Genomic DNA, 228,670 nt, shown 5'->3' with positions numbered 1-228,670 from the left:
GGGCCTACACGCTGCTGATCGGCGGTGATAGCGGCACTATCTGGCGAAGTGGTGATGGTGGAGTGAGTTGGGCGGAGGCCAAGCCCCGCGATCCCGATGGACGCAGTATCACCGGTCTGGCTCAGGGACTGGAGCCCGGGGAGGTGTGGGCGTCGAGTGATGGTCAGGGGGTGTGGCGCTCGCTGGACGAAGGTAAGAGTTGGGTCAGCCTGAATCAGGGGCTCAAGGGCGCTAGCATTTACGCGGTGGAGTTTGACGCTCGCGGGCAGCTGCTGCTTGGCACCGATGCCGGGCTCTTTCGGAGCCTTCCCGGGTTCGAGAGCGAGAGCTGGCAGCAGATTCATGATCGGGCGACCAGTGCGATTCTGGTCAATGAGAGCAGCGATCAGCTGATCAGCGGCACCTTTGGTGGAAGCGTGCTGATGCACGATCTCAACGGACAGGTCCGAAGTTCAGAGGCCGCGCCGCTGGGACAGGCCAATGACGTGAACTTTCGTCCGGTGCATCTCGAAGGCGTGGCGCTACCCCGGGCGGCGATTCTGGCTTTGGCCGCGCGTCCGGGCGGTCAGCAGTTGTACGCCTGGTCGCATCAGCATGGCCCGCTGCTCTCCAATGACGGAGGGGAGTCCTGGCGGAGCGCACGTCTGGGGCAGGCGTTTCGCAGCGCGCTGGAAGGATCGGTGATCTCGGAGGTCGTTCCCGAGCAGGAAGGGCGCATCTTTTTGGTCTCCCGTCCGCTGGGGCCGAACCGCCCTACACAGCTGTGGCGCTCCAGCGACGGTGGCGAGACCTGGCAGTCGTCGTACTCGTATATGGAGAACGAGCAGGAGTCTCCGCTGCGCCTGGCAAGGCTTCCCTGGCGGGAGGTGACCGAGCTGGTCATGACCCACGGCGGCCGTGTGGCGTTGAGCCGCGATCATGCTCAGAGCTGGACGACGATTCCCGGGCCCTGGTCCGCCGGTGAGATTACCGGGGTGGGGTTTGATCGCGAGGAGATGCTGCTCGTCACCGATCTTCCGCACGCCAGCGAGCTCATCCGGGTGAGGCGGCCTGATGAGGCCGGTGCCACAGTGGTACGCCATCCGCTGGTCTGGCCGCCGCAGGCTTCGCTTCGGGCCGATCGCCCGGTCGATATGCATGTCCGGCAGCGGCGTCTGGTGCTCAACGAAAGTGGGCGCGTCTATGTCGGAGAGGTTCCCCGGCGCCGCACCAATCTGCCCGAGAGCATGGGGGTCTTGGTCACCGTCACGTTGGTGATCTTGCTGACCTCGTTGAGCTTTGCGTTCTTAAAGACCCGGCGCTACCGCTGACCACTTAGCGGCTCCAGCCGACCATCACAGCCATCTGCTGGTTCACGTCCAGCGAAAGGCCCCGCTCTCCGGTGTTGAGCGGGAGGTAGGTGACCATGCGCTGGTGGGTCAACGCCAGCTCTACGGTGATGCCGGCGTCGGTAGCCCGCCATCCCGCGCTCAGCGCGGCGCGGCCGCCAAAGCTGTTATGATCCGGGGTGGTCGCTGACTGGTTGTAGGCGACCACGGGCAGGGCGGTGAGGTGGACGCCGCCATAGAAGTCGGTACCAAAGGGGACTCGAAGCACCAGATCTACCGGGACAGCGAGATACTGTTGGCCGGTGTATTCGGTGTTGGCCGTTACAGTGGTGCCATCAAGGCTAAAGCCCGTGCCCAGGGTGACCTGGAAGGGACCCAAGGGGCGGGTCAGCCCCAGGGTGGCCTGTGTGCTAAAGCGTTGGGAACTCAGACCATCGGGGGCATCAAAGGATCGCCCCTGGGAGGTCCCCCGGAAGTAAGTGCCCTGGAGGCGGAGTTCCAGGGCGGCGTTCAGGCTGGCGGGGCGCCACAGGACCTGGCGCAGGTCGAGCGTGGCACCAGGCCAGGCGCTCACGCGGTGATCGAGGCCGGGTGGGGTCAGAGACATGAAGCGCTGGCCCAGCGCCACACCCACAGCCACCGAGGTCGACTGCACCTCGGGTGGTGAGGCCGCCACCGGAGCGCTGGCGAACGAAGCGCCCAGCACACCGATGAGCGCAGCCCCCAGCGCCGCGGTGCGCCCTGGCCCTGATGGTGACCCCGCCTTGATCATTGGTAGTTCGCCCCGTCGTTGATCCAGGTCGTGATGAGATCGACCTGTTCTTCGGTCAGCGGCGGCAGGGGCGGCGAGGGCATCACAATGTCGATGTCGTCGCTGGTGATCACGGTGACCAGGTAGCTGGCCTGAGCGTCGCCGGGCACGATCAACTTCGCGCCGGTGGTTGACTCATACTCGGCGAAGACCTCGGCGATGCGCGCATAGCTCAAGTTTGATTCGCTGGCGCCAAAGAGCAGGTCGGTGTCGCCCGGGCTGGAGCCGTGGCAGGTGGCGACGGCGCAGGTGGTACGGACGATTTCGGCGATCTGAACAAAGTCGGGATCGAAGTCCTCGCCGACATCGGTATCGGCATCCGGTTGGGCGTCGGCATCTTCCTGGTCGACGTCGGGACCGGCGTCTTCAATAAGGTCGGTGTCGGGCTCGTCATCCACGGGCTCTGGTGGGCAACCGGTCATCAGAGCCAGTGATGCGATGGCGATCAGGGGGAGGGCGAGCGCTCGGATGGGCGCGGCGGTGCGAGCGGGCGTTGCGATCATGCTTTAAGCTCCGGTGATGTGGCTCAAAGGGGTTCGCTTCCAGAGTTCGCTAATGGTGGAACCCGTCCACGATACTTCAAGCCCGAGCGCGGCGCGAGTCAGGTTTGCGCGCTCCCCTCACCGGATTCCTGACCGACCACCGCTACCCCCTCCGCCGGGGGATCCCCGGCGCTCGCCTGTGCTCGCCGGGCCTCCATGGCCTTGCGGCGAGCCAGGCGCTTGCGACGATCTTTGGCCTCGACCTCGGCCGCTCGTCGCCCCAGGAAGAATCCCGCGAGCATGCCGACGGCGATCATGATCGGGATGTAGAAGATGTGTGCCGTGGTCATTTCTCCCAGTCCTCCAGTTCTTCGCCGAACCCGCCCTGGGCGATCGCCTCGCCAAGGCGGTCTTTTAGCTCATCGAGGTGAAGGGCTGCGGCGGCCGAGATCGCGATAAAGGGCAGGCCCAGCGTGTCTTCAAAGTGGGCGCGTAGCTCTTCTTCACGTTCGGCGACGTATGGCAGATCGATCTTGTTGAGCACCACCATCTGCGGGCGGTTCAAGAGCTCAGGGTTGAACTTCTCCAGCTCGCGCACGATCACCTCGTAGTCGCCGATGGGGTCGCGCCCGTCGGGCTGCCCTTCGAGCTGCGGCGTGACCTCAAGCACGTGCACCAGGAGGTTGGTACGCTCGACGTGGCGCAAAAACTGAATGCCCAGACCCTGGCCGCTGTGGGCGCCTTCGATAAGGCCGGGGATATCCGCAACCACAAACTCGCGTAGGTTCTTCCACTTCACCACGCCCAGGTTGGGGACGATGGTGGTGAAGGGGTAGTCGGCGATCTTGGGTCGCGCCGAGGAGATCATCGAGATGATCGTGGACTTGCCCACCGAGGGAAAGCCCACCAGTCCCACGTCGGCGATGAGCTTGAGCTCCAGGCGAAGCATGCGCTCCTCCCCGGGGAAGCCGGGGGTGTGGCGACGCGGCGCGCGGTTGGTGGAGGTGGCAAAGCGGGCGTTGCCCTGGCCGCCGTCTCCCCCCCGGGCCACCACCACTTCCTGGCCATCGCGCATCAGGTCGGCCAGGAGTTCACCGGTGCCGGCGTCGTGGATCAACGTGCCGACGGGCACGTCAATGATGGCGTCCTCGCCATTGCGCCCGGTCTTGTTGTCGCCGCCTCCGGGGCGACCATCCTCGGAGCGCACCATGCGGCGGTGGCGGTAGTCGGCCAGGGTGTTGGCGTTGTGGGTTGCGCGCACGATCACCGAGCCACCACGGCCGCCATCGCCCCCGGTGGGGCCGCCGCGCGGCACATATTTCTCGCGGCGAAATGCCAGGGCGCCATCGCCCCCGCGCCCGGCCTTGACCTCGACCTTTGCTTCATCGACGAACATGCTTTTCCCGAAATCTACAGGTGGATAAAACAAAACGCCCCCGGCATCCCGGTAAGACCAGGCGTCAGGGGCGTTTCAAAGACACACCGCGATGCGCGCTGCCTTATTCGGCGGCCGCTTCGTCGATGGGGTACACCGAGACAAACTTACGCTTGCCGGCGCGGGTCTCGAACTTCACCACACCGTCGGTGGTGGCGAAGAGGGTGTAATCGCGGCCCAGACCGACGTTACGCCCCGGGTGAAACTTGGTGCCCAGCTGGCGCACGATGATGTTGCCGGCGACGACCTGCTCACCACCGAACTTCTTAACACCACGGCGTTGCGCGTTGGAGTCGCGACCGTTACGCGAACTACCTTGACCTTTTTTATGAGCCATGACGAACTCCTTTAAGCCTTGAAGGGCCGGGGGGGAAAGGGCGCTTAAGGCACCTTAGCCGGCGTTAACTTCTTTGATCTTGATGCGAGTAAAGGGCTGACGATGGCCGCGCTTGACGCGGTAGCCCTTGCGACGCTTCTTCTTGAAGACGATGACCTTGCGGGCACGCCCGTGGCCCACAACGACGTCGGCCACCACGGTGGCGCCTTCGACCAGCGGGGCACCCAGGGTGATGTCGTCACCTTCGCCCACGGCCAGAACCTGGTCGAAGGTGATGGTGCCGCCCTTTTCGGCGTCGGCAATTTTCTCGATGTTGAACTCGTCGCCCGGCTTGACGCGGTACTGCTTACCGCCCGTACGGATCACAGCGTGCATGATTCGCTCCTGCTTAGTGTATTTTTTTCAGTGGAGGCCCGCTGAAGTCCAATGATTGGCCATCATGCGTGGTGGACGGGCGACTCCTGATGACAGTCTCTTTACAAGCTCACACAAGGTATAGCGAGCGCGCCGTATCGCGATAAGGAGCGGGGCGCACCCAAACGTGCCCACAAAAAATGGGTACGCAGAGGGACTGCAAGGCATACACATGCCAGGGGGGCGCGTCAAGTCGACGCTATGAAAGCGTGAGTTTTAGCGCCGGGCGATCCTCGTCGCGATCGTTGGCACGGTGGCGGCCCTGATCTAAGGTGCGCCCCTGCGGGCATCCGGCCTGTGGGGCGATGCGCACGACGCACGCACGATCCATGAAAGGCACGAAACGCGAGGCCAGCACGTGTTTGGGTATAACGATCCGATCGAGGTGGGAGCGCTCCTGGGGATGACCGAGGAGCTTAGGATGACGTCGCAGGAGATCCTCGATCTGCTCGCTCCGCATATCTCGGAGCGACGCCGCGAGCGCATCGATCAGGTGGTGACGACTCGCTGCAAGTCGATCGTACCAGTGCTCGACGGTATTTTTGATACCGGCAATATCGCCGCGGTTCTGCGTACCGCGGAGGGCCTCGGGGCGCTGAACGCGCATATCATCGACACCCAGCCGGTAAAGAAGGTCTCTGCTCGGGTGACCCAGGGGGCCGATAAGTGGCTGGATCTGACGACCTGGAAAGATCCAACGGCCTGCGTCACGCACCTTCAGTCGCAGGGGTTTCAGGTGGTGGCCACGCATCTGGAGGCGGCAGTGCCGCTGGAGACCATCGATTTTACCCGGCCCACGGCGCTGGTGCTGGGCAATGAACGTGACGGTGTCTGCGAGGAGGTCGCCGCAGCGGCCGATCACCGCTGCATCATTCCGATGCGGGGCTTTGTACAGAGCTTCAACATCTCGGTGGCTGGTGCGCTCTCCATGTACGAGGCGACACGCCAGCGTCAGGATAAGCTGGGCAAGGTCGGTGATCTGAGCGCCCGTGAGATGCAGATCTTGAAGGCCGTCTACTACCTGCGAGCTGTCAACCAGGGCGAGCGTCTGGTGACCCGTCTGTTGGGCCTTCAGGCGTGAGTCGAGGCGTTGCCGAAGCTAAGTAATGGAACTCTAAGGACTTCCGACCGGTTGGTCGGTCTTTTTCTCTTCTTGAAACTCGTGCGTCCCTCTGGCTAAAGGGAGGCGCTTGCCGGGACAGCCCCCCCTGTGGGGTGAGCTGTGTCCCCCCGAGTCCCGGCGCGATTTTCAAGGAGTTGATGTGTCAAAGCAGGACCGTTCCAACACTCTGGTCGACACGTTGCGTGAGCGCGTGGCGTCGCAGGGCGATAAGATCGCCTATATTTTTCTGGAAGATGGGGAGCGCGAAGGTGGGCGGCTGAGTTTTGCCGACCTGGACCGGCGCGCGCGCGCCATTGGGGCGCATTTGCAGGAGACGATGGCGCCCGGGGAGCGCGCGTTGATCCTGTATCCGCCCTCGCTGGATTATATCGCGGCCTTCTTTGGCTGCCTCTACGCCGGAGTGATCGCGGTGCCGGCGTATCCGCCGGATCCCACGCGCCTGCAACGCACGCTGCCCCGACTTCAGGCGATCGTCGACGACGCGCGGGCGACCGTCGCGTTGACCACGGAACCGATTGCCCAGATGGCCGAGTTTCTCGCGATGGAATCGCCCGGGCTCGCGACGCTGCGCTGGGTGGCCACCGACGTGATCGACGACGAGTTGGCGGCCCGCTGGCAGCCGCCGACCATCGATGCCGAGACCCTGGCCTTTTTGCAGTACACCTCCGGGTCGACGGGCAACCCCAAGGGGGTGATGCTCGACCACCGCACCCTGCTTAAGAACGAAGCGCTCATTGAGATCGGGTATCAGGCGGCGGCCGATGATGTGATCGTGAGCTGGCTGCCGCTCTATCACGACATGGGCTTGATCGGGGGTGTGATCCTGCCGGTCTATAAAGGCTGCACCAGTGTGGTGATGTCGCCGCTGGACTTTCTCAAAAAGCCCCAGCGCTGGCTGGAGGCCTTCTCGAAGTACCGGGGCACGCTGTCAGCGGCGCCGAACTTTGCCTTTGATCTCTGCGTGCGTCGGGTCTCTGAGGAGGTGCTCCAGGGGCTGGATCTCTCGTGCTGGGAGGTGGCGTGCAACGGCGCGGAACCGGTGCGCATGAGCACGGTCGAGCGCTTTGCCGACTACTTCGCTCCGGCGGGCTTCCAGCGCGCTGCCTTTTCGCCCTCGTACGGTCTGGCCGAGGTCGGGCTGCTGGTGTCTACGCCGGAGCGGATGGTCGAGCCGGTGGAGGTGGAGATCGAGGGGGTGATGTGGCCGAGCTGCGGTCAGCCGGTGGGCGACTTCGAAGTGAAGATCGTCAACCCCGACACCCTCCAAGCCTGCGAGGATGGTCAGGTCGGCGAAATCTGGCTCGCCGGCGGTAGCGTTGCCCGCGGGTATTGGGAGCGGCCGGAGGTGAATCAGGAGGTGTTTGGGGCGCGTCTTCGGGGTGAGGAGCAGGCGTACCTGCGTACCGGTGACCTGGGCGCGCTGAAAGACGGGGAGCTGGTGGTAACCGGCCGTCTAAAAGACCTGGTGGTGATCCGTGGGGTGAACCATTACCCCCAGGATCTGGAGGCGACCGTCGAAGGTGTGGATCCGGGGCTGCGTGCCGGTTGTGGCGCGGCCTTTGCGCTGAGCACCGAGGGTGAAGAACGCCTGGTGGTCGTGCACGAGATTGATAAGGGGGCCGTCGATCGTGCCGATGAGATCATCGCGTCGGTGCGTCGGGCGCTGGTGAAGGGGCATGAGGTAAACCCCTTTGATGTGGTGCTGATCAAAGCCCGCACGATCGAGAAGACGTCCAGTGGCAAGATCCAGCGCCGGGCCACTCGTAACGCGTATGAGCACGGTACGCTGGACGTCATCGCCAGCGCTCAACGGGGCGCGGAGGTTGGCGATGCAGGCAGCGGCTCGGCGACGCCGAGCGATCGCGCAGTCGAGGCGCTGAAGCCGGCGAAACCCGTGGGTGATGTGGCGTTGTGGTTGCGGGATCGCGTGGCTCAGGAGGCCGGTGTGGCTCCTGCGGCGGTGAGCCTGCGCGCGCCCTTTGCCAACTACGGGCTCGGCTCGGCCGAGGCCGTGGGACTGGTCGGTGAGTTGGAGGAGCGCTTTGGTGTGACCCTCTCGGCGACCACGCTTTATGATTTTCCGACGATTGCCGAGCTGGCTCGTCATGTGGAAGGGGCGGGTGAGGGGCCTCCTGCGCCCGCGGGCGAAGCGTCTGAGACGCGTGGCGCGCGCCGGGAGGCAGATGCGTTGGAAGGGGCGGTGGCGATTGTGGGGATGGCCTGTCGCTTCCCGAAGGCCGAGGGTGTGGAGGCCTTCTGGCAGATGCTGCACGGTGGTGAGTGCGGAATCAGCGAGGTGCCCGGCTGGCGATGGCGCAAAGAGGACTATCTGGAGTCGAGCGCGCCGGGATACGACGTGATGGTCAGTGCCCGGGGCGGGTTTGTTGAGGGCCTTGACCACTTTGACGCGTCTTTCTTCGGGATTTCGCCGCGGGAGGCCCGGGCGATGGACCCACAGCAGCGGCTGGTGATGGAGGTGGCCTGGCATGCGCTCGAAGATGCGGGGCTCAGCGCCGAGCGCCTGGCGAGAAGTCGCACCGGGGTGTTTATCGGGCAGAGCGGCAGCGATTTTGCGCGCCTCTATCAGGGGGCGGCGGTGCGTGCCGGCACCGGTCTGTCGGCCAGCATCACGGCCAATCGCCTCTCCTACGCCTGGGATTTGCGGGGGCCGAGTCAGGTGGTCGATACGGCCTGCTCCTCGAGTCTGGTGGCGCTGGACCAGGCGGTCTTGAACCTGCGGGCGGGCCGTTGCGATCAGGCAGTGGTGGGCGGGGTCAATGCGATCCTGGACCCGCAGGTGTCGGTGGCCTTCTCGCAGGCCGGGATGCTCTCTCCGGAGGGGCTCTGCAAGACCTTTGACGAAGGGGCCAACGGATATGTGCGTGGGGAAGGGTGCGGGGTGGTTGTGGTCAAGCGTCTTGAAGACGCGTTGGCCGCTGGCGATCGCATCTGGGCGGTGGTTCGGGGCACGGCGGTCAATCAAGACGGTCAGACCAACGGACTGACCGCGCCTAACGGACGCTCGCAACAGGCGGTGATCGAAGAGGCCTGGGCGGACGCCGGTCTGGAACGCGGCGCGGTCGATTACGTGGAGGCTCACGGGACCGGCACGGAGCTGGGTGATGCGATCGAGGCGCAGAGCCTGCAGAAGGTCTTCGGGGTCGGACGGGCGGAAGAGGCGTCGAAGGTGGCGCTGGGCTCGGTGAAGACCAACGTGGGGCATCTGGAGGCCGCCGCGGGCATGGCCGGGTTGATCAAGGTGGCGCTGATGCTCTCTCAGAAGACGCTGGTGCCGCATCTGAACTTTGAGCGTCCGAGCGCGGCCAGTGAATTGGTCGGCAGTGCGCTGGAAGTGGTCGACTCCGCCCGGAGCTGGGAAGGGCAGCATGGGCAGGCGTTGCGCGCCGGGCTCAGTGGCTTTGGGTTTGGCGGGACGAACGCCCATGTGGTGCTGGAGTCGGCGCCGGAGCAGGCCCGTCGCGGCGCGGTGGCACAGCCCGGGCTTCGCGTGTATGAGCGCAAGCGCTTCTGGCCGAAGGAAGGTCAGATGCTTCATCGCGGCGTGGATTCGTGTGGCCCTAAAGGAGGTGAGTGATGCATTCCCCCCAACGTGTGTTGATCACCGGAGGTACCCGGGGATTGGGCCTGGCCATGGCCCGGCGTATGGCCCGCGAGGGCTGGTCGCTGGCGCTGACCTACCGGGCGAACGATGAGGCTGCCGACAACGCGGTGGCCGAGCTCGAAGCGCTGGAAGGCGGCGGGTGTATCAAGGCGCTGAAGCTCGATGTTCGCGAGAGTGCTCAGGTTGAAGACGCGCTCTATGAGGTGATCGACGCGCTCAACGGCCTGGATGTGGTGGTGAACAACGCCGGGGTGATGCGCAATCAGGCGCTGGCGATGATGAGCGATGAGGCCTGGCAGGAGGTGCTTGATACCAACCTGAGCGGGCCCTTTTATGTTGCACGTGCGGCGTTGATGCACTTTATGGGGCAGCGCTACGGTCGCATCGTCAATGTCTCCTCGATCGCTCAGGAGGGCGCCAGCGGTCAGGCCAATTACGCAGCGAGCAAAGCGGGACTTGTCGCCTTGACCAAAAGCCTGGCGAAGGAGTACGGCCCCCGCGGCATCACGGCCAACGTGGTGGTGCCCGGGCTGATCGCGACGGAAATGACCCGGGAGCTGGATGCGCGGGTTCAGGCGCACTGGCAGGAGCATTGTCCGGTGGGCCGGGTGGGCAGCGCCGAGGAGGTTGCCGAGGCCGTGTGGTTTTTGAGCCAGCGGAGTTCGGGTTTTATCAATGGCGCGACGCTGCATGTCAGTGGCGGGCTCGACGTGGCCCCCTGAGATTCAGGCGGCGCTCCTGTGGGGAGCGCGCTTTTTATGAAGACGGACAACGCCTGCGGGCGTTGAGGAGTGGTTGTGATTTCGATCGATCTGAGCGGCAAGGTGGCCCTGATTACCGGTGGCACCAAGGGGATTGGCCTGGGAAGCGCGCTGAAACTCGGAGAAGCGGGCGCCCGGTGTGTGCTCACCTACCGCTGGGGTTCGGCCGATGAGGCCGAGCTCTTTGAGCGCTTTGAGGCCGTGGGTGCTCCGCGCCCCCTGTTGGTGGGGGCAGACGTGGCCAATGACGAGGACATCGAGGCGCTGATGGACGCCATTGGCGAGTCTCACGAAGGGGTGGATTTCTTCGTGAGCAACGTGGCCTTTGCGGCGCGAACGCCCACGCTGGCGAGCTACAAGAAGCGCTCGCTCTTTAAGAGCCTGGAGTACAGCACCTGGCCGCTGGTGAGTCATGTGGAGGCGATTCATAAGCGCTTTGGTCGCTATCCGGCCTATGTGTTGGGCATCTCCAGCGACGGAGCCGATCGCTCTTACCCGGGGTATGACTTTGTGGCGGCGTCCAAGAGCGTGCTCGAGGTGTTTGCGCGCTATATGGGGTCGCATCTGCGGGAGGAGGGCACTCGGGTCAACGTGCTGCGCTTTGGTATGGTCGCGACCGAGAGCTTTGAGGCGATGTTCGGCGAGGAGTTCTGGACCTTTTTGGAAGGGGAGGGCATTAAGCGCTCGGATCTGCTGAGCCCTGAGGAGTGCGGGGAGGCGGTGCTGGCGATGTGCAGCGGACTTTTTGACGCGATGCAGAGCCAGGTCATCACCCTGGATCGAGCCATGGCCTTTGAAGACAACATGATGCGGCGCTTTGAGCGCTGGAAGGTCGCGAAGACCTCAGCGTAACACCTGCATCATATAAATCAGTTAAGAAACCACGAGTTAAGAGGAGTAGACGTCATGAGCAAAGACGACATTATCGCGATCATTCTCAAGCACCTTGAAGATAACCTGGACGACATCGACATCTCGACGGTGTCGCCGGAGACGTCGATGCGGGACTACGGCGCCAACAGCCTGGATATGATTGAAGTGGTGAGCGCGACGATGCGCGAGCTGAAGATTCGGGTGCCCCGCTCGGACCTGGCGGAGATCGAGACGATCGACCAGCTGGCGGCGAAGTTTCTGGAACATGTGGAGTGAGGCAAGGCTCGTCGGGGGGGGAGTTGCCTCAAGGGTGTAGAACCTTTTTTAAAGACGTATCGGCCGGCCCGGAAGAGGGACGGTCATCGTGCGCGCTTCTGGCGCCGCGGGAGCTCTTATGAAGCCTGAAGATATTTTGAAGTTTAGCCTGGCTGACTTTACCTACAACGACAGCGAGGCGGTGCTCAGCCCCCCCGGGGATTTCGATACCTGGATTCAGGATCCGCGGGTGGGTCTGGCGATGAGCTTCTTTGAGCAGCCGCTGCATAAGAGCCCGCGTCCGCGCACGGAGCTCAGTGGTGGGCACCTGGGGGAGCGTCGTCCGGTGATCAACCTGACGTCGTACAACTATCTGGGGCTCTCGACCCATCCGGAGGTGGTTCAGGCGGCGGCGCAGGCGCTGATGCATTACGGGGTGGGTGCGTCGGGGGCGGCGATGCTCTCGGGGACCTTTGATCAGCACGTGAAGCTCTCGGAGGAGCTGGCGGCGTTTAAGGGGCAGGATGCGTGCATGCTCTTCTCCAGTGGTTACGGGGGTAACCTGGGCGCGATTCAGGGGCTGATGCAGAAGGGCGACGTGCTGGTGATCGACAGCAAGTGCCATCGCAGCGTGGTGGACGGCGCGACGCTCTCGGGTGCGAAGATGGTGAGCTTTGCGCATAACGATGCGGCCTCGCTCGACGAGACGTTGTCCCGCTACCAGGGCAAGCGGCGTCTGGTGGTGGTGGAGGGCGTGTACTCAATGGACGGGGACACCGCGGATCTGCCGGCGTTGCTCGACGTATGCGACGCGCATGATGTGCCGCTGTACCTGGACGAGGCGCACTCCTCGCTGGTGTATGGCGAGAGTGGTCGGGGGCTCGGGGAGCACTTCGGTGTGGAGGATCGTATCGGGGTCCATTTTGGCACACTGAGCAAGGCCTTTGGTGGTGTGGGGGGCTTTGTGTGCGGCGAGGAGTCGATCATTCGCTATTTGAAGTGCTACGCGGCGTCGTTCCAGTTTTCGTGTGCGTTGCCGCCGGCGATTGTGGCCGCGATGCGCAAGAGCCTGGAGGTGGCGACTCGGGACAATACGCTGCGCGAGAAGCTGTGGGCCAACGTGCGCCACTTCCGCAGCAACCTGGGAGCGATGGGGCTGGACCTTGGCGAGTCGACCTCTCAGGTGATTCCGATCATTGTGGGGTCGTCGGGGCAGCAGCTCATTGAGCTGGCGATGGCGGCTCAGGAGCGGGGGCTCTACCTGCAGCCGATCGACTTCCCGGCGGTGGAGTCGCATAGCCGTCGCTTCCGGATTTCGGTGTCGGCGCAGCTCACCGCGGAAGATATTGATGAGGCGTCCAACATCATCGAAGACGTGATCGCCAAACCGCTGGGGCTGGTGGGCGCGGCTTGAGTGTGTGAGAGGAGGCGGCCCCTGAGGGGCCGCTTTCTTTTTGATTACGGGGTGAGCTGTGGTTGGGGAGGAGGTGTCCCGGGGGGGATGAGGAGGTGGTGATGGGAGAAGAGACCTTTGATTTGAGTTCCGGGGGCGTGGAGAAGGTGCTGCGTCGCCTGCGGCGCAAGCCCTTGTTGGATGCGGCTGCCTGGCCGACAGGCGTGGCCGGCGTCGGGTCTGGGGAGCGGGGGGCAGTGGAGGGGCTCTTGCCTCACCGGGGCTCGATGCTTCTGGTCGATGAGCTGGTGGGGGTGGATCTGGAGCGACGTCTGGCGGTGGGACGTCGTCTGATTACCGAGGAGCACGTGGGGCTCGACGGGCATTTCCCCGGTGATCCGGTGCTGCCCGGGGTGCTTCTGGTGGAGATGATGGGGCAGGTGGGGCTGTGTCTCTACGGGCTGATGCTGCGCGCGGAGCTCCCCGGGGAGGCCGCGGCGCTGCAGGTGCGGGCCACCAAGGTGCTGGGCGCGCACTTTGTGAGAGAGGTGCGTCCCGGTCAGCGGGTCGATCTGGTGGTGCAGGCGACTCGCTTCGATACGATGCTTGGGGAGTGTGTGGCGCAGGCGCTGGTGGAGGGGCAGGTGGTCGGGGCGATGGCCGGGGAAGTCACGGTGTTTTGAACGCGTGCTCGGGGGGCCGGGGTGGAGCTTTTGGGGGCGGAGAGCCGCGGCTCCGGTCAGGAGAGCCGCGGCCCGGGCGCGCGATGTCAGGGTGGCGAGGTGTGGCCCGAGGGGGTTATTGGAGCATGAATGCGCGGAAGCGCCGGCCCTTGATCTGGCCGTTTTGAATCGCGCGGAGGGCGTCGCCAGCGAGTTCTCGTTGGAGGGCGACAAAGGCGATGCGGTCCTGGATGTGGATTCGTCCGATGGCGTCGCCGTGGATGCCGAAGTCTCGGGTGAGAGCGCCGACGATATCGCCGGCGCGCAGCTTGTCTTTGCGGCCGCCTTTGATGGCGATGGTTTTCATGGGGGCGGGTTCGGGAGGGGGGGCCGCAGGTGAGGGCCGGGGAGCGGGGATGTGGCGAGCGCCGGCGAGCTGGTCAGCAAGCAGGCGTTGTTTCTTGGTGTCTTTGGGGCCGACCAGGGTGATGGCCAGGCCTTTTTCGCCGGCGCGGCCGGTGCGGCCCACGCGGTGGGTAAAGGACTCGAGTTCGCGGGGGAGTTCGAAGTTGATGACGGCATCAAGCGCGTCGATATCGATGCCCCGGGCGGCGACGTTGGTGGCGACCAGGTGTCGCAGGCTGGTGTTGGACAGGCGCAGGAGCGTGGCGTCGCGGTCGCGTTGTTCCATGCCACCGTGGAGGGCTTCGGCGCTGTAGCCGGCGGCTTGCAGGCGAGCGACCACGGTCTGGCAGGTGTCGCGCTGATTGCAGAAGATGACCGATGAGGCGGGGCGCCAGCGTTCCAGTGCGCCCTGGAGGGCGTCGAGGCGGTCGGTGTGTTCGAGCTCGATGAGGATCTGTTCGATGTCGGGGGCCTCGGCCTGGCCGAGCACGGAGATCTGTCGGGGCTGGTGTTGAAAGCGTGAGCTTAGCTCGCGGATGGCTTCGGGGAAGGTGGCGGAGAAGAGCAGGGTCTGACGTTTGCGGGGGCAGGCCTGAGCGATGCTGGCGACGTCGTCGAGAAAACCCATATCGAGGAGGCGGTCGGCTTCATCGAAGACCAGGGTCTTGATCTGGGAGAGGTCGAGGGTCTGGCGCTGGAGGTGATCGAGGAGGCGTCCCGGGGTGCCGACCACGACATCAACGCCGTGTTCCAGGGCGCGGCGCTGGCTGGAGAATGGAGAGCCGCCGGCCACCGTAAGGATCTGCGTGTTGGGGAGCGCGCGGGCCAGTCGGCGAAGTTCGTCGGCGACCTGGCCGGCGAGCTCGCGGGTGGGGCAGATGACGAGGGCACCGGGGAGGGGGCTGGCCGGGGTGATCGTGGCCAGGAGGGCCAGACCAAAGGCAGCGGTCTTGCCGGTGCCGGTGCTGCCCAGGCCGATGATGTCGGCGCCGCGCAGGGTCTGAGGGAGGGTTGCGGCCTGAATAGCGGTCATCTGGTGGTAGCCGAGCTGGTCGAGGGTTTCGAGCCAGGCGGCGTCCAAGCCCAGGGAGGAGAAGGGCGGTGAAGGGAGGGTGGCGAGCCGGGAAGGATCGTCGGAGTGTCGGGGGGCGTTTTGATCGAAGGGGGAGTTGGACACGGGGGAGGGGCCTGGGGTGTGAGGAGGGAGGTCGGGAGGACTCGGCGGCACCATGAGGCCTGCGCGCGCCGGAGTCAAAGGCCGGAGGGCTGGCTAGCAGCGGTTGAGGAGCGGGAGCGTGAGGGAGCAGGGCGGTGGATGGGCTGGTGATCGATGGGCAGCGAGGGAACCCTGCACGGGCTGGCTGGCGAGGGCAGTGGCGAGCGCCATGCCGTGATCGGCGGGACGCTAGCGTGAGGGCGTGGGGGGAAGGTCGTGTTGGAGAGGAGGTCTGAAGCAGCTGGTCTGTGGAAAACCCTGCTCGACATGATTTTGGAGTGAGCGAGCGTGTGGAAAACCGTGTCGACCATGAGATCTGAGGCAGCTGGTCTGTGGAAAACCCTGGCCGACATGATTTTGGAGTGAGCGAGCGTGTGGAAAACCGTGTCGACCATGAGATCTGAGGCAGCTGGTCTGTGGAAAACCCTGGCCGACATGGTTTTTAAGTGGGGGAGCGGGGTGAATGTCGTGTTGGCCAAGAGATTCAGGTCAGTGGGCCGGTGAAAGCTCTCGGGCGACATGGTTTTCGGGGAGGCTTAGAGAAACGGGGATGTCGGTGAGTGCGTGATTGAGGCGGCGAGTGGCGGAGGAGGGAGGGAGTAAGTGGCGTTGATCGCGGGGGGAAGCGTGTCCCCCCAGGTCCGTCGACGTTGTCGTGGATTGCGGGTGAGAGCGACACGACGTGTTGCGAGCCAATGATTGATCCGATCTATGAGGGAGGCGCTGCGGTGGATGATGTGTGGTGGCGACGCACCAGCAAGCGTCGCTACTACAACGTGGCCTGGACGGTGGGTGGGAGGGGGAGGCGGGCGCGGCGGTGCGCATCGACGATGTCGATGGGGAGCACGTCGTTGAGGGGAGCCTTGATGACACCGGGAGTCTGGAGGTTCCTTTTATGCAGATGACGATTCGCCCGGCAGAGTGGGAAGAGGGCGCCGGCGAGGCAGTGGGGCAGTGGGGCAGGTGCGTGACCCATAGAAGATCGTGCACACCCCGCATCGCGTGCCGGTTGGCGGAGCGGTGCAGGAGGTGACAATGGATGCTCGGCGAGGCGCGCAATTTTGAAGGGAAACGCCCTCAGAATTCTGACATGAGGTGGCGATCGTGTTGGAGATCCATGAGCGTGATGTTGTGAAACGCGTTCTTTTGGTGGATGAAAGCGCCCTTCAGGGCGCTTTTTTTGCTCTGGCATAAGGGTTGCAAATGACGGCTGTGACACACCTAAACACGCGCCATGGAGGCGCCCTAACGATGAGGAACTCTTATGTTTCGAACTCTTCCCCGCCATCTTTTGAGCGCAGCGTTGACCCTGAGCCTGGCGGCCTGCGCGACGCAGGCCGACGAGTATCCCAATACCAATCCGGAGCCTCAGGGGCCTGGGGATGTGGTGCGCAGCGATCTCAGCCGGATCATCGCACCCGAGGTCGATGCTTCGGTTCAAGAGCAGCTCGCTGCCGACAACCGGGACTTCGCGTTCAACCTCTTCGGGCAGTTGCGCGAGGAGGGGGAGCCCGATGAAAACATCTTTGTGTCGCCGCACTCGATTTCGATCGCGCTGGCGATGACCTACGGGGGGGCCGAGGAGGCGACCAAGGCGCAGATGGCTGAGGCGTTGCGCTTCACGCTCCCGGATGAGGCGTTGCACCCGGCGTTCAATTATCTGGATCAGGAGTTGGCCAGCCGCGCGACGTATGAGCCGGCGGAGGAGCAGGGTGGAGAGCCGCTGGTGCTCCAGGTGATTAACCAGACCTGGGGGCAGCAGGGGTTTCACTTTGAGTCGGACTTTCTGGACCTGCTGGCGTTGCACTACGGCGCGGATATGCGGGTGGTCGACTTTGTGACGGCAGCCGAAGACATTCGTCAGGAGATCAACGAGTGGGTGGAGACGCAGACCGAGGAGCGCATTCAGGATCTGCTGCCGTCCGGGGTGCTCAGCAGCGATACGCGGATGGTGTTGGTCAACGCGATCTACTTTTATGGCAGCTGGCTCCAGGCGTTTGACGAGTCGCAGACCAACGATGCGGCGTTTACGCTGCTCGACGGCAGCGAGGTGCAGGTGCCGATGATGAAGCAGCAGGCCGAGTTCGGGTATTATGAGGATGACACGACGGTGGCGGCGTCGCTTCCCTATGTGGGGGAAGAAGCGTCGATGATCGTGTGGATGCCTGCTGATGCCGAGGCGGACTTTGGGGCATGGGAGGAAGGGATGACCCGGGAGTCGTTCGATGTGATCGCGCAGGGGGTTCGGGGATCGCAGGAGGTCGAGGTGACGTTGCCCCGCTTTGAGAGCGAGGGGGACTACGCGTTGGTCGAGACGTTGAAGGCGCTGGGGATGGAAGATGCGTTCGACTTCTGCGCGGCGGACTTCGGAGGCATGACCGGTGCGGATCCCTGCATTCAGGGAGAGTCGCTCTACATCTCGGAGATCTTGCATAAGAGTTTTGTGAGCGTGGATGAGAAGGGGACCGAAGCGGCTGCGGCGACGGCGGTGATCATGGATACCGAAACCTCGGTGCCCGCGGAGCCGGCGAGCGTGCGCTTTGATCGTCCCTTCTATTACGCGGTGTATGACCAGGGAACCGGTACGCTGCTCTTTATGGGACGCATGCTCGACCCGAGCTGAGTCGCCTCCCCCTCACCCGGTGCTCGCCCCCTCCAGGGGCTTTGCACCGGGGGTGTGAATCGCTCGCCGGGCCGGTGTTGTAGAAGGCCTCGGCGAGTTTTTTTGTGTGGGGGTATAGAGCGCGCCGGGCTCTGGGGGACGGGGGGAAGGAACTGCTACGGGGGCGGGTGGCAGGGGGGGGAGGAATGATGCGCCTTTGGACTCGCTCTACGCGAGGGCTGTGGCGTGGGGAGCGCCGTCGGTGCATCAGATGTGTGGGTGTCGGGCGGGGGAGGCGATGCCCATCCCCTGTGAGGCGGTTCTTTGGGGGGGGCATCGCCGCGCCAAACGCTGATGGCCGTGATTATGCGGGGAGGTTGTGGGTGGCGAGGTTCGGGGAGGGGGTGAGGTCGAGGGCCAGTCGGACGCTGACCTGCGTGCCTTCACCGGGGGCGGAGGTCATGACGATGTCTCCGCCGAGGAGTTCACAGAAGTGTCGGGTGATGGTGAGTCCCAGGCCGGTGCCGCCGAATTTTCGGGTGGTGGAGGTGTCGGCCTGGGTGAAGGGGTCAAAGACCCGGTGGAGCTGTTCGGCGTCCATGCCGATGCCGGTGTCTTTGACCTCGAAGCGAATGTGGCGGTTGTCGTCGCAGCGGGTGGCGCGCAGGTAGATGTGGCCTTCGTGGGTGAATTTTGAGGCGTTGCTCAGCAAGTTGAAGAGGATCTGTCGCACCCGTGTGGGGTCGGAATGCATGGTGCCGAGGTCGTCGGGGAAGTCAGCGTGCAGGGTGTTGAGGTTTTTTGCGGCCAGGGGGCGCGCGGTATCGCAGATCTCGGTGAGGAGGGCGGCGGTGTTGAAGGTCTCGGGGTGAGTGGTCATTTTGCCGGCCTCGATTTTGGAGAGGTCGAGGATGTCGCTGATGAGCATGAGCAGGTGTTTGCCGGCGGTACGTATGCGGCGCAGGTCAGGGATGAAGGCCTCGACGCGCTCGCGGTCGGAGAGGGCGTCTTCGGAACCCATGAGCTGGATCTCTTCCATGATCATTTCGGAGTAACCGATGACGGCATTAAGCGGGGTGCGAAGTTCGTGGCTCATGTTTGCCAGGAAGGTGCTCTTGGCGAGGTTGGCGTCGATGGCCAGGTCTCGGGCGTCGCGCAGGGCCTGGTCGGCTTCTTTGCGTTCGGTGATGTCGCGCAGGATCAGGACCACACCCTGTCGACCGGTGCTCTGAAGGGAGCCGTAGGCGATTTCGGCCGGGAAGACGCGGTTGTGGGCGTCGAGCGCGCTGTGTTCTTCGTTGTTTCCGAGGGGGGCGTTGCGCACATGAGTGGCGTCGAGTGAGACGATGAGTTCGTCGATGGAGCGGTGTTTGAGCTCTTCGCGAGTGTGGCCGAAGAGGCGCCCGGCAGCGTCGTTTGCGTTGAGGACGCGCCCGTCCAGATCCAGGGTCAGGATGCCGTCGGGGGCGGTTTGAAGTACGGCGCGGGCTTCGGCGGCGGTTTCTTCGACGGTGGCAACCAGCCAGCGTTGGATGTGGTCTTTGAGGAGCATGACCGCGAAGACGGTGCAGCTCAACCCGATGACGCCTACGGCGCGGTGGGCGATCTGGAGGGAGGGGTTAAAGGTGCTGGCAAAGGGCAGGGTGATGTCGAGGAGCTGGGTAAGGATCAGGGTGGACCAGGTGGCCAGGGCCACGCCCATCCAGACCAGTGCGCTTCGCGCGTTTAGGAAGAGCATCGCGAAGAGGGGCATCAGTAAGATCCAGGTCACCGGGGGCGCTTCCAGGCCGCCGAAGAGCATGCTGAGCCAGACGAAGAGCGCGTAGAGGGTGAGGATCAGGAAGTTGCCAGCCAGGTGGAGGCTGCCGGTCCACTTGAGGAGGAAGGGCGTGAGCAGGGAGGTGATTGTCGCGGCGACGACGGCCCACATGGCGGGGGGGGAGCCGCCAAAGTAGTAGAGAGTGGAGGCGATGGGCCCCCATCCCAGCAGGGCAAAGACCGCGAGGATGGCCACGCGGGCCTGGCGGCGCTGGAAGCCCTCTCGGGAGAGCTGCTGCGGAATAAAGTAGTCGACCAGGGTAGACATCATTCCCCCCGAAGCGTCGGGAAAGTACGCGAATCCCCGGGTCAGGGGGAGGCGTCAGAAGCGTATGCTCGATAGGATTAGGAGCCACGCTTATACCCCGCTCGGGCGAGTATTTCCAGAGAGCTCTGGGGGGGAAAGTTAAGATGATGTCTTGTAATTGAAGACGCGGGCCTCTCCGGAGTCGAGGAGACGCAGGGTGACGACGCCGATGTCGGAGGGTTTGCCCAGGAAGAGGTCGAGAAGGCAGTCCTGGATGATGCGTTCCCAGGTGCGGGGTTCGATTCCGGTGACCAGGGGAGTGATCCCGATCCAGCGCTTCTCGTCGAGCTCTTCGATGAAGAAGGTTGCGACGAGTTGCGGGTCCTGGTCGTCGGGGGAGTAGTGAGCCTCGAAGATGGTGTCCGGGCCCTGGAAGCGGCGGTGAATTTTGACCCAGAGGGGGAGGATGCGGATGTCTCGGCTGGCGGCGTCGCTGAGAGGGAGGGGGGCGTCAAGGTCAACCAGGGCCCGGAGAAGGCGTTGCTCTTTCTTTTTACCCTCGAGGTCCCATCGCCAGTAGCCCTGTTGTTTGACGCGGAAGGTGTCAGTGTTGCGGCCGCGCAGGATCAGGAAGTTGCCGTCGTAGGTGTAGTCGCCGTTTTCGACGGGGCGACGGGAGTCGTTTTTGATCTGGTAGCGTGTGAAGGAGCCATCGATGCGAAAGACCAGCTGCATGCGGGTGCGCTCATGCGGGCGGGTCAGGTCATAGTCTTCGGGGACATAGAACCAGGCGCCGCGGATGGCTTCGGGCAAGAATCGAGACGACATTATTCCTCCGTAAGTTCAGCGATGCGCACAGGGATGGGGGTGGCCAGGCGTCCGGCGACCTGAGCGGCCCAGGCCTGTCGGGATTGATGGGAGCGCAGGTGGTCGGGGCAGGGGATCTCAAGGACTTGAGAGGGGACGCGGTGAATCAGGCTGACGATTTCGCCGTCGAGGACCAGTGCCAGGGTGGCGCCGGGGGCGTTGGAAGCGGCGGTGGCTTTGCTGGCGGCGTCGGGCTGGAGTTCGACCTGGACGAAGGGGATGCCGGAGGGGCTGGCGCGGAGCTCGACCGAGGAGATGGAGGATTCGGTGGCGAGGGGAGCGCCCAGGTCATAGGTTCGCCAGCCCTGGCGATCGGGGAAGACCTGGACGAGGATGTCGGCCAGGGCCAGTCGGCGAGTGAAGCGATGGAGGGTGGCGAAATCAGCGCTCCAGAGGTGGACTTGATCGGGACCGAGAGCGCCGGGGTTCTGGCGAAGTTCGATCCCGTCGGGCAAGGCCATGGGGAGCGAGCTCCAGTGGGGGCTGGCGGGGAGGACCGGACGCAGTTCCATGTGCCCGGGTGCCAGGAGGGCGCCGCGGACCACATCCGGGGAGCTCACGCCGTGGGCGGTGACCTGGATGTGGTTGGTGCTGGTGACGTGCACGCGGGGATCTTTGACGCCGATGGTCTGCAGGCGAGTGAGGATGCGCTCGGCGGCCTCCTGGGCCAGGAGGCGCCGGGCGCGTTGTTGCTTGTCGCGATCGGTTTCGGCTTCGATTTGAGGGGACTCCACCACCAGGGTGAGCTGGACGCGGCGCTGGGGGCGTCGCTCCCGGGATTGGGCCTGGGCCGGCGATGGGAGCGCGGCGCTGCTTAGCGCCGAGGTGGCGAGCAGGGCGGCCAGCGCGATGAAGGTGTGCCGGGTCCAGAACGAGGTGCGAGCAGCCATGGTGGAGTCCCCTGAAGGAAAAGTCGTCGGTCGTCTCAGATCTGACGGCTAACGTAGTCGATAAAATCAATTTTGGTGATGATACCGACCAGCTTCTTGCCGTCGAGGACCAAGACAACCTTATTCTGGCGGAAAAACTGCCCGATAAGGCTGACACGGTTGGTGGGTTCGACGACGGCGAAGTCGGTTTTGACCAGGGCGTCGATGGGGTCATCGCCCTTTCCGCCGTCGCTCAAGAGGTGATTAAGGACGTCGGATTCACTGACGATGCCGGCGATGCGCTCGCCGTCGACGACGGGGAGCTGGCTGATGCCGTGGGTTTTCATCAGGCCGACGACTTCGGCCACCGACGCGCCTTTTTCGGTGGTGTAGACGGTTTGCTCGGAGCCGCCGAGCATGTCGGCGACGGTGCCCACGCCGGTGTCATCGTCGAGGAAGCCGTTTTCGCGCATCCACTCATCGTCAAAGATTTTGGTGAGGTAGCGCCCGGCGGTGTCGCACATGATGGTGACGATGTTGGCGTGGCGATCCATGCGCTCGGCGTATTTAACGGCGCCGGCCAGGCAGCCTCCGGAGGAGCCGCCGGCGAAGACGCCTTCTTCGCGGACGAGTCGTCGGGTGGTGATGAAGCATTCTTTGTCGGTGACGCGGACGACGTCGTCGAGCCAGTCGAAGTCCATGGTGGAGGGGATGATATCTTCGCCAAAGCCCTCGACGAGGTAGGAGTGGGCCTCGGTCATTTTGCCGGTTTTGAAGTAGTCGTAGTAGATGGAGCCGATGGGGTCGACGCCGACGACTTTGATGTCGGGGTTTTGTTCTTTGAGGTATTTGGCGGTGCCGCTGATGGTGCCGCCGGTGCCCATGGTGGCGACGAAGACGTCGATGTTACCTTCGGTTTGCTCCCAGATTTCGGGTCCGGTTTTGAGGTAATGGGCTCTGGGGTTGGAGGGGTTGTGGTACTGGTTGGCGTGGAAGGCGCCGGGGGTCTCCTGTGCCAGCCGGATGGCGACGGAGTAGTAGGAGCGGGGGTCGTCGGGCTCGACGGCGGTGGGGCAGACGACGACGCGGGCGCCGAAGGCACGCAGGGTTTTGATTTTTTCTTCGCTCATCTTGTCGGGCATGACGAAGATGCATTTGTAGCCCTTGATGGCGGCGGCCATGGCCAGGCCCATGCCGGTGTTTCCGCTGGTGGCCTCGACGATGGTGCCACCGGGGCGGAGTTCACCGGCGGCTTCGGCATCTTCGATGATTTGAAGGGCGGGACGATCCTTCACGCTGGAGCCCGGGTTGAGGTACTCCAGCTTCAGGAAGATGTCTGGCTTGACATGTCTGGCGATGGTGTGGCTCTTGACCAGCGGCGTGTTACCGATGACTTCCAGGATGTGGTTTGCGGCTTTCATAGCGTTCTCCCGTCGAGGTGGCGGTGCAAAAATTGTGCGTGAAAGACGCATCAAGTGGTAGCACCACCGCGGCGGGGCGGACAAGGGAAGTTGGGTGAGGCGGTCGGGATCGAGGCGGTGAAAGCGCCGCGAGGTGTGGGCCCGGAAGGGCGGCGATGGTGAGCGATTCTCCCGACGAAGCGCGGAGCGAAGAGATGTCGACGATTGTGGTGGGAGACGTGCATGGCTGCCTGGAAGAGTTGGAGGCGGTGCTGCAGCGCGCGGATTTTTGTCGGTGGCGAGATCGTGTGGTGTTTGTGGGCGATCTGGTAAACGGGGGGCCGGATTCTCTGGGGGTGATTCGATTTGTGAAGGGGCTGGGGGAGTCGGCCGAGGTGGTGCTGGGGAACCACGACCTGCATATGCTGGCGGTGTACTACGCGGGGCGGGAGCGGCGAGGCAAAGATACGTTTGGGGATGTGCTGGAAGCGGAGGATGTGGGGGAGTTGATGGCGTGGATGCGGCAGCGACCGCTGGTGGTGCGAGAGGGCACGAATCTGGTGGTGCATGCCGGGTTATGGCCGGGGTGGAGCGCAGCGCAGGCCGAGGGGGTGGCCCGGGAGGTGGAGCTGGCGTTGCGGGGGCCGGATTACCGGGAGCTCTTTGAGGCGATGTATGGCAATGAGCCGCGGCGATGGCGCGATGAGCTTGAAGGGTGGGAGCGGCTGCGAGTGGCGATCAACATCATGACGCGGATGCGGGTTCTGGAGGCCGATGGGCGCCTGGAGTTCGACTATAAGTCGACTTATGAGGCGATCGGTGAGGGGCAGCACGCCTGGTTTGATGTGGAGCCGGCGCGGTGGGCGATCGATGGGCCGGAGCCCGGTGGCGTGCGGGTGATCTGCGGCCACTGGTCGGCGCTGGGGTATATGAAGACGCCGCGCGTGCTGGCGCTGGACACCGGGTGTGTGTGGGGTCGTGCGCTGAGCGCGGTGCGCCTGGACGACGGGCACCTTTTTCAGGTGGAGCGCGGCGGGCCGGTTGGCTGAGCGCGTGTGGTGAGATGCTCTTGGGGGAGGAGAGTTCGAAGGCGGCCCGGGAGGCATGGGCTGCGAAGGCGCTGATGTAAGTGGTACCCTGGCAGAGAGAGGCAAACCCATGCGGGCAGTGTTGTGGCGCGTGGTGTGCGTACGCGTTGATGAGAGCGTGACTTCCGGTGATGAGCGGATCTGATGAGTCCAAGGCCTGAGCGATACTGGCAGCGTCGGCCCCTGAGTTCGCGGGGGTTTGCCCTGATGACGCAGCCGAGCTTTTTTCTGAACGTCGCCGAGTTGCTGTTGCAATTTCGGGTGCGGCGTTCCGAGGTGGGCGACGGGGAGGAGCATTGGTTACGTCATCGGGTCTTCGAGGCGCTGGAGGAGCTGCTGGCGGTGATCGTGGGGGGTGGGGCGCCGGATGTGGTTTTGGTGCGCGCCGATGATCCGGAGCTGGCCACCGAAGCGGTGCGGGCGTTGCGTGCGGCGCTGAAGGGGCAGCCTACCCGGATCTGGGTGTACGGTGCCCGAGAGCAGGTGCTGGAGGAGGCGTTCTGGCGACCGGTGTATGAGGCCGGAGCCGATGATGTGTTCTCGTGGCGTCCGGAGCTGGCGAGTGAGCGGCTGAAGTTGCGCCTGCACGCGCTGGCCCGTCGGTTGGATCGGCGGTCGGATGTGGATCACGCCATGGAGCTGGTTCGTAAGACGATCGACGTGTTGCCGCATGCGGTGTTTATTCGGGATGCCAGTGGACGGATGGTGTTCTGCAATGATTTTGTCAGCACCTTTGTGGGCCTGAGTGAGCAGGAGTTATTGGGGACGGGCGTGAGCGAGGTGGTGATCGGGCCGGAGGACTTTCGTCACCAGGAGCAGGGGTTTCTGGCGGTGCTGCAAAGTGGCGTGCCCCTGGCCCGGGAGGAAGAGTGGATCCGAGCGGACGGGGAATCGCGCTGGTTTCAGGTGACCCGGGTGCGCATCGAAGGGAGCGATGGGCGCCTTTATGTGGTGGGGCTGGCCAGTGACATCACCCGGGTGCGCACGCTGGCCGAGCAGATCCATGAGCGCGATCAGGTGCTGGCCCAGATCAACGAGCATATGCCAGCGATCGTGTTTCAGCTGGAGCGCCGGGCGGATCGCTCGTTTGAAGTGCCCTATCTAAGGGTGGGGCAGTTGCCGGGGTTTGAGAAGCTGCGCGAGCTCAGTGAGACACCGGAGCGGGCCCTGTTGCGGGTGGTGTCCGAAGACCTGGCCAGGTTGGAGGCGGAGGATAACGACCGCCCGGGGGATCTGTGGCGAGGGAAGTTCCGGATGATCGATGACGAGGGATGCGTGCGGTGGATGTCGGGGCATGCCAGCGCGAAGCAGGGGCCTGAGGGGCTGCGCTGGTACGGGGTGCTCAGCGATATCACGGAGCGGGAGCTGATGGAGGAGCGGCTGGCGATGGCCGATCGTCTGGCGTCGCTGGGGACGCTCTCCAGTGGTCTGGCCCACGAGATCAATAATCCGCTGACGGTGGTGACGAGCAACCTGGACGTTTTGTTGCGTGGAGCGGGTCAGGAGGTCAGTCCGGAGTTGCAGAAGGAGATGCTTGCGTCGGCTCGGGAGGGCGCGACGCGGATTGGGGCGGTGGTGGATCGCCTGCGTGGGGTGAACTGGTCGGGAGGGAGCGAGGCCCCGGCGAATGATCTTCGGGCGATCGTGGACACGGCGGTGCGCTTGGTGCGTCAGGAGCGTTCGTTCAAGGCGGATGTTCGGGTCGCGGCGGGGGCGCGGTTGTGGGTGGATGGCGCTGCGGGAAGTCTGGTGCAGGCTCTGGTGAACGTATTGACCAACAGCGCCGAGGCGGTGGAGGGGCTCAGTGAAGAGCGTCAGGTGGTGGAGATCGTGTTGGCCGAGGAGGCAGGTGGGCGTGCGGTGGTGACGGTGCGCGACCGGGGAACCGGGATGGGGGAGGGGGTGCGAAAGCGGGCACGCGAGCCCTTTTTCACCACGCGTGAAGTCGGGGAGGGGAGCGGTCTGGGGCTCTATTCAAGCCACGCTATTGCGGAAGCGCTGGGGGGCGAGCTCACGCTGTTAAGTCAGGAGGGGGTTGGTACTACAGTGCGCATCGTGCTTCCGGCGGAGGGGCGGCAGGAAGAGGGGGGAGAGGCGGTGTCGCCGGAGCGTCGTCGGTCGGTGCTGGTGATTGATGATGAGCTGGCGATTGTGGAGGTGATCGCGCGGTTGCTCAAACAGGAGTTTGACGTCTTTTTGGCGACGAGCGCGCAGGAGGCCCTGGAGCGTCTGGACGAAGGAGAGCGATTTGACGCGATCATCAGCGATTTGATGATGCCGCAGATGAGCGGGATGGCGCTTCTGGAGGTGATGCAGGAGCGTTATCCGGAGCAGGCGTTGCGGATGGGCTTTATCAGCGGGGGGCTCTATACCGAGGAGGCGCAGGGCTTTGTGGAGGAGCGCCCCGAGCGTCTGCTGATCAAGCCTTTTGACGCGCGGCAGTTGCGGGCGTTGGTCGAAGGGGTGGCGCGTCAGGGGGAGGGGGGCAGCGAGATGGGAGGGACGCGGAGGGGGTCAGCTGGCGGTGCTTAAGGCAAAGCTGCGCGCGATGATCTCGGCGGTGAATGAGGGGCGAAGGTAGTAGGCCCGGGGTTGGATGAGCTCAAGCTCTCCGCTGGGGCCCTGTCCCCAGACGCGGCTGGATGCCCGGGCGCCTTTGGGGCGGATTTGCAAGACGTCGCCGTCTTCGGCGGTGATGGCGTGTGCGTAGCCCTGGCGGATGGTGCGCATGTGCCTCTCCCAGTCGTTGCGCAGCCGGGCCTCTTCGTCGGGGGAAGGGGTCCAGAGCAGGGGTTGGCCGATGAGGCGCTCGCCGGGAGGCGTGCGGCGATGGGTGAGGATGGGGATAAAGAGCACCCTGGCGAGTTTCTGGCGAGCGTGGCTGGTTTCCCAGCTGATGGCGTCGGGGTCGGCGAGCTCGACACAGGTGACAAAGGTGCTTTCCAGGGGGCGCCCCTCCGGGGTGAGCGGGAGGGTTTTGAGTTCGATGCCCAGGGCGGCGAAGTCGGGTGCCTGGGCGGTGGAGGCGTCGGCGCCCAGCGCCTGCTCCAGCATGCGTCCCACCCATCCCTTATCTCGGCGCAGCGTCGCCGGTGGTTGTTCGCCGAGGCCGCTGGCGAGTTCTCCAAGGGTGAGTCCGGCGATGGCGCGGGCGCGTTTAAGCAGGTCGCTTAAGGTCTGTGGGGTGGAGGTATTCACATCGGGCAGACTAGCGAGGAGCGCAACGTGCGGGCAAGAGGGATTGATAGCCGGGCGTGCGGTTTAGACGCGTGTGGCCTGGGGTTGATGATCGAGGAGCTCCTCCTGGAGTCGGAGGCGGTGTTCCAGGCGAGCGAAGAAGGCGTTGAGAAAGTAGAGCCGCACAAAGAGGAGGGCGCCCGGGGCCAGTGGGTGCAGTCGGGGACGGTAAGAGCCCACCCAGCGCAGCTGGCTGCCCTTGAGGCTCTCGAGCACGCTGAGGGTGGCGCCCCCTTTGAGCGGGTGGGAGGCCTGGGAGCAGTAGGAGAGGCTCTGCCCGTCGACGACTTCGGTGATCATGTAGTTTTGGTGGGTGTGCAGGGGGCCGAACCTGTAGGTGGCCGAGAGGGTGGCGCCCGGGCGCAGCGTGATGGGGGAGACCTCATCGAGTTCGATGGGCCAGATGCGGCTGTTGGCCGGATCTTCAAAGGCTTCGACCACAAGCTCCCAGAGAAGCTCGGGGTCAAGTCGGGTGTCGATGGTGCGGTCGAAGGACAACATGAACGCTCCGGCGAGAGAGGGGGCGAAAGTAGGGCATCCGACGCAGGGGAATCGGTGCAGGTTTGCGGGGCCGAAACTAGGCACCGCCGGCCGGCAGTCCTGCAATTCTTGCGTGGGAGGGCGTGGTTGACAGGGCGCGCTGCCTTAAGCTTTAAGTTGAGGGGGATGTATCGCTGCGGTCACTGAGGACGATGTGGGACATAGAGAGGCAGACCAGTACGCAAGGAGCGGTGAGCGACTCAAGGCGCTGCATCGCTACGAGATTTTGGGGAGTGAGGAGGAGGCGGAGTTTGACCGCCTGGTGAGGTTGGCGGCGCATCTCATGCGTGCGCCGATGGCGTTGATCTCGCTGGTGGATCGGGACCGTCAGTGGTTCAAGGCGCGTGTGGGCCTGGAGGTGGAGGAGACCGGGCTGGATGCGTCTTTTTGTAAGTTTGCCATTCTGGAGCGCCGGGTGATGGTGGTGCCGGACGCCAGCTGTGACGAGCGCTTTTGCGGGTATGCAAGCGTGGTCGGAACTCCGAAGCTGCGTTTTTACGCCGGGGCTCCGCTGATCAGTGAGGGCGGGCATCGGCTGGGGACAATCTGTGTGCTGGATGTGCGTCCTCGGGCGGGGCTTGGCGAAGAAGAAGAGCATCTGCTGGGGGAGCTGGCCTGTGCGGTGGTCGATGCGCTGGAGTTGCGGCGGATGCGGAGGGAGAGGCCGGGTCGCGAGCGCGCGCGTCATGAGACTTCGCAGGAGATGGAGCGCCTGGGGCGTCTGGCGGCGATGGGGGCGATGGCTGCCGGGGTGGGGCATGAGATCAACAACTCGCTGGCGTATGTGCTGGCGAGCATGGCGTTCGCGCAGGGGCTCTTAGAGCGTTCGGTTCAGGACGAAACGCGCGCGCCGATCGAGTGGCAGGAGGAGCTGCGTGAAGTGAGGGGAGCGCTGGAAGATGCCAGCGAGGGCGCGTTACGTATGCGGGATATCGTGCGGGATCTGGGTGCGCTTTCGCGGGGGGAGGGGCAGAAGGAGGCGCTGGACGTGGTGTGGCTCGATGAGAGTCTGGAGCTGGCGCTTCGCATGGCGCGTATGTATGCGGAGGGCTGCGTCGAGCTAGAGGTTCGCGTGGCGAAGGGAATTCGTGTGCGCGCGACCCGGTCGGGACTGACCCAGGTGCTCCTAAATTTGCTGCTTAACGCGATCCACGCGGTGATGGCCCGGGAGTCGGGGCCCCGTCGTGTGCAGGTGCGTGGCGAGGCCGATGAGGGACGGGTGGCCCTGGAGGTGGAAGACACCGGTGTGGGGATGGGGCCGGAGGCGCTGTCGCGTGTGTTTGAGCTCTTTTTTACGACCAAGGGGCCGGAGAAGGGGACGGGGCTGGGGCTCCCGATTTCATTGCGCCTGGTGCAGAGCTTTGGCGGGACGCTCACGTTGAGCAGTGAGGCGGGGCTGGGGACGCGGGTGGAGATTACGCTGTTGAGCGTGTGATGGGGGGCGTCGCTGACGCGTCAGGGGAGAGGGGTCAGGCCAAGAGCGTCGGCAGAGTGCGGGACATTTTGACGTGGGGGCCGACGCCTTCGATGGTGAAGGGCGCGGAGATGACCTGGAAGCCGTGGCGTTGATAGAAGGCCTGCGCACTCTGGCGTGCGTTGCACCAGACGTGGTGGGTCTGGTGGCGAGCCAGTGCCAGGTGGGTCAGGGCCACCTGGAGGAGTCGGCCGCCGAAGCCGCGGCCCTGGAAATGGGGGGCCACGGCCATACCGCGCAGCTGCCAGGCTTCCTGAGGGGAGTCAGGCAGGGTGTTCAAATAGAACGAAGCCACGGCGATGACCTCCTCGCCGGACCAGGCGGCGAAGTGCCGGGTCTGGGGGAGGTCATCGCCGGGAAAGTGTGCGAGTGTCCCGGGAGGGAGGTGCGGGCGGAGCACCCGGGTGCGAAGAGGAAGCACGTCGGTCAGTTGTGCGGCCTCCAGGCGAATGGTGTCGTCGTCGCCGCGGCTCATCGGGTGCTCGGGTGTGGGGATGTCAGTAGTTGCCAAAAAACTCGGTGAGCGAGCAGTCCAGGGCTCGGGCCAGCTTAAAGAGGCTGGAGACAGAGGCGCTGGATTCGGCGCGCTCGATCTGCGAGAGGAGGCTCACCGAGAGTCCGGTGCGACGAGACATCTGTTTGAGGGTGAGGCTGCGATCTTTGCGGGCGGCCCGAATGTTCTGGCCGATGGTCACCAGGAGTTGCTCTTCGGGGTCGATGAGCAGGCCCTTGTCGCGGAGGATGTTCTCCAGGGTCTGGTTGAACTCGTCGACGTCGAAGGGCTTTTTGATGTAGTCGCTGACATTGTACTTCATGGAGGTTACCGCGGTGTCGACCGAGGGGTAACCGGTGAAGATAATGATGGCGATATCACTGTCGAACTTGCGAATTTCCTCCAGGACTTCCATGCCGTTGAGTTCGGGCATCATGATGTCGAGGACGACGACATGGAAGGGTTCTTCGCGTAGGAGTTCCAGCGCGCGTCCGGGGCTGGTCTCGGTTTCAACGTGGTAGCCACTCTGGCTGAGCAACAGGTGCATGTATTCGCAGATGTCTTTATCATCGTCGATGATAAGAATCTTGATGGTGCGCAAGACGCCCTCCTTTTTAGGAGCGGGCCCTCGGGAAGGCCGAGGCAAAAAAAAACGAGTTTAAAAAGGCAATAAGGGGACAGAGAGGTTCGGGATGTCGGAACCATCAGGCACCGATCCCGCACCGTTAGTCGGACCAGAGCGCCCGAAAGGGGGCGATGGAGAGACGGCGCCCGGAGTGTAGGCGCAGGGCCGAGAGCATGTCAATTCAGGGGGAAACAGGGAGGTGGAAGCGGCACTTAGGCCGTGTTATAGCGAGCGCCAGCGCGGTGTGAGTTCTCCGAGAGGGTTCTGTGGGAGCGATGATGCGGTACTGGCTGGTCAAGAGTGAGCCCGATGAGTTCTCGCTCGACAACTTAAAAGAGCTGAAAAAGACGTCGTGGGAGGGGGTTCGCAACTACCAGGCGCGCAACTTTATGCGCGACGAGATGGCGGTGGGGGACCGAGTGCTCTTTTACCATTCGCGGGAGAGGCCGCCCGGGGTGGTGGGAGTGGCTGAGGTGGCCAGCGGTCCCTACGCTGATCCGAGTCAGTTCGATGTGGGGAGTCCCTATTTTGATGCGAAGTCGCGGGCTGATGCTCCCCGGTGGGTGGCGGTGGATCTGGTCTACGTGCGCCATCTTCGCAATCGGGTGGGGCTGGACCGAATCAAAGCCACCGAGGCGCTGCAGGAGATGGTGTTGGTGAAGCGCCCCCGCTTATCGGTGATGCCGGTGAGTCGGGAGCATTTTGAGTTGATTTTGGAGATGTCCCGGGAGGTCGAATGAACCCCATCGCGATCAGTGAGCGTTTGGTCGAAGAGCTGCGCGGCGTGGAGTTTGAGCCGCCGATCAGTCATGCCTATCAGCCGCTGGAGTACGCCTGGGAGCCGCATAAGCTCTATCTGGAGCGCTACGGACAGCGTAGGCCGCGTCCGGTGATGTTGGTGGGGATGAACCCGGGGCCCTGGGGGATGGCCCAGGTGGGGGTGCCCTTTGGGGCAGTGGATTACGTGCGGGATTGGATGGGGGTGGAGGCGCCGGTGGGGCGTCCGGATGATCTTCATCCGAAGCGTCCGGTGGATGGCTTTGAGTGTACGCGCAGTGAGGTCAGCGGGAGCCGTCTGTGGGGCTGGGCGCAGGATCGTTTTGGCAGTGCGGAGCGCTTCTTCGAGACCTTTTTTGTGCATAACTACTGCCCCCTGCTGATCCTGGATGAAGACGGGAAAAACCGCACGCCGCCGCAGCTGCGAAAGGCGGAGAAGGCGCAGGTGTTGCCGCCCTGTGATCGGGCGCTGCGTGAGCTGGTGGCGTATTTTGAGCCGCAGTGGGTGATCGGGGTGGGCACCTTTGCCGAGAAGAGCATCAAGCGCGCGCTTAAGGGGAGCGAGTATCAGGGCTCGATTGGTCGAGTGCTCCATCCGAGTCCGGCGAGTCCGATGGCCAACCGTGGCTGGGCGGCGCAGGCCGAGGCGCAATTTCGAGAGATGGGCATCGATCTCAACCCGGGTTGAGGAGAGGAGCGTGAAGATGAAGACGTCGAGGAAGGTGGCGTTGGTGGCGGCGCTGGTGGCGAGTCAGGGATGTGGAGGGGCCGAGGACTCAAGCGTGGGGCGTGTGGAGCAGACTCTGGGGGAGTCGACTCCGGCGTATTATTTTGGTGGGGAGAGCTCTCAGAGCATGCCCTCGTATGAGGAGCGGGGACTGGCTCACGTCTGGAACCTGGCGCGTCGGGATCCGGGAGCCGCCGGGGTGCTGGGGCCGTTGGGGGAGCTTCCGGCGCTGGTGGACCCCTATTTTACGGAGATGGCGCGCTGGCAGGGGCGCCATACTCTGGAGAGCGATTGTGTGTGCCCGAGTGAGGAGGAGGAGCTGCCGCCGGCGAAGAGTTGTTGCGAGGTGGGGCTTGTCGACGGGGAGGTGGCGTGTTTTGGCGAGGTGGTCAGCTGTGAGGAGTCCTCGGGTACGAGCGAGGCCGAGGAGCGCTGGCGACTCTTTGGGCTGGCCAGCGGCGTACCTCATGACGAGGTGGGGCTGCGCAGCGAGAGCGCCGAGGCGGTGGGGGCCGCTGAGTTGGAGGCGCTGGCGCTGAGTGTGGTGCGTGCCGAGCTCGGGGTGATCGCCGGGGAGCATTCGATGATGGGTGCGGCGTTGGTGCGCCGTGGCCAGGAGAACTACGTGGGCTGGGTCGGAGGGGAGTCGGCGCGTGGGTTGCCGGCGATCGTCGACGGGATTCACATGGTGTTTGGGGGCGGTGGCAGCTCTCCCTTTGGGGCGGCCACGCCCCCGGGGCAGGCGACCTTCTCGATGCTCTACGTCGAGCCTAACGGCCCGCCGTCGTCCAGCGCGGTGGTGTTTGAAGAGGGATGCCAGGCGATGAGCCTGACCACGCCGGGGGCGTGGACGGGGCGCGATGCCGAGAACCCCTTTGTGGGCGGGCAGCTGCGCCTGGATGTGGCGCGGGAACCGGGTTGTCATCGCTATGTGTTTGCGGCCACGGATACCTATGGGGTGGGGCATACCTACCCGACCTACGGCTCGCTGGGCGCGGAGGTGGGCCCGGATGGGGCGGTGCTCGTCAATACGGAGGCCTGCCCGATCTGGAGCCCGGCGCGGCCTTCGCTGGCGTGTCTGGAGCCGGCGCTCGGCTGTCAGGAGGGCGATGAGCGCCCCTGTTACTCAGGGCGCGAGGCAACGTTGGAAGGGGCTGCCTGTGAGCGTGGGGTGGAGCGCTGTGAGCAGGGCTGGTGGTCAGGGCAGTGCGATGGGGAGTCGACGCCGGATGCCACCGAGCGCTGTTCGGATGATGGCAGCGGTGGCACGCCGCCGGACTCGGGCGGTGGCGCGGGCGACGAGGACGGGGAGCAAGAGGGCTGTGGATGCGCGAGTTCCGGGGCTCCGGGGAACTTCGGTGGGGTGCTTCTGGTGGTCGGTTGGATGGCTGTGTGGCGAGTGCGACACAGGCGTGCGACAACTTCGCCGGTGGAGGCGTTTAAAATCGGTTGACCTACGGTTGAGAGTGGTCATCATAGGGGCCGATGTAGGCGCAGAGGAGCGCCCGCTCACCATCCTCATGGCTGTAAGAAGGAGTTATTTATGGCGTTCATTATCGCCGAACCTTGCGTCGGCTACTGCGATACCTCGTGCGTGGAGGTCTGCCCGGTGGATTGCATCCACGGGCCGATGCCGGTTGAAGAGATTCAGGAATTGAAGGCGGCGGGCGAAGAAGCTCAGCTGGCCAAGATTCAGCTCTACATCGATCCAGATATCTGCATCGATTGCGGCGCCTGTGAGCCGGAGTGCCCGGTGGAGGCGATCTTTGAAGAAGATGAGCTCCCCTCGAAGTGGTCGGAGTTCACCGAGAAGAACGCCGAGTATTTCCAGGGCTGAGCACTCGCGCTTGTCCTAGAGAGGCCCGCCGCATCGCCCGTATACGGAGCTGAAGCGACGGGCTTTTTCTCAGGTGCGTGGATGCCGCCTTTGCCCCAGATAACCTCTTGATGAGAGTGGCGTACCGCTGCAGGCGGGAGCGGCGCTCCGGGAGCTTTGCCGATGTCGAAGATTCATATTGTTGATGAGGTCGCCCACGACCGGGCGAAGGTGTACGAGACCTTCAAAGACCAGATGGTGGAGCTGGTGCCCTACCTGCCGGATATTCAGACCATTGAGGTCAAGGATCGTCAGGAGATCGACGACAGCACGCTCAAGGTGGTTAACTTCTGGAAGGCCAACGCCGATGAAGTGCCGAAGTTGGCTCAGAAGTTCATTAAGCCGGAGATGCTGGAGTGGACCGATAACGCCACCTGGCACCTGGATGAATGGAAGGTGGAGTGGGTGATGGAGGTGGGCTTTTTGCCGGAAGCGGTGACCTGCAAGGGCATCACGACCTATGTGGATAAGGGCAATGGCCGCACCGAGGTGGTGATCGATGGGGAGTTGACCGTCGATGCCAGAAAGATCCCCGGGGTGCCGCGTCTGGGGGCGGGCGCCATCGGGAGCGCGGTGGAGAGCTTTGTGGTGAAGTTGATTACCCCCAACCTCACCCAGGCCAACCGCGGTCTTGAGCGTTACCTGGCCGACCAGTAAGCGCGACGCGCAGCATCACGAGAGGAGCGGGGCGGCCGATGAGGCCGCCCCGTTTCTTTTTTTGGGGGGCGGCGGGGCAGATCCGATGCGAGCGCAGGAGGCGCAGTCCATGGCGCGACAAGGAGCGGAGCAAAGGAAGAAAGACCCCGGGAGGAGGTTGAGCTCTCGACGGCTGGCCCGGGAGCTGGAGGCGGAGTTGGCCCGCGAGGACCTCGATGACATCGGGCTTTTGGCAACGATGGAGGCGCTGGCCGAGCGTCAGCCGGCCTTTGGGCTGCTGACCGGGCTGTGGGGGCCGGCGCTCTACCGACGTCACCGAGCGCTCTTTCGCGGATTTATTTTACGGCGCTTTCGCAGCGCGGGTTACGACCCGGGAAGGGGCGCCTGGCGAAGCGCTCCCTGGCATGGAGAGTACGAGGAGGAGCTGGAGCGCTGGCTTCAGCTGGCGGAGAGCCTGGAAGATGCCGAGATGTTTCGTCGGCTCTACCGCTGGCGTCTGAGTGATGGCGAGCCCATCGGGCCCCGGGCGGTGGGGCGCTGGCGTGGCGAGCTCTGCGCGCACTTTGTGGATGCCCGTGGGCGGGGGGCGCGGCTGCGCGTGCTTGAGCGCTACGATCAGCCCTTTGAACTCAATGAGGCCAGCGCGCGTTGCCTCTATGAGGCCGACGCCGAAGCGGCCCGTGATTACATCGCCGCCCGGCTCGCCAGGGTGCCGGTGCATCGGCGTCGCCTCTGGATTCAGATGCGGCGCGAGGCCCGGCGACGCGGAGACTGGCCCTTTGCCCGGGAACTCTACCGCTTGCAGGTCTCTCCGGCGCAGTGGCGCCGGGATGTGGAGGCGATGGCCCACCATGTGGGCGATCCCTCGGAGCTGGTGGGCTGGCTGGAGGAGCATCATCCGCAGGGGATGTTTGAGGAGAAGGGGGAGGTCTTTTTGATGCTGGTGCGAACCCGTCAGGTCGATGTGATGCCCTACGTGCGTCGCCACCTGGGAGAGGTCTTTCGTGGGGTGGGGAGTGCGGCGGTGATGCGGGCGTTTCTCGATGAGATGGCCCGTCGGAATTGGTGGGGAGTGTGGGCACAGGTGCTGAGGCAGTGGAGTTCCCAGCCCGCCTACGAACGCGAAGTGGTTGGGCTACTCCACGATCACGAACTCGCCGACCGCTCGCGTCGCCGCCGTCTGCAGCTGCTGGGGCGAGTGGGGGATGAGGCGGAGGTTCACCCCTTGAGTGATGCGACGGCGGTGGCGCTCTACGATCGCTACCCCGGGTTGGTTCGCGGTGTGTTTGCCGAGCGGGTGATGCCTACAGCGGTGCAGGGGTACTCCCGGTTGCTGGCCCGGGCGATGGAGGCCAATGATCGGGAGCTCATCGATCGCATGGCGGCTCGCCAGCTCACCGAGACCCCGCGCTTTGGGGTGGTGGAGGTGGTGCGCACGATGGAGCGTCTGACGCAGTATTATCGCGGGGAGCTCGACGCGCCACGAGCGTTTGCAAAGCGGGCTGTGCGTATCTTGAGTGGGCTCGACGCGGAGGTGCGCTGGCGTCCGGGGCGCCTGCTGGAGAAGAACCCGCTGGCGCGCCTCTTTCTGGTGGAGGCGTTGCCGGCCTACCTGCTGGATGAGGCCTGGATTGGGGCCCTGCTGCGCGCGCCGGCGTGGTACGTGCGTCGGGCGGCCTGTGAGGCGCTCTGTTTGGGGGAAGAGCAGTTGGCCGGGCGTCGCGCGCGCCAGTGTGTGCGTCAGGCGATGCCGGGGCTGGGAGGGCGTCACCGGGCTGAGCGCCGCTGGGCGGCGCGGGCCGTTGCTCGCGGGGTGGCCGATGCGGAGAGCGCCCGCGATGCCATCTGGGTGGCTCAGGCGGTGCTGGAGACCGAAACCCTGGGGGGGCGCGTCGATGGGGAGCTGGTGCGTCTGATCGCGATTCTCAGCGAGCGCTGGCCCCGGGCGGCTCATCAGGCAGCCCACTGGACAGGGCCCGGGCCTGCGCGGGGTTGAGCATGTGGAGGAAGGCCAGGCGGCCCTCCAGTTCCAGGCGCCAGGCCGGGTGGGATTCGCCTCGGGCTTGGGCTCGGGCATAGCGATGGATGGCGGCGCGGAGCCGCCGCCGCTCCTGGCGGGAGCGCCCGAGCACCTGGTTGACGATCACGCCGGCGACCTGTTGGCGTTGGCCCTGGCGCTGCACCCGGGTTTTGTGGCTGGCGAGTTCGAAGCCTTCTTCGACGACGATTTGGTGGGTCAGGCGCAGCAGTGAGCCGAGCACCTGCGGATCGTCGCCTGAGAAACTCAGGTCGTCGGCGTAGCGGGTGTAGGTGAGGTTGAGGCTGCGGGCCAGCCCGTTGAGGCGGCGGTCCAGGCGGTAGGCGATGGCGTTGGCCAGCGCCGGACTGGTCGGCGCCCCCTGGGGCAGGGTGCGCGAGCCTACCGGGGCCCAGCGCACTTCGCCCTGGACCTGCACCGGCTGGCGAGGGGCCTCGGTGCATAAGAGCGCCAGGGTGGAGGCCACCTCCCAGCCATAGCCCATCGCCAGCAGGTAGCCGCGCACGCGGCCCAGGTGGAGGCTGCCGAAGAAGTCCTTGAGATCCAGGCTCAGCACAAAGGCCTTGCCCAGGTGGGGGCGGGCGTTGGTGGCGATGGAGCGCCCGGGGACAAAGGCGTGGGCGGCGTCATGCACCGGGAGCCGGTGGAGCGCCAGGGCCAGCAGGCGGCGTTGCAGGGCTTTGAGGCGGGGCAGGGGGGCGAGGATCGCGCGGGAGGCGCCGCTGCGTCGGGGGATGTTGAAGCTGATGTAGTGGCGGTGGGGATCGGCCAGGCGGTGGCAGGCAAAGTGGTAGAGTTCGGGCGTGCTCAGGTCAAGATCGGCAGCCAGGGCCTGGTCGTTGCGCCAGAGCGGGAGCCCGTGGCGCTTGAGGCGGGCGCTACGGGTGCGTCGGAGGCTCTGCGCTGGCGTGTGGGTGCGCAGCGAGGCGGTAAAGCGGCGGTTATGCGTAGCGGAGGGGGGAGACGAGGGCGGTGCGGAGTCGGGCGCCGGCGTGGGCGTGGAGTCGGGCTGGGTGTCGGTGTGAAGCCAGTCGCGAAGGCGTTGCCACAGGCTCATAAGGACTCCGGGGAACTCGGTCGAGGGAGGAGTCACCGGCCAGGGCGACCTGCGACGCTCTGGGCCCGCTTTTCCCACAGTGTGGGAAAACCGGCGAGGAGATCGGAGGATGGTGCCGCCGCGGCGAAACGCACGCGGCTGAAGCTGGCTCGCGACCGGTGACCGCTCCCAGAGAAAAAATGAACACCGAGGGGGGCTTCTCCAACTTCTGCCGACCTGTCGCGGCCCCCTCCTTACGAGAGTGGCTGCGTGCGAGTCAGGGGAGGTCCGGGGCCTGATTGAACGCCTCGAGAAGCGGGCGATAGCCGGCAAATACGTTGGGGTAGCGCAGTTTTACCCCGAGCTCTTCGGTGAGACGCGTGTTGTCGACGCGGGCGCTGTGAGTCCAGAAGCCCACGGCCAGGGGGGAGGCGGTGAGGGCGTAGTCTTCAAGGCTGATGCTCTCGGGCATGGGGAGACCGGTGGCCTCACAGACAAAGCTCACCAGCTCATGGACCGCAAAGGGCTCGCCGTCGCTCACGTTGTAGGCTCGCGAGTTATGGGTGTGACGGGTAGCGGCGGCCAGTGCGGCCTGGGCAAGATCTTCGACGTGGATGCGGTTGGTGATCTTTTTGCCCCCGTCGACCAGGGCGTAGCGCCCGCTCTTGAGGCGGGTGAGGATCGTGCGGCCGGGACCATAGATGCCGACGATGCGCAGCGTGCTGGTGGTGACCCCGGGCGCCTTTAGCAGGGCCTCTTCGATGTCCCGGCGCATCTTTCCCTGGTCGCGGTTGGGGTGCAGGTCGGCGGCTTCGTCGATCCAGGCCCCCTGGTAGTCGCCGTAGACCGAGGTGGAGGAGAGGTACACAAAGCGGGTGCAGCCTTGGTCTTTGGCGGCCTGGAGCAGGTTGAGCACCGGGGCGACATGTCGGGCGGGCTCGGGGGATGTAGCGGGCTGATGCTCTTTAAAGAGGGGGGGCACCGAGTAGATCAGCGCGGTGTCGGCGTCGATGTGAGGGAGAAGTGCGCTCGGATCGCCGAGAGCATCCCATTCCAACACCGTGGCGCCCAGGTCTTGCAAATCCCGCTGGCGCTGCGGATTCGAGGTGGTGGTGTGGAGTTCGAAGCCTAAGTGGTTGGCTTGTCTGGCGATTTCCAGTCCGGTGTAGCCGGCGCCGACGATCAGGAGTCTGGTGGGGGGCATGGGGCCTCGATTTTTTTTCAGAAAAAGAAGAAAAAGGGCTTGTCGGGTTTCAGGGGTCGTGTTACTCAGAATGCCCGACGCGGGGCGTATAACTCAGCGGGAGAGTGCTTCCCTCACACGGAAGAAGTCCCTGGTTCGAATCCAGGTACGCCCATAGCAACAATTCAGCGCTATAGCTAGCGATAAGAGGCCTCACTCCGGTGGGGCCTTTTTTCGTTTGGGGGGTAATGTTTACCCCGGCGTTTGCCCTAAATGCTCGATCATCCGGTTGAGGGCGCCCGACTTGTAGTCGAGTGAGATGTGCGAGTAGTGGATCGTCATCTCGTCGGTCGAGTGCCCGGTCATCGCCTGGAGCACGTGCTTTTCCACACCGGCTTCGAGCATCAGGGTGTTGAAGGTACGCCGCATATCGTGAGGCGTGATACGTGGGATGCCCGGCGTCTTGCAGGTCTGCGTGAGCTGTCGCGAGTTTTGAGGGGAATAATGAAAATTCTTACAAGTGCGTTAGGCTTCTGATCATCTGCCGGCCTAATGCAGGTGTTTGTCAGGGGAGCCAGTGCTTGGATGGAGCAAAGCGGAACTCTCCGCGTTAGCGTGCAGCGCAAACGCAGAAGGAGTTGGCGGAGACGTCTGGCGTTCACTTCTCTCGGTGTTGCGTTGGGAGCGTTATGGTGAGGGCCCCGAGCTTGCCTGGCCGAGCTCACCGAAGCCTTCGGCGTCGAAGTCGACGACCTGGTGGGCGAGCAGGCAGCGACGCCGGGGTCTGGTCGGGCGCCGCTCGAAGAGGAGCGCCGGACCAACCCACTGCTAGCGAGGTGAACGCGTGGCGTGATAAGTTGGGGCTCTCCGATGAACCCGTACCTGCACCTTATTCTGGCGATCCTGCCTTTGTTCAGGAAAGACGAAGGCAGCGCCCTGGTCAGGCGCCAGCAGCTGAACGACGACGCGAACCTGCCCGGTAAGCTGGTGGATGAGCGCGGCCCGGCGGTGTTGGAGAGCAAGTGGGTGGGGGCAGTAGGGTGGGTGTTTCGGTTGGTGATGCCTTAAAGTTAATATTTTTATGGAGAGTAATGTGGAAAAGAAGTCCGTGAAAAGGAATGTTCTGATTGGTCTTGCGGTTGCGTTTTCTTCGTGCATGGTGTGCGGCGTTGTGGGCCAGCTTGTTGCTCCACCCGCAGATGGTGAAGAGGGGCAGTCGACCCTGGCGAAGCAGGCTGACCAGAGCACTGGATCGAGCCAGGAAGAACGATGGGAGGAGTACCAACAGGAGTTGCTGAATCGTTTTCCCGGCCCCGATGAGCAAAGGTTGTTTATCCGTCAACATCAAATTAGGTTTAATGTTTGGAAGAAAGAGGATAATCAGCTTCGTAAGGCGGAAGTGGTTCAGAGTGCAGAGAAGTGGTCTGAGCAGTTTTGGTCTAAACGTAATAATAGGGTGGAGGGGTGGAAAGGTGTAGTTCAGCGTATATCTGGAGGTGCAGAAGATGCGTCAGTCATAATTGGTGCCGATGATGGCCGAAGAATTGGTGCTTATCAGATGGAGTTTCGGGCGGGGTTGTCGCTTTTGCGTTTGTCCGACGGAATTCCGGCAGATAGTCAAGCGTATCAAGCACTCAGGGATTTAGAGCGTGGGGATTGTGTTGTGTTTTCTGGGGAAATACAACCTAAGCTGAGGGGGCATTTGCGTTCTCCTGATTACACACTTCAGAGGTTGGATGAGATTCGGGCGTGTGATTGATCGAGATGCTGTTGATTTTTAGCGCGATCAGTCGGGGCTTATGAAAGTACATTTTACTGCAACTAATCCTGGAGATCCTGCCCTTGTTTGGGATGGGTGAAGGCATCGTCCTGGTGATTAGGCGGCATCTGGTCGACCGCGCACGTCCCCGGGGGGGGCTGGTCGATGCGCACTGGCCGGCGGTGTTGGAGAGCAGGTGGGGGGCGTTTGGGTTGGTGATGCCGGCGTGGGGAGGGCGCCCCTCATGATTGATCATATCTCCTTCATCATCTGCCTCGCGATCAAAAAAAACTCTTCCAACTCCAGCAGATAAGTCCAGCGCCTGTCAGCATGCCGGGACGTTGTTTTTGATGTACCCGCCGAGCGAGGCGACCGCGGCCACGATGCGTCCGGCGGTGGCTTTTCGCTTCATAATTTTGGGGCGTTTCATCCTCAGAATCGTAAGTTGTGTGGGTGTGATCCAGCCGCAGCCTTCGACGTCTTCGTGGTTGCGACCAGGTAGCGGATCACAAACAGATTCCAGGCGACCATCGCCTTTACGCTCAATGTGGCAAGCCGAGTATGGGCGCTTCGATGCTGCGAATTTAAGTAGGTTGAACCGGTCTTAAGTGACTTAAAATACTCCTTAATTTGCCAGCGGGCGCGGTCCAGGTCGACGATGTGACCGCAGTTCTCGTCGGTGTCGATCGCGCGGGCGGTGACGGGCAGCCAGCGTACCGGAGCTTTGCCTTTTGGCGTGCGGACCTCGCAGACTTCGACGACATTGACGTCGAAGCGCACGGGAGAATTGGCCGCGGGCAGGTGCTCGGGACAGCGAAGCTCGATTCGGGGGGCGCGGATCTTGAAACGCGCGCTCCGAAGACGACGCGCTCGGTGAGACGTGTGGGCCTTGTGTTTAGGGCGCGCCGAGAGCTCAACGGTGCGTGTGGACTTCGATTATTTAACTGAAGCGTACCCGCAAAACCCCTGCTGATTGGCTCGAAGATGTGAGAGATTTTCGCGCGCGAGTTCGTCGTGAAGTGCAAACAACAACTCGCTGGTATCGTGCGCAATCAGCACCGTGTGAGACTGCGCACTGCGCCGGGTGGTCTTGTCAAAAGGTGGCTCAAGCAGGTCGATCCGCCCGAATAAGCAGCCGCGCATCACACCAGACGCTCCCGACGACCACCGGCCACCTCGTGACCGGTAGGTCGTCGGGCTTTCGCAAAAAAATCGCCTCTCATGTCCGTCCGAGACATCGACGTCGCCCTTTCAGCATGAGGTTCGTCGGCACATCCCTCCTCCCCGTCACCCCCACCATCCTCAGCCCTTAAGCCGGCTTCATCTTGCCGTGCACCGCCAGCCACACACAGGGCGGTTCGCTGCTTGTCGCCACCACCCGATGGCGTCGATGCGCCTCAATGAATACCGCACTCCCCGCCACCAGTTGTGTCTGCGTGCCGTCCTCCCACTCCAGCGTGGCTTCGCCCTGCATAAGCAACACCCACTCATCGAGCTCCTGGTCGTACCACGCGCCCTCGGGTGTGCGGTGTCCGTGGGAGATGATCCGCTCCACGCGCAGCCCCTCTCCAAGGGCCAGCGTCTCAAAAAACTCGTCATTGCGCGGCAACGCATCCGGGATATCGAAAAACGCTTTGGGCTTGCGGGTCATGCGCTAACTCCAGTCATTGAGGTGAAAGGCCGGGGTCCTTCTCCACGGATCATGGTGGTTTACGCCGGCGCATTCAACGCCCATTTACCCCCCCACGTTTTTGCGTTGCATACCGTCCGAGACACGGACATCCTCAGGCATTCCTGAGCCTCGTCGCGCATTCATCCCCCTGCCATGAATACCCAGGGGGAAATGCCGACTGAGAGACGGACCAACCCAACCCAAGTCATGTTAGCGGGGAGCGCCGTTTTGAGTGGTGCGTGATGGTCCAACCCTATCGTCGGGGCCTTGAGGCGTTCGAAGCCTTTGCGCGCGGGTATAAAAATGAGAGCCCACGGACGGCAAGCCTGGGGGCGCTCTTATTTTGAGTACCCTGCGACGCTACCGCGACTCTTACGCCGCTCCATCATTCGCATCCCCATTCATTATAAGTAAAATTCCTCATAGGCCCTTCAAAGCTGCCTCGGAGCGAGTTGACATAGGATCCACAGCCCTCTGGAATCCCGCAGCAATCCCCGGCTGCAAGATCGGTCGTGGCGGAGAAGTGGCCGGTGAAATAGTCGCCGGAGTCGGACGCTTGAATCGTGACCGACTTAGAGCCGGGGCAAATTCCATAATCCGACATATAAAGCTCATTATCATCGCCCAGACGTGTGAGCTTGAGGCGCACCTGGTCTCCCGTATAGGTTCCCGGTCCCTGGTAGTTAAGAATGGTGAGCGTGGCGCAGCTCTCCTGCGGCCCCACACGAATCACCAGGCTCCCATCCTGGCCCATCGGGTCGACCGTCGTGCCGCAACCCGCCGCCTCCCCCGCGCCGGACACCGGCTGCCCTTCGTAAACCGGCACGTGCAGATAGGACCCGGACATCTCTGCGTAGCCCTGCCCATCACAGACTCTTGCTTCACTCAACACTTTGACCCGGGCGATGCTCTTACCATCTCCGCCGGGAAGGGCCAGGTGCACAATAAGGGCGGCTTCGTACGAGAGCTCATCGAACCCCCCTGTAAGAGGTGTTGTCAGCGCGAAGCGATAGCTTGTCGGGGACACTTTCTCGGCGTCTTCCACCAGCGTCCAACGTGTCGGGATGGATCGGCCATCCAGTTCAAGCGTCAGCACGAATTCGTCAAGACGCTCTTCATCTTCGGGAATGCCATCCACGACGACGTTCACACGCAAGTCGTTGCCGTCGCGAATGCGGCCATAGTCGACCGTGCGGCCAAACGCCTCCCCGGTGTGGGCATCGTGCAGTTTGACGATCTCGCGAATGCGTTGATCGGTGCCTCCGGCGGCTAACAACGTGGTATTTGTGTACTCTTCGGTACCGTCAGCATTCACGCAATAAAGCGCACGATCCGGCCCATTCTGGGCTCGGTCCACGGCCACCGAGGAGGGAAGACCCTCTGTTCCTAGCGCTGCGTAGAGCCTGGTTGAGATCTCGACCCCTGAATTGGTCGAGGCAAAGTCGTCGTACCCGAGAACCGTGTTGTTTCCGTCGGCAAAGGGAAAGGCGAACCCTCCTTGATGTCGAAAGGTTTTGCAGCCCGAAAAGAAGATGAACTTATTCTCCAACGTGCCCTGGGGATACTGCTGGCGAAAGAAGTCCGGGGTCAGCATCACGACTCGGTCGGTCGCGCATTTATCCTCAGCGAGACAGTTGGATTCGCCTCCTAACCCTGGTGGAATCAGCGCAATTTCTACCCCGGGTAAGGACTTAATGTCGTCTCGGGGCGCCGTAGCTAAAGGCGGCGTGATACCCGGAATGCTCAGGGTGATGGGCACGCCGGGTCTCGTCCACAGATCGCCCTCCTCCATGATCGAAGGTCGTGTCTCCGCGACCCAGACGCGCCGCTCCACGGTCATGCAAGGCCCGGAGGCGTCGGTGAGTTTTGCCTCAAGGGTGAACCTTGAAGCTACATCGGATTGAAATCTCGCCTTCATCCCGTGGAGCGTGAGTGTCGGGGCGTGCTCGCCACCGGATACGACTTCCCATTGCAAATCCGGGGGCTCATTGAGACGCAGCCCCGTAGAAATGATGGCAGAGCACCGGGCGTCGGCCAAAGAGATATCGTCGTCATCCTCGCCGAAACCTCCTACTACCACCTCGCGTTGGTCAAGGCGCCCCACCAACACGCCGTCCTCCCCCACACAAATGACGTCTCCATGCGTCGAAACCTGGATCAGGTCGTACCGGCTCCATCCCAGAAAATTTTGCAGAGAAGGTTGAGGGCCCACCAGATACTCCACGACCTCGTAGTCTTCGAGCTGTTTGAGCACGTCAACGGCAGGCTGGGCAGAAGCCAGCCCATAAGGCGATACGATACGCGCCCGTTTGGGATAGGGGGCCATCCGATCGCGATGGACCACGTCTTCCCGATCACTCAACAAGCTCTGGCGGGCCTGAGAGAGGGACATCTCCAGAGTTTCTTCCGAATCAGGTAATGCTCGGATGGCCGTTGGATTGTGGAGCGAATTCATCACCCAGGTACGGCGTCCCTCCGGGAGTCGAAACCAGAGGCTAGTCGGGCCAGCCACCGCCTCAGCGACATCGACCTCGTCCACGAGCCAATCGAGGATCTCCTGAGTGGACTGTCCCTCGCGCTGCCTCTCGATGATCTGGTGGCCAATGGCCTCGCTTTGCGCTCGCCGCTCAACACCCTCTTCAGCCAGGCTGCAGGGGTAGCCGAGCGCTTCGCATTCCAGCATCGGTGGTGTTCTCTCCTCAGAGACTGGGTCGTCCTCCGGCTCGGACGAGCATCCGGCGAGCAACCACGCACCGGTGATAGCGAACCCTAATGTTTTGAGCGCAGCGTGTCGGACGACCATCGTATCCTCTCACTAACAGACATTGTATTCGGCGGAGGAGATCACCAGACAGGGCGCCGCACAGCGAGTTTAGCGACTGGTCGGAGCAAGCTCCAACGCACCGTGGCTGCGGCCAGTACCACCGCCAAGCATCTCAACACATAAAAACCAACCGGGGGATACGCAAGAGTACATGTTTATGGGGGGCAGGAGCATAAAAGTTGATTGGGGATTACGCAAGAGTGTGTGTTCATGCGGGGTATCGAGAGTTGAGGGTGACGCGGAGGCCGAGGGGCCGGTAGTCGTATTGCATCGATCGGGAGTCGATTCAGGGGAAGTGATCATGGGGGAAAGCGGAACTTTGTCGGTTTGGCGACGACCTACCGGTAGTCGCACGACGTCCCGTTCTGAAGCGGGTGATGGGGGGCGCGATCGACGAGTGTGATGTTTTACGTCGATCTGATGCGCGAAAAGCCGACCTCGGGTGGGGTCGGCTTTTGAGCTTTGATTCAATGTCTTCGCCACGGGGGGCTGACGTGCGCGCGGTGATGGTTCCTCAGTACACGGCCTGGAGTTCAGTGCAGCAGCTGGATTCGGTGCAGCTGTTCGCGGCGTCGTCATCTGCGATTTCGCTGCAGCCGGCGTCTTCCTCGCAGGAGGCCAGGGCAGTGGCGGCGTTATGGCAGGCCTGGTCGACTCCGCGGCTGTCGAGGCAGCCCAGGGGGCGGATGTTGCAGGCGGTCGGGTTGAGGCCGCCAGAGCATCCATCGTCACTTATCACGCAGTTGAAGCTGCAGGTCGTCAGGCACTCGGCGTAGGGGCGGCAGACTCCGTCGTCGCTTTCGCAGAACTCGTAGCCCTGGCAGGCCGGTGGGCTGGTTGTGGTTATCGTCGGGCTGCCCACTGTCGTTGTCGACGGGGGCCTCGGTCGGCCGGCAGTTGGGCGAGCCGGTCATCGCGCAGACCACCCCGTCGAGGTTCCCGCGGCGAGGTTCAATTTCCTGGAAGCCAAGACCCTTGATGTTGATGATGGGGGTATCGAGGCAAACCCTCCTGGGAGGTACATTCAGGCTTCGCTTGATCGTGGGAAGTGGTTTGCCGTGGGCCGCGTCCCGGATAAAGGTGTATTGAGCGCAAGCAGGAGAAGCTTGCCGGGCTGCGCAAGGAGCCGCGCGCGAACCAGTCTGGCTTCGAGTTATTTTGAGATGCTGAATCGGGGGAGTCATCCTGCGATGTCTATATCGTGGCGAGCAGGCCGGTGATTTGCGCGCGCAATCATGCCGAATCAGCGTTTTTGGGATGAGGTTGATACATATGGGTAAGAGAGGCGAACCCGAGCGCCTCCCTTTTTGACGACCGACAATCCGCCAGGGCGCGCGCATGTTCCCTGCTGTTGAGTAGGTCCCGCGATGCTTCGCTTACGAGCACTTGCCACCACACCTGTAGAAGAACTCTCATCCCTTCTTCGGGTTCGCTCACTAGCTTCACACAGCCCCCTTTCAGGGCGTGTCGTGACATGATGCGCGGAGTCTGGTAAGGATGCACGTTGACTTTCGTCCAACCTGGAGAGGGGCGAACATCGCCGAGAGAGCCCGGGTGGCGTTGACTTCCCGTGGCGAATGTCGCGGGAGCGTTTCGAGCGATTTAATCTCGTGCCCGGATGGCGGCTCGAGCCGATAGGTGGTGTTATGGAACTACAAGGGTCGAATCAATCTAATGATATGAACCAAGATGAGTTTGATGACTGTGGAAAGTCACATCACTCGATCATGACTGCCAGCGGTTGGGTGTTGTTGATCTGGGTGGTGATTTTGGTGTTTCTGGGGTTTATGGGCATGTTGGCAGGTATAGAAATGGCCAGCGAGGCTGGGGAAGAGAGGTTGATTGAGGCGCAACAGAAATAGCCTCAGCACACTCGTGACGTTGTGCCAGCGGTGCCCGAGCAGAGCGATGTGGGGTGTGATTCTCGGGGTAGGTGAAAAGCTTGCCTGCTCAGCCCCTCCAACACGCCCGTAGCCCGCCATTGCCGGCGGGCTTTTTCATTTCTTGCCTTTTGTTGGGGGCCTCGCGACCGACTCCGGGGTGGGCAGGCGTTGTATCGAGTGCAGGAGGCTCAGGGATCGCGCTGGCCGGGATGGGAGTGTGAGTGTTACCTTTTGTAAAGCAACTCCCCCCCCACCCCTGCTCCGGAGCGCGACGATGAATGAGGCGACTCAGATCCTGGCGGCAAGAGAAGAGGATGCGAGGCAGCACCTGGTGGCGCTGATCGAGGAGCTGCAAGCGAGCGTGGGCGCTGCGGGGGGTATCTTTGCGGAGGTGCGTCAGGTGGAGGGAGCGCTGCACTGGGCTCGGCCGGTGAGCTGTGGGGCCGGTGGGTGGGAGTCTCGGATCGATGGGGAGAGTGTAGGCGAGGAGCTGGCGCAGGAGATTCAATGCCCGGCGGAGCGGGATTTTTGCCGCTTTACCGGACGCTGCGATCGGGGGGAGGTGCATCCGGAGTGGATCGCGGCGTTGTCCGGGGCGTCAGATATGGCGGGGCTGCTCGTTTATCGGGAGAACGCGTTGGTGGGCTGGCTGGGACTCTTGCGCCACGTGGGGACCTACGCGGCGGCGGAGCTGGCGGCGCTCTCGGAGTGGGTCGGGCAGGTGGGGGATGTCGTGCGGGCGTACGGATGGGCGGTGGACCAGGCTCAGGCCGGCTACGACGGTTTGAGTCTTATTTACGCCTCGGATGGCCGGCTTCTCTATCAGACCCAGGCGCTGCCGCCTTCGCTGCGTGTCGCCGATCTGGAACGTATGGTCCGGCATGGCGAGCCGGTGGCGAGCCGGGTGGTGCGCGGGGGCTGGGTGTTGCGGGTTCGGCTGCTGGCGGGGGCGTCGGGCGCGGGGAGGTTGGTGGAGGTGGCGCCGGCCCGACGAGCGGAGCGCGCGCCGGATTTTGCGCTGACCCCGATGCAGCGTCGCGTCGCCGAGTACGCGTGTTCCGGGGCGACCATCGCCGAGATTGCCCGGGCGATGGAGCGGAGTCCTCACACCATCAAGACCCATCTCAAACACGCCTATGAACGGCTCGGCGTGGCCAGTCGACTGGAGTTGGCGGCGCGTCTGGGGTAGCGGTGGCCTAGATGCGTGGCGAGCTCGTCATCGGTGGGGGCAGTGCCGGTCGATGCTCGTCGGGGCCGAGGTGGTGTTGGTGTTTTCACGGAGAGGTCGTGCATGAGGAGAGAAAAACTTAAGCAGGGCGCGCTGATCGTGGCCCTGGGAGCGCTGGTGGGGTGCGCCTCGGGAGCCGGGCCGCAGGTGGCCGCGGACGAAGCATCGGTGGAGGCGTCGCGGGAGGAGGGGCAGGTGTATGAGGTGCGCTCCGAAGAGGTGAGTTTTGAGGCGGCCGGGACTCAGGTGCATGGAACGCTGGTACTCCCGGTGGTGGAGCGACCGGTGGCTGCGCTGGTGCTGGTGGCCGGGAGCGGCCCCACCGATCGCAACTGGGAGAGCCCGCTTTTGCCCGGAGAAAATGGTTCGGCCAGGCTCCTGGCCGAGGCGTTGGCTGAGCGCGGGGTGGCGTCGTTGCGCTACGATAAACGAGCCACCGGCCAGACCGCGCTCCCCGGCGCCTTGAGCTGGTCGGACTATCAGGAGGAGCTCGCCGGAGCGGCAGCTGTGCTGGCGGGACGCGAGGAGGTCGACGCCGGGCGCGTGTTCATTGCCGGGCATAGCGAGGGGGGCGCGCATGCGTTGCGGGCGGTGGAGGAGGGGCGCGTGGCGCCGGCCGGGCTGATCTTGCTCTCGAGTTCGGGCCGCTCGCTGGGGGAATTGATCCAGTGGCAGCTCGAGGCTCAGCTCTTGGATGCAGGGGTGGAGGCGTCCCGGGTGAGGGCGCAACTGGGGCGCCTTGATCAGGCGCTGCGTACGATCGCGGCAGGTCAGCGGGTGAGGGCCGCGCAGGTGAGTCCTTACCCCGGGGTGGTGCAGCTGGTGCAGGCGCTGCAGGCGGAGGAGGGCCGGGCGTTCTCCGCGGAGATCCTGCTGTGGGAGCCCACTGCGGCGCTGGCCGGGCTTGATGCGTCGATGCCGGTGTTGGTGCTCAGCGGGGAGCGTGACCTTCAGGTCGATCCCCAGCTCGATGCGCGCGCGTTGGCCGAGGCTGCGCGCGGCGCCGGGCTCGATGTCACGCTGAGTCTGATACCGCTGGCCGATCACGTGCTCAAGGCCCAGGAGACGCCTCGCGAGGAGCTCACCGCGCAGCACGCGCTGCTCTACAACGAGGCTTCGCGTCGTCTCGACCCTCAGGTGGTCGACGCGCTACTGGACTGGATTGAGGCGCGCTGAAACCCGGTCGGCTGCGGTGGCTGTGCGACACAAACAAGCGCGCCGGTAAAGGCGCGCTTGTTTGTGTGAGGGGCCCGGGGGCGCCTGGTTGCAGTTGGGAGGGGACGCCCGGCCGGGTCTATTGGATTTCGACGCTGACGGTGCGGGTGAGCGTCAAGATGATGCCACCGCCCCCGGTGTCGCCGCCCACGGTGCCGCGAAACTTCATCCGGGTTAGCTCGACCTGGTGGGAGCCCGGGCTGAGTTCGCTGGCGGGCACGGCCAGTGCCATCTTTTCTTCCCGGCGCGAGGTGCGGGTTAACTCGGTGCCGTTGAGCGAGAGGATGGCGAAGTAATTGATCTCTATCGGCTCGTAACTCACGGACAGGTCGCTGGAGTCCGAGTAGCTCCGCCCTTGAGTCGGGGACGTGATGATGTGGGGGGTGACGTCTTCCAGGTCGTGGACGCGGGTGCCGAAGATCGGGCCTTCAAAGCGGGCTCGATAATTCACCGCCAGGCCGGTGACCTCGGCCGTGTAGATGCCCTCGCCCTGGTGCGTCAGATCGACCCAGGTGAAATCGGCGTCATCGGCGGCGTCGGTATCGCCCATGCCTACCCGGGCGGTGGTGATGGGGACCTCCTGCTCGGCGTCCTCGTTGCGCCGGGCCGTGACTTCGGCCCGCAGCGTGTAGGCGAGGGAGTCGGGAGCCAGAGCGTCGTTACCGTTTTCGCTTTCGGCAGGCGGTGCGATCTCGATGTTGAGCGACGTTTGTGCCCATTCAAAGTCAGCGAGGGAGTCCTCGCCGCCGCCATTGGTACCACCGCCATCTGGATCGCCGCCATCGTTGATGACCGGGGGGGCGTCGTCTCCGACATCCTCGGTGTCGGCCTGCCCGGGGGGGGCGTCAGGGTCGGAGCAGGCCGCCAGCACAAGGCTTGCGGACAGGCCGATGGCCAGCCGGCGAACGAGCCAGGGGGAAACATTCATCATCATCGCCTCAAAAAAGCCGTGGGGCCGCGCACTACGCCGGGAGGACGCCTGATGAGGCAGGCGTCGACGGGGCTTCCGGTGAGTGGCGAGTTGAGGGAGCGATGATGACGCTCCCGGCTGCGGGATGAAACTCTCTGCGGTGGGCGAGCCGGAGCCAGGTCTGCCAACCGAGAGGTGTCCCGCATACGGGTCGAGTGTGTCGTTGCCGAGCTTAGATGTGCCGCAACCTGCGTGGGGTCCCCTGAGTATTAGTCGTTATGTTGGAATGAAGCGGTCAGAGATCGTCGGCCAGATGCGGGGGGAGCGCGCCCATCAGCTCGACGAGTTCCACGCGGGTGGAGATGTCGAGGCGGCGATAGATGTGCTTGAGGTGGGTTTTAATGGTGTGGGGACTGCGGTCGAGAAGTCGGGCGATCTCGTCGACCGTCGCGCCGCTGGTGGCGTGGCGAGCCACCTCGATCTGGGTGGGGGTGAGCACGAGTTCGGGCACGATGCGCGGGTAGTTGGCCGGGTCGAGCGTGATCAGGTAGGCCCGCGGGCATCCCAGACCATGCATCGGCGTGACCACGGCGCTCATGCCGGCAAAGTAGCGCGGGGCGTCGGTGGGGTTCAGGGTGAGCTTGTAGAGTTCCTCCCGGTACTCCGAGAGGTACCAGGGCTGGGCCGAGGGGCTGGCATGGAGGAGCTCGCCATCCGGGCTCATCAGGACATAGATGGTGCTCTGGGTATCGTCCTCCAGCTCGGCGCGATGGGCGCGAATGAGGATGTCCTGAAGGGTGGGGACCAGTGGTGAGACCTGGTGGATGGCCGTTGGCGAGAAGGGCGAGCGTGGGGCCAGGCGCCACAGACCAATCCAGCCTACGAAGCGGGCTCCCGAGTAAACCACCAGGCCGATCCAGTCGCTGGCTCCCAGGCGTTTGGGCCAGTCGGCCATATCCAGGAGTTCACCGTCGGGGCCCACAAAATGCAAATCTCGGCGCTGCCGCGCCGAGATAAACTGGGTGCGTTCCTCGGCGGTCGGTCCTCTGATGACCGACTCGAGCAACGAGGGCAATGGGCGATCATGAAGCTCGACCAGCGGGGTGCGCAGCGAGGGGGCGCCGATGATGAGGCTGGTGCCGAGATAGAGGTGGCCTTCGACTTCTCGGGCGTCGAAGAAAACGGCGGCGTCAGCGTCGGCGCGGTCTCGAAGCAGTTTGAGTGCCTCCAGCCGGAGCTGAGTCGCTGCGCCCTCGGGTTGTACAGGGGCAGAAGAAGTGACGATATCGCGAGTCATAGCGCGGGCTCCTTAGGTTGCGAAGGGGAGAGTCGCGTGCGGTGTCCCTTGCCCCCGCAAGGGGCCTGTGAAGGAGTGTCGCACACGGCCCGCAGCACCGATGGGCGGTGCTAACACGTTAGTATAACCGAATTTTTGCGGCGCTGGCTTTACCCCGTTCGGGTGTGCGGGTACGCGGGGACCGGGGGCGGTGTTTAGCTTTGGGCTCACACAGCGTCGGGCAGGGGTTGCCGGCGAGGGTTCAACGCGGAGGTGCCGATGAGCGATCGGGTGGAGGTGCTGGTGATCGAAGACAATCCGGTGCATATGCGCCTGATTGAGAGCCTGCTCAAACGGGGGCTGGAATTGCGGTTCAACGTACGCATCGCCGATCGCGTCGACCAGGGGCTGGCTCTTTATGAGGAGAAGCCTGCCGACGTGGTATTGCTCGACCTGATGCTTCCGGACAGTGAGGGGTTTGATACGTTCACCAGGGTTAAGGGACGGGTCGACCCCACGCCGATCGTGATTTTGACCGGGCTCGACGACATGCAGCTTGCGGTAAGGGCGGTGGAATCTGGGGCTCAGGACTATTTAGTCAAGAGCCAGATTAATGGGGAGCTCTTAAGTCGTTCGGTGCGCTACGCCCTGGAGCGGGCCCGGGCGCGGGCCGGGGAGTGGAAATCGCCGATGCTGCGCCTGGCGCACCAGCAGTTTTTAAAGGCCGCGCAGCTGATGGGGCTCGACGATAATGTGCGCCAGCGCCTGCTCTTTCCGCAGCGCTCCCAGGTGGTTACGCTGCCCTTTCGGCGCGATGAGTATGAGCAGGTGGAGACGGTCTTTGGCTACCGGGTCCAGCATGTGTTGACGATGGGGCCGACCAAGGGCGGGGTGCGTTACCACCACGATGTGAATCTGGGGGAGGTCACGGCGCTGGCGATGTGGATGACCTGGAAGTGTGCGCTGATGCACCTGCCCTTTGGCGGGGCCAAGGGCGGGGTTCGGGTGCGACCGGAGACGCTCTCGCCGCGGGAGTTGCAGCGTCTGACCCGGCGCTACACCTCGGAGATCATCGATATGATCGGGCCCGATAAAGACATCCCGGCGCCGGATCTGGGGACCAACGAGCGGACGATGGCCTGGATGATGGACACCTACTCCGAGCAGGTGGGCCACGCGGTGCCCACGGTGGTCACGGGTAAGCCGGTGGTGCTGGGGGGCTCGCGGGGGCGCAAGGAGGCCACCGGTCGGGGGGTGGTCTTTGTGATTGAGGAGGCGGCCCGAGACCAGGGCTGGCGCCTGGATGAGAAGACCGCGGTGGTGCAGGGCTACGGCAACGTGGGCAGCCACGCGGCACGCTACCTCGATGAGCTCGGGGTCACGGTGGTGGGCGTCAGCGACCATACCGGGGGCTGTTTTGATCCGGGGGGGATCGATTTTGAGCGTCTGGACCGTCATGTGGCCGAGGTCGGGACGTTGGAGGGCTACGCCCAGGGTGATCGGGTCAGCAACGCCGAGTTGCTGGAACTCAAATGCGATGTGCTGGTACCGGCGGCGGTGGAGAACCAGATCACCGCGGCCAATGCCGGGCGCCTGCAGTGCAAGATGGTCGCCGAGGGGGCCAACGGCCCGACCAGCACCGAGGCCGATGAGATCCTTGGCGAGCGTGGGATCCTCGTGCTTCCCGACCTGCTGGCCAACGCCGGCGGGGTGACGGTGTCGTATTTTGAGTGGGTGCAGGGGCTTCAGAACACCATGTGGTCGATGTCCGAGGTCAACGAGCGGCTGCGCAAGCTCCTGACCCAGGCCTACCGTCGGGTGAGTGCTCAGGCGGAGGATCATAAGATCGATCTGCGCACAGCGGCGCTCATCGCCGGGGTGGAGCGGGTGTCGCAGGCCAAGCTGATGCGGGGGCTCTTTCCGTGAAATTCTTCAACTTTGAAGACTCCGAAAGCGCCGGCGAGCAGCCGCGCCGCCGGGGCACCGGGCGCTGGCTGGTGGTGCTGGTGCTGGTGGTCGGGGTGGCGGCCAGTCTGGGCGGGTGGTGGTGGTTGCGGCAGCGGGAGGCCGACCACGTCCGCGGGCAGTTCCAGCGCGACGCGCAGCTCTACGCCAGCAGCGTGGAGCGACGCCTGCTGGAGAAGCGTCTCAACATGCTGGCGATGCTGGCGTTTTACCGGGGCTCTGATGTGGTGGAGGCCGATGAGTTTCGCACCTTTGTGGAGACCTATCTGGAGGGCCGCAGTCAGATCGCGTTGCTGGCCTGGGTGCCCTACGTCAGCGAATCGGCGCGTTCGGCGTTTGAGGCCAGCGCCAGCCGGGAGCTGGGAGAGGATTACGAGATCGTCGAGCCCGGACAGAATGTGGAGCTGATGGCCGCGCGCCCGCGGCCCGATTACGCGCCGACCTTGCATGTGTGGCAGGCCAAAATTTCGGCGAAGCCCGGCTTTAACTGGCTGGCGATCCCGCGGGTGGCCAACGCCCTGAGGCAGGCCCGGGAGACTGGCGAGGTGGTGATGACCGGGCCCATCGATTTGCCCGGGTCCAGTGAGTCTTCGGTACTTTACGGCTTTGTGGCGGCCGTCTCGCGGGAGGAGGGCACCCCGGAGGAGCATTTTGCGGGGTGGTTGATCGGGGTCTTGCATATGCAGGAGGTCATCGCCGAGGCGATGCAGGTGCGTCCGGCCATCGACATTGAGTTTGAGCTGGTCGATGAGAGCGATCCCGGGGAGCCCCGGACGGTGTATGCCTGGTCAGGCGCCGGGGAGGAAGCGTCGACACCCGAGGGGCAGAGCGATGCGGAGTCGGAGGTCTGGCGGGGGCGCTCGGCGGCGGAGCAGGGGTTGGTCTTTCATCGCCCGCTCAACCTGCCCGGACCGAGCTGGGCGCTGGTGGCGCGTCCGACCGAGGCCTATGTGAGCGAGCGGGTCGATCGGAGCACCACAGTCTTTTTGATCAGCGGTTTGTTGGTGACCCTGATCGGCGTGCTCTACGTCAACACCACCGTGGGGCGTACCCGTCGGGTGGAGCGTCTGGTCGATGAGCGCACCGCCTCGCTGAGAGAGCACCGCGAGAAGCTGCGCACCATTGCCATTGAGATGGCCCGCGCCCGTCAGGAGGCCGTGGAGGCGACCCGGGCCAAGAGCAGCTTTCTGGCTAATATGAGCCACGAGATTCGCACCCCGATGAACGGCGTGATCGGCATGGCGGAGCTCCTCCAGGAGACGCAGCTCAACGGCAAGCAGCACGAGTACCTCACCCTGCTCGATCGTTCGGCGCGGGGGCTGCTGGCGCTGCTCAACGACATTCTGGACTTTTCCAAGATTGAGGCCGGGCAGCTGGAGCTCGATCATCGCGAGTTTCGTCCCATCGACACGGTGGCCGAGACCCTGCAGGTGCTGGCGACGCGGGCCTCCCAGAAGGGGCTGGAGCTTGTGTACAGCATTGAGGCCGACTTCCCCTTTGCGGTCATCGGCGATCCGGATCGTCTGCGCCAGGTGCTGATCAACCTGGTGGGCAACGCCATCAAGTTCACCGACACCGGGCAGGTGGAAATTGAGATGGGCTTTGAGCTGCAGGGAGACGAGGAGGTGGAGATCACGATGGTGGTGCGCGACACCGGGGTGGGGATTCCGAAGAAAGAGCAGGCTCGGATCTTTGAGGCCTTTCGCCAGGTGGACTCCTCGTCCCGGCGTCAGCATGAGGGCACGGGGCTGGGGCTCTCGATTTCGGCCCAACTGGTGGATCTGATGGGTGGCCATATCGAGCTGGAGAGTGAGGAGGGCGAGGGCACCGAGGTGACCTTTACGGTGCTTCTGGAGCTGAGTCAGCGCTGGCGTGAGGAGCAGGAGCATCAGCTGGCCAGCCGCCGGGCGTTGGTGGTCGATGATAACCCGGTCAATCGCCGGCTGCTGCGGGTGGTGCTGACGATCTGGAAGATGGAGGTGGAGGTGGCCGCGGATGTGGCGTCGGCCCGTGAGATTCTGGCCGGGCAGGAGGAGCCCTTTGATGTGGTGTTGATCGACGCGATCATGCCCGGAGAGCCCGGGCTGGAGCTGGCGCGCGAGGTGTTTGAGCAGCGGGATTCCCAAAAACAAAAGTTGCCGGCGGTCATGCTGATGTCGTCGGTGGGGGCGGTCTCCAGCAGTGAGTTTGATGCGTTCTCCACCGATTATGGCGAGCGTCTGTGCGTGTGGCTTTCCAAGCCGGTCAAGCCCTCGGATCTTTACGATGCGCTCAGCGATTGTGTGGTCGAGGGGCATCGCGCCACCGAGTCCGGCGCGCTGCTGGAGGGGAGTGGCGAGGAAGAGGGCATCTGCGTGCTGCTGGTCGAAGACAGTCCGGTCAACCAGAAGGTGGCCCGGGGGCTGCTGGCGCGTGGGGAACACCGCGTGGAGCTCGCCCGCGACGGGCAGGAGGCCGTGGAGATCTTTGGCGCCGACCCGCAGCGATTTGACCTGGTGTTGATGGACATTCAGATGCCGCGGATGGATGGCTTTGAAGCGACTCGGGCGATTCGTGAGCTGGAGCGCGAGGGCCCCCGCGAGCGCCCGCTGCCGATTGTGGCTCTGACGGCCCACGCGATGAAAGGGGACCGCGAGCGCATGTTACGCGCGGGCATGGATGATTACCTGGCCAAGCCGATTCAGCCCGAGGAGTTGATGCGGGTTATCAGTAAGTGGCGTCCGGTGGAGGAGGGCGAGTCGCCCCCGTCTGGCGAGTCGCCCGGGGAGGCCCGGGAGGAAGGTGCGGCGCCGGAGCCTCGTGGCGAGGGCGCGGCGAAGGAAGCAACCCCGGAGAGTGACGAGACGCCGCCCAAGGGCGGCAGCGAACCCGAGGAGGACACCATGGACACCCCGAGTAATGGGATCTGGGATCCCGAGATTGCCCACACCTCGACCGGCGATGATGAGACGCTGTTGCGCGAGCTGGCCAGCGTTTTTGTCGAGGAGTCGAGCCACTGGCTGCGCGATTTGCAGGCTGCCATCGCGCATAAAGACGCCCGGGAGGTGCGTCGCCTGGCCCACACCATCAAAGGGAGCGCGCTGATCTTTGGGGCGCGTCCGGTCAGCCAGCTGGCCGAGCAGTTGGAGATGATGGGCAAAGACGCCGCGCTGGAGCAGGCGCCGCCCCGCTATGAGCGCCTGGTCAAGGCCACCGGCCGGCTGGTGGAGGTTTTGGAGGATGAGCTCCTGGAGACGTCCTCGGAGTCGGAGGCCGCGCGGGGGACCGGTGCCGGGGGAAGCGCGCCGCCGAGCAGTCCGCCGGCCTGATGGGCCTCGCCGATGGCTGTGCAAGAGCCCCCGGGTCAGGGTATATGGCTTGTCTGTGGCCTTATGGCGAGCTTTGCCATGCGATGTTCAACCGACATGAGATGAGAGTGCGATGAAGTTTACGATGACCCACCGCTTTGAGTGCCCTGCCGAGCAACTCTGGGATATTTTTGACGATCCGGAGTTTGACCGTCGCCTGGAGGAGGCCACCGGCGTGCGCCGCGAGGTGCTGCAGAGTTCCACCGAGGGGGCGGTGGAGCATAAGCTGCTGCGTTGCGTGTCGCTCAAAGAGATGCCGGCGATGATGGCCAAGGCTCTGGGGACCGAGAGCTTTGAGTTTGAGCAGGCCAACGCGCTGGATCGCCAGCGTGGCGAGCTGGCCTGGAAGGTGAAGCCGGCGGTGCTGGCCGATCGGGTGGAGGCGCAGGGCGTGACCCGGGTGCAGAGCGAGGGGACGGGCTGCGTGCGCACGATTGAAGGGGAGATTTCGATCCGCATTCCGCTGGTGGGCAAGAAGATGGAGGGCAAGCTCTCCGAAAACATCAAGTCGTCGTACGAAGAGGCCGCGCGCATCGCCCGGGAGATGGTCGCGGAGCGCGGGTTGGTTGCGGAGTAAGGGGACGCGGTGAGGGCTTAGCGGGGGCGCGGCGGGGGGAGCTCCCGGAGCGCGGGTGGTGAGCCGGCGGTGATCGGGGGGAGGGGCCCCAGGTGTGCGGTGGCCAGCGCGCGTAGCCGGGTGGGCCGGGGGGCATTCAGGGTGATGTCGGCGTCGCGCAGGGCGCGCAACCAGTGGGAGGCGGCCGCGGCGCTGGCGTAGCGGTGATCTTCTAAGAGCATCCAGAGCATGGTCAGGGGCAGCGCTCCGGAGGTGGTGGCGACGAGGTAGGCGCCGACCTCGGCGGCCTGGTCGGCGCGGAGGGCGTCGCAGCCCGGGGCCTGGCAGCGCTGGCCGGTGGCGGTGTAGCGGGCGTGGAGGTGCGCCTGGGTCGCGGCGGCGCGGGCCTGCTGGGAGAGGAGGCCCTGGAGGAGGCGTTGGAGCGCGCGCTGGAGGTGGGGATCGTGTTGGAGCGCGTGGTTAAGGCGTTTAAGGCGCGTGAAGGCATCGTCGGGGAGCCCGGGGCAGGGGGCCAGGCGCTCCTGGAGGCGGTGAAGCGTGGACGCCGGATAGCCGGCTGGCGAGAGGGGAGGGAGCGGCGTGGGGAGGCCGCAGCGCCTGGCGAGGCGGTCGAGGTCGGCGCGGTGGCGGGTCATGCTCTGGTAGGTGGTGATGCCCTTTAGGAGCGCGTCGAGGTCGGCTCCCAGGAAGGCGTGGAGCTCGTCGCGCAGCGCCTGGCGGGCCGCCGGGGAGTGTTCGGAGCTCGTGGCGAGCAGGGCCGGTCCCAGGTGGTTCCAGATCGTGTGGAGCGCGCGATCGACAAAGACGCGGGCCCCGGGGTGGGCATGGTCAAAGAAGCTGGCCGGGGTGGCCCGGCTGCTGGAGTCGAGGCGTTGGAGCCATTCGACCGGGTAGGGTTGCCCCTCGATACGGACTTCCTGGACGCCGACGATGCGGTAGAACTGTGGGGCGAAGCTGTAGAGGCCGTGGTGCTCGCGCAGCCCGTGCACCAGGCGGTAGGGCTGGTGGAGCGCGGCCATTTCTGCGTTCCAGTCGTGGATGAAGTCGTGGAGCCAGGGGGCGTCGGCGGTGACGTGGGGGCCATCAAAGCGAGAGATGACCGCGCCGAGCAGGGAGCTCAGCCGTGGCGAGAGCCCGGCGGCGGCCTCGTCGCGGGCCTGGAGGATGCGCAGATCGTGCGGCGGATCGGAGCTCTGGCCGATGGCGTCGAAGAGGGCCGGGAGGTTCTGGGCGTGGAGGCGGTCCAGCTCGTGGGTCAGGGAGAGCCGGGTGGTCGCCGGAGCCGGGGAGTCGTCCGGGGCCGGCGGCTCCACCAGGTGGCAGGCGGCCAGGATGCTGGCGAGCGTGAGGAGGGTGAGCAGGCGCCGGGGAAGCGGAGCGCCCGGGCCGGCCGGGGATTGGCGGCGGTGAGGACGCCCAAAAGGTTGTGGGTTGGGGCAGCTCATGCGATCTCTTCTCAGGGTAGACCTCGGAGCCGGTGAGTGTACCGAAGACGGGAGGGTCTGCCAGGCGAGTTGAGCGAGGAGTTGGAGTGGACGTGAGTGAGATGGATGCGAGGCAGCGTCGGATGATCTTCAGGGTGCTGGAGATCGGGGCGGTTCTGGTGAGTTTCGGGGTGCTCTATGTGGGGCTGACCGTGGCCCGGGGGCTGGAGTCGGTGGCCGTGGAGTGGGGCGCGAAGGTGCTGGCGGTGGTGGTACTGGCCGCACTCTTCACGGTGCTGAGGCGTGCGCGCTCCGGTGTGCGGGAGGAGGAAGCTAAGGCCCGGGCGGAGCGCGAGGCTTCAGGTCCTGAGCAGAGCCTGTAGCGCGTCGGCCAGCGGGCGGTCGCGCGCGTCGGTGCTCAGCTCAATGCGGGGGAATTCCGAAGCGTGGGCCAGCAGCGGGAACTCGTGGACCGGGCCCCGGGCCAGCTCCGGGGGCGGTTGATGGCGCCTCAGCAGCGCGAGGCCCACCGCGTCGATGGCCACCGGGTTGGTGCTGGCGAGCATGACCCCGCAGTGTTCGGTGCGATGCTCATCGGGGGCGATCTCGAAGGCATCGAGGATGATCAGATCGGGCTGGCGAGCGTGGACCACCGCGAGCATACGTGGGCCGGGGTCTTCGCAGGCGGCGAGTTCGTTGAGCAGGTGATGATCGGTGCCGGGGTGGCGGGTGGGCAGCAGGCCGCAGGCTCCGCTGAGTGCGGCGTGGAGCCCGGGGGCGCTTGGGGAGGCCAGGAGCGTGGCGAGCTGGATGTAGGTGTGCGCATCGGTGACCTGACGCGGCAGGGCAAATCCCTGCTGCCAGGGCGCGGGCTCGGGGGAGATGATGCGCCAGTGATGGGAGGGAAGCTCATCGAGGGCTAGCAGGTCAAAACCGAGCTCGTGGGCCATGGTGGGGAGCTGTTTGGCGCGAAAGAGGGGCGCGGTGGGCCGGGAGAGATGGCGCGTGCCCACGTGGAGGCTGTCGCAGGCCTGGCTGCGACAGTGGCGCGCCAGGCTGGCGAGCAGGGCGGTGTGGGTGGAGCGTGGCGAGGGGGTCGCATCGTGGAGGGTGGGCTGGACGAAGATGCTGTGCTCGTGGCCGCTGAACTCCAGGGTGTGCAAGAGGCGCCGCAGGGCGCGGCCGCGATCGGTGTCGGTGACCAGCACCACCGTGGCGGGGGCGGGCACGCGCGGCTCCGGGGGGGAAGAGCCCGGCGCCAGCGCCTTCAGGTGCGAGAGGCCGGGGGAGGCCGCGCATCCCCAGGCGCCGGTGATGCCGAGTGCTGCCGTGGCGGCCAGGTGCTTTAAGAATCGGCGGCGATCCATGGGGGAGCCTGGCGGGGGAGCGCTAGAAGCTCATGCTGTGGAAGACGCGCTCCAGGAGGTTCAGAAAGAAAAGACCCGGAAGCACCAGCGCCGCCGCGCGCAGACCGCGCTTGAGCGTGCTCTCCCGCAGGGTGCCCAGCGCCGTGCGGTAGGTCAGCCCGACCAGGGCTCCGGCTAAAACCGCGATAAAGAGCCCGAACGCGGCGTTGGCCAGCATGTTGGGCAGGGTCCAGAGGACCTGCGGGTGGGCGAAGGGGCCGGCCATCGTGTCGATAAAGAAGACGCTCAGCAGACAGCGTCCGAGCAGGCTCACGCCCAGAAAGCTGGCAAAGACCGCCGCCGGGTCAAAGGTTTCGCCGTGACGATGGACCACCCAGTCGAGCAGCAGGAGCCCGAAGACGCTGGTGAGAGCGAAGCTGATGGACACAAAGGTGCCGGCACTCACCAACGCGCTCAGTCCCAGGGCCAGCGCGGCGCCGCCGACGCAGTGAATCACCGCGCGCGCGGGCGCGTGGGACCAGGTGGTTTGAAAGAGGCTACGATCCATCGGGGAGCTCCGGCAGGTGGCTGTTGGTGAGGCAAACCACACCATAGACGCACGCCTGCGGGCTTTCAAATCATTCGGAGGTGGCGAAGGTGTTGGCGCGCCGCCATCTTTGGCATAGGTTACTCGACAGACGCCCCCGCGCCCGGGCGGGCCGGGAGTCGGACTCAACCCCCTATTGACGCTTTGAGACGATGACAAACTCCTCTGATGCCCCCACGCCCTCGAACTTCATCCACGATATCATCGACGCCGACCTGGAGGCGGGGCGCGTACAGAAGGTGGTGACGCGATTTCCGCCGGAGCCCAACGGCTACCTGCATATTGGTCACGCCAAATCGATCGTGCTCAACTTCGGTATCGCCCAGAAGTACGGCGGTGAGTGTCATCTGCGCTTTGATGATACCAACCCGCTGACCGAAGATGAGGAGTACGTGGCCTCGATCCAGAATGACGTGCGCTGGCTGGGCTACGACTGGGATGAGCACCTCTATTTTGCCTCGAATTATTTTGAGAAGATGTACGCCTGCGCGGTGCATCTGGTCAAAGAGGGCAAGGCCTACGTCGACAGCCAGAGTCAGGAGGAGATCCGGGAGATGCGCGGCACGCTGACCCGGGCCGGCCAGCCCAGTCCCTATCGGGAGCGCAGCGTGGCGGAGAACCTGGAGCTTCTGGAGAAGATGCGCGCCGGGGAGTTTGGCGATGGGGAGCACGTGCTGCGCGCCAAAATCGACATGAGCAATCCCAACATGCTCATGCGCGATCCGCTGCTCTACCGGATTCGCCACGCGACCCACCACAACACCGGTGACGCCTGGTGCATCTACCCGATGTACGACTTCGCCCACGCGCTGGAAGATGCCTTTGAGAGTGTGACGCACTCGATCTGCACCCTGGAGTTTGAGAACAATCGCGAGCTTTACGACTGGGTGATCGCCAACTCGCCGGTGGAGAGCGAGCCTCATCAGTACGAGTTTGCCCGGCTGAATTTGGGCTACACGGTGATGAGCAAGCGCAAGCTCCTGCAGCTGGTGCGCGATGAAGAGGTGGAGGGCTGGGATGACCCGCGGATGCCGACGATCGCCGGAATGCGCCGGCGCGGGGTGCCGCCGGAGGCGCTGCGCAACTTCTGTCAGCTGATCGGGGTGGCCAAGGCCAACAGCACCGTCGACATTCAGTTGCTGGAGTATACGATTCGCGATGAGCTCAACATGAAGGCGCCGCGGGTGATGGCGGTGATCGACCCGGTGAAGGTCACGATCACCAACTTCCCCGAGGGGGAGGTCGACTGGCTGGATGCGGATTACTTCCCGCATGATGTGCCCCTGGAAGGCACGCGCAAGGTGCCCTTTAGCCGGGAGCTCTACATTGAGCGCGACGACTACCTCGAGGATGCCCCCAAGAAGTGGTACCGGCTCAAGCCCGGGGCCGAGGTGCGCCTGCGCTACGGCTATTACATCACCTGCACCGAGGCGATTTACGGGGAAGATGGGGAGCTCCAGGAGCTTTTGTGCACCTACGATCCGGAGTCGCGGGGCGGCTCGACCCCGGATGAGCGCAAGGTGCGTGGGACGATCCACTGGGTGAGCGCCACGCACGCGAAAGCGGCTACGTTTAACCTCTACGATCGCCTGTTTACGGTGGAGCGTCCCGACGGCGATGCCGAGGTGGATTTTCAGGAGTACCTCAACCCGGATTCGTTGGTGGTGGCCCGGGGCTTTGTGGAGCCGAGCGTGGCCGAGGATGCGGCCGACGTCCGCTACCAGTTTGAGCGTCAGGGCTACTTCTGGCGCGATGAGAGCTCCCAGGATGACGCGCTGGTGTTTAACCGGATTGTGGGCCTGCGCGACTCCTGGGCCAAGCAGCAGAAGAAGGAGGCTCCCAAGCCCGCAGCGTCGAAGAAAGCCGCTCCTAAGCCCGCGGCGGTGAAGGCGTCCAAGGGCCAGGGAGAGAAGGGCGCGGCTGGCGAGGATCGCCCGAATAAGCGGCCGGCCTCCTATGAGCGGGATCAGGCCCGGGCGGCCGATCCGCAGCTGGCCGCCTGCCAGGTGCGCTACGCCGAAGAGCTCGGGTTGAGTGAGGACGATGCCGACCTGCTCAGTGGCGATCGCGACGTGTCGAGCTTCTTTGAGGCGGCGCTCCAGGCGTACGACCGACCCCAGGTGGTGGCGCCCTGGATCGTCAACGAGGTGTTGCCCCTGGTGGCCGAGGAGCAGACGGTGGCCTCGTTGAGCGTGTCACCGACCGATGTGGCGACGCTGGTGAAGATGGTTGACGACGATCGCATCACCACCGCGGTCAGCCGCGAGGTGCTGGCGGCGGTGCTCGCCAGCGAGGGCGACCCGGAGACGATCGTCCGGGAGCGGGGCCTGGAGAAGGTCAGTGACGCGGAGTCGCTGAAGCCGGTCATCGCCGAGGTGATGGCCCGTCACCCCGACAATGTGACGCGCTATCGCGAGGGTAAGACCACGCTGCTGGGCTTCTTCATCGGGCAGGTGATGAAGGCCACCGGCGGGGCGGCCGACGCGGTGAAGGTGCGTCAGATGTTGGAGCAGGAGCTCGCCGGGGAGTGACTTCCAGGGGGGGATGGGTTCAGGCCGCGCGCCGCCCGGGACGATGGTCAGAGGATCGTTGCCGGCGGCGCGCGCGCACTCTGCGGGCGATGTGCAGCGCGAACGCGCGCCGGGGCTCGTCGAAACGAAGCCGGGGGTGGTGGAGCAGGGCGTCGGCGGCCGGGTCGGGATGGCGCGCCAGGGCGATGAGGGCGTGTTCGACCTGGGCGCAGGTGCAGTCGGCGGCGCGAACAAGGGTCTCTCGGAGCGCGGCGAGGGAAGCGTGGGGAAGCTCGGCACGGGCGTGGTAGAGGGCTTCGAGGCGCTCCAGCGCGCGGGCGTGATCGAAGGGTTTGAGCGTGGCGTTGCAGACAAAGCGCTGAGCCATGGTCTCCTCGCAGGCAGGGGCGGTGGGAGCACAGGCGCCTCTTAAGGGGGCCGGAGGGCCCGGGTGGGGCACCTGCGCTCCGGAGCGTTGCGTGGGGGAGATAAAGGTGCGGCACGACCGGGGGATTTAAGCGTCGGGAGCCAGGATGACGCTCATTAACACGTGAGCATCTTCGGGGGCGTGCATGGAGAGGGCGACCTGGGGCTGGATGATGGACATGCCCGGGTGCAGCAGGGTGTGGCGGCCCTCGTTGGAGAAGATGTTGAGACGGCCTTTGAGAAGTTCCAGGGTGATGACGCCGTCGGTGATATGGCGCGGCCAGGTGGCTCCGGCGTCAAAGCTCAGCGCCATCAGCGTGAAGGTGCCATGCTTAAAGAGAGTGATCTGACGGTGGCCGTCGACCGAGGGGTGCGGCTCGGTGTCGAGGGCGTCGAAGACCCGGGCCAGATCCAGGGTGGTCAGGTCTTCGGCGAAGCGCTCGCGGGGCGGCGGGCGCAGGCGTTGCGGCTGCTGGCGTTCCATAGGCGCTTCCTGGGCTACGATGGCAAGTCAGCGGGGCCCGAGGCCTGGAGCCTCCGGCGCTCAGATCAAAGTTAGGTCCGGGGCACCGGGCGCAAAACCGCCGGGCATCCGGTCACGCTGCGGGTTGACAGCCGGGCGCCTGCGATGACACTGCTCGCCACCCGGGCCTCTCGGGTCGCTCCGGGCGAGCGGAGGTCGTGGGAAGAAATCGTTTTGAGTTTTGTTACATCACTGTGACATAAAGGTCGTCTAAGCTGCCGGGCGCGGTATGTTGGTCGACCTTTTGGCCCCCCATGGATCGTATATGTCGATTGCCGAAGCTGATCTGACGAAGTTGCGACGTATCGGAAGCATCGTTGCCGACACCATTCAGGAGATGCGCTCGCATCTCGCACCGGGCATCACCACCGGGGAGCTCGATGATATCGGGCGCGCTTATCTGGATAAGCATGGCGCGCGCTCCGCCCCCGAGCTTACCTATAACTTTCCGGGGGCGACCTGCATCAGCGTGAACCACCGCGCGGCGCACGGTATCCCGGGCGATCTGGTGATCGAGGATGGGGACCTGGTCAACATCGATGTCTCCGCCGAACTCGACGGTTTCTATGGCGACAGCGGCGCCTCGTTTGGCGTGGGGACGATCACCGAGGAGCAGGAGGCGTTGCTCACGGCGACGCGCGAGGCCCTGGAGAAGGCGATGAGCATGGCTCGCCATGGCCGGCCGATTCAGATGGTGGGGCGCGTGGTGGAGACAATGGCCCGCAAGCGGGGATTTACCGTGATTCGGAACCTCGGAGGGCATGGGATCGGCCGCAGCCTTCATGAGAAGCCGAGCTTCATTCCGCATTTTTATGACCGCAACGAGAAGCGGCGCTTCAAGGAGGGCATGGTGCTCACCCTGGAGCCCTTTCTGGCGATGGGGGCCAAAGAGGTCGAGGACAGCGACGACGGATGGACCTTGCTCACCGAGAACCGGGGGCTGGTGGCGCAGTTTGAGCACACCATGATCATCACCCGGGGTGAGCCCATTGTGTTGACGCGTCCGACACCTCCTTGAAGAGAATTTTCGGGCCAGGGGCCCGGCTGCCAGAAACAGGTTGGATGATGTCATCAGGGAAGGCAGGCGTGATCTGGGCATCAGCGCTGAGCGCGCTGGCGCTGATGATGGGGGCTGGCGAGGGGGCGGCGCAGGAGAGCCCCCCCGAGTCAACCTATGGGGTGTATGTCGATGGCGAGGTTCGCCCCCGGTTGGAGTTTCGGCTCCACAGCAACCTGGGGGGCGAGCCTGACGACCTGGCGATCACTCGCCGGGGGGATTACGACCGGATCAGCCAGCGAAGTCGCCTGGGGGTGACCTTTGAGCAGGAGATGTGGGCGGCGCGTGTGGCGCTGATCGCGGTGTCGATCTGGGGGCGCTCCGGCCTGACGGTGAGCGATGAGGTGGGGCTCTCGCTTTATGAGGGGTGGGCGGAGATGCGTCCGATGGAGGCGCTTTCGCTGAAAGTGGGGCGCTTTCCGATCTCCTACGGGGAGGGGCGCGTGCTCTCCGGGTCGTCGTGGAACCAGCTGCCCCGGACCTGGGATGCGGTGCGCATGAAGCTCTTTCCGCATGCCACGTTGCGCATCGACACCTTTGCCGGGCAGTACCGCGACGGGGGCGACTCCCAGGTCAGCGGGCAACCCCTGGCCGGCGACGACTACCTCATCGGCACTTACGGCTGGTATCAGGTCGACCAGGGGCTGGTGCGTCGGGCCGATGTGTACGCGCTCCACGATTGGCGGCAGGGCGGCGGGGCCGAGGGGGAGGTGACCGAGCGTCTGAGCACGGTGGGGGCGCGGGTGGTGCTCTCGGCCGGGCCGGTGGAGCTGGAGGCGGAGGGAGCTGGCCAGTTTGGACGGGCCTGCCCGGTGGATGTGGCCACCGAGTCGCAATGCGCCGGCGATCGACGTGACGTGCGGGGGTATTTCTATGACACCGAGCTCTCGGTGGACCTGCCGATCCTGAGCGACTTTGATGTGGTGGTCGGCCATGCCTTTGCCAGCGGCGACGATCCGGGCACGGCGGTCGACGGGAATTATCGCCAGCTCTTCGGCTCCACGCATAGTTTTCACGGGAAGATGGACTTTGTGCGCCGCACCAACCTGCGCGAGTACCGGTTGGGCTTTGATGTGAGCCTGGGGCCGGTGTCGCTGGTCGAGCGGGCGCATCTGCTGGAGCGGGTGGAGGGCAACGCCGGGATCATCGGCGTAGAAGTCGACAGCCTGGTGGCCTGGGGGCTCTACAAGGGGTTGACTCTGGATGCCGGCTACGGGGTCTTTTTCCCGGGGGAGGCGGCCACCGAGTCCGGCGCGCCCCGCGGCGAACGCCCGGCCCACTGGGTGTTTATGCAGCTCAGGGGCACCTTCGGCTCCCGGCCCTGACCTGAGAGCGGGACTCGGGAGCGGGCCAGCCGCCTGCTACGGGGCCCGGAATGAGGCTGGTCGGCTACACGCCTCCGGTGGCTCTCATCGGGCGTCCGGCAGCTTCGCCGCTGGCAACCAGGAGCAGCAACGCGCCCACGATGAATGCGCTCCAGAAGGCGGGGCGCACGTCGTAGTAGTTGGCGACAAAGGGGCTGAGCATCAGCCAGAGGGCCAGGACCAGGGTGGTCCAACGCAGACCGAGGAAGCGGTTGGGGTTGGCAAAGCGCAGCAGCGCGATCAGGGTCAGCGCGCTGCCAATGACCAGGGCGTTCCACCAGGCGCTGGGGTCCCAGGCAAAGCCCAACAGGTAGGGCGAAAGCACAAGCCAGATGCCGCTGGCAAGCACGAAGGCGTAGACGAGCACGGCGCGGCGAGAGGAGGCGGGGGCCATGACAACTCCTTACGACAGGGGGCGGCGGGAGCTCCTGGTAAGGAAGGTAGGCACGAAGGTTGGGCGCGCCGGGAGAGGGCGCCGTGCTTGAGATCCGGGGGCTCGTGGGCAGATTCAGCCGGGCAAGATTAAGTCTTGGGCCGTAAGCCGAGGAGTCCTATGAGCACGCAAAAGAAAGAGGTTATGGATCTCAATCACTGGATCCGCGAGGTGGGTGCCTGGAAGAGTGAGCACCGCAAGATCCGGGCGCTGCTGGCGCAGATCGACGTGAAGCTGCGCGAGCGCGAACACGCCGTCGAAGACGCACTCTGGGTGCGTGCGCATGCCATTGATCGGAATGAGGCGCTGGGCGCAGAGCGCCTGTTGCACCGGGCGCTGGTCTCCGTGGAACGCGAAGAGGCCGAGCTTCACCGACGCCTGACCCGGATCTGTAACGAGCTGGAAGCTGTGGAGATCGAGCGGCCCCCGGCGATCACCTCGGCGCCGGGGGCTTCTGAAGAAGCCCCGGGGCGCGCCGGGGAGGAGGAGCGCCTCGAAGAGGCCGCCTGGGAGTCGTTTCCGGCCAGCGATCCGCCCTCCTTTAATCCGGGCCGCGCCTGAGTCCTGGCGCGTTCAACGCTTAAAGTCGAGGTCGGCGCCCCGGGCCAGCACCTGGCCGTTGTAGAGCGAGGAGATCTGGCGCAGGGCGCCGGCCTGATCAAAGTCGGTCAGCGCGCTGATGCCGTCGGCGGGCACCACCACCCTAAACCAGCGCAGGCCGGCCGAGGCCGCGGTCTGGGCCACGCAGATGTTGGCGACGGTGCCTACGATGATCAGTGTCTCGATCTTCCAGATCCGCGAGAGGTAGTGCTCCAGATTGGTGCCGTAGAAGGCGTCATAGCGGGCCTTGCGTACCACGTGGTCACCGCTCTGAGGGTTGAGGCGAGGGAGGAACTCCCAGCCCCAGGTACCCTCCACGCAGTGGACCGGCCAGATCTCAAACTCCCGGTCACTGCTCTGGTGGGTATCCTGAGTAAAGATCACTTGCACATCGGCCTGACGCGCCCGTTCCACCAGCTCTGAGATCGGCTGCACGGTGAGTTCGGCGGCTTCTACTGAGAGGGCGCCCCGCGGGTCGACGAAATCGTTCTGCATATCGACGACGAGCAGGGCGGTGGTGGTCGGGTCCAGGGTCAGGTGGTCGCTGGTGGGGAGCTCGGGGATCTCCACGGAAGATTTGTCAGGCAGTCCGGTGAACGTCATCATGACTCCAGGGCAGTGGGGGGCGTGCTGTACCATTGCGACGCCTGGGCGTCGCCCAAACAAAGGCCGGGTGATGGCGAAGTTAGAGGTGGGCGATCTAGCCCCGGAGTTTGAGCTTCCCGATGAGCGCGGACGCGCGGTGCGTCTGAGTCAGGAGTTGGAGAAGGGTCCGGTGCTTCTGGTGTTTTATCCGGGGGATTTTTCGCCGGTATGCACCCGCCAGCTCTGCAGCTATCGCGATAGTTACGATCGCTTTGCAGAGCTGGGGGTAAACCTCCTCGGCATCAGCGACGACACTATCGCTAAGCACCGGCGCTTCAAAGAGGAGCGTCACTTTCCTTTTCGGCTGTTGGCCGACCCCCGACGCGAGGTGATTGAGTGCTACGCGGGCATCGGCCTGCTCTCGGGAGGGCGAGCACACCGGGCGAACTTTTTGGTCGGAAAGGACGGGCGCCTGGCCTACATCCATGTGGAGAAGGTCAGCCTCTTTCATCGCGGGGCGGATGAGCTCTACGGAGCCCTGCGGCGGGCGTTGGGTTCGCCGAGCTGAGTCGGAGCTAAGGGGAGGGAAGCGTGGGCCTCAGCAGCAGTTCCCCCAGCCTCCCCAGTGCGCCCAGGCGGCCAGTAGGAGGATGGCCAGGAGCGCGCTGCAGATCATCAGGGTTGCTTGCAGATGCGGACTTTTGCGAAAGGAATCCGGGGTCAGAGCCATCGGGGGGCTTCCTCCGTGAAGCGACGCGGCAAGACGGCCAGAGAAGCAAGCGCGCGGGTCAATCCAGAGCCAAGAGACTAAGGTCGGGGCACAAGAGAAGAGCTTAAGCACCGCGGGAGGAGGCTCCAGCGGGCCGCGCTTCTGCTTGCTCATAGCGACGAGCAAAGGGTGCGTCCCCGACGCGAAGGTGATATTCAAGAAGGTCGATGGTAGCACTGAAGCCACCCGGGAGACGAGCCCGAATGCGTGTATGTGCTCGCCGGGTGCCTGAGTCCGATGAAATGACAGGGAGTGAGAGGATGGAACGCGTGAGAAAGATGTCGATGAGGCTTGCGGCGGCGGTGATGGTGGTGGCGCTGAGCGGCGCCCTGGGCTGTGGCGCCGAAGGTCCGGAGCCCGACCCGGAGGATGTCGGGGCGGATATCGACGAGACGCCGGATGCCGGGGATGACGCCGACGCGGACACCGATGGTAGCAGCGATGCCGATGTCGAGGGTGACGCTGACAGCGGCGACGAGGGGGATGCCGACGGCGGCGACGAGGGGGATGCCGACGGGGGCAGCGACGTGGAAGAGGATGCCGATGAGCTGCCGCAAGGGGATGGGCGAAGCTGCGAGACGGCCTTCGATGTAAGCCAGGGCATTGTGCTTGAGGAGCAGACCACGGTGGGCGGGCCCGAGGCTCAGGACGCCGATGACGGTACCTGCCCCAGCGGCCGGCTCTCTGGTCCGGAGATGATCTACCGGGTCTCGCCAGCCGCGGACACCGCCTACCGGGTGCACGTGGAGCCGCTCGATGTGAGCTTTGATCCGATGATTTACGTACGCACCGATTGCAGCACTCAGGTCTGTGAGGCGGGCACCGTGTTCAACGGGCCGGGCCAGTCGGAGACGCTGAGCTTTGAGGTTCCCGGCGGGGAGACGCGTTACATCATCGTCGATGGCGAGCTCCTCAGTGAGGGGGCGTATCGCCTGGAGGTCTCCATCGAGGAGTAAGGGGCGCGCGGCCGCAAGGGCGCGTCATACCGGGAGGCGCGCCGGCGTTGAGTCGGCGCGCTTTTTACTTTTCTTGGCGTGGTACATGCGGCTGTCGGCCAGCGCCAGCGCATCGGCCGGGTTGCCATCGACTTCGTGCAGGTGGGCCACCCCGACGCTGACGTCGGCCGACGCAAACCCCGCAGCGCGCAGGTTCTGCAGGGCGCTGGCGAGGCGCTCCTGGAGCCAGCCCTGCGGGTCGGGGGCGCTCGCCACAAAGAGCAGCAATACAAACTCATCGCCGCCGATGCGGTAGATATGATCGACCTCGCGAAAGCCCCGGCGTAGCTCACGGGCGAAGCCCTCCAGGAGCTCGTCGCCGCGCCGGTGCCCCAGGTCATCGTTGATACGCTTGAGGCCGTCTACGTCGCAGAAGACCACCAGCAGGTCGCGCGGGCGCTCGTCGGCGATGAGCGCGGCGATGTCCGCGTCGAAGGCGGCGCGATTTCGCAGGCCGGTAAGGCCATCGGTGCGCGCGAGGCGTTCGGCCCAGGAGGCGCGTCCCTGCAGCTGGTGCATGCGCTCAGCCACCGCGTAGGCCATGATCAACATGCCCATGGCGGTGGAGGTCAGGGTGGCCAGACGCAGTGTGGCCGTGGGCAGCGCCGGCAGGAGCGGGTCGACGATGGTCAGCGAGGCGCTGATAAAGAGCAGCGAGAACGCCAGCGTGAAGAGGCGCGCGGCCAGGACGCCGGCGCGCCAGGACTGCCAGGTGCCCAGCGCCATCAGCGCCAGCGCCATCCCGGCCGCCGAGGCCTGCAGGTGGTAGGCGGTGGCGTAGTCGACCAGCGGGTTGAGCGCCAGGAGCAGTGCCACCACGATCGCCGCGATGTCAAAGATGCGACCCAGGCGCGGCGCGACCTGATGCAGGTGCAAGAACTCCCGGGAGAAGAGGAGCACGCAGAGCACCATCGCGTTGTTCGCGCTCAGGTTGAGCTGGTCGGTGTTGGTGGCCGGCAACCACAGGAGGCGCAACACCTCGTATTGGGTCAGCCACAGCAGCGTGGATGCCAGCGTATACCCGGCGAAGTACAGGTAGATTCGCTCACGCACGCGGGTCCACAGCGAGAGGCTGTGCAGAGCCAGGGCCAGCAGCGCGCCCAGGGAGAGGAGCAGCACGATCTGCAGGCGCAGGACGTGCCGGTTGAAGCTCGGGAGCGATTGGATCTCGATTTCACGGAGGTTGATCGAGGGCGGTTGAGGCGACTCGATAAAGAGCGCCACGCGATAAGGCTCGCCGGGGTTCAGGACCAGGGGGAGGTTGTGGCCGATCACCGGCAGCGCGCGCTCGTGGGCGTGAATGCTGCGTCCGGAGGAGTGCATCTGCGGCGTCCCTCCGTGCAGCGGGCGGGCGATGAGCTCGACGCGCTGGAGCGTGGGCAACAGAAATGAGAGCACGTAGTGCGGATCTGGCGCGGTGTTGATCACCTCAAAGAGCAGCACGTGGCGGCCCACCTCATAGGAGAGGCGAGGGGCGTCCTGGCGCGTCTGAGCCATCTGCCACAGGGTGGGGAGATCGGCGGGGGTGAAGCGGTGTTCGGGGTCGGCGATGACGTGAACGCGGCCCGCCAGCGAGAGGCTCTCTTGCGCGTTCAGGTTCAAGGGAGCCAGAGCGTGAGCGTCGGCGTTCGGAGGGACGAGCAGGGGCAGAACCAGGCCCAGGAGCAAGCCCAGGAGAAGCCCGAACGCACGGGAGGGCTGCTGTGGTGAGGGCAGACACGAGGTCGCCCGGGACGTGCTCATCATCGCTCCGGGGAAAGCGCACTTCAGGTAGGAGGACAGGAGAAAGAGCGGCGCCTCTGAGCGGAGCGCTACGGGGGGATGGCGAACTGTGGGGGCGATGCGGCAGGAACATGTGTTTTTAAGAAGCGGAGATCTTCGTTCGTGCGCGCTTGATGTCAGGAAAGAAGGTTCTAACTTCGGGTCGCCCTAACGTAGGAAGTCGGTTGATGCGATGGATGAGGTCGGGAGTCAAGATGAGTGCGATCAAAAAAGTAGCGATAAGTGGCGCGAGCGGATTGGTGGGGAGTGCCCTGAGCGCGCGGCTGCGCGCGCAGGGCGTGGCGGTGGTGCCTATGGTGCGCTCGCCAGAGCAGGAGGGCATCTACTGGTCGGTGCCCCGGGCTGAGATCGATGCCGAGGCGCTGGCCGGGGTTGACGCGGTGGTGCACCTGGCCGGCGAAAGCCTGGCTTCGGGGCGGTGGACCCGGGCGCGCAAGGAGGCGATCTACGCGAGTCGGGTTTCTGGAAGCGCGTTGATCGCTGGAGCGATGGCCGAGATGGAAGCGGGCCCCCGAACCCTGATCTGCGCCTCGGCGGTGGGCTACTATGGTGACACCGGAGATCGGTGGGTCGACGAGGAGGCTCCCCCCGGCGAGGGGTTTCTGGCGGAGGTTTGCGTGGCCTGGGAGGCGGCCTGCGACCCCGCGCGAAAGGCCGGTATCCGCGTGGTGAACACTCGCCTGGGGGTGGTGCTTGCCAGGGAGGGCGGGGCGCTCCCGGCGATGCGGCGGCCCTTTAAACTCGGGGTGGGCGGGCGCCTGGGCAGCGGTCAGCAGTACATGAGCTGGATCGCGTTGAGCGATGTGGTCGGGGCGCTGATCTGGGCCCTGGAGCAGCCCGGGGTTGAGGGGCCCCTCAACCTGGTGAGCCCGCAGCCGGTGACCAACGCCGAGTTCACCCGGGCGCTGGGGCAGGCCCTGCACCGCCCCGCGGTGGTACCGACACCGGGGGCCGCGCTCAAGCTGGCGCTGGGCGGGGAGATGGCCCGGGAGATGCTCCTGCAGGGCCAGCGCGTACGCCCCGCGCGCCTGGAGGAGGGCGGGTATGTGTTTGAGCATCCGGAGCTCAAAGAGACGCTGGGCCGGCTTTTCGAGCGCTGAGTTTGCCCTTCCGGGCGAATGACGCGCTCCGGACTTCCCGACGCCTCAAATCCCTTCAGGAGTGACCCTCTTTAAGGGCCTCGACCACCCAGCGACATAGCGCCGGCATATTTTCGTCGGGTTCGACCACTGGCGCGAAGCGGGGGGCTATGGCGAACCGTCCCGGGGGGGCATCAAGGCGTCTTGGGGGGATCGCCGGCCGTGGCGGCTTGAAAAAGTTGCCCGGTCGGGTCAGGGTTTGCCATGTTCTCCAACAGTAAACCCTCATTCTGGGAGGCGCATGATGAGCGCAGAGCCCGAAGTGTCGTCTGATGTGCGGCGTCAACCCGCCGACGAAGGTTCCCGGCAGCAAAAACCCGTGGAGGCGGTGGCGATTGAGCCGCCAGCGACGCCGCGCCGACGTATGGCGCGCTTTGCGGAGCCTGGCGAGCGCAAGACGCGCTACTCGTTGCCCGCTGAACTCGATAGCGCCTCGCCAGTGGGGTATCGCCAGCGGGTGGCGCTCTCCCGGGCCCAGGCGCAGAAGGCCCTGGCGTTGCTCTCGTTGGAGCGCCCCGGCGGCTTTGGCGAGGTGGTGGCGGTGCCGGAAGGCGAGCTCTTTGAGGAGTGCGCGCTCGGGGTGCTGAGTGCGCGTCAGTCGACCAATTTTCGGGGGCACCGCCAGGTGACCTTCGGGCCGGAGGATTCCGAGCGCCTCGGGCATCTGCTACGAAGCCTGGGGCACCTGGATGCGCCGGTGTTGGAAGGGGCTTCGTACACCCACGTGGTGCTGAGTCGGCCCTATCGCACGCCCTTTACGCTCCTGCTGACTTTGATCGGGCACCGGCCGGTGCAGAGCCTGGTGACGGTGCCCTGGCGAGCGCTGCGCAAGCAGGTGTGGCACCACGATGATATCCCCTCGGTGGGGTACTTGCAGCAGCTTCACGTGGGGATTCTGGCCGACGCCATGGAGCGCGCGGCCGTGGTGGCTTCCTGTGGCCGGCGCCGCGCGCAGGTCTTCTCGGCTCCCTTCTGCAGTGAGCCTCGCCGCCGGGAGAATCGCCCGATGTTGCGGGCGATCGAGGAGATGTGCGGGGTGAGCGCGGCGGAGCGTGCGCAGGGCTGGCGCGTGGCGCTGGTGGCGCAGGTCGGGCAGGCGGTGGAGGGCGAAGAGGTCGATCTGGATCGCGACCTCTGCCGAAAGCTCGGGGCGAACCTCATGGCGTTTCGCAGCGAGCGCATTCAGCCCGGGAGCAACGCCGACGCCAGTGCGCCCGCGGAGTATCAAGAGGACCAGGGCATGGAGGTGCCCGAAGCCCTGACGGTGATGGCCGGCCGCGCGGCCTACAACGCCTTTGCGCACTGGACGGGATGCGAGCGCGAGCGCGCCAAAGAGCTGATGATGCTTGAGCGCATCGACGTGCTTAAACCCGCCGGACAGGCCCGGATCGCCGAGGTGCAAGAGGGACTCAATCAGGTGACCGACCGGGTTCTGGCGACGCTGCCAAAGTGGGCGGATCTGCCGGTGGGGCGAGCGTTTAGCCGCAACGCCCAGCGGGGTCGCAAGGCGTTTGGGCTGGCCGGCCAGCGCATCTACATCGGTGGGCTCTCCCGCCAGGAGGTCGCCGCTCAGGGGCTGGACTGGGATCAGTGCGTGCGCGCCATCGGTGCCAGCGCCTCCCGCAGCGGGCTGGTTGCCGAGCTGATGGGGGTGATGGAGCTGCCCCCGGAGTGCGATCTTCTGGCGGGGCTCTGCCTGATGGCCGGGCCGGTCAATCAGAACGATATCGGCAAGGCGTTTTACGGCCAGGAGGATCTGCTGGCGAAGACCTTTGAGGGGCGCGATCCAACCTCATTGCTGGTATGGACGCTCAAGGCCAAGACCGTGGCCGACCCCATCGGCAATGAGGAGCAGCTGATGAACCCGCGCCGCCAGGGCAAGCTGGTCGATCTTCGCCCCGGTCCGCATGACATCATCAAGGTCAAGCTGGACGGCGAGCTCCGTCCGATGCGAAAGCATGGCGAGAAGGTCAACGCGGAGCGGGCCTTTGGTGATGTGGGTAATTTTGTGCGAGATCCTCAGGGGCGTGGAATCCCCGGCAATCAGGGAGCGCGTTGGCCCGAGAGCTGGCGAGCGCAGGTGGTATGGGAGGTGGAGTGATGAGTAAGCCAGAGACGATGCACTTTGACGCGTTGCCCGCGCTGGGGCCGCTCTACGTACGGGCGGCGACGCGGCGCCGCCGCACCCCGTGCGCGGAGACGGGCTTAGAGGCCCTGAGTGCCGGCGTGGACCGCGTGCACGTGAACCCGGAGGAGCTTCAGGCCTATCGCCGGGTTTGCGGCATCGCCGACACCGGGACCGTACCGCTGCCTTACCTCCAGGTGCTTGCCGCGCCGCTGCACGCGGCGATCATCGCCCACGCCGACTTTGCGTTGCCGGCGCTGGGGCTGGTGCACCTGGAGAATACGATGGTGCAGCATCGGGCCCTGCACCCCGAGGAGGCGATCGCGTTGAGTGCCCGGGTGCTGGAGGGGCGCTGGGATGAGCGCCTGGGGTACATCGTGACCCTGGGGAGCGAGGCCCGGGTGGGACAGGAGCTGGTCTGGGAGAGCGAGTTGACGGCGCTCTCGCCGGTTCGCCGGGGCAAAAAGCGCGCAACGAAGAAGGGCGAAGCGCCACCGTCGGGCGAAGCGCCCGGCACCCGGGTTTCGGTGATGGTCGATGTCCCCGAGGCGCAGGGGCGACGCTACGCCGGAGTCTCCGGCGACTACAATCCGATCCATCTGCACGCCCTGACGGCCCGGGCGTTTGGGTTTCCGCGGGCGATCGCCCACGGGATGTGGACGCTCTCGCGGGTGTGGGCCGAGGCGCAGCCCTTGCTCCAGACCGAGGGTGAGCTGCGCTTGCAGGCGCGTTTTCGAAAGCCGGTGATGCTCCCTTCTCGGATCTGGATCGGTGTGCGGGAGGCCGCCGATGGTGAAGGTCTGGAGCTCTGTTGTAAGAGCCCGGACCTGAGCAAGACCCATCTTGAGGGGAGCGTGACCCGGGGTTAATCACCGAAGATCGCGCCGGGGTTGGCCCGCAACGTGGCGCAGGTGGTGGAGGGGGCCACGCGTTTGAGTTCGACCCGGTTGTGATCTTTGCCACGCAGCGGGCGCGACTCGGGGCCGCCCCGCAGCAGACGGCTGGTGGCATCGATGACGTTTTGCTCGGAGTTCCAGTCGACCTGACCGCGCAGGTGCGCGGGGTCTTCCACCACAAAGGTGTAGGCATCCCAGCCTCGCTGAATGACGCGGACCTCGCCGTCGACCAGACCTTCGACCCGTACCGTGAGCCCCGGATGGCCGTCGCCATCTTGGTCGACGATGCGCGGGTCATCGGGATCGTCGGGGAGTGCTTCGTTGGCCGGGTCGCGCAGGCGCACCCCGCGAATGTCCCAGTCGCGCTCGACGTGAAGTTGCCAGCCCTGATCAAGGGGGCTCAGAGACCCCTGGCGGGTGCGCGTGGGGAGGCTGTTGATGAAGGCGCGGGGGATGAGGGTACGGACGACGTTGGAGCCGCTGAGCTCGGCGTGGCAGACGGTGGACTCCAGTTCCAGGCGAGGGCCATCCTGGGTGATATCAGCGAGGAGGTAGCCGGTGGTCAGGGTGTCGACTCGCCCGATTCCCATGACTCTGGCGCGGGTGGTCGTGACGACCTTCTGCGCGTAGCGGCCCTCAAGGTTGGGAAAGGCGCGGGGCGGGCTCGTCGGGGAGGGATCTCTGACGGTGACCAGGGCTGGCGAGGGCAGCGCCTGACGAGGGGAGGTGCGTTCGGTGTTCGGAGGAGCGGGGGCGGCCTGGAGCATCGGAAGCCCGAGCATCAACGCCAGCAAAGGGGCAAACAACATAGGTACCTCAACACAAGTTCAGATGAGTGACCCCGGCGATTGTGACCACCGGTGAGGCGGTGGCAACGGGGACACTGATACTATTTTACCTGTGAGAGTTTTCAGTTTCTGCTCGCCGCAGCTGAGCACGGACCTACGCTTGGGTCGGGCGACGGGGGCGGGCTGGAGCGGGGACAAAGAGTAGGAAGGAGGGCCCGGGCTCGTACGCCGGCAGAAGGCGTGAGCTGCGCCCTGGCGGGAGCCAGGGCGCAGCGGAGCCGACGAGGATTCAGGTTCTCTGCCGGCCCTGGCGTCCTGAGAGCCCCTCAGCGGGGCTCTCGGGCGAAGAAGCGCTTCTCGGTGATTTCGAGCTCTTCCCAGAGCATGTCGCGAGAGCTGGTATCAGCACCCAGGCCGGTGATGCGGGCCTGTCCATCGATGACTTCGGTATAATACACGGTCACCAGCACGTTTTCTTCGTCGTCGCCCAGCGATGTGGATTTGCCGGCGAGTTCCACGCGATGGCCCTGGTCCATCTCCATGAGCTCAAGGGGACGCTCCGCCAGGCCGAGAGCCGCCGGGCCGTGGGTGTCGAGATGGGTGCGCAGCGTCTCCAGAATCTTCTGGCTGCCCGGCTTCTCTCGCAGTGCCGGGCTGAGGAGTTCGTGGACCTGGTCCAGATCGTTGCGTTTGACGGCGGTGACAAAGCGATTTACGGCCCGGGTGGCGTTATCGATGCCCAGATCGGAGCCCTCGGAAACCGGGTTGAGCACGGGGCTCTCGCAGCTTTGAAGCAGGTTCATCTGGGCTTTGAGCGCGATGGTAAAACGCTGCTCCGGGTAGTTGCCGCTGCCGGTGATCTGCTGCTCTCGCATGGATTGCACGCTGGCAAAGAGCAGGCGTCCGGACTCGCTGGCGACGTAGCGGCCCGAGTACTCATCGCGGTTCTCCAGGGTCAGCTCCACGGGCTCGGGAAGCGCGCCGGCGCGTGAGCGCATGTATTCCTTATAGGGGCCGGTCGACCAGTCGCTCTCCAACAGTGCCACCGGGGTGCCCTCGAGTGCTGCCCAGTGTTTGAGCTCCACCTCGGCCTGGTGGGTGGTGCCCTGGGGCTTGGGAGGGGTGTAGCCGGGAGGTGCCTGGGCTTTGCCGCGGGTGGTTTCCACGGCCAGAGAGCTTCCGCGCTGATGAATGCGCGGGGTCCACGGCGCCGTGGACCCCGGACTCGCCAGCGTCGGCAGCGCCGGGAAGAAGATCGTCAGGCCCGGGAACTCGCCCATCGCCGACCACAGCGTGGAGGGACCCTCTTCTTCCTGGAGCTGCTGCTCCCGGGGGCTTAACAACACCGGCGCCAGAGCGTCGGCGGCAATTCCGGGGTGGCGTATGGGGGCGTCGTCGACGTACTCAACGCGCTCAATATTGCCCGCGTGTAATTCCCAGCGGCCCTGGTTTACCCGAGCCTCAAACGAGCCTTGGTGCGAGGTGCGAAGCTCCAGCTCACGGCCCGAGGGGCTATATCCGGCCGGAGAGCGGATGATGATATCGGCGATAAACCCGTAGCGCAGCGGGCAGGCGTTGAGTTCCTCAAGTTGATAGGCCGGTCCGGCGCCGGGAACAGACGCCAGCGCTGTGAGTTTGCTCTCGTCGGGCAGCGCCTCCCGGAAGGCCTCGGGAAAGGCGGGCGCGTCAGCCTCCGGGGAAAAGGGGGGCGCCTCCTGACGTTCGCAGCCCGTACAGAGCAGGGCGCCGACTGTTAGAGGCGCCAAAAAAAAATGTGAACGCATGGTTATTTCCTTCGCATAAAAGCGCGGCAATTCGGCGCCAGCGCTGGGGTTCAAGCAGTTTGAGAGAGGGCGAGGATAGAGCAGTGCTGCTCCTTTGGCCAGCCGCCCGGCCTGTGTTAGCGTGCGCGCGGAAGACCTGCAGTTCCCTTCACCTCTGGCCATCTTTTCTGCTCGTTGCGTTCGCTGGCGAGCTCGTGAGGTTTAGCAATGCTCTGGACCATCCTCGGCGGTGTGCTGCTCTTTCTGGCGCTGGTCGTGCTCTACGATGTTACCCAGCGCAGGCACGCGATTTTGCGCAACTTCCCCATCATCGGACATTTTCGCTACATCCTGGAGTCGGTGGGGCCGGAGTTGCGGCAGTACATCGTGACCAACAACGCAGAAGAGCGTCCCTTCTCCCGTGATCAGCGCCGATGGGTGTATGCCTCGGCCAAACGACAGAACAACTACTTTGGCTTCGGGACCGGCAACGACCTGGAGACCGCGCCGAACTACCTGATCATCAAGCCGGCGGTCTTTCCCTACCGTGAGCCGCTGCCCGGTGATGAGGACTACGATTCGCACCATAATATCGCCTGCGCCAAGGTGCTGGGTGGGGCGCGGGGGCGCAAAAAAGCCTTCCGTCCCGACTCGGTGTTTTACGTCTCGGGGATGAGTTACGGCTCGCTCAGCGGTCCGGCGGTCGAGGCGCTCAACCGCGGCTGCGCGCTCTCCAAGTCGTTGCAGAACACTGGCGAGGGGAGCATCTCCCGGCATCACGACCATGGCGGTTCGCTGATCTGGCAGCTGGGCACCGGGTACTTCGGGGCGCGCGATAAGGACGGCAAGTTCTCGCTGGAGGAGTTGATCGTGCGGGTTCAGGAGCACAAGGTCAGCGCCATCGAGATCAAGCTCAGTCAGGGCGCCAAGCCCGGGCGCGGCGGGGTGCTTCCGGCTGAGAAGATCACCGCAGAGATCGCTCAGATTCGCGGCATCCCGATGGGCAAAGATTGCATCAGCCCGTCGAGCCACTCCGCCTTTAGCACGGTGGATGAACTTCTTGATTTTGTGGAGACCATCGCCGATGCCACCGGCTTGCCGGTGGGCATCAAGTCGGCCGTGGGCGATCTGTCCTTCTGGATTGAGCTGGCCGACAAGATGGTGCCCGGCGAACGAGGGGTTGACTTCATCGCGATCGACGGTGGTGAAGGGGGGACAGGGGCCGCGCCGCTGGTCTTTGCTGATAATGTGGCGCTTCCCTTTAAGTTAGCCTTTTCAAGGGTTTATAAGATCTTCTCGGAGCGCAATCTCCACGAGAAGGTCGTGTTCATGGGCACCGGGCGGCTGGGCTTCCCGGAGAATGCATTGCTCGCTTTCGCCATGGGCGTCGACATGGTCGGTGTGGCCCGCGAGGCGATGCTGGCCATCGGCTGCATCCAGGCTCAGAACTGCCACACGGGTCACTGCCCGGCCGGTGTCGCCACGCAGAACCGGTGGTTGATGCGTGGCCTTGATCCCACCGACAAGTCGGCGCGTATGGCCAATTACATGGTCACGCTGCGCAAAGAGGTGATGTGGCTCACCCGCGCCGTCGGGGTGGCTCATCCCTCCCAGGTCAATCTGGATCACTTCGAAATTATCGACGAGTGTTTCAGCGCCCGCTCGGCCCGGGAGATCTTTGGCTACCCGGCCTTCGCCCCGCAGGGGCAAGAGGGTGCCGCGCCGCTGCTGGCTGAGCCGGAGCAGGCCTCGCAGACCGAATCGGCCAGAGTTTGACTTGCCCCACGGATTCTGATTGAACCCTGGACTCGCCACCCCATGATGGGGTGGCCCAGACCCTGTACTCCCTCGCTTCCGTTCCTTCCTGGTAGGATGTCCATGTCCTTTTTCATGTTTCATAACGCTGAGTGCCCCCGGACGGGGCAGACCGGCGTCCGGACAGGCGGCTTTTGTGCCGCGTCCCCTGCGGAGCAGAAGGTGTAGGATTACAGAAATATTGTAATTTTTCAGTGCCGCAGGAATCCCTTCCTGCGGCCTTTTGATTTCTTGGCAGGTCGCAGGAGTTCTTTGGCTCAGACGAGGTAAGAGATGACCCGCCAACGTATGCAAGAGGGTCGAAAAAACATCGCAGCGCGCATCCCGAAGGTCGCCGGATTGTCGTGGCCGATCGTGGTGAGCATGCTCTCATTTACCGCGATGGAGCTGGCCGACACCCTCTTTGTCGGCTGGCTGGGGACCGCCGAACTCGCTGCTGTGGGGCTGGCGACGACGGCCACGATGCTGATCAACGGCTTCTTTATGGGGACGCTCCAGGGGGTGAGCGTGGTGGCCAGTCAGGCCACCGGGGCCAACCTCAAGGAGCGCGCGCTGCAGAGCGCGTCGGCCGGGGTGCTCCTGGCCATCCCCTTTGGCTTGCTGGTGGTCGGCCTGAGCCTGCTCGACGTGTGGATCTTCCAGGCGCTCGGCGGCGAGGCCCACGTTCAGGCGATGGCACGCGAGTACTTCGGGATTCGGGCGTTGGGCGCCGGACTCTGGTACGTCATGTTGGCGTTGAGCAACTACTATCAGGGGGTGGGAGATACGCGCACGCCGATGAAGATCAACATCGCCGCCAACGTGGTCAACGTGGTCCTCGACCCGATCTTGATCTTCGGGGTGGGCCCGATTCCGGCGATGGGGATTGAAGGGGCGGCGATCGCCACGGTCATCGCGCAGGGCATCGGGTTGGTGGCGGTGCTGGCGCACTTTGTGAGCAAGAGTGGTCTGGTGCGCCGGGTGCCCGCCGAAGTCGTGCGCTCGATCGCCCGGTTGGGACTGCCGATGGGGGTGCATTATGTGCTGGGTATCGGCGCTTTTACCCTCTTCACCGCGCTGCTGGCGCGGATGGGCACCGTGGAGTTGGCCGCGCATCAGATCGCGCTCAAGGTCGTCAGCGTGAGTTTCCTGCCGGGCAAGGGCATCGGCCAGGCGGCGACGATTCTGGCCGGACAGCACGTGGGCGCGCGGGCCTACTCCGAGGTGGCCACCTCGTATAAGGCGGCGCTGGCGCTGACCTGGCTCTTGATGGGGCTCTTCGGGTTGAGCTTCTGGCTCTTCCACGACTCGATCGCCGGGGTGTTCACCAGCGATATGGCCACGGTGGCGCTGGCCGGTAAGCTCTTGATGGTGGCGGCGGTCTTCCAGCTCTTCGACGCCACGGTGATCGTGACCGCCGGCACGCTCAACGGGACCGGCGACACGCGCTTCACCATGCTGGCGGGTATTGCCGGGGCGTGGTTCATGCTGGTGCCCTTCGCCTACCTCTTTGGTTATGTGCTGGACTGGGGGGCGGTGGGCGCCTGGATGGGGATGGTCGTGGAGATGTTGATGCTCTCGATCGTGCTGGCCCTGCGCTTTTGGCGCGAGGGCTGGAAGCAGGCGCTGTTGCGGCCCGCGGAGCGCCGAGAGCCCCGCAGCGCTGAGGCGGCCTGAAGGTGCGGGCGTGATAGGGGGTGAGGCGCTTGCGGTGATGCAAAAAAGCCCCGGCCGAGCAAAAGCTCGGCCGGGGCTTTTTATGGCGGCGGGGTTGGTGGCGCTCAGCGCTCTTTTTTACGGATGTAGAGGGTCTTCTGGACCTGGGCCACGACCTGGCCCTCATCGTCGAAAATCTCCACCTCAAAGACCGGCTCGTAGACCCGTTGCTGCGCCAGCGCCTCCCAGACGGCGTCGATATCGTCCTGGTCGAGTCGAAACTCCGCGCGCACCCGGCCGCGCCCCGGACGTTTAAAGCGGATGCTGGCCGCCTTGTCCCAGACCACGACCTCGGGGCCCAGATTCTTTAGGAACATCAACATATAAAAGGGGTCGACCATCGAGTAGAGCGAGCCGCCGAAGTGGGTGCCCACGTAGTTCTGATTGCTCAGCTTCAGTGGCATTTCCACGCAGATGTGGCGGTAGTCGTCGGAGATGTGTCGCACGCGGACGCCCGCCCCCAGGTAGGGCGGGTAGAGGTTGAGTACCAGGTCCATGCGTTGGGTGAGCGCGCCCCGGGCGCGTTTGAGAAGGGAACGCATCATACAGCTTCCGGTGAGGGTCAGAGGTGGTGGCGGTGCACTTCGCCGGAGTGTTATCGTAGGCGCATCGTATGGTGGTCAACCCGTGGAGGTGGTGATGGTGCGCGTGCACAGGCGTTTGGGCTGGGTGTGGGTGTGGGCGATATGTGTGGTGTGGGGATGCAGTGCCGGTCCGGCCGCCGAGGATGTGGGGGCATCTGATGTCTCCGAAGATGCGCCGGGCGACGTCGGCGCCGATGCCGACGCGCTGGAGCCGCCGGCCTGTCAGGCGCTGCCGCAATGCGATGATTCTCAGCGCGTGGTGAATTGCCAGTGCGTCTCCAACATGGACCGACGTTGCACCCGGGATGAGGAGTGTCGCCCCGAGGAGAGCTGCGAGCTGATCGAAGAGGGGCGCCCCCGGGTCTGCATCTTTGAGCCGGCTGCGGCCCGCGCGTGCCCCGGGGCCCCGGGGTGTGAGCCGGGCCCTGGCGAGGAACTTCTGGCCGGCGCGGCGAGCATGGTCATCACGCCGGAGTTTTTCAAAGCGCCGCCAGCGCCCGGCGCAGAAGATCCGGGCTGGCAAGACCAGGCCATGTGGCTCGCCGGATTTTCGCCGGGGCGAGCGGCGATGTACTGCCCCGAGGAGCGCATCGGTTGTGCACAGCCGGAGTGCTGCGTCTCCCGGTATGCCCACGATGATCTGAAGAGTCAGGTTGTGGTGTTGCGTCAGGATCAGACCACCGTGGCGTTTGTGGCGCTGGACGTGGTGGGATTCTTTCATACCGACATTGAGGCCATCCGCGCGCGCATCCCGGAGGCGCTTCAGATCGATCATCTGATCGTGGCCTCCACCCACAACCACGAGGCTCCCGATACCGCCGGGCAGTGGGGTCCCGGCTCGCCGATTCCCACCCGCAGCGGGCGATCGGAGGCCTTTATCGAGCGCATCATCGCCCAGACCGTGGTCGGGCTGGAGCAGGCGGTGGCCGAGCTTAAGCCGGCGCGCGTTCAGGCGGCGGTACTCCAGACCGGGGTGGATGGCCTGGCCATCAGTGACAGCCGTCCGCCCTATATTTTTGACGATAATCTGCCGGTGGTTCGCCTGAGCTCCCGGGATAGCGGCGACACCATCGCCACCCTGATCAGCTTCGGGAATCACCCCGAGGTGCTCTGGTCGGAGAATCAGCTCATTACCGCGGACTATCCTCATTTTGTGCGCCACTACGTGGAGCAGGGGTTAGCGGCGGTGCTCGATGGCGAGGGGCAGGAGCTTAAGCCGGCGCTTGCCGGCCTGGGCGGGGTCACCGCCTTTTTTGCCGGGGCCGTCGGCGGGCTGATCAACCCGGGGCGAGGCGGCGCCAAAAACTACGCTGACGAGTCCTTTGAGGATGAGCAGCGTCACACCTTTGCCGCCGCCGATGCGGTGGGCCAGCAGCTGGCCGCGCATGTGCTCCGGGCGCATCACGGCGATGCGCTGGAGGAGATCGCGGCTCCGAGGCTGGCGTTTCGGACCGTGGAGTTTCTCACGCCGATTGAAAACACGCTCTTCCAGCTGGCGGCCTTTGCCGCCAGGATCCTGGAGCGGGACATCTACAACACAGCGCTATTGAGTCCGACGCAGTTCTATCCGCAGGCGCCGCAGATTCTCAGCGAGACAAGCGCTGTGGCCCTGGGCTCAATCGTCTTTTTCACGGCCCCTGGGGAGGTCTTTCCCGAGAGCCTGGTGGGCGGCTACCCGGGTCGCTATGCGGTGTGGGATCCGGTGATTGGCGATGTGGAAGGGAGGCGCGCCGAGCTGGCCTGTGGTCCCGACGGGATGCCCCCTGCGGAGGGCACCTCGGGGAGCCATCCCTGTGTGGTGCGCGCCGACCAGGAGAACCCGCCGGACTTTGAGCAGGCTCCCGAAGGCCCCTATATCTATGAGTGGGTTGGCCAGGAGCGTCTGCCCTTTTTCATCGGTCTGGGCGGCGATTTTGTGGGGTACATGGTGCCGGAGTACGACTTTGAAGGGCCCACCGGAACCACCCGCGCGCCGGGCTCCCATTATGAAGAGACCAACGGCGTCAGCGGCCAGATCCTGCCGCACTGGGAGGCGGCCTTGCAGGAGGTGTTGACGGTGCTGGAGCCCGAGGCCGAGGGCCGCTAAGGGCCAATTGCTTGACGCTCGTTCAGGGGTGCCTAGGTTGGCACTCGACCGCAGGACTCCCGGCCGCTTTGCAGGCCGGGGGCCTTGACCCAGACAATTGCCACAGAAGATGGACCGTCGCCTCATAGGGGGTGAAGAAGAGGTGGGCTTGTGTGCAAGCCTGGCGCGCGCTCCTGCGCTCGCAACCTGACTTCCCGCCAGGGCGGTGATCTACGATGGAGTGAAGCGATGCGTATTGAGAAGTTCACCATCAAGTCGCGCGAGGCCCTCTCCGAAGCCCAGGACCGTGCTGCCGAGGCGCAGCACCCCGAGGTGCGTACCATTCACCTGCTCGATGCCCTGCTGGAGCAGGATGAGGGCATCGTTTCGCCAATCATCAATAAGCTCGGTGCCAGCGGTGACCGTCTGCGTCGTTCCGTCAAAGACGCGCTCGGTCGGATGCCCCGGGTTGAGGGGGCTTCGCCATCGGTCTCCAACGCCTTTGCCGAGGTGCTTCGTCTGGCTCAGAAAGAAGCCGACGGGCTACGCGATGAGTACGTCTCCACCGAGCACCTTTTGCTCGCCTTGAGTGAGTCCAAAGATGAGGGCGGGCAGGTGCTGCGCTCGGTGGGGGTGACCCGCGACCGGGTGCTCGCTGCCATGACCGAGGTGCGCGGCAATCAGCGCGTGACCGACGTCAACCCCGAGAACAAGTATCAGGCGCTGGAGAAGTACACCCGCGATCTGACCGCGATGGCCCAGAGCGGCAAGCTCGACCCGGTGATCGGCCGCGATGAAGAGATCCGCCGCGCGCTGCAGGTCTTGAGCCGTCGCACCAAAAACAACCCGGTGCTCATCGGGGAGCCCGGCGTCGGCAAGACCGCAATCGCCGAGGGCATCGCTCAGCGCATCACGTCGGGCGATGTGCCCGAGAGCCTCAAAAACAAGCGGGTGGTCTCGCTGGACCTGGGCTCGCTGATTGCCGGTGCAAAGTTCCGCGGGGAGTTCGAAGATCGCCTCAAGGCCGTGCTCCAGGAGATCGATCAGGCGGCCGGCGAGATTGTGCTCTTTATCGATGAACTCCACACCCTGGTGGGCGCCGGCGCGTCGGAGGGCTCGATGGATGCCTCCAATATGCTCAAGCCGGCGTTGGCGCGCGGAGAGCTGCGCTGCATCGGCGCGACCACGATCTCGGAGTATCGCAAGTACATCGAAAAGGATGCCGCTCTGGAGCGTCGCTTCCAGCCCATTCAGGTCGATGAGCCTACGGTCGAAGACAGCGTGACCATTTTGCGCGGTCTCAAAGAGCGCTACGAGGTGCATCACGGCATTCGCATCTCGGATGCTGCCCTGGTGGCCGCTGCGCAGCTGAGCCATCGCTACGTCACCGATCGTTTTCTTCCCGACAAGGCTATCGACCTGGTCGATGAGGCCGCCGCCGGTGTCAAAATGCAGCTGGAGAGCCTGCCCGAGGAGATCGATCGTCTGGAGCGTCGCATCACCTCCATGGAGATCGAACGTCAGGCACTTAAGCGCGAAGACGACGCCCCCAGCCAGCAGCGTCTGGAAGAGGTGGAGAGTGAGATCGCCGAGTTGCGCGAGAAGGCCAGCGGCATGAAGGCCACCTGGATGCGCGAGAAGGATGTCATTCAGAAAGCTCGCGATCTCAAACAGCGCCTCGAAGACTTGCGCGTGGAGTATGAGCAGGCCGAGCGCGGTGGCGATCTGGGGCGAGCGGCGGAGATTCGCTTTGGCACCATTCCCGCCACCGAGAAGGAGCTGGAGAGCACCCACGAAGAGCTTCAAGGGTTGCAGCAGTCGGGGAGCTTCCTGCGTGAAGAGGTCACCGATGAGGATGTCGCGCAGATTGTGAGCCGGTGGACCGGCATTCCGGTGCAGAAGATGCTGGAGAGCGAGCAGCGTAAGCTGCTCACCATGGAAGATCGCCTGCACGAGCGGGTGGTCGGACAGGATGAAGCGGTGCAGGCGGTCAGCGACGCGGTACGGCGAGCGCGCAGCGGTCTGCAGGACCCGCAGCGCCCCATTGGTTCGTTTATCTTTCTGGGGCCGACCGGCGTGGGTAAGACCGAGTTGGCGCGTGCGCTGGCGTCCTTCCTCTTCGATGACGAGCAAAACATGGTGCGTCTCGACATGAGCGAGTTCATGGAGCGTCACGCCGTGGCTCGCCTGATCGGAGCGCCTCCCGGTTATGTGGGGTACGATGAGGGAGGCTACCTGACCGAGCACGTGCGTCGTCGGCCTTACACCGTGGTGCTCTTCGATGAGATTGAGAAGGCGCACCCCGACGTCTTTAACATCCTCCTGCAGATCCTGGATGAGGGGCGTCTCACCGATGGGAAGGGACGCACGGTCGACTTCACCAACACCGTCATCATCATGACCTCCAACGTGGGAAGCCACCACATCCAGGACCTCGGTCAGAGCGATCCTGCTCAGGCCGAAACGCTGGTGATGGAGGAGATGCGGGAGATGTTTAAGCCGGAGTTTCTCAACCGCATCGACGACATCATCCTCTTCCTCTCGCTAACGCGGAAGGAGATGGATCGCATTGTGGAGATTCAACTCGGTCGTCTGCGTCGCTTGCTGGAAGACCGTGGTTTTGGCCTCAGTGTGAGCGAAGGGGCGATGACGCTGCTGGCGGACCGGGGCTTTGATCCGGTCTACGGCGCGCGCCCGCTCAAGCGGGTGATCCAAAAGGATGTCCAAAACGCCCTGGCTCGGGAGCTGCTTGCCGGGCGATTTGCGCCGGGAGAGACCATCGCGGTGCGGGTGCAGGATGACGAGCTGGTCTTTGAGGTCGGCGGCGTGCCGGAGACTCGGCCTTCGGTGCATTGACTCGCAGCGCTCTGGAAAGGGGGGAGAGGCCCTGTGAGGAGCCTCCCGGAGCGCGAGGGCCTTTGCGCTGCCTTCAGGCAGCGCAAACGCTAAAGAAACGCGGCCCCGTTGGGGCCGCGTTTTTTGCTCTACAGGGGAGAGGTCCTGGTCACTCGGTGCGCCGAGAGTGGGGGGCTTGAGGCCGGGCGATCAAAGTCCGGAAGAGAGAGGAGCTCAGGAACTCCCGGTGAATTCAGGCGCGGATTGCGCGGCCTGGCGGGGAGCATGCTAAAAGGAGCCAGCGATGAGCAGGCCCCGAGGTGGGGGCCGCAAGAGCGATGGTGAGGATGAAATGAATCACAGTGCAGCAGAGCAAAGGCCTGAGCAGGACCTGACCGAGTACCGCGCGCGCTACGTGTGGAGCGCCGGGGGATGGGAGGAGCGCGCCTCGGTATGGGTGCGTGGTGGGCAGGTGATCGCGGTCGGGGACTTGGAGGCTCGGCCGGAGCGCTATCGCAGCGTGGACCTGGGGGAGGTGGCGCTGGTGCCCGGGCAGATCAACGCGCACAGCCACGCGTTTCAGCGGGTGATGCGCGGGGCGGCGGAGCGACGCGACCCGGAGCGCCCCAACGATAACTTCTGGACCTGGCGCGAGGCGATGTACGGGCTGGCGCTGAGTTTGAGCGCGGAGGAAGTGGAGGCTGCCGCCCGCCTGGCTTTTTGGGAGATGGCTCGCGCCGGCATCACACAGGTCGGCGAGTTTCATTATGTGCATCATCGCCCCGATGGTCAGGCGTATGAGGATCCCAATGAGCTCGCGCATCGGGTGATTCAGGCAGCGCAGGCCGTGGGCATCCGCATCGCGCTCTTGCGCGTGGCCTATCACAGCGGCGATATCGGCCAGCCGGCCTCACCGCGGCAGCGTCGCTTCATTGAGCCCGACGTGCAGACCTACCTGGAGCGTTTGAGCGCGCTGGAAGCGCGTTGGGGAGAGGTGGATAAGGTCAGCCTGGGCGCGGCGCCGCATAGTATTCGGGCGGTCGATCGGAGCTGGGTGGAGGCGATCGCCGACCATTGTCGGTCGCGTGATCTGGTCACCCATATCCATGTGTGCGAGCAGCCTGCTGAGATCGATGCCGCGCGGCGCGCCTATGGCATGGGACCGGTCGAGGCGTTGCATGCCTGGGCCGGGTTAGATGCGCGCTGGACGCTTGTCCACGCCACCCACCTCAACGAGCGTGAACACGCCATTGTGGCCGAGACTCGCCCCACGGTGTGCGCGTGCCCGACCACCGAGCGCAATCTGGGCGATGGCTTTCTGCCCGCGCGGCGACTGATTGCCGACGCGGTGCCGGTGGCGCTGGGAAGTGACAGCCATACGGTGATCGACCCCTGGGAAGAGCTACGCCTGGTGGAGTACCACGAGCGTCTGCGCGCGCAGGCGCGAAATGTGCTCCCCGCGCACGCGCCCGGGGCCCAGATGAGCACCGCGGCGGTGCTCTGGCCGATGGGGACGACCTGGGGCGGGCGTGCCCTGGGCCGCGCGCTCTCCGGCTGCATTGAGGCCGGCGAGCCTGCGGACTTCGTGGCGCTCGATCTCGGCGACCCGGGGCTGTGGGGGGCCGAGCCTCAGACCTTGTTGGACCACATGGTTTTAAGTATGAGTGCCAGCGCGGTACGCCACACCATTGTGGCCGGCGAGCTGGTGATTGAAGATCGCAGGCACGTCGACGAAGACGCGCTACTCGCCCCGGCTCGCGACTTTCTGGCGCGGCGCCGGGCCCGCTGATTGGCCCCCTTTTTTGACTGCTCGCCACACGGAGCCTTCCCCTTATGTCGAACTGGCCCGAACTCTGGAAAGATCTCACCCTGGCGGTGATCGACGTTGAGACCACCGGTCTCGATCCGCAGACCGATCGCGTGACCGAGGTCGGCATCATTCGATTTGAGCGTGGCGAGGTGATCGAGACGTACGGCAAGCTGGTGCACCCGGGATGTCCGATCCCGGAAGATTCCACCCGCATCACCGGCATCAGCGACGACGACGTCAAAGACGCGCCGCGTTTTGAGGAGATCGCCGCAGAGGTGCACGAGCGCCTGCAGGGGGTGGGCATTGTGGCCTACAACCTGGCGTTCGACCGCAGCTTCATGCGCAACGAGCTGGAGCGTTGCGGGCTTGGTTGGCCGGACGATGCCCCCACGCTCGACCCGCTGATCTTTGCGCGCCAGTTTTATAAGAATCATCCGCGCAAGAATCTGGGCGCGATCTGTAAACTTCTGGGGATTCCGCTCGAAGAGGCCCACCGCGCCACCCATGACGCCACCGTCACCGGGCATGTGCTCTACGCCTTTGCCGACCGCTTGCCCGAGCAGCTCGACGCGCTGCTGATGCTGCAGGCGCAGTGGGAGCAACAGCAGGCCGCCGAGATGAGTGGCTGGCGTGGTCGCAACCGCGGCGGTGGGGGAGACTTTGAGTCGCTGGGCGATGCCCTGGGTGGCGCGACCATCGGGCTGGGGCCCGCCTACATCTATGGCGACGAGGCCGATCCCTTGCGCGCCCTTTACATGAGCGTTCCCGAGGCCAATGACTGAGTCCGCACCCACCCATCTGGAGATCCGCGCCGAGTTGGAACGCCCGGAGATTTACTCCCCGCGCACCCGAAAACTCTGGCGGGCCCTCGACTACCTCTGGGGTTATCTGCCCGCCTACCGCAACACCCGCTCCGGGCGTCAGCGCGCCCGCCAGGGCAAGGTGATGCTGGTGGTGGTGGGCGTGGGAACGATGATTTTCGGGGGCAGCGCTGCCCTGATCGCGCTGGGAGCACTGGTGGCCTTTGTCGCCCTGGTAGCGCCGGTGCGGGAGCTTAAAAAACGCAGCGTTCATAATCGCTTGCGCACGCTGGCGGCCGATCGAAAGCGCCCGGTGCGTCGGCCGGGAAAGGTGGTGTTCGACGGGCGACGCCTGGAGCTTCATGACGAGCAGACCATGCTGCGCCGGGTGCTCGTGGATCGCCCCGGGCGAGAGCTGGTCTTTCGAGTCCGCGACGACAAAATGTGCGCCGGATTGCGCCCGCGATCTGGAAATAAGCGCCAGGCCATCTGGATCTGTGCCCCAGAACTCACTCTCGATGACGTGCCGGTGGCTTATGCCGGCGGCCTGGCTCGGCTCAGCGATCAGGAAGTTGATGCGCCGGCCTTTATCGACCCCGATGACTGGCGACGTCTGATCGAGCTTCTTGGCGAGGTGGTACGATGAGCTTACCGGTACAACAATTTCTGGAACCCGGCGGTCTGCTCGATCAGAAGCTCGAACGCTACGAGTTTCGCCCCCAGCAGGTGCAGATGGCCAAAATGATCGCCGACGCCCTGGAGGGCCGTCATGCCGCGATCGTGGAGGCCGCCACCGGTACCGGCAAGACCCTGGCCTACCTGATCCCCGCGCTGCTCTCGCGCCGCCGGGTGGTGGTCAGCACCGGGACCAAGGCGCTGCAGGAACAGCTCTTCTTTAAGGACATCCCCTTTCTGCAAGAACATCTGCCCCGTAACTTCAAGGCGGTGCTGCTCAAGGGGCGTCGAAACTACCTGTGCAAGCAGCGTTTTGAGGAGATGGAGCGCAAGCCGGCGTTTCGTTCTGCCGACGATGTGCGCCTGTGGCCGGTGATTCGCAGCTGGGCGGGTAAAACCTCCACCGGGGATCGCGCCGAGATCGAAGGTCTGCCCGATAACTACCCCACCTGGCAGGAACTCTCGGTGGGGTCGGAAGGCTGCCTGGGCACGAAGTGCCCCTATTACGATGAGTGTTTTGTCAACCGGGTGCGCGAAGACGCCCAGGAAGCCGACGTCATCGTGGTCAATCACCACCTCTTCTTTGCGGACCTGGCACTGCGTCAGACCGGGTTCGCCGAGATTCTGCCCTCTTATGATGCGGTGGTCTTTGATGAGGCGCACCACCTGGAGAGTGTGGCCACGGAGTACTTCGGGCTGCAGGTATCCAACTTCCGCTTCTGGGAGTTGGCCGGTGATGTGGAGCGGGCGGTGGATGCCGATGAGGTCAGCGCGGAGGCGGCCGCCGATGTGTTGGAGACCACCCGGCACCTGACCAAGGCCGCCGGCCAGCTCTTCGATCGCCTGCTCGGCGTGCTGCGCGAGGGGCGTCACGGACTGGATGTGCTCGATGACATCCCCGAGCGCGAACTCATCGACGAGGCCCTGGAGGAGGTCTACGACGGGCTCGACGATCTGGAGGGGGCGATCCGCGCGGTCAGTGCCCTGGGCGAATCGGGGCAGCGTCTGGCGCAGCGCTGCAAGGAACTGAGCTTTGAACTCAAGCAGGTCATCCGCTGCGATAACCCGCGCTATGCCTACATCGTGGAGCGTCGTGACCGCGGGGTATTTTTGCAGGCGGCGCCCATTGACCTGGCCAGCCTGATGCGGCGAAAGCTGCTCGATACCCACGACGCGCTGGTGTTCACCTCGGCGACGCTGGCCACCGGGGGCAACTTCGAGTTCTTTAAGCGCCGTATGGGCATGCTGGGGTTTGAGCGCGAAGAGGGGCCGGCGGTCAAAGCGGTGAAGGTGGAGGAACTGATCCTGGAGCCGGTCTTCGACTACCCCAACCAGTGCGTGCTCTACGTGCCGAACAAGTTGCCGGCGCCCAACGATCCGAACTTCTGCGACAATGTCGCCCTGATCGTCGACTACCTCTTAAAAATTACCGAGGGCCGCGCCTTTGTGCTCTTTACGAGCTACATGAATATGAATGCGGTTCATGATCTGCTGGTCGATAAGATCGATTATCCGGTGCTCTTGCAGGGCCAGGCCAGCAAGCGTGAGATTCTGGAGAAGTTCCGCGCCACGCCCAATGCCGTGCTCTTCGCGACCAGCTCGTTCTGGGAAGGGGTCGACGTGGAGGGAGAGGCGTTGAGCATGGTGATCATCGACAAGTTGCCCTTTGCCAACCCCTCCGATCCGCTCACCCGGGCTCGTCTGGACCTGGTGGATGAGCGCGGCGGCAACAGTTTTGCGCAGATCTCGCTGCCTTCGGCGGCCATTTCATTGAAGCAGGGCTTTGGTCGTTTGATTCGCTCGAAGTCCGATGTGGGGGTGGTGGCGATTCTCGACTCACGGGTGGCGCATAAGAGTTACGGGCGTTACTTCCTCAACAGCCTGCCGCCGGCTCCCGTGGTCTGGTCGGCGCCGGCGGTGAAGCGTTGGTGGTATCAGCGTCATCCGGAGCTGCTCCCCGAGAAGGGGTGAGCGCTTAGGTCAGGCGACTCGGGAGGATTTTTCGGGGAGCGCACAGGACGCGCCGCCGGTGGTGATCAGGTTTGAGTCGTAGCGCTGAATCCTCGCCGACTTCTGCCCAACCCCGGGGGCTGATTATGCTGGAGCTGATCGAGAACTTTTTTCTGACCACGAGCTTTTTGCAGATTTTCATTCGACTCTCGCAGATGTCGGCCACTGACGTGGTGCTGCTCTTTTTGCTCTCCAAACCGGTCTTTGTGTTGATGGCGGCCGGGTCGGTGCTCAGCGGCAGCGCGCGTCGTGACGCACACGGTTCAGAAGGCCGTCGCGATCGCTTCCTTCCGCGTTGAGCGTCGAGTGTGGTAAGTCTGGGCGTCTTCAGGAGGGCCGCAGAAGGAGGCCCTGTGCACGGCGCAGCAGATGAGGCATGAGATGGGCACCGAGCCCGAGCAGCAGGAAGGCTTCGCAATCGAAGAGGGGATGTCCACCGGCAAGCGCGTCGCGCTGGGGCTGGTGGCCCTGGTGGTGATCGTGGCGATTGTGGGAGCGGTCACACAGATGGCAGGCGTGGGATTTCTGGGCTACCGCTCGATCCTCTACGGCTCGGGCGAACTCTACGTGTTAAACCTGACCCCGGAGACGCGTCAGGTGCGCGTGGAGGAGCGAGCGCCCGAGCCGCTGCTCGCCCAGAATGCTCAGATGGTGGAGCTGATCGGGGGCACCTCGAAGGTCGATATCCTTCAGGAGGACCAGAGCGTCTGGAAGAGCTTTGATATCACGATCGATGACTCGTCGGCGCTGCTCAACCTCTCGGGGAGCACCTGTCTGTCGGTGGCCGATGTCACCGCGATGTACCGTGGTCAGGGCGAGGGGCTGAGCTTTCAGGCGTTGCTTCCGGCCGACACCGAGTTTTACGAGCTGGGCACGCATAACGTGATCTGGCCGCGACGCGATTTTCCCTCACGTGTCGATCCCTCCAAAGGGCCCATGCTCTGGGTTGAAATTGTGGCTTGTCAGCTGCTCGAGGATCCCAATTATCTCTCGGAGTACCTGATGATCCGGCTGCAGCAACGCATGGAGAAGCGGGCACAGCCGGAGTAAGCTATCCCATTTCAAGCTTGGGCTCGGGCCGGTGTGGCGCTATGCTGCGCGCATTCGACCATGGGTTCTGATCCTTTTTCGCGCCTCGAGAAAGCTGGCATGACCTTATCAACGACTTCACCGTCGGGGGACTTGACCGACGTGTTGGCCGGGGTGCGTCTGGGCAAGTTCGACCTTTTTGAGCGCATCGGCGAAGGGGCGATGGGCGCGGTCTACCGGGGGTACCACGAAGAGCAGGGGCTGGAGGTCGCCATTAAGGTGATCTTGCAGGAGCGAGCCGGTGATAGCGCCTACCAACGTGCGTTCGGTCATGAGGTGCGCAGTGTGGCAGCGCTGGAGCATCCGGGCATTGTTCGCCTGTATGACTACGGCGTCATCGACGCCGGGGCCGAAGCCCGCCTGCCGGATAAACTCCGCCAGGGGAGCCCCTATCTGGTGATGGAGTATGGCCGCTTTGGCACCCTGGCCGGCCTCATGGACAAGCCGCAGCCCTGGCCGGTGGTCGAACTGGTGCTCTTTGCGATTCTGGACGCGCTGGCTCATAGCCACGCCCGTGGTGTGATTCACCGAGATATCAAGCCTCAGAACGTGCTTCTCGACCGCGTCGAGGAAGGCTGGCCCGGGGTACTGCTTACCGACTTTGGCCTGGCCTACGCGTTGCAGCCCGATGAAGGCGCGGTGCAGAGCAAGCGTGTGGCGGGTACCCCGCAGTATATGGCGCCGGAGCAATTGTTGGGGAAGTGGCGCGAGTACGGTCCGGCCACCGACCTCTACGCTCTGGGGTGCGTGATCTACGAGATGATCTGCGGCGAGGTGCCTTTTGGGGGCGATAATGTCATGCAGATCGCCCGTGCCCATCTGGATCAGCCTGTGCCCAGGCTCAGCTCCCGTCTCGAGGTACCCGAGGGGCTTGATGGCTGGATGCAACGAATGCTGGCCAAAGATGCCACGGCGCGATGGGCGTCGGCGGCGATTGCGGCGCGCGAGTTAAGACGAATCTGTGCCCGAGAGGGGACCCGGCGCATCAATCAGCGTCAGTGGCAGGCCATCTTGCAGGCCAATGTGGCGTCTGGCGAGCAGCGCGGCGGTGAGGAGCACGCCTCGGTGCAGATGTTGCCCTTTCATGCGCTGACTCCGCTGATGAATGCGTTGCCTGTGAACGAGGCACCGGCTGTTGAGCAGCGCTTTACCTCACTGCCGCAGGATTGGCAGCGCCCCCGACGAAGCACCAACATTCGGGTGGCCGGCGCCGGGCTGGGGCTCTTCGGGTTGCGCCGTCTGCCCACGGTCGGCCGAGAGGTCGAATGTGAGCAGCTCTGGTCGACCTTGCGTGAGGTGATCGAGGGCGGCGTATCCCGGGCGGTGCTACTCCAGGGGGCCTCGGGGGTGGGCAAGGATCACCTGGCGGCCTGGCTGGTCGAACGCGCCCGGGAGGTCGGTTCGGCGAACACGCTGCATGTGCGTTACCGCGCTGCCGGAGAAGTGACCGATGCGGTGCGAGAGTCGTTGATCGCCTACCTTGGCCTGGAGGGGCTGAGCCGCGCCGAGGTCGCCACGCGTCTTGAAGCGGTGGTGCGCGCCAGTGGCGGCGAGGACCCCTACGAGTGGCAATCGATGACGGAAATGCTCTCGCCAACTCCCGTGGGCGAGGGCGGGGGGCTGAGGTTAAGCAGTCAGGCACAGCGACACAGCGTCCTGGCCGCCTTCTTGCGGCGTCTGGCCCAGGCCGGGCCGCTGATTGTGCGACTGCAGGATGTGCAGTGGGGCGTTACGGCTCTGGGCTGGGTCGAGTTGCTGCTTCATCAGGTGGAGGATGAGCGCGCGCCGATCCTGGTGGTGATGAGCGCCCGGGACGATCTGATGGCGCTGAGTGCCGAACATATTCGTGCGCTGGCGACCCTGCGTCAGAGTGGCGCTTTTCGTGAACTCAGTATCTCGCCGCTAGGAGCCGCGGCGACCATGACCTTTATCGAAGAGCTTCTCTTCCTGGAGCCGGGATTGGCCGGTGAGGTCGCCGAACGCTGCGCGGGCAATCCGCTGGTGGCGATGACCTTTGTGGAGCGTTGGATCGAGCGTGGGTTGCTCACACCGACTCTGGACGGGTTTCGCTTTGAGGGCAGCCCCGAGGAGCGGGCACTGGATGACGCCGGCTCGCTGTGGCTGGCGCCAGCGCTGGCCATCGTTGATGAGTCTGGCCCCGAGCAGATGATTGCCCTGGAGGTAGCCGCGGCGCTGGGCGCGCGCTTCGGGCTGCTGGACTGGAAACGTGCCTGTGCTGCGGCTGGTATTGAGTGGAATCCGCAGGTGGTCGAGAGACTGCTGGTGCGTCGGCACCTGGTGGATGCCGGCTCCGGTCAGCTCGCGTTCTCGCAGAGCCTGCTGCGCGAAGCGCTGCTCGTTCATCTTCGAGGGGCCGGACGTTGGCAGAAACTTCATGCCGCCTGTGCGAAGGCACTGACTCCCCGGGTCGATGCGGGCGAAGAAGGGGCGCTGGAGCGTTCGGCGGTGATGCTCAAGGAGTCCGGGCAGACGGCTGAGGCGGTGCGTCGCTTTCTGAAGGCCAGTGAGGTGCGCCGGCTGCGTGGCGAGCAGCACTATAACGCTTACCTGCTCGATCAGGCCTGGCAAGCCCTGGATGATGTGGCGAATCCCCTCAATGCCGAACTCGCTCGTCTTCGGGTGGAGCTGGCCTGCGACCGTGCCTGGATGTTCGGGGCCACCTATCATGTGCGCCTGGCTCAGGTCTGGGCGCTGCGGGCGGTGGAGTTGGCCGAGGCATTTGGAGATTCCGCGTTGTTGGCTCAAGCGCGTTCGATCGCGGGTCTGCAACTCAGTGTTGGCAGTCGCGCCGAGGAAGCTGAAGACCTGCTGAGGGGGGCGATCGCGTACTGGCGCGTGCAAGACGGCGATCGGCGCTTTCATGTGATTGCCTGCAAGTCGCTGGCGCGTCTGCTGGCTCGTCGAGGGCAGTGGGATGAGGTCTTTGTCTTCCTGGATGAAGCGTTAGTTCAGGCGGAGGCATCTGGAGATCTCGTGCTCCTGGCCAATGTACGCTACGACGTGCTCTTTGCACGGTACCGCCACGGCGATGTGCCCACGCTGGAAGAGCTCGACGAGTTGATCGCCATCTGTGAGCTCGCCGAGCAATACATCGGACTGGCCGAGGTCTTAAATCTTCGCGCCGATATTCAACGTACGCGGGGAGAGGTGGCCGGGGCTCGCGCGGATCTGGCTCGTGCGCTTCACTATTTTAATCGCATTAACAGTCAGAATGGCATGGCCGTGATGCTCAACCTGGGGCTGATGCTCCTGGCTGAAGATGATGTCGACGGGGCCAAGTCCTATTTTGAGCGCGCCGCGGTGAGCTTGCGTCGCCAGCGCCGCCCGCAGCTGTTGATCTACGCGGTGCTCGGCTGCCTGGTCAGTGCGCTCAGTGAGCGGCATCGCACTCGGGTGGAGCGTCTCAGTGCCGAGGCGATCCGGTTGATCGAGGAAACCCATTTTCTGGGAGATGATGACGCGCGTGCCCTGCTGTTGGCGGCGTCGCGGGCGGTCCACGCCGATGGAGAGCGCTGGGAAGAATGGGCTCAGCTCAAGGCGCTGGGGCAGATGTTAGAGCGCATGCCCTCAGCACCTTGAGCCGGTGCCTACGCCGGACTTATGGCAATGAGGTTACTGGAGTCAGGTTCTTGTAGTAGAGGTAACACTCATTGAGTTGCCGGCTGGTAATGGAGACCAGTGAGGTCGTAGCGAACGTGGTCAGAATACCGTAGTTGTTGATGAAATCGCAGACGTCGGTGACGTCGAACTCATCGCCCTCCAGCTGAATCCAGGCATTTCCTTCATTCAAAACTGCAAAGCCACTGACGTTTTTGGAGGTCATCTCCGCGAGTACATCGTCGCGAAACGTGTTCATATTCTTGTCGGAGACACCGCTGTAAGTTCCTTCCGCTTTAATACGTGTGTCGGCCATGCAAGTACCTCGTTACTACGGGCAGAGATATGCATCGCTTTTTGATGCTAATCTTCAACCCAATCCCTGAGTTAAAAGTCGGAAGAGACGTCGGCCAAACGTCTCATAGTACATGGCCGGCCAGACACGTCGGCGGACACGATGACCTGAGAGATCGGAACCAGGCTTCCACCCTGCTTTGGACGTGACAAGTTGTAAGTATCTTGAGACCGAGACCAAAGATCAAGCTTTATTCAGGGACTTACGCGATCGGTAGCGCCGGTAAGCCGCAAGAAAGGCCCGCTAAATTTTTGGACGCCGAGGGGCATCGTGCCTTATAACCGGCGGTATGAACGGGGAGTCCAACGACATACAAACCGACATGCGAGCGTTGAAGACGGAGGGGAAAGAGCGCCGCCAGGGGGCTCGCCGAATCAGCGTGGCACTGGTCCTGTTGGCGCTCTTCGGAGTCTTGTGTGGAGTTCTGTGGGAACTCGCGCGTTCACCGACGGTGCTTGGGCGGCTGATCGCTCCGAAGATTGCGCGAGTGGCACGTCAGCAAGGGGTAGACCTGGAGGTTGCCGCGCTGGGACCAGCGGGGTGGACCGGGGTGCGGGCCTATCAGGTGCAGGTGGGGCTGGTCCGTGGCGGACAGCGCGTTGAGACGTCGCTGGAGCGGGTTGACCTCTATCTGGATTGGGGCGAAACGCTGCGGAGCGGCGTACCAAAACTTGGCCGGATGGAGCTGGGGGCGTTTGAGTTCGGGGTTGTCCGTGTCCCTCAAGTTGAGCTGAAGCCGCCGGTGCAGGACGAGATAGATCGGTCGCTTGAGGCTTCGGTCCGCCCCGGCGTCTCAACGTCGGGTTCGGGGGAAAAGGTGGGAGCGCTGGAACGTTTTGTGGCTTCGGAGCTGGAGGTGAGCTGGTCGGGAGGGCCGGTGAGGCTGCAGCAGGGCATTGGACCGGTGGAGTTAGATGCCGGGCGCATCACGCTGGATGTGCCCGGGCGACGCATTGCATCGCTTCGTGGGGAAGGCCGGGTGGCGGGGCAGCGCTTCGGACTGCAGGGGCACGACCGCACCCTGAGCGTGATAAGTAGCGCGATCGATCTTCCGGAACTCTTTCACGCCCCGGCAGGAGCGTTGAAGGTGGAGCGCGTGGACCTGGAGTTGGAAGGTCTCCTGGAGAGCGCGGGCCGCAGTGATGCCCCGATGTTGGTGACGCTGCGGGGGCTGGAAGCGCGAGTCAATGAGCGGGCAGACGCGGTGCTTCGAGCCGAACGTTCTACCCTGGAGCGGCGAGGGCCCACCCTGAGCTGGCATGCCGAGGGGGCGCAGGTGGAAGGGGCGCAAAAGACTTACGGGCTGCGTGACGTGGCCATGAGCTACCGGGCCGATGTGCCGGGAATCGGTCTCCAGGCGGAGGTGCTCGATGGTGAGGGCGGCCATCTCAATGTGGAGGCGCAATGGCATCTTCCCAGCGCGATGGTCGGGATCAATGCCTGGTTTCATGAGTTTACCTGGGATGGCACCACGCCCTGGCCGGTGCCCGGATCGTCACGGGTGACCCGTGCTCGGCTGGAAGGCACGCTTCACGGGGAACTCGATCTGGCGCAGCGTATTGCCGACCTCAACGGGGAACTTGGTGTCAGCGACCTGCGGGTGGAAGCGCCTTTTCTCGCCAGTGATACGCTGGTGTTTGACAGGCTGGAGATGGGGCTGGGGTTGACCTTTGATGTGGCGTCGCGAGCGCTCAGCGTGGGGCAAGGCCGCCTGAAGTTGGGAGCGCTCGACCCGGTGCGCTGGTCGGGTCATGTGATCGATGCCGGACGCGGGTTTTCCTTTGGGTGGACGCTTGCCGGTGAGGACCTTGACGCCAGCCAGGTGCTCTCGGAGCTGCCCGACGCGATGACCGGGATTTTGGCCCAGACTAAGATGAGCGGTCGCTTCGGTGTGAAGCTGGGGACCTCCGGTCATAGCGCCTACCCTGAAAGCCTGATGCTCGACGTGGGGTTTAGTGGCGATGTCGCGGTGAAGGATTCACTGCGCTGGAGTGCGATGCGCGCTGCCGGCGCCGATGTTCCGGAGGGCGAGCAGGAGAGTGCCTTCTTTGATTCCGACGCTCATCCGGCCCGCCAGATGAACCCGGACCACTGGGCGCGGCTGGCGCGACTCCCGGACCATGTTCCCGCCGCGCTGCTCTCTGCGGAAGACGCCACATTTTTGCAGCACGAGGGGCTGGACTGGGTGGGGCTGCGCATGGCGATGGTCCATAACCTGCGCGAGGGGGCACTGGAGCGCGGTGGAAGCACCATCACGCAGCAGTTGGCCAAGAACCTTTTTCTGACTCATGATCGCACCATCTCACGCAAGCTCCAGGAGGCTTTTTTGACCTGGCGGATGGAGAGTGAGCTGAGCAAAGAGAAGATCCTGGAGCTCTATATCAATGTTGTCGATTGGGGGCCGGGCGTTCACGGGCTCTACCAGGCGTCGCGTTACTACTTTGAGCGTGATCCGGATCAGCTCACCCTGTCTCAGAGCGCGATGTTAGGGGCGATTCTGCCGGGACCGGCGCATTACGGAGCGATGGTCAAGGCCGGGTATTTGCCCTCAAGTCGGCAGGATAAGATGCGGCGAGTGCTGGTGAATATGCGCTTTCTGGAGCAGTTGACCTGGCCGCAGTATCACGCGGCACTCGATGAGGTGAATCGAAGCTCGCTTGGGGGCGTGCAGTTGGCGGTGTGTGCCGACGATGAGAGCGCGCCGGAGGGGGCACGCGCCTGCGCCGACGTGTTGCGAGAAGATGCGCGTGATGCGCCTGGTGAGATGAGTTTTGAAGAGCAGGAGGCGGGTGAGATTCCCGCCGAGACCGGGTGGGTGCCGCTGACGCATTGAGTCACCATCGGCACTCCTAAAAGCCAGGCCGGGCGCTTTGCGCCCGGCCTGGCTTTTGGCGATCCGGGGTTACTCCAGGGGATCAAGTACCGTGAGCGTGCCATCGGCGCTCACCACCAGAACCGCGAGGCTCTCACCATCTTCGGGCGGGGCCAGCAGACCACTGGCGAGTACGGTCACCGCCTGGCCCGCCAGGGTATCCAGCGGGAGATCGAAGGTGGCGAGGGCGGTGGAGGTGTCGGCGGCCGGGGTGATTTGAGCCTCGATGGCGGCTGCTGCCACGGCTACGTAGCCATCGAACTCGCCATAGGTCAGAGACTCGCTAAGCGTGGTCGGGGTGCCATCTTCGTCGACGACGACGGCGACTGAGAGGGCGTCGGGGACACCGTGAAAGAAGAGCAGATCCACGCCTGTCGGGTCGGCGGACTCCTCTCGGGCATCGGAGCGCAAAAAGACGCGCAACGCGGTGTCCTCGCCATCGGGGTTGGCCGAGAAGTCGCCGGGGGTGACCAGTCCGCCGATTACGGCCACGGCGCTTTGACCGGTGCCCAGATTCAGCGTGCTGGTGAGGACTTCGCTGCCGGCGTCTCCGGCCGGCGTGACCGTGAGCTCGATGTCCTGGCCGGCCGCGACGGTGCGGAAGGTGGTGGCCTCGCGGAAGGCGACGGCCGGATAGGTCAATTCCTCGTCCAGGTAGAGGTCTGCCGAGGCGGCGTCCGGGTCCGGCGCGTTATGAATCAGCTGCAGACGGGCCGCTTTTTCGAGCGGGGTGCCCGTGCTGCGATTGCCGCCATAGCGCGAGGGAAAGAGAAGCACTTCGAAGGCCGCCTCGGAGTTCTGAGCGCTGTCTGCAAAGCCGCTGGCGATCACCACATAGGCCCGTCCGCCCACAAGGTCGGGGGTCTGGTAGGACCCGATGCGATCGCCGCTGTCGCTGTCGTTGAGGTCAAAGGCCAATACGCCGGGAGGCAAGGCCAGGTAGGTGTCGGAGAACTCGCCATACACCTGGTCGGTGAGGACGTCGCTGCCGTCTGGTAACACGAGGTCAATGGCGGGCTGATCGGTGGTTCCGTGGAAGATGACCAGCTGGTCGAAGTTCGGGTCGCTGGAGCGCTCCCGGGCATCGGAGAAGGTATAGAGCGAGAGTCCGGTGTCTTCCCCGTCCGGGTTCGCGGTGAAGTCTCCAGTGACGAGTACGCCCGAGATCACCACAAGGGTGCGCTCCCCTTCGGGCAGGCTCACCGAACTGAAGCTAGCGAGGGCATCGGCATCGCTGGTGGAGTCGGCGGGAGCCACGGCGATCGTCTGGTCTTCGCCAGCATCCACGTCGACAAAGGGGGTGGTCGTGCGGAACTCGAAGTCGTCCAGGAAAAGAGTTCCGTTGAGATAGACATCCACCGTCGCGGCGTCCGGATCGGCGGCATTGTGAATGAGCTGAATGCGGGACTGCCCTTCCGGGATCTCCACGGGCTCGCCGACGTCGGTGTCGCCCTCATCGGCGTCGGCATCGGCGGTATCAGTCTCGTCGACGTCGACGTCGACGTCGGCGTCGCCTTCATCGACATCGGCATCGCTGACGTCGGCGCCGGCGTCGAGCTCCTTGCCGTCGTCGGGATCATCGTCATCGTCGCAGGTGCAGGCGCCGCCGAACATCAGAAACGCGCAGAAGAGCGCGGTTAACAGGCGAGGGGCAAGGGGCCAGTGAGGCGAAAGGCGGTTGGTCTGAGGTGCCATGAGTGCTCCTTCCTTGGAAAAAGAGGCTCAGGGTGAGGTTGACGACTTCAACTCGACATTGAGTTGATGCGCGACCACCACAGACGACGTGCACGCCCCCACCGGGTTCAATGCGTTTCAAAGAGTGCAGGTGCCCGCGGAGGCTGCGAGACCTGCGAGGTTCTACGACGGGTGTCGCCGGATGGTAGGCACTGCGTGGACGAGGGCAAATCGCCCCGGCGTATCTCGGGTGCGTATCTTTAGGGATGGATCCCATCGGTGATGTGACCGAGGGCCAGCCTGGAGGTGTGCGATGGTCAGTCGACGACGAACTCCTCGCTCAAAGACGTGGATCGGCTGGGCGGCAGTGGTGGCGCTGGTGCTCCTGCTGGTGCTGGTGGTGGTCGGTCGCAGCGATCGTGAGTCTCCTCCCCACGGTTCCGGGCCGCAGGCGTGGCCTGGCGAGGAGGATTCGCCGGCGGCGCAGCGGGCCCGGGAGAGCGAGAAGGCCGAGGTGGCGAGCCCGGAGTCCTCGACGCGTGCACTTCAGGACGCGGAGCAACGTCCGGACTCCCCGGCGCCTCCTGAGAGTGGCAATGTGGACCCTGAACGCATCGCGCGTTTGACCGAGGCCGCCGGGCAGGCCGTGGAGAGTAGCGAAGCCCCCCGGGCAAGGCTTGCGACAAGGGAGGAAACCTCGGTTTCAGCGGAGTCGGCCGGTGAGCGGTCGCCGCGGGCGGTTCTGGCGGCACGCCGCGATGAGGAGGTGGCCGGTGCCGCGCCTGACGAGGAGGCGCCGGGCGAGGGTGCCGAGGCGATTCAGCGGTTGATTGACGAGGAGGGCGTCGACGATCTGGAGACGTTGGAGGCGTTGGCCGCTGAGGAGGGCATCGATCTGGAGGATGAGGCGCTCTATGCGGAGGGAGAGCTCAACGCCGCGGAGTTGGAGGCGTTGGAGGAGGAGCTGGAGCTGGAGGCGCTGGCCCTGGAGGAGGAGCGCGAGCTGGAGGTGCTGGCGCGGGAGGAGGAGCTGGAGCGGGAGCGTCAGGCATTGGAGAGCGAACGCCTCGGGGAGGGTGAGGTAGAGGCCCCGGATGGCGAGGTTGCCGCCGCGGAGGGCACCGGGAGTGCTCAGGAGGAGGAGCGGGCCGAACGTCTCGAAGAGCTGGAAGATATCGAAGGCCGGGAGGCGCTCGAAGAGCTGGAAGATCTCGAAGATTTGAGTCCGGGGGAGGCGCTCAGCGCGATGGGGGGAAGCCCGGAAGCGGCCGCGGTGGGGGCGGATGCGGCCGGGTTTGCCTGGGCGGCGACGTCGGCGCTGGTGCTTGCCCTGGAGGCGCTCCAGTTGAGCGCGGTGGCCGGGGGCGTGGCGGCCCAGGCTTCGGGCTCATCGGGCTCATCGGGCACCTCAAGCTCCTCGGGCATCGCGTCCGAGAGCCGCGTCGAAGACGAGGTTGAGGACGAGGTTGAGGACGAGGTCGAGGGGGGGGCGGGCGTATCGACCGCCGCGGGCCGGGAGTCCTCCGGGGAGGAGGAGGAGACGCCCGGGGTGGAGCGTCCTGAGGATGCGCTGCCGATCGAGGAGGCGACCCTGGTCTGGGTCGCCTGGAAGCGGGGGATCGACGAGTTGGAGGTGATTCAAAGGCGGAACTTCCCGGACTTTGCCTGGCGCATTGTGGAGCTCCGGGACACCTTTGAGGGCTTTAGCCCGGGGCTCACCCTCGATGAACAGGGTGAGGTGCTTGGTGAGCTTGTGAAGCGCGCAGGAGCCCTGATCGAGGCGATGGAGGCCGCATCCCGCGTGGATTCGACGACTTAGGGCGGTATCAGGTCTGTGAGGTGTGGCCTGAGCGGCCCCGCAGGATGCGTCGTCCCACGTCGATGAGCACGCTGCGGCGCGCGCCGAGCACGCTCTCGGCCAAAAGGGCCATGGTCACAAAAAAGAGCAGCCAGCTCCACAGGTTGACCCGGCGTCGGGCCTCGGGAGCGCTGGCGCTGTGCGGGCGGCCCTCGGCGTCGGTTTGCCAGGCGGCGGTGACCGCGTCGGGGACCGGGGTCAGGCGCGAGGCGCGGCGGTCGAGGTTGGCCGCAAAACTCAGTCCTTCGATCAGGCCGGCCTCCGAGGCTTCGTCGGCATAGAGCAGGTAGGTGCCCGGGCGCTCCGCGAGCAGGGTGATGTCGCCGTCGATGGGTTCGGCGACCTGTCGGGCGCCGCCGGGGCCCACGGCGATGGCACGCTCGCGTACGAGATCGCCGACCTCGACGCTGAAGGGGGCTCCGACCCATCGTTCGGTGTCGTGGAGGGAGCTGGCCCGGCGCGCCAGGTGCGTGAGCGAGCGACGCATCAGCGGGAGGTAGGCCGTGCGCACCGGGAGGTCGGTCCATTCGCGGTCCAGGGTGGTGGTCCAGAGGAGCACCCGGCCCTGGCCGACCTGGCGCTCCAGGAGCGCCGGGGCGTTGTCCTGGTAGGCCAGGGCCAGCGTGGTTTGCTGGCCGGCCGGGGCCGGGTCGAGGAGCATGTAGCTGTAGACCTGCACCGACTGCATGGCGCTGCCGCCGGGGAGGTTAAAGACGCGGAAAATCGGGTGTTGGCGGCGCGTCTGCCCCAGGCGAGTGATCTTGATCGGCGCGTCGGGATCATCGCGCTCGGCCAGGCGTTTAAGGCCGCGAAGCGGGCGTGGCAGGAGCTCGCCGAGCTGATGGTTGTAGGCCTCTACGTCGACCTGATTTCCCATGGCGATGAAGAGTCCGCCGCCTTCTTCGACGTAGGTGCGGAGGCGCTCGGCCTGCGTGGCGTTGAGGCGGGCGACGTTGGCGAGCACGACGACGTCAAAGGTGTTGAGGTCGTCGCGCTCCAGGCGCTCCGGGGCCCCGGTGGTCGGAGCGATGGCGCTCTCGGAGGTGAGCCCCGGGCGTAGCGCCCGGGTCAAAAAGAAGAGTTCATCGTCGTAGGGGATGTTGCTGGGGCTGCCGTTGATCAGGAGCGCGCGCACGTGCTCGCGGGGGCGGATGAAAAAGTGCCAGGTGTTGTCGGCGGCGAGTTCGTCGGCGTCGATCAATTCGACCCGGGCGGCGGTGAGTGCGGGTTCGCTCAGGCGGTGCATGAACGCCACGCGGGTCTCCTGGCCGGCGGGCACCGAGAGCTGCTGGCCGCCGACCACCGAGTCTCCCACCCGCAGCTGGGCCTGCACGTCGGTGGCGTCGTCGGGGCCGAAGTTGGCAATGGTGGCGGTGATGTTCCAGGCGCCCTGTTCGCCGCTGCCTTCCTGTTCGTAGCGCACCCCGGTGATGGCCAGATTGGGGGTGGGCTCGTCGCCCTCATCACGCACGGAGAAGAGCTGGAGGGGGTGAACAATGTCGAGTTCAGCCGGGTCTTGGGCAAAGGCTCCTTCGGTGAGTGAGCCGATGACCACCAGGCGGCGGTTGGGCAGCTGTGAGCCCGAGAGCAGCGTGGAGGCGCGGCTGAGCGCGTGGCCCAGATCGCCGGGGTTGTCGGAGGCGCGCAGCTCGTCGAGCTGCTCGCTCACCTGGCCGTGATCTTCGGTGAGGCGTTCCTCGTCGGGGCCGCTGCTGCGCACCAGCACGACCTGATCCCAGGGGCGGAGGTCGTCGACGAGCTCCGAGGCCTGTTCGCGAGCCCGTTTCATCCAGCCCTCGTGTTGCATGGCCAGACCATCTTCGATGACCAGGGCCACGGCGGTGGGCATGCGCTCCTCGGCGGTCATGCCGGAGGAACTCAGGAAGAAGGGTTTGGCCAGGGCCAGGGCCAGGGCGGCGACGGCGGCCATGCGCAGCGCCAGCAAGACGCGCTGGCGCACCTTGATGCTGCGCGCGCTGCGCTGGTGGGAGGCCTGGAGCAGACGCAGCGCCGGGAAGGGGCGGCGCACGGCCTTGCGGCGATTAAAAAGGTGGATAAGCAGCGGAAGCGCCGCGGCCAGCAGCCCCACCAGAAAGAGAGGTTGGACGAAGTTCATCCGCGCCCCCTTAAGAAGTCCTGACAGACGCGCTCAATGGGCCGGGTGGTGTCGTAGCGCAGGTAGGCGATGTTGGCGCCGGTGCAGAGCTCTTCGAGGCGTTGATTATGGGCGCGCATCGTCTGGATGTAGCGGTCTCGCAGGTCGTCGGGATCGGCCAGGAGTTCGCCATCGTCTTCCAGGCCCTCGAAGAGGCTTAAACCTTCGTAGGGCAGGGAGAGTTCGGCGGGGTCGAGCACCTGGAAGACGGCGACATCGAAGTTGCGGCTGGCGAGCACTCGCAGCAGCTCTTCGGTGCGCTCGCTGGCGTCGAGGAGGTCGCTGAAGATGAGTACCAGGCTGCGTCGGCGGGCGCGTTCGGCGATCTGGCGCAGGCTGGCGTCCAGGGCGGTCGGGCCGGAGGCCGGGAGGTTGTCGAGCAGGTAGAAGATGTCGTCGAGGTGCTTGCCGCGGGAGGCCGCCGGCAAAAACGCCCCGGGGGTTTCGGCAAAGCCCAGCGCGCCGACGGCGTCGCCCTGTCGGATGAAAAGGTAGGCCAGGGTGGCGGCCACGTAGCGGGCGTGATCGAGCTTGCTCAGCGGGCCCAGTTCGCTCTGAAAGGCCATGGAGCCGGAGCCGTCCATCAGCAGGAAGGCCTGAAGGTTGGTCTCATCTTCGAATTGTTTGACGTAGTATTTGTCGCTTTTGCCGTAGACCTTCCAGTCGACCCGGCGCAGTTCCTGACCGGCGGAGTACTCGGTGTACTCGGAGAACTCCACCGAGCCGCCGCGGTGTGGCGAGCGGTGCAGACCGGCGATCACCCCCTGGGCCAGCTGGCGAGCACGCACGTGCATGTCGCCGAGCTGATCGAGGGTGGCGGGGTTCAGGTAGGTTTGTCGTAACGCGTCAACCATGGAGCGGAGCCCATCCGGGGGGAGTGAGTCGTGGGAGGAGAGCCGATGCCGCGCTCAGCCGGCCACGATCTGGGCGATGATCTTCTCGGGGGTCAGCCCCTGGGCCTCGGCCTGGAAGTTGGTCAGCAGGCGGTGGCGAAGGATCGAGGGGGCCAGGTAGTCGATGTCTTCGGTGGACACGGTGAGGCGGCCATCGAGGAGGGCGCGGGCTTTGCCGGCCAGGATGATCGCCTGACCGGCGCGCGGGCCGGCCCCGAAGCTGACGTAGCGCTGAACCACCTCGGGAGCGCTGGGGTCATTGGGGCGCGTCTTGCGCACCAGGTTGACGGCGTAGGCCACGACCTCGTCGGAGACCGGGACCTTGAGCACCAGCTCCTGGAGGCGGAGGATGGTCTCGGCGTTGAGCACCTTTTCAATGGGTGGTTTGTGATTGGTGGTGGTGTTTCGGACGATGGCCAGTTCGTCTTCGAGATCGGGGTAGTCGACCTTGAGGTGGAACATAAAGCGGTCGAGCTGAGCCTCGGGCAGGGGGTAGGTGCCTTCCTGCTCAATGGGGTTCTGGGTGGCAAAGACCAGAAAGGGCAGATCCAGCTCGTAGGTGGTGCCCCCTGCCGAGACCCGGTATTCGGCCATCGACTGCAGGAGGGCGGCCTGGGTCTTGGGCGGGGTGCGGTTGATCTCGTCGGCCAGGAGCAGGTTGGTGAAGACGGGGCCCTGCAAGAACTTGAAGACGCGCTTTCCGGTGGCCTGATCTTCTTCCAGGATATCGGTACCGGTGATGTCGGCGGGCATCAGGTCGGGGGTGAACTGGATGCGGTTAAAGTCCAGATCCAGCACCTGGGAGAGGGTGGCGATCAGGTAGGTCTTTGCCAGCCCGGGGACCCCCATCAGCAGGCAGTGGCCGCGGGCGAAGATGGCAATGAGCAGGTGCTCAATGAGCTCATCCTGTCCGAAGATACGCTTTCGGACCTGGGCGATGATGGCGTCGCGGGCCTGGGCAAGCTGTTCGACCGCGGCGAGCTCGTCGTCGAGGGCGGGGTCGAGGGCGTCGGGGTTGAGATCGGTGGCCATGAGTGCTCGTCGCAAGTGGTCAGTCGGTCGGTGTGTCACGGCGAAAGGGTGCCGGGCGCCCTGGCGAGGGGCCGCCAGGAGTGCCTTACAACGCGCAGGGACAATGCATTCCTTCCCTTAGACTCATAGCGCAAGGTGTGTGGCCTGACCACCGGCCGGTGCGGGGCCCTCTTCCCCGCAAGGTACGCGGCCCTCTCTGGGCGGGGGGGCGCGCAGGGCTCAGAGCAGATCGCGGGTGTTGCTTACGTCGAGCCGGGCGGTCTTGGCGAAGATCGCCAGAGCCTGCTGGATCATGGCAGCAAGGCGGCGCATGCGTTCGATGCGCTCAAGGGTCTCGTCGTCGACATCCGGGTGTTCGGCGGCCAGGCGCCCGGCGTCTTTGAGGTCGGTGGCCACGCGGGAGATGAGCTGCCCTTCGCGTTGCTCCAGGACCTGGGTGATCATCTGCATGAACTCCACCTCGGCAACAAAGTGCCAGGCGGAGCTGGAGGCCTGACGCACCCTTCGGACCACGTTCCACAGTTCGAGGTCCCGGGTGATCATGGAGACCGCCCCCTTGGAGAGTTCCAGGGCATCCTGAATCTCGGAGGAGTTCATGGGGACGCGGCGCAGGTAGAGCAGGGCCCAGACCCGGCCGTGGTTGCGCTTAAAGCCCCAGAATTCGATGACGTCGCCTACCGCATCGGTGACCAGCGCCTCCCACAGCGGGAGCGAGGTGGTCGGAGGGTTGTCGGAGGTGCGGTAGTTGTAGCCCTTCATCGTTTCTCCAGACTCCAGCGAGCCTGGGTCCGGAGCTGAGTGGCCCACTGGGCGATATGTTCGCCGCCGGGGCCGTGCTGAAACTCACCGAGTGCGTCCATGGCCCGATCGAGATGGTCTTCGACGGTGGCCAGGGTCTGTTGTGCGCAGCCCAGCTCGACGATCCAGGCGCCAAAGCGCTGGACGTCTTCTTCGGCCAGGTCGTCGCGCTGCCAGAGCTGCTCCAGCGCGCGGGCGAAGTCGGCGTTGGAGCTGCGAGCCAGGGCGATGGGGTAGGAAGGGTTGCGGTTGCGCAGGTCAGCCAGGCGATCTTTGCCGATGTCGATGGGATGGCCGACCACGTCGATGAGATCGTCGGTGATCTGGAAGGCCAGTCCCAGGTGGTGGCCGCAGAGGCCCAGACGCTCGATGAGTTCGGAGCGGCCGGCCACCCGGGCCGAGGCGGTGCCGCAGAAGGCCAGCAGGGCGCCGGTTTTTCCGTGGGCGATGGCGGCCCATTCATCCAGGCCCCAGCTGGAGTCATGACGAGCATCGACCTCGCGCATGGCCGCGCGAGTCATCTCGGCGACCAGGGTCACCGCCTCAAAGGTGACTTCGCGGGGGAAGTCGTAGAGCTGCTCCAGGGCGATGCAGAGCATCAGATCGCCGCCGAGTACTGCCACCGAGTTGTTCCACTGGGCGTTGGCGGTGGGGAGTCCGCGGCGCGTGGTGCCCTCGTCGACGACATCGTCGTGGAGGAGGCTGGCGGTGTGGATGAGTTCGGAGGTGATCGCCAGGGCGATGCGGGCCTCTCGCGGCAGGTTGAGCGCCGCGCCGAAGTGATCGACGAGGAGCGGGCGCATGCGTTTGGCGCCCGAGGCAAAGGAGAGGTGGCGGCAGGCCTCCAGCAGCACGGCCGGTTCTTTTCCGGCGTGACGTGGGTCTTTGAGCGCCTGATCAAGGGCGTGTTCAAAGTGCGTGAGGAAGTCGCTGGCGAGGGGCTTGGTGGCGGTTTGCGGCATGGAGGGTCACTTCGCGTTGCGGTTTGAGTCCGCTTAAATAATCGTGCGAAGTTTAAGAACCTTTGAACTTTGTGCAACCGAAAAGGGCACTCTCGATGCTGCTCCGGGGAAGTTTGCCGGGCGAGAGTGGATGTGCTCACCACAGAGCGGAGCCGGTCAGCGTTTTAGTGCAGGGAGGAGGGTCCCGGGGTCAGAGCGGGTTTTCTGGCGGGTCTGGATGACCGGGAGGCGTTTTTTGAGGGGCGGGCGTTCTTTTGTGTGGGCTCATCGGCCCCGGCGGGGGTGGGCGCGCGCTCGGCGTAATGCTCCAGGCGGCGCATCTGTTGGAGAAGCGGATTGAGCAGGCGCGTGCGCAGCTCGGGCTGCTCCAGCGTCGGGGAGTGAATGATGAAGTAGACCAGGGTGAGAAGTTCTTGCTGACCGCGCTCCGATCCCTCGCGCAGCTCTTCGGTGGTCAGCGCACGCAGGATCAGTCCGGGGTGGGTGCGCTCCATGCGATTCCACAGACGCCAACGGGTGGAGCGATCGACGTTGAGGGAGTCGAGCAGGCGGGCCTTTTCGATGCGGGTATGCAGAGCGCGAAGTTGGTGCTCCCGGGCGATCGTGTCGAGCTGCTCGTAGATAAACAGGCGTCGTGCCGGGCTGAGCAGATGACGCTCCAGTGTCTTGAGTATGTACGTAAACATCAGACTACCCTTGTTGCTCGCCATAAAAATGATGGCGGACACCAGGAACAGGCGCCGGAGCCCCTCAGAGAATCGATTAGGAGAGGATGCTAGCATAACGCGTCGGGCCCGAACAAGGCCTGGCCTGCGGCTGGAGGGGCGCGGTCAGGAAGTCTCTTGCGCGTTTGCGGTCGGGGAGGCGAACATGCTGACAGCGCGCTTCAATCGCGCTATGAGGCGAGGGGACGATGCCGGCTTGAGCGGCGAGTCACTCTCCTATGCCTGACCGACGAAGGACGCGTACTGAATTCGAAAATCGCCAGCTGGATCCGGGGCCTTCCCGGGGTACCCGGGCATACGGTGCGCTTTGCGCTGCGTGTGCTGGTGCGTTTTTTTGGCGAGAAAAACGGGCTGATTCTGGCCGGAGCGGTCTCCTACAACACCCTGCTATCGGTGGTGCCGCTCTTTGCATTGATCGCGGTCTTTTTTTCGAGCTTCATCGATGAGGGGCTTCTGCTCTCGACGATTCAGGTCGAGCTGGGGCTGGTGGCCCCGGGGCAGGCCCAGGCGCTGGTACGAGCGCTGGAGGGCTTTCTGGCCCAGAAAGAGGTCATCGGGGTGGTGGGGCTGTTGGTGCTGCTGTTCTTCAGCTCGATTGCCTTTCGGGTGCTGGAGAATGCGCTCAACGTGATCTTCGATCAGCCCGAGGAGCCGACCCGGCGCTCGGTGTGGGTTTCGGTGCTGATGCCCTACCTCTTTATCTGCGTGATGGGGATCGCGATCACGGCGTTGACCGCGGTGACGGCGGCGATCGATGCGATTCCACGGGAGGTCTTCGAGCTGCCCCTGGTGGGCTGGGAGTTCAGCCTGGATACGGCGACCAGCGTGGCGCTCTATGTCTCGGGGGTGGTGGGGCTGACGCTGCTTTTCGGGGCGATTTACCGGGTGCTGCCGCTGCCCTTTATCTCGTATCGGCGAGCGCTGATCGGGGGGCTGACCGCGGCGGTACTCTGGGAGATCGTACGCCATATTATGGTCTGGTACTTCACGAGCATCTCGCTGGTGAACGTGATCTACGGGTCGCTGGCCACGGTGATTATCGTGCTCCTCTCCATGGAGGTGGCCTCGGTGATTCTGTTGCTGGGGGCGCAGGTGATCGCCGAGCTCGATCGGGCCGATCGGGCCGGGGTGGCCTGGTATGAGAACCCCTCGAAGGTGCAGAAGATGGAGCCTCCGCGGCCGAAGAAGACGCGGGAGAGCAAGCGTCGGCGGGTGCGTACGCGCCGGCGGCGTCGGGACTCCGAGGGATGAGCCCCGAGCCCGGAGAAACACGAGGCTGAGGAGGGGGCGTTTTAGAGCGCGGGTGGCTCGCGCTACGTTGAACGCGGCTCAGAGGGGCTGGCAGACGCCGGGGACTTCGTTGCTAAGCGGGGAGTCGCAGGTGCCGATGAAGGCGTCGATGCAGCGATGGTTGTCCGGGCAATCGGCCTGAGTCCAGCAGTCCTGCTCCTGCTCCGGGGGCACCCGGCAGACGCCCTCGCCGCCTTCACTGCAGGAGCTTGCGTAGCAGCGCATGGCGCTGGCGTTGAAGACACCGGTGCGGTGGCAGTCCTGATCGGTGAAGCAACAGGGGAGCTGGTGAGGGGTGGGGCCTTGCTCAGGGATGAGGTTGCAGCCCGCGTCGGCGGTGGTGTCGGTGTCCGCCGACGCATCCGTGGATGCGTCGGCTTCGGCATCCGCGCCGGTGTCACGGTTGCCGGGAGAGCTTGTGGCCGGAAGTCCGGAGCCGCCGGGAAATCCGGTGTTGATATCTCGGATCCGCTCGGGCTCCTGACACGCCAGAGTCGCGAGGGAGAGCAGTAAAATGGCTGGCAGTCGGAACGGCTTCATGGAGGGCTCCCGGGATATGAAGATCAGGCCACAGGATAGCGAAGCGGGAGCAGGTGTCCAAACGAAAAAAGCCCCCACCAGGTGGGGGCTTTGCCGCACTCGCCGCCCGGGTGGGTGGCGAGTGGGTCAGGGTTAAGCCTCAGCGCTGGCGCAGGCCTGGGGCGTCGCTGATACGAAGGTCACCGCGCCTCCCGATGCCAAAACCAACCGTGGCGGAGCGGTAGCGGTTGAGGCCGGCGTTGACGAGGTCGTCGCTGAGCGTGAACCAGATGCGCTGGCCATCGACCCGACGGTTGACCCGGGAGTCGCCATCGTAGGCGCCGTCGCCGCGTTGGGAGAGGAGGCTGGTAAACGAGATCGCGACGCGTTTGCCAAACTCTAAGGGGTTGTCGGCGAAGACGGTGTTGTTGATGCCGTAGCGCCAGCCTTTGTAGAGCGTGAGGGTGGGGTCTGAGGCCTGGTAGCCGCCGTCGATGATGTGGGCGTAGCCTGCCGGGAGGACCCGGGTGACGCGGTAGTTTGAGCCGCTGGTGCTCAAGGTCAGAAAGATGGCCGGGGTGCCGGGGGGCACGCTGACCTCGAAGGTGGCGCGGAGCGGGGCGCCACTTGGGTCGCGGGCCGGCACGCGCACGCCTTCGTTATTTTGGATGAAGAGCTGCGCGACCAGGCGTTCGCCATCGAGAAGCGGGCGATCCAGGGTCAGAGCGATGTCTTCATGGATGCCGTAGTCCAGGGAGGCTTCGGCCAGGAGCTTCGTGTCGTCGTCTTCGGCGACGATCTCCAGGGTGAGGTCCTGGCGCGCGTGGACGAGGTCGATGCGCACTTCGGTGGAGACCTGATCGAGGAGGAGGTCTCGGGTCTCCAGGGCCATGGTGAGGAGGTCGACCGTGAATGACGCCTCCACCGGGGCTCCGTTGGCATCGGTCACCTGCGGATCCTGATCGCGGTCGAAGGCGTCGCCGGCGGTGGTGTCGGTGTAGAGCCTGGCGCGTAGCGATTCAATCCCCTCGATGTCCCGGCTCAGAGTGAGGGTGAGGTTGGACTTGATGGCGGGTTCGGCGCCCAACTCAAGGGTGCCCAGGAAGGCATCGTTGTGATCGAAAACTACCAGGTGGCCCGGCTGGTTGTAGACGACGGCGTCGATGTGGATCTGGTTGAGGGGGCGGCTCTCCAGGATCTGGTCGCGGACGATGATCGCGGGGGTGTTTGGGTCGATGGGGGTGACGCTGAACCGGGCAACTACCGGTTTTTGATCGACCATGACGACCGGGTCTTCGCCGTTCTGGCCGTCGTAGGTGAAGTTGCCGTCGGCGGGATTCTCCTGGTGGATGCGGGCGTAGAGAGTGGTGTCGTCGGTGAGAGCTTCGTTGAGTTCGAACGCCACATTCTGATGGACGCCGGCGTCCAGAAGTTTGCTGGCGAGCACGGTGCCGGGCCGGCCCCCATTGTCGTTGTAGATCACGAGCCAGCCCGCGGTCCCGATGAGTTCGGCCGAGGCGATGACGATGCGGCTGGCGTTGTTGAGGTCGACGGACTGATCCTGGACGGTGAGGGTGGCCGCCGGGTCACGTTCGGGCAGGGCGACGGTAAAGGCGCGCTCCAGGGGAGTGTTATTGATGGCAACCGGGAGGTCTGAGGCCGGATCGAACGCATCGTCGGCGCGGGCGTCGATATGGAGCGAGGCGTGGAGGCGCTCCTGATCGAAGGCGTCGCGATGGAGCGCGACGCGCATATTCTGGTAGATGCCGCGAGCGAGTAAGGCGCTGCCGATCACATCGCCGGGCTGGCCCTCGTTGTCGGTGCGGATCACCAGCCAGGCGGGTTCGGTGGTGGCGACCTGTGAGATGAGGACTTCGTAGGGGGGATCGACCATCTGATTTTCGACGTCGAGCGCCGGGGTGATTGCGATGGCCTCCAGGCTTACGGTGAATGCCACCTGAAGTGGTTCGCCCTGAGAGGTGGCGACCTGGTGATCGTCGGGCTCAAAGGACTCGGGGTCGGAGTCGCTGAGGTAGAGGCTTCCCAGGAGGAGTTCCTGGTCGACCAGATGGCGGGTGAGCTCGACGGTGAGGTCGGTGGCGCTGCCCGCGTCGACGGGAAGGGTGCCCAGGAGGTTCGCGGGTGTGCCGTCGGCGTCGGCGTCATGAATCGTGATGAAGCCGGCACTCTCGGCGATGACCCGGGAGATCTGAATCTCGGTGGCTAAGGGGGGGCTCTGATCTTCGATGATCAGCAGGTTCTCAGGCTCATTAAAGAGGGGGATTTCGTCGTATCCGCAGGCCACAAGCGCGGTAGTAAACAACAGAGGAGTCAATCGGCGGAGAAGGTGCCTGGTTTCCATGTCATCTCCGTTACAGCAGGGGGAAGAAGAGGCCCGGGCGGATGCAATCAGGGTCATCGTCTGGGGGGGCGGGGCGGCGAAGCGCACAAGGTGGCTTAGTAAAACTGGGTTTCTAATTGCCCGTGATCGTTGGGCGAAGTCCAGACGTTTTAAGGAAATTTCAGGAGGGAATGCTTCGTGAAGGAGGTAATGTGGGTATTTTTAAGCAAAAGATGTACCAAGAATCCGTGAGCTTGCATTCTGGGCCACGTTTTCCTAGCATATGTGGATGGAGAGAGCGCCCGGTGGGCCTGGTATTCAGGTCTACTAAAAAGGTTCGCGGGCAGTGTTGATGCCGTGACCGAAGAGAGCGCTCCATAATTGCTGTTCGAGCCTCAGGAGAGTGACTATGGCGATGGAGCTGCGCCAACAGGTGAAGATGACGCAGCAGCTGCGGATGACCCCGCAGTTGCAGCAGGCCATTAAGCTCTTGCAGCTCTCGCGCATGGAGCTGATCGCCGAGGTGCGTCAGGAGATGGTCGAGAATCCGGTGCTTGAGGAGATTCCGGAGCCCTATGAGTCGGAGGGCCCGGTGGAGCAAGAGTCTCAGCGCCAGGAGGAGTTGGCCGAGGTTCGCGCCGATGAGCGGGATATGGGGGAGGTGGACTGGGAGGCCTATGCCGAGAAGTTCGATGGCTCGGAGGGGCCGGGCAACCACTACACGGGGATGCGGGGGGAAGAGCTTCCCGGGGTGGAGCAGACGCTCTCGACCAGTGAGTCGTTGGTCGACCATTTGATGGAGCAGCTGCGCCTGGCGGATCTGGCCCCGGAAGATGAGTTTGTGGGCGCGTTGTTGATTGGCAATCTCAACGAGGCCGGTTTTTTGACCTCGGTAAGTCTGGAGGAGATCGCCCAGGAGGCCGGGACCGAGGTGGATCGGGTAGAGGCGATTCTGGCGTTGATTCAGACCTTTGATCCGGTGGGGGTGGCTGCGCGCGATCTTCGGGAGTGCCTGCTGATTCAGGCGCGTCTGCATCACCCGGACTTTAAGCTCTTACACACCATCATCGAGGAGCATATCCCGGATCTGGAGCGCAAGAGCTACGGCAAGATCGCCCGGGCACAGCATGTCACTCAGGCCGAGGTGCTGGAGGCGGCTAAGGTTCTGTCCACGTATGAGCCGCGCCCGGGGCGAGCGTACTCCGATGTGGAGCCGCGTTACATCACGCCGGATATTTATATTCGGAAGCTCGACGGGGAGTGGGTCCCGGTGCTCAACGAGGATGGGCTGCCGAAGTTGCGGATATCCAATTTTTATCGTCAGGAGCTCGCGCGCAAAAAAGCCGAAGGGGAGCGCGACGAGGTTAAAGACTACATTCAGGAGAAGCTGCGCGGGGCGCTGTGGTTGATTCGGAGCATCCATCAACGGCAGAACACCATCGTCAAAGTCACCGAGAGCATCATCAAGTTTCAGCGCGACTTTTTTGAGAAGGGCGTTGAGCATCTCAAGCCGCTGGTGCTGCGCGATGTGGCCGAGGACATCGGGATGCACGAGTCCACGGTGAGCCGGGTGACGAGCTCAAAGTACGTGCACACGCCGCGCGGGGTGTTTGAGCTGAAGTACTTTTTCAATTCCTCGATCACCAACCTGGGCGGTGAGGACCTGGCCAGCGAGGCGGTGAAAGCCAAGATCCGCGACATCATCTCGCAGGAAGATCCCCGCAAGCCGCTGAGTGACGCCCGGATTGTGGCGCTGCTCAAAGAGGATGACGTCGATATCGCCCGACGCACCGTGGCCAAGTACCGGGAGATGATGGGGATTTTGTCGAGTTCCAAGCGCAAGCAGCTCTTTTGAGGTGCGCCTGCTCAAGGGGCGGCGCCGCCGCGGGGCTTCTTCGATGCACAAGATGGTGCGAATAGGGTTGGTAGGGTTCGGGGTTTCGGACTATGCTGGACCTTCGAGCAAGGGCATAGCGAGCGGAGTTGACGCGTGAGGTAGGCCCCGGCTCATTCTTGATTGCAGTATCACTTACCCGAAGAAGGAGTCCTTCATGAACGCAAACGTTTCCTTCCGGAACATGGATTCGTCGGCATCGCTGCGCAACTACGCCACGGCTAAGTTGGAGCGAATCTGCGATAAGTATGTTCAGGGCAAGATCGACGCATCGGTTGTGATGACCGTCGAGAAGTTCTGGCACATCGCCGACTTTACGCTGCAGATCAAGAATCTAACGGTGAAGGGGGCGGAACGCAGCGAGGATATGTACAGCTCGATCGATCTGGCGCTGGATAAGATCGAGAAGCAGCTGCGTCGACATAAGGATCGTCTGCGTGATCACAAGCCCACCGCCGGGCAGGCCAAGATGTTTAAGATGGCGGTTGTGGCGCCGATCGCCGCGGAGGCCGGCGCCGAGGTGGACAGCGAGTTCGCCGAAGATTACGAGCTTTACCCGGAGCCGGCGGTGGTCGAAGAGGCCTCGCCGGAAGTCGAGACGGTTAACACGCCGTCGGGCCGGGTGACGGTGTTGCGCAACAAGCTCTATGAGGCCAAGCCCATGAGCATTGATGAGGCGGTGCTGCAGCTGGATCTGTTGGAGGATCGTCAGTTCTTCGTGTTCACCAACGCGGAGACGCAGGCGATCAACGTGGTGTACAAGCGCGACGACCAGAACGTGGGCGTGATCGAGACCTGATCCCCCTGCGATTAAGGTAGTTTTGGAGAGCCCCCTCGGCCCACGTGGTCGCGGGGGTTCTCTTTTTTGGGGTGGTGTTTTAGCGTGGCGCACGAATCGATGATGAGCGCGGCGGCGATGTGCGCGCGCAACATGGAAGGAGATGACATGAGTGAGTCGGACGTGAAGCAGGTGCCCTACGGGCTGTGGTCGAGCAAGCTGGGGCCGAAGATGTTGGCCGGGGAGCTGCGCCTGATGGATGTGGCCTGGGGCGGAAAAGGGCGCACGCTGGTGTGGGCCGAGCGGGTCGATGGCCGGGGCGTGCTCATGGTGCAGCGCCCGGACCAGGCCGCGCGGGTGCTCAACGATGAGCTCAGCGTCGGGGGCGGCGTGGGCTACGGCGGTGGCGAGTTCGATGTGCGCGGTGATGAGGTCGTGTTTGCGGCCAATGACGGTCGGCTCTACGCGGCGCATCTGGACAAGGGAAGCCCGCGGCCGATCACTCCGGCGTTTGGGCGCGTGGCCAGTCCGGCGATCTCGCCAGACGGAAAGTGGGTGGCCTTTGTGCACACCGTCGATGATGTGGATGTGATCGCGGTGGTACCGATCGGGGGAGAGCAGTGGCCGGTGAAGGTGGCTCAGGGGGCCGACTTTTATATGCAGCCGGCCTGGTCGTCGGAGGGAGACCGTCTGGCCTGGATCAGCTGGGATCACCCGGAGATGCCCTGGACGGCCACGCGCCTGGAGGAAGCCGGCATTGATATGACCGGTGACGTGGTGCGGGTAGCTCCTGCCCGGGAGTTGGCCAGTGAGGAGGACGTGGCGCTGCAGCAGCCCTCGTATTCGCCGGATGGCCGTTGGCTGGCGTACTTGAGCGACGCCAGCGGGCATTGGCAGGTGATGTTGCGGGATCGGGAGAGCGGTCAGACGCGCAGGATTGCGCGAGACGGGGTGGAGTTTGGCGGGCCGGCCTGGATTCAGGGGCTGCGTTTTTACGACTGGACTCAGGATAGCGAGGCGGTGATCGCGCTGGGCAGCGTGCGCGGTGAGCATCATCTGGAGCGCCTGGGGGTGGATGGCAGTGCGCGGAAGCTTCCGGGGCTGGAGGAGTACACCTCGCTTGCTCAGCCGCGGGTGACCACCGGCGGGGCGGTGGCGCTGATCGCGTCGTCGTCGCGGCGTCCTTCGCGGGTGATTACGGTGGCGGCGGGCAACGTGCAGGTTCGGCGTTTTGCGTCGAGCGAGCGCCTGCGTGAGGAGGAACTCTCGGAGGCGCGTCCGGTCTCGTGGACGGTGAGCACCGCTGCGGGGGAAGAGGTGGAGGTGCACGGGATTTTTTATCCGCCGACCCATCCGGGTTACACCTCGGCGGGCAAGCCTCCGGCGTTGGTGATGATTCACGGGGGGCCTACCGCCCAGCGGGTGATGGGTTGGGAGGCGCGCAATCAGTTCTTTGCCACCCGTGGATTTGCGGTGCTCGATGTGAACTACCGCGGCTCCACCGGCTACGGGCGCGCGTATATGGAGGCGCTCTCGGGGGCCTGGGGCGTGGCCGATGTCGAAGATGCGGTGGGCGCGGCGAGTTTCCTGGGCCGGGAGGGGCTGGCCGACCCGGAGCGACTGGTGATTATGGGGGGTAGCGCCGGGGGCTACACCGTGCTCCAGACCCTGGTGGACCATCCCGGTGTCTTTAAGGCCGGGATTTGCCTCTACGGCATCTCGGATCTCTTTGCGTTGCAGGCGGGCACCCATAAGTTTGAGGCTCACTACAACGACACGCTCATCGGGCCGCTGCCCGAGGCCGCCGAGTTGTACCGGGAGCGCTCGCCAATCAACAAAGCCGAGAAGATCGAAGATGCGCTGGCGATCTTTCACGGGGCCAAAGACAAGGTGGTGCCGCTGGATCAGGCCGAGGCGATCGTGGACTCATTGCGGCGGCGGGGCGTCTCGCACTTTTACCACGTGTACGAGGAGGAGGGGCACGGGTGGCGTCGGGCGGCGACGATCGATCATTTCCACCGCAGCGTGCTCTCCTTTTTGAAGACGGAGGTGGTGTACTGAGGGGGACTTTCGGGCCGGCGGGGGGGGACTCCGGGTCGGCCGGCTGAGCGTGAACGACGCGGCCCGCAGCGCGTGTGTTGCTGCGGGCCGCGTGGAGTTTTAGCGGGGCATCACGGGTTTGAGCCGGGCCAGGGGACCGGCGGTGGCGTCGTCGCTGGAGAAGAGTGCCGGTTGCTCCAGGCGAGCCTGGGGGTAGGTGCAGTAGAGGGGGGCCAGGATGGCGGCGGGGCGGTGATTTCCGCTTTTTTTAACGCCGCCAAAGGGCAGGCGGCTGGAGGCGCCGACGGTGGAGCGGTTGAGGTTGAGGATGCCGCAGTGGAGCTGGTGGCCCAGGCGCTCAAAGCGCTCGTGGTCGGCGGTGAAGACGCTCATGGCCAGGCCGTAGTCGGTGGCGTTGGCGATGCGGGCGGCGTCTTCGAGGGTGTCGGCCTGGTAGAGGACGATGTCGGGGCCGAAGAGCTCCTCGCTCTGGTGGTCGCCTTCGGGGTCGAGCTGGGAGGCGCGCCAGAGGGACGGGCGTACAAAGTAGCCCTGGTCCAGGTCGGGGTGGGCGCCACCTTCAAGGACGGGGATCAGGGTGCCGTGGTCGTCTTCGTGTTGGGCGCCGACGAAGTCCTGGAAGCCTTTGCGCCCGGCCAGCGGGCCCATGAAGGGGGCCTGGTCGCCCTCGAGGGCGGGGTCGCCGGTGGTGACGCGTTTGAGCAGGGCGACCAGGCGCTCCTGGAGCGCGTCGATGACCGAGGGCAGAGCGACCACGCGGCTGGTGGCCGAGCAGCGCTGCCCGGTGGTCAGGCAGCTGGCCAACAGGATCTCGTGGGCGGCCTGGTCGAGGTTGGCGTCGTCGAGGACCAGGGCGGTGTTTTTGCCGCCCATCTCCAGGGCCAAAAGTTTCCAGGGCTGGTCGAAGGTGGCGCGGCGGATGCGCTGCCCGGTGGCGAAGGAGCCGGTGAACAAGACCCCGCTGACTTTGGGGTGGGCGCAGAGGGCGGCGCCGACCTCGCCGGGACCCTGCACGAGGTTGAGGACGCCCGGGGGAAAGTCGGCCTCCTGCGCGCACTCGAAGTAGAGTTGCATGGAGAGAGGGGCGAGCTCGGAGGGCTTGATGATGAGGGTGTTGCCGGTGAGCAGTGCGGGGATGATGTGGCCGTTGGGGAGGTGGAGCGGGAAGTTGTAGGGGCAGAGCACGGCCAGCGGTCCGAGCGGGCGGTGGCGCCAGGAGCCGCCGGTGAGGCCCGGGGGATGCACCTGGCGGGTGAGTTCAAGGCCCTCGGTGCTCATGATGTCGATTTTGGCGGTGAGGGCGCCGGCTTCGCCACGGGACTCCCATAGAGGTTTGCCCATCTCGGCGGTGATTGCCTGGGCGAGCTCTTCCTGGCGGCTGGCGAGCGCCTGGCGGAAGCGGGTGATGTAGGGGAGGCGGCCCTCGACGCCGAGGCGGTCCCAGGCGGGCAGGGCGCGGTGGGCGGCGTCGACGGCGGCCTCGACCGAGGCGGTGTCCCAGGGGGTTTCGAAGACGACTTCGTCGGTGCGCGCGGGGTTTTCGCGACGCAGCATGTTCTGGGAGCGGGCGGGCGTGGCCCAGTGGCCGGCGATGAAGTTGGCACGGGAGGGGATCATGGGGGCTCTCGGGGCTCAAAGAAGGGGCTAAGGTGAGTCGCGAGCGGATTGTGTCATCGAGGTTGGTAAAGTCCAGTCGGAGCGTGTGGTGGGCAAGGGCCCGCGTCAAGGCTCAGGGGAAGATGACACGTTGAGGGATATGGGTGGTCTCGCTGCCGGTGGTCTGCCCCTGGTCGGCGTTGCCCCAGCAATAGACGTTCCCTTCGGCCAGCGCGCAGGTGTGAAGGCTCCCGGCGGCAAGGAGCGTGACGTCGGTCAGCCCGGCGACTTCGGTGGGGCGGTAGACGCTAAGATCCGGGTGTCCGCTGCGGTAGGAGGCGTTGTTGCCCCAGCACTTGATCACGTCCTGATGGAGCGCGCAGGCGTGCAGGTAGCCGGTGGCGATCAGGGTGACCTCGGAGGAGAGGCCGGTGACGATGTACAGGGTCGAGGTCGGCGGGGTGAAGTTGATGTTGACGCCCCGGTCATGGCCGGCCTGGCCGTGGACGTTGTGTCCCCAGCAGCGGGCGGCACCGTAGCGAAGCGCGCAGTTAAAGTCCTGGCCGCTGTCGAAGGTGCTGAGCTCGGAAAGGCCCAGGACGCGTCCGGGGTCGGGGTTGGGGGTCTCTTCGTTCAGGTTGAGGTCGTGTCCGAGTTGGCCCTGATGGTTGTTCCCGAAGCAAAAGAGCTGATCCCCCTGCATGGCGCAGGTGTGGTTGGCGCCGGCGCGCACCCGGGTCACGTTTTGATTGAGCGCGTCGACGAGGCGGGGTTCGGCCACGCGGTTGAGTTCATTGGCCATGCCGGCGGTGTCCGAGTTGCCGATTGCTCCCAGTCCGTTGAAACCAAAGCACTTGAGGGCACCGTTTTGAATGGCGCAGGTGTGGAGAGCGCCGGCTGCCACGGCGCTCACGCCCCGGTCAAGTCCGGATACGGCGGTCGGAGTGGGGGCCGGGATGTCGAAGTTGGCGGTGATGCGGCCGAGCTGGCCGTGGCTGTTGCTTCCGAAGCACTTGAGAGCGCTGTGTTGAACGGCGCAGGTGTGGTTATTGCCCAGAGCCACCGCGGTGACGCCGCTCTCCAGCCCGGGGACCAGGAGCGGCCGATCGGATTGTACTAGATTCTCCAGAGCTTGCCCGAGCTGGCCTTTTTCGTTGTATCCCCAGCAGTAGAGGGCGCCGTCGACAATCGCGCAGGTGTGGTACTGCCCGGCTTCCAGGGCGGTGATGGCCGGCGGATCGGCGTCGGCGTCGGCATCGAGGTCGGTGTCGGTGTCGCCCGTGGCTTCGGTATCGGTGTCGGTGTCGCCCTCATCCACATCCGTCTCCAGCGTCGGTTGGCAGGCGCCGATGTTGCAGTACTCACCGGCGAAGCAGTCGCTGTCGCTTTCGCATTGGGAGGTCGTGCATGCGGGAAGGGCGAGTGTGGTGAGGAGGCTCAGGAGCAGTGCACGCAGCGCGCGCGAGGTCGTGTACATGGCGGCCTGGAGGAGAGGTCATCGATAGTGCATCGGGTGAAGTTAGTGATAGCGAGCATGGGCCCGGGGTTCAACCAGCGAGACGATTTGTCGCGGTAGGAGTGCGGCGGCCGGGGTAAGAGTGGTGCGGGATTAAAGGCCCCGGGGCTGACGGTTAGTGCGGAGTCGGAGCCCCGGGAGGCCGGAGTCTGCGTGGTTGTCGCGCGGATCGGGCTGTCCTAGAATTCGAGGCTGTCGTCCTGAGCTTCTGTGGCGCGTGAGCGCTGTGCCGCGAAGCGTGCTGAGGCGACGCTTTCATCTGTGACCTGAGCCATGGTCCTTTATGCACGACGATACAAAGCAGCCACTGCCCGACGACCAGGGCGCAGAGTCCGGGGAGGCGCGCGCGTCGCTGAGTGCGCCTGAGATCGTGGGCGCGTCTGTGGGGAGTTCGGGGGAGAGGGGGGCGCCCGCGGAGAGCAAGGCGTCGGAGGGGGGACATCGCTCCGAACGATCTGGAAACTCCCAGGTCAGCGCCTCGCTGCGGGCGCTGGAGGTGCTGCTGCGGCGCACCGAGCGTGAGCTTCGCCGCCCGATTCTGCTGGAGGGTGGATTGTGGGCGGCCTCGGGGGCGCTGGCCGTGGCGCTGAGTGCGCTGGCCGTGGCGGCGATGTTTGAGGTTCAGGGGGCGCTGGTTGCGCGCTGGATTTTGGGCGTGGGCCTGGGCGCGGTGGCCATCAGCGCGCTGGTGGCCTGGGGGCTCTTTCGGGCGCGGGGACGCGGGGCGACGACCACCGCGCAGCTGATCCAGCGCCATGAGACGAGTTTTCGAAACGATCTGGTGTCGGCGCTGGAGTTTGGTCGACGTCTGAGCGCCGAGGGAGGGCGCCAGGCGCTGGCCGCCGAAGGGGTGAGCGCCGGTTTGGCCGCCGCCCATGTGCATCGGGCGCTGAAGTCGGCGCTGGCCCGGGCCCGGGAGCAGTCGCTGGCGCATCTGGTGCCGGCGCGTGACCTGCGCGCTCCGCTTGGTGCCGCCGGGGTGTTGGCGCTGGTGCTGGCCATCCCCCTGGTGATGAGTCCGGGGTGGACGCTGGGCGTGCTCAGCGGCGACCGGGTCGGGGCTTCGGTGGCCGGAGATCGGGTGCGCGAGCGTCCGATCGTCGGGCAGATCGACGCGGTGATGGTGTACCCGGAGTACACCGGGCTGGGGCGCCAGATGGTGCGTCTGGGGTCGGGCTTTCTGGAGACGTTGGAGGGCACCGAGGTGCACCTGCAGCTGGTGCTGTGGCCGGAGCGCTGGCAGAAGGTCGAGTTGGTGCGCAGCTGGCAGGGAGACGAGGGCCCGCAGGAGGAGGTGCTCCCGGTCAAGGTGCAGGGGCAGCAGGGGGCGGTGAGCCTGAAGCTCCGGGAAAGCGGCAGCTATACCTTTCGCGCGCTGAGTGAGGATGGGGCGCCGGTCGAAGACGGCGTCAGCCGTCCGATTCGGGTGGTGGCCGATGAGGTGCCCCGGGTGCGTCTGACCTCACATAGTCCGGGGCCTGAGCCGCTGATTGTGCAGCCCGACGAGGTGCTGGAGCTCTCGGTGGAGGCGCTGGATGACTTCGGGTTGAGCGGGCTGAGTCTGGCGCATCATTTTGGGGAGGATGAAGAGGGCGGGGAGCGTCGGGCGCTGGAGCTGCGGGAGCTGGAGTCGAAGCCCCGGGCGCTGGAGCATACCCTGAGGTTTGAGCTGAGCGCGTTGAACTTGCAGCCCAAAGACCGGGTCTCGATCTATTTTGAGGCTCGCGACATCAATAAGGTTACCGGCCCGGGGGTGGGGAGAAGCGAGGCGCTGGTGATTTATGTGGAGAGTCCCGACGACCAGCATATGCGCAACATCGCCGACCAGCAGGCGCTGCTGGAGGCGCTCTTGTTGCACCTGGCCGATGTGTTGGAGGCGCCCCCCGGGGAGCGGGTAAGGGAGGGGGCAGAGGGCCAGCGTTTTGTGGTGGATGAGACTCTGGATGCGGCGGCGCGCAGCGCGATCTTCGATGTGGGAGCTCAGCACCACGGGGTCCGCGAGCAGATCCTGGCCGAGTTGGACGCGTTGCGGGCCCGGGTGGCCGACGACCCGATGATGAGCGGTCGTAACGCCGCGCTTTTTGACGGGCTGGCCACGCAGCTGCAGCGGCTCCAGCAGGAGGGTGGCGAGTTGCTCAAGCGGCTGCGGGTGCGCTCGGAGCGGGGCGACCTGACCCGGGCTCATGTGGCCGAGATCGCCGGGTTCACCGCCCGGGTGGAAGACGAGCTGGAGAAGGCGCTCCTGCGTTTTGATGAGCTTCTGGCCCGCCAGAAGATGGAGCTTGTGGAGGCGACCGCCGAGGAGCTCAAGGCGATGCGTGATCGCTTGCGCGAGCTTCTGGAGCAGTACCGGGACACCGAAGATCCGGCGTTGAAGAAGGCGATTGAGCGCGAGGTTCAGCGTTTGCGCCAGCGGATGGCCGAGTTGATGGCCCGTATGCAGATGCAGATGGAGAAGTTGTCTCAGGAGCACGTCAACATGGAGGCGCTGGAGGCGATGCAGATGGAGAGCGAGGCCGCGCAGCTCGGTCAGCAGCTGCAGTCAATCGAGGAGCTGCTGGCCCAGGATGATATCGAGGGGGCGCTGGCCGAACTCGATAAGATGGATGAGCTGCTGGAGGGGCTCAGCGCGGAGGTGGATCAGGGCATGGCGCAGTCGGCTCCGGAGGGGATCTCGGAGCTCGATCGGCAGATGGGCGAGTTGATGGAGGATGCCAGTCAGCTCCAGGAGATGGAGCGGGCGTTGGAGGCCCAGACCCGGGAGCTGGATGACGAGCTGGCCAAGGAGCGTCGCGAGACGCTCCAGGAGATGGTCAAGCCGGCCGTCGACGAGGTGATGCGGGAGGTGGAGCGTCAGGAGCGGGCGCTGGATCAGATGGAGGAGCTGGCGTTGCCCGAGCGCGACCTGGGCCAGGTTGCCTACAACCGTGAGGCGCTCGGTAAGGTGCGTCAGGCGCTGGAGCAGGAAGATTTGCCGCTGGCTCTGGATGCCGCGCGCGATTCGGAGCGACGTTTGCGCGGGATGCGCGGCACGTTAAGTCTGTCGGAGCGCTATGTGCGCGAGCCCGAGCAGCTTGATGCGCTGCGCCGGGCCGGGGCTTCCAGTGAGAGGATGGCCGAGCGTGGGGAGAAGATCGTGGAGATGCTCGACGAGTTTATGGAGCAGGCCCAGCAGCAGCGCGGCTCTGAGGGGCAGTCGCAGCGATATGAAGAACTGGCCGAACGCCAGCAGCAGGTCCGGGAGCAGGCGGAGGCGCTTCGCCAGAAGGTCGAGCAGACCGGGGAGCGTTTCCCGATGGTGCGCGATCAGGTGATGCCTTCGCTCGAGGAGGCGACCGAGGCGATGGAGCAGGCCGAGCAGGCGCTTCGTCAGGGGCAGGGGCAGCCGGCGCTCGATGGTGAGCGCTCCGCCCTGGAGCAGCTAGGAGAGCTCGGCGACCAGATGCGCCAGGCGATGCAGCGTCAGCGTCGTCAGGATCAGCGTGGTCAGGGCAAACAGAAGACCGAGAAGGTGGAGATTCCGGGGGCGTCGAGCCGCGAGGCCCAGGAGCGCATGCGTCGCGAGATGATGGAGGGGATGCGCGAGGGGCGGCTTGAGGATTACGACTCGGAGATCGAGCGCTACTACAGGAGCCTGGTGGAATGATGCGAGAACACGCACAGAAAACGTTCAGGCGGGCCGCGGCGGTGCTGATGGCGCTGCTTTTGCTGGCGGTGTCCGCGCCGGTGTGGGCGCAGGCTGGGTTGGAGGATTACCAACGCGCCGAGGAGATGCTTTCGGCCTGGCAGCTGGACGAGGCGCGTCAGGCTATGGATCGCCTGGCCGAGAAAGCCCCGGGGATTCCGGAGCTGGCGTATCTGGAGGCGCGCTACGCGTTTTACGACGGGGATTACAAGCAGGCGCTGGAGCACATTGACCGGGCGTTGGCCGGGCGCGAGCAAGCGCACTGGCAGGCGTTGCGCGAGATCATTGCCGAGACCATCGAGGTCACCGGCAGTTATGCGCGTCATGTGAGCCCCTCGGGGCGCTTTGAGGTCTTTATTGAGCCGGGGCGCGACGAGGTGCTTCTGCCCTATGCCTTTGAGGCGCTGGATGCAGCCTATGAGGCGCTGGGGCAGGAGTTGGATTACTACCCGTCGACGCCGATTCGGGTGGAGGTGTATCCGCGCACCGCGACGCTGGCGCAGGTCTCATTGCTGACCGACGAGGAGATTCGCACCTCGGGGACGATCGCGCTCTGTCAGTACAACCGGCTGATGATCACCAGTCCGCGGGCGGTGCTCAGGGGCTACGGGTGGGTGGACACGTTGATTCACGAGTACGTGCACTACGTGATCAACCGCAAGACCTACAACCAGGTGCCGATCTGGATGCATGAGGGGCTGGCAAAGTACCTGGAGCGACGCTGGCGTGGGGAGGATCAGGCGCGGCTCTCGGCGAGCTCGGAGCATCTTTTGCATCAGCGACTGCAGGCCGATGAGCTGATTCCATTTGAGGCGATGCACCCCTCGATGGCGAAGCTCCCCAGTCAGGAAGACGCGGCGGTGGCCTTTGCCGAGGTGTACACGACCATGGAGTATCTGCGCGAGCAGGTGGGGCCGGGAGCCTTTGGGCGCCTGTTGGATACGATCAACCAGGGCTACGATTCGCAGACGGCCTTTGCCCGGGTGTTGGATACGAGCTGGACGAGGTTTGAGAAGGACTGGCGTCGCTACCTGCATACGCGTCCGGCGCCCGACTTATCGGGGGAGAGCGAGGCCTTTGAGGAGACGCTGGTGTTTGAGGATGAGCCGGGCGCGGGCAACGATCTGGAGCAGGTGGGGACGCCCGGGGCGCGCGATCACATTCGCCTGGGGCAGATGTTTCAGGTGCGGGAGCGCTTCGGGGCGGCGGTGGTGCAGTATCAGAAGGCCGGCGCGCTGATCGGTGCGCAGAACCCGGTGCTTCAGGGGCGTCTGGCTCAGAGCTTGCTGGCCATTGGCGAGGCGCAGGAGGCCGTGGAGGCGCTTGGCGAGGTGCGGGAGCTTTACCCGGGGTATGTGACGACGTGGCTGGAGTTGGGGCGGGCCTATCTGGCGCTCGGGCAGCACGAAGCGGCCCGGGAGGCGCTGGAGGAGGCGGCGCGCATCAACCCCTTTGATCCGGGTGTGCACGAAGGGTTGGCCCGAGCGTATTCAGCGCTGGGTCTGGCGCCGGGGGCCGAACGGGCCCGGGCGGCTGAGCGGCTGGTGCAGTGAGGGTAGTGGGAGACCGGGAGTCCCGTGTTTAGGGAGTGACTCCCGGTCGTGTTTGGGGGTGACTCCCGGTCGTGTTTGGGAGTGACTCCCGGTCGTGTTTGGGGGTGACTCCCGGTCCGGGAAAGTGCTGTGAAAACAAGGTGATGGCGTGACCGGGGGTCAGGTTTTCGGATGTCCGGGAGTCCCGTGTTTGGAGTGACTCCCGGTCGTGTTTGGTGGTGACTCCCGGTCGTGTTTGGGAGTGACTCCCGGTCCGGGAAAGTGCTGTGAAAACAAGGTGATGGCGTGACCGGGGGTCAGGTTTTCGGATGTCCGGTAGTCCTGTGTTTGGAGTGACTCCCGGTCGTGTTTGGGGGTGACTCCCGGTCGTGTTTGGGGGTGACTCCCGGTTGTGTTTGGGGGTGACTCCCGGTCCGGAAAAGTGCTGTGAAAACAAGGGGATGTCGTGACCGGGGGTCAGGTTTTCGGATGTCCGGGAGTCTCGTACGGAGGCCTACCAGGGAACGACCGCGCGGTGTTCGGCCAGCCCACCCCAGTGTCCGGTGCCGATGACGGCAAAGGTGGCCACCCACCAGAGCAGGCCGCCAAAGCGGCGCCAGTCGACCAGGTTGTGGCGCTGGCCGTAGTCATAGCTGGTGGCGGCCAGCGCGATGACAAAAAAGGCGGTGATGCCCAGGTAGCGGTGGTGGGAGAGGTCTTCGGAGCCCCCGCTAAAGCCGCCGGCCACCAGGCCGGAGACCACAGCCAGGGAGGTCATCGCCAGGTTGGCCCAGCCGCCCCAGCGTACCAGGGGGCGTAGCAGCTCCGGGTCGTCGCGGCGCAGTCCGTAGGTCGCTGCGGCGGCCAGTCCCATGGAGAGGACGATGGGGAAGTGCAGGCTCAGGTGGTGCAAGAAAGAAGGCCACATCGCTTTAGCCTCCCTGGTGCACAAACGCGATCGTGACGCCGTCACCTCCCTCTTCGCGCTCGCCGCGGCGGAAGTCGCGCACGTAGCGCGAGCGGGGCAGATGGCCGCGGACCGCGCGCTTGAGAGCGCCGGTGCCATGGCCATGGATGATGTAGACCCCGGAGATGTTCCGCAGGTAGGCGCTGTCGAGGAAGAGCTCGAGCTTGTCCAGCGCTTCGTCGGCGCGCATGCCGCGCAGGTCGACCGAGTTGTCGGAGGTTTGCGGCAGCAGCATCACCTCGTCGGCCGACGTGGTTGTGGTGCCGGAGCTCACCGCCGCGCGGCGGCCGCGGCGGTGGTCGCGTCGCTGGCTTTCGCTGACGTGGTAGAGGTCGGTGGTTTTGACGTTGACCTTGAGATCGCCCAGCTGAACCTGAGCCTGACTGTCGCCCGGGGAGTACTTGAGCACCTGGCCGGCGCGCTTGAAGGGGCGGCAGTACACACTCATGCCCTCTTCGATCTCGTCAGGCGTGACCGGACTTAAGCCCTCGGGGCCGGAGCGCGGCGGCCGGGTTTTCTCCTGGGCCTTTTCGATGGTGTCTTCGGCCTGCTTGAGGCGATCTTGCATCGCCTGGAGCTGCTGCTCGGTGTGCTTGCCGGCCTCGACGGTCTTCTGACGCTTGAGTTCCTTGAGTTCTTCGCGGATGCGATCGCGGGCCTGGCGAAGATCGGCGCGCAACTTGCGGGTCTCGCCAAAGAGTTGGTCGCGGTCTTTCTGCAAAAGCTCGGCGTATTTCTTTTTGTAGCGCGTGGCCCGGGTCTCGGCCTCCTGACGCGTCTGGCGCAGACGGTCCTTTTCGAGGTGGAGTTCGCGCACCTGATCTTCCAGGCTCTCCAGAACTTCCTCGACGCTGTGATGATCCTGGCCTTCCAGGATACCTAAGGCGCGGTCGATGAGGGGTTGAGCCATGCCCAGACGCGAGGCGATGCGCACGGCAAAGGAGCTGCCCGGGATGCCCATGGTCATCTGGTAGGTGGGGCTGAGCGTCTCGACATCAAAGCCCATGGAGGCGTTGGCAAAGTGCTCGCTCTGGTAGGCCAGTGTTTTGAGGCCCTCCAGGTGAGTGGTGACCACGCAGGTGGCGCCGCGGTTGGCCAGGTTCTCCAGCAGGGCCACGGCCAGCGCGGCGCCCTGCATCGGGTCGGTGCCCACAAAGAGCTCGTCGAGAAGGACCAGGGAGCGGGGGCCGCAGCGATCCAGGAAGGTGTTGATGTTGGTGACGTGGCCCGAGAAGGTGCTCAGGTCGCGCTCAATGGATTGCTCGTCGCCCACGTCGGTGAAGATCTGCTCGAAGAGGGGAATGGCGCTGCCCTCGTCGACGGGGATGGGCAGGCCGTGGCGCACCATGATGGCGAGCAGGCCGGTGGTTTTCAGCGAGACGGTCTTCCCGCCGGTGTTGGGGCCGGAGACGATCAGGACTCGTCGGGGCGGGGTGATGGCGATGTCGTTGGGCACCGTGTCGTTGTCGATGCGCCCGTCGGGGAGCTCCTGGCGGAGCTTCAAAAAGAGCAGGGGGTGGCGGGCCTGGCGCAGCTCCAGCTCGCCATCGGTCAGCCGGGGGACGGTGGCCCGGAGGATGCGGCCCTGGCGCGCGCAGGCCTGCACAAGGTCCAGGTAGGCCAGCAACTCCACGTTGCAGAAGAGGGTGGAGGCGTGGCTGGCCACCAGGGCGGAGAGGCGTTTGAGGATGCGCTCCTCTTCGTCGGCCAGCTCGATCTGGGCCCAGCGCAGCTGGTTGTTGAGTTCGACAAGCTCGGTGGGCTCGATGAAGAGGGTCTGTCCGCTGGCCGAGTAGTCGTGCACGATGCCGGGGACGTGTCCGCGGGCGCCGGCGCGAATGGGGATGACGTAGCGGTCTTCGCGGACGGTGACGTAGTCGTCGCGCAGGGCGTGGTCGAGTTCGCGGGACTTCAGGAGCTGGTCGACCCGCGAGGCGATGCGGTCCTGGTGGTTTTGGACCGCGCGGCGCAGGCGGCCCAGGTCCGGGCTGGCGTGGTCGGAGAGGCGGCCGCCGGGCTCGATGGCGTGGGTCAGCGTAGCGCGCAGATCGCTTAAGGGGTCGACCTGCATGCCGATGAGCCCGAGGTTGGGCAGCACATCGGTGCGGCTTTGGAAGTAGCGAGCGACCCGGGCGGCGACGTCGCAGTTGCGGCTGATGGCCTCCAGGTCCTCGGCGCGCAGCGAGCCCTGGCGGGAGACGTGCTGGAGGGCGCGGCGGATCTCGCGCAGGCCGCCCAGGGGCGGGGCGTCGTCGTTTTCGAGCAGCGCCATCAGCTCGGCGGTCTCGGCCAGACGCTGGTTGACCAACTCCCGGGAGGGCAGGGGGCGCAGCTCCTCAATAAGGAACTGCCCCTCCGGGGTGCGGGCGAGCTTGTGGAGCTCGGCCAGGAGCTGATCCCATTGCAGATCGCGGAGCGATTTCTGGGGGATATCGCGCAGGCGATCGTCAGGCTCCTCGATGAGCGGCCGCAGGGTGGTTCGCAACAACCTGGCGGCGCTGGCGGGGAGTTGGTCGAGGATGGCGTCGCTGGCGAGCGTCGCGGACGTCGGGCGCGCGGCGTTCTCAGAGGTCATAGCGTAGACAGTGTGGGAGTCAGGATAAGGATCAGGCTCAGGTGTGCACCGGTAACAGAACTTTGACCGTGGTGCCTTCGTCGGGGGTCGAGTCGACGGTGATATCACCGCCCATCGATGCAACAAGCCCCTGGCAGACAAAGAGTCCCAGGCCGGCACCTTCGCCGATACCCTGGGTGGTGAAGAAGGGCTCAAAGGCCCGGGAGAGAACGTCTTCGCTCATTCCGCGCCCGTTGTCACGGACTTCCAGCACGACGAGGTCGCGCTCGGGGTTGTGGCGCAGGTTCACGTCCACCCGGGCCTCTTCCGGGCTGAGGTGATTGACGGCGTCGGCGGCGTTGTCGAGCAGGTTCCACAGGACCTGCACCACGCCAACCTCGCTGGCCCAGACCCGCGGAACTTCCTGGAGGTCTTTGTGGAGGCTGGCTACCGGGAGGACGCCGGGCTCGGCGCGGCGCAGGGCCCAGCTTACCAGGCGGACCATGTCGAGTTCTTCGGCCTGGTTCTGGGCGGCATCGGAGAAGGAGCGCAGATCGTCGATGATGGAGCGCACCCGGTCGATGCCGCTCTGCACCTTGGAGATGGCCTGGCGGATGTCCTGGATGGCGTCGCTGACGACGTCGTCGGAGGCGTAGGCCTGCTGCACGGCGCCGAGTTCTTCGGTGACAAACTCCAGGTTGGCCAGGACGATGGCCAGCGGGTTGTTGATCTCGTGGGCCACGCCGGCGGCCAGGCTGCCGACGGCGGCCATCTTGTTATTGGTCTGCACCTTCTGGCGCAGGCGGTGCAGGTCGGTGATGTCGAAGATGGCGCCATCGAGGTAGGTGATCTGATTGACCCGGCCGTAGATGGCCCGGCCGCGCTCCCAGATCCGGCGGACGGTGCCATCGGTATGAATCATGCGGTAGTGCAATTCAAAGGGCACCCGCTGAGCGATGGCGGATTTGACCTCCCGCTGTACGTAGGCGCGATCTTCGGGGTGAATCATCTGGCTGATGGTGACGCGTTGCTCCAGAAAGTCGCGGGCCGGGCGTCCGACCAGCTCTTCGATGCGCTCGGAGATGAAGAGCGCGGTCCAGTGCTTGTCCAGGCGCACGCGGTAGACCACGGCCGGGAGGTTCTCGACCAGGGAACGAAAGCGTTGCTCGCTCTGGTGGAGGGTGTCTTGTTCGGGAAAGGTCTCGGTGAGGTCGCGCACGATCGCCAGAACGCGATCGGCGCTCAGTGGCGAGAAACGGCACTGGAAGCGGGCCAGCTCGTTGCCCCGGGGTATCAGATTTTCCAGGGACTGAGCCTCCTGCTCATCAAGCGCCCGCAGGAGGGCCTCGTCGATGGGGGCAACCGCGTCGCTCGGGATCAGCGCCTGGAAAGAGCCCATCTCGTCGCCCTCGTCGGGCGCTTCGGGAAAAAAGGTGCGCATCAGCCCGGAGTGGACGTGGCAAATGGTGCCATCGGCATCGAGTTCCAGCACGAGATCGGGGGTGGCGATCAGCGGATTCTCCGTGGCCGTTGTGGGCTTGGAGGGCTCCGGGGACTGGCGCTTTGCAGGTCGTTTGCGCTCGGACATAGCTTCTTTGGGGAAAAGGGATGGCCAACGTGGCAAAGGTAAACACCGGTCGTAACAGGAGCGCCGATTTCGGCCCGTGCCCGGGGCCTGTGTTCGGGGGAGTCGGGTGCGGGGAGGCCAGATACGGGGGATGAAAGGGGAGGGATAGTAGTCTCAGGGACGGGGGGAAGTCGAGTCGCTCCGCGCGGCGGGCCGAGGGGGCTTTGCGGGCCGGGGTTCAGGCGTTGGGATAGGTGCGCCCGGCCCAGCGGAGTTCTCCGCGGCGCGTGGCGCGCCAGGAGTTGAGTGCGATGGCCAGCAGCAGAAGCACGGCCACCGGATGGAGGACCACGCCTGTGAGAGGGTGGCCAAAGCGCCCAGCCAGTGCCAGGCGATAGAGCAGGTTGAGGCTGCAGGCCACCATCGCCGGCAGGGTGAGCGCGTGGAGCGCGGGCAGAACCAGGCTCAGCGCCAGCAGCCCAAAGGGGGCAACGAAGGCGCTCAGGTAGAGGGCGATAACGCCGAGCAGGAGAAGCGGGCTTTTGCCCAGGCCCGGGTAAATATTTTTGGTAAATCCGTCCCAGACCTCGGCCAGCTCGCGGTACATGCGGCAGCGGGCCAGGTGGGTGCCATCGGCAAAGACCACGCGTTGGCCGGCTTCTTTGGCGCGGCGTCCAAAGGCCATATCGTCGACCAGGGCGTCGCGAATGGCTTCAAAGCCGCCGGTGGCCCGGTAGGCCTGGCGGGTGGTGTAGAGGACCTGGCCGTTCATGGCCAGGAGGTCGGGGCGGCGGGTGTGGGGGATGAGGAGCAGGGGGAGCCAGCTCAGGTAGGTCAGGTGCAAGAGGGGCAGGATGAGGCGCTCGGCCAGCGAGCCGGTGACCTGGGCCGGGACCGCGCTGACCACGTCGGCACGGTAGCGTTGTTGCCAGGCGGCGAGCTGCGAGAACGCGGTGGGCTCCAGGCGCACGTCGGCGTCGATGAAGAGGAGATGATCGCGCTCGGTGTGGCTGGCCAGGCGGTGGCAGGCGTGGCATTTGCCGGCCCACCCGGTCGGCAGCGGTGTGGCCGGCACCAGAACGAGCCCGGGAATCTCCTGTTGAAGCGTGTGCAGGGTCTGCGGGGTCTGGTCGGTGGAGTGGTCGTCGTAGACCAGGATCGCTACGTCGACCTCGGGGTGGGCTTCGGCGGCGCGGGCCACGCTGCGGAGGCAGGCCTCGATGTTGCGCTCCTCGTTGCGGGCCGGGATGAGTACAGCCAGCTGTGAGGGTGGCGAGGCCGGGGGGAGGCGTCGGGGCCAGGTCAGCAGGTTGAAGGCGCCGATCAGAGCGGCCAGCGCGATGGGGGTGATGATAAGGAAGGTCAGCGGCACAGCAAACACCGGGAAAGGGTACGCTCAGAGCGGGGAAGTTGTCGGCGGCAAGGTCTACGCCGCGGGGCCAGAGTCTACCCTCTTTTTTCGGTAATCGAGGCGGGCCCCGGTGTGGCGGATGTTTGCCGCCGGAGCCCGGGGGCGGTATGCGCTCAGGTGGCAGGCGTTTGGACGAGTGCGGGTGAAGGGATGATGAGGAAGGTTGAGACGATCGGGGTGCGGGAGATTCGCGGACGCACCACGCGGGGAAGGCTGGCGCCGCTCGATGCGCTGATGATACCGCAGCTGGCCTCCTGGCTTCAGGAGAGGCCCCAGGCGGCCGTGATCGACGTGGGCTATGGTGAGCACGGCTGGACCACGCTGGAGTTCTTTGAGGCGCTGCGTGAGGCCGGCGTGATGAGCCCGGTGGTCGGCCTGGAGGTGGAGGCGCATCGGGTCGAGGGGGCGCAGACGCTGGCGCGCCCGGGGCTGCGCTTTGTGCAGGGGGGCTTTGAACTCGAAGAGGCCACTGGCCAGCAGGCCTCGCTGGTGCGGGCGATGAACGTGCTGCGCCAGTACGCTCCGCAGGAAGTGGAGGGGGCCCATCGGGCCTGGGGGCGGGCGCTGATCGAGGGCGGGTATCTGATCGAGGGGACCTGCGACGGGACCGGGGCCCTGGGCTCGGTGCACGTGCTGCAACGGCGCGGCGAGGCGCTGGAGAAGCTTGGCCTGTTGCTGTGGACGGACTTTTCGAAGGGGTTTGGGCCCTGGATGTTTCGGGACTGGTTACCGGCCGACCTCCGGCGGAGTTTGAAGCCCCGGGGGGACTCCCGGTCACCATCCGGAGGAGCGCAAAGCGCGTCGGTCGGGGACTCCCGGTCATCATCCGGAGGTGCGCAAAGCGCGTCGGTCGGGGACTCCCGGTCATCATCCGGAGGTGCGCAAAGCGCGTCGGTCGGGGACTCCCGGTCCTCCGAAGGTGTTGATTGTAAAGGGGAATCGGAGTGGGGTGTGCCGGGGGAGGCGCACTGGCTTCTCGGAGCGCCGGGGGGCGCGTCTCGCCGCGGTGGCGGGCTCTACGAGGTGCTGGCGCGCTGGGCGGAGCTGGCCGTGGTCGTGCGAGCGGAGGGGATCTGCGAGAATGCCCGGGTTTTTGAGGAATCGCTGGCGCGTTTGAGTCGGGAGTGCGCGGCGGTGGTGCTCGCCAGGGACCTCTGGGGTCAGGGGGGCGTCTGGTTGGCCGGGGGCTTTGGCTGGGGAGAGACGGGCTGAGTCCGCGCTCGGGCTTCGCGCGCCGGGTAAGATAGATAAGACGGGTAAGCGATGTGGTTGGAACTCAAGGTGTGAACATGAACGATCAAAACAGGAGCCGGGGGCCGGTGGTGGGCACCTCGAACAAAGTCCTGGTCAGCGCCTGCCTCCTCGGACGGGAGGTGCGCTACGACGGGAAGGACTCGCCAGTAAAAAGCGCTTCGGGGCTGCAATGGCTTGCGGCGATGCACCGGGCCCAGCGTCTGGTGGCGGTCTGCCCGGAGGTGGGCGGGGGCTTAAGCGTGCCGCGTCCGCCGGCCGAGCTGGTGGGGGGCGATGGTCTGGCGTTCTGGCGAGGCCAGGCACGGGTGATCAGCGTCGAGGGCCTCGATGTGAGCGCGGAGTTTGAGCGCGGCGCCTGTCTGGCGCTGGAGCTCGCCAGGCGCCATCAGGTCTGCGCGGCGGTGCTCAAAGCACGAAGCCCCTCGTGTGGAGGGGCTTCGGTGTACGACGGCAGCTTTGAGGGCCGGCTGATTCCCGGCCAGGGAGTCACCGCCGCGCTCTTGCGTTGGGCGGGGGTGGCCGTGTTCACGGATGAAGAACTCGACCAGGCCCGGGCCTTTGTGGAGGCCCGGGGCTGAGGTGCCTTAAACGCTTTGTCCGCTGAGCGCTGAGCCCATGACCTGCAGCTCAAAGTCGCCGAGGCCCTGGCCGCCGTAGCTGGTCACCAGGATGTTGTAGGTGCCCGGCGTCAGCTGGCGCTGGATGCTGGAGTTGGTCGACTGGTTGGCGTCGTCATTCTCCTCGATGAGGTTGCCGCTCTGGTCCTGGATGACCAGGTAGGGATCGAAAGAGCTGGAGCGCAGATCGATGCGTACCTGGGTGGTCTCGGTGACCTCCAGGGTGTAGGTGCGGCCGAGCCCGGGGCGATTGGTCATCCCGGTGTCCGAGGGCAGGATGTAGCTCTCGATCGTCTCGCCAGGGGCGATGCTGGTGCGATCATCGACGACGATGATCTCGGCATCCAGGGTAAAGGGGCCCGAGGCGCGCTGGGCCAGGGAGCTGGCCACCAGGGTGTAGTCGCCGGCCTCAAGATCCTGGATGATGCGCGGGTTCAGGGCTCCGGCCGAGTCGTCATCTTCGGCCACCACGCGCCCGTTGCTGTCGAGCAGGTAGAGGTAGGCGTCGAAGGTGTTGGCCTCCATCTGCAGCTTGACTGTGTTCGCCTCTTCCAGGGTGAAGGGGTAGGCAAATCCGGGGCGCGCGGCCGCGCCGTGCACCTGGGGATTGAGCCCGTAGACCCCCTGGTAGAGCTCGCCCAGCGAGAAGCTCTCCGAGACGGACATCTCCTGAGGCTGAACGTCCAGGGTGAAGGCGCCCTGGCCCTGGCCCTGATAGGAGTTCACCCAGATCTGGTAGGAGCCGGCCGGAAAGACCGAGAGCACGCCCGAGTCGGTCGGGTTGCCCTGCCCCGGGATGGCCGAGTCGTCGTTCTCGGCGACCACGGTGTTCCCCCGGGTGTCGACGATGCTCAGGTAGGTGTCGAACTCCATGGAGTGCGCGCGGATGTTGAGCAGTGTTTCTTCGTCGAGGTTCAGCGGGAAGACCGCGCCGGGGATGCCGGTGACCGGGTGGGTGCTCATCCCGGGGAAGATGTAGCCGGCGGCGGAGCCGGGCAGAGAGACCTCGGCCTGAGCGGCCAGCTCGGAGCTCTCCAGGGTGAAGCTGCCGATGGCGCCGGCGCTCTGGCTGGCGAGGACCACCAGGTAGCGCCCGGCGGCCGGCGCCCGGGTGATCAGGCGAGCCTGCCCGTCGGCGGCAGGCTGGTCCAGAGTGGAGGCCAGCGGCGTGAAATCGGGGGCGAACACGGTAAGCACCGGGCTAAAGCCGGTGGCGTTGGCCTTGAGGCGCAGGACCTGGTTGGCTTTGAGGTTCACCGCGTAGGTGGTGTAGCGCGCGCCGTTAGTGGCGTTGATGTTGCCGCTGGCGCTCAAGGTACCCGAGGTCGAGGACTCGACCTTGATGGTGGAAAGATCGTCGGTGAGGAAGGGGCCGGAGGAGGCGCAGGCGCTGGTCAGCGAGATGCACGCCGTCAGCGAGAGGGCTGCCAGGGCGCGCGGGGCGAAAGGGTGACCTGAGGGTTGGTACACAGAGAACTCCTGATAGGACAACAGCGAAGCATTTCATCCGAGACGTGCAAGGTGTGCGACTATAAACGAGAGCTCGCCAGTGGCAAAGGATCGCAGAGAGGCGATGCTCGGGGGACGCGGCCAGGGTGGGCCGGGCGGTGTCGGCGCGCGGGCAGGCCACCGGGGCGCGGTGCCCCTCCCCGATTAGGACGGGGAGCGACCGGGGGAGGCACGCTAACCCCCCGACTCAACCGGTCAAGGGGGAGCGATGTGTACCGCAGGGGCTGCGGGCTCAGAGCCGGGGCGGCAGGGGTTCGGCCTGGTGTTCGCCGCGGATGCGGTTCCAGCCAAAGCGGATGGCGTCGCGGAAGAGCATCCAGGGCTCGGACTCCCGGGCCTCCCAGCTCTGGTGCGCCAGGGGTTCGACCTGGTCCCAGGTCTGGTCGCGGTAGCGGGGCTCTTCGGCCAGGGCCACGCCGTAGCGGTAGGCCAGCGCGAAGTCGGCGTAGGCGTAGCGGCTGTCGGCGTAGTTGCGCTGGTAGTGATCGCGAAACTCGTCGTCGAAGCGCGAGGTGTTGTTGCGCGCGGGCGGGGCTCCTGAGGAGGAGACCAGCGAGGCGCGGGAGAGGACCGGCTCGTGGGTGGTGCTCTCGGTGCCCGAGGTGACCTCGCTGCTGTGGGGGACCTCGGTGGCGGTGGCGATGTTGCCAAAGCTGATGTCGGGCCGGGGGAGCTCCGGGGCCCGCTCCACCGCCTCGGAGGTCTCGATGCCGGGGACGTCGGTGCGGAAGGTGGCCGCGGCCAGGCCGACCGAGGCCGTGGAGATGCCCTCGGATTCGGCGCTCTCGACCATGCCCTCCTGGCGAGGCTCGGCCAGGCTCTCCCGGGCGGGGATCTCTCCGGGGTAGGCGTGGCGATCCATGATGATGCGGGCGCTGTGGGCCAGGGTGTCGTCGTCGGTGTCGACGATCAGCAGGCTGTAGCCCTGGCGCACCCCGGTGGCGTAGTGCAGGGCCTCGTCGACGCTGACCCCGCGGGCGGTGAGCTTTTTGAGCGATGTTTTGGCGTCCTTTTGCTCGCGCTCCCGGTCGGAGAAGAGGCCCTTGAAGAGCCCGGCGTGCTGGTCTCCGGGGGGCTCGACCTTGTCGATGTGGGAGGGGTCGACGCCGGCCTCGATCAGCTCGTCGATGGTGCGTTCGGCCCGCTCTTGATGGGTGTAGAGTGCGAGGATGAGGGTGTGCATAACGACCTCTCGGGGCAGGAAAAGGGGTGCTCGGGGCGACGCCGGGGCGTCACGGGCAAAATGTGCGCGCCGCGCGACGAACACATAATAAAAAGGATCGGGGATTAACCCGACCGGACGCCTGTTTGACCGGGGGCGGTCGCCGTGCTAGTCGGGGCCGACTCTGGGCGCGCCGAAAGTGGTTCGCGCGTCGATTTTACAGGTGGCCTCTGAGCCGGTGGACAGGGCTGCGCGGACAGCGAGCGAGCAGGGTATAGCGATGATCACAACCTCTGGCGTGATGGTGAACTTCAGCGGGCAGCCGCTCTTTGAAGATGTGAACGTGAAGTTCCTTCCGGGGAACTGCTACGGGCTCATCGGGGCGAATGGCGCCGGCAAGTCGACGTTTTTGAAGGTGCTCTATGGGGAGCTGGAGCCGTCGGCCGGGGTGGTCAGCATTCCCTCCAACCTGCGGATGACCCGTCTGGAGCAGGACCAGTTCCGCTACGACGACGACGTGGCAATGGACGTGGTGCTGCGCGGCCACCCTCGCCTCTACGAAGTTCACAAGGAACGCGAGAAGCTCTACGCCAGCGCGGACTTCAGCGAAGAGGACGGTGCCCGGGCCGCCGAGTTGGAGATGCTCTACGCCGATCTCAACGGGTATGAGGCCGAGGCCGAGGCCGCGATCCTGCTCTCGGGGCTGGGCGTGGCCGATGATGAGCATCATCGGCGGATGGGCGATCTGGAGGCCGGTCAGAAGGTGCGCGTGCTCCTGGCGCAGGCGCTCTTTGGCAAGCCCGACATCCTGCTGCTCGACGAGCCCACCAACAACCTGGACGTGCACACCATCGCCTGGCTGGAGGATTACCTGCAGCGGCTGGAGTCGCTGGTGATCGTGGTCAGCCACGACCGTCACTTCCTCAACAACGTGTGCACCCATATCGCCGACATCGATTTTCGGCGCCTCAAGATCTACGTGGGGAACTACGACTTCTGGTTGCAGGCCGCCGAGCTGGCGCTTCAGCAGCGCCGCGATGCCCAGAAGAAGGCCTCCGATAAGGCCAAAGACCTCAAGGCCTTCATCGAGCGCTTCAGCTCCAACGCGTCGAAGGCCCGGCAGGCCACCTCGCGCAAGAAGCTGCTGGATCAGCTTACGCTCGACGATCTGCCGATCTCCACGCGTAAGTACCCGCACATCCACTTCAATTTCGAGCGGGAGTGCGGCAAGAAAGTCCTGATTCTGGAGGACCTCCACAAGAGCATCGATGGCGAGCAGCTGCTCAACGGCTTTAACCTCAACGTGCTCCCCGGCGACCGCATCGCGTTTGTGGGGCCGGATGGACGTCCGCGCACCACGCTCTTTCAGATCCTGGCCGGAGAGCTGGAGCCGGATAGCGGTACGGTGGAGTGGGGCAGCACGATTTCCAGCGCGTACTTCCCCAAGGATAACGAGGCCTACTTCAAGGATGTGAACCTCAACCTGATCGACTGGCTGCGGCAGTACACCGAGGATATGCACCTGGAAGATGTGCGCGGCTTTCTGGGGCGGATGCTCTTCAGCGGGGAAGACACCAAGAAGAGCGTCAAGGTGCTCAGCGGTGGTGAGAAGGTCCGCTGCATGCTCTCGCGGATGATGCAGGTGGGCGCGAACCTGCTGATCCTTGATGAGCCGACCAACCACCTGGATCTTGAGAGCATCACCGCGCTCAACAAAGGGATGCAGGCGTTTAGCGAGAATAACGTGATCTTGTTTGCCTCGCACGACCGGGAGCTGGTGCGCACGGTGGCCAACCGCATCATTGAGCTGGGGCCCAACGGGTACCTGGATTTCCACATGCCCTTTGATGAGTACGTGACCAGCGAGCGGGTCGCCCAGGCGCGCCGGGAGCTGCACGGGGCAGAGCTCGGACTCTAAATTGCGGGCCGGCCGGGCGTCGGCTGCGTGAGCTGTGTGGGAGAGAGCCGGAGGCCGCCGAAGCGGTCTCCGGTTTTTTTTGGGGGTGGGGCCGGTGGTCATGCCCCTCCGGGAGCGCTCCCTTCCCCCCCCTCCCTCCTTTGGGGGTGTTGAGGAGGCACCGGCGGCCGGCAAAGGTCCTGACAAGGGCGAGCAAGCGCGTTCGAGCATTGACCGCAGTCGGGGAGACTTCTAAAACGCCTCTAAGTTGTAGAGAACTATGGCATTGTCTGGATTGCCATCAGGGCTTCTACAGAGTGCAAGATGGTCGGAGCGGAGAGACGAGTTGATGCGAGTACGAGCGATGTGGGCGTGGCTGATCGGTGGCATGGTGATGGCGCTGGTAAGTGGGTGTGAGCGCGGCGATGATCTGGGGCAGCAGGCGCCCGAAGAGGTGGCGGTGGCCTACCTGGAGGCGATGCGTGATGGCCAGGTGGAGAAGGCCTGGGCGATGGTGACCCGGGCTGATCAGGAGGCCATGCCCCTAAAAGTGCTGCAGGCGCAACGCGATCAGGCCCAGGAGCGCATCGACGAGGTGGCCGCCACGATGAGCTTTGAGGTGGGGGAGGTTCGCCCGCAGGATGGCGAGGTGGTGGTGGAGGTGAGCCTGAAGAGCACCTCCGATGCGCTGCCGCCGGCGGCGGCCCGGCCGCAGGAGATTCGCGTGCGTCAGACCGCGGCGGGCTGGCGCGTCGACACCGAGTGGGCCGAGAAAGCCGGCAGCGTGCTCGATCGCCCCGAGGGCGAAGGCGCCCCGGGAATGCAGTGAGCACGATGAGCGGTGAGCCCGGTCGGGCCTGAGTACGCGGAGCGCAGATGAGTTCGACAAAGACGTATCATCCCCTGGTCTTGCGGGACCTGGAGGTCGCCGGCCTCTCGGCGGGGGAGGCTCCCTCACAGGAGGCCTGGCAGGGGTTTTTGCAGCGCATCTCCCAGCGCTACGAGGAGGGGTTTGAGGGCGCGCTGGTGCTGGATGAGCGCTTCGATAAGATGATCCGCCACGCCGTCGATCCCTTTTTTCTGCACGATACCCGGGGGCAAGTGATCGAGGTCAATCACGCGGCCTGCGAGATGCTGGGCTACAGCCGGGAAGAGATGCTGGGGATGCATGTCAGCGTCTTTGAGATGGACTTAAAACCCGGGGCGATCTGGGAGCGCATGACCATCGACGAGGTGTTCACCGTCGAGGGGCGTCATCGCAGCAAGGAGGGGCGCGTCTACCCGGTTGAGACGCGGGTAGGGGCGTTTATGGCCGGGGGTCAAAAGGTGATCCTGGCGCTGTGCCGCGATGTCAGCGAGCGGGTCGAGCGGAGCCGGGAGCTGCGCACGCTCAACGCCGAGTTGGAAGCGGCCCGCGATGCGGCGATGCACGCCAGCGCCTCGAAGAGCGACTTCCTGGCGAGCATGAGTCATGAGTTGCGCACGCCGCTGAGCGCGGTGATCGGGTACTCGGAGTACCTGCTGGAGCGGATGTCGGACGATGATGAGGAGCGCTACGCGGGCGACCTGGAGCGGATCCGGGTCGCCGGCGAACACCTGCTCGCGCTGATCAACGACGTCCTTGATCTCTCCAAGATCGAGGCCGGCAAACTCGCCGCCAACGTGGATCGCTTTGAGGTGGCCGGGCTGCTTCAGGAGGTGAAGTCGACGGTGGCGCCGCTGGCCTCCTCGCGGGGCAACCGCCTGGTGGTACGCTGTGCGCCGGAGCTCGGGGAGATGCACAGCGACGCGACCCGGGTGCGCCAGATCCTGCTCAATCTGCTGGGTAACGCCTGCAAGTTTACCGACGCCGGGGAGGTCGGCGTGGAGGCCACGCTCGTGCGCTCCGATACGATCGCGTTGCGGGTCTGGGATACCGGGGTCGGCATGAGCCCGGAGGCGCTGGCGCGGGTGTTTGAGGCCTTTGAGCAGGCCAACGCTCAGGTGGCCAGTCAGTATGGAGGCACCGGGCTGGGGCTGACCCTGACCGAGCGCTTTTGCCGCCTGCTCGGAGGTGAGATCAGCGCGCGCTCAACGCCGGGGCAGGGGACCGAGTTTCTGGTGGAGTTGCCTCTGGTGCTCGAGGCGTAACACACGGGAAAAACGGGGGGGAGGGTGACTCCCGGTCATGTCTGGGGGTGACTCCCGGTCATGTCTGGAGGTGACTCCCGGTCATGTCTGGAGGTGACTCCCGGTCATGTCTGGAGGTGACTCCCGGTCATGTCTGGAGGTGACTCCCGGTCATGTCTGGAGGTGACTCCCGGTCATGTCTGGAGGTGACTCCCGGTCATGTCTGGGGGTGACTCCCGGTCATGTCTGGGTGTGACTCCCGGTCATGTCTGGGTGTGACTCCCGGTCATGTCTGGAGGTGACTCCCGGTCATATCTGGAGGTGACTCCAGGTTCTTGTAAGGTTATGTAGTTGTTGGGGTTTTGGTGGTTTGGTGCCGAGGGGTTGAGGCGTGGCATCGATCAAAAAAGCCGGGAGTCCTGTCAGGACTCCCGGCTTTTTTTGAGGGGAATGAAAGGGCGTAAAGCCCCGGGTCAGAAGAAGATGTTGATGGTCCCGATGAGCACCGCGGTGAAGAGGACGGTCATGGCGGTACCGGCCTTCAGGAAGTCTTTGACGCGGTAGCCGCCGGGGCCCATCAGCAGGGCGTTGACCTGGTGGGTCGGGAGCAAGAAGGCGTTGGAGGCGGCCAGGGCTACGATCAGACCGAACTGGGCCGGGTCAGCACCTACGCCCACGGCCACGTTGGCGGCCAGGGGCACCAGCAGGACGGTGGCGCCGACGTTGGAGATGGTCAGCGTGAAGGCCGTGGCCAGCAGCGCGATGGTCAGCTGCACGCCCCAGGTGGGGAAGCCTTCGGTCAGGCCGATGACGCGCTCGGCGATCCAGGCGGCGGTGCCGGTGTCTTCCACGGCCTGGCCCAGGGGGATGAGCGCGGCCAGCAGGAAGACGGTTTTCCAGGAGACGGCGCGGTAGGCTTCGTCGGCGGTGAGCACTCCGGTGATGAGCACGATGACCGCGCCGACCATCAGCGCCAGGGAGAGCTTGAGCGAGGAGAAGATCACCAGGCCCAGGGCCAGGCCAAAGGCCAGCAGCGCCCAGCGGGTCTTATGCGTGCGGGCCGGCTCGGCCGGGTAGTCGCTCAGCACCACGAAGGGGGGCTCTTTGGCCAGGGTCTGCAGGCGTTCCCAGGGGGTGAAGAGCACCAGGACGTCGCCGGCGTCGAGCACGATCTGGCGCACATCATCGATCAGGAGCTCTCCCCGGCGGTGGATGCCCAGGACCGTGACGCCAAAGGCGGCGCGCAGGCGCAGATCGACGACCTTCTTGCCCACCACGTCGCTGCCCGGGCGCACCAGGACCTCGGCCAGGCCGGCGTGCTGGTCATCGTGCAGGGCGGCAAAGGGGGTGTTGGCGGTGGGGGTAAGGCGCGCGCTCTGAGCCAGGTGCTCGATGCGCTCGGCCGGTCCCAGGATGGCCAGGACGTCGCCCTGCTGGATGCAGAAGTCGCGGGTGGGGGCCGGGGTCAGTTCGCCGTCGCGGGCGATGGCCAGCAGGACGATGCCCTGGCGCTGAGCCTCGATGGCCTCGACGGAGTCACCACACAGGGGGCTATCGGAGCCGACGGCAAAGGCGTGAATGGTCTGGTCGATGCCGTAGGTCGCGGCCAGGTCGCGGGCTTCCTCACTCTCCTGAATGGTGTTGGAGGGCAGCAGCCACTTGCCGGCGATGGCGAACATGGCGATGCCGGCCACCGTCAGCGCGATGCCGATGGGGGTGGGGGTGAAGAGGCCCAGGGGCTCGATCTCCACGCCCAGGTTCTGGGAGCTGGCAGCGAGCAGGTCGTTGAGGAGAATCAGCGGCCCGGAGGCCACCAGGGTCATCGTGCCGCCCAGAATGGCCGCGAAGCCCATCGGCATCAGAATGCGGGAGACCGAGATGCCGGTGCGCTCGGCCAGGCGCTCGCTCACCGGTAAGAAGAGGGCGGCGGCGCCGATGTTTTGCATAAAGGCGCTGATCGCGGCCACGCTCCCCGAGATCAGCGAGATGATGCGCCCCTCGGTGCGGCCGCCGACCTTGAGCAAAAAGGCGGCAACTCGCCGCATGATGCCGACCCTGTCGAGGGCGGCGCCCAGGATCATCACGGCGATGATCGAGATGACGGCGTTGGAGGCGAAGCCGTTGAAGAGCTGATCGCCGCTGACCAGGCCGGTGAGGCCGACGGCCACCATGATGATGATGGCCGCCACGTCGATGCGAACGATCTCGGAGACAAAGAGGTAGATCGCACTGGCCAGTATCACCAGCACTGTGATCATGTCCGGGGTCAGGGATTCCATCGCTGCAACTCCATGCAAAGTTTAGGTGGGGAGCGCCCGGGGCGCACAGCGATGGCACACTGCAGTGATCGTACCAACTCGTTACGAAGCCGCATCCCGACAGGTGTTCGATGCTGGAAGGGCCGCTAAATACGGGGAGAATCGAGGGTTTTGAGAAAACGCGATTCATCGAGTTTCAGGGCGGCCGGGAGGGCCGGAGGGGCTTTGTTTCATTTAAAAGGGGATAAAAGTGAAACGTGAAACGTGTTTTGTTTCAGTCGAAGCCTCCCAACGTTTCGGGGGAGGGGGATGGGGAGTACGTGCACGAGAATGCGGTGGAAGCGAGGAGGGCTTGCGCTATGGTGGGGGCCGATGCAGAGGCCCGGTGGCCAAGGAGAGCAAGGAGAGGACGATGAGGGTCAACACCCCGGACGAAGAACAACCCTACTGGACGCTGGCCGGCGTCGGGACCTCGGAGCATGTGGTCGAGCGCAGTCGCTTTTTGGGCTACGCGCTGGCGGTGAGCTCGGAGGAGGAGGCGCAGGCCTTTATCGCCGAGAAGCGGCGCGAGTTTTACGACGCGCGCCATGTCTGCTTTGCGTTTCGGCTGGGGCGGGGCGCCCAGCCCCTGGAGCGCAGCAGCGACGACGGGGAGCCGGCGCGCACCGCGGGGTTTCCGATGCTGCAGATCCTGGAGGGGCTGGAGCTGGTCGATGTGCTGGTGGTGGTCGTGCGCTATTTTGGCGGCATCAAGCTGGGGACCGGGGGGCTGGCCCGGGCCTACCGGGAGGCGGCCCGGCAGGCGGTGGAGGCGGCCGGGCCCGAGCGGCGATTTCCGCAGCGGGAGGTGGCGTTGAACATCCCCTACGGGGTCCAGGCCCAGGTGGAGCATCTGCTCGGGCCGATGGAGGAGGTGGAGGTGCTCCGCGTCGACTACGCGGCCGATGTCACCCTTCATCTCGGCGTCCGCTGTCTCGCTCTCGAAGACCTGCGGGCTCGCCTGGCCACCCTGCTGCAGCGCGATGGGGCCGACGTGTTTGAGGGCGACGAGGGCTAGCGGGGGCTCCGCCGCAAAGCGGGGGGGCTCAGCCCAGAAGAAGCAGGAGCAGGATCAGGGGGGCGCTGACCAGCAGGGTGTTCAGGGTGGCCAGCAGGGCCAGGGGGAAGATGGCGATGCGGCGCAGGTACCGGCGCAGGGTCAGGGCGTTGGCGCGCGCCCGCGCCAGGAGCTCGGGGCCGGTGGGCTCCGGGGCCTGGGTGTCGCGCGGGGCCTGGGTGCGCAGGGCGCGCTGGAGCAGGCGATCGACGCTGCGGTCGAGCGCCCAGGTGATGGGACGCGCGAAGAGGCCGGCGGCCTGGCGCACGGTGCGCTGGACGACGGGGTAGATCAGGCGGTGGTAGAGGGTGTTGGCCAGCGAGCGCGCCGCGGCTGGCGAGAGCTCTTTGCGGCGCAGGCGCGCCAGTTCTTTGAAGGCGTCGTCGGTGCCATCGAAGATCAGCTCGATGAGCTGCCAGAGGCTGTCGAGGGCGGCGGCCACCACGCGGATCGCGCCCCAGAAGGAGCCGATGAGGACGCCGGCGAGCACGCTGTAGAGGACGAGCGGGATCAGCAGGGCGGTGGAGAGGGTTTGAAAGCCCCACCACGCGAGCGCGCCGGTGGCCAGGCCGCCCACCGCGCACCAGCGCACCATGGTGAAGATGGCCAGGGGAAGGTTGAACACGCGCTGGGCACGGCGGGTGAGCGCCTGGCTGGCCGAGGACGCCAGCCAGCGCTCCTGAGCCGCGCCCAGCGCTGAGTCGGTGTCGGTATCGGTGGCGTGGCGCTCGGTCATCGACGAGGTCTTGGGTGGCGAGGATTCGGAGCGGGGAGTGGGGGGCTCGGGAGGAAGGTCAGGGGCGTCGGGCGATCCAGACTAGGTGACGGCGGCCGCGTTCCCCGGCGGCCCGAACGCTGTGGCGTTTGACCTGGAAGCGGGCCTTTTTGAGGCGGCGCGAGAAGGCCTGATCGTCGGAGACCGACCACACACCCAGGATGCCCCCGGGGGTCAGGGCGTGGAAGGCGCGCTCCAGGCCTTTTTCGCCGTAGAGCCCTTCGTTGGCCTGGGCGGTCAGGGCCTCGGGGCCGTTGTCGACATCTAGGAGGATGGCGTCCAGGCGCGTCTCCTGACGGGCGATGTGGCGGGTGACGTCGCCCTGAAGCAGGGTGACGCGGGGATCGTCGAGGGGGTTGCCGGCCAGATGGGCCAGGGGGCCGCGGTTCCAGGCGACGACCTCTTCGACGAGTTCACTGATGATGACGTCGGCGTCGGGGCCCAGGCCGTCGAGGGCGGCGCGCAGGGTAAAGCCCATGCCCAGCCCCCCGATGAGCACCCGGGGGCGTTTGCGGGCGGCGATGGGGGCGGTGCCCAGCTCTCCTAAGGCGTCTTCGGAGCCGTGGGCCCGGGAGGTCATCAGCTCCACGCCGTTGGCGCGCAGGACCAGTTCCTGATCGCGTTGTTGGAGGCTGAGGGTGCCGCCGTCGGGCAGCGTGGTGGTGTCCAGGGTGATCCAGGGTTTCATAGGGGAGCGCTCGTGCAGTGAGGGGAAACAAGAAGGTAAGCCGCGCCAGCCTTGCTAGCGCGTGTCGCGGCGCCTGTCATCTCTAGAGAGCGGCGCCGCGCTCCCCCTGGCTGGCGAGGGCTGGGCGTTCAGGCGCCGCTGCCCAGGTCGCGCAGGCGCGTCTCAAAGGCGCTCCAGGACGCGCCCTCCTCAAGCCAGGTGTGCAGCCTGGTCAGGGGGAGCTCCGCCGGGGCCACGGCCTGGGCGGCGGGGGAGAGCCAGATCTGGCCGGCCAGCAGCGCTTCGAGGTCGGCGTCGCATTCGCAGGCCAACCAGGCGCCGGCCAGCTCGGCGCGCACCTTGCGGGAGCGATCCGGGGGAGAGAGCTCGGGCAGGGCGTTGAGCAGGGCGGTGACCGGGGCGCATTGGGCCGGGGGCGCTTGCTCGGTGGCCCTGGCGAGCACGGCGGGCCCGGGGGCCTGCACCTTGGTGGCCGCCGGGGACAGGGGGACCGCAAAGAGCAGGGATTCGCCCGTGTGCGGGGCCAGGATCTCGGCGATGGACTGCATGCGCGCGGCGGAGGTCGGGCCGCTCAGGCGGATGGCTCCCGGGGCGCCTTCCCGGCTGGCGATGCGCTCCTGGAGGGCTTTTTTGAAGGCGTCGAGGTCGTCGCCGTAGTCGTGGCCGCCGAGCTGGAGGGTGTCGTCGCTGAGCGCGATCAGAAACCCTGGCGAGCGGGTGGCCGGGGAGACGCCCTCGATGCCGGCGAAGACGGTTTTGGCCGGGAGGGGGCGCGCGGCGTCGATCCAGCTCTGGACGCGGTCGACTGAGGCGGCGTCGCAGGTCCAGTCGTTGGAGGGGAAGGCGACCGGGCCGGGGGCAGCCTCGGCGGCTGCGGGCGCTTCGGGCGCCTGGTAGGGGGTGAGTTCGGTGGTGGTCTGGGCCGGGCTCGAGGTGTCGGTGCTCTCGCAGGCGGTGCCCAGGGTCAGGGTGCTCAACAGAAGAAGGGCGGAGAGGGGATGGCGAGTGCGGCGCATGGGAATCCTTAAGGGTGGCGAGGGCCGTTGGTGCCGGGTTCGACGCCCTGGCGAGCAGAGTATTCAGCGGACGCGTCGCCTTCTGCCTGGTGAATCCCCGGGCTTCAGGGGATGGGGGGCGATTCGCCGGCCGAAAGAGGCCCCGGAGGTGGTCCGGAACCCGTGTGGGGGCGCCAACGCCGTTTTGATATACCCCAAAGGGGGTGTTTAGGGGTTCGGTCGCCCTTCGCGAAAGGGCGGGGTGGGGTGTTTAGGGGTTCGGTCGCCCTTCGCGAAAGGGCGGGGTGGGGTGTTTAGGGGTTCGGTCGCCCTTCGCGAAAGGGCGGGGTGGGGTGTCGAGGGGGTCGGTTGCCTTTCGCGAAAGGGCGGGGTGGGGTGTTTAGGGGTTCGGTCGCCCTTCGCGAAAGGGCGGGGTGGGGTGTCGAGGGGGTCGGTCGTCGTTCGCGAAAGGGCGGGGTGGGGTGTTTAGGGGTTCGGTCGTCGTTCGCGAAAGGGCGGGGTGGGGTGTCGAGGGGGGGCGTTGACTCCCCGGAGGTCGGAACAAGGATCCGGGGCGGCCAGCCACCGCCAGGGTGGTCGGGCCGGGAGACGACGTTGTTGCCGAGGAGCCAGGAGATGGAACGAGGATGGAGGTGGGCAACAGCCGCGCTGCTGGGAGTGGGGGCGATGTGGCTGGTGAGTTGTGCGACGGGCGCCGGGTCCGGGAGTTCGGTGGAGGCGGTCCGGGAGCTCGATCTGGAGCGTTATGCCGGGCGCTGGTACGAGGTGGCGTCGGTGCCGCTGCGGGCGCAACGCGGTTGCGTGGGCACCACCGCCACCTACACGTTGCGCGAGGACGGCGATGTGAAGGTGGAGAACCGCTGCTTCCGCGACTCCTTTGAGGGCCGGGAGTCGGGCATCACCGGGCGGGCCTGGAGCGCCGGAGAGGCCGAGGCGGGCAAGCTCTACGTGCGTTTTTTCTGGCCTTTGAGGAGCGCGTACTGGGTGGTGGCCCTGGACCCGGGGTATCGCTGGGCGGCGGTGTCGGGGCCGGAGCGCAAGAACCTGTGGATCTTGAGTCGGGAGCCCTGTATGGCGCAGGATGCGTTTGAGGCGATTGTGCGCGATCTGCAAGCCCGCGGGTTTCCGGTCGAGAGGTTGCGCGCCACGCCGCAGCGCGATGCTCATGGCGAGCGTTGCGTGGTGTCCTTGTGAGCCCGTGCCGAGTGCGGTCTGAGCTGATGTCCGGGAGTGTGAGCGATGATGAAGGTCTGGATGGGGATTGGGGTGCTGATCGCGGCCGTGGTGGTGGGGTGTGCGCCGGTGCCGGTGTACGAGATTCCGCCGGATCCCGGTGTCAGCCCGGCCGATCAGGAGGTGGAGGCGCAGTCCCTGGAAGTGGAGGCGCGCCGCCGACGCTGCAAGAGTGGGGAGCAGGAGTGCAGCGGGCGCTGTGTGGACGTGCGCTCCGACGCCTTTCATTGCGGGGGCTGCGGCCAGGTCTGCGGGCCCCGGGGGTTTTGCAGTGACGGGGTCTGTCAGCACTTCGTGGAGGATTAAGGCGCTGGTTTAGCCCTGAATAAACTCCGGCCAGCTCGGGAGCCAGCCGATGTGATGCACGCCCCAGAGGCCGATGAGGATGGCCTCGGCGGCGTCGTGGCGCAGGCTGGTGGGGCGAGTGGCCCGGGACCAGGTGATGACCTCTCGGGCCAGGTCGTCGGCGGCGGCTTTGGCGTCGGCGCCGCTGCGTCGCTTGCGGCTGAGCAGGAGCTCGCCGCGCCAGGTTTCGGGGGCGACCTGGACCTGGCGAGCGCCCTGGCGGGTGGCGGGCTTGCCCCAGATTTCGGCCAGCTGACGATCGCCCTCCATGACCACCCATTCTAAGGGTCCTTCCTGGCGCAGGACCGACCAGGCCGCGTCGCGCAGGCGGCGCGCCGAGCCGAAGTTGGTGGAGCGGTAGCGCAGCAGGTGGCCGCTGCGGTCGTAGGTCGCAAACCCACAGCGAAGGCCCAGATCGATGGCGAGTAGATACGGGGGCATGGTCTTGAACTCCTGAAAAGGCGTTTACCCTTTTGGGCCTCATGACGATGCGCGATGACGCGGGCTTACTCAAGGGTCGGATCGATAAGGAGCAGCGATGGGTTGGAAGCGATGGGGCCGTGTGAGCGGGGGGCTGGTGTTGGCCACGGCGTTGGTCGGTGCACTCGGGGTGACGCTGGCCCGGGGAAAGCCCGCGCAGGCACAACAGTCTCTGGCGGAATCCGGCGCGGAGGGAGGCCCGCTGGCTCGGCGCACCGAGCCCGAGAAGGCCGCGGAGGTCAGGCTTCAGGCCTTCAATGAGCGTCGGCGTCAGCGTCAGATCAAGGGGATGGGGGTCTTGCTGGGGTGGTCGGCGCTGAACCTGGGGGCCGGGGCGATCGGGTATGCGCAGACCACGGGGCGCTGGCGTTATTTTCACCAGATGAACGCCGCTTGGAATGTGGTCAACGCGGCGATCGCCGGCGCGGGGCTGTGGGGAGCGCTGAGCGAGGAGAGCGGGCGTTACGACACGGTAGATACGCTGAAGAAGGCCGGGGCGTTGGAGCGGGTGTTGGCGCTCAACATCGGCCTGAACGTGGCGTATATGGCCGGGGGGGCCTACCTGTGGGAGCGTGGCCGCCGGCTCGACGATGAGCGCTTGCCGGGCTACGGGCCCTCGCTGATCGTTCAGGGAGCCTTTCTGCTCGTCTTCGACAGCACACTCCTGGCGTTGCAGCGGCGATCGTCGGCGCGGCTTTTGGACGATCTCCGGGTGGGCGTGGGGCCGGCGCAGGGGGCCGGGCTCCGCGTGATGGGCCGGTTTTAGGGTGCCCGGGTGTCGGGCAGCGCAGTGGACATGAGATTCGGGCAGAAGTCGCCCGGGAGTGATGCGATGATCAAGGGAATGGAGAAGCATGCGTTGGATATGGAGCAGGTGCATCGGCGCCTCTCTGGCGAGCTTTTTAACGCCGCCTGGGATTTGATTCTTAAAGAGGAGCGCAGCCCGCAGGAGGACGAGGCGATGTACCTGCGGGCGGTGGCCTCGCTCTACCACTGGAGCGAGCGCGAGGAGTTTGGCGCCAAGGAGCATTCGGTGGGCTGCTGGCAGATCTCGCGGGTGGCCGCGCTGCTGGGCTGGGCCGAGGAGGCCCGGCGCTGGGCGGAGCGCGCGCTGGCGTTGGCCGAGGCGCTGCGCGGTGACGACGCGGCCTTCTTTGTGGGATTTGGGTACGAGGCTCTGGCGCGCGCGTTGCTCGTCAGCGGCGATCGCCGCGGCGCAGAGCGCGCGCGGGAAGAGGCCCGGGCCCGGGCGGCATCGCTGGCTTCCGAGGAGCTGCGCGCGGCGTTGCAGGGCGATTTGGATACGCTGGAGCTATGAGCAATCGGTGTGCTCGGCGGAGATTGGCTGCCGGGGAGCGAGAACGACGGTGGATGAGCAAAAGGAGCGTGAGATGCGCGTGAAAGGTTGGGGCGTTGTACTGAGTGTGTGCCTGCTGGGGTGGATGGGGTGTGAGCCGGCCAGTGATGCGCCGAGCCCCGGGGCGCAGGCGGCCGAAGAGATGCTCGTGGAGGAGCCTGGCGAGCGCGATCAGGAAGAGGCCCTGATGGCCCCGACGCCCGAGGTGGAGGGGCCGGCCGGCGAACTCGCTGCGAAGGTGTACGAGGCCCACGGTGGCCCGCGCTGGCCCCAGGTCAAAGAGCTGGGCTTTCGTTTTGTGGTCAAAGCTGGCGAGGAGGAGCGTTTTGCGGCCACCCACGACTGGAAGGTCTGGGATGGCGAGGATCGGGTGCAGTGGACCGATAACGAGGGCCAGGCCTGGGATGTGACGGTTGATCTGGCCAGCCGGGAGGCCTCGGAGGCGACCCTCGATGGGACGCCGGTCGAAGGGGAGCCTCTCAAAGCGGCCGGGGAGGCCGCCTATCAGCGTTGGGTCAACGACGCCTACTGGTTGCTGATGCCGATCAAGGTCTTCGATCCCGGGGTGAGTTTGGAGTACGGCGGGGAGGTTGGCGAGGAGGGCCAGCGCCGGCAGGTGCTGGAGCTGAGTTTTGAGGGCGTGGGGCTCACCCCCGGCGATCGCTACGAGGTGCAGGTGGACCCGCAGACCGGAGAGGTGCGGGCCTGGACCATGCATCTTCAGGGGGATCGCCCGCCATCCACCGTGCTCTGGGGGGGCTATGAGGAGCTCGGCCCGCTGCGCCTGCCCCTGGAGCGCACCTGGGAGGGTGGCGAGCGCCAGATCGTCTTCGATACCCTGCGGGTGCAATGACGCGTACCGAAAGGCGTTGAGACAATCGACCACATCGCCTGCGCTGCCCGGGGCGTTTAGAGCTTGTCGAGGTTGAATTGGGTTTCAGTCACGAAGACAAGCGAGGTAGGCATGCGGAATTCGGTGGTTGTTGCGGGAGCGGGCATTGGCGGGTTGAGCCTGGCGCATTGCCTGGCTGAGGAGGGGGTGGCGGTGCAGGTGCTGGAGCGCTTTGAAGAGGTGCGGGAGGTGGGCGCCGGCATCTTGCTGGGGCCCAACGCCTCGTCGGTGCTCTACCGTCGGGGGTTGGGGGAGGCGTTGGAGCGGGTCAGCGCCCCGATGACCAAGGTGGGGATCGGCTCCAACCGTGGCGAGCTCTTTGTGACCCGTGAGCTTAAGTCGGAGGAGTGGCCGGGGCCCTTTCGCATGATTCACCGGGCGGCGCTTCAGGCCACGCTCTACGACGCGGCGCAGGGGGCTCCCGAGGTTGAGGTGCATCTGGGCGCGGCGGTCCAGGGGTTTGAGTCGGTGGCGGAGCAGGGGGTGCGCGTGCTGCGGGGCGGCGGCACCGGGCTCGAGGGCGTGGCGCTGATCGGGTGTGACGGTTTGAATTCGGCGGTGCGTCGGCAGCTGCATCCGGCAGAGCCTGCCCCGCGTTACCTGGGATACACCTGCTGGCGGGGCATCACCGAGCCCTTTGAGCATCCGGGGTTTGAGCACGGCGCGCTCTGGGAGCTCCAGGGCCACGGGCTGCGGGTGGGCGTCTCCTACGTCGATGAGTCTCGCGTGTACTGGTGGGCGACGGCCAACGCCGCGGAGGGGGGCCGAGATGGGGAGGATGTGCGCGCCGAACTGGTGGCGCGGTATCGGGATTTTCCGGACTATTTTTTGGCGATGGTGGAGGGGACTCAGGCTGCGCATATTTTGCGCAACGACATCTACGACCGTCCGCCTCGCCAGGATTGGGGGCGTGGCGTGGTGACCTTGCTGGGAGACGCGGCGCACCCGATGGCTCCCAACCTGGGGCAGGGGGCCTGTTCGGCCATTGAAGATGCCGCGTTGCTCGCTGCTCGTCTGGGAGAGGTGCTCAAACGGGGGGGCGCGAGTGACGAGGAGGTCAGTGCTGCGCTGCGCCGCTATGAAGGGGAACGGGTTGAGCGCACGGCGATGTTGCAGAAGCGCTCAAGGCAGCTCGGGGTGGTCGGGCAGTGGTCGAGCGCGCCGGCGGTGTGGCTGCGCGAGGCGGCGATGCGTAGGGCGCCGGTGTCGGTGCTGGAGGAGCAGCAGGCCGTGATCTGGGGGTATGAGGCGGGCTGAGGCAGGCGCGCCCGGGCGCCGTGCCCCTTGATGGGGGCGCGCCTTCACGGGGCTCGGGAGTCGGCTCCCGAGCCCCTTTTCAAGTCTCAGACTTTGGAGAAGCCGCCTTCGAGCGCCGAGTCCACGATGGCATCGAGTTGCGACTCGCTGGCGTGTTCGGGGGCGTCTTCATCGATCTCGACCATCGGGGTGGGCAGGCCGAGTTCGGTGGCCGAGTAGACGGCCTCGTACTTGATGGCGCTGGCCACGTCGGCGCGCACATGCTCGCAGAGCAGGCGGACGGCGCGCTCCACGGTGGTCTTGCCCAGCGAGGTGATCTCGACGTTGCCCGACTGCACCGTGAGGATGCCGCTTAAGTTGGGGTCGGACTCCAGCACGGTGTAGACCTCGTCGCCCAGGGCCTGGCGAGCGACTTCCACCAGGCGGTTGAGCACGGTGGTCCAGGCGCGCAGTTCTTCGGGGGTGCTGTGGCGATCGTCGAGGATGTCCAGTCCCACCGGGAGGTTCCACAGGCGGTCCATGTATTTCTGGACCCAGGGGCCGCGCAGCACGCGCCCGTGTTGCGGGGCGATGATCTCGACGGCCGGGGAGAGTTCGCGGATTTTTTTGAGGGCGTAGCGCACCGCGCCCTGGGTGGGCATGTAGATCTGGTGGAAGGCGCGCATCCCGGCCCAGTCGGATTCGTCGACGTAGAGCCCTTCGGCGTTTTTATCGGTCAGGCTGCCGAAGAGGTCGCCGGTAAAGAGCACCCGGGTGGTGGGATCGTAGAGCATCATCGCGCCCACAAAGTGGCAGAAGGGGCTGGGCACCGGGCGCACCACGTCGCCGGTGGGCAGCTTGATGCCGCGCGGGAAGCGCTCCAACGCCACGAAGCGCTCGCGGGGCACGTTGTAGTACTGGATCAGCCGCCAGGTATCTTCGGTGCACAAGACGTGGGCGTTGGGGGTATGGCGTCCCAGGAGCACACCGACGGAGGAGCCCACGTCGGGGTCCTGATGGTTGATGAAGATCGAGCTGAGTCGGTTCACGCTGCCGATGACGCGACCGACCTTGGCCTGCACCACGCTGAAGTCTTTGGTGGAGCCCGGATCGATGATCAGGTTGAAGTCTTCGCTGCCGTTTTTGCCGGGGAAATGGCGCAGGAAGGGGTTGGCGTAAAAGATCTCATTGGGCGGGCGCTTTCCGACCCAGTAGGTGTTCGGGGCGATCTCGACGGGTTCGGTGACCAGATTGGGAGAGTCGGACATGGCGGGCTCGTGGGAGTTGAGGAAAGAGGCGATGGCGCTGGTCTGATTGGTGCGGGCCGGGCGAGCGGTGTGCGGGGTGTGGGAGGGGCGGATTTTTGCCAGCCAGGCTTCGAGCTCGTCGGCGAAGGCGGCGGCCGATTCGGGCCTGCCGGCGCGCTCCCGGGCCAGGGCCCGGTCCAGGAGGGCTTCGAGTTCGGGGGCCGAGCGTGGCTCACCATCGATGAGCAGGTCGCCCAGGGCATCGTGAGGCTCGCTCATCAGGCGGTGGGCCACAGCCAGCGGAGAGCGTCCGGGGAAGGGGAAGCGCCCGGTCAGCGCGTAGTACAGGGTCACGCCTGCCGAGAAGAGGTCGGCGCGCACGTCGATGTCTTCACTGCGCCATTGCTCCGGCGGCATGTAGTAGGGCGTGCCCACCACGGCGTGCTGCGCGGTGAGCTTCTGAGAGGCCTCCACGTCTTTGACCAGGCCGAAGTCGAGCAGGCGCGCGGTGCCGCTGACGCGATCGACCATGATGTTATCGGCTTTGACGTCGCGGTGGAGCATGCCCTGCTGGTGGGCGTGCTCCAGGCCACGCAGGATGCCGATCAGATAGCTGACGGCCTGGTCGGCCGGCAGGCGCTTGCGCTCGCTGATGATGGCTTCCAGGCAGTCGCCGTCGACGTACTCCATGACCAGGTAATAGAAGTCATCGTGCTGGTCGGCGGTGATCACGCCCACGATGTTGGGGTGCTTCAGGCGAGTGGCGTGGCGGGCCTCCTGGAAGAAGCGGCGGGTGAGCTGCTCGTTTCCGACCCACTCCGGATGGAGGACTTTGAGGGCAAACTCCCGCTCCAGGATTTTATGGCGAGCCAGGTAGACCTGGCCGGCCGCGCCTTCGCCGAGTTTACGAATCACCTGATACTGGCCTACGGCGCTGCCGGGGGGGAGCGTGTCATTCTTCACAACGATCTACCTTTGTATTCTGGGGTTCACAGTAGGGGGAGGCGTCCACGTCCAGCCCCCCGTAGGTGCGGGGACGCCTTTCCGATGCGGCTGTATAGCAGGATGCGTACCAAGGCATCGGAAAACACAAAAAGTTAAGTTAGGCGAAGATTTGTTCGGGGTTGGGCCGCTGTCGGGAGGCGTCTGGAGGTGGAAGGTTTGCGCACATTTTGCGCAATATTCGTGCAGGCGTACAATTTTGCGCCGGTCTGGGTTTCCGGTGATCAGAGGTTCAAGGGTTGAGGAGGGGGAAGGGTTAAGGTGAGGTTTTACAGGGGTTTAGGTGGGTGACGGGGCGCGCGGTAGCCGGGCGATAACAGGCGTTGCGGCGCCAAATCCGGAGGGCGGGCGCATATTTTAGTCGTGTCAGAGCGCCAGGCCGGTGGGGGGCGCTCGTTCTGCGTAGCGGTCGGTGCCTGAAGAGCGCGACCTTTTTGGGCAGGGCGCCACGGCGGAGCTCGCCGGGTAGGGTCCGCAGGCCTTGTGGGGAGTGCCGGGAGGTTGGCGGCGGTGCGGGAGGGCTTTTTCGCGGCGGGTGCTTGCCGCCGAGGCGGCCTTCCCCAACACTGAGGCGGTCGGCGCCTCCCCGTTTCAGACGAGGTGGGGCGTGGCACGGACGATGACTTTTAGATCAGGATGGGAAGCTATGCAGAAGAAGGTGAGCTCCAGGTGCTCCGTGGCGTGCCGGTTGTCTGTGGTGCTGGTGTGGCTCGTTGCTGTGTTCGTGCTCGTGGGCTGTGAACGTGAGCAGGCTGAGGCGGTGAGTGTTGTGGAGCCGGCCCCGAGTCCGGGCGCTGAGGAGGGAGAGGAGGCGCGGCATCAGGAGGCCCATGCCCATGATGAGGGGCATCTGGGGGCTCATATGTACGAGATCGGTCGACGGTACGCGGCGGTCTGGTACGCGGGGAAAGCCGGCAACGCGGCGATGGTCGACTACCAGATTCACGAGATCGAGGAGGTGATCGAAGAGCTCCGCGCGGTCCGTCCGGTTGAGGAGGGCGTGGACGTGGTGGACTTCTTTGAGCGCGGCGTGCTCCCGGGGCTGGAGAGGCTGGAGGAGGCCGTGGACGCCGGCGATCAGGCGATCTTTGAGCGGGAGTACGCCGCGGTGTTTGCGCAGTGCAATGCCTGTCATACCGCCACCAAGCACGGGTTCATCACGGTGGGGCGCCCCGAGTACAACCCCTATCCCAACCTGAAGATGGGGCCGAAAATCGGGGAAGTGCATTAAGGGGTAAGTGCTCGGAATGGCGCGGGTTTGCAGACGGGGAAGTCCGGGGAGCCCGGGGGGAGGCGCGAGGAGGGGGCAGGAGGAGCCCTTGTCTGAGCGGCTGTGGGGCTTATCTCCTGAGCATCAGACGCGGGGCCGGTCGCTGAGGATGCCGGGGCCCGCGACGTCTCTAACGCTGATTCAACTTTTTCCAGTGAGGTCGCCTTCATGAACATTCAGGTCAACACCGATAGCAGCATTCAGGGCGATGAGCGTCTCGAAGAGATCGTGGACACCATTGTCAGCAACCGGATTGAGCGTTTTCGCCACGACGTGACCCGCGTTGAGGTTCATCTGCGCGATGAAAACGCCCAGAAGGGAGGCGCAGACGATAAGCACTGCACCATGGAAGCCCGGGTCGAAGGGCTTTCGCCGCTGGCGGTGTCTCATAACGCCGATGAGTTGCGGGCGGCGATCACCGGGGCGGCGCGCAAGCTGGAGCACGCGCTCGACAGTGCGCTGGGCAAGCGTAAGGAGCATCGTTGAGCGCCAGGCGCTTGAGCGTCTGGTAGTGCGGAAGGTTCGCCAGAGAGTTCAGGGAGGCCAACCCGTCAGGGTTGGCCTCTTTTTGTTCTGGCGAGCGGGCGTGGCGGTGGTGGAGGCTGCGGGGGCCGGGGGCGTCTTGCGGGTTTGCGTCCGCGGCAATGCACATATCTTCCAGGGGGAGGATGGCGAAGGCCTGTGTTTCGGTGCGCGGTGGTGGGTGGCAAGCGCGGTGTGGAGCACGATCACGATCGCTTAAGGAGCATGTTATGGACACCTATCCCCGGTTGAGCGCGCTTCGGCTGCGCGTGCGTCACCTGGCGCCCCTGTTGCGTTTTTATAAGGAGGTGGTGGGGTTGGCGGCCGAGCACCAGTCGGAGGCCGGGCAGGTTGCGCTGGGGGGGGAGGGGGCGTCGCCGATACTAAAGTTTGAGGAGGCGCCCGACGCTCCGGAGCGGCCGGAGCACTCGGCGGGGCTCTTTCATCTGGCGTTGCGGGTTCCCGATCGAGGCGCGCTCGGGGGCGTGCTGCAGCGCATTGAAGAGGCCGGGTATCGTCTGTGGGGAGCCTCGGATCACCGGGTGAGCGAGGCGTTGTACCTTCGGGATCCCGGAGGGCACGGGCTGGAGATTTACCGCGATCGGCCCGAAGAGGAGTGGCCGGTGGGGAGCGATGGCCGGGTGCAGATGGAGACGCTGGCGCTGGATCTGGAGGCGCTGCGGGGGGAGGCCAACGCGGGTGAGGCTGGCGAGGCCCCCGAGATTGAGCTGGGGCATGTGCATCTGGAGGTCAGCGATCTGGCGGCGATGCAGCGGTTCTGTGAGGTGGTGCTCGGGATGAAGGAGCGGGCGCGCCAGCCGGACGCGATCTTTTTAGCGTGGGGAGGCTATCACCATCATATCGCCGCCAACGTCTGGCGTCGGTGTCGCCTGCCGGCTCGGCCCGATGCGCTGGGGCTGGCGGCGATCTGCGTGGCCTGGGAGACGCGGGCGGAGGTGGAGGCCGCGCTGCAGCGGGCCGCCGGGGAACATGCGCTGGGCGTGGAGGCGCAACTGAGTCAGGGCCGGGTGATCGGGCCCGACGGGATTCGCTGGGAGTTGGCGTCGGGCGCCCGATAAGGGCACGCTCCGGGGCGTGGTGAAAGCAGCAAGAACACAAAAAGGCCAACCCGAGGTGGGTTGGCCTTTTTGAAAGTCGGGGCGAGAGGATTTGAACCTCCGACCCCTTGCTCCCGAAGCAAGTGCGCTACCAGGCTGCGCTACGCCCCGACAAGGCGTTGTTCGGCAGGTCGGCCGAACGAGGACTGTATATAGGGGCGAGTTGGCGAGGTGTCAACCCTGTCGTACGCAAGAAATGAAGTTTTCGGTGGGGAGGGCGGCAAAGAGGCGGGTGTCGGGCTCGTGTGGGGGGCATATCTGGGGCCCGGCCCTCGGCGTTCAGCTGCGTTTGGAGCGTCCGAAGTCGCGGGCGAGTCGAAATCCGGTGCCCACCGAGGTCGCGTCGGGAGGGCGCACCTCGCGGGAGGCCAGCCGGCAGTTCTCGGCGCTGGAGAACCAGGAGCCGCCGCGGTAGGCGCGGGCGCCGGGATCGCCCTCACCGGGTTCGCCCTCGGCGAGGATGTCCGCGCACCAGTCGCGGACATTGCCGGCGGCCCCGCGCAATCCGTAGGGGCTGGTATCGTCTGGGAAGGCGTCGATCGGGGCCGGAGTTCGCTCGGGGGAATGGAGCATCTTGCACCAGGTCGGGTCCAGGTAGTCACCCCAGGGGTAGAAGCGCCCATCGACGCCCCGGGCGGCCTTCTCCCACTCGGCTTCGGTGGGCAGGCGCCAGGGCTGGCGGGTGCGGGCGGCCTCCCAGGCGGCAAAGGCCCGGGCGTCGTTCCAGCTGATGTGGGTGACCGGCCAGCGGGCGACGTCGTCGGGTTGGTGGCGGTGGAGGCAGTAGCCCCCGTGGGGCGCCAGTTCGTAGAGGGGCACACCATCGGAGGTGTCGCTCTGCAGGGAGCCGCGCGGGCGCCGGGCTTCGGCTTCGTGGTCCAGATTTTTTTCGACCAGGGCGTTGAGGAAGTCCAGGTATTGTGCGTGGGTGACCGGGTGGCGTCGAATCACAAAGCCCTCGACCCAGCGGGCTTTGCGGGGAGGGCTGGTGGCTACCAGCGGGTCGCCTCCCTGCCAGAAGTAGCCGGGCGGGACGTAGATTTCGTCGTCGTGGAGTTCGTCGGTGAAGGGAAGCTCGATCTGGCGAGGACGCGTGGCGCCGGGGGCCTGGCCGGTCCATCGGCCCTGGCGCTCGATGACCACCGGGTAGCGCACCTGCTGGCGCCCGGCGGCGTTGAGTGTGATGAGGTAGCTGCCCATGGCCAGCTCCACATCGACCAGGGGAGTGAACCCCAAAAAGCGTTTGAGTCCGGGGATCAGGCGGCGATCTTTTTGTACGTAGCGGAAGATCTCCACGCGGGCGCCGGGCGGGTCGGTCCAGATGTTAAGCTGTCCGTGGCCGGTGAGGTAGTCGTCGAAGCGCCCGGTGTTGTGGGCGCGGATGAAGACTTCCATGGAGGTGGCGCGGGCCAGGTCGCGCTCGAGTTCGGCGCGGGCGTGGTCGCGCTGGTAGATGCCGGCCAGGCGATCGTGGGCTTCGGCCAGCTCCGGGACGTGGGCCAGGGCCGATTCCAGGTGGCGGATGGCCTGGGCGCGCACCGCGCCGCCCTGCCGATCTAGAAAGTAGGCTTCTTCTTCGAGTTCCCAGGCGGCACGTTTTTCTTCGACCGGGGCGGTGGGGCGGAGTTGGTCGAGGCGCTGGCGGGCCTCCCGGCGCAGTTCATCGGCGCGTTGGCCGATGGCGTGGTGGCGTGGCAGGAGCTCGTCGGCCTGGGCTACCAGGTGCAGGGCCTGCTGGCGGCGGTTGGCGCCGTCGCGCCAGTCGCTGATGACCCGGGCCAGCTCGGCGGCGTCGGCCGGGCGGTGCTCGGCCTCGGGAGACATCGCGCGCAGGCAGAGGTCGATGAGCTCGGTGGGGGCGCCGAGCGCGGTGCCCGGGGTGCGATCCACGCCATTCATGACCTGGAGGATGATCGCCGAGGCGTTGGTGCCCTCAAAGGGGGAATGGCCGTCGAGGACGTTAAACAGGATCGCGCCCAGGGAGTAGACGTCGCTGGCCGGTCCCAGACGGTCGTGTTCGCCGCGGGCCTGCTCCGGCGACATGAAGGCCGGGGTCCCCACGATGCTGCCCTCATGGGTCTCGAAGCTGGCGTCGCGGTGGCGATCGGTGGTGACCGGGGCTTGGGCAAACTCCTGGGCGTGGTCGGGCTCGTGTCCGCATACCTTGGCCAGGCCCCAGTCCAGCACCTGCACCTCGCCATAGTCTCCGACCATGATGTTGGAGGGTTTTAAGTCGCGGTGCAGGATGCCCCGGGAGTGCGCGTAGGCGATGGGCTCGCAGACGCGCAAAAAGATGCTGATCAGGGAGCGAAAGGTCCGGTCCCAGTCGCGTTGCTGGGGGGGGAGTTCGGCGTACTCCTGATGACGCTCGGCGATGACCTGCGAGAGGGTGCGGCCGCGGACCTCACGCATGGCAAAGAAGATGCGGCCGTCGTCGAGCTGCCCGAGTTCATGCACCGGGACGATGCCCGGGTGATCGAGCTGGGAGGTGAGTTGGGCCTCATCGACAAAGCGTGCCAGGGCGGTGGGGTCGTCGAGGCGGTCGGGCCGGATGACCTTGAGCACCAGCCGGCGGTTGAGGCGGGGGTCGCGCACCCGGTAGATCTCGCCACTGCCGCCGCGGCCGAGCATGCCCATATTGATGTAGCGCCCCAGGGGTTGCCCCACGCGCAGCGGAGCGATGTGGGTGGCCGAGCAGGATGAGGCCCGGCGCTGAAAAGGAGAGGTCAGCGCGGGCACCCGAGGGTTGGTGGGGGCGGGGGCCTGGGTCAGCGTTTCATGGCTAGATCGCGGCGAAACCTGACGTGCGTCATGATCGGACATGCGGTCGTACCACAGCAGGAGAGTGTCGAGATGGGGGAGGCCGGCAAGGGCGGCCTGGTTCCTGTCGGAAGAGGCGTCACTGTAGATCATCGGATGCGTGCTTGCACGTGGCCTGTGGCCTCGACCGAATCGCCTCGGTATGCCACCCTTGCGCGGTTGCCGCGCCGCTGGCCGGCCCTATCGCTGAACCGTCCACGGCGCCCGACCGGGCGCGGAATTGCAGGAGTGATGATGATTGAGACTCTTCAGGTCACCAAAGACCAGGGCATTCTGGAGATTGCCTTCAACCGACCCGAGCGTAAAAACGCCCTGACGCTGGCCATGTACGACGAGGCCGCGCGGGCGCTGAGCGAGGCCAACGACGATAAGGACGTGCGCTGCGTGGTGTTACGCGGGCTGGGAGGGCATTTCTCCAGCGGCAACGATCTTCGGGACTTCATGAGCGATCCGCCGGTCAATGAGGATAGCCCGGTGTTTCGTTTTTTGCTCGCGCTGCGTCGCTCCTTCCATCCGGTGATCGCCGCGGTAGAGGGCTATGCCATCGGGATCGGGACGACGATGCTGCTGCATTGTGACCTGGTCTACGCGCATAAAGACACGCGTTTCCGGCTGCCCTTTGTGGAGCTGGGCCTGGTGCCGGAGGCCGGCTCCAGCCTGCTTCTCTCCCAGATGGCCGGGCATCGCCTGGCGGCGGAACTCCTCTATCTGGGCGACTTCTTTGACGTGGAGATGGCGTCGCGCTGCGGGATCATCAACGAGGTGGTCGAGGACGATGTGAGCGCGCGGGCCCTCCAGGTGGCCGGGACGCTGGCTCAGAAGTCGCCGCAGGCGCTGCGCCTGACCAAGTCGCTTTTGCGTCGGGGGGATGAGGCCCAGGTGTTGGAGGCGATGCGTGCCGAGGCGGCGATCTTTGCCGCGCGTCTGAGCTCGCCGGATTTCGCCCAGGCGGTGGCGAAGTTCATGGGTAAGTGAGGCGAAGAGGGGCGCGGCTCGCCGTAAAAAAACCGGGAGGCCCGGCGTGAATACGCCGGGCCTCCCGGGATCTGGCGGACGCCCGAGGGCGTCCGCGTTTAAAGTGCGCGAGCATCAGTATTGCTCAGGCGCGCCGGTCTCTGAGGGGCTGGTGTTGCCCGGCTGAGAGTCGGCCGGGGCGTTCATATCCATCGACTTTTGCAGCTTATCAATGGATTTTTCGATGTCTTTCTCGAAGTCCTCGGTGGATTTGCGGACCTCTTCGGCGGCCGCGGCGACTTCATCGCTGCCCTCGGTGGCGCGGCGATCGGCTTCCTCGCGAATTTGATCCATGCCCTCCTGGATCTTCATCCAGCCGTCCTGCAGGGGATCCTCTCCGGAGGGACCACCGCCATAGGGCTCGGTGGATCCGGACTCGGTGGATCCGGACTCGGTGGAACCGGCGTCGCCTCCGGCCGGTTGTTGCTGGTTGTCGGTGGCGGCGCCGGAGGTGTCGGAGGACGTGGGTTTGCTGCCCGGCTGCTCTTCGACAGGCCCGCTACCGTAGGGGTTTTCGGCCGGTTGGCCGGAGGGCGCCGGCGTGGTCATGTCTTTCTTGTCGGAGGAGGTCTGATCGCAGGCGGCCAGCGAAAGGCCACCGGCAAGAAGGAGCGCCATCAGGGCGCGATGAATCGAAGTTGAGCGCATGATGATACCTCGTGGCTCGGGTCTGTTGCGCGGCCCGATCGGTTCGTCGTGCTGCTCGTGGCTCGATCCCGGCGTGCGCCGCGCGTCTCTAGATAAAAGTAGGGGCGAGCGTGCGGCCACCAAGCGCGAAGCCCGTCGGCTCGGGGGTTGTCTGCTGAGGGGGATTCTTTACAATGCCGCCGCTCCTCTAAGGTGTGGGCGGCGGCCCCCCGGGCAGGTGGCGCCGTCCCGTGAATGAACCCAACCCGTGATGTAAGAGAGGTTTCGATGAGCTCACAAAAAGAGACGCGCGCGTTTGAGGCGGAAGTCAGCCAGGTCCTCCGGCTGATGATTCACGCGATGTACTCCAATAAAGAGGTGTTTTTGCGGGAGCTGGTCTCCAACGCCTCCGACGCCATCGACAAGCTGCGCTTTGAGGCGCTGGCCGATCCCGAGCTGCGCGCCGAGCAGGGGGAGGCGGCGATCGCGCTCTCGGTGGACCGGGAGGCTCGCACCCTGACGATCGCCGACACCGGCATCGGGATGAGTCGCCAGGAGGTGACCGAGAGCATCGGGACCATCGCCCGCAGTGGCACCCGGGAGTTTCTGGAGCGCTTAAGCGGAGACCAGCAGGCCGACGCTCAGCTCATCGGTCAATTCGGGGTGGGATTCTACTCGGCGTTCATCGTGGCCGAGCGCGTGGTGCTGACCACCCGGCGCGCTGGCGAGCGCGATGCGGTGCGCTGGGAGTCGACCGGCGACGGGGAGTACACCCTGGAGGCCGCCGAGAAAGCGCAGGCGGGCACCGAGATTGTGCTGCACCTGCGCGAGGACGAAGACGAGTTTTTGGAGCCGATGCGCCTGGAGACCGTTGTGCGTCGCTACTCCGACCACATCTCCTTTCCGATCTATCTGGTGGAGGAGGCCTCCGAGGAGGGCCAGGAGCCGACGCGCCGGCAGCTCAACGAGGCCTCGGCGTTGTGGACGCGTTCTGCCAGTGAGATCAGCGCGGAGGATTATACCGAGTTTTACCGGCATGTGGCCCGGGCCTTTGACGAGCCGCTGGCGCATGTTCACACCACGATTGAGGGGCGGCTGAAGTTTACGCTGCTCCTTTATGTGCCCTCGGCGCGCCCCTTTGATTTTGCGATGGCCGGTCAGGAGCGCCAGGGCGGGGTGAAGCTCTACGTCAAACGGGTCTTCATCATGGATGAAGCCGAGATGTTCTTGCCGCGTTACCTGCGTTTTGTGCGCGGGGTGGTCGACAGCGACGATCTGCCGCTGAACGTCTCCCGGGAACTGCTGCAGGATAATCGCGTGGTGCGCACAATGCGCCAGACCGCGATCAAGAAGGTGCTGGAGCGTCTGGAGACGTTGAGCCAGGACGCCGAGGCCTACGGGACCTTCTGGAATGCCTTTGGTCCGATTCTCAAAGAAGGGGTGATCGAGGAGCCCGAGCGCAAAGAGCAGATCGCTGCGCTGCTGCGCTTTGCCTCGACCTCGCCGGCGACAGAGGATGCGCCGGAGGCGCAGCAGGTGCGCCTGGCGGATTATATCGAGCGGATGCGCCCGGGGCAGGAGGCCATCTATTACATCACCGCCGATAGCTACGCCTCGGCGCTGGCGAGCCCGCACCTGGAGATCTTTAAGGCCCGCGGCGTGGAGGTGCTGGTGTTAACCGACGCGGTGGACGAGTGGCTGGTCAACCACCTGAGTGAGTTCCAGGGCAAGGCGCTGCGCTCGGTGACCCGGGGGGCGCTGGATTTGGAGTCGCTGGGCAAAGACGCCGAGGCCGCCGAGGAGGAGAGTGCGGTCGAGGACGCAGCCGAGGAGGCCGAGGCGGCAAGCGAGGCGGAGCGCGCGCCCTGGCTGGGGGCGGTCGAGGAGCTCCTTGGCGAGCAGGTGCGGGAGGTGCGGCTTTCGCAGCGGCTGACCGATTCGCCCTCGTGTCTGGTGCGCGAGGAGTGGGAGATTGGCGAGCGGATGCGCCGCATTCTGGAGCAGGCCGGCGAGTCGGTGCCGGCGAGCGCGCCGATCCTGGAGCTGAATGAAAAGCACCCGCTGGTGGCGCGTCTGGCGCGGGAGGAGTCCGGGGAGCGGCGCACGCGTTTGGCCGAGCTGCTCCTGGATCAGGCGCGGCTGGGAGAGGGCGGACAGCTCCAGGCGCCGGCGCTCTTTGTGCGTCGCCTCAATGAGCTGCTCGTCGAGTTGATGGACGAAGCCTGATTCGGGTGGGCATCGGGGCAGGAGCGCGTGCGCGAGGTTGCCCCGCGGCCCTGGTTGTCGGGAGTAAGAGAGCCGGGCGCGTGACGCGCCCGGCTCCTTTTTGGCCGGGGCGCCGGGGCGCTTAACCAGCCGTAACGCCGCCTTTATTGGAGGGGGCCCGGGGGCTCTGCTAGCGTGGCGTTCGCAGTGGGGGGCGGGGGAGGAATGGCGCCGCGTCGACAGATTGCGTGGGAACGTGAGGAAGGGAAGATGCAGTACACGAAGTGTTTAACCGCGGTGATATCGGGTTGTCTGGTGATGGGACTGGCCAGCGCGGCCACGGCGCAGGAGGTGCCCTCGGAGAATCCGATCGAGGCGCTGCAGCGGGCCAACCGTCTGGCCAATGCCGGAGCCTGGACGCGCTCGGTGCCACATTACGAGGCGGCGATTCAACGCGCCGGGGAGCAGTTTCCGGTGGCCTACTTCAATCTGGCCGAGGTGCTGCGCGCCAAAAACCTCTGTGAGCGGGCGGTGCTCTTTTACCAGTCCTATCTGGATCGGGGGGAGGAGGCCGACGTTTTGGAGGAGTCCCGGGCCGGAGTGGAGGCCTGTCGCCAGGGGGGACGCGCGATGGTGGCCGAGGGCAAAGAGACGCCCCCCGAAGAGGGCCCGGCGCGCTGGGTTAAGGTCCGGCTGAAGGTCGATGCGCAGGGTGAGGGGAGCGTTCAGATCGACGGGATCCCGATGTTTTTTTCGGGGCAGGAGCGCGAGCTCTGGATGCGTTCGGGCACCTATGCGCTGGAGGTCGCGCTGGTCGACCACGACGTGCTGGCCCGGGAGGTGGTCATCGGGGTGGAGCCCACTCAAGAGGTGGTGCTTACGCCGGAGCGGATGCTCTTTCACGGCAGTCTGATGGTGGAGGTCGATCGCCCGGGGGCCCGGGTGCGGGTGGAGCCCCGGGAGCTCGACTCACCGACGCGGGCCAATGTGGAGCCCTTTACGCTGGAGTCGCCCTGGGAGGAGGTCCGGGAGCTGCCCACGGGGACCTATTTCATCGAGGTGACCCTTGATGAGCATCATCGCTGGATCCGCAACGTCGAGGTGGAGCGCGAGCGCCAGGCTCAGGTCAACGTCCGGCTGCGCAGGATGCTCCCGGCGGCGATTCGCCCCGGGCAGTGAGCCCGGTTGGCGCGTTTAATGATCGTCGCGGGGCCGCCGCACCTCCTCGACGATTTCCTCTGGCGAGGCGGCGCGTCCCGGTACCTGGTACTCGCCGCCGAACCACTTGCCCAGATCTTCGCTCTTGCAGCGTGGTGAACAGAAGGGGAAGGCGCTGTTGATGTTCAGCGCCGGGACCGGCGCCCGGCAGATGGGGCATTGAGGGGAGGGCTTTTTCTCGCTCATGAGAGGCTCCGTAAGAGAGGGCTGAGATGGGGATGGCCCGCCAAACACGGGGGGATGACGACGGTCGAGGGGGCGTGTGAAAAGTGGCGATGCAAAAACGCGACGCGGCGTTGCGAAGAGTAAACTTGAATCATGACGGGGGGAGTCTACAAAGTTTGGCCGTCCGCACGTGTTCCGTGCCTTTCCTCTTCGTCAGGACGTTTGCCGTGAACCTTTCGCACCCTTTTTGCACAACGCTGAGCGTTCGAGGCTACGAGCTCGACGTCTTCGGTCATGTCAACAACGCTGTCTACCTCAATTATTTTGAGCATTGCCGCTGGGAGGCGTTCCGCCAGCTCGGAGGTGATGTGCAGGAGGGCGGCGCGCAGATGGTGGTGCGCAAGTTGACGGTGGAGTACCTGGCCGCGGCCTACCTCTTTGATGAGCTGGAGGTATCGCTGTGGGTGGAGAGGCTGGGCACGACCAGCGCGACCTTCGGTCAGGCGATCAAGCGCCGGGCCGATGGTGTGAGCCTGGCAACAGCGGAGGTGGTCGTGGTGACCATCGACGCTCAGGGCCGACCGACCGGCTTGCCGACATGGATCCGGGAACAAGTCGAAGCCTGAGATTGTACCTTCGAGCCGGCGAGCATTCGCTTTGCCGCGATACGTCACGTATCCCCTGCAGGAAGCCCCCGCAGAGCGGGGCTTTGCCTCAGGACTCAATCCCCCAAGGAGTTTCAGAGATGAACACCAAGAGCTGGATGATTTTGCTGGTCGCCGCGTTGACCCTGGCGGTTGCCTGCAAGAGCGAGATTGACGGAAAAGCCGCCGCGGAAGTGGCTGAGCCGACCACCGAAGAAGCCGCCCCGGCGGCGGAAGAGACCGCTAAAGAAGAGCAGGCCGAGCTGCGCGAGCTGCCCTTCAACACCGAGGCTTCCAAGATCGAATGGGTGGGCGCCAAGGTGACCGGCGATCACACCGGTGGCTTTGAGAAGTGGGAAGGCGTGGGCCATGTCCGTGGCGAGCAGACCCTGGAGAAGGTGGCGTTCACCGTGGACACCACCTCGATCGTCTCGGACGACGAGCGCCTGACCGGTCACCTCAAGAACGAAGACTTCTTCGCGGTAGAGAAGTACCCGACGGCGAAGTTCGAATCGACCAAGATCGAAGAAGGCGCCGAGGGTGACGCCACCCATACCGTCACCGGCAACATGACCATGCTGGAAGCGACCAAGCAGATCACCTTCCCGGTGACCGTGAAGGTTGAGGAAGGCACGATGGTCGTGGACAGCGAATTCACCATCAAGCGCTTTGATTTCGGCATTGAGTACAAGGGCAAGGCCGATGACCTGATCCGCGACGAAGTGCTGATGAAGCTGCACATGGAGCTTCCGCTGAGCGAGCCGGCCGTAGCTGCTGAGCCGGCCGAAGAAGGCGCGGCGCCGGCCGAAGGCTCCGAGGGCTAATCGCTTCTAAGACGCGCCTCTTTATAGGAGGCGCGTCGCCGGAGTGAGACAGCGCTTGCGTGTTTCCACAGAAAACCCCGCTGGTCTTCGGATCAGCGGGGTTTTTTGATCGTTTTTTTGATCGAGGGAGTCCCGGTCTGGGGGTGACTCCCGGTCATTTTAAGTGGTTGAAATGTGGGGGTAAAAAATGACCGGGAGTCCCGGTCTGGGGGTGACTCCCGGTNGGGGTAGAACCCCCGACGAGGGCGCCCGGGGGCGGAACGAAGGGGGTGTGACCCCCGAACGGGGGTGTGTGCGGGCGCCCGGGGCGCCGGCTCAGAAGAGGTAGCGGGCGCTCAGGCCGGCGATGTAGCCCCAGTGTTCGTAGGTGCCGTTGCCCACGACCAGGGTGATCTCGTCGTGTTCGTCGGAGGGATTGATCTGGCGCACCTCGGAGGTGGTGATGGTGCGGGTGGGCATGATGATGGCCGCCGCGCTCAGGTCGAGGTGCAGGCGCGGGCTCAGCGCCACGCCGCCGCCCAGGGTGACCAGGTGCTTGTCGGGGTCCAGGGCAAAGACGCTGTAGGTCTCATCGGGTACGGCCCCGCGTTCAAAGGCGTAGCCTCCGCGCGCCAGAAAGCGCGGGCTCAGGCGGTATTCGCCGCCCAGGTGCACCGAGAGGCTGTCGCGAAAGCGCTGAGGGAGCACAAAGGGGGCCACCGGCATGGCGCCGATGCCCGGGACGCCCTGGATCTCGACCTCGTCGGGGCTGACCTCGATCTCGTTCAACGTGGACCAGCGCTGGTAGACCAGGGCCAGCTCCACGTTAAAGCGCTCGGTGGCGTGGCGAACGCCCAGGCGAGCGTGCAGCGGGAAGGGGACGGTGATGGAGGCCTTATTGCCGGAGGCCCGGGCGTTGTCGTAGGCCGGGTGGGAGGGCATCCGGGTGTCGATCGTGGCGTTTTTATCGCGCAGGATGGCCGGGAGCTGCAACGAGAGCCCCAGCGTCCACTGGCGGTGGGGGCGCCAGGTAGCCCCCAGGTTGGCCGTGGGAGCAAAGAAGCTGGAGACGGTGGACTCGGCCAGGATATCGAGATCGGGATCTTCCGGGTCGCCGAACATGCCGGCGTAGCCCGAGCCGGTGGAGACGACCCGAAAGAGCCCCATGAAGTTCTGCAGGCCCAGGCCCACCGAGAGGGTCTCGTTGATCTGGTAGCCCACGGCCAGGTGCAGGTAGCCCAGGGCCGAGCCGGTGTTGTCGACCAGCACGTAGCGCTGGGCCCCGTCGACCGGGTAGCGGTAGGCCGGGGCGTAGGGGGTGTAGGCGCCGGCCGCCCAGTAGAGCCCGGGCAGCGGGGTGGGACCGCCGACGAGCACCTGGGGGATGGCGTTGGGCGGGGCCTGGTTTTGCACCGGATCGTAGGTGCGGGTAGACCCGTCGGACATCTGGCGCGGCGCGCGGCTGAAGGTGACCTGGGAGCCCAGGAGCGCGAAGTCGACCAGGAGCGCGCGCTCCTCAAGCAGGGTGAGCCCGGCCGGGTTGTACCAGAGGGCATCGAGATCGGCGGAGTGCGGGGCCACCGAGGCGGCGGCGCGTCCGGTGGAGGCAACCCCGCGGGTCGGCAGAAAGAACCCGGCGGCCCGGGCCGGGGAGGCGCTCAATAGCACCGAGCTCAGGGTGGCCAGCGCCAGGAGAAGCCCGCAGGCGCTAAACTGTGGAGAAGATGGCTTGAACATAAAAACCTTCGATCGCATGGTGGCCCTCGCTGTCGCGCTGGCCGAAGACCCTAGCCCGAGCGCTTCGCCCGGTACAAGGCGGGGCTGAACGAGAAATAGGGGTGTTGTGAATAAAAGTTCACCAGGCGAGGTTGTGGCAGCGCCAATCCACATCGAGAGCTGATGAGCGAAGTAGAGTCTATGGTGTTGAAGCAGAGAAAGACGCGTCCGTGCCGGCGCCCGGTGCCGGTGCCGGTGTCGGGGGTGATCCTGGGGCTGGGCGTGATGCTGGGGTTGTTCTGGAGCGCGACCGCGGTGGCCGCGGAGTCGCTGAGCCTGGAAGAGGTGCTCGGCGAGTTGGAGACGCGCAGCGAGAGCTGGGCGATCACCGAGCTGCAGGTCGAGCAGAGCCGCGCCAGCCGTCGGGTGGCGCTGGGGGCGCTTCTGCCCCAGCTCAGCGCCACGGGCACGGTGACCCGTCAGGGCGGCGGAGAGGTGCAGGTGGGCGGCCAGACGGTGCGCCCGCAGTGGGAGTGGGGCACCAACCTGAGCGCGTCGCTGACGGTGTTTAACGCGCCGCAATTCCTGGACTACCGGGCGGCCGACGCCCAGCTGGAGGCCACCCGGGCCCGCAGCTCCTGGCAGCGCACGCTCTTGCGCCTGGAGGTCGAGGAGGCTTTTTACACGCTGGCGGCCGCCCAGCGCGATGTGGCCATCGCCGAGTCGGCGGTGGAGCTGCGCCGCGCGTATCAGGAGCGCTCCCAGGCGCTGGTGGAGGCCGGGCTGGCCGTGGCCGTCGATGTGAGTCGGGCGCGCCAGCAGGTGCTCCAGGCCGAGCAGACCCTGCTGGAAGCCGAGCAGAACCTGGGCAACGCCGCCGACGGGCTGGCTTACCTGCTGGGCCGCGAGCCCGACGGGGCGTTGCGGGTCGATGTGGACGCCGAGGCCATCGCGCACGAAGAGGTGGTGGTCGGGGCCGGGGAGGCCTCGGCGAAGGTGGAGGCGTCGCGGGGCGATTTTGTCTCGCGCCGCGCGGCGATCGAGGCCGCTGAGCTGGGGCGGAGCGCGTTGTGGTGGGGGCTGGTGCCCTCGGTGCGCCTGACCGGCGGGGCGCAGCTCTCGCAGGCGACGCTTTTTAACCCCAACGGGTTCAACTGGACGGTGGGGCTGGGGCTGAGCTGGCTGCTCTACGACGGTGGTGCGCGCTACGCGCGCATCGACCAGTCCAACGCGCGCATCGCCGAGGAGGAACTCTCCCTGCAACGCGACCTGCGATTGGCCAACGCCGAGGTGCGCCGCGCTCGCCGCGATCTGAGCACGGCCGGCGCGGCGATCGCGGTGGCGCTGGAGCAGGTGGAGGTGGCCCGGGAAACCTACGAGTACACCGCGGCGCGCTTTGAGTCGGGGCTGGCCACCAGCCTGGAGGTCACCGACGCCTCGCAGCAGCTTTTAAGCGCCGAACTCCAGCTCAATCAGGCGCGCCTGCAGGCGCGTCTCTCCGAGGTGCGCTACCGCTACCTGGAGGCGCGCCCGGAGTGAGTCCGGGGGCGACACATAAAGAGAAGGCTTTACGTGAGACGTGGTTCGGCGAGTTGTCGGCCGGATAAAGAAGAAGGCGACCAGATGGTGCAGACAAGGGTGAAGGTGGGCGCGGTGTTGTTGGCCGGGCTCCTGATGATCGGCGGGTGCAGCTCCGAGGAGGCGTCGGGGGGCCCGAAGGGGCCGAAGGGCCCGAAAATGGGCGGCAACGTGACCCGCGTCTCGGTGGAGACGGTCCCGGTGGCGCAGGGTGAGTTTGCCGTGCAGGGCGACTTTGCCGGGGAGTTCCAGTCGGAGGGGATGGCGGAGCTCTCGGCCGAGGTGGCCGGACGGGTGACCACGCTCAACGTCAACATCGGCGACGCGGTGGAAGAGGGGCAGGTGCTGGCCGAGGTCGACGCCACGCCGACCCGCCAGCGGGTGCGGGAGCTGGGGGCCTCGGTGCAGATGTCGCGGGCCAGCTTAGAGGAGGCCCGTGTCAACCTGGCCAACCTGCGCCGGGATCTGGAGCGGAAGGAGCCCCTGCTCAGCCGGCAGATGATCACCGAGCGCGAGGTCGAGGAGCTGCGCAGCCAGGTCAGCGCCGCCGAGCAGCGGGTGGCGGTGGCCGAGGCGACCATCGCCCAGAACCAGGCGCGCCAGGCCTCGGCGCGCGAGGACCTGAGCAACACCAAGATTCGTGCGCCCTTTGCCGGGCTCATTGGCGAGCGCTACGTCGACCGCGGCAGCTACGTGAGCCCGGGGCAGACGGTGTTCCGGGTGGTGGATGACGGGGATCTCTACATCAGCGTGCGCATCCCCGAGCGGGACGCGGCGCGGGTGGCCACCGACACCCCGGTGACGATTCGGGTGGGGGCGCTGGGAAGCGCGCCGCTCAAGGGCAAGATCCTCCGCATCGCGCCGGCGCTCGACCCGGCCACGCGCAGCCTGCGGGTCGATGTGGTGCTGAATGAGGAGCATCCGGGGATTCGCCCCGGGATGTACGCCCGGGTGAGCCTGGAGCTGGGGCGCGCCGAGGACGCGCTGACGCTGATGAGCCAGGCGATTTTGCGCCAGGTCGACGGCGCGCCCTACGTCTGGAAGGTGGTCGATGGCGCCGCCCAGCGCCAGGAGGTGGTGCTGGGGTTGGTGGGCCGGGAGCGCACCCAGATCATCGAGGGGCTCCAGGCGGGCACCCCGGTGGTGTTGCGCGGCCATGAGAAGCTCAAAGATGGCGTGGAGGTGCGCGACATCAGCGTGGGCGGTGGCGCCGGCGAAGAGGCTTCTCCTTAAGCAGGCAACGTGCTCAGACGAGGCACGAGGATCAAGGTTTAGACGCCGGCGCCTGATGCCGGCAGCCAGGAACACGTTATGAATTTGCCCCGCTTTGCAGTCGGTCGTCCGGTGATGACGACCATGGTCTTTCTCGGGCTGATGATCCTGGGGGCGGTCTCCTTTACTCGCCTGCAGGTTGACCTTTTGCCGGAGATCGACTTCCCGTCGATCTCGGTGATGACCTCGTACAACGGGGCGGGCCCCGAGGAGATCGAGACCCTGATCACGCGTCCGATCGAGGAGGCGATCGGTACGGTCGAGGGGATCGACAGCATCGAGAGCTTCTCGGCCGAGGGGCGCAGCCGGGTGGCGTTGCGCTTTGTCTGGGGGACCAACCTGGATACGGCGCTCAACGATGTGCGCGCAACGATCGAGCGGGTGAAGGCCGGGCTGCCCGAGGACGCCGATGACCCGGTGATCTTCAAGTTTAACCTGGGCAGCTTCCCGATCATGCAGCTGGCGCTCTCTGGCGAGATGAGTGAGCCGCAGCTGCGTCAGTTAGCGGAGTTGCAGCTGGCTCCCCGGCTGGAGCGGGTCGAGGGGGTGGCCTCGGTCGATGTGCGTGGGGGGCTCAAACGCCAGATTCAGGTGGTGCTGGACAGCGAGCGTCTGCGGGCGTTCGGGCTGCCGCCCACCGCGGTGGTCGATGCGCTGCGGGCCGAGAACCGCAACCTGCCGGCGGGCACCATCGAGCGTTTCGATCAGTCGCTGCTGGTGCGCGTGCTTGGTGAGGCCGCCGAACCCGAGGAGCTGCAGCAGGTGATCGTGGGCTCGCGTCAGGACGCCTCCGGGGCGCGGGTGCCGGTGTTGCTGCGGGACGTGGCCCAGGTGCTCGATACCTTTGAAGACCCCTCGAACGTGGTGCGGATCAACGGGGAGCCCTCCCTGCGGATCTCGGTGACGAACCAGTCGGGGACCAACACGGTGGAGGTGGCCGCGCGGGTGCGTCAGGAGCTTGAGCGCATCAACCGTGACTACCAGGGGCGCGCGGTCTTTACGGTGGCCAGTGACACCTCGGAGTACATTGAGAACTCCATTTCCAACGTTCAGGATTCGGTGCTTATCGGCGCGGCGTTGGCCGTGCTGGTGCTGCTCTTCTTTTTGCGCAACGTGCGCTCGACCTTGATCATCGCGGTGGGGATCCCGATCTCGGTGATCGGGATCTTTACGCTGATGTATTACTTCGGGATCACGCTCAACCTGATCAGCTTCGGCGGAGTGGCCCTGGGGGTGGGGCTGCTGGTCGATAACGCGATCGTGATCCTGGAGAATATTTTCCGAAAACTCGAGGAGGGCGACGCGCCGGGGGAAGCCGCGGTGGAGGGCTCCCGGGAGGTGGCCGGGGCGATCGTGGCCTCCACGATCACCACGCTGGTGGTGTTTGTGCCGGTGGTCTTTTTGACCGGGTTTGCCTCGATCTTCTTCGGGCAGATGGCCTTTGTGGTGAGCTTCGCGCTGGTGTGTTCGCTGGCGGTGGCGCTGACGCTGATCCCGATGCTCTCGTCGCGCTTCCTCAAGAGCGGGCAGTCGCTGGAAGGCGGTGATGAAGGGGTGATCGGGCGCTTCCTCCGCGCGGTGGAGAAGACCTACGGCAACCTGGCCGACGGATGTCTGGATCATCCCAAGACCACGCTGGCCGTGGTGCTGGCGGCCTTTGTGGGAGCGATGGCGCTGATCCCCTACGTGGGCACCGAGCTGATGCCCGAGGATGATATGAGCGAGGTCCGGGTGAGCCTGGATCTGCCGGTGGGCACGCGGATTGAACTCACCGAGCAGGCCGCCCAGCAGATCGAGGCGTTGATTCCGGAGGCGGTGCCCGAGCTGGAGTTGATGCAGACGATCGTGGGGACGCCGGGCTTCTACTCGACGGCCGGCGGGGAGTCGGCGTCGATCGAGCTGCAGCTGGTCAAGCCGCATTTGCGGGAGCGCAGCAGCGATGAGGTCGCCGCCGATTTGAGTCGCCGGCTCAAGGGGCTGATCCCCGGGGCCGACATTCGGGTGCGGGCCGGGGGCGGGTTGTGGATTCTGCGGGTGCTTCAGGGGGGCGGGGAGCGTCTGGAGGTGCAGGTGCGCGGCTACGATCTGGAGACGGCCGACCGGCTGGCCGCGGAGGTGTCCCAGGTCATGACCTCGGTGGAGGGCATCACCGGGGCCAACGTCAGCCGCAAGCCCGGCGGCAAAGAGGTGCGCATCGTGCCCGACCGCGCCAAGCTGGGGGCCATGGGGCTGCAGCCCTCCGATGTGGCGCGTCAGATCCAGACCTACATCCAGGGCACCCGGGCTACGGTGTTGCGCACCGACGGCGACGAGTTCGACGTGATCGTGCGCCTGCCCCGGGAGGAGCGTCTGGGAGTGGAGGCGCTGCTCGACTCGCCGATCGTGTTGCCCGGGATCGGGACCGCGATGCTGGGAGACCTGGTCAGCGTCCAGGAGATCGAGGGGCCGCTGACCATTGAGCGCGAGAACCAGGGCCGCGTCGTCGATGTGCGCGCCTTCTTGAGCGGCGACCGCAACCTGGGCGCCATCACCGCGGAGCTGCGCGAGCGAATCGCCGAGATGGAGATCCCCGATGAATTCAGCGTGCTGGTGCAGGGGGAGACCGAGGAGCAGGAGGAGACTTTTGCCGGCCTGATGGTGGGCATCATCCTGGCGGTGTTGCTGGTGTATATGGTGATGGCCGCGCAGTTTGAGAGTTTTCTGCAGCCGCTCTACATCATGTTCTCCATTCCGGTGGCGGGCATCGGGGTGGTGCTGATGCTGCTGGCGACCGACACCACCTTTAATATGCAGTCGTTTCTGGGCTGCATCGTGCTCACGGGGATCGTGGTCAACAACGCCATTGTGCTGGTGGACTACGTGAACCTGCTGCGCGCGGAGCAGGGGATGAAGGTGCGGGAGGCCGTGGCGCTGAGCGCGCGTCGGCGTCTACGCCCGATTTTGATGACGACGGCGACCACGGTGCTGGCGTTGATCCCGGTGGCGCTGGGCCTTGGCGAGGGCGGGGATACCCAGGCGCCGCTGGCGCGGGCGGTCATCGGCGGGCTCTTTGTCTCGGCGGCGATTTCGCTGGTGCTGATTCCGGTGCTCTACAACCTGGTCGAGGGCTGGCGAGAGCGTCGGGCGGCGCGCAGCTGAGCCAAACGTACCGGGAAGTGCGACAAGGCGTCGCCCCAAATTGAACATAAGGGGGGGGCTGTGCTAACGGTGGGGGTGGACGGTTCAAGCGAAGTCTCAAGGTCGCCTCTTCCCCCCACCGCTCTTCGGCGTCAGGCCGCAGTGTCGGTTGTCAATTGAGGTTGCGCCCGAGAAGCGTCGCGGTATCCTTCCTGACCAGCCGTAGAGCGACGACCTGCTTCGAGGAAGCGTGAATGCACAAGCTCCTTATCGAGGATGATGAAGGCGGGAAAACCGTCGTCTCCCTCATCCGGGACGAAATTACCGTGGGGCGGGCCGAGGGCAACACCATCCGCCTGACCGAACGTAATGTCTCGCGTCATCACGCGCGCATCACGTGTGCCGATGACCGAATATTCGTTGAGGATCTGGCCGCGCGCTATGGGATTAAGCGCAACGGCAAGGCGATCAAAGGGCGAGCCGAGTGGGCCGTGGGCGATGTGGTGCTCATCGGGGACTACCGGCTGACGCTTCAGGGGGAGAAGAAGGCCAAACCCCTTCCCAAACCCAAGGCCCGAGCTCCGGGGCAGGGGCCGGGCGCGCACGAGGTGACCACCGTCACTCGCCTCTCCGATCTGGAAGAGAGCCAGAGTGAGGTGACCTCGATGATGCCGGCGCTGCCGGCCAAGCTGGTGGTGATCTCCAGCAATTTCGCTGGCCAGGAGTTCTCGCTCACCCAGAACGAGACGGTGATCGGCCGCGGCGAGGATTGCCACTTCATCATCGACCATCGCTCCATCTCGCAGAAGCATGCCAAGATCGTGCGCGAGAAAAACGGCGCGTATAAGATCGTCGATCTCAACAGCAAGAATGGCGTCAAGGTCAGCGGAGAGACCTACCGGGCGACGCACCTCAAACGCGGCGATGTCATCGAGCTCGGGCATGTGAAGTTCCGCTTTGTGGAGCCTGGCGAGAACTACGTGTTCACGCCGCCCTCGGCGTCGCTGGCGGGCGGGCAGGAGTTTGCGCCGGCCGCGGGCAGCACCGGTCCCAACAAGCTGGTGGTCTTTGGCGGGGGGCTGGTGGTGGCGGCGCTGCTGGCGGTGGGAGCGATATTTGCGCTGGGAGGCGATAAAGAGAGCCCGGCCGGAGCGCCGGCGGTCGATGCCCAGGTGCAGGCTGAAGCCGCCCGGGAGATCGCGGAGCTGGAGGTCAATGCCGGCGACGATCGCATTGATGCGGCCGTGGCCAGCGCTCGGGGCGATTATGAGGAAGGCAAACTCCAGCGCGCCATCGGCAAGCTGGAGTCCATTGGCGAGTTGATGGAGCCCTCGCCGGAGCAACAGCGCCAGATCTCGGAGCTCTTAAGCAGCGCCCGCAATGAGCTTCCCTTCCAGCGTCATTACGAGAACGCCCGCGACAGCCTGGAGGCCGGGGAGCCGGTGGAGGCCCTGGAGCACGCCTCGTCGATTCCCTCGCACTCGATCTTTTATAAGAAGATGGAAGGCGACGGCACGCAGGCCGGCATCCTCAACGGTGTGGTCACGCAGGCCCGTCAGGAACTCAACGATGGCAAGACCGAGGAGGCCCGGGAGCTTGCCGAGAGCGTGCTGGTGGTGCGCTCGACGCACCAGCCGGCCAGGGACCTGCTGACGCGGATCGAGGAGCAGGAGCGCGCCGCCAAGGCGGCGGTGGCCGCGCGAGCCGAGGCCGCGGCGGCCCGCAGCGAAGCGAGTGGTTCGGGAGGCTCCCGCAGCGGCGGACGCACGGCCTCGCGGAACAAGCCCTCCGAGCCCAAGCTCAGCGCGGAGGAAGCGCGCACCCTCTTCACCAACGCCGCGCGTAAGGTGGCCAGTGGCGATCCCCGCGGGGCGATCACCGACTGCACCCAGGGGGTGCGCGGCGGCAACGCCGACTGCCACCGCATTCTGGGGGTGGCCTACGGTCAGCTCGGTGATACCGACGCGGCCTGCCGCCACTACCGCCAGTACATGCGCACCGGCCCCTCGAACCCCGGGGCGGTGGAGGCGCAGATGGAGCGTCTGGGGTGCGGACCCTGAGTGGCGTCTGATTGGTAAGAGACGAAGGTCTGGGCCGTCGCCTGCTTCTGGAATGGAGCGCGGGCGGCGGCCGTTTTTTTGAGCAGCAGTGCCGCCTGAAGAGGCGGTGTCGAGATGACGTGAAGAGGAGAGGGACCTATCGCACGCGAGATCTATGGCGAGACCACCGGCCTGAAATCCAGCCAGAAACGGGCGCTGGAGAAGTTGTACCGACGCAAGATTGGCACCCTGGACGCGATCAGTCAGGAGTTTGCCACCCAGATGACCTTCATCTCCGAAGAGCTCAATCGGGTGGTGGCGGTGCTGGTCGATCGTTCGGGGAAAGTAGAACACGTGATGCTGGGGGACGCCCATCGCGTCTACCTGCCGGATCTGGGGCGGCAACGCGCCGGGCAGAGCCGCTTTCGCGGGGTGCGTCTGATCCGCACCCACCTGGGGGAGCGCGGGCGTCAGGTGGAGTTGTCTCGCGATGACTTAACCGACCTCTCCAAACTGCAGCTCGACCTGGTGATGAGCATCGGGGTGGGGCCGGGAGGCTACCCGGGGCAGGTGGCCTGGGCGCACCTGGTGCCGGAGAACCCGGAGCAGCGCATCTGGGAGACCCACAAGGCGGCCAACCCCTCGGAAGTGGGGGTGAGCTTTACGCACTTTATTATGGAGCTCGAGGGGGAGTTCCAGCGCAAGGCGGCCGACGTGGTGACCACCGGCGGGCAGCCAGCGCTGCTGGCCTACGTGGCCACGCCGGAGGGGCGGCCCGAGGAGGTGGAGGTCGAGGAGATGCTGGAGCTCTGCCGCACCGCCGGCGTCGATGTGGTGGATACGATGATTCAGCGCCGGACCTCGATGCACCCCAAATTTGCGCTGGGCCGGGGTAAGATCGAGGAGCTGACGCTGCGCGCGCTCCAGCTCGACATCGACCTGATCATCTTTGCGCAGGATTTGAGCCCCACCCAGCTGCGGGGGATCACCGATGAGACCGACATCAAGGTCATCGATCGCACGCAGTTGATTCTGGACATCTTCGCGCAGCGCGCGACCTCGCGTGATGGCAAGGTTCAGGTGGAGCTGGCCCAGCTCAAGTACAATTTGCCACGTCTGCACAGCCGCAACACGGGCATGAGCCGTCTGACCGGCGGGATCGGGGGGCGCGGTCCCGGGGAGACCAAGTTGGAGATCAACCGGCGTCGGGCCCGCGATCGCATCCGCTCGTTGGAGCGCGACATTGAAAACCTGAGCAAGCAGCGCGAGGTGCGTCGCGCGCGGCGCACGCGCAATCAGCTGCCTACCGTGAGCATCGTGGGGTACACCAACGCGGGTAAATCCACGTTGCTCAATGCGCTGACCTACTCCGAGGTGCTCAGCGAGGATAAGCTCTTTGCCACGCTCCAGCCCACGACCCGCAAGCTGCGCTTTCCGGACGAGCGGGAGATCATTTTCACCGACACCGTCGGGTTCATTCACGATCTGCCGGCCGACCTGGTGGCGGCGTTCAAGGCCACGCTCGAAGAACTCGATGAGGCCGATATCCTGATGCACCTGGTCGACGTCTCCGACGAGCGCTTTGAGGATAAGATGGAGGCGGTCAACCGCATCCTCACCGAGATTGGGCTGGGAGATAAGGAGCAGATGTTGGTCTTTAATAAGATCGATCTGCTTGAGGGTGACCAGGGCGCCTCGGTGGCGCGGGCGTACAACGCGATTCCGGTCTCGGCGCTGGAGCGCGAGAGCAGCGAGGCGCTGGTCGAGGTGTTGGAGAATCGCCTCTTTCGGCAGTCGCGCCAGCGGGACGCGGCGCTGGAGGTGCGGCCCTGACAGCCCTTTCGCCAGGCGTCAGTCTTTGGCGTCGGGCTTGAGGTAGGCTTTCCCGCCCTTGATCACGACCTGGAAGTCGACGTTGCGGGCGCCGCGGGTGCGCTGGAGCTCGGCGCGCTGGCGATCCATGGAGCGCTTGACGGCGTCGTAGCTCAACTTGTCGGTAGGCTCGTTGCAGCGGCGCTTGGCTTCGAGGAGGCGTTCGTAGACCTGGCGCGAGCCCTCATCGTCGGAGGCATTGCGGCGGACCACGCGGTGGCTGCCGGTGGTGCGAACGGAGGTGCCGGGCGCGGACGCGGTCGGCGCGGAGCGTTGCTGCGGCGCGGAGGAAGGGCGCGAGATGGAGCGACTGGCCAGTTTATCGCGCATGGCCTTCATTCGGGCGACCTGATCGGCGCTGGCGCCGCGCACTCCCCCGGCCTCCTTGCCGGAGCCGGGCGAGGGTTGCGCGGCGGATTCGGTGGCACTCTGGCGCTGAAGTTTGCGGCGCATCGCGGCGAGCTTTTCGCTGCGCGGATTGCTCTTCGGACGCTCTTGAGCGACGGGCTCCGAGGCCGCCGCGGCGCGGGGCGTTTCGGTCGCACCGTGGCGAGCGACCGGGGGAGCCGGCTGAGCGCTCGGTGGCGGCGCATCGTCGACGAGTCCCAGCTGGCGTTGGATTTCGGCGAGTTTTTCGCGGCGGATGCGCTCCTTCTCGTCGGCCTCGGAGGGGGAGGGCGCTGCCGGTGATGGCGAGGGGGCCGGGGCGGCTTCCACCGACGAGAGGGCGTCGCCCATCAACGCATCGAGGTCGACCTCATCGAGGCCTTCGATGAAGTCGTTGTCCAGATCGATGCTGTAGGCCTGATCGCGGGCTTCGCGCTCGGCGCGTCGTTCCTGGCGGCGTTCGGCTTTGTTGCGATCGCGTTTGTAGGTGCCCTCTTCGATCTGGCGCAGGGTACGATCCCAGTAGGTCTTGAAGGTCTGGAAGCGCTGGACTAAGGCTCGCAGACGGAACTTCTGGGCTGTGTTATTGATGAAGGTGTGCTCCAGCTCAAAGCTCAGGCGCACGATCTCCTGGCGCTGATGCGTCGGGGGACGCCGATCGACACCGTTGAAATAGCGTTCGTAGAGAACGCGCAGGCGATCGATTTGACGCTCCAGGTTGTTGAGCATCGCATCGATTTCTGAAGGGCTGAGCAGGTCGCGTCCCGCCATGGCTGCCGATCCTTGAGCTGTCGTGTGGGAGGGCGTTGCTGGCCCGTAGTGTAACACTCCGTCAAGCCTTTGCAATATGACCACCTGGTGATCCCATGAAACTGCTGTACCCATTTAAGATGATGCTGGCGCTGTGCGCGCTATTGGCGATGGGGGCCTGTGAGAGGGCTCCGCAGCCCTCGGTGGCGCCGGGGAGCGAGCCCGGGGCGCGCGTGGTCAGCGAGCATTCGGTGCACAGCGCGCAGCTGCCCTCGACGCCGGAGCGGGTGGTTTCGATGGCGCCCTCGACCACCGAGGTGCTGTTTGCCCTGGGGCTTGGTGAGCAGGTGGTGGGGGTGACGCGCTACTGTGACTACCCGGCGGAGGCCACCGGTAGGTCCAAGATCGGGGGGATGCTTGATCCGGATCTGGAGGCGATTCTGGCGTTGAAGCCCGATCTGGTGGTGGGGGTGCAGGCCGGCGCCGATCATCATATCGCCGACCAGCTGGATCAGGCCGGGATCTCGTATGCGTTTGTGCGCGGCGACGATCTGGAGGCGGCGATGCGCAGCTTTGAGATCCTGGGCGGCTGGATGGGGCAGGCGGAGCGCGGAGAGCGTTTGCGCGCCCGGGTGGAGGGCGAGCTCCAGGCGGTCTCGGAGCGGCTGCGTGCGGCTCGTGGCGAGCGCCCGATGCGGGCGTTGATGGTCTATGACCGCGAGCCGCTGGTGGTGGCCGGGCCGGGCTCCTTCGGCGCAGAGCTGCTGGAGCTTTCGGGGCTTACCAACGCCGTTGGCGACCAGGCCACGGCGTATCCGGTGTTGGATGTCGAGGCGGTGTTGGAGGCGGCGCCGGAGGCGGTGATCGATGTCTCCTTGAATGTGCCGACGGAGCAGGTGCTGGCGTACTGGGAGCGCTTTGAGAGTCTGCCGGCGGTGCGCCAGGAGCGGGTGGTGCATCTTCCCGATCCGGTGATGATGCGGCCCGGGCCCCGGGTGCCCCGGGCGCTGGCGTTGCTGGGCGAGGCATCGGGAGTTGAGGCGGCGGTGGCGGAGCAAGCCCAGGAGTAAGCGTGCGCGGTGTGTTAACCCCCCACAGGATCGCGTGGAGTGCGAGCGCCGCGCTCCTACTCTGGGTGTGCAGTGCGGCGTTGGGGCTGAGCGCGGGCAGCTCATCGCTGGGGGGCTTCGATCTGGTCGCGCGGTTGCTCAGCGGTGAGCTCAGCGCGACGGAGGAGGCGATCTTGTGGAGCGCGCGACTGCCGCGGGTGCTCTTCGCCGGCGTGGTCGGTGCGGCGCTGGCCGCCGGCGGTGCGGTGTTCCAGGCGGTGCTGCGCAACCCGCTGGCCGACCCCTACATTCTCGGGGTGTCGGGGGGCGCGGCGCTGGGAGGCACGATCTTTTTGACGTTGGGAAGCCTGAGCATCGGGGCGTTGGCCATTGGCACGCCGGTGGCGGCGTTTGGCGGCGCGCTCGCTGCGCTCGCGGTCATCTTTGGGGTGGCACGCTGGGCGCCGGGCGGGCGCGGCGCCACGTATGTGCTTTTGCTGACCGGGGTGATCGTCAACGCGCTGGCGGCGTCGCTGATCATGTTTTTGCAGAGCGTGGTCTCAGCCCAGAAAGCGCAGGAGATCCTCTTTTATCTGATGGGCTCGCTGAGTGTGGAGGGCACGCCCTGGTCGACGATGGTTGGGGTGAGCGCGGTGATTCTGGCGAGTCTGGTGGCGTTGTGGGCCTTTGCGCGCGATCTCAACGTGATGTCACTCGGCGAGGAGGAGGCGGCGTATCTGGGAGTGGAGGTGGCCCGGGTGCGGGGCGTTTGCCTGGTGCTGGCGAGCCTGGCGGTGGCGGTGGGGGTGGCGTTTTCGGGCATCATCGGGTTTGTGGGGCTGGTGGTGCCCCACGCGATGCGCCTGGTGGTGGGGCCGGATCACCGGGTGCTTTTGCCGACCTCGGCGCTGGCCGGCGCGGCGTTTTTGACGCTGGCCGATGTGAGCGCGCGCAGCCTCTTTGGCTTGTTGGGAACCACGTTGCCGGTGGGGGTGCTGACCTCGATGATCGGCGCGCCGCTCTTTCTTTACTTTCTCTGGCGAGCGCTCCGGCGTGATGCGGGGTGGGCATGAGTGTGATCGATTCACAGCAGGGGACGCGAGCGCCGCTGCTGGAGCTCCGGGGGCTGGGAGCGCGGGCTGGCGAGCGCACGCTCTTCGAGGAGCTCCGGCTGAACATCTTCCCGGGGCAGGCCTGGGCGGTGGTGGGGCCCAATGGTGTGGGCAAAACCACCTTGATGCGCATGCTCGCCGGAGTGCGGTTGCCGGATGGCGGGCAGGTGATGTTGGGGGGGAGAGCGCTCTCAACGTATACGCGCCGCGAGATCGCCCGGGAGGTGGGGGTGGTGCCTCAGGCCTCGGTGCCGGTGTTTGATTTCGGTGCGCTGGAGTTTGTGCTGATGGGCCTGCATGCCAGCCGCCCGCGTTTTAGCCTTCCCGGCGTCGGTGATCACAGGGCAGGTCTAGAGGCGCTGGCGCGGCTGGAAGTGGAGCATCTGGCTCATCGCCCGGTGTCGTCGCTCAGCGGCGGGGAACGCCAGCGTGTGGTCATGGCGCGGACATTGGTCACGCAGGCCAGGGTGTGGTTGCTCGATGAGCCCACGGCAAATCTGGACCTTCGTCATCAGCTGCGGCTGTTGGAGGTGGTGCGCGAGCATGTCGACGAGGGGGGCGCGGCGGTGGCGGTGCTCCACGACCTGGAGCTCGTGCACCGCTTCTTTGACCGGGTGCTGCTCCTGGCGCCCGGGCGCGCCCTGGGATGGGGCGCGCCCGAAGACACCTTGACCGAGGAGCAAGTCAGCGAGGCGTTCGGCCTCGCGATGCGCCGCCTCCAGGTGGAGGGGCGCTGGGTGTGGCTGGCGTAGTCTGGCTACGCCGGGGGGCTTAGAGCGCGTTGCGCAGGCCTTCGGCCTTGTCGGTGCGCTCCCAGGCAAACTGCGGGCGACCAAAGTGCCCGTAGGCCGCCGTCTCGCTGTAGACCGGCTTGAGCAGGTCCAGCGTCTCGGTGATGCCGGCCGGCTTCAGGTCGAAGAACTGCGGGATGAGCGCTTCGATCTTCTCTTCGTCGATGGTGCCGGTGCCGAAGGTGTTGACCATGATGCTCACCGGTTCGGCCACGCCGATGGCGTAGGAGAGCTGCACTTCCAGGCGCTCGGCGAAGCCGGCGGCCACCAGGTTCTTGGCCACGTAGCGCGCCATGTAGGCTGCGGAGCGGTCGACCTTGCTGGGGTCTTTACCGCTGAACGCGCCGCCGCCGTGACGGCCCATGCCACCGTAGGTGTCGACGATGATCTTGCGGCCGGTCAGGCCGGCGTCGCCCACCGGGCCACCGATCACAAACTTGCCGGTGGGGTTGATGTGGTACTTGGTGTCGTTGGTCAGCAGCTGGGCCGGGAGCACCTTCTTGATGACCGTCTCCATCACCGCTTCGCGGACCTGCTCCACGGTCATGTCTTCGACGTGCTGGGTCGAGATGACAACAGCGTCGATGGCCTTGGGACGTCCATCTTCATAACGCACCGAAACCTGGCTCTTGGAGTCGGGGCCGAAGCAGTCCATGCCGCCAAATTTGCGAACATGCGCCAGGTGCTCGACGAGCTGGTGGGCGTACATGATCGGCATCGGCATCAGCTGATCGGTTTCGTCGCAGGCATACCCGAACATAATGCCCTGGTCGCCGGCACCCTGCTCTTTGACCACACCGTGCTCGGCGTCGACGCCCTGCGCGATGTCCGGGCTCTGCTCATCCAGGGCCACCATCACCGAGCAGCTCTTGTGGTCGAAGCCGTAGCGCGGATCGTTGTAGCCGATGCGCTCAATGGTATTGCGCGCGATCTTCGTATAGTCGACCGTCGCGCGGGTGCTGATTTCGCCGACCATCAATACCAGGCCGGTGTTGACCACGGTTTCGCAGGCGACGCGGGCGCGTGGATCCTGAGCCAGGATGGCGTCGAGGACGCTGTCGGAGATCTGGTCGGCGATTTTGTCGGGGTGCCCCTCGGAGACCGACTCCGAGGTGAAGATGAAGTTCTGGGACATCGTAAAGGTTCTCCGTTTTCTCTCGTAGCAAGGCAGCGCCTTCAGGGCGCCGCCGGGGTCAATCTCGCCGGGTGAGTCCCGGCGAGGACAGGGATGTAGGCGCCCCTCAAAGGGGGCGCACGTTGTAAGGGGTGTGCTCAGTCGATGATTTCGCCAAGCAGGGTGTGGCTGGTCGCGTCGGTGATGCGCACGTTCACAAAATCACCGGGTTTGAGCTCGCGATCGGCGGGCCTGGGGAACACCGTCATCTTGAAGTCGTCGCTTCGCCCACAGAGGTCATTGGCGTCGCGGCGGCTCTCGCCCTCCACCATCACGCGTACGGTGGAGCCGATGCGCCCTTTGAAGATCTCGGCGCTGATGGCTTCCTGACGCTTGATCAGTGCGGCGAGCCGGCTTCCTTTGGTGGCCTCATCAAGGGTGTCGGGGAGCTTGCGCGAGGCAAAGGTGCCATCGCGTTCGGAGTACTTGAAGAGGTAGCCGAAGTCGAAGCGGATGCGCTCCAGAGCGTCGACTGTCTTCTGGTAATCCTCGTCGGTCTCGCCAGGGAAGCCCACGATGATGTCGGTGGACATGGCGATGTCGGGGATGGCCTGGCGGATGTCGTCGACCAGCTTGAAGAATTCCTCGCTGGTGTACAGACGCTTCATCGTTTCCAGGGTCTGGTCCGAACCCGACTGCAGCGGCAGGTGCAGGTAATTGCAGATCTTGTCGTGCTTCGCCATCGTGGCGATGAGCTTGGGCGTAAAGTCGGTGGGATATGGCGAGGTAAAGCGCACGCGCTCAATGCCCTCGATCTTGACGACCTCTTCGAGCAGATCGGCGAAGTCGGTGTCTTCGTGCCGGTAGGAGTTGACCGTCTGACCCAGAAGGGTGACCTCTTTGTAGCCGCGGGCGGCCATGTCACGGCATTGCGCCAGGATCTCTTCGGGGGCGACACCACGCTCGCGACCGCGCACAAAAGGCACAATGCAGAAGGTGCAGAACTTGTCGCAGCCACGCTGTACGGTGACCCAGCCGCTGATGCCCGGGCGACGCTCGGGCTGCAGCCCTTTGTAGGTCTCTTCGCGATCGAGTTTCACGTCGATGACCGGGTCGGCGTCACTCTCCTGGCATTGCTCCAGGAGCTCGGGCAGGCGCCGGTAGGCGTCGGGGCCGATGACCAGGTCGACGTAGGGAGCGCGCTCCGTGATGACTTCGCGCAGGCGCTCGGCCATGCAGCCGGTCACACCCAGGATCACCTCGGGGCGTTCGTTTTTGAAGCGCAAGAGGTAGGAGAGGCGGCCGAAGACGCGCTCTTCGGCGCGTTCGCGCACCGCACAGGTGTTGATGAGGATGACGTCGGCTTCTTCATGATTGGGCGCGGCGGTGTAGCCACGGGTGCTGAGCACGCCGCCCATCAATTCGCTGTCGGCCAGGTTCATCTGGCAGCCGTAGGTCTCGATAAAGACCCGGCGGCCGGGACGTTGACCGACGTTGGGCATGGTGTTGACGTCACCGTTATGGGCGTTTGGATCGGCCTGAGTGGGGTCGATAGAGCTCGTCATGGCAACTTCCAGATCCCTGAGCGCTTCGGTGCGCACCATGTAGCGGGGAAAAAGGGTAGCGTTATCAAAGGGTTGGGTGGGGTTGGCGCGGCACGCATATAGCCCCGGTGCTTAAGAGGGCGAACCCTAGAAGAAGCATCTCCATACGTCAACCGCACCGGGAATGACGCGGTGCAGCGAGCAACCAACGTTGAGAAGTTGGCGGGGCATCGCTCAGGTGGAAGCCCCCTGTGTCTTTCCCCGGCCTGCGAGCAGGCCGGGGAACACGATCATTCCACTTATTCTGAGGGGCGGCGAGTGGTGACCCGATCCATGACCTGATGGGCGACGCACTGCCCCTGGGGCATGCCGTTATCGATAGCCATGGGGTAGTGGATGCCCCCGTAGAGCCGTGAGATCGCCGCTTCCTGCGCGGCGTCGTCAAAGTTTTGATAAAAGCGCAGGCCGAGCTCGCCGCTTTCGTGGGTACGGTCGGCAAAGGGGAAGGACCCGAGCTGGGCGCTTAGCACGGTGGCCGCGGCCGCCGAGGCGTTGGAGTGGCCCGAGGTGTACTCGGGAAAGGGCGGGGAGGCGATGAGGGTGGTCCAGGTCGGGTCGATATGCGCGTTGATGTAGGTGACCGGACGTAGCAGGTTGGAGCGATATTTCTCATCCCAACATGAGATAAAGGCATCGGCCAGGGCCACGCCTACCAGCGCGACGGTCTCGGCGCTGTGGTCCAGGCGCTCGGAGCGCGCGCGGAGCAGCTGCGTGGTGATACGCATCCAGTGCCCCGGAGGGGTTAGCGTGCCGGCGCCATCGGCCCAGAAGTGGGCGATGTGTTCTTGGTCCGAGGTCATGGTGCGTGAGGCGTTCCACACTGCCAGTGCCTGTCGGTAGAGCGCCGAGTGCGCCAGGGTTTCAAAGGGAGGAGGCGCCGGCGGGGCACAGGCATCGGCCGAGCTCAACGCAAAGGGGCGCAGCTTGCCCCAGCCCGGCAGCAGCGCTTGCATTCCCTCGGCGGTGGGTTGCCAGGCGTGGGGCTGATCGGAGAACTCGTAGCTCGCCAGATGAACCTCGGTGTAGCCGTCGGCATAGGCCCAGGCGTCGATCACCTCGGCCAGGAGCACGCCATAGGCCCGGGAGCGCTCCCGCACCTGGGCGTTGATTCCGGTTTCTTCCCGGGCCTGGAGTTGGGCCCGGGCAAAGGCATCGATCGCTGCCCGGCTGGCCTCGGAGGGGAAATAGATCGGGAGCAGATGCTGCATGGCGGCGTGCGCCACGGTCTCAAAGTCGTAGTCCACCCCGGGTTTCGGGGCGGGGAGTTCGCCGAGTCCTTCGAGCTGGCCGCCGAAGGATTGCTGCTGAGGCATGCCACCGAGCAGCGATTCGTAGAGCGCGACCCCGGTGTAAGCCATGATGCGCGAGGCTTCCGGCGGGCTGAGGCTCTCGGCCTGCACGCGATCGACGATCAGGTCCATCCAGTCCACCACCACGGCCCCGGTCTCCTGGGAGATGGGCGCCGGGTAGGTCGGCGGCGGATCCAGCGCCTCATTACACCCCGCTGTCCAGGTGATCAGTAGCGCTGCCAGCACGAACGTCGCGGCCCCTTTGACCTTCATGTGTCCCCCCTTAAGTGTGGTTCGCAGTGCAGCTGGCCGCGGGCCCGTGCAAAAGCCCGATGCCAGTCCATCAACGAGTGTGCGTGAGATGCACCTCCCGAGGTCCGAATCCCCCCGGACCTCGCCCGTGCAAATCTAATCTCCGCTGGCGATGCGATAAGCGCGAGGCCTCCGGAAAAGTTGCCTCGGAGGCGTTGACCGGTCTGAACTTGTGATCAGGATTCCCCGCGTCAACCAGATGATGGATGTCGGTCAGGGGGCCGGCTCGCGCCCTGCCTATTTCGGGCTTGTCGTTGACACCTCCGGGGCCCGGGGGCAAAACGTCTGAGCAAAGCTATGGCCTGCCACTGACCCATGACGAGGGGATGATGACCGATTCAATCACCACGCTGAGTATTAACACGATCCGTACGCTCTCCATCGATGCGGTGCAGGCTGCAAACAGCGGGCACCCGGGCGCGCCGATGGGGCTGGCCGCGGTGGCCTATGCCATCTGGCAGAAACATTTGCGCCACGACCCCAGCGATCCGAGCTGGTTTAACCGGGATCGTTTCGTTCTCTCCAATGGCCACGCCTCCATGCTCCTCTATAGCCTGCTGCATCTGACGGGCTACGAGGCCATGACCCTGGAGCAGATCAAGAATTTTCGTCAGTGGGGAAGCCTCACCCCGGGGCACCCCGAGGCCGAGTTGACGCCGGGGGTGGAGACCACCACCGGTCCGCTGGGGCAGGGCTTTGCCACGGCGGTGGGGATGGCCATCGCTGAGGCTCATCTAAATGCCCGCTACCAGGGGGTGGTCGATCACTACACCTTCGGCATCTGCTCCGATGGCGACCTGATGGAAGGCATCTCCCATGAGGCCGCTTCTCTGGCCGGGCACCTGGGGCTGGGGAAACTGATCTTTTTGTACGATGACAACGAGATCACCATCGACGGGCGCACCGACATCGCGTTTACCGAAGACACCACCGCGCGTTTTGAAGCCTACGGCTGGCAGGTCTTGAGCGTGGATGATGGCAACGACGTCGAGGCCATCGACCAGGCCATTGTGGCGGCCCGCGCTGAGAGCGCTCGTCCTACGTTGATTCGCGTGAAGACCGTCATCGGGTACGGATCGCCCAATAAAGCCGACACCTCGTCGGTCCATGGCTCGCCACTGGGCGATGCGGAGATCGCGCTGACCAAAGAGGCGCTGGGCTGGCCCTACACCGAGCGTTTTGTGGTGCCGGATGAGGTCCGCGAGCATATGGCGGGCTCGGCAGCGGCGCGAGCCGGCGAAGCAAGGCGTGCCTGGGAAGCGCGTCTGGACACGCTGAAATCCGAGAGCCCGGAGGCGTACGTCGAGTTGATGCGGCGGATCTCCGGGGAGCTTCCCGAGGATTGGGCCGAGAGCCTTCCGCGCTTTGAGCCCTCCGAGAAGGGAATGGCAACCCGGGCCTCCGGCGGCAAGGTCATTGAAAAGATCTACGAAGTGCTCCCGGAACTCGTCGGTGGGTCGGCGGACCTGGCCGGCTCCAACAAGACGCTCTTTCCGAAGTTTGGGGAGATCTCGCGCGGCGAGTACGCCGGGCAGAACCTGCACTTTGGCATCCGGGAGCACGCCATGGCAGCCGCCGTCAACGGCATGTGCCTGCATGGCGGGGTGCGCGGCTTCGGGGCGACCTTTTTGGTGTTTGCCGATTACATGCGTCCGGCGCTGCGCCTGGCGGCGTTGATGCACGTGCCCCAGGTGATGGTCTTTACCCACGACTCGATTGGCCTGGGCGAAGACGGACCCACTCACCAGCCGATTGAGCACCTGATGTCTTTGCGCGCGATGCCCAACTACTGGGTATTGCGTCCGGGCGATGCGGAAGAGGTTCGCCAGTGCTGGGAGCTGGCCATGGAGCGTGACCAGGGCCCCGCGGGGCTGGTGTTGACTCGCCAGAACGTCCCCACCTTTGACCGCCAGGCGCTTCAAAGTCAGGGCGACGCCACGCAGGGCGCCTACATCCTGGCCGACGGGTGCCCGGATGAGGAGCCAGAGGCGCTGATCCTGGCAACGGGTAGCGAGGTCACGATTGCCGTGGAGGCGTTTGGCAAACTCCAGGCTCAGGGCAAAAAGGTACGCGTGATTTCGATGCCCTGCTGGGAGCGTTTTGAGCAGCAGGACGCCGCCTATCGCGAGTCGGTCCTGCCGACCGCGGTCACGCGCCGCGTGGCCATTGAAGCCGGCGCTACCCTGGGATGGGAGCGCTACACCGGGACGCAGGGATGCACCCTGGGGCTGGATCACTTCGGCGCGTCGGCCCCTTATGAGGAGCTGTACGAGAAGTTTGGTCTGACCGCCGAGAAGATCGTTGAGGTCGTCAACGCGCCTTAACCAGAGAGTTCGCCGAAGGTTCGAATAACGCATAACGCACCCTGCCGATAACCTGCCCTTTCTCCGGAGGAAGTGATGCCAGCAAATTTCACGCGACGACTCGACCTCTTTAAAGACGCGGGTTTTGCCGACCCGAAAGCCGCTGTGGAACTGCTGAGCAGTGATGCCGAGAACTTTGGTATCGGCGGGGTGCAATCGGGCATGCCCCTGGAAGACGCGTTGGACGGAGCCGATAAGGCTGCCGCCGCGCTTCTCGATAAGCCGGTGGCTCGCCTCCTCGACAATGTGGTGGAGTGGCTTTTTGAGCGGGGCGGTGACCTGGCCACCCTCTTCTGGCTGGCGCGAAAGCTCAGCGGCAATGAGCAAGAACTTCATCTGGGGGCGCTGGCCTTCGGGGTTGCCGGCAGGTTGTGGCAGGCCGGCAAAGAGGCCGAGGCCGCCGCGCTGGTACGTTTTCTCGTCGACCTGGAGTTCGATTACGGAAAGCTCTACCGCGAGTCGGGCATCGCTTACGGTTTCTTTCAGTCCCGTGAGCCCAATCCCTTCGTGTGGAAACTTCTGCACTTTGTGGAGGAGCGCGCGCGAAACCGGGGGGAAACGCCGGAGTTGCGCGTGGCCGAGCTGGGCTGTGGCATCGGCAACGACGCGCTGGGGATCACGTCAAGCCCGCTGGTGCGTTCGTATCTGGGCATCGATATCAGCCCGGTCGCGCTGGAAGAGCACGGCAAGCGCGTGGAAGAAGTGCTGCGGGAGCGTGATGACCTGGAACACAACCTCCTGGCCGGTGACTTCGTCTCCACGCTGGAGCGCAACGACCCACGGATGGAAGGGGTCAATCTTATCTACTCGTATTCCAGCCTGCACTACTTCAGCTCCGGGGAGCTCGCCAGGATCTTCGACCTGGCCGCCGAACTCTTGCCGGCGCAGAAGGGGCTCTTCTGCTTTGCGATCAAGGGCAAAGATAGCATCTGGGACGGGCAGGGCGTGCCTCTCTACCGTCCCGATGTCTGGGTCAACCTCGATGGCCAGACCCGCTGGTTTCCCTCGCGCAAGGCGCTGGTGGAGATGCTCGACCGCCACGGCTTTGAGATTTTGATGCACGAGTGGCATGAGCACTGGGGCTATAGCGAGTTCTCACGTCGGGACCGTTTTCACTACGTGGTGGCCACCCCCCGGCGAAAGCCGGGGAGGGACGCTTGATGAGCTGTCTGGAACGAGTGCTGGCAAGCGTCTGGCTCATCGTAGCCATGCTTCTCATCAGTGGGAGCGTGGTGGCCGAGGAGCCCTGGATGCTCGAAGCACAGCTCGACCCGAGCGCCCGTCTGCCAGGCATTGAGGCGCTGGAGGCACGCGGTGCCAGCGTGGGGCGAGTGCTTGTGGTGGAGCGCACGGCTCCCGGGCGCTACCTGGCCGAAGCCGAAGTGCTCTTTGGCGATCACGCGTTGCGCTTGCCGCTGATCATGGAGCGCGCGCTTGCCGACGGTGAACTCCGGGTGGTCTGGGCGCCGCAGCCCGCCTATGTCGAGGCGCTGCTGACCTTTGCGACGGGCGACGCACTGCCCTCGGAGGTTGCTCCGGTCGCCTGGGTGGAGGAACGTCGCCTGCCGGCGCTGCCGCTCATTGCCACGCGTGCACGCATTGTCTCGCCCTATGGAGAGGTCGCCTGGCAGAGCCCGGAGCTGGGAGGGCATCTGCAACGGTGGTTACGCGAGGCGCTCAACGAAGCGGGAGGGCCGGCCGGGGTCGATCTTCTGGTCGAGCGGCGCCTGGGCTGGGAGCGCGTGGCCGAACTGATGATGGCCGTGGCTTCGGCAGGACTGTTCCGCGTTCACATCATTACGTCGTCTGAGAATGCGCTTGGTGCGATCGATACCAACCTGCCGATCTTCCCCGGCAGCGGACTCCCTCCGAAGATGGTCATGGGGCTCCTCGGCATCTATCGCAACGACCAGGGGTTTGGCATACGCCTGCGCCTGGATGAGCAGAATGTCGCCGGCTCCGCCGACGGCGCCTGCCCGCCAGAACAGACCTTTTGCGCGCGCGATCGTGTGGAGTTTGAACAGGCGCTGGGCCAGGTGCTTGCCAGCGCCGGAGTGGAGGGCGCGCGCATTACCCACTGGATGATCGGGGGTACCGCCGAGTTCAGTGCCGGGGAGGCGGTGCGCGCCCTGGTCTGGACCTATGAGACGCTCGGCATCAGTCCGCGCGCGACGTTTATCGGGTACATCGAATGAACATGAGCCAGAGCGCGCAAGGTCGTAGAGTCCGACGTGACTTGATGGCGGGGCTTCTTCTTTTCTGGGTGATGGGGGCCTGTGCCAGTCCCGCGACTCCGACCCGAGAGCAGCCCGAGCACGCAAGCGCTCGGACGTACGCCACGCCGACCGATCCCCTCTACGTCGCAGAACAATGGCTCGCCAGAGGGCAGGAGTCTGGAGAGTATGTGGGCATGGAGGTCGTGCGGGCATTCACGCTGGACGACGGTCGCCTGGAACTCATCCTGAGCCCCCCCGATGAGCCCCCGGCAACGCCGGCCCTGCGGGTGCTCCTGGCCCGCGATCAAGAGGGCTGGGAGGTGGTCGAAACCGCGACGATTCGAAGTCGCCAGGACTGGCCGCGCTACTAAGCGTGTTGATCGCCCGGAAACTGCCAGCGGGTCCTCCGCTTCAATCGGTCGATGTCCATGAGGAATCTTGTCATGAGCTCTACTTCTCGTTTTGCCAACCGCCGCCTGGCCATTATCGGCGCGGGCCCCATCGGTGTAGAGACCGCCCTTCGTGCCCTGGCGGAGGGGCTGACGGTCACCCTGTACGAAGCCCGGGAGCCGGGAGCACATGTGCGTCGGTGGTCCCATGTTCGATTCTTCTCGCCATGGTCGCTCAACCGCAGCGCGCTCGGCGAAGCGATGTTGCGCGAGGCGGGACGCGAGCTGGTGGATGGAGAGGTGTTTCCTACCGGTGAGTCTTACCTGCGTGAGTACCTCGAGCCGCTGCTCGCGGAACTCGACGCCAGACCTGGCCTGGATCTTCAGCCGAACACCCGCGTGCTCGGCATCTCCAGGCTTCGTGCTCTTAAGGGAGACTTGCTTGCGAACCCCCGACGAGCACACCGTCCTTTTTTGCTACGTGTGAGCGGGCCTGAGGGAGAGCGTTTCGATGAGGCAGATCTGGTGATTGATGCCTCGGGGGTGTTGAGCACTCCCAACATGCTGGGCCCCGGCGGGTTGCCAGCCATTGGCGAAGAGGCGCTCAACGGTCAGGTCCTACGCGGTATCCCGGACGTGACGGAGCGCGACGCCGATCTTGCCAACCGACGGGTGCTGGTGGTCGGCGACGGTCACTCCGCGGCCACCACCCTGGGGGCGCTCACCGAGCTGCGGACCAGAGCTCCGCAGACGCGTGTGGTATGGGCGTACCGATCCGATGGCGAGCCCTTTGTTGAGATTGAAGGGGATACGCTTCCTCAACGCCTGCGCCTCTCTCGCCTGGGCAATGCCGTGGCGCGCGGGGAGGTCGACGGCGTGGAAGCGCGCCCCGGGGTTTTTGTGCAACGTATTTCGCCTGAGGGGGATGCGCTGCGGGTCACGCTGGCCAGTGCCGGAGGCGACACCTCAGAGGTGGAGGTCGACCGCATCATTGCCAATGTGGGCTATCACCCCGACACCTCGCTTTATCGCGAGCTTCAAGTCCATCTCTGCTACGCCAGTGACGGTCCCATGAAACTCGCCGCGTCACTGCTCGCCAGTACCGGCGGCGCGGATTGTCTGGACCAGACCTCGGCCGGCCCCGAGGTGCTAAAGAACCCGGAGCCAGGTTTTTACGTGCTGGGTACGAAGAGCTACGGGCGCAACTCCAACTTCCTGCTCAAGGTCGGTCTTCAGCAGATCGATGATGTGATGACGCTTATCCGGGACTCTCAAGATGTTTAAGGCGATCTGTCGCTGGCTCTTTATGCTGCGAGGCTGGCGTTTTGTTGGCAAAGAACTCACCGAACACCGTCGTTGCGTAGTGGTAGCCGCGCCCCATACCTCCAACTGGGATCTTATCTACACCATCGCCAGCTTCGAGCTGATGGGGCTGCCGCTGCGCTTTACGATCAAGCGCGAGTGGATGCGTTTTCCCTTCAACCTGATCCTGGGCCCGGTGGGAGGTCTGGCCATTGACCGTCGCCCACGGGCCGAGACCGGGGAGCGCCCCAGCATGGTGGAGGCGATGGTGACGCTCTTTGATGAGCATCCCGACGAACTCGCAATCGCGGTCACCCCCGAGGGAACGCGCTCACGTCGTGAACGTTGGCGCAGCGGTTTTTATCATGTGGCCCGAGAGGCCGGGGTGCCCATTCTGCTCGGGTATCTGGACTACGGGAAAAAAGAAGCCGGCATCGGGAAGGTCATCATTCCCGGCGATGACTTCGAGTCCGACATGCGCGAGATCATGGCTTTCTATGCCCAGGTCGAGGCCCATAGCCCGGCGAAGTTCGCGCTGGATCAGCGCTTTAGTTGAGCCCCACGCTCCCCGAGGGCACGTGCGTGAAACCCGAGCCCCGACCTTGACAAGTCCCGGAGGCGAACGTTTCTATGAGGTCGCTTCGATACGTGCCCTTGCGCTCCTGTTGACCACTTTCTCGCGACCCCGCGAGTTCGCCGCAGCTGTGTTGCGTCGGAACTCACGCGCCGCAACCGCCGGAGGACCCGATGAGCAAGCTCCTGCCGCCGATCAACTTCAAAGAGTGGATCGAAGATAACCGCGACGCGTTTAAGCCGCCGGTGGGGAATAAAAAAATCTGGGAAGACGCCAACTTCATGGTCTTTGTGGTCGGTGGCCCTAACCAACGGAAGGACTACCATATCGACCCGAGCGAGGAGTTCTTCTACCAGCTTGAGGGCGACCTCGTGCTTAAGGTGGTCGAAGATGGCGAGTTCCGCGATATCACCGTTCGCGAAGGGGAGATCTTCCTGCTCCCCTCGATGGTCCCGCATTCACCGCAGCGTGGGCCCGAGACCATCGGGCTGGTCATCGAGCACAAGCGCCCCGAGAGCCAGAACGACGGACTTCGCTGGTACTGCGAGGGCTGTGGGGAGGTGCTCTACGAGGAGTTTTTCTACCTGACGGACATCGTCGGCCAGCTCAAGGCTGCCATCGAGGCCTTCTGGGCCAGCGATACGCTGCGCACTTGCAAGCGGTGCGGCATCAAGATGGAGCGTTGAATTCACGACGAGGCCCGGCTCTTACGCCTGTTCACCCACCGTAGTCTCCACCCAGGGACGCCATGAAGATCGACATCCACGCGCATATTCTCCCCGAGCAGTGGCCTGATCTGCGCGAGCGCTACGGCTATGGCGGGTTCATTCGTCTGGAACACCAGTGCTCGGGGTGCGCACGTATGATGCGCGATGAGACCTTCTTCCGGGAGGTGGAGCCTAATCTCTGGGATCCGGCCACGCGACTTCGGGAGTGCGATGCCCACGGCGTCGACGTGCAGGTGCTCTCCACGGTGCCGGTGATGTTCAGCTACTGGGCCCAGGCGGCGGATGCGCATGATCTCTCGAAGCTGCTCAATGATCATATGGCCTCGGTGGTGGCCCAGGCGCCAACGCGCTTTGTCGGTCTGGGAACCCTGCCGATGCAGGATACCGAGCGCTCGATCGCCGAGCTGGAGCGCGCCGTTGGGACGCTCGGGCTGGCCGGAGTGGAGATTGGCACCCACGTCAACGGGACCAACCTCGACGATCCGCGCTTTGATCCACTCTGGGAGGCCGCTCAGGAACTCGGCGCGGCGATCTTCGTGCATCCCTGGGATATGATGGGCATGGATCAGCTCCCGGATTACTGGTTGCCCTGGCTGGTGAGCATGCCGGCGGAGACCTCCCGGGCGATTTGCTCGTTGATGATGGGCGGGGTGCTGGAGCGTTATCCGAAGTTGCGCTTTGCGTTTGCGCATGGCGGCGGCTCGTTTCCGGCGACCATTGGGCGCATCGACTGGGGCTTTGAGGTACGCCCGGACCTTTGCCAGGTGCACACGAAGACGCGTCCGAGCGAACTTCTGAAGTCGATTTATCTGGACACGCTGGTGCATGATCCCCGCATGCTCCGGGTGCTCATTGACACCTTTGGCGTCGAGCGCCTGGCGCTGGGCACGGATTATCCCTTTCCGCTCGGGGAGCCCGAACCGGGCAGCCTCATCGAGTCGCTTGATTTGAGCGCCGGGGATCGTCAACGGCTGCTCTCCGGCACTGCGTTGGAGTGGTTGGGGCTGGAGCGCACACAGTTTGAGCGGAGCAAATGATGCGCATGGTGGTTGAGTTCAACGGGCAACACTATGAGGTGGACCATCGCCCTGTGGAACTCGCACAGCCCCTGGATTTTTATGGAGCACAGCCTCAGGCTTTCGGGCTGGGGCGGGCTTCGGCGCGGGCGGTCGAGGGGGGCAGTTTTGTGGGCGATGTGCGTCGGGGGGGCAGCGTCAACTGCGAAGCGGTGGAGCTCATCGCCCACGGTCACGGCACCCACACCGAGTGCGCCGGCCATATCACCGGGGAACGTATGGCGGTGGGAAGCCTGGCCCCGGAGGCGCTGATTCCGGCCACACTGCTGCGGGTGAAAACCTGTGCGTTGGAGGAATGCCCCGAACATACAGCCGGCATCAGCGCGCCGGGCGATCGGGTGATCAGCGCCGCCGCACTCCAGGCGGCGCTGGTTCGGGCGGCGGCTCCTGGTGAGTTTGTCCGGGCGATCCTCATCGCGACGGCCGGCCCGGGCGCCGCCATCCCGCTGCGAGACTACTCCGGCACCAATCCGGCCTACTTCACCGCCGAGGCCATCGCCTGGTTGCTTGCCAGGGGCTGTGAGCATCTCCTGGTCGACCTTCCCTCCATCGATCGCGAAGATGATGGGGGCACCACCCCGGCACACCACGCCTACTTCGGGGTCGACCCTCAAGGAGGGTTGGATCAGGCCGGTCGCCGCCGTACGATCACCGAGATGATCGCGGTGCCCGACGACCTGGAAGAAGGCGCTTATTTTCTCTCGCTGCGTTTTGCCCGCTTTCTGCTCGACGCAGCCCCCTCTCGGCCAGTGCTCTATCGGGCGCTGGCCTGTGAACGTTCGTACTAAACACATCTTCTGATTTTGGCATCCTGCACCTGAGGCCCGCATGAAGCTCACCGACCTGGACTACGCCCGGCAGCTCGACCGCGAGGATCCGCTGCGTGACTTCCGCCAGCGCTTTCATATCCCCACCAACGCCGCCGGCGAGCCGGTGCTCTACCTCTGCGGCAACTCCCTGGGACTGCAGCCCCGTGGAGTGACCGATGCGCTCCAGGCCGAGCTTGAGAAGTGGGCGCGTCTGGGCGTTGACGGGCATTTTGCCGAGCCCAACCCCTGGTACAGCTATCACGAGATCTTCAACGAGCCGATGGCCTCGGTAGTGGGGGCGCGGCCCGAAGAGGTCGTGGTGATGAACTCGCTGACCACCAACCTTCATCTCTTGATGGTATCGTTTTATCGGCCTACCCCTCAGCGCTATAAGATACTCATTGAGGGCGGGGCCTTCCCCTCCGATCTTTATGCGGTTCAGAGCCAGGCGCGGGTGCATGGCTTTGAGCCGGATGACGCCATCGTCGAGCTCTTTCCGCGCCAGGGGGAAAAGACCCTTCGTCAGGAAGATATTGAGGCGGCGATCGCCCGCGAGGGTGACGCGCTGGCGCTGGTGCTCTTCGGAGGCGTCAACTACTACACCGGTCAGCTCTTTGATATGGGAGCGATCACCGAGGCCGGCCACCGGGTCGGCGCGCTGGTGGGTTTTGATCTGGCGCACGCTGCCGGCAATGTGCCGTTGAAGCTGCATCAATGGGGGCCGGATTTCGCCGCCTGGTGTTCGTACAAGTACCTTAATTCGGGGCCCGGTGGGGTCGCCGGCGTGTTTGTGCATGAGCGCCACCTGGGCCGGGCAGACATCCCGCGTTTTGAGGGGTGGTGGGGCACCGATCCCTCGACGCGTTTTGAGATGGGGCCGCGCTTTCAGCCGCAGGCCGGAGCGGGAGCCTGGCAGCTGAGCAACGCTCCGGTGTTGCCGATGGCCGCGCTAAAGGCTTCGCTGGAGCTCTTTTGTGAGGCGGGCATGCAGGCGTTGCACCAGAAGAGCGCACGCCTGACCGGCTACCTCCACGAGCTTGTGACCTCCATCGGTGCCGGGGCCTTTGAGGTGATCACGCCGGCTGAGCCCGAGGCGCGGGGGTGTCAGCTCTCGATCCTCGCCAGCGGCGACGGGGAACTCTTGCATCAGCGCCTGATGGAGGCTGACGTGATCTGCGATTACCGTCGCCCCAACGTGATTCGCGTGGCGCCCACTCCGCTGTACAACACCTTTGAGGAGGTGTGGCGCTTCTGGAAGATCCTCGAAGAGAGCGTGAGCTAAATGAGTGACGTTCAGGCGTATCCCGGTCCTGGCGAGCCCCCCTGCGTGGTGGTAGGGGGCGGTCTGGCCGGCTCGTTGATGGCGATTTATATGGCCCGGCGCGGCCACCCGGTGGAGGTGTATGAGGCGCGTCCTGATATGCGGCGTCTTCAGGTCGACCGGGGGCGCTCGATCAACCTGGCGCTCTCCACCCGGGGGCTTCATGCGCTGGCCGCGGTGGGCCTGGAAGACGAGGTTCGGCAGATGTGCATCCCGATGCACGGCCGTATGATTCACCCGATGGAGGGGGAGCCTCATCTGCAGCCTTACGGCCGCGCCGGCCAGTACATCAATTCGATCAGTCGTCAGGGCCTCAACGAGCTGCTGATGAACACTGCCGAGGCCCGTGACCAGGTTCGCTTTCATTTCGATATCCCCTGTGTAGATGTCGATCTCGATGAGGGCGTGGCCCATTTTGACGATCGAGAAAAAGGGGAGCGGGTTGTACGTGAGGCGTCGATACTGATCGGCGCCGACGGGGCGTACTCGGCGGTGCGCCAGCGGCTGCAACGCTCGGGGCGCTACAACTACGAACAGGCCTATTTAAGTCATGGCTACAAAGAACTCTCCATCCCCGCCGGGCCTCAGGGGAAGTATCTCATCGAGAAGAACGCGCTGCATATCTGGCCGCGTCACGACTTCATGCTCATCGCGTTGCCCAACCTGGACGCCACCTTCACGGTCACGCTCTTCATGGCGTTTGAGGGGGCGACGAGCTTTGAGGCGCTGAAAACCCCGGCAGACGTCGAGGCGTTTTTTAAGCGGGAGTTCCCCGACGCCTACGCCCTGATGCCGACGCTGACCGACGATTTTTTTGCCAATCCCACCGGCAGCCTGGTGACCATTCGTTGCGCGCCCTACCACCACGGGGAACGGGTGATGATCCTGGGAGATGCCGCGCATGCGGTGGTGCCCTTTTACGGGCAGGGGATGAACGCGGCCTTTGAGGATTGCTTTGTGCTCAATGAGCTTCTGGAGCGTGAGGACGGCGATGTCGGTCGCGCGATAGCGGCGTTTAGCCGGGAGCGCAAAGACGACGCGGATGCCATTGGGCATCTGGCGCTCTACAACTATTTCGAAATGCGTTCAGCGGTGGCCTCGCCCTACTTTGTGTTTCGTAAAAAGATCGAGCGGGTGCTCCATCGTCTTTTTCCTGAGTGGTGGATTCCGCTCTACACGATGGTCACGTTTACCAACATGCCCTATGCGCTGGCGCGCGAGCGGGCCGCGCGCCAGGATCGGTTGTTGACGCTCGGCCTGGGAGCGGCCGCCGCGCTGGCGTGCGTGACCCTTGCAGCCTTGATGATGGGAGTGCTGGGCTAGCCGGCTCCCGGTTCAGCGCTCCAGCACCATGCTCAGGCCCAGTCCGCCGGCGGCACACATGGTCAATAGCCCCAGGTTCACATCTCGCCGCGCCATCTCCTGAGCGAGCTGAGTGATGATCCGTGTGCCGGTTGCGCCAAAGGGGTGTCCCAGCGCCACCGAGCCGCCGTGGACGTTGAACGTCTCCATGTTGACCTCGCCAATGGCCTCGTCTAGCCCCAGTTCCTGGCAGAGGTGGGGGCTCTTCCAGATCTTGAGGTTGGCCAGCACCTGGGCGGCGAAGGCCTCGTGCATCTCCACAAGATCCATGTCATCCAGGCTCACGCCAGCACGTTCAAACGCGATCGGGGTGGCCAGGGTGGGGCCGAGCAGCAGGTTATGGCGTTGAATGTCGATACCTACCTGCGCATAGGAGCGCACGAAGGCCAGTGGCGTAAGTCCGAGCTTTCGGGCGCGGCTTTCCCGCATCAAAAGCACGGCCGACGCGCCGTCGGTCAGGGGAGAGGCGTTGGCCGCGGTCACCGTGCCGTGTTGACGGTCAAAGACCGGCCGGAGACGTGCCATGCGTTCCACCGAGGTATCGGCGCGCACATTATTGTCGCGCTCCAGAACCTGGTCGAAGGCGTCGCCGGTAAGGACGCTCATGACCTCGGGGAAGAAGCCCTCCTCATAGCCCGCTGCGGCCAGGTGGTGGGTGCGTTCGGCGTATTCATCCTGTTCTCGGCGGCTGATGCCGTAGTGCTTGGCCATATCTTCCGCCGACTCGCCCATCGACTTGCCGGTGGTGGGCTCTTCGATGGCTGGCTGCTCCGGAAGAAGATCACCGGCTTTGATCTGACTCAGGGCTTTGAGGCGGTCCTGCAGGTTGCGGGCTTTGGCGACATCCTGCAGCGCGTGAGAGAGCCCCAGACTAAAGCGGGCCCGAGCCGAACTCATCGACTCCACGCCTCCGACCATGACCACATCGGCCGTGTTCAACAGGAGCGCGTTGACCCCCTGGACGGCGGCGTAGGCGCTGGATGCGCAGTACATCTGCACCGTCGATGCCGGGATACGTCTGGGTAGCTGGCTTCGGAGCACCACTTCACGGCCCACATTGGGGCCATCCATCGGTGCGGATACACAGCCGAAGATCAGCTCGTCGATGAGTTCGGGGTCGATATCCACGCGGTTGAGCAGCTCGTTGGCCACCGTGCGACCCAGGTCCGCTTCCGTCCAGTGTTTAAAGGCCGTCCAGGCGCGGGCAAAAGGGGTGCGCACGCCGGCGATAATGGCCACGCGGTCGTTGCCGCCGAGCGTAGAAGAGGAGTTTGAGGATGGATTTGCCATATCGGGGCTCATCTGGCTGCGAGGTCTACGTCGCTGGCCAGATGGCGAGCGACGTCAGTCAAAGTCGTCGGGGGCAGGGGGGGCGCTGGCAAACTTACTCGGCGTAGAAGCGCTCCTGGTGCTCGGCCATCGTTTCAAGGAGCGGCGCGGGTCGAAGGCGGGTGCCAAACTGGCCGGCCAGGGTGTGCAGGGAATCGACCACCCGGCCGATCCCGACCTCATCGGCATGGCGGAAGATCCCGCCACGGAAAGGGGGGAACCCCAGCCCGAAGATCACGCCGATATCGCCGTCACGAGGGGAGCGTAGGATGCCTTCGTCGAGGGCGTAGGCGCATTCATTGAGCATGGCCAGCCAGCAGCGCTGGGTGATGATGTCTGGATCGATATGTCGGCGGGTGTCGCCGCCCGGGAGTGCGCCGTACACACTCTCGTCGGGGGCGCTGGCGTCGTGTTGATAGGTGTAAAACCCACGCCCATTCTTGCGCCCCTGGCGCCCTTCATCGGCCAGGCGGCGCAGCGCCTCCGGAGCATCCCAGCGCGCTCTAAACGCCTCCTGAAGAACGCCGCCGGCTTTGAGCACCACGTCGAAGCCCACCTCGTCGACCAGCTTCAGCGGGCCCAGCGGGAAGCCAAAGCGGTGCATCGCGGCGTCGATTTCTTCGATTCGGCCGCCCTCCTGCAGAATCCAGCCGGCTTCATTGATGTAAGCGCCGAGGACTCGGCTGGTAAAAAATCCGGGCCCATCGTCAACAACGATGCAGGTCTTGCCCAACCGACGTCCGTAGGCCAGGACGGTGGCCAGGGCTTTGTTGGAGGTCGCGTCGGTGCGAATGATCTCGAGCAGGGGCATCTTGTGCACGGGACTAAAGAAGTGCATGCCCAGCACGTTCTCCGGACGCTTGCTCTTGCGGGCGATCTCTTTGATGGGAATGGTCGAGGTGTTGCTGGCAAAGATCAGATCTTCGTGTCCCAGGGCTTCGATGTCAGCGAGGATCGACTGCTTGAGTTCGCGGTCCTCGAAGACCGCCTCGATAACCAGGTCGCAGCGCTCAAACCCCTGGTAGGTCAGGGTGGGGGCGATGCGTCCCAGGGCGATGTCGGCCTGAGCTTCGCTGAGTTTTTTACGGCGATGGGCTTGCTGGAGCAGGTTGTTAATGTAGTTCATGCCCCAGCCCAGTCCCTGGTTGCTGTGGTCTTTCAGGCGCAGGTTGGTGCCCTTGTAGGCGGCGATCTGGGCGATGCCGGCCCCCATCAGGCCGGCGCCCAGGACGCCCAGGCGCGTGATCTGGCGGGGTTTGACGCGACCATCGACCACGCGGTCTTTGTTCACCGCCTGGCGCATGAAGAAGATGTTCATCAGGTTTTTTGCCACCGGGGAGCGAACCAGCTCAATGAACGCCTCACCTTCGGCCTCCAGGCCGGCCTGAAGTCCGTGAGAGAATCCGGTTTCGATGACATCGATGGCTTTGAGCGGGGCAGGGTAATTGCCGCCGCTCTGTTTGAGTACCTGTTCGCGCGCGCGGCTGAAGATAACCTTTCGGGCCGGGGTGCGTGCGGCGAGTTTGACCGGATCGCTGAAGGCTTCCTCGAGGTTTTCGCTCAGGGAGGCCGGGCGAGCGCGTCGGCGGTGGATCTCGCGCGCCTTTTCTCGGGCCACGTCGAGCAGGATGCCGGGATGGACGAGATCGTCGATCAGTCCGAGTTTGAGTGCTTTTCGGCCATCGATCTGGCGGCCGGTGAGGATCAAATCCAGGGCCTGCGAGAGGTCGATCTGGCGGGGCAGGCGCTGCGTGCCTCCACCACCGGGGATCAGCCCGAGCATGACCTCGGGGAGCCCGAAGAGCGTGCGTTCGCCGCGAGCGGCGATGCGAGCGTCACAGGCCAGCGCGAGCTCCAGCCCGCCCCCCAGACAACCGCCGTCGATCACCGCGACCACCGGAATGGGCAGGCGTTCCACGCGGGACATCAAGGCCTGGCCGCGTTGGACCAGGGCGATGAGCCCGTCGGGATCGTGCTCATAGCCCTGGAGCTCTTCGATGTCGAAACCGGCTACGAAATTGCCGGGCTTGGCGCTGGTGACGAGCACGCCCTCCAGGTCCAGACGTTCGTCGAGCTCATCGAAGATGGTCTCAACCTCTTTGATCATCGCCGTGGAGAGCGTGTTGAGCGATTGGTTGGGGACGTCGATCTCGATTCGTGCCAGGCGATCCGCAAACGTCAGGCGCGCGAGCCTGTCGGTGGGCTGAGCAGCCATAACATTCCATCCGTAGAGTCCAGTGGTGAGCCCAAAGGCCGACGCACAGCCACAAAAAATGCCCCGACCGCGTTGCATGCGAGTGGGGCAATCTTTAGACACTGCCGTAGCCACGGCAAGTCTCGCTGGATGGGGCAGGGCTTAGAGCAGGTGACCGCTCTTGAGCCGCTTGGTCTCCAGGTAGTCGTAATTGTGTGGGTTGGGCACGGTCTTAATGGGGCGGCGCTCATCGACGACGATACCGGCCTGCTCCAGCCCCTCGACCTTGGAGGGGTTGTTGGTCATGAGCACGATGCTTTCCACGCCGAGAAGCTCCAGCATCCGGGCGGAGATGGAGTAGTCGCGCAGGTCATCATCAAAGCCCAGGTGTTCGTTGGCTTCGACGGTATCGAGGCCGCCATCCTGGAGGCTGTAGGCCTTGATCTTGTTGGCCAGACCGATGCCGCGCCCTTCCTGTCGCATGTAGAGAATGATGCCGGCCTCTTGTTCGGCGATCTCTTCCAGGGCTGCGTTGAGCTGGGGGCCACAGTCGCATTTGAGGCTGCCAAAGACGTCGCCGGTGAGGCATTCGCTGTGGATGCGGGTCAGCACCCCTTGTTTGCCGCGGACATCGCCGTGGATCACGGCGACATGATCTTTGCCGTCGCGGTCATTTTTAAAAGCGACGATACGGAACTGGCCGTAGCGGGTGGGAAGGTTTGCTGTGGCGAAGTGTTCGACGTTTACTTTCAATGGACTACCGCTGACGGACGGCCGGGGGGGGCGGACCGGCTCCGCGGCGCTTTCTGGTTTTATGGACATCTTAAGACTCCCATCGCGCGTGATCGTCGCGACCTCTCCATGAGGTCACCCGTAATACACACCGACTGCCGGGGGGGACGGCCCGCACAGGGCCAGTAGAGACAGCCGAATCCGCGGGCTACCGGTACTCGGCAGCATGGCCGAAAGGCGTTGAATCTCCTGGCATTGGACGCCAGGCAGAGCGCGGCGCAACATTAGCGTGCGCCTCTGCTCTGTCAACTCCTCCGAGAGAACGGATGGCACTAAGGACTTCTTCCACGTGCGCTCTTTTGTGGGCAACATGGCGAGCTTTGAGAGTTCCGGGCCCGCCGGAGGACAGATTTGAGCACGTGATTCGGCAGGTCAAACCGAGCACGCAAAAAAACATCCCTCCGGGCCGATGCCGAAGGGATGTTGTCGAGTTGGGGAGCCGCTGGTTTAGAGGGCGATCTGGTGGGAGGATGCTGCCTGACGTCGGAAGCCGCTGGCGGCGTGAAGCGTGGCGCGGATGGCGTCGATCGTGACCGGCACCAGATCGTTTCGATGGCCATTGAGGGCAGCGAAGTAGTTATGACGCTCGCTGCTATGAATAATGGCCGGGGGAAAGCGGTGCTTGAGCAGCAGGAAATTCAGCATCAGCCGCCCCACCACACCGGTGCGCTCATCAAAGGGGAAGACGCGCATAAACTCCCAGTGGGCCAGGGCCGCCTGGCGGATGGGATGCAGGTGACAAAGCTCCTCGTCGTACACATCCATGAATTTATGGAAGTGGTACGAGATGCTACTCGCCGGGGCCACATTCAGGTGATAGACGCCTGGCGAGGTATCGCGTTTGCGATAGCGACCACCGGCCTCGTCGCCGGGCATGGCGAGCATTTTGTGGAGTTCGCGCAGCCAGTCGATGCTCAGTTCATCACCGCGCTCAGCGCTCTGATGAAGAAAGTCGATGGCCGTGTCGAGCGCGCGCAGACCGTGTTGGGTGACGCTCTCGCAGTAGGTGCGACAGGGCATACGGCCCAGCGCCCGCGAAAGCTCTTCCGGGGTCAGCACGACGCCTTCCAGGGCGTGGTCGTGGTAAAGCCACGAGAGCTTGAGACGCTCCATAAACGAGGCGCGCAGCTCTTCGGGCATGCCGGTATAGATCGACCGCTGATGATCGACTTCGAGGTAGGTCAGGTTCATGGTGCCTCCGTTGCTCATCGCGGCGGCGGGTGTTCCCCAACACTCCAGAGCGCTCCCGTGATGAACCTCGGACAGCCCGTTAAGGCTGACCAACCGGAGAATAGCCTAGCGAGAGACAAAGCGAGAATCAACGTCTCGCGCCATTTTTCTGCGCATGAGCTGGCGCGCGGGCGTAAAATGGGCCGCAGTCCCCGGTGCGACGCTCGTTTGGTGCGGCACGCGGGGCCCTGTGTTAGGGTAATTGCAGACGTAAGCCCGCGCGTTTGGCGCAGTGTTTTGTCAGTCAGGTAGAGCGGTATGAGTAGATGGAGAGAGGGCATCGCTGGCAGACGCCGGGCTGCTGCGGTGGGGGTCTCGGTGTTGCTTTTGCTGCTGGTGGCCGGCGGGCAGGTCAGCGCGCAGGAGCCGGGTGACGCTGGGGAGCGCGCGCTGAGTGCCTGCGATCGCTTTATGGAGAGCTACGCTCGGAGCGCCGCCCGTAAGCTGGATCGGGCGATGTCGACCGGCGACTACGGGCTGCGTCCGCTGGATGAACTCGACGGGGTGCTGCGCCTGGCGAGTGAGCGGCCAGGGCAAGGGGCGCCGCTGGAGTTGGAGGTCTTTAAAGAGGCTTCGGGGCGCGTGGTCGGGCTGGTGGATCGGCGGCGCCAGTGGACGCAGACCTACGTGGTGGCGATGAGCCGCACGGGCCCGATTGTCGTCAGTCACCGCTGGCAGGAGCGGCGGCTGCGGGAGGCCGGGCAGCCCTGCGCGCCATTTGCCTCGGCGCTGGAGTGGCCCGGGGTGAGTGCGTCGCGGGTGGATGTGGAGCCCTTCAAGTACTGGGGATTGCGGGTGGTCTGGCGCATTCCGCGTGCAGACGAAGCGGCCAGCGGGCGGGCGCTGGAGGAGGTGCTTACGCAGGTGGCCCGTCGCTATGAGCGGGGGGCGTCTGAGGCCGGGGAGCCGGGCGTTGAACAACGTGACGTTACACAGGATTAGGTTGACACTTTGGCAGGGGTGGGGTTTGGTCGGGCTGAATCCGCTCTAAATTTCGGGGCGTGACTGACGTTGAATCTGAAGACGGACATGGAGGTTGTACGATGAAAAAGTTTTCGTTGATTAGCGCGCTTATCCTCGCTCTGGTTCTCCTTGCGTCGCCAGCGATGGCGCAGGAGGGCGGCGGTCGCGTCCCCGGGAAGTTCGGCATCGGTATTGGCGATGGCTCGGTGGCCTCGGGTATCTCGCTGAAAGCGTTCACCGGTGCGACGGCGGTGCAGGGCGTCATCGGTTGCTGGGGTTATAACTGCGATGGTCTGGGTGTGAGTGTGGACCTTCTCTTTAATCAGGCGCCCCTTGTGCAAGCGGGCCCGCTGGTGCTGGCCTGGAACGTGGGCTTTGGTGGCTCGGCCGCCGCCTGGCGCAACCGCCACACCTACGTCGCCGCGCAGGGTGTGCTCGGGCTGGAGTTCATCTTCCCGGATGTGCCTCTTGACCTGGTGTTGGAGCTGCGTCCGGAGATCAGCATTGTGCCCGGTGTCGACTTCGACCTTGATGGTGGCGCGCACGTGCGCTTCTATTTCTAAGGTGTGGAGCGCGTCGGGTTTCGGCGCGTGAACCATTTAAAAAAAGCCCCCTCGGCGCTCGCGCCGAGGGGGCTTTTTTATCGTGAGGTCGGGAGGCCGCGGGGCGGGCTAGCTCCCGTTGAGCAGTCGGGCCAGGCGACGACAGGCGCCGTAGTAGGCTCGGGCGGCCCGCTCGACCGCCGCGCGGGATCCCACCTCATCGGGGTCAATGAGTTCGGTGGGGCGGTGGCGCACCGGCAGGTGGTCGGCCAGCCGCGGCGAAGGGGTGGGGCGAGCGCGGCGATTTTCCTTGCGGTTTGTCGTCATAGCTGAAAGTTTAGCGCAGGCTTGGAGCCAGGAAAAGGGTCGACTCAACCTCCCGCCTTCCGGGAGGTGCGGCCGCAATCGAGGACCGGGAGAGGCATCGATGGGTTCGACGAAGGTAGCCTACGACGTATTGAAGCGCGAGCAGGATGATCAGGGCATCTGTACGCTGACCCTCGATCGTCCGGAGTCCATGAACGCCCTCAATGGCGAGTTGGTCGACGCGCTCTGGGAGACCTTTTACGCGCTGCGCCATGACGACTCGGTGCGCGTGGTGATTTTGAGTGCGAGCGGGCGGGCGTTTTGCGCCGGGGCCGATCTGGCCGAGCGCCGGGGTATGAGCGAGGCCCAGGTGCGAAAGCGCATCGACGATTACCATCAGTGTTTCAACGCGATTGCCGGGCTGCCCAAGCCGACCATCTGTGCGATCAACGGGTACGCGTTTGGCGGTGGACTGGAGCTGGCGCTGGCCTGTGATCTGCGCCTGGTCGATGAGGCCACGCAGATCGGCCTGACGGAGCTGCGGCTGGGCATCATTCCGGGCGCTGGTGGCACCCAGCGCCTCACACGCCTGGTGGGCGCGGCGCGGGCCAAAGAGTTGATTTTCACCGCGGCCCGGCTCACCGGTCGCGAGGCCCTGGCGTTTGGTCTGGTCAATGATGCGCTGCCGGCGGAGGGCTTGATGGTGCGCGCCCGGGAGCTCGCGGAGCAGATGCTGCTCTCGGCGCCGATCGCCCTTAAGCAGGCGAAGTTGGCCATTGACACCGGGGCTCAGGTTGACCTGCACTCCGGCCTGGCGCTGGAGAGTGCGGCCTATGCGGTGACCCTGCCGACCGAAGATCGCGTGGAAGGGCTGGCGGCCTTTAAGGAAAAGCGAAAGCCGAACTTCAAGGGGAAGTAGACGCCGACGGTCAGCGAGGTTGCAAGTGCTTTGAGAGACGCGGGAGCTTAGAAGCCTGCGTGCATGCCTATAAGGAGTGAAGATGAGTGAAGTGCCCGAGTCGAAGACCCCGGAGCTCAGTGAGCTCGACCAGCAGGTGGTAGAGCGCCGTGAGGCGCTGGAGGAGGGCGGCAAGCCCAAGTATCACGAGCGCGCCCGCGAGGTGGGTAAGCTCTTTGTGCGCGAGCGGATCAAGCGTCTGCTCGACGCCGGGCTGGAAGTCGAAGACGGGGCCTTTGCTAACCTGCTCGCCGGCGATCTGCCGGCCGACGGTGTGGTCACGGGCATCGGTAAGATCGGGGGGCGTCGGGTGGCGATCATCGCCAACGATTCCACGGTCAAGGCCGGCTCCTGGGGCTGGCGTACCGTCGAAAAAATCATCCGTATGCAGGAGACCGCCGAGAACCTGCGCATTCCGTTGATCTATCTGATCGACTCGGCCGGCGCGCGCATCACCGATCAGCTGGAGATGTTCCCCGGGCGCCGCGGGGCCGGGAAGATCTTCTACAACCAGGTGCGTCTCTCCGGATTCATCCCGCAGGTCTGTCTGCTCTTCGGCCCCTCGGCCGCCGGTGGGGCCTACATCCCGGCGTTCTGCGACGTGGTGGTGATGGTCGAGGGCAACGCCTCGATGTACCTGGGATCGCCGCGGATGGCCGAGATGGTCATCGGGGAGAAGGTCACCCTGGAGGAGATGGGTGGGGCGAAGATGCACTGCTCGGTGTCCGGGTGTGGAGACGTGCTGGCCCGGGATGAGGACGAGGCGATCGCGTTCTGCAAGGCGTACCTGGAGTACTTCCCGGCAAACTGCCACGAGCCCGCGCCGCTGGCCGAGCCCCTCGAGCCGAAGCCCCAGAAGAAGACGCTCGATGAGTTGATTCCGGTCAACCAGAACAAGCCCTTCGACATGCGCAAGGTCATCCAGCATCTGGTCGATGACTCGGAGTTTCTGGAGATCAAGAAGAAGTTCGCCCAGGAGCTGCTCACCGGCTTTGCGCGCATCGGCGGCCGTCCGGTGGGGATCATCGCCAGTCAGCCCAAGTGGAAGGGCGGGGTCCTCTTTGTGGATTCGGCCGATAAGGGCGCGCGCTTCATCTCGTTGTGTGACGCGTTTAACATTCCGCTGGTCTTTTTGGCCGATGTGCCGGGCTTTATGATCGGGACCAAGGTCGAGCGTCAGGGGATCATTCGCCACGGTGCGAAGTTGATCTCGGCGATGAGTGCGGCCACCGTGCCCAAGATCTCGGTGGTGGTCCGCAAGGCCTACGGGGCCGGTCTCTACGCGATGTGCGGACCGGGATTTGAGCCCGATGTGAGCCTGGCGTTGCCCGAGGCGATGATCGCGGTGATGGGACCGGAGGCGGCCGTCAACGCGGTGTACGCGCGCAAGATCGAAGCGCTGGCCGAAGAGGAGCGTCCGGCCTATGTGGAGCAGCTGCGTAAAGAGTTCCGCGAAGATATTGATATTTACCGCCTGGCCAGCGAGCTGGTGGTGGATGAGATCGTCACCAAGCATCAGCTGCGCGATGAGCTGAAGAGCCGGCTGGCGGTGTACCAGACCAAGAAGAAAGACTGGCCCGATAAGAAACACGGCGTTATCCCGGTCTGAACCAGACCGCCGATGACGAGGGTACTGACGACGCATTGACGCAAGACGAGGGTTCGATGTCGCAGAGCGACCAGGCCGGTGGGCCGAGCAAAGAGCAGGAAGAGGCGATCGACGCCATTGATACGCTGATCGCCGGTGGGGAACTGGAGCAGGCCGAGCAGGCCATTGAGGATGCGCTGGAGCGTTTTGGCGCCAACGATACGCTGCTGGTGCTGCGGGCGGAGCTGGCGCTGGAGGGGAGTGACCCCGAAGAGTGCGTCTTCGCGGTGCAGGATGCGCTTAAACACGTGGAGAGCGATGAGGCACGCGCCCAGCTGCTGGCCTTTGAGGGGTACGCTCACTACGAGGCCGATGCCTATGAAGAGGGGCGTCGGGCCTTTAACGACGCGGTGCGCGCCGATGGCGAGCTGTGGACCGCGGTGGTGGGTCGGGCGATGGTGCATGAAGCCCAGGGCTTCCTGCGCGCGGCACTCCTGGATGTGGAGCGGGCCATTGCGCTCGACCCGGAAGAGGCGCAGCCCTACTCGATTCGCGGCAATATTTTGCTCGCCGTGGGTAACGGCGCTCAGGCCGAAGCGGACTTTAAGAAGGCCGTGGAGCTGGAGCCCGAGGATGAGGAGTCGCGGCTCACGCTGGCGCGTCTGCTCTCGCTGGCCAAGAAGCCCTCGGAGGCCATCGAGGTGCTGGAGCACCTGGTTGAGCAGGGGGAAGATCCCGATGTGGTGGCGCCCGGCGCGCTCTTGCGCAGCCAGCTTTCGCTGACGCTGGGGAGCACGGCAGCGGCCAGCGAAGATGCGCAGCGGGCCATTGAGCTGTGGCCCGAGGAGCCCTGGGGCTATCTGCAGCTGGCGGCTTGCCACCTGACCGCCGCACAGGCCGACGAGGCGATTGTGGCGCTGAAGAAGGCCGAAGAACTCGCCGGCGATATTCGCGATGTGCCTGACATTTATGCGCTGCGCGCTTCGGCCTACGACATGCTCGAGAAGCCTGAGAAGGCCAAAGCGCTGCGCGAAGAAGCCGAGGGCTCGCCGCGGCTGCCGGGCATCGTGTATGGCGAGGCGCTCAACCCGGTGCGCAACATTCCGCTCAACCCCAACAAGCCCATCGATGTGCGGGGGCTGCTTACTGAGCTCTTCGGACATCCGAGCAAAGCGCCTGCCGGCTATGAAAAGGCGATTCGCGACGTGGTCGATCGGCTGCCCGAGATCATCGCCCAGAATCCGGGCGTGGGGCGCATTCAGATCGAACTTCCGCAGGTTGAGGGGATGAGCGGTCCGCCGCGCAGTCTCATTGTGCAGGTGGCTCAGCCCCGCGGCGGTCAACCCGGGCAAGCGCCCCGGGCGGAGGCCTGATGAGCGAGCGTTTTGAAGACGTGCTTTTTGAAGGTGAGGACCTGCGCATCACCCTGGTGGTGGAGGAGGGCGCCGAGGTTCGCGTGCTCCTGGAGAGTCAGGCCGGCGGTCCGGACCTCTCGGTGGCCGATGAGGTCATCGTGGTGGCCAATGGCGAGGGCGCTGCGGTTCAGGCGGAGAGCCCGCGCCGGGCGGAGGCCCTGCTGGGCAGCGAGGAGACGCTGAGTGCAGGCGCCTTCTCGCTGATGGTACGGGTCCACGAGTTTTTTGAAGGGTGGGAGTTCGGCGAGGAGTAATCTCCTGCGTGTTCCGCCCCCCGAAGGCAGGCATCGACGAACGCGAGATCGGTCAGCGGCGTACCACCACCGCGACGGTCTCGCGTTTTTCTTCGGCCCAGCGTTCTTTGTACTCCATGTCGGTGCCCAGGTCGTAGGATTGCACGGCTTCCTGGCAGAGGTGCTCGATCATGGCGTACTGCGCCAGGCTTCCCGGGGAGGTGTCGCGGTAGTCGTGATGGTAACTCATCTGCAAGCCGCGGAAGGTGCCGTTGAAGATGCCGCCGAAGCAGTAGGCGATGTCGACGCCGTCGAGGGTGATGAAGAGAAAGCGCAGGGCGTTACGGCGGGCCAGGCGCGGCAGCATATCGCGGTAGAAGACCTTCATCGGACCATCGATGATGCCGGTGTCGGCCTGGCCCTTCCAGCTGAGTCGCTCCAGGTGGAGGGCACGCTCCAGGAGCTGATTGGCCTGGTGGGCGGGCTCAATGGTGTGATGGTACTCGATCTGGAGGCGTTGCTCGTTGGCGCGGCGTTGGATGCGACGCAGGTTGGCGCGGAACTTCGAGGAGCGGCGCTCCATAAAGCCGTCCAGGCCGCCCTGGAGGCTGGCCACGCGTCGCACGGATGAGGGGCCCAGGCCCAGCGAGTAGTGACGGCGGAACCCCAGGATCAGGTGGTCGAAGTGGATCGAGTCGGGGACGATGCCCGAGAGGAAGAGGATGTTCCAGGCCGGCATCTGGCCCCGGGCCTGCTCGATGAAACGGGAGATCAGGCCGGAGGCGTCCGCGCCGGCAAATGGACAGGCCAGCGCCCAGCTGGCCTCCAGCGGATGCAGGTAGGTACCCAGGCTGTGGTCTGTACCCACGCCCAGTGCGACAAAGCCCTCCTCGCTCTCACGAGCCCAGAGCTGGTGGCCGGGAAGAAAGGCCCGCCAGGCCGGTAAAATCCAGAACGACGACGAGCAGAAATGATCAATCTGCGGGGTCGCGGCGATAGCGGCGTCGAAGTCATCGGCGCGCTGTTCCAGCTCTTCAGCGGTGATCTCACGCATGTCGACCTCTTGACTTTCAGTGAGCCCCTCTCTAAAGCTAAGCCGGTTAGGCACCGAGCCAAAGCCCACCGATTGCGATCGGGCCAGGAATCTAAAGAAAAGCAGGGCGACGCTATGGATTTGAGTCGGGCGAAGTACATTTTACCCAATCTCTTCACGCTCTCCAGCGTGGTAGCCGGGATGTATAGCATCCAGCTCTCGACGACGGCCACCGACGTCAACGAGATGACGATGGCGGCCTGGCTGGTGTTTGTGTCGATGGTTTGCGACACCTTCGATGGGCGAGTGGCCCGGCTGACGCGCACCGAGAGCGAGTTCGGGGTGCAGCTCGATAGCCTGGCCGACGCGATCAGCTTCGGGGTGGCGCCGGCATTTCTCCTCTACAACTGGGGGCTCAGCGAGCTGGGATTGCTGGGGCTACTGGTGTCCTGTGTGTACACGGCCGGGACGGTGATGAGGCTGGCACGCTTTAACGTGATGGCGAACCAGAGTGAGGGGCCCTCGCGCTATTTTCTGGGGCTTCCCTCGCCGCTGGCGGCCGGGATGGTGGCCTCGCTGGTGCTGGCGCATGTCTCGTTCAGCGGTCAGATTTCGACCGGGGCATCGGGCAGTGTGGCCGCGGCGGCACTCTTGTTGGGCGGGCTGATGGTGAGCAACGTGCGGTATCGCACGTTTAAAGACGTTAAGTTTCGTGGTCCGGCGGCGCTGGTGCTGGTGCTGGCTCTGGCCTCGGTGACGGCGCTGGCGGTGGTGTACGAGGCGAGCGTGGCGCTGGTGATGGTCACGGCGGTCTACATTGTGGTGGGGCTCTGCGGCGGGCTGCTGGACCTGGGACGCAACGTGCTCGGCGTGAGCGAGGATGAGACGGAAGACGACTCCCTGATGGGGGAGTTTCGCGACAGCGAGCGCTGAGTCACCGGCGGGTAGAAGCGCCATCCTTGAGCCAACGAGCGGCGGGTTCCTGCAGGGGGCGCGCCGTTTTTCGTGGGGGGCGGCGTGCGATAAGGGTTGCTTTGCCCCCGGGGACTCGGGCTATCGTAGCGGGCAAAGCCAAGCGATGATGACCGATAAGGGTAGAGGCGATGATGACGATGCAAGGTGTGTGGCGCGCCCGGGCAGCAGCCGTGGCGATGATCGTGGGGATGGGCGCGGTAGGCTGCAGCGATGAGCCTCAGGGAAATCAGGACGGCGGTCCGGGCGATGTGGGGACCGACGTCGGGAACGATGCGGGCGATGCGGGTGATGCGGGGCCCTGGGCATGCACCGGTGAGCCCTGTGTGATCGAAGACCCCTACGCGCTGGTACCGCCGCAGCCGGGAGTTGATCCCGACGGGGGACCGGCTCCCGAGGTTGGTCCGGCGGCCGGCGAAGCCCGGGTGTGGCGGATCGGCGAGGAGGGCACCGGCTTTGAGGGGGTCTGGAGCCACTGCCGGCAGGGCGATTTTATGTTCGCCAATGCCGAGGTGCGCATCTGTGTTCAGCAAGCCGAGGGCGGGCGCTACGAGACGTACACCGGAGGGAAGATCGTCGACGCGCATCGGGTGGGGCAGCAGGGCGATGATGTGCTCGATATGGCGATTCCGCTGATCGGCTTTGGCACCGCCAGCGCCGATCGGGTGGAGGTGGTGCGCGACGGCAGCGACGGTGGGGTCGCCGTGCTGCGTATCATCGGCACCGACATTGAGCTTGCCCATATCTCCGGCGTGCTGGGGCAGCGCTTTGGCAATCCGCTGGGGCTTGAGGTGATCACGGAGTATCGTCTGGCGCCGGACGCGGTGAGCCTGGAGATGGTCTCGTTTGTGAAGGCTCCCCCCGGACGCTCGCCATCGCCGCAGCTTGGGGAGTGGCTGGCGTATGGCGACCGCGCCCGCACCTGGACGCCGGGGCTGGGGTTTGGGACGGGGCGTCAGGCCATGCCCTGGCTCGGTGCCATCGGACCTGATCGCAGCTTTGGGCTGGCCTTTGAGGAGACGGCTTCCCCGCTGGCGATCGCTTCCTCGCAGGGCATTCCCTACGCCGAGATGCGCATCGCCGGGGGCAAACTCTCCGACAGCGAGCCGAGCATCGTGCGCCGCTTCTTCATGGTGGGTGACGGCACCCTGGATTCGCTGCGCGTGGAGGGCGCGCGCCTGCATGGCGAGACGCCGGACTGGGAGCCGGTGAACCTGCGCGTGGTCGACACCGCCGGCGCGCCGGTCGAAGGTGTGGAGCTGCTAATCACCGCCGGAGAAGAGGCGTTCACCGTGGCGACCACCGACGCGCAGGGGAGCGCGGAGGTGTTGCTTACCCCGGGGCTCGGCTATCAGGCGCGGCTCACCGACTTTGCCGGCCCTTTGACGCTCGAGCGCACCTTTGAGGCCGACGGGGAGCCGGTGGAGTTTGTGATCAGCGAAGTGGGGCGGATTCACCTCACAGTCACCGAAGAGGGCTCCGGGGCGTCGCTGCCGGCGCGCGCACGCTTTGTGGGCGATGGTGCCGACTTCACGCTGTATGTTGCCGATGGCGAGCTCCAAGCGGTGGTGCCGGCCGGCAGCTACCAGGTCGTGCTCACCCGGGGTATGGAGTACGACGTGAAGGTCATCGATGTGGAGATCGTCGCTGGCGAGGAGGCTTCGTACAGTGCGTCTCTGGTGCATGGCGTGGAGACCGATGGCTGGATCAGCGCCGATTTTCACCAGCATATGGAGCCGAGCATCGACAGCGAGGTTCATGTGCGTGATCGCGTGCTGGAGAACGTCACCCAGGGGCTGGAGCTGGTGGTGCCCACCGATCATGAGGTTGTCACGGACCTGAGCGGCGTCATTGAGGCGCTGGGGCTGCAGCAGTACGTTTCGACCTTCCCGGGCGTGGAGATCTCGCCGGTTTACTCGCACTTTAACCTCTATCCCTTCCCCTACGATCCGGATCGTCGGGGCCGGGGCTCCATTGAGCTGGCCTACCGCGATGCGATTGACGGGGAGGTGTATCTGAGGCGGATGCCCGAGGTGGTGTCGATCGCCCGTGGGTTTGAGAATCCGCCGCTGGTGCAGATGAACCACCCGCGCAGCAGCTCCGGGATGTTTAGCCATGTGAACTACGACCCGGAGCTCGGTCCCGATGCGGTGACGCATGAAGACTTCGTAGCGGACATTGATGCGGTGGAGGTGATCAACCGCTTTGGTGACGTGTGTCTGGTGCTGGCCGACTGGAGTGGGCTGCTCAACAGCGGCCGCCGGGTCACGGGGCTGGGCAACTCCGATAGTCACCGCGCCAATGGCGAGGCCGGGGTTCCGCGTAACTTCCTGCATATTGACGCTGCTCCCGGGGCCATTGAGGCCGATGAGGTCAAGCAGGTGATGCTCGCTCAACAGGTGAGCGTGGGCTCGCACGCGTTTATCGACTTTGGCGACGGACGTCTTCCCGGCGATGAGATTGAGGCGGCGTCTGGCGAGGAGGTGAGCTTCTCGGTGCGCGTGCAGACTCCGGACTGGGCCCAGGCGGAGCGCCTCTTTGTGATCGTCAACGGTTCGGTGGTGGAGACGATCGAGCGCAGCGCCGAGCCCGGGGCCCGGTTGGACTTTGAGGAGACCCTGGAGCTGAGCTTTGACGAGGATTCCTGGGTGGTCTTTTGGGTTGATGGTCCGCCGCCCTCGGGGTCTGTAAGCTACAGCGAGCGGGTGCTCGCGTTTACCAACCCGGTGTATGTGAAGGTCAGTGGAGCGGAGAGCTGGCAGGCTCCCGGGGCGCGGGCGTTGGACCTGGGCGCGATCAATACCGGCTACTGCAGCGAGTAAGGCTCAAGAGTATCGATGTGTCTGATGGTCATGATGAACGCTCGCTGCGCGAGAGTAATGGATGTTGCAGAAGGTTAAAGAGCAGGTCGATGGGGCGCTGGTTCACGCGATCCGGGAAGATGTCTGGGAGCGCATTCGCACCATGGATGCGGGGCAGAATGAGTACGGATTTGACCCCTTCGGCTTTGAGCCGGAGTTCTTAAAGTACGTGGCTCCGCCGGCCATCTGGCTTTACCGGAACTATTTTCGGGTGGAGACCTTCGGCATGGAGCACATCCCGGATAGCGGGCCGGTGTTGCTGGTGGCCAACCACACCGGTCAGATCCCGCTGGACGGGATGATGATCGCCACGGCCGGGCTCATCGATCGCTCTCCCCCGCGTATGGTGCGCTCGATGGTCGAGCGCTGGGTGCCCTCAATCCCCTTCATCTCGCGGATCTTTGCGCGGGCCGGCCAGGTGGTGGGCACCCGGGAGAACGCCCGGATTTTGCTGCGCCGGGGCGGTTGCATCCTGGTGTTTCCGGAGGGGCAGCGGGGCATCAACAAGACCTATGATCGGGCCTATCAGCTCCAGGAGTTCGGGCTGGGGTTTATGCGCCTGGCGCTGGCGACCGGCACGCCCATCGTGCCGGTGAGTGTGGTCGGTGCCGAGGAGCAGATGCCGGCGCTCTACGATGTGAAGTCGCTGGCGAAGGTGCTGGGGATGCCGGCATTTCCGATCACGCCGACCTGGCCGCTGCTCGGTCCGCTGGGGGCGTTGCCGCTGCCGGTGAAGTACCGGATTTACTTTGGCGAGCCGATGCGTTTTGAGGGCGACCCGGATGAGGAAGATCGGGTGGTCGGCGGGCATGTCGAGCGGGTGCGTGAGGTGATCGCGCAGATGATCGACCGTGGTTTGCAGGAGCGGCGAGGAGTGTTCTTTTGAGCAAACGCACGCGACGCGCACGTAAAGAGCGAGTTTTGGTCACGGGGATTGGCGGCAACCTGGGACGCGCGGTCGCCCGGCGGCTGCATCGACGCTACGAGGTGGTGGGCATCGATCGCCGCGCGGTGCGGCATATGCCCAAGGACGTTGATGTGGAGCAGGTGGACATCCGGCGGCGTCGGGTGGAGGACGTGTTTCGCCGTCAGCGCCTGGACGCGGTCGTGCACCTCAACATCATGCACGATCCGCGCAGCCGTCAGGATGAGCATCACCAGTTCAATATCGTGGGCACCCAGAAGGTCTTTGAGCTCTGTGCGGAACATCGGGTGCCCAAGGTCGTGGTGCTCTCCAGCGCCGATGTGTACGGCCCCGACCCGCGAAACGATCAGTTTCTTAAGGAAGATGCCGCGCTGATGGGCGGGCAGAAGTTCGAGGCGATTCGTGACCTGATCGCGTTGGATATGTTCTGCAACACCTTTTTCTGGCGTCATCCTGAGATTGAAACGGTGATCCTGCGACCGGTTCATATTGTGGGGCGCGTCAATAACGCGCCCAGCCGCTACCTGCGCCTGGAGCGGCCTCCGACGATCCTGGGTTTTGATCCGATGGTTCAGCTCATTCACGTCGAAGATGTGGTCTCGGCCATTGAAAAGGCGCTAACACCTGGGATTCGCGGGGTTTTCAACCTGGCCGGTCCCTCGCCGGTGCCCCTCTCGCTGATCCTGGGGCGGCTCGGTCGTTCTCCGCGGCCGATGCCCGAGCCGATGCTCAAGTGGATGTTGAGCACGGCCTGGTCTCTTAAGCTCAGCGACTGGCCGGTGCCGGAGCTCGATCATATTAAGTACATCTGTATGGTCGACGACTCGCTGGCGCGAAAGCAGCTGGGCTTTGCTCATGAGCATGGTCTGGAGTCGATCTTGCGCGAGCTGGGCCAGGGCGTGCGTCGCTGATCCATAAAGCTATGTTTGATTCACCTGGAAGGGGGGGCTTTACGGATGCTGCTTTACATTTTTTTACGGGACAGTGTCTTCGTGCATCTCTATAGTCCGCCCTATCGGAGAGATGTCTTCGGGAGATCTGTGATTACTGTGGGTGGATCACGTCAGCGCGCTAGCGCGTTCTCACGCACAGATGAGACGGGTCGATAGGTCGAGACTTGTTTTCATGCAGGGGGGGAGCATCTTCTCCCTAAACACCTGAGTAGGACGAGCGAGCGCCTCATCACCTGTGGCACGAGCCCGGCAGCTTCAAATGTAACGAGGTGTGAGTCGATGAATCTCGAAAAAGAAGTCTACACAACCTTTGAAGCGGCCAAGATCTGCAACGCCAACATCACATCCATTAAGAATTGGATTGAGCAGGGAGAGTTGCGCGCGTTTCGTACCCCCGGTGGTCATTTTCGTATTGAGCGCAAGGTGCTCGATGACTTTTTGACGCGGCATCGCATGCCCAATCCCTTTGCCAGTCAGCGGCAGCGCCGGGTTCTGGTGGCGCACCCGGACCGCGGATTGGTGGAGCGGGTGCAGGCGCGTTTTGGAGACAAGATTGAGTATGACTCGGCCGGCGATGCGCTCGACGCCCTGCTGAAGTTGGGGCAGTGGCAGCCGGACGTGGCGGTGATTGAGAGCAGTCTGGCAGGGCTGGATGTGTTTAGTCTCTGCGAGAAGCTCGGCAGCTACGAGGACCTGGCAGCCACCGAGCTGGTGGTGATCTGCGGGGAGGACGCCGTGGAGGCCATGAATTTACGGGGTGCCGGGGCGCGCTGGGTGGTGGCCCGTGGCGAGGGAGAGGACGCGGTAATGGAGGCGCTCAGGCGCGCGCTTCTTTGAGTGTGGGGAGGCCCGAGAGCGGGCCGGCAGGAATGATAAAAGTGACAAAAAAAGAGCCCGCCCCCTAATGAGAGGAGGCGGGCTCTTTTGATGACATACGTCGCCGTTTAGACCCGACGCGCCTTGATGGTGATGGCGTCTCCGGCCACGTCGTCGCTGACGACCTCGAAGCCGGCGCGCTCCAGACGCTTGTGCAGCTCATCGCGGGAGAACCAGTGGAAGCGCGTGGGAATCTCGGCCAGGCGTTTGGCCATCCGCCGCATCATGCCCTCGCCGAGGATAAAGGTCCCGATCACGCAGATCCCCCCGGGCTCCAGGATACGAGCGAAGTTGCGCAGGGCTTCGTCAATATCGTTGAGCAGGTGCAGCGTGCCGGCGCAGTGCAGACGGTTAAATGAGCCGCGACGCATGGGGATGCGGGTGGCATCGCCGCGCACCAGGAAGACGCGCCCGTCGAGGTTTTCTCGGCGAATGTTGCGGCGCGCGGTCTCAAGCATCGGCCAGGAGAGGTCCATACCCACCACCAAAGGCAGGTCCCCGCCGGTCTCGCGGGTCTCGGCCAGACCGATGCGTTGGGCGAAGTAGCGGGTAAAGTTGCCCGTGCCGCAGCCCACGTCGATGAGGCGAGTTTCGTCGCCAAAGTCCAGGAAGTCGGCGGCCAGTCGGTACTCTTCGCGCATGGTGCGCTCGCTGACCACGCCGGTCAGCCGCGGGCGCATGATCTCTTCGTAGAACTGCGCGTAGAACTTCGTCTCCATCAGCTTCTGAGTGACCGAACGGTTGGGAGCGTGTGGAGGCGCCAGATCGGCGACGTCATCCTGGAGGTTGAACTGGCGCTGACAGGCCTGGCAGGTGATGGAGGTGGCGCTGACCTCGAAGTCATCGTGGCCACAGGCCGGACAGCGGAGCGTCTCGATAAAGCGGTCGCGAAGGGGGCCCTTTGCTTTGGGGGAGACAGGGGCTTCGGCCGCCGGAGCTGCGGGCTCAGCAACGGGAGACTTTTCGATAGCGGGAGCTGGCTTGCTCGGTTCGCTCGGCGTCGGCGTCGGCTTCGCAGAGGTTTTGGCGGTGTCGGTCTTTGCGGCTTCAGCTTTGGCTTCAGGAGCGCTCTTTTTCGTCGGCGCGCTCTTTTTCGTCGGAGTGCTCTTTTTCGTCGGCGCGCTCTTTTTTGTCGGCGTTTTCTCTTTCTTCTGGGCCGGAGCCGGTTTCGCAGTGGCTTTCCCGTTGGATTTTTGGGCGCTCTCCCGCTCAGCCAGACGTTGGGCGCTGCTCAAAATGGTGGAGGCCTTCTTCTCTCCGACGCCGCTGAGTTCGGTGAGTTTGCCTTCTTTGCCGAGTGCCAGCAACGCGCTGAGGTCGCGCACACCGTGGTCGTCGTAGAGTTCCTCGGCCAGAGCGGGGCCGACAAAACGCACGCGGGTCAGCTCTTGGAGGACGTCTTCTTTTTTCTTGGCCATGGGTTCAACCTTTGCGTCGAGCCATTTCATCAACAAGTCATCGGGGCGCGATCTTCAGGCGCTGCGAGTCGGAGAGCCCGGCGCCGCAGCGTCGCGCGCTGAAGCATAGCTCCAGATCCCTATAAAACAAGGGGTTGACGCATCGCGTCAAGCAGAGGCGGTGGGAGGCCGGCCGGGAAGACAGGCACTCCGGGCAGGCGCGTTCATCTCAGCAGGGGTTCCAGGTGTTCGGCGATCAGGCGATCGCAGTCTTCCAGCGTTAAGGCTCGGTACCAGATGTTCTGTGGGTAGATGGCCACCGTGGTTCCCTGCACGTGGCACCACCCCAGGCAACCGGTGCGTGTGAGCCAGATGCGCGAGAGCATCCCGTGGGCCTCAATCCAGTCCCGCAGGCGCTGGTAGATGGCTTCGGCGTCTTTGTTCGCGCAGCTGGGCAGCGAGCTGCCGTGGCGCTCATTGACGCAGACCAGCAGGTGCGCCAGGCAAAACGAAGTGTCGACAGGTTTCATCGGTGAACTGCAGGGTGAGGTTCTGGCTCAGGGACGGCGAGCCCGGGCCACCCGGTCGCGTCCGCCCAGATCGGGTAGGATATCGATGTCCTTAAAACCGGCGTCTTCGAGCAGCCCGGTGACCGCCGCGCCCTGGCGGTAGCCGATCTCAAGGAGGAGGTAGGCGCCCGGTTTGAGCACATCAAGGCTCGCAGGAATCAGGCGCCGCAGAATGTCGAGACCGTCCTCCCCCGAGAAGAGGGCGGCGGCCGGTTCGAAGTCGCGCACATCGCGCATGAGCTCCTCGCGTTCCGACTCGCCAATGTAGGGCGGATTGCTCACCAGCATGTCGAGCGCGTGCCAGTCAGCCGGAAGCGCCTGGAGCAGGTCGCCCTGGAAGAACGACACCCGGTCGCTGAGGTCCAGAAGTTCGGCATTTTCTTTTGCGAGCCCCAGCGTCTCGGCGCTGATATCGGTGGCGGCAACTCGCAGATCGGGGCGTTCCGCGGCCAGGGCCAGGGCGATGGCGCCGGTGCCGGTGCCGATATCGGCCAGTCGGAGCTCCTGGTCAGCGTCGGGGGCCGGCAGGAGTTTGAGCGCCGCCTCGACCAGGGTTTCGGTATCCGGACGGGGAATCAGCGCCCGGGCATCGGTCTTGAGCGTGATGTTCCAGAAGCCACGCTCGCCAAGGATGTAGGCCACCGGCTCGCCGGCCGCCCGGCGCTTGATCATCTGGCGGTAGGCCGAGAGTTCGGATTCGATGAGCGGGCGGTCAAACTGGGCGTAGAGCTGAATCCGTGGCAGGTCCAGCGCGTGGCCCAGCAAGATCTCGGCGTCGACCCGTGGCGAGTCGCAACCACGCTCACCAAGGAAGTCGGTGGTCCAGCGCAGGATTTTCAGGATCGTCCAGGGGGGGCCGAGTGTCTCAGAGCTGCTCATGATCGCGCTCGCTTCAAGGTCGAAAAAGGGCCGCGCAGGCCCGGCTCAGGGCGCTTTGATAGTCGAGATCGGCGCGGCTGAAAAGGCCGAGCGCTTGACGCGATGGAGGTGTGTGCATAAGGTTCAGCCGGTTTGTTGCGCGCCGAGCGTGACACCCGATGTTCTGCATGCTCTCCGACGTGCCGGCATGGCCCGGGGATGCCTCCCGAAAGATTTCTGTTTTGATCGCGTGGCGATCGTTCAAGGAGTAGTTATGGCTCGCGTAACCGTTGAAGATTGCCTGGAGCACATTGAGAACCGCTTCGCGTTGGTGATGCTGGCCACCCAGCGTGCCCGCGAGCTGCGTCGTAACAATGACCGGATCTTCCCCTCCTCGAACAAAGAGGCGGTGCACTCCCTGCGTGAGATCGGCGCGGGCTTTGTGCGCTTTGATGAGAAGAGCAAGCGCAAGCTCTCCAAGGCGCTGGGACACGACGAGCTGGCTCAGGAGCAGGCCGAGAAGAAGGGCTGAACCCCTGGTGGCCGGGGAGTTCGCCCCGTTAAGGCGGGGAGACTCAGGCCTCGCCAGTGCCGTTTCCGGGCAGACCGCCCAGATGTTGCCAGTCCGCCGCATCGAGCTCGCCGGAGCGCATCCAGCGCAGCAAGAGGCGCTCGTGGTCGGGCTGGCCCCGCTGGGAGACGAGCTGAAAGGCGTCGACTACGACGTCAAAGCAGCGGGTGAGTTCTTCAAAAATGATATGGAACGCCCCGCCGGGCTGCTTGTAGGCCATCAGCTCGCCAAGGCGTCCGTAGGCCACCCGGCCCATATCTCGGTAGTAGCCCGATTTGACCGGCGTGCGGTCCAGACGCTCCTCGAAGAAGCCGCAGGAGAAGAGGCTGGCGTCGCCCAGGCGGCGGTAGGCATCGATGCGACGCTCGCCAGCGGCATTCATCGCTTCACCCAGGATAAAGGCCGCCGGCCGGTCAAAGCCAATGGTCTGGGCGCTCTCGGCGTTGGAACGGGCGAACCCTTCCAGGAGATAGACCAGGTAGGTCTGGGTCTCCTCGGCGGTGGTCAGTCCCAGAGCCTGAAAGGCGTCGGCCAGTTCGGCGCGGAAGTAGTGGAGCAGGTTAGCGACCCGGTGGATGGTGTGGTGCGAATCCGTCATGCGATACCTCCCGGACTCAAGAGTGGTTTCCGAGCAGCGTGCTGAGGTGCTGATCGGCGTGGTCGTCGGTCCCCCGGCAGATGGTCCAGTGTAGCGCGAGGTGGAGGCGGTGGCACGAAAAAGGTCGCAAGGTCGCGTTTTTGCGGCCTTTTTGAGCGTGTGGGCGCTGAGCCTGGGGGGCTTTCTGGGACAGGCTATCCTGGCTCCGGGGCTGGTTCAGGCCCAGGAGCAGGGCCAGCGTGTGGCCTGGCAGGTGGAGGGGGAGGGGGCGGATGCGCTGATCGAAGCGGTGGCGCAGGCGCTGTCGACGGAGCGGTCGCGGCATCTTTTGACCCCGGAGGATATCGAGGCGCAGGTACGCGCCGGAGTTCGACCCTGGCCGAGCTGCGCGCTGGGGGTGGAGCCCTGTGGCTCGGCCACCGCCCTGGCCATGGACGCGCTCGGCGTGGAATTGCTGGTGCGCGTGGAACTCGCGCAGGTGCGTCCTCAACTAGAACTTAACTACGAGATCGTGGACTGGCGAGGGGCCCAGGTCTCCGCCGGGTCGCTGCGGGAGCGCGACGCGCGGGCTGCCGGGTTTGAGCTGGTGCGAGAACTCTTCGACGCCAGTGGTGTGATTTCGGTGGAGAGCAACCCGCCCGGGGCCCAGCTCTGGCTGGCCGGCGAGGCGGTGGGGCGCACGCCCTGGAGCGGTAAGCGCGCGGTGGGGCACTACGACTTTGAGTTGGTGCTGGAGGGGTACGCCCGGGCCGAAGGCAGCGTGGAGCTGGGCAGCGGGGCGGCGGTGCGTGTGGACCGCACGCTCGCAGAGCTGCCCGGGCGGCTGCGGGTGCTGGGGGCGCCGCAGGATGCCGAGATCTGGATTCAAGACGCGCCGATGGGGCGCGCCGACGAGCTTCTGGAGCTGCCGGCGGGGCGCTACGCCATGGAGCTGCGCGCGCCGGGGTTCGAGTCGCTGACCCGGGTGGTCGACGTGGAGCCGGCTCGCCTGACCGAGACCACCGTGACGATGGTCAACGAGAGCAGCCTGCTGCGCGACATTGATGTGGCGGCGCTGGTGGCCAACCGCCTCCAGCTGGTGGCCGCCCTGGAGCTGGGGATCCACAGCAGCGACCCGCGCCAGGCCCGAGGCAAGGCCCAGGGCCTGGAGTACAGCTTTGAGGGGTGGACCGACCAGGGGCAGCTCTCGGATGAAGCTCGCCGGCGCCGCACCCTGGTCTCCGGCGGTCTGCGCCTGGAGGCGCTCTGGGAGGGGGAGCGCTGGGGCCTGGGCCTGCTGTCGCTGAGCTATCGGGGCGGCGGGGTGGAGGAGGCGGCCGCGCTGCTGACACGCCCCGGCGGCGGCAGCGCGCCGGCAGTGATCGAGGGGCGGCAGGTGCTGGTGCTCCGCCCGATGCAGCTGCGCTACCGCTACATCTGGCAAAACCTGGTGCCCCACCTGGAGACCGGCCTGGGCGTAAGCTGGGAGCACCTGCGTGCCCGGGAGACGAGCACCGACGAGATGATCACGCTGACCCAGACGCACGCGATCTGGTCGCTGGGTGCCGGGCTGCGCTACCACTTCGACGCCCGCTGGTCGGCGGGGGTCAGCTACCGCGTCGAGAAACTTTTGGGCGGGGATCAGCGCGCGGCTCACGTGCTGGGCATCAGCATCGGTATGGGACTCCCCGATGTCCCGGGTCTTCGGCCCCAACCCCCGGAGCAGCTATGAAGTCCTGTCTGAACGCCGGCGCCCTGCTGACCCTGGTAGCCGGGCTGCTCCTGAGCGCGGGGCCGGCCGCCGCCCAGCCGGCCCCGGAAGACGCGCCGGCCCGGGCGCCTGAAACAAGCGCTGATGAGGAGGCGCCCGCCGGAGGGCAAGAGAGAGATGCGCCCGCCGGGGGGCCTGCGACGGAGGCGCCCGAAGATGGCGAGCGTCTGAGCGCCTATCAGGCGGCCCTTGATCGGGGAACCTCCCGCTATAATGGCGGCGAGTATGAAGCCGCGCGCCAGGCCTTCGTGCAGGCCGCGCAGATTGTACCCGGTCAGGCCGCGTCGTATCGCAACCTTGCCCGGGCGAACTTTTGGCTGGAGCGCTACGCGGAGGCCACCCACCACTACGATCATTACCTGCGTCTGGCGCCGGAGGCCGGCGATGCCGAGCAGATTCGTCTGGAGCGGCGCATGGCCGCGACCCGGGCGGCCGGGCAGGGGTATGTGGTGCCCGGTGCGCAGCGCCAGGCGCTGGAGGCGCTGGAGCGGGAGCTGACCCGGGGTCAGGCCCTGACCCCGGCCGGCGGCGGCGCCTACGGCCTCTACCAGACCGTGCTGCGCATGGGCTACGCCGCCCCGGAGCTCGCCCAGATTCAGGCGCGCCTGGCCCAGCGTCTGGTCGATGAGCACGACGCCGGGCTGCTCGCAGCGCCTTCGGGGCTGGTGCCCACCCTCGATCAGCAAGACTGGGCCGTGCAGCGCGAGCGCCTGCAGCTGGCCGCCGAGCTTACGCCCGATCCGCTCACCGCCGAGCTGGTGGAGCGCCGCCTGCTGGTGGTGGAGGCGGCCGAAGCGCTGCTGGGCTCGCGCCTGGATCGGGCAGCCGAGCGGGCGCAGGAAGCTGCCGAGGCCAACCCGGACCTGCGTTTCGTGGGCTGGTACCAGGTGGCGGCGCTGGCCGCCGGCGGGGAGCATGAGCGCGCCCTGCAGGCCCTGGATGCCTTTCGGGCCCGCGCCGACTGGGATGCTCCGACCGATCGCCAGGCCGCCGTACTCCGCGCGCAACTCCTGCAGGCGCTGGGACGCAGCGAGGAGGCCGCGCGCGCCCTGGAATCGGCGCTGCGCGAATGATGTTTTAAGCTATTGACCCGGCAGGGGCTGTGTATACGTTCAGCCCCGACACGAAGGACCCAACGAGGTCGGCACCCGTGTGCCGGCCTTTTGTATCGGAGGCCGTACCATGATTTTTGATCCCGTTTATCTGCTGGTGCTGGGGGTTGGCGGCGTGCTGAGCATGGTGGCTCAGGTGTGGGTGAATTCCGCGTTTAAGAAGTGGAGCCGCGTGCCCACCAGCCGCGGGATGACCGGTCGTCAGATCGCGCAGGCGATTCTGGATGCGCAGGGCATTCGCGATGTGGGCATTGAACCGGTCCAGGGGATGCTCTCCGACCACTACGATCCCACGGCCAAAATGTTGCGACTAAGCCCCGATATCTACAACGGGCGCTCGGTGGCCGCCGCCGGCATCGCGGCGCACGAGGTCGGTCATGCCATTCAGCATAAAGAGGGCTACGCGATGATGAAGCTGCGCCAGAAAATGGTGCCGGTGGCCAACATCGGGACCAACCTGGGGCTGTGGATCACCATCGCCGGCATCGTCATCGGGCTGAGCGGGTTGGCCACGGTCGGGGTGGTGCTCTTCGGGGGCGCGGTGGCCTTTACCCTGGTGACGCTTCCGGTGGAGTTTGATGCCTCGGCGCGTGCAAAGCGGGTGCTCGAAGCGCAGGGCTTTGTCAGCGGGGAGGAAGCCCGGGGTGTTAATACGGTGTTGAGCGCGGCGGCCGCGACCTATGTGGCGGCGGCGGTTGGGGCGGTGCTGCAGCTGGTGTACTGGGCCTGGCGCGCCGGCTTGATGGGCGATCGACGCTGAGGCATCAGGGGGCTCCCTGGCGAGCCCCCGTGCGCGCGATGTAGGCTCACCTCATTAAAAAGGTCGGGGAGTGTCTGATGGGCAGGGCTACCTCCCCGGAAAAGTGGCGAAGCGTGTCCGGGGGGCCGTGGCGAGGAGCACTCGGAGATTTGCTTTCTGGGGCGCCGGGAAGGCGTTTGACGTCGGGGGCCGGAACAAAGGGAGACGTCCGACGGTGGTTTTTGTGCGGCGTTGGTGTTAGGAGGGCCGCGCCAATCGTCTTTTTTACTCGCAGGAGTCTCAGGTGTTCTCGATCCATGATCTGGGCGTGCTCTACGGCGCACGCACTCTGTTTACCGGCGCGACCATCGCCTTTGACGGCGGCTCGCGCTACGGGATCGTCGGGGCCAACGGCGCCGGAAAGTCCACGCTTCTGCGGGTGATCTCGGGCCAGGAAGAGCCCACCTATGGGGATGTCGCCATTCCCAAAGACCGGCGCGTGGGGGTGTTGCGCCAGGACCACTTCCAGTTCGACGAGGTGCCCATCCTCGATGTGGTGATGATGGGGGTGCCCGAACTCTGGGCGGCCATGGAAGAGAAAGAGGCCATGCTGGCCCGGGCCGCCGAGGCTCCGGAGGCCTTTGATGTGGACCGTTTCGGCGATCTTGAAGATGTCGTCATGGCCTATGATGGCT

Annotated in this window: 188 protein-coding genes, 2 tRNA genes and 1 pseudogene (2 of these 191 running past the window's edge); 111 read left to right on the top strand and 80 right to left on the bottom strand. The window is 65.1% G+C overall.

The genetic code is table 11. The features are described 5' to 3' along the window. Positions 1-1,310 carry the 3' portion of a sialidase family protein gene (locus DL240_RS11465; protein WP_146618256.1) on the top strand. 976 nt of this gene lie to the left of the window's left edge, so only the last 1,310 of its 2,286 coding nucleotides appear in the window; the start codon falls outside the window, past its left edge; its stop codon occupies positions 1,308-1,310. A gap of 4 nt (positions 1,311-1,314) precedes the next feature. Here DL240_RS11465 and DL240_RS11460 read toward each other — a convergent pair whose 3' ends face one another. The 6 genes from DL240_RS11460 to rplU all read right to left on the bottom strand — a co-directional run bounded on the left by DL240_RS11460 (position 1,315) and on the right by rplU (position 4,768). Then, positions 1,315-2,100, bottom strand: a complete 786-nt coding sequence (locus DL240_RS11460) for a hypothetical protein (RefSeq protein WP_111730029.1) — start codon at positions 2,098-2,100, stop codon at positions 1,315-1,317. After that, the gene (locus DL240_RS11455) at positions 2,097-2,642 is read right to left on the bottom strand and encodes a c-type cytochrome domain-containing protein (protein WP_111730028.1); all 546 of its coding nucleotides are present in this window, start codon (positions 2,640-2,642) and stop codon (positions 2,097-2,099) included. The genes DL240_RS11460 and DL240_RS11455 overlap by 4 nt, the downstream gene beginning before the upstream one ends. A gap of 98 nt (positions 2,643-2,740) precedes the next feature. Beyond that, entirely contained in the window at positions 2,741-2,971 is a 231-nt protein-coding gene (locus DL240_RS11450) for a hypothetical protein (protein WP_111730027.1), read from the bottom strand. Beyond that, on the bottom strand, positions 2,968-4,017 hold the full coding sequence (gene obgE / locus DL240_RS11445) for a GTPase ObgE (RefSeq protein ID WP_111730026.1): 1,050 nt from the start codon (positions 4,015-4,017) through the stop codon (positions 2,968-2,970). The genes DL240_RS11450 and obgE overlap by 4 nt, the downstream gene beginning before the upstream one ends. Before the next feature lie 103 nt (positions 4,018-4,120). After that, positions 4,121-4,393 (bottom strand): 50S ribosomal protein L27, encoded by a 273-nt coding sequence (rpmA, locus tag DL240_RS11440; RefSeq protein ID WP_111730025.1) that lies wholly within the window; start codon positions 4,391-4,393, stop codon positions 4,121-4,123. A 54-nt stretch (positions 4,394-4,447) separates the two neighbouring features. After that, complete coding sequence (gene rplU / locus DL240_RS11435) at positions 4,448-4,768, bottom strand: 50S ribosomal protein L21 (protein ID WP_111730024.1); 321 nt, start codon at positions 4,766-4,768, stop codon at positions 4,448-4,450. A gap of 460 nt (positions 4,769-5,228) precedes the next feature. On the opposite strand from rplU, the gene DL240_RS11430 reads away from it, so the two are divergent. The 7 genes from DL240_RS11430 (at position 5,229) to DL240_RS20730 (ending at position 13,517) form a co-directional block, all read left to right on the top strand. Then, positions 5,229-5,888 carry a TrmH family RNA methyltransferase gene (locus tag DL240_RS11430; protein WP_199589799.1) on the top strand — a complete coding sequence of 220 codons (660 nt, stop codon included), beginning with the start codon at positions 5,229-5,231 and terminating at the stop codon, positions 5,886-5,888. A gap of 181 nt (positions 5,889-6,069) precedes the next feature. Continuing rightward, positions 6,070-9,525, top strand: coding sequence for a beta-ketoacyl synthase N-terminal-like domain-containing protein (locus DL240_RS11425; RefSeq protein ID WP_146618255.1), 3,456 nt, complete (start codon positions 6,070-6,072; stop codon positions 9,523-9,525). After that, the gene (gene fabG / locus DL240_RS11420) at positions 9,525-10,274 is read left to right on the top strand and encodes a 3-oxoacyl-ACP reductase FabG (protein ID WP_111730022.1); all 750 of its coding nucleotides are present in this window, start codon (positions 9,525-9,527) and stop codon (positions 10,272-10,274) included. The genes DL240_RS11425 and fabG overlap by 1 nt, the downstream gene beginning before the upstream one ends. A gap of 75 nt (positions 10,275-10,349) precedes the next feature. Next, entirely contained in the window at positions 10,350-11,165 is an 816-nt protein-coding gene (locus DL240_RS11415; RefSeq protein WP_158542502.1) for an SDR family oxidoreductase, read from the top strand. 54 nt (positions 11,166-11,219) lie between these two features. Further along, positions 11,220-11,462: a phosphopantetheine-binding protein gene (locus DL240_RS11410; protein ID WP_111730020.1), complete on the top strand. Its 243-nt coding sequence runs from the start codon at positions 11,220-11,222 to the stop codon at positions 11,460-11,462. A 118-nt stretch (positions 11,463-11,580) separates the two neighbouring features. After that, positions 11,581-12,855, top strand: a complete 1,275-nt coding sequence (locus tag DL240_RS11405; protein WP_111730019.1) for an aminotransferase class I/II-fold pyridoxal phosphate-dependent enzyme — start codon at positions 11,581-11,583, stop codon at positions 12,853-12,855. A gap of 101 nt (positions 12,856-12,956) precedes the next feature. Continuing rightward, positions 12,957-13,517 carry a 3-hydroxyacyl-ACP dehydratase FabZ family protein gene (locus DL240_RS20730; protein WP_111730018.1) on the top strand — a complete coding sequence of 187 codons (561 nt, stop codon included), beginning with the start codon at positions 12,957-12,959 and terminating at the stop codon, positions 13,515-13,517. Between the two features lie 115 nt (positions 13,518-13,632). Here the strand turns inward: DL240_RS20730 and dbpA are convergent, their stop codons facing one another. Beyond that, positions 13,633-14,988 (bottom strand): ATP-dependent RNA helicase DbpA, encoded by a 1,356-nt coding sequence (gene dbpA, locus DL240_RS11395; protein WP_347342256.1) that lies wholly within the window; start codon positions 14,986-14,988, stop codon positions 13,633-13,635. 898 nt (positions 14,989-15,886) lie between these two features. After that, positions 15,887-16,093 (bottom strand): hypothetical protein, encoded by a 207-nt coding sequence (locus DL240_RS19635; RefSeq protein WP_146618254.1) that lies wholly within the window; start codon positions 16,091-16,093, stop codon positions 15,887-15,889. A gap of 288 nt (positions 16,094-16,381) precedes the next feature. Here DL240_RS19635 and DL240_RS11385 point away from each other — a divergent pair, with 288 nt between their 5' ends. Then, entirely contained in the window at positions 16,382-17,740 is a 1,359-nt protein-coding gene (locus DL240_RS11385) for a serpin family protein (protein WP_111730015.1), read from the top strand. Positions 17,741-18,083: 343 nt separating this feature from the next. Here the strand turns inward: DL240_RS11385 and DL240_RS11380 are convergent, their stop codons facing one another. From DL240_RS11380 to DL240_RS11365, 4 genes are all read right to left on the bottom strand, one after another. Continuing rightward, positions 18,084-19,805 (bottom strand): sensor histidine kinase, encoded by a 1,722-nt coding sequence (locus tag DL240_RS11380; RefSeq protein ID WP_158542501.1) that lies wholly within the window; start codon positions 19,803-19,805, stop codon positions 18,084-18,086. A gap of 138 nt (positions 19,806-19,943) precedes the next feature. Further along, complete coding sequence (locus DL240_RS11375) at positions 19,944-20,612, bottom strand: hypothetical protein (RefSeq protein ID WP_111730013.1); 669 nt, start codon at positions 20,610-20,612, stop codon at positions 19,944-19,946. Further along, positions 20,612-21,541, bottom strand: a complete 930-nt coding sequence (locus DL240_RS11370; RefSeq protein ID WP_111730012.1) for a hypothetical protein — start codon at positions 21,539-21,541, stop codon at positions 20,612-20,614. Before DL240_RS11370 ends, DL240_RS11375 begins: the two co-directional genes overlap by 1 nt. Positions 21,542-21,576: 35 nt before the next feature. Beyond that, positions 21,577-22,941: a cystathionine beta-synthase gene (locus DL240_RS11365; protein ID WP_111730011.1), complete on the bottom strand. Its 1,365-nt coding sequence runs from the start codon at positions 22,939-22,941 to the stop codon at positions 21,577-21,579. A gap of 155 nt (positions 22,942-23,096) precedes the next feature. Here DL240_RS11365 and DL240_RS11360 point away from each other — a divergent pair, with 155 nt between their 5' ends. After that, positions 23,097-23,969, top strand: coding sequence for a symmetrical bis(5'-nucleosyl)-tetraphosphatase (locus DL240_RS11360; RefSeq protein WP_199589797.1), 873 nt, complete (start codon positions 23,097-23,099; stop codon positions 23,967-23,969). 183 nt (positions 23,970-24,152) lie between these two features. Beyond that, a complete protein-coding gene (locus DL240_RS11355) occupies positions 24,153-26,540 on the top strand; it encodes a PAS domain S-box protein (RefSeq protein ID WP_111730010.1) in 2,388 nt (795 codons plus the stop codon). Here DL240_RS11355 and mutH read toward each other — a convergent pair. Then, the gene (mutH, locus tag DL240_RS11350; protein WP_199589796.1) at positions 26,523-27,206 is read right to left on the bottom strand and encodes a DNA mismatch repair endonuclease MutH; all 684 of its coding nucleotides are present in this window, start codon (positions 27,204-27,206) and stop codon (positions 26,523-26,525) included. The two genes, DL240_RS11355 and mutH, sit on opposite strands and share 18 nt — an antisense overlap. 63 nt (positions 27,207-27,269) lie before the next feature. Beyond that, positions 27,270-27,746: an SRPBCC family protein gene (locus tag DL240_RS11345; protein ID WP_111730008.1), complete on the bottom strand. Its 477-nt coding sequence runs from the start codon at positions 27,744-27,746 to the stop codon at positions 27,270-27,272. Between the two features lie 193 nt (positions 27,747-27,939). Between DL240_RS11345 and DL240_RS11340 the strand changes: the two genes are divergently transcribed. Further along, positions 27,940-29,220, top strand: coding sequence for a GAF domain-containing sensor histidine kinase (locus DL240_RS11340; protein ID WP_111730007.1), 1,281 nt, complete (start codon positions 27,940-27,942; stop codon positions 29,218-29,220). Between the two features lie 34 nt (positions 29,221-29,254). Here the strand turns inward: DL240_RS11340 and DL240_RS11335 are convergent, their stop codons facing one another. Both DL240_RS11335 and DL240_RS11330 read right to left on the bottom strand, forming a co-directional pair. Then, a complete protein-coding gene (locus DL240_RS11335; RefSeq protein WP_111730006.1) occupies positions 29,255-29,734 on the bottom strand; it encodes a GNAT family N-acetyltransferase in 480 nt (159 codons plus the stop codon). A gap of 22 nt (positions 29,735-29,756) precedes the next feature. Next, positions 29,757-30,353 (bottom strand): response regulator, encoded by a 597-nt coding sequence (locus DL240_RS11330; protein ID WP_111730005.1) that lies wholly within the window; start codon positions 30,351-30,353, stop codon positions 29,757-29,759. A 302-nt stretch (positions 30,354-30,655) separates the two neighbouring features. On the opposite strand from DL240_RS11330, the gene DL240_RS11325 reads away from it, so the two are divergent. The 6 genes from DL240_RS11325 to DL240_RS11300 all read left to right on the top strand — a co-directional run bounded on the left by DL240_RS11325 (position 30,656) and on the right by DL240_RS11300 (position 36,410). Further along, a complete protein-coding gene (locus tag DL240_RS11325) occupies positions 30,656-31,117 on the top strand; it encodes an EVE domain-containing protein (RefSeq protein WP_111730004.1) in 462 nt (153 codons plus the stop codon). After that, complete coding sequence (locus tag DL240_RS11320) at positions 31,114-31,842, top strand: uracil-DNA glycosylase family protein (protein ID WP_111730003.1); 729 nt, start codon at positions 31,114-31,116, stop codon at positions 31,840-31,842. The genes DL240_RS11325 and DL240_RS11320 overlap by 4 nt, the downstream gene beginning before the upstream one ends. A 16-nt stretch (positions 31,843-31,858) precedes the next feature. Further along, entirely contained in the window at positions 31,859-33,334 is a 1,476-nt protein-coding gene (locus tag DL240_RS11315; RefSeq protein ID WP_111730002.1) for an MYXO-CTERM sorting domain-containing protein, read from the top strand. 90 nt (positions 33,335-33,424) lie between these two features. Beyond that, the gene (locus DL240_RS11310) at positions 33,425-33,718 is read left to right on the top strand and encodes a 4Fe-4S dicluster domain-containing protein (RefSeq protein WP_111730001.1); all 294 of its coding nucleotides are present in this window, start codon (positions 33,425-33,427) and stop codon (positions 33,716-33,718) included. 162 nt (positions 33,719-33,880) lie between these two features. Continuing rightward, positions 33,881-34,414, top strand: a complete 534-nt coding sequence (locus DL240_RS11305) for a DUF2505 family protein (RefSeq protein WP_111730000.1) — start codon at positions 33,881-33,883, stop codon at positions 34,412-34,414. Between the two features lie 157 nt (positions 34,415-34,571). Further along, complete coding sequence (locus tag DL240_RS11300; RefSeq protein WP_111729999.1) at positions 34,572-36,410, top strand: hypothetical protein; 1,839 nt, start codon at positions 34,572-34,574, stop codon at positions 36,408-36,410. On the opposite strand, the gene DL240_RS11295 is transcribed toward DL240_RS11300, so the two are convergent. Then, entirely contained in the window at positions 36,340-37,509 is a 1,170-nt protein-coding gene (locus DL240_RS11295; RefSeq protein ID WP_111729998.1) for a reverse transcriptase family protein, read from the bottom strand. The two genes, DL240_RS11300 and DL240_RS11295, sit on opposite strands and share 71 nt — an antisense overlap. Before the next feature lie 256 nt (positions 37,510-37,765). Then, positions 37,766-38,692 (bottom strand): NAD-dependent epimerase/dehydratase family protein, encoded by a 927-nt coding sequence (locus DL240_RS11290; RefSeq protein ID WP_111729997.1) that lies wholly within the window; start codon positions 38,690-38,692, stop codon positions 37,766-37,768. A gap of 82 nt (positions 38,693-38,774) precedes the next feature. Here DL240_RS11290 and DL240_RS11285 point away from each other — a divergent pair. Further along, positions 38,775-38,846 (top strand) — tRNA-Val (locus DL240_RS11285). Between the two features lie 77 nt (positions 38,847-38,923). Here DL240_RS11285 and DL240_RS11280 read toward each other — a convergent pair. Then, a pseudogene (locus DL240_RS11280) lies at positions 38,924-39,148 on the bottom strand (tyrosine-type recombinase/integrase); the annotation flags it as partial. 393 nt (positions 39,149-39,541) lie between these two features. Between DL240_RS11280 and DL240_RS11275 the strand changes: the two are divergent. Both DL240_RS11275 and DL240_RS19630 read left to right on the top strand, forming a co-directional pair. After that, positions 39,542-39,739 carry a hypothetical protein gene (locus DL240_RS11275; protein ID WP_111729995.1) on the top strand — a complete coding sequence of 66 codons (198 nt, stop codon included), beginning with the start codon at positions 39,542-39,544 and terminating at the stop codon, positions 39,737-39,739. 25 nt (positions 39,740-39,764) lie between these two features. Then, positions 39,765-40,430, top strand: coding sequence for a hypothetical protein (locus tag DL240_RS19630; protein ID WP_146618253.1), 666 nt, complete (start codon positions 39,765-39,767; stop codon positions 40,428-40,430). A 432-nt stretch (positions 40,431-40,862) separates the two neighbouring features. Here DL240_RS19630 and DL240_RS11270 read toward each other — a convergent pair whose 3' ends face one another. From DL240_RS11270 to DL240_RS11250, 4 genes are all read right to left on the bottom strand, one after another. Further along, positions 40,863-41,210, bottom strand: coding sequence for a hypothetical protein (locus DL240_RS11270; RefSeq protein WP_111729994.1), 348 nt, complete (start codon positions 41,208-41,210; stop codon positions 40,863-40,865). Positions 41,211-41,739: 529 nt separating this feature from the next. Continuing rightward, positions 41,740-42,081 carry a cupin domain-containing protein gene (locus DL240_RS11260; protein WP_111729992.1) on the bottom strand — a complete coding sequence of 114 codons (342 nt, stop codon included), beginning with the start codon at positions 42,079-42,081 and terminating at the stop codon, positions 41,740-41,742. Positions 42,082-42,487: 406 nt separating this feature from the next. Then, positions 42,488-44,905, bottom strand: a complete 2,418-nt coding sequence (locus DL240_RS11255; protein WP_111729991.1) for a hypothetical protein — start codon at positions 44,903-44,905, stop codon at positions 42,488-42,490. A 535-nt stretch (positions 44,906-45,440) separates the two neighbouring features. Further along, positions 45,441-45,788 carry a hypothetical protein gene (locus tag DL240_RS11250; RefSeq protein ID WP_111729990.1) on the bottom strand — a complete coding sequence of 116 codons (348 nt, stop codon included), beginning with the start codon at positions 45,786-45,788 and terminating at the stop codon, positions 45,441-45,443. A gap of 784 nt (positions 45,789-46,572) precedes the next feature. Here DL240_RS11250 and DL240_RS11245 point away from each other — a divergent pair. From DL240_RS11245 to DL240_RS11235, 3 genes are all read left to right on the top strand, one after another. After that, positions 46,573-46,788, top strand: coding sequence for a hypothetical protein (locus DL240_RS11245; protein WP_146618252.1), 216 nt, complete (start codon positions 46,573-46,575; stop codon positions 46,786-46,788). 295 nt (positions 46,789-47,083) lie between these two features. Then, a complete protein-coding gene (locus DL240_RS20725; RefSeq protein WP_111729988.1) occupies positions 47,084-47,998 on the top strand; it encodes a helix-turn-helix transcriptional regulator in 915 nt (304 codons plus the stop codon). A 102-nt stretch (positions 47,999-48,100) separates the two neighbouring features. Beyond that, positions 48,101-49,213, top strand: a complete 1,113-nt coding sequence (locus DL240_RS11235) for an alpha/beta hydrolase family protein (protein WP_111729987.1) — start codon at positions 48,101-48,103, stop codon at positions 49,211-49,213. 118 nt (positions 49,214-49,331) lie between these two features. On the opposite strand, the gene DL240_RS11230 is transcribed toward DL240_RS11235, so the two are convergent. Both DL240_RS11230 and DL240_RS11225 read right to left on the bottom strand, forming a co-directional pair. Further along, on the bottom strand, positions 49,332-50,183 hold the full coding sequence (locus DL240_RS11230; protein ID WP_111729986.1) for a hypothetical protein: 852 nt from the start codon (positions 50,181-50,183) through the stop codon (positions 49,332-49,334). A 274-nt stretch (positions 50,184-50,457) separates the two neighbouring features. Next, entirely contained in the window at positions 50,458-51,459 is a 1,002-nt protein-coding gene (locus DL240_RS11225; RefSeq protein ID WP_111729985.1) for a helix-turn-helix transcriptional regulator, read from the bottom strand. Between the two features lie 258 nt (positions 51,460-51,717). Here DL240_RS11225 and DL240_RS11220 point away from each other — a divergent pair, with 258 nt between their 5' ends. From DL240_RS11220 to DL240_RS11210, 3 genes are all read left to right on the top strand, one after another. After that, positions 51,718-53,364, top strand: a complete 1,647-nt coding sequence (locus DL240_RS11220) for a Glu/Leu/Phe/Val dehydrogenase dimerization domain-containing protein (RefSeq protein ID WP_111729984.1) — start codon at positions 51,718-51,720, stop codon at positions 53,362-53,364. After that, positions 53,361-56,711, top strand: coding sequence for a hybrid sensor histidine kinase/response regulator (locus tag DL240_RS11215; RefSeq protein ID WP_111729983.1), 3,351 nt, complete (start codon positions 53,361-53,363; stop codon positions 56,709-56,711). The genes DL240_RS11220 and DL240_RS11215 overlap by 4 nt, the downstream gene beginning before the upstream one ends. Before the next feature lie 112 nt (positions 56,712-56,823). Continuing rightward, entirely contained in the window at positions 56,824-57,327 is a 504-nt protein-coding gene (locus DL240_RS11210; RefSeq protein WP_111729982.1) for a DUF2505 domain-containing protein, read from the top strand. Positions 57,328-57,344: 17 nt separating this feature from the next. Here the strand turns inward: DL240_RS11210 and DL240_RS11205 are convergent, their stop codons facing one another. Further along, positions 57,345-58,772, bottom strand: a complete 1,428-nt coding sequence (locus DL240_RS11205) for a hypothetical protein (protein WP_111729981.1) — start codon at positions 58,770-58,772, stop codon at positions 57,345-57,347. 92 nt (positions 58,773-58,864) lie between these two features. Between DL240_RS11205 and DL240_RS11200 the strand changes: the two genes are divergently transcribed. Next, complete coding sequence (locus tag DL240_RS11200; RefSeq protein WP_146618250.1) at positions 58,865-59,134, top strand: hypothetical protein; 270 nt, start codon at positions 58,865-58,867, stop codon at positions 59,132-59,134. Here DL240_RS11200 and DL240_RS11195 read toward each other — a convergent pair. Together DL240_RS11195 and DL240_RS11190 are read right to left on the bottom strand one after the other, a co-directional pair. Then, entirely contained in the window at positions 59,111-60,118 is a 1,008-nt protein-coding gene (locus DL240_RS11195) for a DUF362 domain-containing protein (protein ID WP_111730064.1), read from the bottom strand. The two genes, DL240_RS11200 and DL240_RS11195, sit on opposite strands and share 24 nt — an antisense overlap. 22 nt (positions 60,119-60,140) lie before the next feature. Then, on the bottom strand, positions 60,141-60,665 hold the full coding sequence (locus tag DL240_RS11190; protein WP_111729979.1) for a hypothetical protein: 525 nt from the start codon (positions 60,663-60,665) through the stop codon (positions 60,141-60,143). Positions 60,666-60,856: 191 nt separating this feature from the next. On the opposite strand from DL240_RS11190, the gene DL240_RS11185 reads away from it, so the two are divergent. Continuing rightward, positions 60,857-63,235: a glutamine--tRNA ligase/YqeY domain fusion protein gene (locus DL240_RS11185; protein ID WP_111729978.1), complete on the top strand. Its 2,379-nt coding sequence runs from the start codon at positions 60,857-60,859 to the stop codon at positions 63,233-63,235. A gap of 19 nt (positions 63,236-63,254) precedes the next feature. Here the strand turns inward: DL240_RS11185 and DL240_RS11180 are convergent, their stop codons facing one another. Both DL240_RS11180 and DL240_RS11175 read right to left on the bottom strand, forming a co-directional pair. Next, complete coding sequence (locus tag DL240_RS11180) at positions 63,255-63,602, bottom strand: hypothetical protein (protein WP_111729977.1); 348 nt, start codon at positions 63,600-63,602, stop codon at positions 63,255-63,257. A gap of 126 nt (positions 63,603-63,728) precedes the next feature. Beyond that, positions 63,729-64,124: a cupin domain-containing protein gene (locus DL240_RS11175; RefSeq protein WP_111729976.1), complete on the bottom strand. Its 396-nt coding sequence runs from the start codon at positions 64,122-64,124 to the stop codon at positions 63,729-63,731. A 304-nt stretch (positions 64,125-64,428) separates the two neighbouring features. Between DL240_RS11175 and map the strand changes: the two genes are divergently transcribed. Together map and DL240_RS11165 are read left to right on the top strand one after the other, a co-directional pair. Then, positions 64,429-65,181 carry a type I methionyl aminopeptidase gene (gene map, locus DL240_RS11170; RefSeq protein WP_111729975.1) on the top strand — a complete coding sequence of 251 codons (753 nt, stop codon included), beginning with the start codon at positions 64,429-64,431 and terminating at the stop codon, positions 65,179-65,181. A gap of 68 nt (positions 65,182-65,249) precedes the next feature. Beyond that, complete coding sequence (locus DL240_RS11165) at positions 65,250-66,545, top strand: alginate export family protein (RefSeq protein ID WP_158542500.1); 1,296 nt, start codon at positions 65,250-65,252, stop codon at positions 66,543-66,545. A 64-nt stretch (positions 66,546-66,609) separates the two neighbouring features. On the opposite strand, the gene DL240_RS11160 is transcribed toward DL240_RS11165, so the two are convergent. Beyond that, complete coding sequence (locus tag DL240_RS11160) at positions 66,610-66,978, bottom strand: SPW repeat protein (RefSeq protein WP_111729973.1); 369 nt, start codon at positions 66,976-66,978, stop codon at positions 66,610-66,612. Between the two features lie 159 nt (positions 66,979-67,137). On the opposite strand from DL240_RS11160, the gene DL240_RS20240 reads away from it, so the two are divergent. Continuing rightward, positions 67,138-67,578: a hypothetical protein gene (locus DL240_RS20240; RefSeq protein ID WP_199589795.1), complete on the top strand. Its 441-nt coding sequence runs from the start codon at positions 67,138-67,140 to the stop codon at positions 67,576-67,578. Positions 67,579-67,590: 12 nt separating this feature from the next. Here DL240_RS20240 and DL240_RS11150 read toward each other — a convergent pair whose 3' ends face one another. Then, positions 67,591-68,220: a cysteine hydrolase family protein gene (locus DL240_RS11150; RefSeq protein WP_111729972.1), complete on the bottom strand. Its 630-nt coding sequence runs from the start codon at positions 68,218-68,220 to the stop codon at positions 67,591-67,593. Between the two features lie 73 nt (positions 68,221-68,293). On the opposite strand from DL240_RS11150, the gene DL240_RS11145 reads away from it, so the two are divergent. Beyond that, positions 68,294-68,770, top strand: a complete 477-nt coding sequence (locus tag DL240_RS11145) for a redoxin domain-containing protein (RefSeq protein WP_158542499.1) — start codon at positions 68,294-68,296, stop codon at positions 68,768-68,770. A 30-nt stretch (positions 68,771-68,800) separates the two neighbouring features. Here the strand turns inward: DL240_RS11145 and DL240_RS20720 are convergent, their stop codons facing one another. Next, entirely contained in the window at positions 68,801-68,932 is a 132-nt protein-coding gene (locus DL240_RS20720; protein WP_283808356.1) for a hypothetical protein, read from the bottom strand. A gap of 299 nt (positions 68,933-69,231) precedes the next feature. Here DL240_RS20720 and DL240_RS11140 point away from each other — a divergent pair, with 299 nt between their 5' ends. Further along, complete coding sequence (locus DL240_RS11140; protein ID WP_111729970.1) at positions 69,232-69,927, top strand: hypothetical protein; 696 nt, start codon at positions 69,232-69,234, stop codon at positions 69,925-69,927. 24 nt (positions 69,928-69,951) lie between these two features. Here DL240_RS11140 and DL240_RS11135 read toward each other — a convergent pair whose 3' ends face one another. Beyond that, positions 69,952-71,709: a GGDEF domain-containing protein gene (locus DL240_RS11135; protein ID WP_158542498.1), complete on the bottom strand. Its 1,758-nt coding sequence runs from the start codon at positions 71,707-71,709 to the stop codon at positions 69,952-69,954. A gap of 233 nt (positions 71,710-71,942) precedes the next feature. Here DL240_RS11135 and DL240_RS11130 point away from each other — a divergent pair, with 233 nt between their 5' ends. The 3 genes from DL240_RS11130 (at position 71,943) to DL240_RS11120 (ending at position 75,881) form a co-directional block, all read left to right on the top strand. Further along, positions 71,943-72,848 carry a TIGR01777 family oxidoreductase gene (locus tag DL240_RS11130; protein ID WP_111729968.1) on the top strand — a complete coding sequence of 302 codons (906 nt, stop codon included), beginning with the start codon at positions 71,943-71,945 and terminating at the stop codon, positions 72,846-72,848. Between the two features lie 283 nt (positions 72,849-73,131). Next, entirely contained in the window at positions 73,132-74,988 is a 1,857-nt protein-coding gene (locus DL240_RS11125) for a hypothetical protein (RefSeq protein WP_199589794.1), read from the top strand. Beyond that, a complete protein-coding gene (locus DL240_RS11120) occupies positions 74,988-75,881 on the top strand; it encodes a MaoC family dehydratase (RefSeq protein ID WP_158542497.1) in 894 nt (297 codons plus the stop codon). The genes DL240_RS11125 and DL240_RS11120 overlap by 1 nt, the downstream gene beginning before the upstream one ends. Here the strand turns inward: DL240_RS11120 and DL240_RS11115 are convergent. Further along, positions 75,878-76,717 (bottom strand): hypothetical protein, encoded by an 840-nt coding sequence (locus tag DL240_RS11115; protein WP_111729966.1) that lies wholly within the window; start codon positions 76,715-76,717, stop codon positions 75,878-75,880. The genes DL240_RS11120 and DL240_RS11115 overlap by 4 nt on opposite strands. A gap of 305 nt (positions 76,718-77,022) precedes the next feature. Then, positions 77,023-78,480, bottom strand: coding sequence for a hypothetical protein (locus DL240_RS11110; RefSeq protein WP_111729965.1), 1,458 nt, complete (start codon positions 78,478-78,480; stop codon positions 77,023-77,025). Between the two features lie 207 nt (positions 78,481-78,687). Between DL240_RS11110 and DL240_RS11105 the strand changes: the two genes are divergently transcribed. Both DL240_RS11105 and DL240_RS11100 read left to right on the top strand, forming a co-directional pair. Next, positions 78,688-80,235: an FMN-binding glutamate synthase family protein gene (locus tag DL240_RS11105; RefSeq protein ID WP_111729964.1), complete on the top strand. Its 1,548-nt coding sequence runs from the start codon at positions 78,688-78,690 to the stop codon at positions 80,233-80,235. 312 nt (positions 80,236-80,547) lie between these two features. Next, on the top strand, positions 80,548-81,930 hold the full coding sequence (locus DL240_RS11100) for an MATE family efflux transporter (RefSeq protein WP_111729963.1): 1,383 nt from the start codon (positions 80,548-80,550) through the stop codon (positions 81,928-81,930). A gap of 104 nt (positions 81,931-82,034) precedes the next feature. Here the strand turns inward: DL240_RS11100 and DL240_RS11095 are convergent, their stop codons facing one another. Continuing rightward, positions 82,035-82,511 carry a DUF4442 domain-containing protein gene (locus tag DL240_RS11095; protein WP_430673508.1) on the bottom strand — a complete coding sequence of 159 codons (477 nt, stop codon included), beginning with the start codon at positions 82,509-82,511 and terminating at the stop codon, positions 82,035-82,037. 97 nt (positions 82,512-82,608) lie between these two features. On the opposite strand from DL240_RS11095, the gene DL240_RS11090 reads away from it, so the two are divergent. From DL240_RS11090 to DL240_RS11050, 9 genes are all read left to right on the top strand, one after another. Continuing rightward, entirely contained in the window at positions 82,609-84,639 is a 2,031-nt protein-coding gene (locus tag DL240_RS11090) for a hypothetical protein (RefSeq protein WP_146618249.1), read from the top strand. Positions 84,640-84,867: 228 nt separating this feature from the next. Then, on the top strand, positions 84,868-87,474 hold the full coding sequence (gene clpB / locus DL240_RS11085; protein ID WP_111729960.1) for an ATP-dependent chaperone ClpB: 2,607 nt from the start codon (positions 84,868-84,870) through the stop codon (positions 87,472-87,474). 283 nt (positions 87,475-87,757) lie between these two features. Continuing rightward, a complete protein-coding gene (locus tag DL240_RS11080; protein ID WP_111729959.1) occupies positions 87,758-89,242 on the top strand; it encodes a formimidoylglutamate deiminase in 1,485 nt (494 codons plus the stop codon). Between the two features lie 44 nt (positions 89,243-89,286). Continuing rightward, positions 89,287-90,045 (top strand): 3'-5' exonuclease, encoded by a 759-nt coding sequence (locus DL240_RS11075; protein WP_111729958.1) that lies wholly within the window; start codon positions 89,287-89,289, stop codon positions 90,043-90,045. After that, complete coding sequence (locus DL240_RS11070; RefSeq protein ID WP_111729957.1) at positions 90,038-90,709, top strand: hypothetical protein; 672 nt, start codon at positions 90,038-90,040, stop codon at positions 90,707-90,709. Before DL240_RS11075 ends, DL240_RS11070 begins: the two co-directional genes overlap by 8 nt. Next, entirely contained in the window at positions 90,706-92,709 is a 2,004-nt protein-coding gene (gene yoaA, locus DL240_RS11065) for a DNA repair helicase YoaA (protein WP_111729956.1), read from the top strand. Before DL240_RS11070 ends, yoaA begins: the two co-directional genes overlap by 4 nt. 71 nt (positions 92,710-92,780) lie before the next feature. Next, on the top strand, positions 92,781-93,047 hold the full coding sequence (locus tag DL240_RS11060; RefSeq protein ID WP_146618248.1) for a hypothetical protein: 267 nt from the start codon (positions 92,781-92,783) through the stop codon (positions 93,045-93,047). Positions 93,048-93,129: 82 nt separating this feature from the next. After that, a complete protein-coding gene (locus DL240_RS11055) occupies positions 93,130-93,798 on the top strand; it encodes a hypothetical protein (protein ID WP_111729954.1) in 669 nt (222 codons plus the stop codon). 99 nt (positions 93,799-93,897) lie between these two features. Then, on the top strand, positions 93,898-97,437 hold the full coding sequence (locus DL240_RS11050; protein ID WP_158542496.1) for a serine/threonine-protein kinase: 3,540 nt from the start codon (positions 93,898-93,900) through the stop codon (positions 97,435-97,437). A 19-nt stretch (positions 97,438-97,456) separates the two neighbouring features. Here DL240_RS11050 and DL240_RS11045 read toward each other — a convergent pair whose 3' ends face one another. Then, positions 97,457-97,771 (bottom strand): hypothetical protein, encoded by a 315-nt coding sequence (locus DL240_RS11045; RefSeq protein WP_111729952.1) that lies wholly within the window; start codon positions 97,769-97,771, stop codon positions 97,457-97,459. 361 nt (positions 97,772-98,132) lie between these two features. On the opposite strand from DL240_RS11045, the gene DL240_RS11040 reads away from it, so the two are divergent. After that, complete coding sequence (locus DL240_RS11040) at positions 98,133-100,643, top strand: biosynthetic peptidoglycan transglycosylase (protein ID WP_158542495.1); 2,511 nt, start codon at positions 98,133-98,135, stop codon at positions 100,641-100,643. 69 nt (positions 100,644-100,712) lie between these two features. Here DL240_RS11040 and DL240_RS11035 read toward each other — a convergent pair whose 3' ends face one another. After that, on the bottom strand, positions 100,713-102,377 hold the full coding sequence (locus DL240_RS11035; protein ID WP_111729950.1) for a DUF4397 domain-containing protein: 1,665 nt from the start codon (positions 102,375-102,377) through the stop codon (positions 100,713-100,715). Positions 102,378-102,669: 292 nt separating this feature from the next. On the opposite strand from DL240_RS11035, the gene DL240_RS11030 reads away from it, so the two are divergent. After that, on the top strand, positions 102,670-104,175 hold the full coding sequence (locus DL240_RS11030; RefSeq protein WP_146618247.1) for a hypothetical protein: 1,506 nt from the start codon (positions 102,670-102,672) through the stop codon (positions 104,173-104,175). 7 nt (positions 104,176-104,182) lie between these two features. On the opposite strand, the gene DL240_RS20715 is transcribed toward DL240_RS11030, so the two are convergent. The 6 genes from DL240_RS20715 to DL240_RS11000 form a co-directional block, all read right to left on the bottom strand. Further along, positions 104,183-106,330, bottom strand: a complete 2,148-nt coding sequence (locus tag DL240_RS20715) for a BatA domain-containing protein (RefSeq protein WP_111729948.1) — start codon at positions 106,328-106,330, stop codon at positions 104,183-104,185. Next, entirely contained in the window at positions 106,327-107,223 is an 897-nt protein-coding gene (locus tag DL240_RS11020; protein WP_111729947.1) for a DUF58 domain-containing protein, read from the bottom strand. Before DL240_RS11020 ends, DL240_RS20715 begins: the two co-directional genes overlap by 4 nt. Positions 107,224-107,277: 54 nt before the next feature. Beyond that, positions 107,278-108,294 carry an AAA family ATPase gene (locus DL240_RS11015; RefSeq protein ID WP_111729946.1) on the bottom strand — a complete coding sequence of 339 codons (1,017 nt, stop codon included), beginning with the start codon at positions 108,292-108,294 and terminating at the stop codon, positions 107,278-107,280. A gap of 219 nt (positions 108,295-108,513) precedes the next feature. Beyond that, the gene (locus tag DL240_RS11010) at positions 108,514-109,053 is read right to left on the bottom strand and encodes a GbsR/MarR family transcriptional regulator (RefSeq protein WP_111729945.1); all 540 of its coding nucleotides are present in this window, start codon (positions 109,051-109,053) and stop codon (positions 108,514-108,516) included. Next, on the bottom strand, positions 109,050-110,054 hold the full coding sequence (locus DL240_RS11005; RefSeq protein WP_111729944.1) for a polyprenyl synthetase family protein: 1,005 nt from the start codon (positions 110,052-110,054) through the stop codon (positions 109,050-109,052). Before DL240_RS11005 ends, DL240_RS11010 begins: the two co-directional genes overlap by 4 nt. Before the next feature lie 164 nt (positions 110,055-110,218). Next, positions 110,219-110,740: a hypothetical protein gene (locus DL240_RS11000; protein ID WP_146618246.1), complete on the bottom strand. Its 522-nt coding sequence runs from the start codon at positions 110,738-110,740 to the stop codon at positions 110,219-110,221. Between the two features lie 339 nt (positions 110,741-111,079). Between DL240_RS11000 and DL240_RS10995 the strand changes: the two genes are divergently transcribed. Then, a complete protein-coding gene (locus tag DL240_RS10995) occupies positions 111,080-112,030 on the top strand; it encodes a YihY/virulence factor BrkB family protein (RefSeq protein ID WP_158542494.1) in 951 nt (316 codons plus the stop codon). A 78-nt stretch (positions 112,031-112,108) separates the two neighbouring features. On the opposite strand, the gene DL240_RS10990 is transcribed toward DL240_RS10995, so the two are convergent. Together DL240_RS10990 and DL240_RS10985 are read right to left on the bottom strand one after the other, a co-directional pair. After that, positions 112,109-112,609 (bottom strand): hypothetical protein, encoded by a 501-nt coding sequence (locus DL240_RS10990; RefSeq protein ID WP_111729941.1) that lies wholly within the window; start codon positions 112,607-112,609, stop codon positions 112,109-112,111. 139 nt (positions 112,610-112,748) lie between these two features. After that, positions 112,749-114,911 (bottom strand): DUF7282 domain-containing protein, encoded by a 2,163-nt coding sequence (locus DL240_RS10985; protein WP_111729940.1) that lies wholly within the window; start codon positions 114,909-114,911, stop codon positions 112,749-112,751. Between the two features lie 427 nt (positions 114,912-115,338). Between DL240_RS10985 and rpoN the strand changes: the two genes are divergently transcribed. The 3 genes from rpoN to DL240_RS10970 all read left to right on the top strand — a co-directional run bounded on the left by rpoN (position 115,339) and on the right by DL240_RS10970 (position 119,662). Continuing rightward, positions 115,339-116,784 carry an RNA polymerase factor sigma-54 gene (gene rpoN, locus DL240_RS10980; protein ID WP_111729939.1) on the top strand — a complete coding sequence of 482 codons (1,446 nt, stop codon included), beginning with the start codon at positions 115,339-115,341 and terminating at the stop codon, positions 116,782-116,784. Between the two features lie 196 nt (positions 116,785-116,980). Continuing rightward, a complete protein-coding gene (gene hpf, locus DL240_RS10975) occupies positions 116,981-117,622 on the top strand; it encodes a ribosome hibernation-promoting factor, HPF/YfiA family (protein ID WP_111729938.1) in 642 nt (213 codons plus the stop codon). A 147-nt stretch (positions 117,623-117,769) separates the two neighbouring features. Next, on the top strand, positions 117,770-119,662 hold the full coding sequence (locus DL240_RS10970) for a S9 family peptidase (RefSeq protein WP_158542493.1): 1,893 nt from the start codon (positions 117,770-117,772) through the stop codon (positions 119,660-119,662). Between the two features lie 99 nt (positions 119,663-119,761). On the opposite strand, the gene DL240_RS10965 is transcribed toward DL240_RS10970, so the two are convergent. Next, positions 119,762-121,279, bottom strand: a complete 1,518-nt coding sequence (locus tag DL240_RS10965) for an aldehyde dehydrogenase family protein (protein WP_111729936.1) — start codon at positions 121,277-121,279, stop codon at positions 119,762-119,764. Positions 121,280-121,391: 112 nt separating this feature from the next. Next, positions 121,392-122,735 (bottom strand): RCC1 domain-containing protein, encoded by a 1,344-nt coding sequence (locus tag DL240_RS10960; protein WP_111729935.1) that lies wholly within the window; start codon positions 122,733-122,735, stop codon positions 121,392-121,394. Positions 122,736-123,057: 322 nt separating this feature from the next. On the opposite strand from DL240_RS10960, the gene DL240_RS10955 reads away from it, so the two are divergent. Together DL240_RS10955 and DL240_RS10950 are read left to right on the top strand one after the other, a co-directional pair. Beyond that, positions 123,058-126,420 carry a DUF4175 family protein gene (locus tag DL240_RS10955; protein WP_111729934.1) on the top strand — a complete coding sequence of 1,121 codons (3,363 nt, stop codon included), beginning with the start codon at positions 123,058-123,060 and terminating at the stop codon, positions 126,418-126,420. Continuing rightward, positions 126,417-128,012, top strand: coding sequence for a peptidase MA family metallohydrolase (locus tag DL240_RS10950; RefSeq protein ID WP_111729933.1), 1,596 nt, complete (start codon positions 126,417-126,419; stop codon positions 128,010-128,012). The genes DL240_RS10955 and DL240_RS10950 overlap by 4 nt, the downstream gene beginning before the upstream one ends. A gap of 493 nt (positions 128,013-128,505) precedes the next feature. Here the strand turns inward: DL240_RS10950 and DL240_RS10945 are convergent, their stop codons facing one another. From DL240_RS10945 to DL240_RS10930, 4 genes are all read right to left on the bottom strand, one after another. Continuing rightward, positions 128,506-128,919 (bottom strand): hypothetical protein, encoded by a 414-nt coding sequence (locus tag DL240_RS10945; protein ID WP_111729932.1) that lies wholly within the window; start codon positions 128,917-128,919, stop codon positions 128,506-128,508. Positions 128,920-128,923: 4 nt separating this feature from the next. Continuing rightward, positions 128,924-131,533, bottom strand: a complete 2,610-nt coding sequence (locus DL240_RS10940; protein ID WP_111729931.1) for an endonuclease MutS2 — start codon at positions 131,531-131,533, stop codon at positions 128,924-128,926. 37 nt (positions 131,534-131,570) lie between these two features. Beyond that, positions 131,571-133,100, bottom strand: a complete 1,530-nt coding sequence (locus tag DL240_RS10935; RefSeq protein ID WP_111729930.1) for an ATP-binding protein — start codon at positions 133,098-133,100, stop codon at positions 131,571-131,573. A gap of 217 nt (positions 133,101-133,317) precedes the next feature. Further along, entirely contained in the window at positions 133,318-134,451 is a 1,134-nt protein-coding gene (locus DL240_RS10930; protein WP_158542492.1) for a glycosyltransferase family 2 protein, read from the bottom strand. A gap of 189 nt (positions 134,452-134,640) precedes the next feature. Between DL240_RS10930 and DL240_RS10925 the strand changes: the two genes are divergently transcribed. Continuing rightward, positions 134,641-135,702, top strand: a complete 1,062-nt coding sequence (locus DL240_RS10925) for a class I SAM-dependent methyltransferase (protein WP_111729928.1) — start codon at positions 134,641-134,643, stop codon at positions 135,700-135,702. Between the two features lie 77 nt (positions 135,703-135,779). Continuing rightward, positions 135,780-136,322, top strand: a complete 543-nt coding sequence (locus tag DL240_RS10920) for a 2-thiouracil desulfurase family protein (protein WP_111729927.1) — start codon at positions 135,780-135,782, stop codon at positions 136,320-136,322. A gap of 6 nt (positions 136,323-136,328) precedes the next feature. Here DL240_RS10920 and DL240_RS10915 read toward each other — a convergent pair whose 3' ends face one another. Both DL240_RS10915 and DL240_RS10910 read right to left on the bottom strand, forming a co-directional pair. Then, the gene (locus tag DL240_RS10915; RefSeq protein WP_111729926.1) at positions 136,329-137,831 is read right to left on the bottom strand and encodes a PPC domain-containing protein; all 1,503 of its coding nucleotides are present in this window, start codon (positions 137,829-137,831) and stop codon (positions 136,329-136,331) included. A gap of 271 nt (positions 137,832-138,102) precedes the next feature. Further along, entirely contained in the window at positions 138,103-139,053 is a 951-nt protein-coding gene (locus DL240_RS10910; RefSeq protein WP_111729925.1) for a hypothetical protein, read from the bottom strand. A 259-nt stretch (positions 139,054-139,312) separates the two neighbouring features. Between DL240_RS10910 and DL240_RS10905 the strand changes: the two genes are divergently transcribed. From DL240_RS10905 to DL240_RS10895, 3 genes are all read left to right on the top strand, one after another. Beyond that, entirely contained in the window at positions 139,313-140,950 is a 1,638-nt protein-coding gene (locus DL240_RS10905) for an ABC-F family ATP-binding cassette domain-containing protein (protein ID WP_111729924.1), read from the top strand. Between the two features lie 325 nt (positions 140,951-141,275). Next, positions 141,276-141,758 carry a DUF4878 domain-containing protein gene (locus DL240_RS10900; RefSeq protein WP_158542491.1) on the top strand — a complete coding sequence of 161 codons (483 nt, stop codon included), beginning with the start codon at positions 141,276-141,278 and terminating at the stop codon, positions 141,756-141,758. Between the two features lie 47 nt (positions 141,759-141,805). After that, entirely contained in the window at positions 141,806-143,059 is a 1,254-nt protein-coding gene (locus DL240_RS10895; protein ID WP_111729922.1) for a sensor histidine kinase, read from the top strand. 452 nt (positions 143,060-143,511) lie between these two features. On the opposite strand, the gene DL240_RS10890 is transcribed toward DL240_RS10895, so the two are convergent. Continuing rightward, on the bottom strand, positions 143,512-145,317 hold the full coding sequence (locus tag DL240_RS10890) for an SLC13 family permease (protein WP_111729921.1): 1,806 nt from the start codon (positions 145,315-145,317) through the stop codon (positions 143,512-143,514). A gap of 391 nt (positions 145,318-145,708) precedes the next feature. On the opposite strand from DL240_RS10890, the gene DL240_RS10885 reads away from it, so the two are divergent. Next, positions 145,709-146,353, top strand: coding sequence for an IMPACT family protein (locus DL240_RS10885; protein ID WP_111729920.1), 645 nt, complete (start codon positions 145,709-145,711; stop codon positions 146,351-146,353). Positions 146,354-146,381: 28 nt separating this feature from the next. Here the strand turns inward: DL240_RS10885 and DL240_RS10880 are convergent, their stop codons facing one another. From DL240_RS10880 to DL240_RS10870, 3 genes are all read right to left on the bottom strand, one after another. Continuing rightward, positions 146,382-147,128, bottom strand: coding sequence for a hypothetical protein (locus DL240_RS10880; RefSeq protein ID WP_111729919.1), 747 nt, complete (start codon positions 147,126-147,128; stop codon positions 146,382-146,384). A gap of 58 nt (positions 147,129-147,186) precedes the next feature. Continuing rightward, complete coding sequence (locus tag DL240_RS10875; RefSeq protein ID WP_111729918.1) at positions 147,187-147,855, bottom strand: polyamine aminopropyltransferase; 669 nt, start codon at positions 147,853-147,855, stop codon at positions 147,187-147,189. Positions 147,856-147,983: 128 nt separating this feature from the next. Then, positions 147,984-148,871, bottom strand: a complete 888-nt coding sequence (locus DL240_RS10870) for a hypothetical protein (protein ID WP_111729917.1) — start codon at positions 148,869-148,871, stop codon at positions 147,984-147,986. 615 nt (positions 148,872-149,486) lie between these two features. Between DL240_RS10870 and DL240_RS10865 the strand changes: the two genes are divergently transcribed. Together DL240_RS10865 and DL240_RS10860 are read left to right on the top strand one after the other, a co-directional pair. Continuing rightward, positions 149,487-150,065, top strand: a complete 579-nt coding sequence (locus tag DL240_RS10865) for a lipocalin family protein (RefSeq protein WP_111729916.1) — start codon at positions 149,487-149,489, stop codon at positions 150,063-150,065. A 45-nt stretch (positions 150,066-150,110) separates the two neighbouring features. Further along, positions 150,111-150,410 (top strand): hypothetical protein, encoded by a 300-nt coding sequence (locus tag DL240_RS10860; RefSeq protein WP_111729915.1) that lies wholly within the window; start codon positions 150,111-150,113, stop codon positions 150,408-150,410. 9 nt (positions 150,411-150,419) lie between these two features. Here the strand turns inward: DL240_RS10860 and DL240_RS10855 are convergent, their stop codons facing one another. Next, positions 150,420-150,890, bottom strand: a complete 471-nt coding sequence (locus DL240_RS10855) for a hypothetical protein (protein ID WP_111729914.1) — start codon at positions 150,888-150,890, stop codon at positions 150,420-150,422. Positions 150,891-150,987: 97 nt separating this feature from the next. Here DL240_RS10855 and DL240_RS10850 point away from each other — a divergent pair, with 97 nt between their 5' ends. From DL240_RS10850 to DL240_RS10835, 4 genes are all read left to right on the top strand, one after another. Continuing rightward, complete coding sequence (locus DL240_RS10850) at positions 150,988-151,695, top strand: DUF6992 family protein (RefSeq protein WP_111729913.1); 708 nt, start codon at positions 150,988-150,990, stop codon at positions 151,693-151,695. Positions 151,696-151,761: 66 nt separating this feature from the next. Next, positions 151,762-152,247 carry a hypothetical protein gene (locus tag DL240_RS10845; RefSeq protein WP_111729912.1) on the top strand — a complete coding sequence of 162 codons (486 nt, stop codon included), beginning with the start codon at positions 151,762-151,764 and terminating at the stop codon, positions 152,245-152,247. A gap of 73 nt (positions 152,248-152,320) precedes the next feature. Continuing rightward, the gene (locus tag DL240_RS10840) at positions 152,321-153,139 is read left to right on the top strand and encodes a hypothetical protein (RefSeq protein WP_111729911.1); all 819 of its coding nucleotides are present in this window, start codon (positions 152,321-152,323) and stop codon (positions 153,137-153,139) included. A gap of 111 nt (positions 153,140-153,250) precedes the next feature. Continuing rightward, positions 153,251-154,435: an FAD-dependent monooxygenase gene (locus DL240_RS10835; RefSeq protein ID WP_111729910.1), complete on the top strand. Its 1,185-nt coding sequence runs from the start codon at positions 153,251-153,253 to the stop codon at positions 154,433-154,435. 86 nt (positions 154,436-154,521) lie between these two features. Here DL240_RS10835 and DL240_RS10830 read toward each other — a convergent pair whose 3' ends face one another. After that, positions 154,522-156,624: a protein kinase domain-containing protein gene (locus DL240_RS10830; RefSeq protein WP_111729909.1), complete on the bottom strand. Its 2,103-nt coding sequence runs from the start codon at positions 156,622-156,624 to the stop codon at positions 154,522-154,524. Positions 156,625-157,309: 685 nt separating this feature from the next. On the opposite strand from DL240_RS10830, the gene DL240_RS10825 reads away from it, so the two are divergent. The 3 genes from DL240_RS10825 (at position 157,310) to DL240_RS10815 (ending at position 159,534) form a co-directional block, all read left to right on the top strand. Beyond that, entirely contained in the window at positions 157,310-157,894 is a 585-nt protein-coding gene (locus DL240_RS10825; protein ID WP_146618244.1) for a hypothetical protein, read from the top strand. Positions 157,895-158,101: 207 nt separating this feature from the next. Next, the gene (locus DL240_RS10820) at positions 158,102-158,419 is read left to right on the top strand and encodes an HPF/RaiA family ribosome-associated protein (RefSeq protein ID WP_111729907.1); all 318 of its coding nucleotides are present in this window, start codon (positions 158,102-158,104) and stop codon (positions 158,417-158,419) included. 266 nt (positions 158,420-158,685) lie between these two features. Further along, a complete protein-coding gene (locus tag DL240_RS10815; RefSeq protein WP_158542490.1) occupies positions 158,686-159,534 on the top strand; it encodes a VOC family protein in 849 nt (282 codons plus the stop codon). A gap of 76 nt (positions 159,535-159,610) precedes the next feature. On the opposite strand, the gene DL240_RS10810 is transcribed toward DL240_RS10815, so the two are convergent. Together DL240_RS10810 and DL240_RS10805 are read right to left on the bottom strand one after the other, a co-directional pair. Continuing rightward, a tRNA-Pro gene (locus DL240_RS10810) sits at positions 159,611-159,684 on the bottom strand. 168 nt (positions 159,685-159,852) lie between these two features. Then, positions 159,853-162,396 (bottom strand): bifunctional serine/threonine-protein kinase/formylglycine-generating enzyme family protein, encoded by a 2,544-nt coding sequence (locus tag DL240_RS10805; protein WP_158542489.1) that lies wholly within the window; start codon positions 162,394-162,396, stop codon positions 159,853-159,855. Between the two features lie 231 nt (positions 162,397-162,627). Here DL240_RS10805 and DL240_RS10800 point away from each other — a divergent pair, with 231 nt between their 5' ends. After that, positions 162,628-163,368 carry an enoyl-CoA hydratase gene (locus DL240_RS10800; protein ID WP_111729904.1) on the top strand — a complete coding sequence of 247 codons (741 nt, stop codon included), beginning with the start codon at positions 162,628-162,630 and terminating at the stop codon, positions 163,366-163,368. Between the two features lie 114 nt (positions 163,369-163,482). Here DL240_RS10800 and DL240_RS10795 read toward each other — a convergent pair whose 3' ends face one another. Further along, positions 163,483-164,055, bottom strand: a complete 573-nt coding sequence (locus DL240_RS10795) for a hypothetical protein (RefSeq protein ID WP_111729903.1) — start codon at positions 164,053-164,055, stop codon at positions 163,483-163,485. A gap of 267 nt (positions 164,056-164,322) precedes the next feature. On the opposite strand from DL240_RS10795, the gene htpG reads away from it, so the two are divergent. After that, positions 164,323-166,260, top strand: coding sequence for a molecular chaperone HtpG (htpG, locus tag DL240_RS10790; RefSeq protein WP_111729902.1), 1,938 nt, complete (start codon positions 164,323-164,325; stop codon positions 166,258-166,260). A 249-nt stretch (positions 166,261-166,509) separates the two neighbouring features. Next, positions 166,510-167,418 carry a hypothetical protein gene (locus tag DL240_RS10785; protein ID WP_111729901.1) on the top strand — a complete coding sequence of 303 codons (909 nt, stop codon included), beginning with the start codon at positions 166,510-166,512 and terminating at the stop codon, positions 167,416-167,418. A 15-nt stretch (positions 167,419-167,433) separates the two neighbouring features. Here the strand turns inward: DL240_RS10785 and DL240_RS10780 are convergent, their stop codons facing one another. Next, on the bottom strand, positions 167,434-167,643 hold the full coding sequence (locus tag DL240_RS10780; RefSeq protein WP_111729900.1) for a DNA gyrase inhibitor YacG: 210 nt from the start codon (positions 167,641-167,643) through the stop codon (positions 167,434-167,436). 206 nt (positions 167,644-167,849) lie between these two features. On the opposite strand from DL240_RS10780, the gene DL240_RS10775 reads away from it, so the two are divergent. After that, a complete protein-coding gene (locus DL240_RS10775) occupies positions 167,850-168,248 on the top strand; it encodes an acyl-CoA thioesterase (RefSeq protein WP_158542488.1) in 399 nt (132 codons plus the stop codon). Positions 168,249-168,367: 119 nt separating this feature from the next. After that, the gene (locus DL240_RS10770) at positions 168,368-169,090 is read left to right on the top strand and encodes a YceI family protein (protein ID WP_158542487.1); all 723 of its coding nucleotides are present in this window, start codon (positions 168,368-168,370) and stop codon (positions 169,088-169,090) included. A 315-nt stretch (positions 169,091-169,405) separates the two neighbouring features. On the opposite strand, the gene DL240_RS10765 is transcribed toward DL240_RS10770, so the two are convergent. Beyond that, positions 169,406-170,824: an OmpP1/FadL family transporter gene (locus DL240_RS10765; protein ID WP_158542486.1), complete on the bottom strand. Its 1,419-nt coding sequence runs from the start codon at positions 170,822-170,824 to the stop codon at positions 169,406-169,408. Positions 170,825-170,968: 144 nt separating this feature from the next. On the opposite strand from DL240_RS10765, the gene DL240_RS10760 reads away from it, so the two are divergent. The 5 genes from DL240_RS10760 (at position 170,969) to hflX (ending at position 180,624) form a co-directional block, all read left to right on the top strand. Next, complete coding sequence (locus DL240_RS10760) at positions 170,969-172,324, top strand: TolC family protein (RefSeq protein WP_146618243.1); 1,356 nt, start codon at positions 170,969-170,971, stop codon at positions 172,322-172,324. A gap of 33 nt (positions 172,325-172,357) precedes the next feature. Next, positions 172,358-173,596, top strand: a complete 1,239-nt coding sequence (locus DL240_RS10755; RefSeq protein ID WP_158542485.1) for an efflux RND transporter periplasmic adaptor subunit — start codon at positions 172,358-172,360, stop codon at positions 173,594-173,596. 78 nt (positions 173,597-173,674) lie between these two features. Further along, a complete protein-coding gene (locus DL240_RS10750) occupies positions 173,675-176,773 on the top strand; it encodes an efflux RND transporter permease subunit (RefSeq protein ID WP_111729894.1) in 3,099 nt (1,032 codons plus the stop codon). A 233-nt stretch (positions 176,774-177,006) separates the two neighbouring features. Continuing rightward, on the top strand, positions 177,007-178,812 hold the full coding sequence (locus tag DL240_RS10745) for an FHA domain-containing protein (RefSeq protein ID WP_111729893.1): 1,806 nt from the start codon (positions 177,007-177,009) through the stop codon (positions 178,810-178,812). Between the two features lie 204 nt (positions 178,813-179,016). Continuing rightward, a complete protein-coding gene (gene hflX, locus DL240_RS10740; RefSeq protein WP_199589793.1) occupies positions 179,017-180,624 on the top strand; it encodes a GTPase HflX in 1,608 nt (535 codons plus the stop codon). 18 nt (positions 180,625-180,642) lie between these two features. On the opposite strand, the gene DL240_RS10735 is transcribed toward hflX, so the two are convergent. Continuing rightward, positions 180,643-181,821 (bottom strand): MXAN_5187 C-terminal domain-containing protein, encoded by a 1,179-nt coding sequence (locus tag DL240_RS10735; protein ID WP_111729891.1) that lies wholly within the window; start codon positions 181,819-181,821, stop codon positions 180,643-180,645. Between the two features lie 95 nt (positions 181,822-181,916). Between DL240_RS10735 and DL240_RS10730 the strand changes: the two genes are divergently transcribed. Genes DL240_RS10730 through DL240_RS10720 form a run of 3 tightly spaced genes read left to right on the top strand, consistent with a single transcriptional unit; the run spans position 181,917 to position 184,713 of the window. Next, positions 181,917-182,870, top strand: a complete 954-nt coding sequence (locus DL240_RS10730) for an ABC transporter substrate-binding protein (RefSeq protein WP_146618242.1) — start codon at positions 181,917-181,919, stop codon at positions 182,868-182,870. A gap of 2 nt (positions 182,871-182,872) precedes the next feature. Next, on the top strand, positions 182,873-183,922 hold the full coding sequence (locus DL240_RS10725) for a FecCD family ABC transporter permease (RefSeq protein WP_111729890.1): 1,050 nt from the start codon (positions 182,873-182,875) through the stop codon (positions 183,920-183,922). Next, positions 183,919-184,713, top strand: coding sequence for an ABC transporter ATP-binding protein (locus tag DL240_RS10720; RefSeq protein WP_111729889.1), 795 nt, complete (start codon positions 183,919-183,921; stop codon positions 184,711-184,713). Before DL240_RS10725 ends, DL240_RS10720 begins: the two co-directional genes overlap by 4 nt. Positions 184,714-184,732: 19 nt before the next feature. On the opposite strand, the gene metK is transcribed toward DL240_RS10720, so the two are convergent. The 3 genes from metK to DL240_RS10705 form a co-directional block, all read right to left on the bottom strand. Further along, positions 184,733-185,887 (bottom strand): methionine adenosyltransferase, encoded by a 1,155-nt coding sequence (metK, locus tag DL240_RS10715; RefSeq protein WP_111729888.1) that lies wholly within the window; start codon positions 185,885-185,887, stop codon positions 184,733-184,735. A 137-nt stretch (positions 185,888-186,024) separates the two neighbouring features. After that, on the bottom strand, positions 186,025-187,431 hold the full coding sequence (miaB, locus tag DL240_RS10710; protein WP_199589792.1) for a tRNA (N6-isopentenyl adenosine(37)-C2)-methylthiotransferase MiaB: 1,407 nt from the start codon (positions 187,429-187,431) through the stop codon (positions 186,025-186,027). A 278-nt stretch (positions 187,432-187,709) separates the two neighbouring features. Continuing rightward, positions 187,710-189,032: a vanadium-dependent haloperoxidase gene (locus DL240_RS10705; RefSeq protein ID WP_111729887.1), complete on the bottom strand. Its 1,323-nt coding sequence runs from the start codon at positions 189,030-189,032 to the stop codon at positions 187,710-187,712. A gap of 368 nt (positions 189,033-189,400) precedes the next feature. Here DL240_RS10705 and tkt point away from each other — a divergent pair, with 368 nt between their 5' ends. The 11 genes from tkt (at position 189,401) to DL240_RS10655 (ending at position 201,172) form a co-directional block, all read left to right on the top strand. Continuing rightward, a complete protein-coding gene (tkt, locus tag DL240_RS10700; protein ID WP_111729886.1) occupies positions 189,401-191,395 on the top strand; it encodes a transketolase in 1,995 nt (664 codons plus the stop codon). Between the two features lie 75 nt (positions 191,396-191,470). Then, positions 191,471-192,595, top strand: a complete 1,125-nt coding sequence (locus DL240_RS10695; RefSeq protein ID WP_111729885.1) for a class I SAM-dependent methyltransferase — start codon at positions 191,471-191,473, stop codon at positions 192,593-192,595. Continuing rightward, positions 192,595-193,629, top strand: coding sequence for a hypothetical protein (locus tag DL240_RS10690; RefSeq protein ID WP_111729884.1), 1,035 nt, complete (start codon positions 192,595-192,597; stop codon positions 193,627-193,629). Before DL240_RS10695 ends, DL240_RS10690 begins: the two co-directional genes overlap by 1 nt. A gap of 44 nt (positions 193,630-193,673) precedes the next feature. Continuing rightward, positions 193,674-194,021 (top strand): hypothetical protein, encoded by a 348-nt coding sequence (locus tag DL240_RS19625; protein WP_146618241.1) that lies wholly within the window; start codon positions 193,674-193,676, stop codon positions 194,019-194,021. Positions 194,022-194,093: 72 nt separating this feature from the next. Continuing rightward, positions 194,094-195,323 carry an NAD(P)/FAD-dependent oxidoreductase gene (locus DL240_RS10685; protein WP_111729883.1) on the top strand — a complete coding sequence of 410 codons (1,230 nt, stop codon included), beginning with the start codon at positions 194,094-194,096 and terminating at the stop codon, positions 195,321-195,323. After that, positions 195,316-195,897 carry a 1-acyl-sn-glycerol-3-phosphate acyltransferase gene (locus DL240_RS10680; protein ID WP_199589791.1) on the top strand — a complete coding sequence of 194 codons (582 nt, stop codon included), beginning with the start codon at positions 195,316-195,318 and terminating at the stop codon, positions 195,895-195,897. Before DL240_RS10685 ends, DL240_RS10680 begins: the two co-directional genes overlap by 8 nt. A 191-nt stretch (positions 195,898-196,088) precedes the next feature. Beyond that, on the top strand, positions 196,089-196,601 hold the full coding sequence (locus DL240_RS10675; RefSeq protein WP_111729882.1) for a 3-hydroxyanthranilate 3,4-dioxygenase: 513 nt from the start codon (positions 196,089-196,091) through the stop codon (positions 196,599-196,601). Between the two features lie 62 nt (positions 196,602-196,663). After that, complete coding sequence (locus tag DL240_RS10670) at positions 196,664-197,680, top strand: amidohydrolase family protein (RefSeq protein ID WP_111729881.1); 1,017 nt, start codon at positions 196,664-196,666, stop codon at positions 197,678-197,680. Beyond that, positions 197,680-198,507, top strand: coding sequence for a cyclase family protein (locus DL240_RS10665; protein ID WP_158542484.1), 828 nt, complete (start codon positions 197,680-197,682; stop codon positions 198,505-198,507). Before DL240_RS10670 ends, DL240_RS10665 begins: the two co-directional genes overlap by 1 nt. A 40-nt stretch (positions 198,508-198,547) precedes the next feature. After that, positions 198,548-199,810, top strand: coding sequence for a kynureninase (kynU, locus tag DL240_RS10660; protein WP_111729879.1), 1,263 nt, complete (start codon positions 198,548-198,550; stop codon positions 199,808-199,810). Further along, positions 199,811-201,172: an FAD-dependent oxidoreductase gene (locus DL240_RS10655; RefSeq protein WP_111729878.1), complete on the top strand. Its 1,362-nt coding sequence runs from the start codon at positions 199,811-199,813 to the stop codon at positions 201,170-201,172. A gap of 12 nt (positions 201,173-201,184) precedes the next feature. Here DL240_RS10655 and DL240_RS10650 read toward each other — a convergent pair whose 3' ends face one another. The 4 genes from DL240_RS10650 to DL240_RS10635 all read right to left on the bottom strand — a co-directional run bounded on the left by DL240_RS10650 (position 201,185) and on the right by DL240_RS10635 (position 206,717). Beyond that, positions 201,185-202,501 (bottom strand): acetyl-CoA C-acyltransferase, encoded by a 1,317-nt coding sequence (locus DL240_RS10650; RefSeq protein ID WP_111729877.1) that lies wholly within the window; start codon positions 202,499-202,501, stop codon positions 201,185-201,187. Positions 202,502-202,595: 94 nt separating this feature from the next. Then, positions 202,596-204,755 carry a 3-hydroxyacyl-CoA dehydrogenase NAD-binding domain-containing protein gene (locus DL240_RS10645; protein WP_158542483.1) on the bottom strand — a complete coding sequence of 720 codons (2,160 nt, stop codon included), beginning with the start codon at positions 204,753-204,755 and terminating at the stop codon, positions 202,596-202,598. Between the two features lie 141 nt (positions 204,756-204,896). Beyond that, positions 204,897-205,556, bottom strand: a complete 660-nt coding sequence (ribA, locus tag DL240_RS10640) for a GTP cyclohydrolase II (RefSeq protein ID WP_111729875.1) — start codon at positions 205,554-205,556, stop codon at positions 204,897-204,899. A 417-nt stretch (positions 205,557-205,973) separates the two neighbouring features. Beyond that, the gene (locus DL240_RS10635) at positions 205,974-206,717 is read right to left on the bottom strand and encodes a Fic family protein (protein ID WP_158542482.1); all 744 of its coding nucleotides are present in this window, start codon (positions 206,715-206,717) and stop codon (positions 205,974-205,976) included. 297 nt (positions 206,718-207,014) lie between these two features. On the opposite strand from DL240_RS10635, the gene DL240_RS10630 reads away from it, so the two are divergent. Together DL240_RS10630 and DL240_RS10625 are read left to right on the top strand one after the other, a co-directional pair. Continuing rightward, positions 207,015-207,698 carry a hypothetical protein gene (locus DL240_RS10630; protein WP_146618239.1) on the top strand — a complete coding sequence of 228 codons (684 nt, stop codon included), beginning with the start codon at positions 207,015-207,017 and terminating at the stop codon, positions 207,696-207,698. A gap of 101 nt (positions 207,699-207,799) precedes the next feature. Then, positions 207,800-208,282 (top strand): hypothetical protein, encoded by a 483-nt coding sequence (locus DL240_RS10625; protein WP_111729872.1) that lies wholly within the window; start codon positions 207,800-207,802, stop codon positions 208,280-208,282. Positions 208,283-208,390: 108 nt separating this feature from the next. On the opposite strand, the gene DL240_RS10620 is transcribed toward DL240_RS10625, so the two are convergent. Then, positions 208,391-208,588: a hypothetical protein gene (locus tag DL240_RS10620; protein ID WP_111729871.1), complete on the bottom strand. Its 198-nt coding sequence runs from the start codon at positions 208,586-208,588 to the stop codon at positions 208,391-208,393. A 100-nt stretch (positions 208,589-208,688) separates the two neighbouring features. On the opposite strand from DL240_RS10620, the gene DL240_RS10615 reads away from it, so the two are divergent. The 4 genes from DL240_RS10615 to DL240_RS10600 all read left to right on the top strand — a co-directional run bounded on the left by DL240_RS10615 (position 208,689) and on the right by DL240_RS10600 (position 212,782). Further along, on the top strand, positions 208,689-209,486 hold the full coding sequence (locus DL240_RS10615; RefSeq protein ID WP_111729870.1) for an enoyl-CoA hydratase-related protein: 798 nt from the start codon (positions 208,689-208,691) through the stop codon (positions 209,484-209,486). 82 nt (positions 209,487-209,568) lie between these two features. Beyond that, positions 209,569-211,134 carry an acyl-CoA carboxylase subunit beta gene (locus tag DL240_RS10610; protein ID WP_111729869.1) on the top strand — a complete coding sequence of 522 codons (1,566 nt, stop codon included), beginning with the start codon at positions 209,569-209,571 and terminating at the stop codon, positions 211,132-211,134. A gap of 56 nt (positions 211,135-211,190) precedes the next feature. Then, entirely contained in the window at positions 211,191-212,486 is a 1,296-nt protein-coding gene (locus tag DL240_RS10605) for a tetratricopeptide repeat protein (protein WP_111729868.1), read from the top strand. After that, positions 212,486-212,782 (top strand): hypothetical protein, encoded by a 297-nt coding sequence (locus DL240_RS10600; protein WP_111729867.1) that lies wholly within the window; start codon positions 212,486-212,488, stop codon positions 212,780-212,782. The genes DL240_RS10605 and DL240_RS10600 overlap by 1 nt, the downstream gene beginning before the upstream one ends. 52 nt (positions 212,783-212,834) lie before the next feature. Here DL240_RS10600 and DL240_RS10595 read toward each other — a convergent pair whose 3' ends face one another. Beyond that, positions 212,835-213,815 (bottom strand): GNAT family N-acetyltransferase, encoded by a 981-nt coding sequence (locus DL240_RS10595; RefSeq protein ID WP_111729866.1) that lies wholly within the window; start codon positions 213,813-213,815, stop codon positions 212,835-212,837. Positions 213,816-213,929: 114 nt separating this feature from the next. Between DL240_RS10595 and pssA the strand changes: the two genes are divergently transcribed. The 5 genes from pssA to DL240_RS10570 all read left to right on the top strand — a co-directional run bounded on the left by pssA (position 213,930) and on the right by DL240_RS10570 (position 220,342). Next, positions 213,930-214,727, top strand: a complete 798-nt coding sequence (pssA, locus tag DL240_RS10590) for a CDP-diacylglycerol--serine O-phosphatidyltransferase (RefSeq protein ID WP_158542481.1) — start codon at positions 213,930-213,932, stop codon at positions 214,725-214,727. 173 nt (positions 214,728-214,900) lie between these two features. Next, positions 214,901-217,588, top strand: a complete 2,688-nt coding sequence (locus DL240_RS10585) for a CehA/McbA family metallohydrolase (protein WP_158542480.1) — start codon at positions 214,901-214,903, stop codon at positions 217,586-217,588. A 61-nt stretch (positions 217,589-217,649) separates the two neighbouring features. Beyond that, entirely contained in the window at positions 217,650-218,513 is an 864-nt protein-coding gene (locus DL240_RS10580; RefSeq protein ID WP_111729863.1) for a lysophospholipid acyltransferase family protein, read from the top strand. Beyond that, on the top strand, positions 218,510-219,463 hold the full coding sequence (locus DL240_RS10575; protein ID WP_111729862.1) for an SDR family oxidoreductase: 954 nt from the start codon (positions 218,510-218,512) through the stop codon (positions 219,461-219,463). Before DL240_RS10580 ends, DL240_RS10575 begins: the two co-directional genes overlap by 4 nt. A 321-nt stretch (positions 219,464-219,784) precedes the next feature. Then, complete coding sequence (locus DL240_RS10570; protein ID WP_111729861.1) at positions 219,785-220,342, top strand: helix-turn-helix domain-containing protein; 558 nt, start codon at positions 219,785-219,787, stop codon at positions 220,340-220,342. A 107-nt stretch (positions 220,343-220,449) separates the two neighbouring features. Here DL240_RS10570 and DL240_RS10565 read toward each other — a convergent pair whose 3' ends face one another. The 3 genes from DL240_RS10565 to prmC all read right to left on the bottom strand — a co-directional run bounded on the left by DL240_RS10565 (position 220,450) and on the right by prmC (position 223,226). Then, entirely contained in the window at positions 220,450-221,799 is a 1,350-nt protein-coding gene (locus tag DL240_RS10565; RefSeq protein WP_158542479.1) for a methyltransferase domain-containing protein, read from the bottom strand. Between the two features lie 203 nt (positions 221,800-222,002). Continuing rightward, complete coding sequence (locus DL240_RS10560) at positions 222,003-222,308, bottom strand: (2Fe-2S) ferredoxin domain-containing protein (RefSeq protein WP_111729859.1); 306 nt, start codon at positions 222,306-222,308, stop codon at positions 222,003-222,005. A gap of 27 nt (positions 222,309-222,335) precedes the next feature. After that, positions 222,336-223,226 carry a peptide chain release factor N(5)-glutamine methyltransferase gene (gene prmC / locus DL240_RS10555; RefSeq protein WP_111729858.1) on the bottom strand — a complete coding sequence of 297 codons (891 nt, stop codon included), beginning with the start codon at positions 223,224-223,226 and terminating at the stop codon, positions 222,336-222,338. A 253-nt stretch (positions 223,227-223,479) separates the two neighbouring features. Here prmC and rpoZ point away from each other — a divergent pair, with 253 nt between their 5' ends. Next, positions 223,480-223,737 (top strand): DNA-directed RNA polymerase subunit omega, encoded by a 258-nt coding sequence (rpoZ, locus tag DL240_RS10550; RefSeq protein WP_111729857.1) that lies wholly within the window; start codon positions 223,480-223,482, stop codon positions 223,735-223,737. A 43-nt stretch (positions 223,738-223,780) separates the two neighbouring features. Here rpoZ and DL240_RS10545 read toward each other — a convergent pair whose 3' ends face one another. Continuing rightward, positions 223,781-224,374, bottom strand: a complete 594-nt coding sequence (locus DL240_RS10545; RefSeq protein ID WP_111729856.1) for a hypothetical protein — start codon at positions 224,372-224,374, stop codon at positions 223,781-223,783. Between the two features lie 109 nt (positions 224,375-224,483). On the opposite strand from DL240_RS10545, the gene DL240_RS10540 reads away from it, so the two are divergent. The 4 genes from DL240_RS10540 to DL240_RS10525 all read left to right on the top strand — a co-directional run. Further along, positions 224,484-226,085, top strand: a complete 1,602-nt coding sequence (locus DL240_RS10540) for a PEGA domain-containing protein (RefSeq protein WP_146618237.1) — start codon at positions 224,484-224,486, stop codon at positions 226,083-226,085. Beyond that, complete coding sequence (locus DL240_RS10535) at positions 226,082-227,197, top strand: tetratricopeptide repeat protein (RefSeq protein ID WP_111729854.1); 1,116 nt, start codon at positions 226,082-226,084, stop codon at positions 227,195-227,197. The genes DL240_RS10540 and DL240_RS10535 overlap by 4 nt, the downstream gene beginning before the upstream one ends. A gap of 109 nt (positions 227,198-227,306) precedes the next feature. Further along, positions 227,307-227,996: a zinc metallopeptidase gene (locus DL240_RS10530; RefSeq protein ID WP_111729853.1), complete on the top strand. Its 690-nt coding sequence runs from the start codon at positions 227,307-227,309 to the stop codon at positions 227,994-227,996. Positions 227,997-228,279: 283 nt separating this feature from the next. Beyond that, a protein-coding gene (locus DL240_RS10525) for an ABC-F family ATP-binding cassette domain-containing protein (RefSeq protein WP_111729852.1) crosses the window boundary here: on the top strand, positions 228,280-228,670 show its beginning. The gene runs 1,247 nt beyond the window's last position; only the first 391 of its 1,638 coding nucleotides appear in the window; it begins with the start codon at positions 228,280-228,282; the stop codon falls past the right edge of the window.

Source organism: Lujinxingia litoralis (genome assembly GCF_003260125.1).
Taxonomy (GTDB): domain Bacteria; phylum Myxococcota_A; class Bradymonadia; order Bradymonadales; family Bradymonadaceae; genus Lujinxingia; species Lujinxingia litoralis.
This window is presented reverse-complemented; position numbering and strand designations above follow the sequence as displayed.

Excerpts from the sequence above, each read along its gene's own strand:
- DL240_RS10750 (WP_111729894.1), top strand. The coding sequence starts at position 173,675 with ATGAATTTGCCCCGCTTTGCAGTCGGTCGTCCGGTGATGACGACCATG.
- DL240_RS11460 (WP_111730029.1), bottom strand. The coding sequence starts at position 2,100 with ATGATCAAGGCGGGGTCACCATCAGGGCCAGGGCGCACCGCGGCGCTG.
- DL240_RS11090 (WP_146618249.1), top strand. The coding sequence starts at position 82,609 with ATGGTGCGCGTGCACAGGCGTTTGGGCTGGGTGTGGGTGTGGGCGATA.
- DL240_RS11145 (WP_158542499.1), top strand. The coding sequence starts at position 68,294 with ATGGCGAAGTTAGAGGTGGGCGATCTAGCCCCGGAGTTTGAGCTTCCC.
- DL240_RS11040 (WP_158542495.1), top strand. The coding sequence starts at position 98,133 with ATGCGAGCGTTGAAGACGGAGGGGAAAGAGCGCCGCCAGGGGGCTCGC.
- DL240_RS20715 (WP_111729948.1), bottom strand. The coding sequence starts at position 106,330 with ATGAACTTCGTCCAACCTCTCTTTCTGGTGGGGCTGCTGGCCGCGGCG.
- DL240_RS11295 (WP_111729998.1), bottom strand. The coding sequence starts at position 37,509 with ATGAGCCTGTGGCAACGCCTTCGCGACTGGCTTCACACCGACACCCAG.
- DL240_RS11210 (WP_111729982.1), top strand. The coding sequence starts at position 56,824 with ATGAAGTTTACGATGACCCACCGCTTTGAGTGCCCTGCCGAGCAACTC.
- DL240_RS10685 (WP_111729883.1), top strand. The coding sequence starts at position 194,094 with ATGAGCTCTACTTCTCGTTTTGCCAACCGCCGCCTGGCCATTATCGGC.
- DL240_RS11150 (WP_111729972.1), bottom strand. The coding sequence starts at position 68,220 with ATGACGTTCACCGGACTGCCTGACAAATCTTCCGTGGAGATCCCCGAG.
- DL240_RS11105 (WP_111729964.1), top strand. The coding sequence starts at position 78,688 with ATGCTCTGGACCATCCTCGGCGGTGTGCTGCTCTTTCTGGCGCTGGTC.
- DL240_RS11120 (WP_158542497.1), top strand. The coding sequence starts at position 74,988 with ATGAGTAAGCCAGAGACGATGCACTTTGACGCGTTGCCCGCGCTGGGG.
- DL240_RS11410 (WP_111730020.1), top strand. The coding sequence starts at position 11,220 with ATGAGCAAAGACGACATTATCGCGATCATTCTCAAGCACCTTGAAGAT.
- DL240_RS10690 (WP_111729884.1), top strand. The coding sequence starts at position 192,595 with ATGAGCTGTCTGGAACGAGTGCTGGCAAGCGTCTGGCTCATCGTAGCC.
- DL240_RS10890 (WP_111729921.1), bottom strand. The coding sequence starts at position 145,317 with ATGGAATCCCTGACCCCGGACATGATCACAGTGCTGGTGATACTGGCC.
- DL240_RS11100 (WP_111729963.1), top strand. The coding sequence starts at position 80,548 with ATGACCCGCCAACGTATGCAAGAGGGTCGAAAAAACATCGCAGCGCGC.
- DL240_RS11310 (WP_111730001.1), top strand. The coding sequence starts at position 33,425 with ATGGCGTTCATTATCGCCGAACCTTGCGTCGGCTACTGCGATACCTCG.
- DL240_RS11315 (WP_111730002.1), top strand. The coding sequence starts at position 31,859 with ATGAAGACGTCGAGGAAGGTGGCGTTGGTGGCGGCGCTGGTGGCGAGT.
- DL240_RS10565 (WP_158542479.1), bottom strand. The coding sequence starts at position 221,799 with ATGGCCAAGAAAAAAGAAGACGTCCTCCAAGAGCTGACCCGCGTGCGT.
- DL240_RS11370 (WP_111730012.1), bottom strand. The coding sequence starts at position 21,541 with ATGGCTGCTCGCACCTCGTTCTGGACCCGGCACACCTTCATCGCGCTG.
- DL240_RS10835 (WP_111729910.1), top strand. The coding sequence starts at position 153,251 with ATGCGGAATTCGGTGGTTGTTGCGGGAGCGGGCATTGGCGGGTTGAGC.
- DL240_RS10925 (WP_111729928.1), top strand. The coding sequence starts at position 134,641 with ATGATGAGGAAGGTTGAGACGATCGGGGTGCGGGAGATTCGCGGACGC.
- DL240_RS11005 (WP_111729944.1), bottom strand. The coding sequence starts at position 110,054 with ATGCCGCAAACCGCCACCAAGCCCCTCGCCAGCGACTTCCTCACGCAC.
- DL240_RS10845 (WP_111729912.1), top strand. The coding sequence starts at position 151,762 with ATGATCAAGGGAATGGAGAAGCATGCGTTGGATATGGAGCAGGTGCAT.
- DL240_RS10680 (WP_199589791.1), top strand. The coding sequence starts at position 195,316 with ATGTTTAAGGCGATCTGTCGCTGGCTCTTTATGCTGCGAGGCTGGCGT.
- DL240_RS10745 (WP_111729893.1), top strand. The coding sequence starts at position 177,007 with ATGCACAAGCTCCTTATCGAGGATGATGAAGGCGGGAAAACCGTCGTC.
- DL240_RS10945 (WP_111729932.1), bottom strand. The coding sequence starts at position 128,919 with ATGTGGCCTTCTTTCTTGCACCACCTGAGCCTGCACTTCCCCATCGTC.
- DL240_RS11070 (WP_111729957.1), top strand. The coding sequence starts at position 90,038 with ATGACTGAGTCCGCACCCACCCATCTGGAGATCCGCGCCGAGTTGGAA.
- DL240_RS10730 (WP_146618242.1), top strand. The coding sequence starts at position 181,917 with ATGAAACTGCTGTACCCATTTAAGATGATGCTGGCGCTGTGCGCGCTA.
- DL240_RS10970 (WP_158542493.1), top strand. The coding sequence starts at position 117,770 with ATGAGTGAGTCGGACGTGAAGCAGGTGCCCTACGGGCTGTGGTCGAGC.
- DL240_RS10675 (WP_111729882.1), top strand. The coding sequence starts at position 196,089 with ATGAGCAAGCTCCTGCCGCCGATCAACTTCAAAGAGTGGATCGAAGAT.
- DL240_RS11375 (WP_111730013.1), bottom strand. The coding sequence starts at position 20,612 with ATGTCGTCTCGATTCTTGCCCGAAGCCATCCGCGGCGCCTGGTTCTAT.
- DL240_RS10785 (WP_111729901.1), top strand. The coding sequence starts at position 166,510 with ATGCAGTACACGAAGTGTTTAACCGCGGTGATATCGGGTTGTCTGGTG.
- DL240_RS10630 (WP_146618239.1), top strand. The coding sequence starts at position 207,015 with ATGAGTAGATGGAGAGAGGGCATCGCTGGCAGACGCCGGGCTGCTGCG.
- DL240_RS11450 (WP_111730027.1), bottom strand. The coding sequence starts at position 2,971 with ATGACCACGGCACACATCTTCTACATCCCGATCATGATCGCCGTCGGC.
- hpf (WP_111729938.1), top strand. The coding sequence starts at position 116,981 with ATGAACGCAAACGTTTCCTTCCGGAACATGGATTCGTCGGCATCGCTG.
- DL240_RS10875 (WP_111729918.1), bottom strand. The coding sequence starts at position 147,855 with ATGAAACCCTGGATCACCCTGGACACCACCACGCTGCCCGACGGCGGC.
- DL240_RS10695 (WP_111729885.1), top strand. The coding sequence starts at position 191,471 with ATGCCAGCAAATTTCACGCGACGACTCGACCTCTTTAAAGACGCGGGT.
- DL240_RS10865 (WP_111729916.1), top strand. The coding sequence starts at position 149,487 with ATGGAACGAGGATGGAGGTGGGCAACAGCCGCGCTGCTGGGAGTGGGG.
- DL240_RS10705 (WP_111729887.1), bottom strand. The coding sequence starts at position 189,032 with ATGAAGGTCAAAGGGGCCGCGACGTTCGTGCTGGCAGCGCTACTGATC.
- DL240_RS10585 (WP_158542480.1), top strand. The coding sequence starts at position 214,901 with ATGACGATGCAAGGTGTGTGGCGCGCCCGGGCAGCAGCCGTGGCGATG.
- DL240_RS10535 (WP_111729854.1), top strand. The coding sequence starts at position 226,082 with ATGAAGTCCTGTCTGAACGCCGGCGCCCTGCTGACCCTGGTAGCCGGG.
- DL240_RS10735 (WP_111729891.1), bottom strand. The coding sequence starts at position 181,821 with ATGGCGGGACGCGACCTGCTCAGCCCTTCAGAAATCGATGCGATGCTC.
- DL240_RS10655 (WP_111729878.1), top strand. The coding sequence starts at position 199,811 with ATGAGTGACGTTCAGGCGTATCCCGGTCCTGGCGAGCCCCCCTGCGTG.
- ribA (WP_111729875.1), bottom strand. The coding sequence starts at position 205,556 with ATGTCCATAAAACCAGAAAGCGCCGCGGAGCCGGTCCGCCCCCCCCGG.
- DL240_RS11360 (WP_199589797.1), top strand. The coding sequence starts at position 23,097 with ATGGTGAGCGATTCTCCCGACGAAGCGCGGAGCGAAGAGATGTCGACG.
- rpoZ (WP_111729857.1), top strand. The coding sequence starts at position 223,480 with ATGGCTCGCGTAACCGTTGAAGATTGCCTGGAGCACATTGAGAACCGC.
- DL240_RS10855 (WP_111729914.1), bottom strand. The coding sequence starts at position 150,890 with ATGCCCCCGTATCTACTCGCCATCGATCTGGGCCTTCGCTGTGGGTTT.
- metK (WP_111729888.1), bottom strand. The coding sequence starts at position 185,887 with ATGTCCCAGAACTTCATCTTCACCTCGGAGTCGGTCTCCGAGGGGCAC.
- DL240_RS11140 (WP_111729970.1), top strand. The coding sequence starts at position 69,232 with ATGGAACGCGTGAGAAAGATGTCGATGAGGCTTGCGGCGGCGGTGATG.
- rplU (WP_111730024.1), bottom strand. The coding sequence starts at position 4,768 with ATGCACGCTGTGATCCGTACGGGCGGTAAGCAGTACCGCGTCAAGCCG.
- DL240_RS10950 (WP_111729933.1), top strand. The coding sequence starts at position 126,417 with ATGATGCGAGAACACGCACAGAAAACGTTCAGGCGGGCCGCGGCGGTG.
- rpoN (WP_111729939.1), top strand. The coding sequence starts at position 115,339 with ATGGCGATGGAGCTGCGCCAACAGGTGAAGATGACGCAGCAGCTGCGG.
- DL240_RS11345 (WP_111730008.1), bottom strand. The coding sequence starts at position 27,746 with ATGTTGTCCTTCGACCGCACCATCGACACCCGACTTGACCCCGAGCTT.
- DL240_RS11290 (WP_111729997.1), bottom strand. The coding sequence starts at position 38,692 with ATGCCCCCCACCAGACTCCTGATCGTCGGCGCCGGCTACACCGGACTG.
- DL240_RS11035 (WP_111729950.1), bottom strand. The coding sequence starts at position 102,377 with ATGGCACCTCAGACCAACCGCCTTTCGCCTCACTGGCCCCTTGCCCCT.
- DL240_RS10880 (WP_111729919.1), bottom strand. The coding sequence starts at position 147,128 with ATGACCGAGCGCCACGCCACCGATACCGACACCGACTCAGCGCTGGGC.
- DL240_RS10760 (WP_146618243.1), top strand. The coding sequence starts at position 170,969 with ATGAGCGAAGTAGAGTCTATGGTGTTGAAGCAGAGAAAGACGCGTCCG.
- DL240_RS10795 (WP_111729903.1), bottom strand. The coding sequence starts at position 164,055 with ATGCGCTCAACTTCGATTCATCGCGCCCTGATGGCGCTCCTTCTTGCC.
- DL240_RS10955 (WP_111729934.1), top strand. The coding sequence starts at position 123,058 with ATGCACGACGATACAAAGCAGCCACTGCCCGACGACCAGGGCGCAGAG.
- DL240_RS11180 (WP_111729977.1), bottom strand. The coding sequence starts at position 63,602 with ATGGCTCAGCGCTTTGTCTGCAACGCCACGCTCAAACCCTTCGATCAC.
- yoaA (WP_111729956.1), top strand. The coding sequence starts at position 90,706 with ATGAGCTTACCGGTACAACAATTTCTGGAACCCGGCGGTCTGCTCGAT.
- DL240_RS11055 (WP_111729954.1), top strand. The coding sequence starts at position 93,130 with ATGGGCACCGAGCCCGAGCAGCAGGAAGGCTTCGCAATCGAAGAGGGG.
- DL240_RS10580 (WP_111729863.1), top strand. The coding sequence starts at position 217,650 with ATGTTGCAGAAGGTTAAAGAGCAGGTCGATGGGGCGCTGGTTCACGCG.
- DL240_RS10650 (WP_111729877.1), bottom strand. The coding sequence starts at position 202,501 with ATGGCAAATCCATCCTCAAACTCCTCTTCTACGCTCGGCGGCAACGAC.
- DL240_RS11225 (WP_111729985.1), bottom strand. The coding sequence starts at position 51,459 with ATGACTCGCGATATCGTCACTTCTTCTGCCCCTGTACAACCCGAGGGC.
- DL240_RS10965 (WP_111729936.1), bottom strand. The coding sequence starts at position 121,279 with ATGATCCCCTCCCGTGCCAACTTCATCGCCGGCCACTGGGCCACGCCC.
- DL240_RS20730 (WP_111730018.1), top strand. The coding sequence starts at position 12,957 with ATGGGAGAAGAGACCTTTGATTTGAGTTCCGGGGGCGTGGAGAAGGTG.
- DL240_RS11075 (WP_111729958.1), top strand. The coding sequence starts at position 89,287 with ATGTCGAACTGGCCCGAACTCTGGAAAGATCTCACCCTGGCGGTGATC.
- DL240_RS10615 (WP_111729870.1), top strand. The coding sequence starts at position 208,689 with ATGGGTTCGACGAAGGTAGCCTACGACGTATTGAAGCGCGAGCAGGAT.
- DL240_RS10560 (WP_111729859.1), bottom strand. The coding sequence starts at position 222,308 with ATGAAACCTGTCGACACTTCGTTTTGCCTGGCGCACCTGCTGGTCTGC.
- DL240_RS10825 (WP_146618244.1), top strand. The coding sequence starts at position 157,310 with ATGCAGAAGAAGGTGAGCTCCAGGTGCTCCGTGGCGTGCCGGTTGTCT.
- DL240_RS10610 (WP_111729869.1), top strand. The coding sequence starts at position 209,569 with ATGAGTGAAGTGCCCGAGTCGAAGACCCCGGAGCTCAGTGAGCTCGAC.
- miaB (WP_199589792.1), bottom strand. The coding sequence starts at position 187,431 with ATGACGAGCTCTATCGACCCCACTCAGGCCGATCCAAACGCCCATAAC.
- DL240_RS11380 (WP_158542501.1), bottom strand. The coding sequence starts at position 19,805 with ATGTCTACCCTGGTCGACTACTTTATTCCGCAGCAGCTCTCCCGAGAG.
- DL240_RS10570 (WP_111729861.1), top strand. The coding sequence starts at position 219,785 with ATGAATCTCGAAAAAGAAGTCTACACAACCTTTGAAGCGGCCAAGATC.
- DL240_RS10905 (WP_111729924.1), top strand. The coding sequence starts at position 139,313 with ATGATCACAACCTCTGGCGTGATGGTGAACTTCAGCGGGCAGCCGCTC.
- DL240_RS10765 (WP_158542486.1), bottom strand. The coding sequence starts at position 170,824 with ATGCGATCGAAGGTTTTTATGTTCAAGCCATCTTCTCCACAGTTTAGC.
- DL240_RS11245 (WP_146618252.1), top strand. The coding sequence starts at position 46,573 with ATGGAACTACAAGGGTCGAATCAATCTAATGATATGAACCAAGATGAG.
- fabG (WP_111730022.1), top strand. The coding sequence starts at position 9,525 with ATGCATTCCCCCCAACGTGTGTTGATCACCGGAGGTACCCGGGGATTG.
- DL240_RS10770 (WP_158542487.1), top strand. The coding sequence starts at position 168,368 with ATGAACACCAAGAGCTGGATGATTTTGCTGGTCGCCGCGTTGACCCTG.
- DL240_RS10870 (WP_111729917.1), bottom strand. The coding sequence starts at position 148,871 with ATGCGCCGCACTCGCCATCCCCTCTCCGCCCTTCTTCTGTTGAGCACC.
- DL240_RS11135 (WP_158542498.1), bottom strand. The coding sequence starts at position 71,709 with ATGAGCACGTCCCGGGCGACCTCGTGTCTGCCCTCACCACAGCAGCCC.
- DL240_RS11015 (WP_111729946.1), bottom strand. The coding sequence starts at position 108,294 with ATGGCCACCGATCTCAACCCCGACGCCCTCGACCCCGCCCTCGACGAC.
- DL240_RS11320 (WP_111730003.1), top strand. The coding sequence starts at position 31,114 with ATGAACCCCATCGCGATCAGTGAGCGTTTGGTCGAAGAGCTGCGCGGC.
- DL240_RS10815 (WP_158542490.1), top strand. The coding sequence starts at position 158,686 with ATGGACACCTATCCCCGGTTGAGCGCGCTTCGGCTGCGCGTGCGTCAC.
- DL240_RS10645 (WP_158542483.1), bottom strand. The coding sequence starts at position 204,755 with ATGGCTGCTCAGCCCACCGACAGGCTCGCGCGCCTGACGTTTGCGGAT.
- DL240_RS11080 (WP_111729959.1), top strand. The coding sequence starts at position 87,758 with ATGAGCAGGCCCCGAGGTGGGGGCCGCAAGAGCGATGGTGAGGATGAA.
- DL240_RS10780 (WP_111729900.1), bottom strand. The coding sequence starts at position 167,643 with ATGAGCGAGAAAAAGCCCTCCCCTCAATGCCCCATCTGCCGGGCGCCG.
- DL240_RS19625 (WP_146618241.1), top strand. The coding sequence starts at position 193,674 with ATGGCGGGGCTTCTTCTTTTCTGGGTGATGGGGGCCTGTGCCAGTCCC.
- DL240_RS10805 (WP_158542489.1), bottom strand. The coding sequence starts at position 162,396 with ATGTCCGATCATGACGCACGTCAGGTTTCGCCGCGATCTAGCCATGAA.
- DL240_RS10885 (WP_111729920.1), top strand. The coding sequence starts at position 145,709 with ATGAGGGTCAACACCCCGGACGAAGAACAACCCTACTGGACGCTGGCC.
- DL240_RS11365 (WP_111730011.1), bottom strand. The coding sequence starts at position 22,941 with ATGAAAGCCGCAAACCACATCCTGGAAGTCATCGGTAACACGCCGCTG.
- DL240_RS11405 (WP_111730019.1), top strand. The coding sequence starts at position 11,581 with ATGAAGCCTGAAGATATTTTGAAGTTTAGCCTGGCTGACTTTACCTAC.
- DL240_RS11230 (WP_111729986.1), bottom strand. The coding sequence starts at position 50,183 with ATGATGAATGTTTCCCCCTGGCTCGTTCGCCGGCTGGCCATCGGCCTG.
- DL240_RS11045 (WP_111729952.1), bottom strand. The coding sequence starts at position 97,771 with ATGGCCGACACACGTATTAAAGCGGAAGGAACTTACAGCGGTGTCTCC.
- DL240_RS10545 (WP_111729856.1), bottom strand. The coding sequence starts at position 224,374 with ATGACGGATTCGCACCACACCATCCACCGGGTCGCTAACCTGCTCCAC.
- DL240_RS11010 (WP_111729945.1), bottom strand. The coding sequence starts at position 109,053 with ATGAAGGGCTACAACTACCGCACCTCCGACAACCCTCCGACCACCTCG.
- DL240_RS10840 (WP_111729911.1), top strand. The coding sequence starts at position 152,321 with ATGCGCGTGAAAGGTTGGGGCGTTGTACTGAGTGTGTGCCTGCTGGGG.
- DL240_RS11110 (WP_111729965.1), bottom strand. The coding sequence starts at position 78,480 with ATGCGTTCACATTTTTTTTTGGCGCCTCTAACAGTCGGCGCCCTGCTC.
- rpmA (WP_111730025.1), bottom strand. The coding sequence starts at position 4,393 with ATGGCTCATAAAAAAGGTCAAGGTAGTTCGCGTAACGGTCGCGACTCC.
- DL240_RS10910 (WP_111729925.1), bottom strand. The coding sequence starts at position 139,053 with ATGCACACCCTCATCCTCGCACTCTACACCCATCAAGAGCGGGCCGAA.
- DL240_RS10670 (WP_111729881.1), top strand. The coding sequence starts at position 196,664 with ATGAAGATCGACATCCACGCGCATATTCTCCCCGAGCAGTGGCCTGAT.
- DL240_RS10635 (WP_158542482.1), bottom strand. The coding sequence starts at position 206,717 with ATGAACCTGACCTACCTCGAAGTCGATCATCAGCGGTCGATCTATACC.
- prmC (WP_111729858.1), bottom strand. The coding sequence starts at position 223,226 with ATGAGCAGCTCTGAGACACTCGGCCCCCCCTGGACGATCCTGAAAATC.
- DL240_RS10935 (WP_111729930.1), bottom strand. The coding sequence starts at position 133,100 with ATGTCCGAGCGCAAACGACCTGCAAAGCGCCAGTCCCCGGAGCCCTCC.
- DL240_RS11195 (WP_111730064.1), bottom strand. The coding sequence starts at position 60,118 with ATGGATCGCCGCCGATTCTTAAAGCACCTGGCCGCCACGGCAGCACTC.
- DL240_RS10990 (WP_111729941.1), bottom strand. The coding sequence starts at position 112,609 with ATGAAGCCGTTCCGACTGCCAGCCATTTTACTGCTCTCCCTCGCGACT.
- DL240_RS10720 (WP_111729889.1), top strand. The coding sequence starts at position 183,919 with ATGAGTGTGATCGATTCACAGCAGGGGACGCGAGCGCCGCTGCTGGAG.
- clpB (WP_111729960.1), top strand. The coding sequence starts at position 84,868 with ATGCGTATTGAGAAGTTCACCATCAAGTCGCGCGAGGCCCTCTCCGAA.
- DL240_RS11115 (WP_111729966.1), bottom strand. The coding sequence starts at position 76,717 with ATGTTGTTTGCCCCTTTGCTGGCGTTGATGCTCGGGCTTCCGATGCTC.
- DL240_RS10625 (WP_111729872.1), top strand. The coding sequence starts at position 207,800 with ATGAAAAAGTTTTCGTTGATTAGCGCGCTTATCCTCGCTCTGGTTCTC.
- DL240_RS11255 (WP_111729991.1), bottom strand. The coding sequence starts at position 44,905 with ATGGTCGTCCGACACGCTGCGCTCAAAACATTAGGGTTCGCTATCACC.
- obgE (WP_111730026.1), bottom strand. The coding sequence starts at position 4,017 with ATGTTCGTCGATGAAGCAAAGGTCGAGGTCAAGGCCGGGCGCGGGGGC.
- DL240_RS11455 (WP_111730028.1), bottom strand. The coding sequence starts at position 2,642 with ATGATCGCAACGCCCGCTCGCACCGCCGCGCCCATCCGAGCGCTCGCC.
- map (WP_111729975.1), top strand. The coding sequence starts at position 64,429 with ATGTCGATTGCCGAAGCTGATCTGACGAAGTTGCGACGTATCGGAAGC.
- DL240_RS10595 (WP_111729866.1), bottom strand. The coding sequence starts at position 213,815 with ATGCGTGAGATCACCGCTGAAGAGCTGGAACAGCGCGCCGATGACTTC.
- DL240_RS11385 (WP_111730015.1), top strand. The coding sequence starts at position 16,382 with ATGTTTCGAACTCTTCCCCGCCATCTTTTGAGCGCAGCGTTGACCCTG.
- DL240_RS10820 (WP_111729907.1), top strand. The coding sequence starts at position 158,102 with ATGAACATTCAGGTCAACACCGATAGCAGCATTCAGGGCGATGAGCGT.
- DL240_RS11305 (WP_111730000.1), top strand. The coding sequence starts at position 33,881 with ATGTCGAAGATTCATATTGTTGATGAGGTCGCCCACGACCGGGCGAAG.
- DL240_RS10600 (WP_111729867.1), top strand. The coding sequence starts at position 212,486 with ATGAGCGAGCGTTTTGAAGACGTGCTTTTTGAAGGTGAGGACCTGCGC.
- tkt (WP_111729886.1), top strand. The coding sequence starts at position 189,401 with ATGACCGATTCAATCACCACGCTGAGTATTAACACGATCCGTACGCTC.
- DL240_RS10800 (WP_111729904.1), top strand. The coding sequence starts at position 162,628 with ATGATTGAGACTCTTCAGGTCACCAAAGACCAGGGCATTCTGGAGATT.
- DL240_RS11205 (WP_111729981.1), bottom strand. The coding sequence starts at position 58,772 with ATGAGCTGCCCCAACCCACAACCTTTTGGGCGTCCTCACCGCCGCCAA.
- DL240_RS11030 (WP_146618247.1), top strand. The coding sequence starts at position 102,670 with ATGGTCAGTCGACGACGAACTCCTCGCTCAAAGACGTGGATCGGCTGG.
- DL240_RS11130 (WP_111729968.1), top strand. The coding sequence starts at position 71,943 with ATGAGTGCGATCAAAAAAGTAGCGATAAGTGGCGCGAGCGGATTGGTG.
- DL240_RS11430 (WP_199589799.1), top strand. The coding sequence starts at position 5,229 with ATGACGTCGCAGGAGATCCTCGATCTGCTCGCTCCGCATATCTCGGAG.
- DL240_RS11160 (WP_111729973.1), bottom strand. The coding sequence starts at position 66,978 with ATGGCCCCCGCCTCCTCTCGCCGCGCCGTGCTCGTCTACGCCTTCGTG.
- DL240_RS11185 (WP_111729978.1), top strand. The coding sequence starts at position 60,857 with ATGACAAACTCCTCTGATGCCCCCACGCCCTCGAACTTCATCCACGAT.
- DL240_RS11325 (WP_111730004.1), top strand. The coding sequence starts at position 30,656 with ATGCGGTACTGGCTGGTCAAGAGTGAGCCCGATGAGTTCTCGCTCGAC.
- DL240_RS19635 (WP_146618254.1), bottom strand. The coding sequence starts at position 16,093 with ATGGGTCACGCACCTGCCCCACTGCCCCACTGCCTCGCCGGCGCCCTC.
- DL240_RS11000 (WP_146618246.1), bottom strand. The coding sequence starts at position 110,740 with ATGTTTACGTACATACTCAAGACACTGGAGCGTCATCTGCTCAGCCCG.
- DL240_RS11175 (WP_111729976.1), bottom strand. The coding sequence starts at position 64,124 with ATGGAACGCCAGCAGCCGCAACGCCTGCGCCCGCCGCCCCGCGAGCGC.
- pssA (WP_158542481.1), top strand. The coding sequence starts at position 213,930 with ATGGATTTGAGTCGGGCGAAGTACATTTTACCCAATCTCTTCACGCTC.
- DL240_RS11355 (WP_111730010.1), top strand. The coding sequence starts at position 24,153 with ATGAGTCCAAGGCCTGAGCGATACTGGCAGCGTCGGCCCCTGAGTTCG.
- DL240_RS11095 (WP_430673508.1), bottom strand. The coding sequence starts at position 82,511 with ATGCGTTCCCTTCTCAAACGCGCCCGGGGCGCGCTCACCCAACGCATG.
- DL240_RS10895 (WP_111729922.1), top strand. The coding sequence starts at position 141,806 with ATGAGTTCGACAAAGACGTATCATCCCCTGGTCTTGCGGGACCTGGAG.
- DL240_RS10940 (WP_111729931.1), bottom strand. The coding sequence starts at position 131,533 with ATGACCTCTGAGAACGCCGCGCGCCCGACGTCCGCGACGCTCGCCAGC.
- DL240_RS10665 (WP_158542484.1), top strand. The coding sequence starts at position 197,680 with ATGCGCATGGTGGTTGAGTTCAACGGGCAACACTATGAGGTGGACCAT.
- DL240_RS20725 (WP_111729988.1), top strand. The coding sequence starts at position 47,084 with ATGAATGAGGCGACTCAGATCCTGGCGGCAAGAGAAGAGGATGCGAGG.
- DL240_RS11260 (WP_111729992.1), bottom strand. The coding sequence starts at position 42,081 with ATGACCCGCAAGCCCAAAGCGTTTTTCGATATCCCGGATGCGTTGCCG.
- DL240_RS10920 (WP_111729927.1), top strand. The coding sequence starts at position 135,780 with ATGAACGATCAAAACAGGAGCCGGGGGCCGGTGGTGGGCACCTCGAAC.
- DL240_RS11335 (WP_111730006.1), bottom strand. The coding sequence starts at position 29,734 with ATGAGCCGCGGCGACGACGACACCATTCGCCTGGAGGCCGCACAACTG.
- DL240_RS11020 (WP_111729947.1), bottom strand. The coding sequence starts at position 107,223 with ATGGTTGACGCGTTACGACAAACCTACCTGAACCCCGCCACCCTCGAT.
- DL240_RS20720 (WP_283808356.1), bottom strand. The coding sequence starts at position 68,932 with ATGGCTCTGACCCCGGATTCCTTTCGCAAAAGTCCGCATCTGCAAGCA.
- DL240_RS10850 (WP_111729913.1), top strand. The coding sequence starts at position 150,988 with ATGGGTTGGAAGCGATGGGGCCGTGTGAGCGGGGGGCTGGTGTTGGCC.
- DL240_RS11235 (WP_111729987.1), top strand. The coding sequence starts at position 48,101 with ATGAGGAGAGAAAAACTTAAGCAGGGCGCGCTGATCGTGGCCCTGGGA.
- DL240_RS10620 (WP_111729871.1), bottom strand. The coding sequence starts at position 208,588 with ATGACGACAAACCGCAAGGAAAATCGCCGCGCTCGCCCCACCCCTTCG.
- DL240_RS11125 (WP_199589794.1), top strand. The coding sequence starts at position 73,132 with ATGAGCGCAGAGCCCGAAGTGTCGTCTGATGTGCGGCGTCAACCCGCC.
- DL240_RS11275 (WP_111729995.1), top strand. The coding sequence starts at position 39,542 with ATGAACCCGTACCTGCACCTTATTCTGGCGATCCTGCCTTTGTTCAGG.
- DL240_RS10530 (WP_111729853.1), top strand. The coding sequence starts at position 227,307 with ATGATTTTTGATCCCGTTTATCTGCTGGTGCTGGGGGTTGGCGGCGTG.
- DL240_RS10860 (WP_111729915.1), top strand. The coding sequence starts at position 150,111 with ATGATGAAGGTCTGGATGGGGATTGGGGTGCTGATCGCGGCCGTGGTG.
- DL240_RS10605 (WP_111729868.1), top strand. The coding sequence starts at position 211,191 with ATGTCGCAGAGCGACCAGGCCGGTGGGCCGAGCAAAGAGCAGGAAGAG.
- DL240_RS11220 (WP_111729984.1), top strand. The coding sequence starts at position 51,718 with ATGAGCGATCGGGTGGAGGTGCTGGTGATCGAAGACAATCCGGTGCAT.
- DL240_RS11050 (WP_158542496.1), top strand. The coding sequence starts at position 93,898 with ATGACCTTATCAACGACTTCACCGTCGGGGGACTTGACCGACGTGTTG.
- DL240_RS20240 (WP_199589795.1), top strand. The coding sequence starts at position 67,138 with ATGAGCACGCAAAAGAAAGAGGTTATGGATCTCAATCACTGGATCCGC.
- DL240_RS11190 (WP_111729979.1), bottom strand. The coding sequence starts at position 60,665 with ATGGATCGTAGCCTCTTTCAAACCACCTGGTCCCACGCGCCCGCGCGC.
- DL240_RS10960 (WP_111729935.1), bottom strand. The coding sequence starts at position 122,735 with ATGTACACGACCTCGCGCGCGCTGCGTGCACTGCTCCTGAGCCTCCTC.
- kynU (WP_111729879.1), top strand. The coding sequence starts at position 198,548 with ATGAAGCTCACCGACCTGGACTACGCCCGGCAGCTCGACCGCGAGGAT.
- htpG (WP_111729902.1), top strand. The coding sequence starts at position 164,323 with ATGAGCTCACAAAAAGAGACGCGCGCGTTTGAGGCGGAAGTCAGCCAG.